The sequence below is a fragment of the Halomonas sp. KAO genome, assembly GCF_015595025.1.
Lineage (GTDB): Bacteria > Pseudomonadota > Gammaproteobacteria > Pseudomonadales > Halomonadaceae > Halomonas.
The window spans coordinates 1-206394 of the sequence record NZ_JADNRL010000026.1; the positions used below are offsets into that span (position 1 = coordinate 1).

The 206394-nt window shown below is 65.8% G+C and carries 189 protein-coding genes, 2 tRNA genes, 1 other RNA gene and 1 pseudogene; 73 read left to right on the forward strand and 120 right to left on the reverse strand.

What is annotated here, in order from left to right:
• Positions 1-467: pseudogene (locus IOC61_RS13795) on the forward strand (ribonuclease E/G); the annotation flags it as partial.
• 80 nt (positions 468-547) lie between these two features.
• Here the strand turns inward: IOC61_RS13795 and murB are convergent.
• The 9 genes from murB to IOC61_RS13840 form a co-directional block, all read right to left on the reverse strand.
• Entirely contained in the window at positions 548-1558 is a 1011-nt protein-coding gene (gene murB / locus IOC61_RS13800; protein WP_195689334.1) for a UDP-N-acetylmuramate dehydrogenase, read from the reverse strand.
• Positions 1558-2034 carry a low molecular weight protein-tyrosine-phosphatase gene (locus IOC61_RS13805; protein WP_195689335.1) on the reverse strand — a complete coding sequence of 159 codons (477 nt, stop codon included), beginning with the start codon at positions 2032-2034 and terminating at the stop codon, positions 1558-1560. The genes murB and IOC61_RS13805 overlap by 1 nt, the downstream gene beginning before the upstream one ends.
• Positions 2034-2882, reverse strand: a complete 849-nt coding sequence (gene kdsB / locus IOC61_RS13810; RefSeq protein WP_195689336.1) for a 3-deoxy-manno-octulosonate cytidylyltransferase — start codon at positions 2880-2882, stop codon at positions 2034-2036. The genes IOC61_RS13805 and kdsB overlap by 1 nt, the downstream gene beginning before the upstream one ends.
• Positions 2882-3091, reverse strand: a complete 210-nt coding sequence (locus IOC61_RS13815) for a Trm112 family protein (RefSeq protein WP_132044865.1) — start codon at positions 3089-3091, stop codon at positions 2882-2884. Before IOC61_RS13815 ends, kdsB begins: the two co-directional genes overlap by 1 nt.
• Before the next feature lie 11 nt (positions 3092-3102).
• Positions 3103-4170 carry a tetraacyldisaccharide 4'-kinase gene (lpxK, locus tag IOC61_RS13820; RefSeq protein WP_195689337.1) on the reverse strand — a complete coding sequence of 356 codons (1068 nt, stop codon included), beginning with the start codon at positions 4168-4170 and terminating at the stop codon, positions 3103-3105.
• A gap of 76 nt (positions 4171-4246) precedes the next feature.
• Positions 4247-6019: a lipid A export permease/ATP-binding protein MsbA gene (gene msbA, locus IOC61_RS13825; RefSeq protein ID WP_324254722.1), complete on the reverse strand. Its 1773-nt coding sequence runs from the start codon at positions 6017-6019 to the stop codon at positions 4247-4249.
• Positions 6016-6453: an ExbD/TolR family protein gene (locus IOC61_RS13830; RefSeq protein ID WP_195689338.1), complete on the reverse strand. Its 438-nt coding sequence runs from the start codon at positions 6451-6453 to the stop codon at positions 6016-6018. The genes msbA and IOC61_RS13830 overlap by 4 nt, the downstream gene beginning before the upstream one ends.
• Positions 6450-7148 (reverse strand): MotA/TolQ/ExbB proton channel family protein, encoded by a 699-nt coding sequence (locus IOC61_RS13835; RefSeq protein WP_195689339.1) that lies wholly within the window; start codon positions 7146-7148, stop codon positions 6450-6452. The genes IOC61_RS13830 and IOC61_RS13835 overlap by 4 nt, the downstream gene beginning before the upstream one ends.
• Positions 7149-7188: 40 nt before the next feature.
• Positions 7189-9471: a DNA internalization-related competence protein ComEC/Rec2 gene (locus tag IOC61_RS13840; protein WP_195689340.1), complete on the reverse strand. Its 2283-nt coding sequence runs from the start codon at positions 9469-9471 to the stop codon at positions 7189-7191.
• A 112-nt stretch (positions 9472-9583) separates the two neighbouring features.
• Here IOC61_RS13840 and IOC61_RS13845 point away from each other — a divergent pair, with 112 nt between their 5' ends.
• On the forward strand, positions 9584-10123 hold the full coding sequence (locus IOC61_RS13845) for a DUF2062 domain-containing protein (RefSeq protein ID WP_195689341.1): 540 nt from the start codon (positions 9584-9586) through the stop codon (positions 10121-10123).
• A gap of 111 nt (positions 10124-10234) precedes the next feature.
• Here IOC61_RS13845 and IOC61_RS13850 read toward each other — a convergent pair whose 3' ends face one another.
• From IOC61_RS13850 to IOC61_RS13865, 4 genes are all read right to left on the reverse strand, one after another.
• Positions 10235-10936, reverse strand: a complete 702-nt coding sequence (locus IOC61_RS13850; protein ID WP_229333152.1) for an ABC transporter ATP-binding protein — start codon at positions 10934-10936, stop codon at positions 10235-10237.
• Between the two features lie 28 nt (positions 10937-10964).
• A complete protein-coding gene (locus tag IOC61_RS13855) occupies positions 10965-12206 on the reverse strand; it encodes a lipoprotein-releasing ABC transporter permease subunit (RefSeq protein ID WP_195689343.1) in 1242 nt (413 codons plus the stop codon).
• Between the two features lie 110 nt (positions 12207-12316).
• Complete coding sequence (locus IOC61_RS13860) at positions 12317-14614, reverse strand: EAL domain-containing protein (protein WP_195689344.1); 2298 nt, start codon at positions 14612-14614, stop codon at positions 12317-12319.
• A complete protein-coding gene (locus tag IOC61_RS13865; protein WP_195689345.1) occupies positions 14611-15447 on the reverse strand; it encodes a hypothetical protein in 837 nt (278 codons plus the stop codon). Before IOC61_RS13865 ends, IOC61_RS13860 begins: the two co-directional genes overlap by 4 nt.
• A 151-nt stretch (positions 15448-15598) precedes the next feature.
• Between IOC61_RS13865 and IOC61_RS13870 the strand changes: the two genes are divergently transcribed.
• Both IOC61_RS13870 and IOC61_RS13875 read left to right on the forward strand, forming a co-directional pair.
• Complete coding sequence (locus IOC61_RS13870) at positions 15599-16654, forward strand: agmatine deiminase family protein (protein ID WP_195689346.1); 1056 nt, start codon at positions 15599-15601, stop codon at positions 16652-16654.
• 142 nt (positions 16655-16796) lie between these two features.
• Positions 16797-17696: a carbon-nitrogen hydrolase gene (locus tag IOC61_RS13875; protein ID WP_195689347.1), complete on the forward strand. Its 900-nt coding sequence runs from the start codon at positions 16797-16799 to the stop codon at positions 17694-17696.
• Here IOC61_RS13875 and IOC61_RS13880 read toward each other — a convergent pair whose 3' ends face one another.
• The 13 genes from IOC61_RS13880 to IOC61_RS13940 all read right to left on the reverse strand — a co-directional run bounded on the left by IOC61_RS13880 (position 17697) and on the right by IOC61_RS13940 (position 30360).
• On the reverse strand, positions 17697-18935 hold the full coding sequence (locus IOC61_RS13880; RefSeq protein WP_195689348.1) for a uracil-xanthine permease family protein: 1239 nt from the start codon (positions 18933-18935) through the stop codon (positions 17697-17699).
• A gap of 339 nt (positions 18936-19274) precedes the next feature.
• Positions 19275-21017, reverse strand: coding sequence for an ABC transporter substrate-binding protein (locus tag IOC61_RS13885; protein ID WP_195689349.1), 1743 nt, complete (start codon positions 21015-21017; stop codon positions 19275-19277).
• Positions 21018-21074: 57 nt separating this feature from the next.
• A complete protein-coding gene (locus tag IOC61_RS13890) occupies positions 21075-21347 on the reverse strand; it encodes a DUF2160 domain-containing protein (RefSeq protein ID WP_195689350.1) in 273 nt (90 codons plus the stop codon).
• A gap of 12 nt (positions 21348-21359) precedes the next feature.
• Positions 21360-22253 carry a carbohydrate ABC transporter permease gene (locus IOC61_RS13895; protein WP_229333153.1) on the reverse strand — a complete coding sequence of 298 codons (894 nt, stop codon included), beginning with the start codon at positions 22251-22253 and terminating at the stop codon, positions 21360-21362.
• Position 22254: 1 nt separating this feature from the next.
• Positions 22255-23136, reverse strand: coding sequence for a carbohydrate ABC transporter permease (locus IOC61_RS13900; RefSeq protein ID WP_195689351.1), 882 nt, complete (start codon positions 23134-23136; stop codon positions 22255-22257).
• Positions 23129-24229 (reverse strand): ABC transporter ATP-binding protein, encoded by a 1101-nt coding sequence (locus IOC61_RS13905; RefSeq protein ID WP_195689352.1) that lies wholly within the window; start codon positions 24227-24229, stop codon positions 23129-23131. The genes IOC61_RS13900 and IOC61_RS13905 overlap by 8 nt, the downstream gene beginning before the upstream one ends.
• A gap of 1 nt (position 24230) precedes the next feature.
• Complete coding sequence (locus IOC61_RS13910; protein ID WP_195689353.1) at positions 24231-25319, reverse strand: ABC transporter ATP-binding protein; 1089 nt, start codon at positions 25317-25319, stop codon at positions 24231-24233.
• 402 nt (positions 25320-25721) lie between these two features.
• Positions 25722-26351 carry a uracil phosphoribosyltransferase gene (gene upp / locus IOC61_RS13915; RefSeq protein WP_195689354.1) on the reverse strand — a complete coding sequence of 210 codons (630 nt, stop codon included), beginning with the start codon at positions 26349-26351 and terminating at the stop codon, positions 25722-25724.
• A gap of 116 nt (positions 26352-26467) precedes the next feature.
• Complete coding sequence (gene ung / locus IOC61_RS13920) at positions 26468-27166, reverse strand: uracil-DNA glycosylase (RefSeq protein ID WP_195689355.1); 699 nt, start codon at positions 27164-27166, stop codon at positions 26468-26470.
• A 17-nt stretch (positions 27167-27183) separates the two neighbouring features.
• Positions 27184-27663, reverse strand: a complete 480-nt coding sequence (gene gpt / locus IOC61_RS13925; RefSeq protein WP_132044831.1) for a xanthine phosphoribosyltransferase — start codon at positions 27661-27663, stop codon at positions 27184-27186.
• Positions 27664-27667: 4 nt separating this feature from the next.
• On the reverse strand, positions 27668-28213 hold the full coding sequence (locus tag IOC61_RS13930; RefSeq protein WP_132044833.1) for an adenine phosphoribosyltransferase: 546 nt from the start codon (positions 28211-28213) through the stop codon (positions 27668-27670).
• Between the two features lie 26 nt (positions 28214-28239).
• Positions 28240-29541: an NCS2 family permease gene (locus IOC61_RS13935; RefSeq protein WP_195689356.1), complete on the reverse strand. Its 1302-nt coding sequence runs from the start codon at positions 29539-29541 to the stop codon at positions 28240-28242.
• Between the two features lie 186 nt (positions 29542-29727).
• Complete coding sequence (locus tag IOC61_RS13940; RefSeq protein WP_195689357.1) at positions 29728-30360, reverse strand: riboflavin synthase subunit alpha; 633 nt, start codon at positions 30358-30360, stop codon at positions 29728-29730.
• A 386-nt stretch (positions 30361-30746) separates the two neighbouring features.
• Here IOC61_RS13940 and IOC61_RS13945 point away from each other — a divergent pair, with 386 nt between their 5' ends.
• From IOC61_RS13945 to IOC61_RS13960, 4 genes are all read left to right on the forward strand, one after another.
• Positions 30747-31808 (forward strand): methionine ABC transporter ATP-binding protein, encoded by a 1062-nt coding sequence (locus tag IOC61_RS13945; protein ID WP_195689358.1) that lies wholly within the window; start codon positions 30747-30749, stop codon positions 31806-31808.
• Complete coding sequence (locus IOC61_RS13950) at positions 31789-32442, forward strand: methionine ABC transporter permease (protein WP_195689359.1); 654 nt, start codon at positions 31789-31791, stop codon at positions 32440-32442. The genes IOC61_RS13945 and IOC61_RS13950 overlap by 20 nt, the downstream gene beginning before the upstream one ends.
• 76 nt (positions 32443-32518) lie before the next feature.
• Positions 32519-33313: a MetQ/NlpA family ABC transporter substrate-binding protein gene (locus IOC61_RS13955; protein WP_195689360.1), complete on the forward strand. Its 795-nt coding sequence runs from the start codon at positions 32519-32521 to the stop codon at positions 33311-33313.
• Positions 33314-33515: 202 nt separating this feature from the next.
• Positions 33516-33974 (forward strand): GAF domain-containing protein, encoded by a 459-nt coding sequence (locus IOC61_RS13960; RefSeq protein WP_195689361.1) that lies wholly within the window; start codon positions 33516-33518, stop codon positions 33972-33974.
• Positions 33975-34029: 55 nt separating this feature from the next.
• Here IOC61_RS13960 and IOC61_RS13965 read toward each other — a convergent pair.
• The 3 genes from IOC61_RS13965 to glpK all read right to left on the reverse strand — a co-directional run bounded on the left by IOC61_RS13965 (position 34030) and on the right by glpK (position 35817).
• A tRNA-Val gene (locus IOC61_RS13965) sits at positions 34030-34106 on the reverse strand.
• A 25-nt stretch (positions 34107-34131) separates the two neighbouring features.
• A tRNA-Val gene (locus IOC61_RS13970) sits at positions 34132-34208 on the reverse strand.
• 124 nt (positions 34209-34332) lie between these two features.
• Positions 34333-35817, reverse strand: a complete 1485-nt coding sequence (glpK, locus tag IOC61_RS13975) for a glycerol kinase GlpK (RefSeq protein WP_195689362.1) — start codon at positions 35815-35817, stop codon at positions 34333-34335.
• 182 nt (positions 35818-35999) lie between these two features.
• On the opposite strand from glpK, the gene IOC61_RS13980 reads away from it, so the two are divergent.
• Positions 36000-36758, forward strand: a complete 759-nt coding sequence (locus tag IOC61_RS13980) for a DeoR/GlpR family transcriptional regulator (protein ID WP_195689363.1) — start codon at positions 36000-36002, stop codon at positions 36756-36758.
• A gap of 168 nt (positions 36759-36926) precedes the next feature.
• A complete protein-coding gene (gene glpD / locus IOC61_RS13985; protein ID WP_195689364.1) occupies positions 36927-38453 on the forward strand; it encodes a glycerol-3-phosphate dehydrogenase in 1527 nt (508 codons plus the stop codon).
• On the opposite strand, the gene IOC61_RS13990 is transcribed toward glpD, so the two are convergent.
• Entirely contained in the window at positions 38410-39027 is a 618-nt protein-coding gene (locus IOC61_RS13990; protein ID WP_229333154.1) for a histidine phosphatase family protein, read from the reverse strand. The genes glpD and IOC61_RS13990 overlap by 44 nt on opposite strands.
• A 103-nt stretch (positions 39028-39130) precedes the next feature.
• Between IOC61_RS13990 and phnD the strand changes: the two genes are divergently transcribed.
• The 5 genes from phnD (at position 39131) to IOC61_RS14015 (ending at position 43807) form a co-directional block, all read left to right on the forward strand.
• Positions 39131-40135: a phosphate/phosphite/phosphonate ABC transporter substrate-binding protein gene (phnD, locus tag IOC61_RS13995; protein WP_195689365.1), complete on the forward strand. Its 1005-nt coding sequence runs from the start codon at positions 39131-39133 to the stop codon at positions 40133-40135.
• An 84-nt stretch (positions 40136-40219) separates the two neighbouring features.
• Positions 40220-41029 (forward strand): phosphonate ABC transporter ATP-binding protein, encoded by an 810-nt coding sequence (gene phnC, locus IOC61_RS14000; RefSeq protein WP_195689366.1) that lies wholly within the window; start codon positions 40220-40222, stop codon positions 41027-41029.
• The gene (phnE, locus tag IOC61_RS14005) at positions 41016-41831 is read left to right on the forward strand and encodes a phosphonate ABC transporter, permease protein PhnE (protein WP_195689367.1); all 816 of its coding nucleotides are present in this window, start codon (positions 41016-41018) and stop codon (positions 41829-41831) included. Before phnC ends, phnE (IOC61_RS14005) begins: the two co-directional genes overlap by 14 nt.
• On the forward strand, positions 41825-42634 hold the full coding sequence (gene phnE, locus IOC61_RS14010; protein ID WP_195689368.1) for a phosphonate ABC transporter, permease protein PhnE: 810 nt from the start codon (positions 41825-41827) through the stop codon (positions 42632-42634). The genes phnE (IOC61_RS14005) and phnE (IOC61_RS14010) overlap by 7 nt, the downstream gene beginning before the upstream one ends.
• A 108-nt stretch (positions 42635-42742) precedes the next feature.
• A complete protein-coding gene (locus IOC61_RS14015; protein WP_195689369.1) occupies positions 42743-43807 on the forward strand; it encodes an endonuclease/exonuclease/phosphatase family protein in 1065 nt (354 codons plus the stop codon).
• A 168-nt stretch (positions 43808-43975) separates the two neighbouring features.
• Here IOC61_RS14015 and IOC61_RS14020 read toward each other — a convergent pair whose 3' ends face one another.
• Entirely contained in the window at positions 43976-45355 is a 1380-nt protein-coding gene (locus tag IOC61_RS14020) for a class II fumarate hydratase (RefSeq protein ID WP_195689370.1), read from the reverse strand.
• A 204-nt stretch (positions 45356-45559) separates the two neighbouring features.
• Here IOC61_RS14020 and IOC61_RS14025 point away from each other — a divergent pair, with 204 nt between their 5' ends.
• Positions 45560-45937, forward strand: a complete 378-nt coding sequence (locus IOC61_RS14025) for a phasin family protein (RefSeq protein WP_409228416.1) — start codon at positions 45560-45562, stop codon at positions 45935-45937.
• 172 nt (positions 45938-46109) lie between these two features.
• A complete protein-coding gene (locus IOC61_RS14030) occupies positions 46110-46661 on the forward strand; it encodes a carboxypeptidase-like regulatory domain-containing protein (RefSeq protein ID WP_195689372.1) in 552 nt (183 codons plus the stop codon).
• A gap of 13 nt (positions 46662-46674) precedes the next feature.
• Here the strand turns inward: IOC61_RS14030 and hda are convergent, their stop codons facing one another.
• Both hda and IOC61_RS14040 read right to left on the reverse strand, forming a co-directional pair.
• Entirely contained in the window at positions 46675-47376 is a 702-nt protein-coding gene (hda, locus tag IOC61_RS14035; RefSeq protein ID WP_195689373.1) for a DnaA regulatory inactivator Hda, read from the reverse strand.
• Positions 47373-48452, reverse strand: coding sequence for an AI-2E family transporter (locus tag IOC61_RS14040; RefSeq protein WP_195689374.1), 1080 nt, complete (start codon positions 48450-48452; stop codon positions 47373-47375). The genes hda and IOC61_RS14040 overlap by 4 nt, the downstream gene beginning before the upstream one ends.
• A gap of 125 nt (positions 48453-48577) precedes the next feature.
• Between IOC61_RS14040 and purM the strand changes: the two genes are divergently transcribed.
• Both purM and purN read left to right on the forward strand, forming a co-directional pair.
• Positions 48578-49642, forward strand: coding sequence for a phosphoribosylformylglycinamidine cyclo-ligase (gene purM, locus IOC61_RS14045; protein WP_195689375.1), 1065 nt, complete (start codon positions 48578-48580; stop codon positions 49640-49642).
• Positions 49639-50376, forward strand: a complete 738-nt coding sequence (purN, locus tag IOC61_RS14050; protein ID WP_195689376.1) for a phosphoribosylglycinamide formyltransferase — start codon at positions 49639-49641, stop codon at positions 50374-50376. The genes purM and purN overlap by 4 nt, the downstream gene beginning before the upstream one ends.
• 111 nt (positions 50377-50487) lie before the next feature.
• Here purN and dcd read toward each other — a convergent pair whose 3' ends face one another.
• From dcd to IOC61_RS14075, 5 genes are all read right to left on the reverse strand, one after another.
• Positions 50488-51054 (reverse strand): dCTP deaminase, encoded by a 567-nt coding sequence (dcd, locus tag IOC61_RS14055; protein WP_132042428.1) that lies wholly within the window; start codon positions 51052-51054, stop codon positions 50488-50490.
• A 104-nt stretch (positions 51055-51158) separates the two neighbouring features.
• Positions 51159-51959 (reverse strand): iron-sulfur cluster carrier protein ApbC, encoded by an 801-nt coding sequence (apbC, locus tag IOC61_RS14060; protein WP_420706354.1) that lies wholly within the window; start codon positions 51957-51959, stop codon positions 51159-51161.
• A 158-nt stretch (positions 51960-52117) separates the two neighbouring features.
• Positions 52118-53323 (reverse strand): hypothetical protein, encoded by a 1206-nt coding sequence (locus tag IOC61_RS14065; protein ID WP_195689378.1) that lies wholly within the window; start codon positions 53321-53323, stop codon positions 52118-52120.
• Between the two features lie 148 nt (positions 53324-53471).
• Positions 53472-54203 (reverse strand): RNA pseudouridine synthase, encoded by a 732-nt coding sequence (locus tag IOC61_RS14070; protein ID WP_195689379.1) that lies wholly within the window; start codon positions 54201-54203, stop codon positions 53472-53474.
• Between the two features lie 87 nt (positions 54204-54290).
• Complete coding sequence (locus IOC61_RS14075; protein ID WP_195689380.1) at positions 54291-54965, reverse strand: hypothetical protein; 675 nt, start codon at positions 54963-54965, stop codon at positions 54291-54293.
• A gap of 198 nt (positions 54966-55163) precedes the next feature.
• On the opposite strand from IOC61_RS14075, the gene IOC61_RS14080 reads away from it, so the two are divergent.
• Positions 55164-56096, forward strand: a complete 933-nt coding sequence (locus tag IOC61_RS14080) for a YihY/virulence factor BrkB family protein (RefSeq protein WP_420706355.1) — start codon at positions 55164-55166, stop codon at positions 56094-56096.
• A gap of 30 nt (positions 56097-56126) precedes the next feature.
• On the opposite strand, the gene IOC61_RS14085 is transcribed toward IOC61_RS14080, so the two are convergent.
• The 4 genes from IOC61_RS14085 to IOC61_RS14100 all read right to left on the reverse strand — a co-directional run bounded on the left by IOC61_RS14085 (position 56127) and on the right by IOC61_RS14100 (position 60697).
• On the reverse strand, positions 56127-57554 hold the full coding sequence (locus tag IOC61_RS14085) for a phospholipase D family protein (RefSeq protein WP_195689381.1): 1428 nt from the start codon (positions 57552-57554) through the stop codon (positions 56127-56129).
• Between the two features lie 175 nt (positions 57555-57729).
• On the reverse strand, positions 57730-59259 hold the full coding sequence (locus IOC61_RS14090) for a tripartite tricarboxylate transporter permease (RefSeq protein WP_195689701.1): 1530 nt from the start codon (positions 59257-59259) through the stop codon (positions 57730-57732).
• Positions 59259-59705, reverse strand: a complete 447-nt coding sequence (locus IOC61_RS14095) for a tripartite tricarboxylate transporter TctB family protein (RefSeq protein WP_195689382.1) — start codon at positions 59703-59705, stop codon at positions 59259-59261. Before IOC61_RS14095 ends, IOC61_RS14090 begins: the two co-directional genes overlap by 1 nt.
• A 5-nt stretch (positions 59706-59710) precedes the next feature.
• A complete protein-coding gene (locus tag IOC61_RS14100) occupies positions 59711-60697 on the reverse strand; it encodes a Bug family tripartite tricarboxylate transporter substrate binding protein (protein WP_195689383.1) in 987 nt (328 codons plus the stop codon).
• Positions 60698-60941: 244 nt separating this feature from the next.
• On the opposite strand from IOC61_RS14100, the gene IOC61_RS14105 reads away from it, so the two are divergent.
• The 4 genes from IOC61_RS14105 to IOC61_RS14120 are packed head-to-tail and all read left to right on the forward strand — an operon-like array spanning position 60942 to position 64685.
• Positions 60942-61556 carry a helix-turn-helix domain-containing protein gene (locus tag IOC61_RS14105; RefSeq protein ID WP_195689384.1) on the forward strand — a complete coding sequence of 205 codons (615 nt, stop codon included), beginning with the start codon at positions 60942-60944 and terminating at the stop codon, positions 61554-61556.
• On the forward strand, positions 61553-62218 hold the full coding sequence (locus tag IOC61_RS14110) for a response regulator transcription factor (protein WP_195689385.1): 666 nt from the start codon (positions 61553-61555) through the stop codon (positions 62216-62218). Before IOC61_RS14105 ends, IOC61_RS14110 begins: the two co-directional genes overlap by 4 nt.
• Positions 62215-63588, forward strand: coding sequence for a sensor histidine kinase (locus IOC61_RS14115; protein ID WP_195689386.1), 1374 nt, complete (start codon positions 62215-62217; stop codon positions 63586-63588). The genes IOC61_RS14110 and IOC61_RS14115 overlap by 4 nt, the downstream gene beginning before the upstream one ends.
• Positions 63585-64685 (forward strand): ABC transporter substrate-binding protein, encoded by a 1101-nt coding sequence (locus tag IOC61_RS14120; RefSeq protein ID WP_324254723.1) that lies wholly within the window; start codon positions 63585-63587, stop codon positions 64683-64685. Before IOC61_RS14115 ends, IOC61_RS14120 begins: the two co-directional genes overlap by 4 nt.
• A gap of 30 nt (positions 64686-64715) precedes the next feature.
• Here the strand turns inward: IOC61_RS14120 and cobA are convergent, their stop codons facing one another.
• Both cobA and IOC61_RS14130 read right to left on the reverse strand, forming a co-directional pair.
• On the reverse strand, positions 64716-65543 hold the full coding sequence (cobA, locus tag IOC61_RS14125) for a uroporphyrinogen-III C-methyltransferase (RefSeq protein WP_195689387.1): 828 nt from the start codon (positions 65541-65543) through the stop codon (positions 64716-64718).
• A 157-nt stretch (positions 65544-65700) separates the two neighbouring features.
• Positions 65701-67158 carry a sodium-dependent transporter gene (locus IOC61_RS14130; protein ID WP_195689388.1) on the reverse strand — a complete coding sequence of 486 codons (1458 nt, stop codon included), beginning with the start codon at positions 67156-67158 and terminating at the stop codon, positions 65701-65703.
• A gap of 133 nt (positions 67159-67291) precedes the next feature.
• On the opposite strand from IOC61_RS14130, the gene cfa reads away from it, so the two are divergent.
• The 6 genes from cfa to IOC61_RS14160 all read left to right on the forward strand — a co-directional run bounded on the left by cfa (position 67292) and on the right by IOC61_RS14160 (position 74904).
• Positions 67292-68443, forward strand: coding sequence for a cyclopropane fatty acyl phospholipid synthase (gene cfa / locus IOC61_RS14135; RefSeq protein WP_195689389.1), 1152 nt, complete (start codon positions 67292-67294; stop codon positions 68441-68443).
• Positions 68444-68638: 195 nt separating this feature from the next.
• Entirely contained in the window at positions 68639-69538 is a 900-nt protein-coding gene (locus IOC61_RS14140) for a sensor domain-containing diguanylate cyclase (protein ID WP_229333155.1), read from the forward strand.
• A gap of 67 nt (positions 69539-69605) precedes the next feature.
• The gene (locus IOC61_RS14145) at positions 69606-71579 is read left to right on the forward strand and encodes a RecQ family ATP-dependent DNA helicase (protein WP_229333156.1); all 1974 of its coding nucleotides are present in this window, start codon (positions 69606-69608) and stop codon (positions 71577-71579) included.
• A 60-nt stretch (positions 71580-71639) separates the two neighbouring features.
• Positions 71640-71978, forward strand: a complete 339-nt coding sequence (locus IOC61_RS14150) for a 4a-hydroxytetrahydrobiopterin dehydratase (protein WP_195689390.1) — start codon at positions 71640-71642, stop codon at positions 71976-71978.
• Entirely contained in the window at positions 71979-73166 is a 1188-nt protein-coding gene (locus IOC61_RS14155) for an aromatic amino acid transaminase (protein ID WP_195689391.1), read from the forward strand.
• A 217-nt stretch (positions 73167-73383) separates the two neighbouring features.
• The gene (locus IOC61_RS14160; protein WP_195689392.1) at positions 73384-74904 is read left to right on the forward strand and encodes an NCS2 family permease; all 1521 of its coding nucleotides are present in this window, start codon (positions 73384-73386) and stop codon (positions 74902-74904) included.
• Between the two features lie 82 nt (positions 74905-74986).
• Here IOC61_RS14160 and IOC61_RS14165 read toward each other — a convergent pair whose 3' ends face one another.
• From IOC61_RS14165 to IOC61_RS14180, 4 genes are all read right to left on the reverse strand, one after another.
• Complete coding sequence (locus tag IOC61_RS14165; RefSeq protein WP_195689705.1) at positions 74987-75934, reverse strand: Nudix family hydrolase; 948 nt, start codon at positions 75932-75934, stop codon at positions 74987-74989.
• An 88-nt stretch (positions 75935-76022) separates the two neighbouring features.
• Positions 76023-77240 carry a bifunctional glutamate N-acetyltransferase/amino-acid acetyltransferase ArgJ gene (argJ, locus tag IOC61_RS14170; RefSeq protein WP_195689393.1) on the reverse strand — a complete coding sequence of 406 codons (1218 nt, stop codon included), beginning with the start codon at positions 77238-77240 and terminating at the stop codon, positions 76023-76025.
• A 36-nt stretch (positions 77241-77276) separates the two neighbouring features.
• Entirely contained in the window at positions 77277-80009 is a 2733-nt protein-coding gene (secA, locus tag IOC61_RS14175; protein ID WP_195689394.1) for a preprotein translocase subunit SecA, read from the reverse strand.
• 57 nt (positions 80010-80066) lie between these two features.
• Positions 80067-80438 (reverse strand): hypothetical protein, encoded by a 372-nt coding sequence (locus IOC61_RS14180; RefSeq protein ID WP_195689395.1) that lies wholly within the window; start codon positions 80436-80438, stop codon positions 80067-80069.
• Between the two features lie 98 nt (positions 80439-80536).
• On the opposite strand from IOC61_RS14180, the gene IOC61_RS14185 reads away from it, so the two are divergent.
• Positions 80537-80998 carry a DUF721 domain-containing protein gene (locus IOC61_RS14185; RefSeq protein WP_195689396.1) on the forward strand — a complete coding sequence of 154 codons (462 nt, stop codon included), beginning with the start codon at positions 80537-80539 and terminating at the stop codon, positions 80996-80998.
• A gap of 169 nt (positions 80999-81167) precedes the next feature.
• Here the strand turns inward: IOC61_RS14185 and lpxC are convergent, their stop codons facing one another.
• The 17 genes from lpxC to rsmI all read right to left on the reverse strand — a co-directional run bounded on the left by lpxC (position 81168) and on the right by rsmI (position 100129).
• Entirely contained in the window at positions 81168-82079 is a 912-nt protein-coding gene (gene lpxC / locus IOC61_RS14190) for a UDP-3-O-acyl-N-acetylglucosamine deacetylase (protein ID WP_195689397.1), read from the reverse strand.
• 113 nt (positions 82080-82192) lie between these two features.
• Positions 82193-83368 (reverse strand): cell division protein FtsZ, encoded by a 1176-nt coding sequence (gene ftsZ, locus IOC61_RS14195; RefSeq protein ID WP_195689398.1) that lies wholly within the window; start codon positions 83366-83368, stop codon positions 82193-82195.
• 35 nt (positions 83369-83403) lie between these two features.
• Entirely contained in the window at positions 83404-84693 is a 1290-nt protein-coding gene (gene ftsA / locus IOC61_RS14200; RefSeq protein WP_195689399.1) for a cell division protein FtsA, read from the reverse strand.
• Between the two features lie 194 nt (positions 84694-84887).
• Positions 84888-85613, reverse strand: coding sequence for a cell division protein FtsQ/DivIB (locus IOC61_RS14205; protein WP_195689400.1), 726 nt, complete (start codon positions 85611-85613; stop codon positions 84888-84890).
• Complete coding sequence (locus IOC61_RS14210; RefSeq protein ID WP_195689401.1) at positions 85610-86539, reverse strand: D-alanine--D-alanine ligase; 930 nt, start codon at positions 86537-86539, stop codon at positions 85610-85612. The genes IOC61_RS14205 and IOC61_RS14210 overlap by 4 nt, the downstream gene beginning before the upstream one ends.
• Positions 86536-88017, reverse strand: coding sequence for a UDP-N-acetylmuramate--L-alanine ligase (murC, locus tag IOC61_RS14215; RefSeq protein ID WP_195689706.1), 1482 nt, complete (start codon positions 88015-88017; stop codon positions 86536-86538). Before murC ends, IOC61_RS14210 begins: the two co-directional genes overlap by 4 nt.
• Before the next feature lie 13 nt (positions 88018-88030).
• Positions 88031-89119 (reverse strand): undecaprenyldiphospho-muramoylpentapeptide beta-N-acetylglucosaminyltransferase, encoded by a 1089-nt coding sequence (gene murG, locus IOC61_RS14220; protein ID WP_195689402.1) that lies wholly within the window; start codon positions 89117-89119, stop codon positions 88031-88033.
• Positions 89116-90336 (reverse strand): putative lipid II flippase FtsW, encoded by a 1221-nt coding sequence (gene ftsW, locus IOC61_RS14225; protein ID WP_195689403.1) that lies wholly within the window; start codon positions 90334-90336, stop codon positions 89116-89118. The genes murG and ftsW overlap by 4 nt, the downstream gene beginning before the upstream one ends.
• Positions 90333-91745 (reverse strand): UDP-N-acetylmuramoyl-L-alanine--D-glutamate ligase, encoded by a 1413-nt coding sequence (murD, locus tag IOC61_RS14230; protein ID WP_195689404.1) that lies wholly within the window; start codon positions 91743-91745, stop codon positions 90333-90335. The genes ftsW and murD overlap by 4 nt, the downstream gene beginning before the upstream one ends.
• Positions 91745-92827, reverse strand: a complete 1083-nt coding sequence (gene mraY, locus IOC61_RS14235) for a phospho-N-acetylmuramoyl-pentapeptide-transferase (RefSeq protein WP_195689405.1) — start codon at positions 92825-92827, stop codon at positions 91745-91747. Before mraY ends, murD begins: the two co-directional genes overlap by 1 nt.
• A gap of 9 nt (positions 92828-92836) precedes the next feature.
• Positions 92837-94204: a UDP-N-acetylmuramoyl-tripeptide--D-alanyl-D-alanine ligase gene (locus tag IOC61_RS14240; protein WP_195689406.1), complete on the reverse strand. Its 1368-nt coding sequence runs from the start codon at positions 94202-94204 to the stop codon at positions 92837-92839.
• Complete coding sequence (locus IOC61_RS14245; RefSeq protein WP_195689407.1) at positions 94201-95706, reverse strand: UDP-N-acetylmuramoyl-L-alanyl-D-glutamate--2,6-diaminopimelate ligase; 1506 nt, start codon at positions 95704-95706, stop codon at positions 94201-94203. The genes IOC61_RS14240 and IOC61_RS14245 overlap by 4 nt, the downstream gene beginning before the upstream one ends.
• Before the next feature lie 41 nt (positions 95707-95747).
• Positions 95748-97469 carry a peptidoglycan D,D-transpeptidase FtsI family protein gene (locus IOC61_RS14250; protein ID WP_195689408.1) on the reverse strand — a complete coding sequence of 574 codons (1722 nt, stop codon included), beginning with the start codon at positions 97467-97469 and terminating at the stop codon, positions 95748-95750.
• Positions 97466-97789, reverse strand: coding sequence for a cell division protein FtsL (gene ftsL / locus IOC61_RS14255; RefSeq protein ID WP_195689409.1), 324 nt, complete (start codon positions 97787-97789; stop codon positions 97466-97468). Before ftsL ends, IOC61_RS14250 begins: the two co-directional genes overlap by 4 nt.
• A 10-nt stretch (positions 97790-97799) precedes the next feature.
• A complete protein-coding gene (gene rsmH / locus IOC61_RS14260; RefSeq protein WP_195689410.1) occupies positions 97800-98753 on the reverse strand; it encodes a 16S rRNA (cytosine(1402)-N(4))-methyltransferase RsmH in 954 nt (317 codons plus the stop codon).
• A gap of 73 nt (positions 98754-98826) precedes the next feature.
• Positions 98827-99179: RNase P RNA component class A (gene rnpB / locus IOC61_RS14265), an RNA gene on the reverse strand.
• 92 nt (positions 99180-99271) lie between these two features.
• On the reverse strand, positions 99272-100129 hold the full coding sequence (gene rsmI, locus IOC61_RS14270) for a 16S rRNA (cytidine(1402)-2'-O)-methyltransferase (RefSeq protein ID WP_195689411.1): 858 nt from the start codon (positions 100127-100129) through the stop codon (positions 99272-99274).
• A 51-nt stretch (positions 100130-100180) separates the two neighbouring features.
• Here rsmI and IOC61_RS14275 point away from each other — a divergent pair, with 51 nt between their 5' ends.
• From IOC61_RS14275 to IOC61_RS14290, 4 genes are read left to right on the forward strand one after another with little or no spacing between them, the layout of a single operon-like run.
• Positions 100181-101929, forward strand: coding sequence for a penicillin-binding protein activator (locus IOC61_RS14275; RefSeq protein ID WP_195689412.1), 1749 nt, complete (start codon positions 100181-100183; stop codon positions 101927-101929).
• Positions 101913-102281, forward strand: a complete 369-nt coding sequence (locus tag IOC61_RS14280) for a YraN family protein (RefSeq protein WP_195689413.1) — start codon at positions 101913-101915, stop codon at positions 102279-102281. Before IOC61_RS14275 ends, IOC61_RS14280 begins: the two co-directional genes overlap by 17 nt.
• A gap of 24 nt (positions 102282-102305) precedes the next feature.
• Complete coding sequence (locus IOC61_RS14285) at positions 102306-102899, forward strand: phosphoheptose isomerase (protein ID WP_195689414.1); 594 nt, start codon at positions 102306-102308, stop codon at positions 102897-102899.
• Positions 102899-103477, forward strand: coding sequence for a BON domain-containing protein (locus tag IOC61_RS14290; RefSeq protein WP_409228421.1), 579 nt, complete (start codon positions 102899-102901; stop codon positions 103475-103477). Before IOC61_RS14285 ends, IOC61_RS14290 begins: the two co-directional genes overlap by 1 nt.
• A gap of 101 nt (positions 103478-103578) precedes the next feature.
• On the opposite strand, the gene IOC61_RS14295 is transcribed toward IOC61_RS14290, so the two are convergent.
• The 8 genes from IOC61_RS14295 to zapE form a co-directional block, all read right to left on the reverse strand.
• Positions 103579-104082 carry a ClpXP protease specificity-enhancing factor gene (locus IOC61_RS14295; RefSeq protein WP_195689416.1) on the reverse strand — a complete coding sequence of 168 codons (504 nt, stop codon included), beginning with the start codon at positions 104080-104082 and terminating at the stop codon, positions 103579-103581.
• 53 nt (positions 104083-104135) lie between these two features.
• Positions 104136-104762, reverse strand: a complete 627-nt coding sequence (gene sspA, locus IOC61_RS14300; RefSeq protein ID WP_195689417.1) for a stringent starvation protein SspA — start codon at positions 104760-104762, stop codon at positions 104136-104138.
• 138 nt (positions 104763-104900) lie between these two features.
• A complete protein-coding gene (locus IOC61_RS14305; protein WP_195689418.1) occupies positions 104901-105668 on the reverse strand; it encodes a cytochrome c1 in 768 nt (255 codons plus the stop codon).
• Positions 105668-106927 (reverse strand): cytochrome b, encoded by a 1260-nt coding sequence (locus IOC61_RS14310; RefSeq protein WP_195689419.1) that lies wholly within the window; start codon positions 106925-106927, stop codon positions 105668-105670. The genes IOC61_RS14305 and IOC61_RS14310 overlap by 1 nt, the downstream gene beginning before the upstream one ends.
• Positions 106927-107526: a ubiquinol-cytochrome c reductase iron-sulfur subunit gene (gene petA / locus IOC61_RS14315; RefSeq protein WP_195689420.1), complete on the reverse strand. Its 600-nt coding sequence runs from the start codon at positions 107524-107526 to the stop codon at positions 106927-106929. The genes IOC61_RS14310 and petA overlap by 1 nt, the downstream gene beginning before the upstream one ends.
• Before the next feature lie 216 nt (positions 107527-107742).
• On the reverse strand, positions 107743-108132 hold the full coding sequence (gene rpsI / locus IOC61_RS14320) for a 30S ribosomal protein S9 (protein WP_195689421.1): 390 nt from the start codon (positions 108130-108132) through the stop codon (positions 107743-107745).
• A gap of 13 nt (positions 108133-108145) precedes the next feature.
• Positions 108146-108574 (reverse strand): 50S ribosomal protein L13, encoded by a 429-nt coding sequence (gene rplM / locus IOC61_RS14325; protein WP_132042336.1) that lies wholly within the window; start codon positions 108572-108574, stop codon positions 108146-108148.
• A 167-nt stretch (positions 108575-108741) separates the two neighbouring features.
• Positions 108742-109875 carry a cell division protein ZapE gene (zapE, locus tag IOC61_RS14330; protein ID WP_195689422.1) on the reverse strand — a complete coding sequence of 378 codons (1134 nt, stop codon included), beginning with the start codon at positions 109873-109875 and terminating at the stop codon, positions 108742-108744.
• Between the two features lie 241 nt (positions 109876-110116).
• Here zapE and IOC61_RS14335 point away from each other — a divergent pair, with 241 nt between their 5' ends.
• Positions 110117-110575: a YhcB family protein gene (locus tag IOC61_RS14335; protein ID WP_195689423.1), complete on the forward strand. Its 459-nt coding sequence runs from the start codon at positions 110117-110119 to the stop codon at positions 110573-110575.
• Between the two features lie 81 nt (positions 110576-110656).
• On the opposite strand, the gene IOC61_RS14340 is transcribed toward IOC61_RS14335, so the two are convergent.
• Complete coding sequence (locus IOC61_RS14340) at positions 110657-111418, reverse strand: Nif3-like dinuclear metal center hexameric protein (RefSeq protein ID WP_195689424.1); 762 nt, start codon at positions 111416-111418, stop codon at positions 110657-110659.
• A 100-nt stretch (positions 111419-111518) separates the two neighbouring features.
• On the opposite strand from IOC61_RS14340, the gene IOC61_RS14345 reads away from it, so the two are divergent.
• Positions 111519-112784: a S1C family serine protease gene (locus IOC61_RS14345; protein WP_195689425.1), complete on the forward strand. Its 1266-nt coding sequence runs from the start codon at positions 111519-111521 to the stop codon at positions 112782-112784.
• A gap of 78 nt (positions 112785-112862) precedes the next feature.
• On the opposite strand, the gene hisD is transcribed toward IOC61_RS14345, so the two are convergent.
• From hisD to IOC61_RS14390, 9 genes are all read right to left on the reverse strand, one after another.
• Positions 112863-114182, reverse strand: a complete 1320-nt coding sequence (gene hisD / locus IOC61_RS14350; protein WP_195689426.1) for a histidinol dehydrogenase — start codon at positions 114180-114182, stop codon at positions 112863-112865.
• Positions 114183-114280: 98 nt separating this feature from the next.
• A complete protein-coding gene (hisG, locus tag IOC61_RS14355; protein ID WP_195689427.1) occupies positions 114281-114934 on the reverse strand; it encodes an ATP phosphoribosyltransferase in 654 nt (217 codons plus the stop codon).
• A 25-nt stretch (positions 114935-114959) separates the two neighbouring features.
• Entirely contained in the window at positions 114960-116222 is a 1263-nt protein-coding gene (gene murA, locus IOC61_RS14360) for a UDP-N-acetylglucosamine 1-carboxyvinyltransferase (RefSeq protein WP_195689428.1), read from the reverse strand.
• 13 nt (positions 116223-116235) lie between these two features.
• Positions 116236-116490, reverse strand: a complete 255-nt coding sequence (locus tag IOC61_RS14365; RefSeq protein ID WP_195689429.1) for a BolA family protein — start codon at positions 116488-116490, stop codon at positions 116236-116238.
• A gap of 149 nt (positions 116491-116639) precedes the next feature.
• Positions 116640-116975 (reverse strand): STAS domain-containing protein, encoded by a 336-nt coding sequence (locus tag IOC61_RS14370; protein ID WP_195689430.1) that lies wholly within the window; start codon positions 116973-116975, stop codon positions 116640-116642.
• Positions 116972-117610 carry an MlaC/ttg2D family ABC transporter substrate-binding protein gene (locus IOC61_RS14375; RefSeq protein WP_195689431.1) on the reverse strand — a complete coding sequence of 213 codons (639 nt, stop codon included), beginning with the start codon at positions 117608-117610 and terminating at the stop codon, positions 116972-116974. The genes IOC61_RS14370 and IOC61_RS14375 overlap by 4 nt, the downstream gene beginning before the upstream one ends.
• 62 nt (positions 117611-117672) lie before the next feature.
• Complete coding sequence (gene mlaD, locus IOC61_RS14380) at positions 117673-118137, reverse strand: outer membrane lipid asymmetry maintenance protein MlaD (protein WP_195689432.1); 465 nt, start codon at positions 118135-118137, stop codon at positions 117673-117675.
• Positions 118138-118173: 36 nt separating this feature from the next.
• Positions 118174-118956 (reverse strand): lipid asymmetry maintenance ABC transporter permease subunit MlaE, encoded by a 783-nt coding sequence (mlaE, locus tag IOC61_RS14385; RefSeq protein ID WP_195689433.1) that lies wholly within the window; start codon positions 118954-118956, stop codon positions 118174-118176.
• Entirely contained in the window at positions 118953-119765 is an 813-nt protein-coding gene (locus tag IOC61_RS14390) for an ABC transporter ATP-binding protein (RefSeq protein ID WP_195689434.1), read from the reverse strand. The genes mlaE and IOC61_RS14390 overlap by 4 nt, the downstream gene beginning before the upstream one ends.
• Before the next feature lie 148 nt (positions 119766-119913).
• On the opposite strand from IOC61_RS14390, the gene IOC61_RS14395 reads away from it, so the two are divergent.
• The 11 genes from IOC61_RS14395 (at position 119914) to IOC61_RS14445 (ending at position 128044) form a co-directional block, all read left to right on the forward strand.
• Positions 119914-120870 carry a calcium/sodium antiporter gene (locus IOC61_RS14395; RefSeq protein ID WP_195689435.1) on the forward strand — a complete coding sequence of 319 codons (957 nt, stop codon included), beginning with the start codon at positions 119914-119916 and terminating at the stop codon, positions 120868-120870.
• A 32-nt stretch (positions 120871-120902) separates the two neighbouring features.
• The gene (locus IOC61_RS14400; RefSeq protein ID WP_195689436.1) at positions 120903-121892 is read left to right on the forward strand and encodes a KpsF/GutQ family sugar-phosphate isomerase; all 990 of its coding nucleotides are present in this window, start codon (positions 120903-120905) and stop codon (positions 121890-121892) included.
• Positions 121893-121913: 21 nt separating this feature from the next.
• Positions 121914-122471 carry a KdsC family phosphatase gene (locus IOC61_RS14405; RefSeq protein WP_195689437.1) on the forward strand — a complete coding sequence of 186 codons (558 nt, stop codon included), beginning with the start codon at positions 121914-121916 and terminating at the stop codon, positions 122469-122471.
• Positions 122472-122475: 4 nt separating this feature from the next.
• Positions 122476-123060, forward strand: a complete 585-nt coding sequence (gene lptC, locus IOC61_RS14410) for an LPS export ABC transporter periplasmic protein LptC (RefSeq protein WP_195689438.1) — start codon at positions 122476-122478, stop codon at positions 123058-123060.
• A complete protein-coding gene (gene lptA, locus IOC61_RS14415; protein WP_195689439.1) occupies positions 123057-123602 on the forward strand; it encodes a lipopolysaccharide transport periplasmic protein LptA in 546 nt (181 codons plus the stop codon). Before lptC ends, lptA begins: the two co-directional genes overlap by 4 nt.
• Positions 123599-124324, forward strand: coding sequence for an LPS export ABC transporter ATP-binding protein (gene lptB / locus IOC61_RS14420; RefSeq protein WP_195689440.1), 726 nt, complete (start codon positions 123599-123601; stop codon positions 124322-124324). The genes lptA and lptB overlap by 4 nt, the downstream gene beginning before the upstream one ends.
• Before the next feature lie 165 nt (positions 124325-124489).
• Complete coding sequence (locus IOC61_RS14425) at positions 124490-125896, forward strand: RNA polymerase factor sigma-54 (protein WP_195689441.1); 1407 nt, start codon at positions 124490-124492, stop codon at positions 125894-125896.
• A 146-nt stretch (positions 125897-126042) separates the two neighbouring features.
• Positions 126043-126351 carry a ribosome hibernation-promoting factor, HPF/YfiA family gene (gene hpf / locus IOC61_RS14430; protein WP_195689442.1) on the forward strand — a complete coding sequence of 103 codons (309 nt, stop codon included), beginning with the start codon at positions 126043-126045 and terminating at the stop codon, positions 126349-126351.
• Positions 126352-126358: 7 nt separating this feature from the next.
• Positions 126359-126826, forward strand: a complete 468-nt coding sequence (gene ptsN / locus IOC61_RS14435; protein ID WP_195689443.1) for a PTS IIA-like nitrogen regulatory protein PtsN — start codon at positions 126359-126361, stop codon at positions 126824-126826.
• A 40-nt stretch (positions 126827-126866) separates the two neighbouring features.
• Positions 126867-127772 (forward strand): RNase adapter RapZ, encoded by a 906-nt coding sequence (rapZ, locus tag IOC61_RS14440; protein WP_195689444.1) that lies wholly within the window; start codon positions 126867-126869, stop codon positions 127770-127772.
• 2 nt (positions 127773-127774) lie between these two features.
• On the forward strand, positions 127775-128044 hold the full coding sequence (locus tag IOC61_RS14445; protein ID WP_195689445.1) for an HPr family phosphocarrier protein: 270 nt from the start codon (positions 127775-127777) through the stop codon (positions 128042-128044).
• A gap of 17 nt (positions 128045-128061) precedes the next feature.
• Here the strand turns inward: IOC61_RS14445 and pmbA are convergent, their stop codons facing one another.
• A complete protein-coding gene (pmbA, locus tag IOC61_RS14450; protein WP_195689446.1) occupies positions 128062-129402 on the reverse strand; it encodes a metalloprotease PmbA in 1341 nt (446 codons plus the stop codon).
• A 112-nt stretch (positions 129403-129514) separates the two neighbouring features.
• Between pmbA and yjgA the strand changes: the two genes are divergently transcribed.
• Positions 129515-130051, forward strand: a complete 537-nt coding sequence (gene yjgA / locus IOC61_RS14455; protein ID WP_195689447.1) for a ribosome biogenesis factor YjgA — start codon at positions 129515-129517, stop codon at positions 130049-130051.
• A gap of 131 nt (positions 130052-130182) precedes the next feature.
• Here yjgA and tldD read toward each other — a convergent pair whose 3' ends face one another.
• From tldD to IOC61_RS14490, 7 genes are all read right to left on the reverse strand, one after another.
• Positions 130183-131637 (reverse strand): metalloprotease TldD, encoded by a 1455-nt coding sequence (gene tldD / locus IOC61_RS14460; RefSeq protein WP_195689448.1) that lies wholly within the window; start codon positions 131635-131637, stop codon positions 130183-130185.
• A complete protein-coding gene (locus tag IOC61_RS14465) occupies positions 131634-135464 on the reverse strand; it encodes a YhdP family protein (RefSeq protein WP_195689449.1) in 3831 nt (1276 codons plus the stop codon). Before IOC61_RS14465 ends, tldD begins: the two co-directional genes overlap by 4 nt.
• 4 nt (positions 135465-135468) lie before the next feature.
• On the reverse strand, positions 135469-136932 hold the full coding sequence (gene rng, locus IOC61_RS14470) for a ribonuclease G (protein ID WP_195689450.1): 1464 nt from the start codon (positions 136930-136932) through the stop codon (positions 135469-135471).
• A 153-nt stretch (positions 136933-137085) separates the two neighbouring features.
• Complete coding sequence (locus IOC61_RS14475) at positions 137086-137685, reverse strand: Maf family protein (protein WP_195689451.1); 600 nt, start codon at positions 137683-137685, stop codon at positions 137086-137088.
• Between the two features lie 13 nt (positions 137686-137698).
• Positions 137699-138193 (reverse strand): rod shape-determining protein MreD, encoded by a 495-nt coding sequence (gene mreD / locus IOC61_RS14480; RefSeq protein WP_195689452.1) that lies wholly within the window; start codon positions 138191-138193, stop codon positions 137699-137701.
• Entirely contained in the window at positions 138193-139068 is an 876-nt protein-coding gene (gene mreC / locus IOC61_RS14485) for a rod shape-determining protein MreC (RefSeq protein ID WP_229333158.1), read from the reverse strand. Before mreC ends, mreD begins: the two co-directional genes overlap by 1 nt.
• Before the next feature lie 90 nt (positions 139069-139158).
• Positions 139159-140196 (reverse strand): rod shape-determining protein, encoded by a 1038-nt coding sequence (locus IOC61_RS14490; protein WP_132042291.1) that lies wholly within the window; start codon positions 140194-140196, stop codon positions 139159-139161.
• Between the two features lie 172 nt (positions 140197-140368).
• Between IOC61_RS14490 and gatC the strand changes: the two genes are divergently transcribed.
• Genes gatC through IOC61_RS14510 form a run of 4 tightly spaced genes read left to right on the forward strand, consistent with a single transcriptional unit; the run spans position 140369 to position 144185 of the window.
• The gene (gene gatC / locus IOC61_RS14495) at positions 140369-140656 is read left to right on the forward strand and encodes an Asp-tRNA(Asn)/Glu-tRNA(Gln) amidotransferase subunit GatC (protein ID WP_195689453.1); all 288 of its coding nucleotides are present in this window, start codon (positions 140369-140371) and stop codon (positions 140654-140656) included.
• Between the two features lie 26 nt (positions 140657-140682).
• Positions 140683-142143 (forward strand): Asp-tRNA(Asn)/Glu-tRNA(Gln) amidotransferase subunit GatA, encoded by a 1461-nt coding sequence (gatA, locus tag IOC61_RS14500; protein WP_195689454.1) that lies wholly within the window; start codon positions 140683-140685, stop codon positions 142141-142143.
• Complete coding sequence (gene gatB / locus IOC61_RS14505) at positions 142143-143597, forward strand: Asp-tRNA(Asn)/Glu-tRNA(Gln) amidotransferase subunit GatB (protein WP_195689455.1); 1455 nt, start codon at positions 142143-142145, stop codon at positions 143595-143597. Before gatA ends, gatB begins: the two co-directional genes overlap by 1 nt.
• A 36-nt stretch (positions 143598-143633) precedes the next feature.
• Positions 143634-144185: a cupin domain-containing protein gene (locus IOC61_RS14510; RefSeq protein WP_132042287.1), complete on the forward strand. Its 552-nt coding sequence runs from the start codon at positions 143634-143636 to the stop codon at positions 144183-144185.
• Between the two features lie 121 nt (positions 144186-144306).
• Here the strand turns inward: IOC61_RS14510 and IOC61_RS14515 are convergent, their stop codons facing one another.
• Both IOC61_RS14515 and IOC61_RS14520 read right to left on the reverse strand, forming a co-directional pair.
• Positions 144307-145809, reverse strand: a complete 1503-nt coding sequence (locus IOC61_RS14515; protein ID WP_195689708.1) for an aldehyde dehydrogenase — start codon at positions 145807-145809, stop codon at positions 144307-144309.
• An 11-nt stretch (positions 145810-145820) separates the two neighbouring features.
• Positions 145821-147221, reverse strand: coding sequence for an aspartate aminotransferase family protein (locus IOC61_RS14520; RefSeq protein ID WP_195689456.1), 1401 nt, complete (start codon positions 147219-147221; stop codon positions 145821-145823).
• 266 nt (positions 147222-147487) lie between these two features.
• On the opposite strand from IOC61_RS14520, the gene IOC61_RS14525 reads away from it, so the two are divergent.
• A complete protein-coding gene (locus IOC61_RS14525) occupies positions 147488-149434 on the forward strand; it encodes a Na+/H+ antiporter NhaC family protein (protein WP_195689457.1) in 1947 nt (648 codons plus the stop codon).
• A 139-nt stretch (positions 149435-149573) separates the two neighbouring features.
• Here the strand turns inward: IOC61_RS14525 and IOC61_RS14530 are convergent, their stop codons facing one another.
• Both IOC61_RS14530 and IOC61_RS14535 read right to left on the reverse strand, forming a co-directional pair.
• Entirely contained in the window at positions 149574-150317 is a 744-nt protein-coding gene (locus IOC61_RS14530) for a gamma-glutamyl-gamma-aminobutyrate hydrolase family protein (RefSeq protein ID WP_195689458.1), read from the reverse strand.
• 94 nt (positions 150318-150411) lie between these two features.
• Positions 150412-151725 (reverse strand): NAD(P)/FAD-dependent oxidoreductase, encoded by a 1314-nt coding sequence (locus IOC61_RS14535; protein WP_229333159.1) that lies wholly within the window; start codon positions 151723-151725, stop codon positions 150412-150414.
• 268 nt (positions 151726-151993) lie between these two features.
• Here IOC61_RS14535 and IOC61_RS14540 point away from each other — a divergent pair, with 268 nt between their 5' ends.
• Together IOC61_RS14540 and IOC61_RS14545 are read left to right on the forward strand one after the other, a co-directional pair.
• Positions 151994-153370 carry a glutamine synthetase family protein gene (locus IOC61_RS14540; protein WP_195689459.1) on the forward strand — a complete coding sequence of 459 codons (1377 nt, stop codon included), beginning with the start codon at positions 151994-151996 and terminating at the stop codon, positions 153368-153370.
• Between the two features lie 78 nt (positions 153371-153448).
• Entirely contained in the window at positions 153449-154942 is a 1494-nt protein-coding gene (locus IOC61_RS14545) for a Na+/H+ antiporter NhaC family protein (RefSeq protein WP_195689460.1), read from the forward strand.
• A gap of 136 nt (positions 154943-155078) precedes the next feature.
• Here IOC61_RS14545 and IOC61_RS14550 read toward each other — a convergent pair whose 3' ends face one another.
• From IOC61_RS14550 to IOC61_RS14560, 3 genes are all read right to left on the reverse strand, one after another.
• Entirely contained in the window at positions 155079-155777 is a 699-nt protein-coding gene (locus IOC61_RS14550; RefSeq protein ID WP_195689461.1) for a glycine zipper 2TM domain-containing protein, read from the reverse strand.
• Between the two features lie 214 nt (positions 155778-155991).
• Positions 155992-156858, reverse strand: coding sequence for a methylenetetrahydrofolate reductase (locus IOC61_RS14555; protein ID WP_195689462.1), 867 nt, complete (start codon positions 156856-156858; stop codon positions 155992-155994).
• 6 nt (positions 156859-156864) lie between these two features.
• Positions 156865-158061 (reverse strand): glycine cleavage T C-terminal barrel domain-containing protein, encoded by a 1197-nt coding sequence (locus IOC61_RS14560; RefSeq protein ID WP_195689463.1) that lies wholly within the window; start codon positions 158059-158061, stop codon positions 156865-156867.
• A gap of 236 nt (positions 158062-158297) precedes the next feature.
• Between IOC61_RS14560 and IOC61_RS14565 the strand changes: the two genes are divergently transcribed.
• Positions 158298-160865, forward strand: coding sequence for a GcvT family protein (locus IOC61_RS14565; protein ID WP_195689464.1), 2568 nt, complete (start codon positions 158298-158300; stop codon positions 160863-160865).
• Positions 160866-160870: 5 nt separating this feature from the next.
• Here the strand turns inward: IOC61_RS14565 and IOC61_RS14570 are convergent, their stop codons facing one another.
• The gene (locus IOC61_RS14570) at positions 160871-161893 is read right to left on the reverse strand and encodes a GlxA family transcriptional regulator (RefSeq protein ID WP_195689465.1); all 1023 of its coding nucleotides are present in this window, start codon (positions 161891-161893) and stop codon (positions 160871-160873) included.
• Between the two features lie 196 nt (positions 161894-162089).
• Here IOC61_RS14570 and IOC61_RS14575 point away from each other — a divergent pair, with 196 nt between their 5' ends.
• Positions 162090-163829, forward strand: a complete 1740-nt coding sequence (locus tag IOC61_RS14575) for a formate--tetrahydrofolate ligase (protein WP_195689466.1) — start codon at positions 162090-162092, stop codon at positions 163827-163829.
• Positions 163830-163888: 59 nt separating this feature from the next.
• On the opposite strand, the gene IOC61_RS14580 is transcribed toward IOC61_RS14575, so the two are convergent.
• The 13 genes from IOC61_RS14580 to hemA form a co-directional block, all read right to left on the reverse strand.
• Positions 163889-165181: an NAD(P)/FAD-dependent oxidoreductase gene (locus IOC61_RS14580; RefSeq protein WP_195689467.1), complete on the reverse strand. Its 1293-nt coding sequence runs from the start codon at positions 165179-165181 to the stop codon at positions 163889-163891.
• Between the two features lie 159 nt (positions 165182-165340).
• Complete coding sequence (locus tag IOC61_RS14585) at positions 165341-166417, reverse strand: polyamine ABC transporter substrate-binding protein (RefSeq protein WP_195689468.1); 1077 nt, start codon at positions 166415-166417, stop codon at positions 165341-165343.
• Between the two features lie 52 nt (positions 166418-166469).
• A complete protein-coding gene (locus IOC61_RS14590) occupies positions 166470-167837 on the reverse strand; it encodes a glutamine synthetase family protein (protein WP_195689469.1) in 1368 nt (455 codons plus the stop codon).
• Positions 167838-167889: 52 nt separating this feature from the next.
• Positions 167890-168954 carry an ABC transporter substrate-binding protein gene (locus IOC61_RS14595; RefSeq protein ID WP_195689470.1) on the reverse strand — a complete coding sequence of 355 codons (1065 nt, stop codon included), beginning with the start codon at positions 168952-168954 and terminating at the stop codon, positions 167890-167892.
• Between the two features lie 39 nt (positions 168955-168993).
• Entirely contained in the window at positions 168994-169791 is a 798-nt protein-coding gene (locus tag IOC61_RS14600) for an ABC transporter permease (RefSeq protein ID WP_195689471.1), read from the reverse strand.
• Entirely contained in the window at positions 169788-170711 is a 924-nt protein-coding gene (locus IOC61_RS14605; protein WP_195689472.1) for an ABC transporter permease, read from the reverse strand. Before IOC61_RS14605 ends, IOC61_RS14600 begins: the two co-directional genes overlap by 4 nt.
• A gap of 10 nt (positions 170712-170721) precedes the next feature.
• Positions 170722-171831, reverse strand: coding sequence for an ABC transporter ATP-binding protein (locus tag IOC61_RS14610; RefSeq protein WP_195689473.1), 1110 nt, complete (start codon positions 171829-171831; stop codon positions 170722-170724).
• Positions 171832-171944: 113 nt separating this feature from the next.
• Positions 171945-173231, reverse strand: a complete 1287-nt coding sequence (locus tag IOC61_RS14615) for an NAD(P)/FAD-dependent oxidoreductase (protein WP_195689474.1) — start codon at positions 173229-173231, stop codon at positions 171945-171947.
• A gap of 291 nt (positions 173232-173522) precedes the next feature.
• Positions 173523-174284 (reverse strand): HesA/MoeB/ThiF family protein, encoded by a 762-nt coding sequence (locus IOC61_RS14620; protein WP_195689475.1) that lies wholly within the window; start codon positions 174282-174284, stop codon positions 173523-173525.
• Positions 174285-174292: 8 nt separating this feature from the next.
• Positions 174293-174793, reverse strand: a complete 501-nt coding sequence (locus tag IOC61_RS14625) for an Lrp/AsnC ligand binding domain-containing protein (protein WP_132042265.1) — start codon at positions 174791-174793, stop codon at positions 174293-174295.
• A 199-nt stretch (positions 174794-174992) separates the two neighbouring features.
• Complete coding sequence (gene prmC, locus IOC61_RS14630) at positions 174993-175844, reverse strand: peptide chain release factor N(5)-glutamine methyltransferase (protein WP_195689710.1); 852 nt, start codon at positions 175842-175844, stop codon at positions 174993-174995.
• Positions 175845-175860: 16 nt separating this feature from the next.
• Positions 175861-176952, reverse strand: a complete 1092-nt coding sequence (gene prfA / locus IOC61_RS14635) for a peptide chain release factor 1 (RefSeq protein ID WP_132042264.1) — start codon at positions 176950-176952, stop codon at positions 175861-175863.
• A 9-nt stretch (positions 176953-176961) separates the two neighbouring features.
• Positions 176962-178233 carry a glutamyl-tRNA reductase gene (hemA, locus tag IOC61_RS14640; RefSeq protein WP_195689476.1) on the reverse strand — a complete coding sequence of 424 codons (1272 nt, stop codon included), beginning with the start codon at positions 178231-178233 and terminating at the stop codon, positions 176962-176964.
• 209 nt (positions 178234-178442) lie between these two features.
• Between hemA and IOC61_RS14645 the strand changes: the two genes are divergently transcribed.
• The 11 genes from IOC61_RS14645 (at position 178443) to htpX (ending at position 189565) form a co-directional block, all read left to right on the forward strand.
• Positions 178443-180209 (forward strand): tetratricopeptide repeat protein, encoded by a 1767-nt coding sequence (locus tag IOC61_RS14645; RefSeq protein ID WP_195689477.1) that lies wholly within the window; start codon positions 178443-178445, stop codon positions 180207-180209.
• Between the two features lie 13 nt (positions 180210-180222).
• Positions 180223-180840, forward strand: a complete 618-nt coding sequence (gene lolB / locus IOC61_RS14650) for a lipoprotein insertase outer membrane protein LolB (RefSeq protein ID WP_195689478.1) — start codon at positions 180223-180225, stop codon at positions 180838-180840.
• A complete protein-coding gene (ispE, locus tag IOC61_RS14655; protein ID WP_195689479.1) occupies positions 180833-181702 on the forward strand; it encodes a 4-(cytidine 5'-diphospho)-2-C-methyl-D-erythritol kinase in 870 nt (289 codons plus the stop codon). The genes lolB and ispE overlap by 8 nt, the downstream gene beginning before the upstream one ends.
• A 53-nt stretch (positions 181703-181755) precedes the next feature.
• Complete coding sequence (locus tag IOC61_RS14660; RefSeq protein ID WP_195689480.1) at positions 181756-182697, forward strand: ribose-phosphate pyrophosphokinase; 942 nt, start codon at positions 181756-181758, stop codon at positions 182695-182697.
• A 129-nt stretch (positions 182698-182826) separates the two neighbouring features.
• Positions 182827-183474: a 50S ribosomal protein L25/general stress protein Ctc gene (locus IOC61_RS14665; RefSeq protein WP_161422488.1), complete on the forward strand. Its 648-nt coding sequence runs from the start codon at positions 182827-182829 to the stop codon at positions 183472-183474.
• Between the two features lie 87 nt (positions 183475-183561).
• Positions 183562-184152, forward strand: coding sequence for an aminoacyl-tRNA hydrolase (gene pth, locus IOC61_RS14670; protein ID WP_195689481.1), 591 nt, complete (start codon positions 183562-183564; stop codon positions 184150-184152).
• Positions 184153-184303: 151 nt separating this feature from the next.
• Positions 184304-185395: a redox-regulated ATPase YchF gene (gene ychF, locus IOC61_RS14675; RefSeq protein ID WP_195689482.1), complete on the forward strand. Its 1092-nt coding sequence runs from the start codon at positions 184304-184306 to the stop codon at positions 185393-185395.
• 161 nt (positions 185396-185556) lie between these two features.
• A complete protein-coding gene (gene msrB, locus IOC61_RS14680) occupies positions 185557-185958 on the forward strand; it encodes a peptide-methionine (R)-S-oxide reductase MsrB (RefSeq protein ID WP_195689483.1) in 402 nt (133 codons plus the stop codon).
• 347 nt (positions 185959-186305) lie between these two features.
• The gene (gene ylqF, locus IOC61_RS14685; RefSeq protein ID WP_195689484.1) at positions 186306-187268 is read left to right on the forward strand and encodes a ribosome biogenesis GTPase YlqF; all 963 of its coding nucleotides are present in this window, start codon (positions 186306-186308) and stop codon (positions 187266-187268) included.
• 35 nt (positions 187269-187303) lie between these two features.
• Complete coding sequence (locus IOC61_RS14690; RefSeq protein WP_195689485.1) at positions 187304-188533, forward strand: pyridoxal phosphate-dependent aminotransferase; 1230 nt, start codon at positions 187304-187306, stop codon at positions 188531-188533.
• Positions 188534-188659: 126 nt separating this feature from the next.
• On the forward strand, positions 188660-189565 hold the full coding sequence (htpX, locus tag IOC61_RS14695) for a protease HtpX (RefSeq protein WP_195689486.1): 906 nt from the start codon (positions 188660-188662) through the stop codon (positions 189563-189565).
• Positions 189566-189638: 73 nt separating this feature from the next.
• Here the strand turns inward: htpX and pdxB are convergent, their stop codons facing one another.
• Positions 189639-190823 carry a 4-phosphoerythronate dehydrogenase PdxB gene (pdxB, locus tag IOC61_RS14700; RefSeq protein WP_195689487.1) on the reverse strand — a complete coding sequence of 395 codons (1185 nt, stop codon included), beginning with the start codon at positions 190821-190823 and terminating at the stop codon, positions 189639-189641.
• A gap of 91 nt (positions 190824-190914) precedes the next feature.
• On the opposite strand from pdxB, the gene IOC61_RS14705 reads away from it, so the two are divergent.
• A complete protein-coding gene (locus IOC61_RS14705) occupies positions 190915-191193 on the forward strand; it encodes a hypothetical protein (RefSeq protein WP_195689488.1) in 279 nt (92 codons plus the stop codon).
• Between the two features lie 99 nt (positions 191194-191292).
• Here the strand turns inward: IOC61_RS14705 and IOC61_RS14710 are convergent, their stop codons facing one another.
• Entirely contained in the window at positions 191293-191640 is a 348-nt protein-coding gene (locus tag IOC61_RS14710; RefSeq protein WP_195689489.1) for a glutaredoxin family protein, read from the reverse strand.
• Positions 191637-193835 carry a bifunctional 23S rRNA (guanine(2069)-N(7))-methyltransferase RlmK/23S rRNA (guanine(2445)-N(2))-methyltransferase RlmL gene (rlmKL, locus tag IOC61_RS14715; RefSeq protein ID WP_195689490.1) on the reverse strand — a complete coding sequence of 733 codons (2199 nt, stop codon included), beginning with the start codon at positions 193833-193835 and terminating at the stop codon, positions 191637-191639. The genes IOC61_RS14710 and rlmKL overlap by 4 nt, the downstream gene beginning before the upstream one ends.
• Positions 193836-194078: 243 nt before the next feature.
• Between rlmKL and rmf the strand changes: the two genes are divergently transcribed.
• Positions 194079-194285, forward strand: a complete 207-nt coding sequence (gene rmf / locus IOC61_RS14720; protein WP_132042248.1) for a ribosome modulation factor — start codon at positions 194079-194081, stop codon at positions 194283-194285.
• A 117-nt stretch (positions 194286-194402) separates the two neighbouring features.
• Here the strand turns inward: rmf and IOC61_RS14725 are convergent, their stop codons facing one another.
• On the reverse strand, positions 194403-195419 hold the full coding sequence (locus IOC61_RS14725; RefSeq protein ID WP_195689491.1) for a quinone-dependent dihydroorotate dehydrogenase: 1017 nt from the start codon (positions 195417-195419) through the stop codon (positions 194403-194405).
• A gap of 173 nt (positions 195420-195592) precedes the next feature.
• Between IOC61_RS14725 and mgtE the strand changes: the two genes are divergently transcribed.
• On the forward strand, positions 195593-196945 hold the full coding sequence (mgtE, locus tag IOC61_RS14730; protein WP_195689492.1) for a magnesium transporter: 1353 nt from the start codon (positions 195593-195595) through the stop codon (positions 196943-196945).
• A gap of 104 nt (positions 196946-197049) precedes the next feature.
• Here the strand turns inward: mgtE and IOC61_RS14735 are convergent, their stop codons facing one another.
• From IOC61_RS14735 to IOC61_RS14750, 4 genes are all read right to left on the reverse strand, one after another.
• Entirely contained in the window at positions 197050-201888 is a 4839-nt protein-coding gene (locus IOC61_RS14735) for an NAD-glutamate dehydrogenase (protein WP_195689493.1), read from the reverse strand.
• A gap of 168 nt (positions 201889-202056) precedes the next feature.
• Positions 202057-203184, reverse strand: coding sequence for a tRNA (uridine(54)-C5)-methyltransferase TrmA (trmA, locus tag IOC61_RS14740; RefSeq protein ID WP_195689494.1), 1128 nt, complete (start codon positions 203182-203184; stop codon positions 202057-202059).
• A 63-nt stretch (positions 203185-203247) separates the two neighbouring features.
• On the reverse strand, positions 203248-204024 hold the full coding sequence (gene murI, locus IOC61_RS14745) for a glutamate racemase (protein ID WP_195689495.1): 777 nt from the start codon (positions 204022-204024) through the stop codon (positions 203248-203250).
• A 191-nt stretch (positions 204025-204215) separates the two neighbouring features.
• Positions 204216-204761: a hemerythrin domain-containing protein gene (locus IOC61_RS14750; protein ID WP_195689711.1), complete on the reverse strand. Its 546-nt coding sequence runs from the start codon at positions 204759-204761 to the stop codon at positions 204216-204218.
• Positions 204762-204927: 166 nt separating this feature from the next.
• Here IOC61_RS14750 and IOC61_RS14755 point away from each other — a divergent pair, with 166 nt between their 5' ends.
• On the forward strand, positions 204928-206268 hold the full coding sequence (locus IOC61_RS14755; protein ID WP_195689496.1) for a replication-associated recombination protein A: 1341 nt from the start codon (positions 204928-204930) through the stop codon (positions 206266-206268).
• Positions 206269-206394: the final 126 nt, after the last annotated feature.

Consider the following 206394-nt stretch of genomic DNA (forward strand, 5'->3'; position numbering starts at 1 on the left):
AGCCGGCCGCCGAGGCAGCGAGCGACAGCCAGCCGGCCAAGAGTCATCCTGCCGAGAAGCCGTCCGCCAAGCCGGAAGAGGCCGAGCCGGTAGCAGCCAAGCAGCCGGCCGCCGAGGCAACGAGCGACAGCCAGTTGGCCAAGAGCCAGCCTGCCGAGAAGCCGTCCGCCAAGGCCGACGCCAAGCCGGAAGAGGCCGAGCCGGTAGCAGCCAAGCAGCCGACCGCCCAGGCAGCGGGCGACAGCCAGCCGGCCAAGAGCCAGCCTACCGAGAAGCCGAACGCCAAGGCCGACACTGAGCCGACTGAGAAGGAGCCCGCTAAGGCCGAGGCGAAGCCCGCAGCCGAGGCCAAGGAGAGTGCAGCACCCAGCCGTGCCAGCCGCCGTCGTCGCCGTGCCCACAATGACCCGCGTGAGATCCGGCGTCGCGAGCAGGAGGCCAAGGCCCAGGAGGGCAAGCAGGGCTAACGCCTACTCCCAGGCCTGACGAACAACGCCCGCAGCCTTTGGCTGCGGGCGTTGTCGTTTATTCGGCTTGAGACGTAGGCTCAGCCAGCCAGTCGCGGCTCACGCTGGAGCTCGACACCGAACCGCTCGCGGACGCTACCCGCCACCCGGGCCGCGAAGTCGAGCAGCTCTCGAGCGCTGCCACCACCGAAGTGGACCAGCACCAGCGCCTGGCGCTGGTGAACGCCGAAGTGGCCATCGCGCCACCCCTTGAGACCACAGCGGTCGATCAACCAGCCGGCGGCCAGCTTGACCCGACCATCCGGCTGAGGAAAGTGTGGCATCTCGGGGTATTCGCCCAACAAGCGCTCGGCTTTCTCGGCCGCTACCCGGGGGTTCTTGAAGAAGCTGCCGGCATTGCACAGCTCTGCGGGGTCGGGCAGCTTTTCGCGGCGAATGGCACACACCGCCTCGGCCACCTCCTGCGGCGAGGGCGCTACCCCGACACGGCTCGACAGGTCACCATAGCCCAGGCGAGGCTCTGCCTGACGCGACAGGCGCATCACCAGGCGCGTGATCACCACCCGCCCTGCCAGCGCGCCCTTGAAGATGCTCTCACGGTAGCCAAACTCGCACGCCTCGGGGGAAAGCCAGGTCAGGCTGCCATCCGCCAGATGAAGCACTTCCACGGCCTCGAGCACATCGGCCAGCTCGACCCCGTAGGCGCCGATGTTCTGGATCGGCGCGGCGCCACAGTGACCGGGAATCAACGCCAGGTTCTCGATGCCCCATAGGCCACGAGCGGCCAGCGCCATCACCAGCCGATGCCAGTTGACTCCGGCCTCGGCATGGATTCGCACGCGCCCATCGCCCTCCTCCTCCTGCCACCAGTCGGCCATGGCAGGCTGCACCACCAGGCCCGGCAGGTGCTCGGGCAGGATCAGATTGCTCCCCCCACCCAGCAGCGTAACCGGCCAACCCTGCTCACGCGCCCCGGCCAGCGCGTCCCTGAGCGCCTCGACGCTGTCGGGTGCCACGAAGCGTTCGGCGATACAGGGCAGCCCCAGCGTATTGGCATGGCTCAGATCCCATTGCCTCCTGATGGTCGACATCAAGGGCGTGACTCCAGGCGCGCAACGATGTCTTCGAGCAAGCCATCGGCGGCGCGCTCGATCAGATCAAGCACCTCCTCGAAGCCATCCTCGCCGCCATAGTAGGGGTCCGGAACGGCAACATTCGGATGACCCGCAAACTCGAGGAAGAGCCCCATATGAGCTTCGAGTCCCTCGGGCGCCTGCTCACGCATGGCTCGCAGGTTGTCATGGTCCATGGCCAGCAGATAGTCGAAGGCGTGGAAATCGTCGCCCTTCAGCTGCCGGGCACGCAATGAGGAGAGGTCGATGCCGCGTCTTGCCGCCGCCTCTTGCGAACGGGGGTCCGGCGCCTTGCCCTCGTGCCAGGAGGCGATGCCACAGGAGTCGACGTCGACACGCTGGTCCAGGCCCCGAGCCTCTAGCTGGCGCCGAAACACCCCTTCGGCGGTAGGCGAACGACAGATATTGCCCAGACAAACGAACAGGACGCGCATCAGACTCCTCCTTGGGGTTTTTCCTGCTCCAGCAGTGCCCGTACCCGGGCTAGATCCTCTGCGGTATCGACACCGGCAGGGTGGGATTCACGGGCCAGCGCCACCTGGATGGCATGCCCATGATGTAGTGCTCGCAGCTGCTCCAGCTGCTCGAGACGCTCCAGGGGCGACGGTAACCAGTTACCATACTCGGCGAGGAAGGCGGCCCGGTAGGCATAGAGGCCAATATGGCGCAGCCAGGCGTCACCCTCTAGCACCCCGGCCCCCCCCGCGATGGCCTCGCCCCCCTCGGATTTCCCACCCCAAAACTCCCTACCCCAGGACTCTCGATCCCATGGGATGGGAGCGCGCGAGAAGTAGAGCGCTCGACCATCCTGGCCATGCACCACCTTCACCACGTTGGGGTTGAACAGGACCGCCGCCTCGGTGATCGGCTCGGCCAGCGTGGCGATCGAGGCACCCGGATCATCGAACAGCCGTTCGGCGACCTGGTCGATCAATGCCGGCGGGATCAGCGGCTCATCGCCCTGAACATTGACCAGCACGGCATCCCCATCGAGCCGCAGCTGCTCGGCCACCTCGGCCAGCCGGTCGGTACCTGAGGGGTGGTCCGCCCGCGTCATCACCACCTCCGCACCCAGCGGCGCCATGGCCTGGGCGATACGCGGATCGTCGGTCGCCACCACGACCCGGCTGGCACCACTCTCACAGGCACGCCGCCAGACATGCACGACCATCGGTTCGCCCGCGATCTCGGCCAGCGGCTTGCCGGGCAGTCGTGACGAGGCAAAGCGTGCCGGAATGACCGCAATGAACTCCCGGTCAGCCTTGCTCCTGGCCTCGGCCATCAGCGCTCCCCCGTGCGTCCGGGAGAGTCATGCAGCTTCTCGTCGACGGAGAGCTGTCGCGCCTCCTCGGGCAGCATGACCGGAATGCCGTCGCGGACCGGATAGGCCAGGCCATCATAGAGGCAGTGCAGCTCCTCCTCCTCGCGACGATACTTGAGCTTACCCTTGCACATCGGGCAGACCAGCAAAGCCAGCAGCTCCTTGTCCATCGTTTTCCCCTTCACTGTTGTGGCGAGCCGACATCGGCTCGTCTCGCGAATTCTTGACTCCCCGGCTGCCGGGGCGGCATGGCAGCCGCACCGGCCAGCCAGTCGTCGAACCAGTCCACGAAGCCTGATTCGGGCAAGGCCTCGACTTCCAGCACCCAGCTGTCATCGGGCGCCAGGTCACGGCACTTGACGGCATCCTTGGCGGTCATCGCCAGCGGTCGGCCATCCTCGAAATGGAGTTCATCGGCGCGGAAGAGATGATGGTCGCCGAACGGGTGCGGGATCACCTCGACGCCAAGCCCCCTGAGGGTGTCGAAGAAACGCGCCGGCCGACCGATGCCGGCCACCGCATGGACCGGTCCCGTAAAGGGCGCCTCATCGATGGGGTAGCGCCTGCCATCGGCGAGGCGGCGCCAGCCGGATGGCACCAGCGTCATGCGCCGGCCATCCAGGGGCAACGCTACCCGAGGCTCGCCATTGACCAGCATCGCATCGATGCTCTCCAGCCGCGACAGCGGCTCGCGCAGCGGCCCCGCCGGCAGGCAGCGACCGTTGCCGAAGCCGCGCACCCCATCCACCACCACCAGCTCCAGATCACGCCCCAGGGCCAGGTGCTGCAGGCCATCATCGCTGACCAGAATATCGCAGCCGGCCTCGAGCAGGCGTCGGGCACCGCGGGGACGCTCGGGGTCAACGACCACCGGCATCCCGGTCTGGTCGGCCAGCATGCGCGGCTCATCTCCGCAGACGGCGGCGGGCGTCGTTGCTTCGACCAGCTGCGGATACTCAGCCCCTTGCCCGCCATAGCCCCGCGACAGGATACCCGGCCGCCAGCCCTGCCCGTTCAGGTGCTCCACCAGCCAGGCCACCAGCGGCGACTTGCCGGTTCCACCCAGGGTCAGGTTGCCCACCACGACCACCGGCACCGGCGCCCGCCAGACCGGTTTGCGACCGCTGGCATAGGCGGCGGCACGCCGACGCACCCCCCAGCGATAGAGCATCTCCAGTGGCCTCAGTGCCGCCAGCCAGGCGTCTCCACGGTAGGCGGCCCTAAGCCAGCGCTCGCCAAGCTGGCTCATGCCGGATCGGCCTCCTGAAACTGCAGGCGATGCAGGGCCGCCACAATGGTCGCCATCGCGCCGTCCTGCAAGATCCTCATATCGGATCGGCCTCCTGAAACTGCAGGCGATGCAGGGCCGCATAGGCGCCGTCACGCGCCAGCAGTTCGGCATGACTGCCCTGCTCGATGATCTCGCCCTGCTCCATGACCAGGATACGGTCGGCGCGCTCGATGGTGGAGAGACGATGGGCGATCACCAGCGTCGTGCGCCCCTTGCAGACCTCTTCCAGTGCCGCCTGGATATGACGCTCGGACTCGGTATCCAGCGCCGAGGTGGCCTCATCGAGGATCAGCAGCGGCGCATCCTTGAAGATCGCCCGGGCGATGGCCAGCCGTTGACGCTGCCCGCCGGAGAGCATCACGCCGTTGTCGCCGACGACCGTTGCATACCCCTGGGGCAGGCGCTCGATAAATTCATGGGCATGGGCAGAGCGGGCCGCCGCCTCGATGGCCGCCGGATCGGGGTTCTCCACCCCATAGGCGATATTCGCGGCGATGCTTGAGTTGAACAGTGTCACCTGCTGGGAGACCAGCGCGATCTGGCGGCGCAGCGGCGCCAGGCGGTACGCATCCAGGGGAACGTCATCGATCAGCACGCGCCCGACACTCGGGCGATAGAAGCGTGGCAACAGGCCCACCAGAGTCGACTTGCCGCTGCCCGAGCGGCCGACGATCGCCACCATCTCGCCTTCGGCCACCTCGAGATCGATGCCCTTCAGCACCTCCGGCTGCCCCTCGGCGTAGCGAAAGGTCACCCCCTCCAGCGTGACTCGACCGGCAAGCCTTGCGGGCTCATGGGTCCCCTCGTCGGGCTCGGCCGGCTCCTCGAGCAGACCGAACAGCTCCGACGAGGCGGCCAGGCCCTTCTGGATCTCGCTGTTGACCTCGGTGAGCTGCCTCACCGGCTTGGCCATCAGCGAGGCGGCGGTAATGAAGGCCACGAACTCGCCGGCGGTCATGTTGGCCATCAGCGCCGGCGACATGGCCAGCCACACCAGCACCGCCAGGGCCAGGGCCACCAGCAGCTGGATCACCGGGGTGCTGACCGCCTTGGTCAGCGCCTCCTTGAGGCTCTGCTGGCGATTGTAGTCACTCACCTTGGCGAAGCGGGCCTTCTCATAGGCCTCGGCGCCATGGGTACGCACCACCCGGTAACCCGAGAGCGCCTCTGACGCCACATGGGTCACCTCGCCCATGGAGGCCTGGATGCGCCCCGAGAGACGCCGGAAGCGCTTGCTGGTATAGCTCACCACCCCGCCGATCAAGGGCGTCACCGCCAGAAACAGCAGGGTCAGCATCCAGTTGGTCCACAGCAGGTAGATGACCAGGCCGATCACGAAGAGCCCCTCGCGAAGCAGTATGGTCACCGCCTTGGTGGCCGCGCCGGTGACCTGCTCGACGTGGTAGGTCACCCGCGAGATCAGGTGGCCGCTGGAGTGGCTATCGAAGAAGCGCCCCGGCAGGTGCAGCATGTGATTGAAGACATTGCAGCGCAACACATGCACGACGTTGCGTGCCACATTGCTCATGAAGTAGGTGCCGAGGAAGGTCCCCAGCCCTCGCGCGGCAAACATCCCCACCACGAACAGCGGCAGGAACAGTCGAAAGGCGGCGTCGGGCTCCTGAATCCCGTCGATCAGGCGCTTCATCATCTCCGCCAGGGCGGTACTGGAGGCGGCATAGATGGCGTAGCCGAAGATGGCCAGGGCAAAGGAGCGCCAGTAGGGGCGCACATAGCGCAGCAGACGGCGATAGAGCGTCAGGCTCGACTGCTGGGAAGCGTGTTGAGAAGTCCCGATGGGAGTCACGGTGTCTCCGCTGGTCTGGGTGAGGTGTTGTGCGCTGCACGCTCCGTGGTGGCGATACGTACGCGCTGAATGCCGTTCAGGCCAGCCTGGTCGAGGGCTCGCACCACGTCGGCATGGCGGGCCTGGGCATCCGCCTCTATTACCAGGCCATGCTCGCGCCCCTGATCCGCCTCATCGGCCAGGGCCGCCCCCAGGGAGTCGGCGTTCAGAACGCGCGCGCCCAGCCGATAGTCCCCCTCGGCGGTGACCACCAGCGTCAACGGCGAAGGCTCGACGGCCCTGCCGGAGAGCGACTCCGGCAGGGTGAGCTCGAGCGCCTGGCGCGTCTCGAAGGTCGTCGATACCATGAAGAAGATGAGCAGCAGGAACACCACATCGATCAGTGGGGTGAGGTTCACCTCCACGGGGTCACGCCGTCGTCGCGGAAACCTCACGGGTGCCTCACCTCTGGCGCCAGGCGACCATCGGCCTCCACGCGCTCGGCATCGCGGGCCGGGGTCTGGCCTTCGGCCAGGCTGATGGCGCCGCCATGGTGGGCCAGGAACTCCACCACCTGGCCGGCCTGCTCCTCCATGCGTACGGTGATGTCCTCGACCCGGCGCTGGAAGTAGCGGTGAAACATCAGCGCGGGGATCGCCACGGTAAGGCCCGCGGCGGTGGTCACCAGCGCCTGGGAGATGCCACCGGCCAGATCGGCGGTACGACTCGCCCCATCACCCGCAACGATCACCGCAAAGACCTCGATCATGCCGACCACGGTACCGAGCAGGCCGATCAACGGAGCGATGGCCGCGATGGTACCCAGCGGGTTGAGGAAGCGCTCCATATCGTGAATCACCGCGGTGGCGGCCTCGGTCAGTCGCGACCTGACCTGCTCATGGCCGAGTCCGGCGTTGCGCAGGCCGGCGGCAAGCACGCCGCCCAGGGGTGAGTGACTCTCCAGCCAGTAGAGGTTGACCTGGCCACGGGTAATCAGGCTGCACACCTCCTGGCCCAGCCCATGCGGGGCGATGCGCCCGGCGCGCAGGGTCCACAGACGCTCGATGATGATGACCGTGGCCAGCAACGAGCAACCCAGCAGCGGCAGCATCAGCCAGCCCCCGGCGATCAGGGCCTCCATCATGTCCATGCGCACATCCTCTCCGGTAGCCGCGGTCATCCCACCGCTTTTACGGCGATTCTAACGCAAGCGGCCCGCAATCGACACCGGGCCGGATGCCGGCGCGTGCCGCATTCGGCCCCGCCAGCTCTCCCCCACCGAGACGAAACGTGAGGGCACCGTCAAGGCCGGTACTCCACTGGCAGGCCCCGGCACGCCGAAAGCGCCTGACCACCTCGGGAGCGGGATGGCCGAAGGGGTTATGCCGCCCCACGCTGTACACCAAATGGCGTGGCGCGAGCGCCTTGACCAGCGCCGCTCCGGAACTGGTTGCGCTGCCATGATGGCCGGCCAGCAGCACGCTCACGGGGCCGCTTACCTGGTGGAGCAAGCGACGCTCGTGCTCCCTGCCCAGGTCGCCGCTGAGCAGCAGGCGATGATCACCCGCCGTGACCTCCAGCACGCAGGAGCGTTCATTGTCCGGAAGCCCCTGGGCTGAGGCCGGCGGCCATAGCAGACGAAAGTCGACGTCATCACGCCGCCACTGACGACCGGCCAGACAGGGCTCGACCCACTCCCCCGGCAGCGCGGCCGGCGGCCCCAGGTAGCGCTCGACGTCGTGCAGCGTATGGAGCGTCGCCACCCCGCCGGCATGGTCGTTGTCGTCATGGCTGAGGATCACCATGTCGAAGGCTTGTGCCCCTGGCCACAGGGTCTCCAGCGGTGTGAACCCCGACGCGAAACGTGGCCCGGTATCATAGAGCAGCCGATAGTCCCGGGTTCGCAGCTCCACCAGCAGCCCCTGACCCACGTCATGGACCCTGACCTCTACCTCCCCCGGCGGCAGGCGTGGGGCTTGCCAGAGCAGCGGGACCAGCCCCAGCAGCAGGGTGGCGACGATCCGCAGGCGCCTGTCGAGGCCGGGCACTCCCCACAGCATGGCCAACACCAGCAGCGACAGCGCCACCGGCAATGTCTGCCCCGGGTCGGGATACCAGAGCGGCAGCCATGCGACCATCGCTTCCAGCAGCCGGGCCAGGCCATCCGTCAGCCGGGCAAACAGCCACCAGCAGGCAGCCATCACGCCCGGCAGGGGCGCCAACAGCCAGCCCAGAAGCCCCAGGGGAACCAGCAGGCTGCTTACCAGCGGCACCGCGATGAGATTGACCAGCGGCGCGGCCGGCGCCAGGCGCTCGAAGGCCAGCAGCACGGCACCCGCCATCGCCGGGGCCAGCATCAGCTGAGTGCGCACCAGCCCCCACAACCAGCCACGCACTCCCCGCGGGCGCGGCCTGCCCTGCCAGAGCAGAATCAGCATGGCCACCGCCGCGAAGGAGAGCCACAGTCCCGGTCGCCAGGCACTGAGTGGGTCGAGCAGCAGCACCACGGCGAGTGCCAGCCACCACCCCTGCCAGGGTCCCGGTGCATGGCGCCCGCTCGCCACCCAGAGGCCCACCAGGGCCATGACCAGGGCTCGCAGCGCCGGCGGCTCGAGCCCGGCCAGCAGTGCATAGCCGCTCGCCCCCAGCGCCGCCAGCCACCAGGGCCACACCGCCAGGCGCCAGCGCCCCGGTGTCAGCAGGCGTGCCACGCCTCGCCCCAGAAGCAGCACGACACCCGCCACCAGGCTCACATGAAGCCCGGAGATCACCATCAGATGGGTGGTGCCGCTGGCATTGAGCAGCGCCCAATCGCCATCGGAGAGTCGCTCGCTGGCTCCCAGGGTCAGCGCGGCCAGCCAGCGGCCCGCCCGGGAAGGAAGCTCCTGTTGATCGAGCAGCGCCAGCGCCATCTGCCGCGGATCGCCAGAGGCCGCCGCGAGTCGCTGCGGCGCCGGGGACTGACGAACATAGCCGGTGGCCTGGATGCCTTCACGCCATAACCAGGCGCGATAGTCGAAGGCGCCGGGATTGGCGAGCCCACCGGGCGGCCTCAGCCTGACGGTGAACCGCCAGCGTTCACCGGTCATCATGGGAGGCGGCGCATAGACGTTGAGACGAACCCGATTCAGGCGCCGACAGGGCAGCCGGTGTGACTGAAGGGGTTGGCAACGCTCCACGCTGACGCCGAGTCGTGTCACCCTGCCCCGCTCGACCACCGACTCGAGCCGACCCTCCAGCATCAGGTCGACCCCGCCCAGCCCGGAGGGAAGCTGCCCGCCCTGCACGATCAGCACGGCGCTCGCCATCCAGGCGAGCATCAACACGCCCGCCACCGCACCTCGCCGGCGCAGGGCCAGCGCCACCAGCAGCGCCAGGCCCAACCCTTCGGCGAGTCCCGGCGGCGGATTGGCCCCCAGCCCGATACCCGACAGCACGGCAAGGGCCAGGGGAAGGGCCCATCCTCTTGGCATTGCCCGGCTCCGGCAATCGGGGCCGAGGCCCCATGACGAGGAAGACCACAGGTGCGGCCCCGCAGTCTTGTATGGATAATAGGCCAGGTCACGATGCCACGAACCAGTGCCCATGCCGCGCCGCCTGCTACAGCGCTATATGCCACACCCGGACGCCCTGAGGCGTCAGCGCTCGCTACGCTTCATGAGCGCCCTGATCGGCGACCCCGCCCTCTGGGTGCTGAGCCGTCGCAGCGTGGCCAACGCCTTCTCGGTGGGCCTGTTCAGCGCCATGCTGCCGATCCCCCTGCAGATGGCCATCGCCGCCGGTGGTGCCAAGCTGGCACGTTGCAACCTGCCCCTCTCGGTAGGGCTGGTATGGGTCACCAACCCGCTGACCATGCCGCTGATCTTCTATGCCAACTACCGCCTCGGGGCCTGGTTGATGAACACCCCCGGCCGGGAAGCCCCCGAGCGCCTCTCCCCCCACTGGGTCGCCGAGCGTCTCGGCGATATCCTGCCCGCCCTGGCGGTCGGGTCGGTGGTCATGGCGGTGGTGCTGGCCCTCACCGGCAACCTGGCGGTGCGGCTACTGTGGCGCTGGCAGGTCTCGCGAAGCTGGAAGGCTCGCCACCGGCGCCGGCGCAGGACCGGCTGTGACGACACCCTCTAGCGGTGTAAACCCCTCAGTCCCCGGGGTCACCGCCTTCTGCACCCCAACACAAGCGGCCGCCTCGAGAGGCGGCCGCCGTGACCCTGGACAAGCTGGACTCTGAGGAGTCGCCTACCCGCGTGGTTGCTCGCTCAGGCGTCCTTCATCGAGGCGCAGGACACGGTCCTGATGGGCCGCCAGGGCCGGGTCGTGGGTGACGATGACAAAGGCGCAGGCGGCGGTGCGGGCCAGCTCATCCATCAATGCCAGGATCCCGGCCGCGGTGTGCTGATCCAGATTGCCGGTGGGTTCATCCATCAGCACCAGGCTGGGGTCGGTGACCAGCGCCCGGGCTATCGCCACCCGCTGTCGCTCGCCGCCCGAGAGCTCACCGGGCTTGTGGTCGGCGCGTGATGCCATGCCGACCTTCTCCAGCAGTTGCAGGGCAGCGGCCTCGGCAACCCTCTTGCGCTGGCCCCGCACGATCAGGGGCAAGGCCGCATTCTCGACGGCGGTGAACTCGGCCAGCAGATGGTGGAACTGGTAGACGAAGCCGATATGCTGATTGCGAAAACGCCCGAGTGCCGCCTCGCCGAGGCTCGACAGCGACGCTCCGGCGATGCGCACCTCACCGCGGCTTGGCCGGTCCAGCCCTCCCAACAGGTTGAGCAGGGTGGTCTTGCCCGACCCCGAACTGCCGACGACGGCGACCCGCTCACCGGCATTGACGGTAAGGGAGAGACCATCGAGCACGGTGATGTCCTGGGGACCCTCGCGGTAGATACGCGTCAGGTCGTGACACTCCAGCATCGTCTGCCCGAAGGTACGTTGCATGGAAATCTCCTGATTGGGGCTCGAAGCGTTATTCATAGCGCAGCACCTCCGCCGGCTGCACGCGGGCGGCCCGCCATGCCGGATAGAGGGTGGAGAAGAAGGTCAGCACCAGGGCCGAGGCGACGATATTGCCCACATCGTCCCAGTGGAGTCGCGAAGGGAGGTTGCTGATAAAGTAGACCCCGGCGTCGAGGAACTGGATTCCGAACACCGTCTCGACCCAGTCGATGATGTCGGAGATGGTCAGCGCCAGCAGCACGCCTAGCCCCACCCCTACCAGGATGCCGATGATGCCGATGGCCAGGCCCTGGACCACGAAGATGCCCATGATCGACCGAGGCGTGGCCCCGATGGTGCGCAGGATGGCGATGTCGGCGTGCTTGTCGGTGACCACCATGACCAGCGTCGAGACGATATTGAAGGCCGCCACGGCGATGATCACCGTCAGCAGCAGCGCGATCATGCGCTTCTCCATCTGGATCGCCTGGAAGAGATTGCCGTGGGAGTAGGTCCAGTCGTAACCGCGGTAGCCGGCCCCCAGCTCGTTGACGATCGCGCGTGTCTCGGCACTGGCGGCGAACAAGTCATCGAGCTCCAGGCGCAGCCCGCCCACGGCATCCCCCAGTCGCGCCAGGGTCTGCATGTCCTCGATATGGGCATAGGCCAGGGCGGCGTCGAGATCGGCCCCGACACTGAAGATACCGCTGACGGTGAAGCGCTTGAGGCGCGGGAAGACGCCGGCCGGGGTGATCGAGGCCTCGGGCACCAGCAGGGTGACGCGATCGCCGACCCCGACCCCCAGGCGCCGCGCCAGGATCGAGCCGAGCACGATATTCCATTCGCCGGGCTCGAGGTCGGCGAGGCTGCCCTGGCGCATGTGCTCGCCGATGATCGATACCCTGTCCTCCCACTCCGGGTGGATACCGTTGACCATGGCGCCTTCGTTGCGCCCCCCCACCGAGAACATCCCCTGCTGCTCCACGTAGGGAGCGGCACCGATGACCCGTTCGCGCTCCATCAGCCGCTCGGCCAGCGCCTCCCACTCCACCATGCCGGTGCGCGACTCGATCTTGGTATGGGGCACCATGCCCAGGATGCGCGTGCGCAGCTCATGATCGAAGCCGTTCATCACCGAAAGCACCAGGATCAGCACGGCCACGCCGAGCATCAGCCCCAGCATGGAGGTCAGCGAGATAAAGGAGATAAAGTGGTTGCGGCGCTTGGCGCGCACATAGCGCAACCCGATCAGGAAGGGCAGTCTATCCAGCATGATGGCATTCCTTGTCGGCGAGGGCCCCATGGCAAGGCGGGTGAGCCTGCTGTAAGGCGGCGGGCGCTCATGGTAAGGCTTTTGCGCAGCCCCTGCATCGCCGACAGGGGCTAATTCACAGGATTTGCACGGGCTCCGTCGATGGGGGGCGCGAACTCCGGGTGGGGCTCGGGCATACCGATGCAGGCCCCCTGGGCGAAGTCCACGCCCAATGCCCGCACCCTCTCCAGTACTGCGGCGTTATGAACGAACTCCGCTACCGTGACGATGCCCATCTCGCGGGCAAAGCTTACGATGCCCCGGATCAGGGTCTCGGCATCGCTGTCGATGTCGAGCTGTCGCACCAGGCTACCGTCGATCTTGAGCAGGTCCACGTCGAGGCGCAGCAGGTGCTCAAAGTTCGAATATCCGCTGCCGAAGTCATCGATGGCGACCCGCACCCCCAGTGCCTTGGCACGAACGATAAAGGCGCTCACGGCGGTGTAGTTGTCGATCCCCTCGGATTCGAGGATCTCGAAGATGAGTCGATCGCCGGCGCCACTCTCGGCCACCCGGGCCAATAGTGCCTCGCTGATCTCCGGGTCGACGATATCCTCGCTGGAAAGGTTCAGCGAGAACTCATGGGGCGTCTCGTCCAGCGCGACCAGGCAGCGATCGGCCATGGTCAGTGTCAGGCGATGATAGAGTCGACTGCGTCGGGCCACCTCCAGGAAGGCACCGGGGCCGACCACCTCGCCATTCCGGTCCAGCATGCGCACCAGACACTCGAACTTTTCGACACGCCCGCTCACCGCATCCATGATCGGCTGAAAATAGGAGACGACCCGGCCCTCATCCAGTGCCTCTCCCAGCCGGTTGGCCCAGGCCAGGTTGCGCCCATAGTTGCGCCGCACCTGTACGGCCGGGTCATAGAAGACATAGGGGCGTGACTCGACACGCGCCTGCTTGAGGGCGATGCTGGCCGATGACAACAGGGTGTCCTGACCCGCCTCGAGCCGCCAGGTCGAGGCCACCCCGAGGGATAACTGCACCGGGAGCTCCTGCCCTCGCCAATCGACCCGCAGCCCGCTCAGCGCCTGGTGCAGAGCCTCAACCATGCTACGCAGGGAGCTGTCCGTCATGGTGCCGGGTAGCCAGACCGCATGCTCATCACCCGGCATGCGATACAGCTGGCAATCATGGCAGTTGTGCGACTCCAGCAACGCCTGAAGACTCGCGCCCAGGCGCTGGATCACGCGATCGCCACACTGATGGCCAAACAGATCATTGATCTGCTTGAAGCCGTCGACATTGACCAACATCAGTGAGCCCTTGCGCGCGCCCCTGAGATCGGTCAGCAGGCGTGCCCGGTTGGGTAGCCCGGTCAGCGGATCGGTATAGAGAGTGCGTAACTGGCGCAGCAGTCCCGCCACCAGGAACAGGATAACTCCGGCCAGAAGCAGCAGAGCCAGCCCGATGCCGGCCAGCAGACGGAGATTGACCCCGCGCATGGGCGCCAGAACGGCATCGATTTCCGCCTGGGGCACCGCAATGCCGAACACCATCCCGGCACGGGTCGCGTCGTGATAGAGCGACCAGCGCTGGCCCGCCAGGGTGAGATCAAGACGCTTCATGCCCTCTCCCGCCGACAGGGCACCAATCTCTCGATGCAGCTTCAGGGCCGATACCTCGTCGATCAGTCGCTGGGCACGCTGCAGATCCTCGGCAACCGCGAGGCTGGTGAGGCTTCGATTTTCCTTGTCCACCAGGAAGGCGAAGGTATTCGGCGTGACCTTCACGCCGCTGACCATGCGGATGATATCGTCGGCGATCCAGTCATTGGCAGCCATGCCCACCACTCGCCCGGCGGCATCGCGCACCGGCACGCTGACACTGACCACCGCGTCGTTGATATGCGGCTTGAAGTAGGCCCCGGTCCAGTGGGGCTGTCGGCTGCCTTCACGCCAGGTATCGAGGCGAGGCTGTAACGCTTCCGCCTGCAACCAGTCCCGCCTCAGGGGCTCGACGAGCACCTGTTCGCCATCACGATGGGCAAACATGGCGACCGGCCGTGACAACCGCGGAAGCCACAGGGTGGCCCCACTGGCGTCGGTAAACTCTTCCAGGGTCTGCTTCAGGATGCCGGAGACCTCGGCCTCACCTGCATCCATCCCGGTCAGCAGCGCGGCGGCCCGGGACAACCCCCAGCCATTCTGCTCCATCCGTCGATGATGGGCATCGATCCGGTCGAGATTGGCATTGAAGGTTTCCATGACCTGCCGCTCACGCAGCTTGGTGAGGGCTCCCTCGGCATAGCGCAGGTTAAGCGAAGAGAGCAGCCACATGCCGCCAAAGAACAGCAGTACCAACAGCGCCAGCAGCAGCATGATCGTGGGCCGGCGCCCAAGAAAAGCGCGCCGACGCCTCATCGGGCATCCTCGTCATCGGCGTCGCGTATCGCGGCCGCGACCGCCTCGAGCCGTTCGCGGGCCTGGGCATCGCCACTATCGGCGGCACGCCGATACCAGCGCATCGCTTCCTCCAGCTGGCCCTCCAGTTCGGCCATGCTACCCATATGACGCTGGGCGCGGGTATCCCCCTCCTCGGCGGACATGCGGCAGACCTCCTGGGCTTCACCCAGGTTGCGTATGGTGAAAAGCAGGTAGCAGTCGTTGCTCTTGCGCCGGCTCAGCGCCTCTTCGACCTGCTCATCGCGCTCTGCCAGAGGTGCATCGACCGTTTCGGGCTCCGGCGCCCTCTCGGGCCGGGAGCGGGCAACGGGACGATTCGCTTCCTCCTGTCGTACACGTGCATAGAAGGCGTTAACCTGGGCAGGACAGGAGTACAGATAACCACGCCGATAGAGTGCCAGATTCTCACGATTGGCGGGACGCTCGGCATACTTGTCGGCGATCGCGGCACAACGTCGATCACGCTCCCGGGAGAGGTCGGTCAGCACATCGGCATACCGAGGATCCTCGGCATGAGCCTCCAGGTAATGGGTCAACGGGTCGATATAGGGCTGATCTAGCAGCGCCTGGCGCTCCTCGAGGAGTGCAGAGCGTATCGCCTCGTCGTCCGAAGCCTCTTCACGCCCGAACCACTCTGCCAGTCGCCGACTCCGTGCACTGACCGCCTCCCCCGCACGGGCCAGCCACTCACTAGTGGAAGCCGCCACCCCGTCACCGCCGGGAAGCATGGAGCAGCCGGCGAGAATCAGGCCAGACAGGAGTATCACTGAAAACGAGAAATGGGCGCGCATGCCACTCCTTGACCACCCGAGAGCAGTGGTTGGTAAGTTAAGGATACCACCCTCGTCGAAAAGGATATCAACGGCGGCTCTGCTGCTCTTGCATAGCGGGACCAGGCCACCTACATTCGCGTCCTGCCCCCAATTGACCTGGACACGATCGATGGCGACACGCCTGCTCCCCGAATGGCATCCTCAGGATGCCATCCAACTGACCTGGCCTGGCCCCGAGAGCGACTGGGCCTCGATGCTGGAGCGTATCGAGGCCACGCTGGAGGCGATGGTGGTCGCCATCGCGCGCTACCAGCGGGTGCTGATCAGCGTACCCTCCCCCCAGACCCGCAGGCACCTCGCGCGACGCTTCGCCCTTCTCGGTGTTCCCGACGAACGCCTGAGGCTGGTGGTCGCCGAGGCGGACGACACCTGGGCCCGTGACCATGGCCCCCTGGCGGTGGAGCGCGATGGCCAGCTGGTGCTGCACGACTATGCGTTCACCGGCTGGGGGGGCAAGTTTCCCGCCGTCCGGGACAATACCCTGACCCGTCGCCTTGCCGAGGCCGGCACCTTCGCCTGCCCCATCAGCGAATGCGGGCTGGTACTGGAGGGAGGCGCCATCGAGAGCGATGGAGAAGGCACCCTGCTGACCACCGAGGCCTGCCTGCTCAATCCCAACCGCAATCCCGGTCTCGACCGAGGCGGCATTGAGGCGTGGTTCCATAGGGACTTCGGTGTCACCCGGGTCCTGTGGCTGTCCAACGGCCACCTGGAGGGCGACGATACCGATAGCCACATCGACACCCTGGCACGCTTCTGCGACCCCGGCACCATCGCCTATGTACGCTGCGACGACGAGCAGGACCCACACTACCCGGCGCTGGCGGCCATGGAGACTGAGCTCGAGACACTCAGGCGCGCCGACGGCCAGCCCTACCGGCTGGTGCCCCTGCCCTGGCCGGCCCCCTGCCGGGACCCCGAGGATGGCCATCGGCTGCCGGCCACCTATGCCAACTTCCTGATCCTCAACGGCGCCGTGCTGGTGCCTACCTACGCCGACGCCGCCGACACCCGGGCCCTCGCCGCCCTGGCCGAGGCATTTCCGGGCCGCGATATCGTGCCCATCGACTGTCGCAGCGTGATCCGTCAGCACGGCAGCCTGCACTGCCTGACCATGCAGCTGCCCCGCGGCAGCCTAAACATCCAGGCGACCGTAGAGATCTGAAGCGAGAGGCGCCGGGGATAGGTTGAAGAGGGGGTCCTACGCCAGGGATGGCGTCGGTAGCGTACAGGGAAGTATTCACAGCGCCCCCTCGGAAACTGTCACCGGGGAAGCCTCGAGAAACAAGTAACGAGGAGAAATCGCCATGTCCCGCCATCTGAAAGTCGGCCTGGTCCAGCAACCCGGCTGGCCCGACAAGGCCAGAAGCCTCGCCGAGAGCGAGGCCGGCATTCGTGAGCTGGCCGCCGCCGGCGCCGAGCTGGTGATGCTGCAGGAGCTGCATGCCACCCACTACTTCTGCCAGTACGAAGAGACCGAGCTGTTCGATCTGGCCGAACCCCTGGACGGCCCTACCGGCAGCCGACTGGCGGCACTCGCCGCCGAGCTCGACATCGTGCTGGTCGGCTCGCTGTTCGAGCGCCGCGCCGCCGGGCTCTACCACAATACCGCCGTGGTCTATGACCGCCAGCTCGGCGCCGTCGGCCACTACCGCAAGATGCACATCCCCGACGACCCGGGCTTCTACGAGAAGTTCTACTTCACTCCGGGAGACGCCGACGGGAACGGACAGGGCTTCGCGCCCATCGATACCTCGATCGGCCGGCTCGGTGTGCTGGTGTGCTGGGATCAGTGGTATCCGGAAGCGGCGCGCCTGATGGCCCTGGCCGGAGCCGAGCTGCTGCTCTACCCCACCGCCATCGGCTGGGACCCTGCCGATGACGATGACGAAAAGAAGCGGCAGAAGGATGCCTGGACACTGATCCAGCGCAGCCATGCCGTCGCCAATGGCGTGCCGGTCATGGTGGCCAACCGCGTCGACCACGAACCCGACCACTCCGGCGTCGGTCGTGGCATCGACTTCTGGGGCGGCAGCTTTATCGCCGGCCCCCAGGGGGAACTGCTGGCTCATGCCGGCTGCCAGGCCGAGCGCCTGATGGTCACCCTGGACATGAGGCGCGGCGAGGAGGTGAGGCGTATCTGGCCGTATCTCCGTGACCGCCGCGTTGATGCCTATCGAGATCTCACCCGTCGTTATCGAGACTGATTATTCATCTTCCTCGGCGCGGGGCAGCACCCAGTTGAGGACAATGCCGACCAGGGCGGCCAGGCTCACCCCCTGCAGGGTGAACTGACCGCCCCCCACCTGCATCCCGCCGATACCGAAGACCAGGATCAGCGAAATCACCACCAGGTTGCGCGGCGCCGTCAGCGAGTGGCCCGCGCGCACCAGGGTATTCATGCCTACCACGGCGATGGAGCCGAACAGCAGGGTCATGATGCCCCCCATCACAGGCCCCGGAATGGTCTGCAGCAGCGCCCCCAGCTTGGCGACGAAGGCCAGGGCGATGGCGGTGCAGGCCGCCACCAGCATGATGCGCGGGTCGAAGGCCCGGGTTAGGGTCACCGCTCCGGTGACCTCGGAATAGGTGGTATTGGGCGGGCCGCCAAACAGCGCCGCGGCGGCGGTGGCCAGGCCATCGCCCAGCAGGGTACGGTGCAGACCGGGTTTCTCCAGGTAGTTCCTGCGGGTCACCGACCCGATGGCGACCATGTCACCGATATGCTCCACCGCGGGTGCGATCGCCACCGGAATCATGAACAGGATCGCCGCCCAGTGGAAGCTCGGCGCGGTAAACTCGGGGATCGCCAGCCAGGCCGATTCATGCACCGGCGTGAAGTCCACCAGCCCCATGAGCAGCGCCAGTCCGTAGCCGGTGACGATGCCTCCCATGATCGGTATCAGGCGCACGATCCCGCGGCCGAAGACCGCCAGCACCAGGGTCACCAGTAGGCTGGCCATGGAGAGAAACAGCGCCGGGCCATAGTCGATATGGTCGCTGGTCTCGCCGGTCGCCATGCTCACCGCCACCGGCGCCAGGGCCAGACCGATCACCATGATCACCGGCCCCACCACCACCGCTGGCAGCAGCCGATGCAGCCAGGCGGTTCCCTTGAGGCGTACCGCCTGGGAGATGATCACATACACGAAGCCGGCAGCCATCAGCCCGCCCAGGGTCGCCGATACCCCGAAGTTGGCGATCGAGCCCTGGATCGGCGCGATAAAGGCGAACGACGAAGCCAGAAAGACCGGTACCGTCACTCTTGTCACACCGTGGAACAGCAGCGTCCCGATACCCGCGGTGAACAGCGCCACGCTGGGATCCAGGCCGGTGAGCAGGGGCACCAGCACCAGGGCGCCAAAGGCGACAAACAGCATCTGCACGCCGGTCAGCAACGTGCGTGGCAGGGAGGTGGCGGGTCGCGAGGCCGCGGAATTTAGCATGACAAGGCTCCTGGAATGGGTGGCTAGCGTAAGCTCGCGCGGCATTCTAGCAGGCTGCCCTCGCTTGGGGGACGACCATTTCCGGCCATCCCCCATTGGCATCACGGCCCTCCACCATGAACCCGACGAGGCCACGTACCGAGAGCTGGATATCGAGCCGGCATGTCGCCTGTTGCTCGCCGTTGTCTTCAGAAAGGCAATGAGCCCGACTCGGCAGACGCCGAGCCGGGCTCGCTCCTGGTTGAAAGGTCGTGGGTGCCGACAAGCAGTGACAGGGTGCCGGATGCCTCAGTCTAGGCCAGCGCAGGCGCAATACGCGTCAGGCGAATCCTCCCCTGGTCACTCGCGAGACCCCGCGGCCATCCAGGCCTCCATCATCTCGTCGTAAGGCACCGTCGTACCCTGTGGCATCTCGTTGTCGAGCTTCGCCTTGGGGGAACCTGGCTGGTCGAGCCAGTACTGCGGGTCCTGCTCGTCGTTGAGATTGGGAGCATAGGTCGTGAAGACCTTGGCTCGCGCCAGGCGGGCCATGATGCTATCGAGGTCACCTGCCAGGTTGTCGAGCGCCTCCTGCGGCGCGATATCACCGCTGACGGCCGGTGCCAGATTCTGCCACCACAACGGAGCCATGCGCGGATAATCCGGCACGTTGGTGGAAGAAGGTGTCCAGTTCGACTCATTCGGGCTGCGGTAGAACTCCACCAGACCACCGAGTCTGGGCGCCATCTCGGTCATCTGTTGCGAGAAGACATCCGACTCGCGGATTGGCGTGAGCCCCTCCATGAGTTTCTCCAGCGACACCGTCTTGGAGACGGTGAACTGAGCGAACAGCCAGGCCGCGGTGCGACGCTCCTCCGGTGTGGAGTCGAAGAACGTCCAGGAGCCCACATCCTGGTAACCTACCTTCATGCCCTCCTCCCAGTAGGGGCCGGTGGGCGACGGTGCCATGCGCCACTTGGGATTGCCCTCGTCATCGGTGACCGGCAGCCCCGGGTCCGTCATATCGGCAGTAAAGGCGGTGTACCAGAACATCTGCTGGGCGACATTGCCTTGAGCAGGCACCGGCCCTGCTTCACCAAAGGTCATGCCACTGGCTTCGGGAGGCGCGTACTTCTTGAGCCACTCCACCATCTTGGTCACGGCGAACACCGATGCCGGCGAGTTGGTGGCGCCTCCACGTGACACGCTGGCGCCGACCGGCTGGCTCTCCTCGTTGACGCGAATACCCCAGTCATCCACGGGATTGCCGAAGGGCACCCCGGGACTGCCCATGCCCGCCATGGAGAGCCAGGAGTCATGGAAGCGCCAGCCAAGCGATGGATCACGGCGCCCATAATCCATATGCCCATAGACCTTGGTACCGTCGATCTCACCGACATGCTCGGTAAAGAACTCGGCGATATCCTCGTAGGCGGTCCAGTTCGTCGGCACCCCCAGGTCATAGCCATAGATGTCACGGAACTGCGCCTGGAGGTCCTCCCGCTGGAACCAGTCATAGCGGAACCAGTAGAGGTTGGCGAACTGTTGCGTGGGTAGCTGGTAGATGCTGCCGTCTGGACCAGTGCCATACTGCAGGCCGATAAAGTCGTCCAGGTCCAGGGTCGGCAGAGTATAGTCGGCCCACTCATTCTGCATGGCATCGGAGATATTGATGGTGGTGCCGTAACGAATATGCGTCCCGATAGCGTCGGAGTCATTCACATAGGCATCGTAGATATTTCGCCCTGACTGCATCTGGGTCTGCATGTTATTGACCACATCACCCTCACCGATGATGTTATGGGTGACCTCGATACCCGTCAGTTCGCTGAATGCCTCGGCCAGTACATCCCGCTCGTAGATATGGGTGGTCAGGCCCTCGGCGACGGTGTTGATCTCCATGTCACGGAAGGGTTCGGCCGCCTTGGCGAACCACAGTAGCTCTTCGATCTGCTCCTCACGGGATAGCGTCGAGTTCTGGAAATGCTCATCGACAAGGCGTTCGGCAATGGCGCGTGCATCATGATCATCGGCATGCAAGGCCGTACTGGCCAGCGTGATGCTGGCAGCCAGAAGAGAGAGTCGCATTGTTATCGCTGTCATATTGACCTCTTTGGTTGTCGTCGTCCGTCCCTGGACACTCGGCTCCGTGCGTTTCTGTCAGCCCCAGCGCATCAGGATCAACACCCAGAGCACCGATGCTCCCAGAGCCAGCCAGATGCTGAAGGGGGTGAAGCCCACTACCATCAGATGAATATAGGCCGCCGATAGCAGCCCGATGAAGAGCCGATCTCCACGTGTGGTCGAAATGGGCAGGAACCCCTTCCGCTCCACCGTTGGAGAAATGACCTCCCAGGCCGTCATGCCCGCCAGCATGGCGGCAATCACGCTAAAGAAGATCGTCGTTGGCGTGGTCCAGACCATCCACTCCATGTTTCGCCCCTCTCAGGTCCGCCCCAGGGCGAAGCCCTTGGCAATATGGTTGCGAACGAAATAGACCACCACGATGCCCGGCACGATCGTCAGCGCACCGGCCGCCGCCAGAGCCCCCCAGTCGATGCCCGAGGCCCCTTTGGTCTGAGTCATTACCGAGGCAATGGGCTGAGCCCCGGTGGAGGTCAGCGTGCTGGCCAGCAGCAGCTCGACCCAGGAGAACATGAACAGGAAGAACAGGGTCACGCCGATACCCGAACTGATCATGGGGATGAAGATCTTCACGAAGAACGTTGGAAAGCTATAGCCATCGATAAAGGCCGTTTCGTCGATTTCCTTGGGCACCCCGCTCATGAAGCCCTCGAGAATCCATACCGCCAATGGAATATTGAACAGGCAATGGGCCAGTGCCACCGCAATATGGGTATCGAACAGCCCGACCGTGTAGTAGAGCTGGAAATAGGGCAACAGGAAAACGGCCGGTGGTGCCATCAGGTTAGTCAACAGCCAGAAGAAGAGATGCTTGTCGCCGATGAACCGGTACCGGCTGAAGGCATAGGCGGCTGGAAGCGCGACCGCAATGCTGATCAACATGTTCATCAACACATAGGTGATCGAGTTCACGTAGCCCATATACCAGCTGGATTCGGTCAGAATCTTGGCGTAATGCTCGATGGTGAAGTTGTCGGGCCACAGGGTCAGTCCACCCAGGATCTCGGTATTGGACTGAAAGGACATATTGAGTAGCCAGTAGATAGGCAGCAGAACAAAAATGATATAGGCGGTCATCAGTGCCCGACGGCGCCACTGGCGAGAGGCCGGACGCGCCTTGCGACGCCGACGGTTGTTGGCGGCCGCTGCCTGCTGGCGTACCGCATCCGGGGTGGTGGGCACTGAATCGCGCATATCATGCCTCCCTATTGTTATCATCTTTTTGCATATTCATGATCGCCGTATAGAACACCCAGGTGACCAGCAGGATGATCAGGAAATAGATCAGCGAGAACGCCGCCGACGGGCCCAGGTCCTGCTGTCCGATCGCCATGGTCGTCAACGACTGGCTCAGGAAGGTCGTGGAGCTGCCGGGGCCTCCCCCCGTAAGCACGAAGGGTTCGGCATAGATCATGAAGGAGTGCATGAAACGCAGCAGCACCCCTATCACCAGCACATTGGTAAGCTTGGGCAGCTGAATGTAGCGGAACACGGACCATTTCGAGGCACGGTCGATACGCGCCGCCTGGTAGTAGGCATCGGGGATAGAACGCAGACCGCTGTAGCAAAGCAGTGCGATCAGCGGCGTCCAGTGCCAGACATCCATCAGGATGATGGTCGCCCAGGCATCTACCGGGCTCGAGGTGATGTTGTAGCCATAGCCAAGCTCCCGCAGGCTCCAGCCCAGCAGGCCGATGTCCCCCCGCGAGAAAATCTGCCAGATGCTGCCGACCACGTTCCATGGAATCAGTAGTGGCATGGTCACCAGGATCAGCACGGCCGAGGCCTGCCATCCCTTCCTGGGCATTATCAGGGCGATACCGATTCCCAGTGGCACCTCGATGGCCAGCACGGTCAGCGAGAAGGCGAACTGACGCAACACGGCGGCCTGCAGCGCCGCATCATTGAGCATCTCCCTGAACCATTCGGTCCCCGTAAAGAAGCGGGTATTGGCGTCGAAGACGTCCTGTACCGAGTAGTTCACCACCGTCATCAGGGGAATAACGGCCGAAAAGGCCACCAGCAGGAGCATCGGCAGAATCAGCCACCAGGCGCGGTTGTTGTAAACCTTATTCATGGCCGACCTCCACGCGGTATTCATCGATGTAAAGGCCGAGTCGCTCATTGGGAAAACGCAGCCAGGCCTGGCCGGTCGGCGCAACCTGATCCTCTTCGATACGCGCCTTCAGCTCTATTTTCCCCAATGTCAGGTAGACGATCGAATAGGTCCCGAAGTCCTGAACGTGATTCACCCTCGCCTCCATCCCCCCCTCGACCCGCTCGGCATGCACCTCGATGAACTCCGGGCGAATACCAAGCCTGATGTTGGTGGACGTGGCATGGTCCACCGCATCATGGACGGCCTGCTCGACCGCCAGCTCGACGCTTCCGGCCATCACGTTCCCGCCCCTGGCCTCCACCTCCAGAAAGTTCATGCCAGGGCTGCCGATGAAGTAACCCACGAAGGTATGGTTAGGCCTCTCGAACAGCTCCCTTGGGGTTCCAAACTGCACGACCTGCCCCTCGTACATGACGGCGATCTTGTCGGCAAAGGTAGAGGCCTCGAGCTGGTCATGGGTCACGTAGACCATGGTGATCTCGAAACGCTGATGGATCTCCTTCAGCTTGCGACGCAGCTTCCACTTGAGCTGTGGGTCGATAACGGTGAGCGGCTCGTCGAAGAGGATGGCGGAGACATCTTCTCGCACAAGCCCCCTGCCCATGGAGACCTTCTGCTTTTCGTCCGCGGTAAGGTTCCTGGCCCTGCGCTTGAGCTGTGGCGTAAGCTCCAGCACCTCGGCGACCTCCATGACACGCTCATGGATACGCTGCGCCGGTGTCTTCACGTTGCGCAGTGGAAAGGCCAGGTTGTCGTAGACCGTCATGGTGTCGTAGACCACGGGAAACTGGAAAACCTGAGCGATATTGCGCGCCTCGGGAGGCAGGTCATTGACCACCTCCCCGTCGAAGAGAACCTCGCCGCTGGAGGGCTCCAGCAAGCCCGAAATAATATTGAGAAGCGTCGATTTTCCGCAGCCCGAAGGCCCCAGGAGGGCATAGGCGCCCCCCTGATGCCAAACATGGTCCATCTCGCGGATGGCGTAGTCCTCCGGCGAGCGAGGATCAGGAAGGTAGGTATGTGCCAGGGACTTCAAGGTGATCTCGGCCATGTCAGACTCCTCCCAGGTGGCTCGGTATATGCACCACCGCACCCTCATGATCGAATGCATAGATCTTGTGGGTAGGAAAATAGAGCGTCACGGGCGCATCGACACGAAACTCGTGAACCCCCTCGAGGTGCGCCGTCATGTGATACAGATCGTTGTGCACATGAAGAAACGTCTCGGACCCGCTGATCTCCGCCAGGTCGACTGTCATCTTCAGCTCGATATCACTCTCGGCTCGAGGCAGGAGAGAGATATGAGAGGCACGCACGCCAAAACGGTACTCCCCCGGGGCAAGACCGCGCAGATCATCATTGATGGGAAAATGCAGCGTCTTGTCGAAGGTCACCTCCCCGCCAGAGATTACCCCCTTCACGATATTGATCGGGGGCTCGGAAAACAGCTCTGCGGCCAGGATGTCACGTGGACGATGATAGACATCTTCTGTACGACCATACTGCACCAGGCGTCCTTCATGCAGGACAGCGGTATTGCCACCCAGAGCCAGGGCCTCCCCGGGCTCTGTCGTGGCATATACCGCGATACAGTTGCGCTCGCTGAACACCGCACGCAGCTCGTCGCGAAATTCCTCTCGGAGCTTGTAATCGAGGTTGACCAGCGGCTCATCGAAGAGCACCACATCGGCATCCTTCGCCAGCGCCCGCCCCATGGCGGTCCGTTGCTGCTGACCGCCGGAGAGCTCGAGAGGCAGGCGATCGAGAAGGTGCTCGATATGCAACATCTCGGCGACTTCCCGCACACGCCGATCGATCTCGGCGGTGGCGACCCTGGCCAGCCTGAGGGGAGAAGCGATATTGTCGTAGACGGTGAGGGTCGGGTAGTTGATGAACTGCTGATAGACCATCGAGACGTTACGCTTGCGAACAGAGCGCCCGGTCACGTCTTCGTCGTTCATCAGGATGCGACCCCGGGTAGGCGTATCCAGCCCGGCCATCAGCCGCATCAGTGTGGTCTTTCCCGCCAGCGTTCGTCCCAACAGGACATTGAGCGAGCCCGGCTGGAGCTCCAGGTTCACGCCCGAGATATGAGTGGCACCACCGATCACCTGATCGATGTTTTCTAAAATCAATGACATACAGATCTCGACCGTTCGTTGTTATCGATTGTTTTCAGTGTCTGCTGTATACAACGTAGCCGAAATTCGGTTTCAAACACAAATGTCACCAACCGAAAATGACGCCACCGAGCCATCGGTAGGCCGGGACGCACGAAGAACACTCTGTTAGTGCATGCTTTTTTTAATTACTAAACTTTCGTCCAATAGACGTTTAGAGGAGAAAAGGCGGGGCCGTCGATTCCGCGACATGATCGAAAACGAACATTTCGCAGCATCGAGAACTTTGCAACATCGAGAACTTCGCAGCATCGAGAATGTAGCGAAGCACAATAGGCGGGAAGCGACACACACGACGCCCGCTACCACAGACGGGTAACGGGGGTCGGCATCAGGGGTAACTCGGTAAAGACGTAAGGTCGTTCAACGAGTACCGAAGATCTTGTCTCCGGCATCGCCCAGCCCCGGGACGATATAGCCGTTCTCGTCGAGGCGCTCATCCACCCCGGCGGTATAGATCTCGATATCGGGGTAGGCGTCCTGTACCCGCTTGATGCCCTCGGGGGCGGCCACCAGCACGATCACCTTCATATGCTTGCAGCCCCGCTCCCGCAGCATGTCCAGAGTTGCCACCATGGTGCCGCCGGTGGCCAGCATGGGATCGATGACGATGGCCATGCGCTCGTCGAGCCCCTTGGCGAACTTGGCAAAATAGGGCACCGGCTCGAGGGTCTCCTCATCCCGATAGAGGCCTACCACGCTGATCCGGGCACTGGGAATCAGGTCGGTGACACCATCAAGCATGCCCAGCCCGGCACGCAGGATCGGCACGATGGTGACCTTCTTGCCCTTGAGCAGTTGAACCGGGATCTTCTCGCCACTCCAGCCATCGATATCCTGGATCTGAAGCTCCAGATCCTGGGTCGCCTCGTAGGTGAGCAACTTGGCCAGTTCGCCGGCCAGTTCACGAAAGCTCTTGGTGCTGATGCCGGCTTCACGCATCAGGCCCAGCTTGTGCTGGACCAGGGGGTGCTGGATGGCATGGACGCTCATGGGCGGAACCTCTCAGGTAGTACAGCGGGAGTAGCGGGTGGCGGAACCCGTCGACCTTGGTCGCATGGACCCGGGCGACAAATTGCGCGCCATTCTACTCGCATCCTGCGTTGAGGTTAAGGCGTACTCTCATCGATGCGCTCGGGCAGCTGCCAGTCGATGGGCTCACGACCGTGTTCGGCGAGAAACGCATTGGCCCGGGAGAAGTGATGGTTGCCGAAGAAGCCGCGGTAGGCCGAGAGCGGCGAAGGGTGTGGCGACTCCAGCACCAGATGGCGCGAGCGATCCACCAGCGCTCTCTTCTGACGGGCATGGCTGCCCCACAGCAGGAATACCGAGGGCTCGGCGTGGGCACTGACGGTCTCGATCGCACGGTCGGTGAAGGCCTCCCAGCCGCGTCCCCGATGCGAGCCGGCGCAGCCCTGCTCCACCGTCAACGAGGTGTTGAGCAACAGCACGCCCTGGCGCGCCCAGTGCTCCAGATTACCGTGGGACACGGGAGTGAAACCGACGTCTGCCTCGAGCTCCTTGTAGATATTGACAAGGGAGGGCGGCGTGCGCACGCCAGGCTTCACCGAGAAGCACAGTCCATGAGCCTGGGCGGGGCCGTGATAGGGGTCCTGGCCGAGGATCACGACCTTGACCCTCTCCAGCGGTGTCAGCTCGAAGGCTCGAAACCACTCCGAGGAGTGCGGGTAGATCACCTTCCTGGCCGCCTTCTCGGCGGCCAGAAATTCGCGCAGCGCCTGCATGTAGGGCGCCTGAAACTCCTCCTCGAGCCACTGCCGCCAGCTGGCGGGTAACGGTGCAGCCATCCCCGGCCCTCCTCGCCTTAGCGCTTGACCTGATCGACCAGCGGCTCGACATAGGCCACACCCATATCCCATGGGAACTGGATCCAGCACTCCTGAGCCACCTCGGTCAGATACTGGTCGACCAGGGGCTTGCCCTCGGGCTTGGCGTAGACGGTCACGAAGTGCGCACGCGGCAGCATCTCGCGCACCTTGCGTGCGGTCTTGCCGGTATCCACCAGATCATCGACCAGCAGCCAGCCGTCGCCGTCATGGTCGACCCCCTTCAGGACATCGAGTCCGCCCTGTTCCATATGGTCATAGCTCTTGATACAGACGGTGTCGATCACGCGAACATTGAGTTCGCGGGCAATCAGCGCCGCGGGAATCAGGCCGCCGCGCGTGATGGCGATGACTCCCTTGAAGTCGCGCTCCACCAGGCGGCGGCAGAGCTCGCGCACGTCGCGGTGCAGCTGATCCCAGGAGACGGTGAAGTGTTGGTGGTAGCGGTTGGTGCTCATGACGTTACTCGTCCTCGGTGAAGGAGCAGACGGCGAAGACGCTGTACTTGGCCTCGCGGATGCGCTGCGACCCACCGAGATCAGGCAGATCGACGATGGTGGCGGTCTCCACCACCTGGCCACCGCTGCGGCTGATCAGCTTGGCCGCGGCCAGCATGGTACCGCCGGTGGCGATCAGGTCATCGACGATCAGGATGCGATCACCGCTCTGAAAGGCGTCGGAGTGCAGCTCCACCTCGGCCTCGCCGTACTCCAGGGTATAGGTCTCGCTGATGGTACGAAACGGCAGCTTGCCCTTCTTGCGCACCGGCACGAAGCTGCATCCCAGCTCATAGGCCAGCGGTGCACCGACGATGAAACCGCGTGCATCGATGGCCGCCACGGCATCGATATCCATCTCCTGGTAGCGATGCACGAAACTGTCGATCAGTTTGCGAAAGGCCGCACTGTTCTGCAGCAGCGGGGTGATATCGCGGAAGTTCACCCCTGGGTTGGGCCAGTCGGGAACGGTGCGAATGACGGACTTGATATAGTCGCCGTAGATGCTCATGACGGTTCTCGGTAGTGAGTGTTCGTTCAGTCGAGGAACAGGAACTTGGCGGCAAACAGCAGGGCCAGCACGATCACCGCGGGGTTGAGATCGCGGAAGCGGCCCGACAGCGCCTTGATGGCAACGAAGCTGATGAAGCCCAGCGCAATCCCTTCCGCGATGGAGAAGGTCAGCGGCATGGCCAGGGCCGCGATCAACACCGGCGCGGCATCCGTGGGATCATCCCAGTTGGCGTGAGCCAGGCTGCTGGCCATCAACACCGCCACATAGAGCAGTGCGCCGGCGGTGGCATAGGCCGGGATGGAGCCCGCCAGCGGGGCGAAAAACAGGCTGATCAGGAACAGCACGGCCACCACCACGGCGGTGAGGCCGGTGCGCCCGCCCGAGACGATGCCGGCGGTGGACTCCACATAACTGGTGGTGGTGGAAGTGCCCAGCACGGAGCCGGCCATGGAGGCCGTACTGTCGGCCATCATGGCACGACCGATGCGCGGCAGCTTGCCCTCCTTGTCCAGCAGCCCCCCCTTGTGGGCCACGCCGATCAGGGTGCCGGAGGTGTCGAAGAGGTCGACGAACAGGAAGGCGAAGATCACGCTGAGCATGGCGATATCCAGCGCCCCGGCCAGGTCCAGCGCCATGAAGGTGGGCAGGATGGAGGGCGGCATGGACATCAGGCCGCCATACTCGTTATGCCCCAGCAGCATGGAGAGCACGGTGATACCGAGGATGCCGATCATCACCGCGCCGGTGACCCGCATGTAGGAGAGCGCGGTTATCACGAAGAAGCCCAGCAAGGCATATAGTGCCGAGGGCTCGGAAAGGTCCCCCACCGACACGTAGGTGGCCGGATTGGCGACCACGATGCCGGCATTCTTCATGGCGATCATCGCCAGGAACAGGCCGATACCGGCCGCGATGCCAAGACGCAGCGAGAGCGGAATCGAGTTGATGATCCACTCACGCACCCGGAAGATGCTGAGCAGCAGGAAGATGAACCCCGAGAAGAACACCGCCCCCAGGGCCGCCTCCCAGGTGTAGCCCATGCCGAGCACCACACCGTAGGTAAAGAAGGCGTTGAGCCCCATGCCCGGCGCCTGGGCGATGGGGTAGTTGGCCCACAATCCCATCACCAGACAGCCCAGTGCCGCGGCCAGGCAGGTCGCCACGAAGACCGCACCATAGTCCATCCCAGCCTCGGAGAGGATGCTGGGGTTGACGAAGATGATGTAGGCCATCGTCAGGAAGGTGGTGATCCCCGCGATGACCTCGGTCTTGATGCTAGTGCCGTGCTCGGCTAGCTTGAAATGCTTGTCTATCAGGCTCTTCATGGGGCTCGTTCCTGCGCGCGTGGACGGTATGAGAGTTCCCCGGGGGGCGGGAAAAGCGGCACATAGTACCCAAAGCCCTCCGTTGATGCGAGGCGACCGCCTATTCGGCGGTCTTCAATCCTGCACTCTGTATAAGCAACTCATGGACCAATCGCCAGTCCGTCCACCAACGCCCTCTCGACGTCGCTACTGGGTCGCCCTGGTCGCCAGCACCCGCTCGACCGTCTCGACGATCGCCTGGGTCTGGGGATCGATCTCGATATTGACCCGGTCACCCGGCACACGCTCCCCCAGGATGGTGCGCTGCAGGGTCTCGGGAATCAGGTCGACGCAGAAGCGTGGCCCCTGCCCGCCGGTGGCCTGGCGTACCTCGCCGATGGTGAGGCTCGCCCCATCCACACCGATATAGCCCTTGTCGAACAGGAAGCGTCCCAGGGCATGCGGCAGCTCGAACCATAGCCGACGGTTGTTGGGCGCCTCATCGAGCTCGACCAGCTCGGCCTGCGCCATGATATGTCCCGACATCGCGTGGCCACCGATCTCGTCGCCGAAGCGCGCGGCCCGCTCGATATTGACGCGATCCCCCACCGCCAGGGTGCCGAGATTGGTGACCCGCAGCGTCTCGCGCATCAGATCGAAGCTCACCCCCTCCTCGGCGATGGCGGTTACCGTCAGGCAGACCCCGTTATGGGCCACCGAGGCGCCGATCTCCAGCCCACTGCGCAGCGCTTCCGGCAGCAGGACGACATGGGTTCGGAAGGCCTCGGCCTCCTGGATGGCCACCACCTCGGCGGTGCCCTGCACGATGCCAGTGAACATGGCGTCTCCTTGGCTGCTGGCGCCCCCGGACCGGGGCGGAAAGAGGCATGAGTGTAGGAAATTCTCCCCCTCCCCGTCCATCGCCGTGCAGTTCCACAATATCCACTGGAAAACAGGTCATCGACAAAGCATGTTATGGCGCAAGGCGCCATCCAGCAGGAAGCCATGCGGCAGGATTGACAGGTCCCCGGCCGACCCCTATCCTTGCCGGCTACATTGAATGGCGCCGATTTGAACCCGGCTTGCGGGCGCCCGCGGCATGACTCGATCAAGCCGTGAAGTGCAGCTAAAAGGGTGTGTCCAGCGTTGATGGCCACCCGCCAGGGTGGCCTTTTTTTTGCCCCCATCCTGCACCGCCCGCCTCGGCGCCCCCAGCGGTGGCATCCATGATCCGACTCCACAACGTTTCCAAGACCTACCAGCTCAAGGGACGCCGTGATGGCGTCGCCCGAAGCGTCCAGGCACTCAAGCAGGTCGACTTCCACGTGCCTGCGGGCCAGATCCATGGTGTGATCGGCCTCTCCGGGGCCGGCAAGTCGACGCTGATCCGCTGCGTCAACCTTCTCGAGCGCCCCACCACAGGCACCGTCACCGTCGATGGGCGGGAGCTCACCGGCCTGTCGCGCCAGGCGCTCAATCAGGCGCGGCACGGCATGGGCATGATCTTTCAGCACTTCAACCTGCTGACCAATCGCACGGTCTTCGCCAACGTCGCCCTGCCCCTGGAGCTGATGGGCATGCCGCGGGCCGAGATCCGCAGCCGCGTTACCCCCCTGCTGGAGCTGGTCGGCCTCGCCGACAAGGCCAGCCAGTACCCGGCCCAGCTCTCCGGCGGCCAGAAGCAGCGTGTGGCCATTGCTCGCGCGCTGGCCAGCCGCCCCAAGGTACTGCTTTGCGACGAGGCGACCTCGGCCCTCGACCCCCAGACCACCGGTTCGATCCTCGCCCTGCTGCGCGATATCAACCAGCAGCTCGGCCTGACCATCCTGCTGATTACCCATGAGATGGAGGTGGTCAAATCGATCTGCCATCGCGTCAGCCTGATCTCCGACGGCGAGCTGGTGGAAGAGGCCGAGGTGGGCGACTTCTTCACCTCACCGAACACGCGTCTAGGACGTGAGTTCCTCAATGACTTTCTCAAGCTGGAGCCTCCCCGCGCCCTCATCGAGCGCCTCGAGGAGTCACCGGGTCCGCACACTCATCCGGTGGTGCGACTGGCCTTCCGTGGCGATGCCGTGGCCGCACCGCTGGTATCGCGTCTGGCCAGGGAGTGCGGCGTCGACGTCAGCATCCTTCAGGCCAAGGTGGAGTCGATCCAGGAGCGCACCCTGGGCCTGATGATCGCCGAACTCATGGGTCCCGCGGCCAAGACCCGCGAGGCCCTCGACTATCTCGAATCCCACGACCTGCAGGTGGAGGTGCTCGGCCATGTCCAGCGCGATGCTTGAACTGATTCTCAAGGCAACACTCGACACCCTCTATATGGTGGGCATCTCGGGGGTGATCTCGGCTCTGGCGGGCATCCCGCTGGGAGTGCTGCTCTATGTCACCCGTCCTGGCCAGGTGCTGGCCCAGCCGGTGCTCAATAATGCACTGGGCATCATCACCAATATCGGCCGCTCCATCCCCTTTATCATTCTGATGGTGGCGATCATCCCCTTCACGCGCATGCTCGTTGGCACCTCCATCGGCACCAACGCCGCCGCGGTGCCACTGACCATCGCCGCCATCCCCTTTATCGCACGCCTGGTGGAGGGTGCGCTCAACGAGATCAATCCGGGCCTGGTCGAGGCCGCCCAGTCGATGGGCGCCACCCCCTGGCAGATCATCCACAAGGTACTGCTGCCGGAGGCCAGGGGCGGCATCTTCACCGCCCTTACCGTTACTATCGTGACCCTGGTGAGCTACTCGGCCATGGCCGGTGCCGTCGGCGGCGGCGGCCTGGGCGACCTGGGGATCCGCTACGGCTACAATCGCTTCAACCCCACCATCATGCTGATTACCGTGGCGATCCTGGTCGTCATGGTGCAGGGCTTTCAGAGCCTGGGGGATTATCTGGTGCGCAAGAGTGATCACAAATAGCCAAAAGCTATTTAAATCTTTATTCTTATTTCGTTATCATCACCTCCACCGACTCGAGACCTGGAGATTCCACCACATGCACAAGACACTGCTCACTACCGCCCTCGCCCCCGCCCTAGCCCTGAGTGCCGGCGCCGCCCTCGCCGATGATCACGCCATCAAGGTCGGCACCGTCGCCGGCCCCGAGACCCAGGTGATGGAGGTCGCCGCCGAGATCGCCCAGCGCGAGTATGGCCTCGAGGTGGAGATCATCGAGTTCACCGACTATGTCACCCCCAATGCCGCCCTGGCCGACGGCAGCCTCGATGCCAATGCCTACCAGCACGAGCCCTACATGCGCTCCATGGTGGAGGATCGTGGCTACGACTTCGCCGTCGCCGGCTACACCTTCGTCTACCCCATCGGCGCCTACTCCGATAAGTACGACAGCATCGAGGAGCTCCCGGACGGCGCCACCATCGCCCTGCCCAACGACCCTTCCAACGAGGGCCGCTCCCTGATCCTGATGCACAATCTGGGGCTGCTGGAGCTGACGGATCCCGAGAACCTCGAGGCCACCCCGCTGAATATCGCCGCCAATCCGCGTGACTTCGAGTTCCGCGAGATCGAGGCCGCCCAGCTGCCGCGGGTGCTGCCCGATGTGGACATGGCCTTTATCAACAACACCTTCGCCCAGCCCGCCGGCCTGACCCTGGATGACGCCCTGATCAAGGAGGGCCCGGAGTCCCCCTATGTCAACCTGATCGCCGTGCGTGGCGGTGACGAGGAGCGTGAGGCGATCCAGCAGCTGGTCAAGGCCTATCAGACCGACGCGGTCGAGGCCAAGGCCGAGGAGCTGTTTGGTGCCCAGGCGGTACCCGGCTGGAAGTAAGGTAGCTTGATTGCCTGCCGCGAGGGGCGCCGGGGGCAAGCCGAAGAGGAGGTCCTACGCCATGGACGGCGTCGGTAGCGCCCAGGGAAGGGTTCACAGCGCCTCCTCGAAGGCTTGGCGACGGATCAGCCCCGAGTGACAAATGACTCGGATAGTTAAAGGGCCGGCCGCAAGGCCGGCCCTTGCGTTTCAAGGAGCCAAGATGACACCCGACTACTCGCTGCTGAACCGCCAACTGGCGGCGCTGCTGGATACCCGTGACTGGCTGACCAATAGCGCCCAGACCTGCGCCTTTATCATGGAGCAGGTACCCGACCTCAACTGGGTCGGCTTCTATCTACAGGGCGAGCCCGAACTACTTACCCTGGGCCCCTTCCAGGGCAAGCCGGCCTGCCACCCGATCCCCTTCAGCAAGGGCGTGTGCGGTGCCGCGGCACGCACTCGCACCACCCAGCGGGTGGATGACGTCCACGCCGTGGCCGACCATATCGCCTGCGATGTGGCATCGCGGTCCGAGCTGGTCGTGCCGGTCATCGTGAACGATGACCTGTGGGGCGTACTCGATCTGGACAGCCCGCGGCAAGCCCGCTTCAGCGCGGCCGATTGGGAGGGCGTCGAGGCCCTGGTCGCCACCTTTATCGAGCGCACCGACCTCACCTAGCACCCCTGCAAAGCAAATCACCCCCGCAGCGAGGCTGCGGGGGTGATTCGAAATCTGGTAGGACCAGGCGGATTTGAACCGCCGACCTCCACGATGTCAACGTGGCGCTCTAACCAACTGAGCTATGGTCCTAAGGAATGCTGCCAGAGGTGAGACTTGGTAGGACCAGGCGGATTTGAACCGCCGACCTCCACGATGTCAACGTGGCGCTCTAACCAACTGAGCTATGGTCCTGCATCTCGCCGGCTGCATGGCATCATGCGTGGCAACGGATGCGTATTCTACCCATCCGCTCCGAAAATGCAAGCCCAATATTCCCACCAAGGCCGAGGAATCAGCATCTTGGCCCGGCACAGGGCTACTGGGTGCGCACCCGCTCGACGGCCTCCTTCCAGCCGGCATAGAGGCGCTCACGCTCCCCCTCGTCCATCTGCGGCGAAAACCGCCTTTCACACCGCCACAGCCCGGCAATCTCCTCGAGGTCGCGATACCACCCCAGGCGCAGGCCGGCGAGATAGGCGGCGCCGAGTGCCGTGGTCTCCAGCACCGTCGGTCGGTCCACCGGCACACCGAGCATGTCGGCGAGAAACTGCATCACCCAGTTGTTGGCGACCATTCCGCCATCGACCCGCAGAATGCCCGGTGATGCCGCCATATCGTCATCCATGCACGCCTGCAGGTCCCGAGTCTGATAGCAGACGGCCTGCAGCCCGGCGGCCACGATCTCTGCAATCCCGGTGTCTCGGGTCAGACCAAGAATGGCACCTCGCGCCCTGGGGTCCCAGTGCGGTGCCCCGAGACCAGTAAACGCCGGCACCAGATAGACGCTGTGTCCACTGCGGGTCTGGCAGGCCAGGGCTTCCGTCTCGGCGGCATCGGCAAACAGCCGCAGACCGTCTCGCAGCCACTGCACGGTGGCCCCCGCCACGAAGATGCTGCCCTCCATGGCATAGGTGGGCTTGCCATTCAGCCGATAGGCCACCGTGGTCAGCAGGCGGTTACGCGAGACCTCGGGGCTCTCCCCGGTGTTGACGATCATGAAACAGCCGGTGCCATAGGTACTCTTGCCCATGCCCGGCGAGAAGCAGGCCTGGCCGACCAGAGCGGCCTGCTGGTCGCCCGCCACCCCGGCGATGGGCAGCTCATGCCCCAGCCACTGGCGCTCCAGTACACCGAAGTCGTCGCTGGAGTCCTTGACCTCGGGCAGCAGGCTCGCCGGAATATCGAACAGGGCCAGCAGCGCCTCATCCCAACACTGTTCATGGATATTGAACAGGGCCGTACGCGAGGCGTTGGTGGCATCGGTGGCATGCACTCGGCCACCGGTCAGTCGCCAGATCAGGAAGGTATCGACGGTGCCGAAGGCCAGCTCGCCACGCTCGGCACGGGCCCGGGCATCAGGCACCTCATCGAGCAGCCAGGCCAGCTTGGTGGCCGAAAAGTAGGGATCGATCAGCAAACCTGTCCGCGCTTGAACATCATCCAGATGACCCGCCCGGCGCAAGGCCTGGCACGCCTCGTCGGTGCGACGGTCCTGCCAGACGATGGCGTTATACAGCGGCTCCCCGGTGTTCCGATCCCATACCAGGGTCGTCTCGCGCTGATTGGTGATACCGACCCCGTCGATCGCCCGGGGGTCCACACCCGCCCTGGTCAGCACCTCGCGACAGGTGGCGAGCACGCTCTCCCAGATATCCTCGGGGTCATGCTCGATCCAGCCATCGTGGGGAAAGTGCTGGGGAAATTCACGCTGTGCCGAGGCCACGCACTCCCCATGGCGGCCGAAGAGGATAGCGCGGGAGCTGGTAGTGCCCTGGTCGATGGCCAGAAGGTATGAAGCCATGGCAAGCATCCTGTGACGGGGTTAACGGCAATCCTGGGCGAAGCCCTGACGGCAATGTTCGTTTATGATCATTCAGACTACTCCAGTCGATCACCGCGCTCAAACGCCAACGCGCCGACACACCGCCGGCGACGGCCGTGGCGATGAAGGCGATGAAAAATCCGGGAAGCCGAGGAGAACCCATGAATCAACAGCAACGCCAGGACGCGATCATCGAGCTGGTGCGTCGCCAGGGCTATGCCAGCATCGAGCAGCTCACCGAACACTTCGCGGTCACGCCCCAGACCATCCGCCGCGACCTCAACACCCTCTCCGCCGAGGGGCGCATCCGCCGCGTCCATGGTGGGGCTGGCCTGGAGTCGAGCACCGTCAATACCGCCTACTCGACCCGCAAGACCCTCAATCTCGAGGCCAAGCAGCGTATCGCCGCCCTGCTCGCCCGGCACGTGCCCGACCACTCCTCGTTGTTCATCAATATCGGCACCAGCAACGAGGTGATCGCCGAGGCACTGCTCGCTCACCAGGGGCTGGAGGTGATCACCAACAACCTCAATGTGGCGGCAATCCTCCAGCATAAGGAGGACTTCAACGTGATCATCGCCGGCGGGCAGGTTCGCTCCCGCGATGGCGGCATCATCGGCGAGGCGACCATCGACTTTATCAACCAGTTCAAGGTCGATTTCGGCATCATCGGCATCAGCGGCATCGACGAGGATGGCTCACTGCTGGAGTTCGACTATCAGGAGGTGCGGGTCGCTCAGGCCATCATCCGCAACTCCCGCAAGGTCTTTCTGGCCACCGACCACTCCAAGTTCCAGCGCAATCCGGTGGTTCGCCAGGGCAACCTGGCCCAGCTCGACGCCCTGTTTACCGACCGCACGCCACCCGACGCCATCTGCCGCCTGCTTGAGCAGCATGATGTGGCGCTGCATATCGCCTGACTCCCGCTTTCTCGCCTGACTCCCGCTTTCTCGCCCGACGCCCCTTGCCCGATGGCACACGCTGACCTGCCGGGCCTGGGGCAAGACCGCGCCTTGATGTTCGTTTTGCTTTCGTCTACTTTCGAATTCAAACATCATGCGACGCCGGATACTCCGGAAGGAAGCCCCATGAATGATACGTCCGATGAGGTGCTCGACCTCTTCGTGATCGGCGGCGGCATCAACGGCAGCGGCATTGCCAACGATGCCGCCGGCCGTGGCCTGACGGTCGGCCTGTGCGAACAGGGGGACCTCGCCGGTGCCACCTCGTCGGCCAGCAGCAAGCTGATCCACGGTGGCTTGCGCTATCTGGAGCATCACGAGTTTCGCCTGGTGCGCGAGGCCCTGCGCGAGCGTGAGGTGCTGCTCGCCAAGGCCCCGCATATCATCTGGCCACTGCGCTTCATCCTCCCCCACCGCTCACACCTGCGTCCGACCTGGATGCTGCGTGCCGGGCTGTTCCTTTACGATCATCTCGGCAAGCGCAAGAAACTGCCTGGCTCACGGGCCATCACGCTTACCCCAGACCTGGGCCTGATCCCCGAGATCACCCGCGGATTCGAATACTCCGACTGCTGGGTGGATGACGCCCGTCTGGTGGTGCTGAATGCCATCCAGGCCCGCGACAACGGCGCCGAGATCATGGTCGGCACACGCTGTATCGGGATCAAGGAGGCGGAGGGTCAATGGGAGATCGAGCTGGAAGAGTGCAATTCGGGCCGGCGCCTGACCCGGCGTTGCCGCACTCTGGTCAACGCCGCCGGCCCATGGGTGGAAGAGGTGGTGAGTCGCCAGGCCAGAAGGACTGCACGCTACGGGGTGCGCCTGATCCAGGGCAGCCATCTGGTGGTGCCCCGGCTCAATCAGGATGAGCGGGCGTTTATCCTTCAGAACAGCGACGGACGCATCGTCTTCGTGCTGCCCTATGATCAGGAATTCAGCCTGATCGGCACCACCGACCGGCGCTACCGAGGCGACCCCGCCAAGGTCGAAGCCAGCGATGAAGAGGTCGACTACCTGCTCTCGGTGATCAACGCTCACTTCACCGCCCGGCTTACCCGTGATGACGTGATCCGCACCTTCTCCGGCGTACGCCCACTCTGCGACGACGAGTCGGCGGATCCGTCGGCCATGACCCGAGACTACACCCTCGACCTGGACACCCGGGGCGCCCCCTTGCTCTCGGTATTCGGCGGCAAGATCACCACCTACCGAAAGCTCGCCGAGGCGGCCCTGACGGCCCTGAGCCCATATCTCCCAAGGATGGCCGCCGCCTGGACCGCCGCCACCCCACTGCCGGGGGGGGATATCGGCGACCAGGCCGGCTTCGAGGCACGCCTGCTGACGAGCTACCCCTTTCTGGATACCGCCCAGGCGCGGCGCTTTGCACGCACCTATGGCAGCCTGTGCCACACCTTTCTCGACGGCAAGGACTCCCAGGCCGCCCTCGGCGAGGCGTTCGGCGCCGGACTGACGGCCGCCGAGGTGGACTACCTTATCGAACGGGAGTGGGCGCGCTCCCTCGATGACATCCTGTGGCGGCGAACCAAGCTCGGACTGAGCCTGACAGCCGACCAGCAACAGCAGCTGGATCACTACCTGGCCCGACGGATCAGCCACCACCCGGGACAGCAGGCGCCGACGGCAAGGGGGTGACGCTCGCCGGGCTGAGTGGCTCGCGCTCACGATGCCGGCTCAGCTCACGTCCCTCCAGGGCAGTCAGCAGGATCTGCAACGGATCTCCGTGGCTGACCAGCAGGATGCTCTCCCCCTTATGGCGCCGTTCCAGCTCGGCGATCACCGCCCGCATCCGTGCCGCCACCTCGACCACGCTCTCCCCCCCCGCATGGTGGTGGCCCGGGTCCCGGGCATCCCTGGCCCAGACCTCGGCATAGCGGTCATCCTGTTCGCCCTCGAGGCTGCCGAAGTGGCGTTCCCGCAGGCGTGGCTCGGCGTCGAGCGCAAGCCCGAAGTGCCCTGCGATGCGCTCTGCCGTCTCGCTGGTACGCCGGAAGTCCGAATGCAGGATGCGGTCGGGGACCGCCCAGTGCCAGACAGACAGCAGACGATCGAGCTGCTGCTGCCCCTGGCGGGAGAGGCCGTAACCGGCCAGCCCGCGCTCCGGCGAGCTGATGATCACTCCCTGCTGGTTGGCCAGGCTGTGGCCATGGCGCATCAGCAGGTAACGGTTCTGCCACTGACCTCTCACGGCAGGGAAAGTGGTTGACATGCTTTCATCCCGAACTCTAGATTGGGTTGATGGTATTCGGAATCAATCATTCACATGTCGATTTCCGAACGCGTCACACAACAATAATCTCACGAGGCACACCATGATCCACCATCCTTTCCGGTCTCGAAAGCTCCCGCTCGCCACGCTGGCCCTCTCCTCGCTGCTGCCCCTCTCCCTGCTGGCCGCGACCCAGGCCCAGGCTCAGGAGGAGTGCGAACGCGGCGCCCTGGATGCCATCTACTGCGACGAGAACGGCGACATGGTCGCCGACCGCCCGGCCGACGAGTCCGAGTGGGCCGACCCCGACACCCTGATCTTCGCCTACACCCCGGTGGAAGATCCGGCGATCTATTCCGATATCTGGCAGCCATTCATCGAACACCTCGAGGAGGTGACCGGACGCGATGTGCGTTTCTTCGCCGTGCAGTCCAACTCGGCTCAGGTCGAGGCGATGCGCAGCGGCCGCCTGCATATTGCCGGCTTCTCCACCGGCCCCACCCCCTTCGCCGTCAACCTGGCGGGGGCCGTGCCCTTCGCGCTGATGGGTTCCGACGACGGCCGCTTCGGCTACACCCTTCAGCTCTATACCCACGTCGACTCCGGCATCGACGAGATGGAGGATCTCAAGGGCAAGCGGGTCGCCCACACCTCGCCCACCTCCAACTCCGGCAACCAGGCGCCGCGAGCCCTGTTCCCCGAGATGGGCATCGTCCCTGGCGAAGACTATGAGGTGGTCTACTCCGGAAGCCACGACCAGTCCATGCTCGGCGTGGTGGCCCAGGACTACGACGCCGCCCCGGTCGCCTCGGAGGTCGTCGAGCGCATGGCCGCCCGTGGCCTGTATGATCCGGATGACGTCAAGATCCTCTATGAGTCGGACAGCTTCCCGACCACCTCCTACAACTACGCCCATAACCTGCACCCGGACCTGGTCGACAGGATCGAGGAGGCCTTCTTCAGCTTCGACTTCGCCGGCACCGAGCTGGGCGAGGAGTTCGAGGGGGTCGAGAAGTTTATCCCCATCAACTATCAGGAGCACTGGAAGGTGATCCGCACCATCCAGAGTGCCAACGGGGTCGAGTACACCCCCGATAACCTCGAGTAATCCTCGCTGACAAGACGACGCCGGCCGGCTCCAAGGCCGGCGTCTCTGTCACTCCGTCGCTCCTTCGCCTGCCTGGATCCGCCGATGCTGGAGATAACCAACCTGATCAAGCGCTACGGTCAGGACGAGCCCGTGCTCAAGGGGCTCGACCTGGCCGTGGAGGGCAATAGTGTCGTCGCCATCGTCGGGGCCTCCGGCGCCGGCAAGAGCACCCTACTGCGCTGCATCAACCGACTCGTGGAGCCCACCTCGGGATCGATCACGCTCAACGGCACGGAGATCGTCAACCTTCGCCGGCGAGAGCTCCGCCGCGTGCGACGCAAGATCGGCATGGTCTTCCAGGGCTTCAACCTGATCGACCGCCTCACCGTGATGGAGAACGTGCTGGCCGGCCGGCTGGGCTACGTCAGCCTCTTCCAGGCCGTGACACGCCGCTTTCCGGCGGAGGATATCGAGCGCGCCTTCGTGCTGTTGGAGCGCGTGGGGATCGCTCACTATGCCAACAAGCGTGCCGACGAACTCTCGGGGGGTGAACGCCAGCGGGTAGGGGTGGTGCGCGCCCTGATGCAGGAGCCGGAGGTACTGCTGGCCGATGAGCCCACGGCGTCTCTGGACCCACGCACCTCGGAACAGATCATGGTGCTGCTGCAGAGCCTGGCCAGCGAGCTAACGCTGCCGGTACTGATCAATATCCATAACGTGGCCCAGGCCAGGAGCTACACCGACCGTATCGTCGGCCTGAGACACGGCACCATGATCTTCGATGGCACGCCCGGCGAGTTCGACAAGGAGGCGCTGGATGCCATCTACGGCGGCATCGAGTCGCCGGAAGACGCGACCACGCCCCCCGAGACGGGCTCGGAGGAGCGGGAGAGCGATCATGACCCGGCCTGATCCCAGCAAGAAGAGCGACGCCCGCGCCTGGCGCAAGCCGCCCTTTATCGCCAACCCCCTGTTGCGCTATGGCCTGCTGGTCCTGCTGGCAGGCTATCTGAGCTGGGCACTGGCCACCCTGCCCTTCAACTGGGAGCGCATCGGCGAAGGGCTGCCACGGGCGGCGCGCATCTTCGGCGGTGGCTTTCCGCCGAACTTCTCCCGCTTCGACCTGCTGCTGACCGGCTTCACGGAGAGCCTGCAGATCGCCATTCTCGCCACTCTGCTCGGGGTCCTGCTGTCGATCCCCTTTGCGGTGATGGCGGCACGCAACATCGCCCCCCTGCCGATCTACCTGCTGGGCCGCACGGTGATCATCGTGTCTCGCAGCTTCCACCCGGTGATCGTCGCCATTCTCTTCGTGGCTGCCGTCGGCTTCGGCCCCCTGGCAGGGATCCTGACCCTGACCCTCTACTCCATCGGCTTCGTCGGCAAGCTGCTCGCCGAGGAGATCGAGGAGATCGACTGGGGCCAGGTGGAGGCCATGCGCTCCACCGGCGCCGGCTACCTGGCAACGCTCTACTATGCCGTCTTCCCCCAGGTCCTGCCGCGCCAGGTGGGGCTCTCCATGTATCAGCTGGACAGCAATCTGCGCGCCTCCGCGGTGGTAGGGATCGTCGGAGCGGGGGGCATCGGCAGCACCCTGATGAATGCCTTCGGGCGCTACGACTATGACTTCGCCTTCGCCATCCTGCTGGTGATCATCGCGGTGATACTCATCAGCGAGGGCGTCAGCGGCTGGGTAAGGAAGAGGATATGGTAGACAACGACGATCTGCTGGCCGCTCGCATCTGGCGACGCCACAACCCCCGGGAACAGCTTGCCCGCTATGGCGCGATGCTGGTGACGCTGATGCTGGTGGTCTGGGCGGTACGCGATATCGACATCTTCTGGCCCTGGGTGTGGGATGCGCCGAACCAGATCTCGAGCCTGGGGTCTCGCATGTGGCCGCCGGACCCGAGCCGACTCAGCGAGATCCTCGATGCCATGGTCGAGACCGTGCATATCGCCACCCTTGCCACCATGCTGACCATCTTCATCGCCCTGCCGGTCTCCTATATCGCCGCCCAGAACACCACGCCCAATCGTGCCTGCCTGTGGCTAGGCCGCTTTATCCTGGTGGCGAGCCGCTCGGTCAATACCATCATCTGGGCACTGCTGTTCGTGGCGATCTTCGGTCCCGGCGTGCTGGCCGGAATACTCGCCATCATGTGTCGTTCGGTGGGGTTCATCGGCAAGCTGATGGGTGAGGCCATCGAGGAGATCGACCGCCGCCCGGTGGAGGCCATGGAGGCCACCGGAGCCTCGAAGGCGAAGGTGATCGTCTATGCCATCGTTCCCCAGGTGGTCCCGGCCTTCTTCGCCATCGTCATCCTACGCTGGGATATCAATATCCGGGAATCCACGGTGCTGGGGCTGGTCGGGGCCGGCGGCATCGGCGTGATCCTGCAGGGCTCCATCGACACCTTCGCCTGGCAGACGGTGGCTACCATCCTGGTCGCCATCATCCTGCTGGTCCTGGTGGGCGAGGCCATCACCGCCCTGCTGCGCCGCCGCGTCATCTAGTCGAGTCCGCGTGCTCCAGGCGAAGCGGCAATGATCGAGCCTGCAACAGTCGAGCCAGCAAACGCGACAGGGTATGCTGGCGCCACACCTTACAAGCGAGCCAGCGCCATGATCTCCATTCTCTACACCGCGCTTGCCCTGCTGCTGCTCGCCATTACCCTGGCGGCCCGGCTGCGCGTCACCTGGTGGTGGATCCGCATCGCCGAATTCCCCCGCGTGCAGCTGGCCAGTGTCGCCCTGCTGCTGCTGCCCATCGGGGCATTCGCCGACGGCCCCTGGTCATGGGTCGGCCTGGGCGCCTGTCTGCTGGTCGTGGCGATCCAGCTCGCCTATGTGCTGCCGTGGACCCCGCTATGGCCGGTGCAGGTGAAGGCGGCCGAGCCGGGCAACGATGATCGCTGCCTGACGCTGCTGATCGCCAATGTGCTCACGCCCAACCGCAATGCCCGGGATCTGATCACCCAGATACACGACCACCGACCCGATATCGTGCTGACGCTGGAGTCGGATGGCTGGTGGCAGGAGCAGCTGGATGACGCCCTGAACCAGGAGTGGCCGCATGCCGTGCGGATTCCGCTGGACAACCTCTATGGCATGCACCTCTACTCCCGCCTGCCCCTGATCTCACCCCGGGTCGAGTGGCTGATTCAGGACGACATTCCATCGATTCTGACCGGCGTCCGGCTACGCTGCGGCGACGAAATCCGCTTCCATGCCCTGCATCCGCGTCCGCCTGCCCCTGGTGAGAGCAAGGAGTCCCTCTGGCGCGACGCGGAACTGATGCTGGTCGGCAGGGCCATTCACGCGGACCCGGTACCGACACTGGTGGCCGGAGATCTCAACGATGTCGCCTGGTCACGCACCACCCGGCTGTTCTGCCGGGTCAGCGGCATGCTCGACCCACGCCGTGGTCGCGGCATGTTCAGCACCTTCCATGCCAGGTATCCCCTGCTGCGCTGGCCGCTGGACCACGTCTTCACCAGTGAACACTTCACCCTGCGCGAGCTGAAGCGACTCGACGGCTTCGGCTCGGACCACTTTCCGATCCTGAGCACGCTCTGCTTCCGGCCTGTCCGGGCCGATGAGCATGACACCCCCGAGGCCGAACAGGCCGAGCACCGCAAGGCTCGGAAAACCGCTCGCGAGGGCAAGGTGCAAGAGCAGCAAGAGTAAGCTGGAAGCCGTAAGCCGTAAGCCGTAAGCCGTAAGCCGTAAGCCGTAAGCCGTAAGCCGTAAGCCGTAAGCCGTAAGCCAGTATGTGGCTACCAGGCTTTTTGACAGGCTTTTTCTTACAGCTTAAAGCTCATAGCTTACAGCTCTCGGTGTAGCCGAGCTCCGGGCCTATTGCGGAATGCCACCTCGCGTCAACGCGGCCGGGTCCAGCAGCCGCTCCAGCTCTTCGCGGGAGAGTTCGGTCTGCTCCTCAGCCACCTCGATGATCGGCCTGCCGGCCTGATAGGCCTGCTTGGCGATGGCCGCCGCAGCGTTGTAGCCGATCACCGAGTTCAGCGCCGTGACCAGGATGGGGTTGCGTGACAGCGGCTCGGCGAGTTTGTCTTCACGCACCTGGAAAGTGGCGATGGTCCGATTGCCGAGCAGCCAGGCGGTGTTGCTCATCAGGGTGATCGAGCTCAGCAGGTTGTGAGCCACCAGCGGCAGCATCACATTGAGCTGAAAATTGCCGCTCTGCCCGGCAACGGTAACCGCGGTATCGAGCCCGATCACCTGAGCGGCCGCCTGGGCCGCCGATTCCGGAATGACCGGGTTGACCTTGCCCGGCATGATCGAGCTGCCCGGCTGCAGGGCCTCGAGCTCGATCTCGCCGAGGCCCGCCAGTGGACCGGAGTTCATCCAGCGCAGGTCATTGGCGATCTTCATGATCACGCAGGCCAGGCCCCTGAGCTGGCCGGAGAGCTCCACCGCCGCATCCTGGGAACCCAGGCTGGCGAAGAAGCTGTCATTGGGGGTAAAGGCGAGACCGGTCTGGGCGGAGAGCTCCGCGGCCATACGGGTGGCAAATTCGGGATGGGCATTGATCCCCGTTCCTACCGCCGTGCCCCCCTGCGCCAGCCGACAGAGCCTGACCAGGGCACTGTCGAAACGCTCGATCGCCTGCCCCAGCTGGCTCGACCAGCCACCCAGCTCCTGGCTCATGCGCAAGGGCATGGCGTCCATCAGATGGGTGCGACCGGTCTTGACCACACCGTCGAGCTCAGTGGCGCGATGGTCGATGGTCTCACGCAGATGCACCAGGGCCGGCCGTAGCCGGTTGGTCACCTCCAGCGCCGCCGCGACATGAATGGCGGTGGGAATCACATCGTTGCTGGACTGCCCCATATTGACATGGTCATTGGGGCCCACCTCCACCCCCTCACGGCTGGCAAGGTTGGCCAGCACCTCGTTGACGTTCATATTGCTGGAGGTACCGGAGCCGGTCTGGAAGACGTCCACCGGGAAGTGATCATCATGCTCACCACGAATCACCTTCTCGGCGGCGGTGACGATCGCCTCCGCGCGTTTGGCATCGAGCAGGCCCAGCTCGGCATTTACCCGTGCCGCGGCCAGCTTGATGCGGGCGATGGCATGGATGAAGGGGGCCGGCATCGCCTGACCCGAGACCGGGAAGTTGTTGACCGCACGCTGGGTCTGGGCCCCATAGAGCGCCTCCGCCGGCACCTCCAGTGCTCCCATGCTGTCACGTTCGCTACGTGTCGCGTTCATCTCTCGCCTCCTGATGTGGGCAGTGAATGACTCCCTCCCACCATGGTGCCACCGGGCGGATTCGGCAAGGCCCACCTCTCCCTGCACTCGTCGAGATAATCGGCGATATCGATGTTGCGCTGCACAAGATGCCCTGCTATTGTGCAATGCAACAGAGCAGAAAACGCTCCCATGTGCACAGTGAAACCAGGAGGTTCCACCATGATGAACGCCTTCAACTTCGACACCAAGGCCTTCGATACCAAGCAGTTCGAGTCCATCTTCTTCGCCCCGGCACGCGCCTATGCCAACCTGGCGGTGGACTACAGCGAGAAGCTGGCCCACGCCCAGCTGGACGCCACCAAGGCCTACACCGATACCGGCCTGGCCCAGCTTCGCAGCCTGATGAGCGTGAAGGATGCCGAAGGCCTGCGCTCCTACATGGAAGGCCAGCAGAAGGTCGCCAAGGACCTGGCCGAGCGCCTCAAGGGTGACGCCGAAAAGGTCGCTTCCCTGCAGCAGGACTTTGTCCAGCAGAGCCAGAAGCTGACCGAGGAGAGTGTCAAGCAGGCTCAGGCGGCCAGCACCAAGGCCAGCCAGTAAGCACTGACACCAGGGAGGGAATGCCCTCCCCGCGCTCCGCGAGAGCCTGAACCGCCGCCCCACCAGGGCGGCGGTTTGCGTTGGTGACGACCTGCCTTCGGCGCCCCTTTTACGCTACCCTTGGTCGAGGCACGGGGCGCCCATCGACACGAAACCGGATAGGAAGCTCATCATGAAACGCCATATCCCCCTCGTTCTGGCGGCACTGGTGCTGGCTGGCTGCGAGGTCGTCCCCCCCACCCCCACGGAGCGCATCGAAGTCATCGAGCGAGGTGAAACCCAGCGCGACGCTCCCCGGGAGGTTCGCCAGGAGCGACGCGAAGCGACGCCTCCACGCGCCGCCAGGGAGGTCGCCTTTCCGGAGGATGAGTATGCCAGGCTCGACAAGCAGGGCAGCGCAGTCGTATCCGGTCGGCTGACACTGAGCGGGCAACCCATCCCCGATGCCGGCGTCTCGGTGGCACCGGTCACCAGCTACTCGGCCGAGGCTGCCGAGAAGGCCCTGGCCGGCATCGCCGTGGAACCCGCCGACCCCAGGGCGAGGGAGTACACCCACACCACGCGTACCGACGGCAACGGCTATTTTCGGCTCGCCGGCCTGCCCGCCGGCGAGTTCTACGTCTCGGGCGCCGGCCCCGATCCCCGGAGTGGCAAGCCCAGGGTGGTGATCCGCCAGATCTCGCTGGGTAACGGCCAGCAGCGGGAGGTGTCACTCTCACGCTGACACCGCGGTGGCCCTACCAGCCCAGCGCCTGCTTGACGAAGGGAATGGTCAGCTTGCGCTGGGCGGAGAGCGAGGCCCGATCCAGCTCCTCCAGCAGGCGGAACAGCTCGTCGAGCCGGCGTGGGCCGCGGTGCAGGATATAGCGAGCCACATCATCGGTGAGCAGCATGCCACGCACCCGGGCGCGTAGCTGGAGGGCAGCCAGGCGCCCCGCATCATCCAGCCCCTGGACATGAAAGGTCACGCCCCAGGTCAGGCGCGAGGCCAGGTCGGGCAACTTCACGGGTAGCTGGCGTGGTGGCGCCTCGGCGGCCACTATCAGTCGCTTTCCGGCATCACGCAGGCGGTTGTAGGCGTGAAACAGCGCCTCCTCCCAGCGCGGCCGGCCCACCACCCGCTCCAGATCATCGATGGCCACCAGATCCAGACGCTCGATATCCTCGAGCATCAACGGGGGGAAGTGGCCAAGCTCCTCCAGCGGCAGATACAGCGCACGCCGATCCTGATCCGAGGCCCCGTGGCAGGCCGCCTGAAGAAGATGGCTCCGCCCCACGCCCGGCGCGCCCCACAGGTAGAGGAAGGGCTCCCCCTCCTGTTCCAGCTGCTGGGCCAGGCGCCCCACCAGGGTGGCATTGGGGCCGGCGTGAAAGTTGGCGAAAGTGGCATCGTCACGCAGCCCCACGCCCAGTGGCAGCTGCGCGGGCGCACGGCTCATGGTGACTCCTTGTCGTGGCGATGATTGTGGGTCTCGTCGTACAAGGCACTACTCTTGTAACGGGCATTGAGTTCCCGCAAGAGTACCATGATCACGGCCGCGGCCGGCAGCGCCAGCAGCACTCCGGTAAAGCCGAACAGATTGCCACCGGCCAGTACCGCGAAGATCACCGCCACCGGATGCAAACCTATCTTGTCGCCCAGCAGCTTGGGCTGCAGCACCACGCTTTCGACCACCTGGCCGAAACCGAACACGGCGGCCACGCCCAGCAGCATCCACCACTCACCGCTCTGGAAGAAGGCCACCACCCCCGCCACGCTGATGCCGACGATGACACCCAGATAGGGCACGATGCTGGCCAGCCCCGACAGCAGGCCGATCAACAGGCCGAAACGCACGCCCAGCAGCGTGAGGCCGATGGCATAGATGATGCCCAGGCACAGCATCACGATCAGCTGGCCGCGCAGGAACGACGACAGCACCTCGTCACACTGGCCGGCCAGGCGCTTCGCGGTATCTTCCCAGCGCCTCGGCAGCCAGTCACGCACCTTGGCCACCAGGACGTCCCAGTCGAGCAGCAGATAGAAGGTGACGACAGGAATCAGCGCCAGATTGCCGATCCAGCCGACCAGCGCCAGACCCGAGCGCGATACCCCGGAGAGCAGGCTCGCCGCGAAGGTGCCGGTCTCCTTCCAGTTATCCACCACCGCCTGACGCAGGGCATCGATATCGGTGGTGAGGTCCAGGCCGGTCAACGACTGGACCCTCGGCACCATCGTCTGCTGCACCCAGCTGAGCACCGCCGGCAGCGACTCCACCAGCTGGCCGAGCTGACGCCCCAGCACCGGCACGACCAGCAGCAGGGCGACCACGATGACCAGTATCAGCAGCAGGAACACCAGCGATACGGAGAGTCGACGGGAGAGTCCCAGTGCCTCCAGGCGGTCGGCCAGGGGATCACCGAGATAGGCCAGCACCATGCTGACGAAGAACGGCATCAACACCGGCTCGATACTGATAAAGAACCACAACGCCAGCGCTGCCACCCCGGCTGCAACCCACCACTGCCTGCGCATTGCTACCTCCTTGTTTCGCGACCGCCGACGGGCTGCCAGCCGTTCGCGGTGATGCTACAATTCTGGCCCTGATTTGCCTACCATGCGGCGACTCTCGCTGCATCGACTACCCGACAGGACTCCCGATGACCGACTCCTCCAAACGCCCCTCGCTCAGCTACAAGGACGCCGGTGTCGATATTGACGCCGGCAACGCATTGGTCGACCGCATCAAGGGGGTCGCCAAGCGTACCACCCGGCCGGAAGTGATGGGTGGACTAGGTGGCTTCGGCGCCCTCTGTGAACTGCCCGCGGGCTACCGCGAGCCGGTACTGGTCTCGGGCACCGATGGCGTTGGCACCAAGCTGCGCCTGGCCATGGACCTGGGCCGCCACGACACCATCGGCATCGACCTGGTGGCGATGTGTGTCAACGACCTGGTCGTGGCCGGTGCCGAGCCGCTGCAGTTCCTCGACTACTATGCCACGGGCAAGCTCGATGTGGAGATCGCCGCCGATGTGGTCGAAGGCATCGGCGTCGGGTGCGAGAAGGCCGGCTGTGCCCTGGTCGGCGGCGAGACCGCCGAGATGCCTGGCATGTACACCGGCAGCGACTATGACCTGGCCGGCTTCTGCGTCGGCATCGTGGAGAAGTCCGAGATCCTCGACGGCAAGCGGGTCGCCGAGGGCGACGTGCTGCTGGGCATGGCCTCATCCGGCCCCCACTCCAACGGCTATTCGCTGATTCGCAAGATCCTGGAGGTCTCCGGTGCCTCGCTGGATACCGAGCTCGACGGCGAGTCGCTGGGCGATGCGCTGATGGCACCGACACGCATCTACGTGAAGCCGCTGCTGTCGTTGATCAAGGAGAGTGCCGTTCCGGTGCATGCCCTCTCCCATATCACCGGCGGTGGCCTCAGCGAGAACCTGCCCCGGGTACTGCCCGAAGGGCTCGCCGCCCGGGTCGATGTCACCGCCTGGGAGCGCCCGGCGGTCTTCGAGTGGCTGCGCGAGCAGGGCAATGTGGCCGAGGAAGAGATGTACCGGGTACTGAACTGCGGCATCGGCATGGTCATCGTGGTGCCGGCCGAGAAGGCCGACGAGGCGCGTGCCCACCTTCAGGCGCAGGGCGAGACGGTCTACCGCATCGGCGAGATCGTCGCCGGCGAGGCCGAGGGTGAACAGGTGATCCTGGAGAACCTGGCAGGATGAGCGAGCGTTACGAGGGCGACACCTTGCAGGACTTCACCCCGGAACCCGCCGACACCCGCCGGGTGGTGGTGCTGATCTCCGGCAACGGCAGCAACCTTCAGGCGTTGATCGATGCCCAGACCCACGACGAGCTGGGTGGCGAGATCGTTGCGGTCGTCTCCAACGAGCCCAATGCCTACGGGCTGACTCGTGCTCGGGAGGCGGGTATCGATGCCGTGGTGCTACCCCACCGCGAGTACGAGAGCCGCGACGCCTACGATGGCGCCCTGATCAAGGTGATCGAGCGCCACGAGCCGGACCTGGTCGTCCTCGCCGGCTTCATGCGTATTCTCACCCCGCGTTTCGTGCAGCGCTTCATGGGACGGCTGATCAATATCCACCCGTCACTGCTGCCCGACTACCAGGGCCTCAACACCCATGCCCGGGCACTGGCCGACGGCGTCACCCAGCACGGCTGCAGCGTGCACTTCGTTACCGAGGAACTCGACGGCGGCCCGGTCCTGATGCAGGCCGTGGTCGAACTCGCCGAAGGGGAGAACGAGGAAACGCTGAAGGAGAAGGTGCATGCCCGGGAGCACCTGATCTACCCCATCGCCGTGAAGTGGTGCCTGGAGGGACGCCTGCAGTTCACGGGCCAGGGGGCGACCCTGGATGGCACGCCGCTACCGCCCCAGGGCCTGCGCATGTCCCATGCCGATGCCGCCGAGGAGCTGGACGAGGATCTGGAGCCGTAAGCTGAAAGCCAGATAGTCAAAAGCGAACCTCACCAGCCTTGTGGCGGTGGGGTTCGCTTTTTCTGACGGCTTCAAGCTTGTGGCTGACAGCACCCGGGTGCAGCCCGGGTCTCAGGTACGCGGCAGGGTCACACCCCGCTGACCCATATATTTTCCGCCACGATCCTTGTAGGAGGTCGCGCACACCTCGTCGGACTCCAGGAACAGCATCTGGGCCACGCCCTCGTTGGCGTAGATCTTGGCCGGCAGGTTAGTGGTATTGGAGAACTCCAGGGTGACATGCCCCTCCCACTCGGGCTCCAGCGGGGTCACGTTGACGATGATGCCACAACGGGCATAGGTGGACTTGCCCAGGCAGATGGTCAGCACACTGCGCGGGATGCGGAAGTACTCCACGGTGCGCGCCAGGGCAAAGGAGTTCGGCGGGATCACGCAGACGTCCCCCTTCACATCGACGAAGCTCTTGTCGTCGAAGGCCTTGGGATCCACGACCGCCGAGTGAATATTGGTGAACACCTTGAACTCGTCGGCACAACGCACGTCGTACCCGTAGCTGGACGTTCCGTAGGAGATCACCCGACGCTCGTTCACATAGCGAACCTGATCGGCCTCGAAGGGTTCGATCATCCCCTCCTGCTCGGCCATGCGGCGAATCCAGTTGTCGGACTTGATGCTCATCGAAACCTATCCTGCGGCTGTGAAAGTCGGGGGCAGACAGTGCCCGGGGCCGCCATGATAACGGCCACGGGCACGGGCGTCACGCCGTCCCGCTTGTTCAAGGCTCAGTCGCTGAACGAGATGCTCGGTCCGTCGCTGGTCTTCCCCTGCAGCTGTGCGACTACCTGGCGCGCCATGTCCCGGAAGGTGCCGGTCACCTCGCCTTCCGGCTCGGCCACCACCGTGGGCCGGCCACCATCGACCTGCTCGCGGATGGAGAGCGCGAGTGGCAGACGCCCCAGCACACGGGTTTCGTACTCCTGGGCGATACGCTCGCCGCCCCCCTCGCCGAAGATCGGCTCCGCATGACCGCAGTTCGAGCAGGTATGCAGCGACATGTTCTCCACCACCCCGAGCACCGGCACATTGACCTTGCGGAACATCTCGATGCCCTTGCGAGCGTCCAGCAGCGCGATATCCTGGGGGGTGGTGACGATCACCGCGCCATCCACCGGCACCTTCTGGGCCAGGGTCAGCTGAATGTCGCCGGTGCCCGGGGGCATGTCGATAAACAGGTAGTCCAGGTCGTCCCAGACGGTCTGATTCATGAGCTGCTGGAAGGCACCCGCCACCATCGGCCCGCGCCACACCATGGGCTCACGGATATCGACCATGAAGGCCATGGACATGGCCTGAATGCCATGGGCCTGGAGCGGATGCATGGCATTCTCGCCGGCGCCCTGAGGCCGAACGCCTTCTCCCACGCCAAGCATCTGGGCCTGGCTGGGGCCGTGGATATCGGCATCCAGGATGCCCACGCGATAGCCTTCCGCCGCCATGGCCAGGGCCAGGTTAACGGTGACGGTGGACTTGCCGACGCCGCCCTTGCCGGATGCCACGGCGACAATATGCTTGACCCCTTCGATCACGTCCTGCTCCTTCTCTTTAGATTTATCGGGCCGGCTCGCGGCCGACAGGCTAAGTACCATTATACGCCCTGGGGCAAGACGACCGAACCCGCCATAAACGAATGGCGGGCCTTGAAGGCCCGCCACCGCATATCCCTGGCCGAGGTCGGCCCCTCTCAATCTTGCTGAGTGGATGCCTCGACTTCATCCTTGGCATCCGACTCAGGGTCGGCGGCTTCACTCTCCTTGCCCTGGGCCGACGCTTCATCACCACCCTGCTCGCTCGACGCCTCACTGCCCTGCTGGGCACTTCCAGCCTCGGTGTCCTCGCCGGTTTCACTCTGGGTGGCCGAGGACGATGCCGCCTCGCCGCTCGCGGCGCTTGACGCCTCGCTACCCATCTCCAGCGACTCGAGCTTGCGACGCCAGGAGGCCAGCTGGGACTCCAGCTCCTGAAGCTGCGTCTCTCGACTCTCGACCTTGCTCTCCACGTCGGCAAGCTCATCACGACCGATGTCGATGGCAAGCTGGGTATCCTCGAGCTGACGCTGGGCATCCTTGACCGCCTGCTGGGCCGCATCACGCTCCTTGCCCAGTGAGTCGAGCTCCTGAGACAGGGCATCACGCTCTTCACCAAGCTCCGTCAGCCGAGTCTGCAGGTCATCGAGCTCGGCCTTGCTGGACTCGACCTCCTCCTTGAGCGTCGCCTTGCTCTCCTCCAGAGAGGCGATCTCTTCCTTCAGGCCATCCAGGCTGGACTCCGCCTGCTGACGTGCCTCCTCGGCCGCCTGACGCTCCTCCACCGCGGTCTGGCGCGCCTGTTCGGCCTCCTGACGCTGGGCCTCGGCCTCCTGGCGGGCACTCTCGGCGGATTCACGCGCCTCTTCGGCGTCATGCCGCGCCTGCTCCACGGTATCGCGCTCCTGCTTCAGCTCCTTCAGGGCCTGCTCGAGCGTCGCCTGCTCCTCTTCGAGGGTCGCGATACTGGTCTCCAGGGCCTGCTGGGACTCCTGCAGCTCCTCGATTCGGCTCTCGGCGCTGGTGATCTCGGCCTGAACGGCTTCCAGGCGCTCCTGTGCCTCGGCCTCACGCGCCTGGACATCGTCCTCCAGGGCCTGACGACGCTGCTCGAGTTCGGCGATTTCGGCCTCCAGCGCCTCGACCTCCTTCCCGGCCTGCCGATGCTCCTCCAGCTGAGTGCTCAATGCCTGGTTGCGCGACTCGAGCACCGCCATCTCGGCCTCCAGCGTCTCCCTCGCCTCCTTGTGGCTGCCGGCACTGGACTGGGCGATGATCGCCCAGACGATGCCGACGGCTGCCACCCCGGCGAGGCCACGCACGCGATTGTCCTTGAACGGTGATGTCTGACTGGTTTCCGACATGGATGCATCCTTTTCATTATTGATTCAGCCTGGGGGTCGACACCCGCTCGGCACTCGATGGCCGAAGTCAAGCTGTGACCAGTTCTCAGAATCAGCATACAGAGCGGCACCGACCGGGGAAAGGGCCGCCGTATGCCGTCGCCGGGCGTTAGAAGCGCTCGTCGCGACGCAGGTAGCGCCATCGCCCGGCCGGCACCGCACCCAGTGACACGCCACCAATGCGCAGGCGCCGGCTAGCCACCACGCCCAGCCCCACGGCCCGGCACATCGACTCGAATTGCCCCGGGGTCACCCCCTTGGCGGCGAAGCGTAGCCGATTCTCGCTTTGCCAGCTGACCTTGCACGCCGTCAGGCGCTGGCCGGTTAGCGTCGAGCCCTCCCTCAGCGCCGCCAGCCCATGCTCGTCCAGGCTGCCGGTCACATCCACCAGCCACTCCTCCTCCAGCCGCGAGCGCTTCTCCTCGAGGCGTCGGATAACACCACGATCCTGGGTGAACACCAGCAAGCCCGTTTCCGCGGGCCCCAGCGGCAGGCAGGTGACCAGGCCACGAAAATGCGCCTTCAACACCCCCTTTCCGGCAGGGTCCTCCGACCAGTGGGTGCCCTTGCCAATCACGCGTCTAGCCAGATCCTCTCCCTCGCTAGCGTCCATATCGGCAGGACAATGGTAGAGCAGCGTCGCCGGCGGAATCTCCCGGGGGGTGGCTCCCGGCAGCAGCGTGATCGCCTGGTCGACGACCTTGAACTGGGGCTCCTCGACGACCCGGCCGTCGACGCTCACCCAGCCTCCGGCAATATAGAGTTCGGCCTCGCGCCGTGAGCAGGGCAGCTCACGAGCCAGCCGCTTGGAGAGTCGTTCCCCGCCAACCGTTTCATTCATCGTGAGGTTCTCCCTGGGAATAAGATCCTGTTCGCAAGCTGCCGGGGCAGGCAAGGAAGCGTCACTTCGACTCGCCTGGCCGGCATTTCAGTAAGCCAGCCAGATGCAGTGCCTGGCCCCCTTACCCGGGCGCTGGGCACGCACCGTGACCGTCTCGACCAGCAGCCCGACCCGGCGCAGGCGCTCGGTGAAGGCCGGATCCTCGCCGGCCGACCACACCGCCAGCACCCCGTCGGGACGCAGCGCCCGCTGGGCGGCGGCCAGCCCCTTCGGCGAGTAGAGCCAGTCATTCTCCCGGCGTGTCAGCCCCTCGGGGCCGTTGTCGACATCGAGCAGGATGGCATCGAAGCCGCCGGGCTCGTCCCGCAGCAGCTCTCCGACATCTCCCACCACGACCCGCGTTCTCGCATCGTTCAGCGGATGGCCGGCGGCAGCACCCAGCGACCCTCGGTTCCACTCCACCACGCCGGGCACCAGCTCGGCCACCACGACCTCCGCATCCTCGCCCAGGGCGGCGAGTGCCGCCGCCAGGGTAAAGCCCATGCCAAGGCCGCCCACCAGCACCCGGGCGCCGGGACGCTCGGCAACCCGCCGACACGCCAGTTCGGCCAGGGCGTCCTCGGAGCCGTGCAGGCGGGTGTTCATCAGCTCACCGGGAGCCCCTGCGATGCGAATGGAGAACTCATCATTGCGCTTGAGCAGGCGCAGCCTGGTGCCCTGACCGGGAATGGAAGCGGTGCCGATCTCTTCGAATTTTGCCATGGAGTCTCAATGTCGAAAGAAGGTGGATAACGGAGAAATAAGGGGGCGTCACCGGTAAAGGTTCCACCGCATTATGCGGCCTCCGGTAACACGCCGCCATGCGCACTCCCCGCAGGAGACGCCTGGTTGACACCGAAGTGTCGCGTTGACGACAGATGGCCGAGCGGGCGTATGATGAGGGACTTCCCGCGGATCGCCATGCCGATGACACCCCCCTCTCCTGCACACTCCCCTGCTCTCACTCTGCTTCCGCGGGTCACACGTTTCCTGTGGCGGGTACTCTGCGCCTTTCTGCGTAACCGCGGGGTGCTGCTCGCCGGCGGGGTAGGCTACAACATCCTGCTCTCCATCGTGCCGCTGTTTGCCCTGCTGGTGGTGCTGCTGGCCGAGGTGGTCGACAGGGCGCACCTGCTGGAGGTGCTCTCGATCCAGGCCCGCCACCTGGCACCGGCCCACGCCGAGGTACTGCTCGATGCCGTGCGCGCCCTGCTCGAGTCGCGCGAGGTGATCGGCCTGCTGGGCTTTCCCATCCTGCTGCTGTTCAGCTCCTTCGCCTTTCGCATGCTCGAGGATGCCCTGGCGATCATTTTCCACGCCCCGGACTCCCAGCACCAGGGGCGCAGCGTCTGGGTCTCGGTACTGCTCCCCTACGCCTTTATGGTGGTGCTGGGGGCGGGCCTGCTGGCACTCACCCTGGTGGTCAGCCTGTTCAGCGGTCTCAATGCGCTGATGCTGGCGTTAACCGGACACGGTCTGCCCCTGGCCGGGCTCTCCGAGCCGCTGCTCAACCTGACCAGCTTCGTGGGGGTATTCCTGCTGTTCAGCGCCATCTACAAGGTGCTCCCGGTCGTCAGGATCGCCCTGCGTCGCGCCCTGATAGGTGGCTTCGTGGCCGCCCTGCTATGGGAGGGGGTTCGCCTGCTGCTGGTCTACTACTTCGCCAACCTCTCGTTTGTGAACGCCGTCTACGGCTCCCTGGCCACCTTGATCGTGGTGCTGCTGAGCCTGGAGGTCGGCGCGATCATCCTGCTGCTGGGTGCCCAGGTGATCGCCGAGCTGGAGCGCAATGCCCGTCTCGGCCTGCCCTGGCACCTGGATGCTCGTCGCCAGGCCGTCACCCATGTGGACTGATGACCAGCGAGGCGACGCCTGGCGCCGGTGCTAGAAGGTGGATAACCCCGTCGCCGCCATGACGCGATAGCGCAGACGCTGCCAGAGCGACGCCTCGTCGAAGGCGCCAAACGGCTCGCTGGAGACACGCCCGGGCGAACTGTTCCAGCGCTCATCGAAGAAGGCCCCGGCCTCCTGGAGAGCCGGCGTATCGGCCGGCCCCACCAGGCGCACACTGGTCTCGAGGTTGAGATTATCCAGGTTGCGTCGAGTGAAGTTTGCCGAGCCCAGAATCAGCTCGCCCTGACCGCCGCCGGCCGGACGACGCAGCAGTAACTTGGTGTGACACTGCTCGCCCTGCGTCACGCACCAGCGCACCTCCACCCCCTGCCGATGAAGCTCGAGGGCCACCGGCCGATTGGGGATCCCTCCCTTCTCGATGCCGAAGGCGTCGCGATTGGGATCGAGCAGCACCCTCACCCGCACGCCACGGCTCCTGGCCTGCTCCAGTGCCTCGATCACCCCGCGGTGGGCCAGATAGAACACCGCCACGTCGAGGCGGTCATCGGGGTCACTGGCCGAAATGGCGGCCAGCAGGGCATCCCGAATCGCCCCCTCGGTCAGCAGCTGCACTCGAGCCCCCTCCGACGGCGACGGGGATGCCGGGGCGGACGCGGGGCCGGGCAGGGTGATGCCCGACCAGGCCGCCACGCTCTGCTCGCTGGCCAGCAGGTCCAGCGCTGCCGCCCCCTGGAAGGCCAGCGCCACATTGCCGTGCAGGCTGCTGGCATCATGGGGGTTGGCCGAGGTCACCAGCCCGGCCCACTCTTCTCCGCGATCCACCACCAGCGTCTTGCGGTGATTGGCATTGAAGTTGAGCAGGGCCAGATAGCTGCGCAGGGTGACGCGCCCCGGCCCCAGCACATTGGGCAGCCAGCCGCCATCGGCACGATTGCCGAGCCAACGCGGCCCCAGGTGCCAGAGGCCGGACCAGAGCGGGTTGGAGGCACGCAGTCGGGTCAGGTCGGTCTCGACCACCCGCACCCCTGCCTGACGCAGGCGCTCGAAGTGATCGAGCGCGAGGCCACCGTAGAGGGTATTGAGCGGGTCGGTGATCACCACGACATCGAGCTCGGGGTAGTCACGCTTCTGATCGATCAGCGCCTGGGTCAGTTGCGCGGAGAGGGGGCGAAACGCCTCGCCGGCGGCACTCCCGGCAAAGTCGTTGAACAGGAACATGTCTGCCACCACCAGCCGACGCGCCTGCCCGATCAACGCCAGCGCCTCGTCGAAGATGGCCTGGTCGAGATGGCGCCTGCCTTCGGCGTCATACCAGGTACGGTCGGCCAGAAAGCGCACCCGTTCGGCGGGCCGCTCGGGAAAGGCCACACCCACCCCGTCGGGGAGTGGCTTGACGCGCTGCCAGGCACCCATGCCGCCCCACGCCAGCAACAGCACCGCCAGAATCCACAGCCCCATGCGTCGTGCCCTCGTCCTGACCATCTGCCGCCCTCACCGATGAATCACTCTCTGCTGATGCTCGGACCAGCATACCCGCGCACAACGAAAAGCGCAGTGTGCGAGCCATGGCCCTCGAATGACAGAGCGGGGCGCCGACCGAGTCGACGCCCCGCTTCGCCACCCCCGGGAAGGCTCAGTCCCCTTCGGGGTTGCCGGACGATGCCGACGCGACCTTCATGCGTCGACGCAGCAGCGGGCCAACGACATAGGGCAGAACCAACCCCAGGCCGGCGAATACCCACAGCCCGATGGCCAGGCCACTATCCCAGAGCACGGTCCAGTCACCATCGGAGATATCCATGGCGTGACGCAGGTTCTTCTCCATCTCGGGGCCCAGCAGCAGGCCGAGGATGATCGGCACCAGCGGAATCTCCAGCTTGCGGAAGAGGTAGCCCGCCACGCCGAAGGCGACCATGAAGTAGAGATCGAAGGTGGTGTTGCTGATCGAGTAGATGCCCACGAAGGCGACCATGGTCACGATCGGCAGCAGGAACATCGGCGGCACCGAGAGCAGCCTCACGAAGATCCCCACCAACGGAATGTTCAACAGCAGCAGCAGGAAGTTACCGATCAGCAGCGCCGCGATCACGCCCCAGACGATGTCGGCGTTCTGGGTGAACATCAAGGGACCGGGGGTGATGTTCAGCGAGATCAGCAGTGCCAGCAGTACCGCCGTGGTACCGCTTCCCGGCACTCCCAGCGTCAGCATGGGCACCAGCGCCCCGCTGGAGGCCCCGTTGTTGCCGGCTTCGGGGCCCGCCACGCCGCGCGGGTCACCCTGGCCGAAATAGCCCTTCCTGCCGACCACCTTCTTCTCCAGGGTATAGCCGATAAAGCTGCCCAGCGACGCCCCCGCCCCCGGGAGCACCCCCGCGATAAACCCCAGCACACCGCCCCTGAGGCTCGACGGGAGGATATTGCGGATATCGGCCCACTTCAGCGACAGCTTGTTGACGACCATCTTGTCCTTGCCGCCGCCGGCCTTCTCCTCGATAAAGAACAGCAGCTCGGAGATGGCAAACAGGCCGACGATGGCGATGATGAAGTCCACCCCCTCGTAAAGCTCCAGCACGCCGAAGGTGTACCGCTGCACGCCGGTGTTATCGATGCCCACCGTCGCGATCATCAACCCGATGCAGGCCGCCACCACCGTCTTCATGGGGTTCTTGCCGGTGATCCCCCCCAGGGTGGCAAACGCCAGCAGAAACAGCGCGAAATACTCCGCGGGGCCGAAGGTCAAGGCAAACCGCGCCAGCAACGGCGCCAGCAGGATCAGGCCGATGGTGGCGATCAGGCTACCGATGAACGACGCCACCGCAGAGATCGCCAGCGCCTCGGCGGCCTTGCCCTGACGGGCCATGGGGTAGCCATCCAGGCAGGTCATCATCGCCGGTTCGTCGCCGGGGATATTGAGCAGGATCGAGGAGATCCGTCCACCATACATGGCCCCGGCGTAGACCGCGGTCAACATGATCAGTGCCGTTTCGGGCGCCAGCCCCAGGCTGAAGGCCAGCGGGATCAGAATCGCGACCCCGTTGGCCGGCCCCAGGCCCGGCAGGGCACCGATCAACGTCCCCAGGAAGGCGCCGAGCAGTGCGAACATCAGATTATGCGGCGCCAGGGCTACCCCGAAGCCGTCGATCAGATAGCCGAGGGTCTCCATCAACTCACCTCCAGGAAAGAGAGCAGCCCCAGCGGCAAGGCCAGATCGAGGGCAAAATTGAACAGCAGAAACACCCCCACCCCGGAGATCGCCCCGGTGATGAAGGCGCGCAGCGGGGCGCTACCCATCCGCCAGCACAGGGTACCCACCGCCAGGGTCGTACTGAGGATAAAGCCCAGTGGCTGCAGCAGCGCCGCATAAAGCACCAGCACCACCACCGCAATCACCAGCTCCAGGCCGGTGCGACTCCAGGGCCAGGCGTTGTCGGGATCGGGGCGCACGACGAGATAGAGGCTTGCGAGGACCAGCACCACGGAGAGCAGCAGCGGGAAGGTCTCGGGCCCCACCGCCTCGCTGCCCCCGAAGGGCGCCGGAAGCTGAGTGGCACCCCAGCCGTACGCGACGGCCAGGGTGATCAGCAGAATGCCGAAGATACGATCGTTCATGGTACTCACTGGATCAGCCCGATGTCCCTGGAGAGCTGCTCGATATCGGCGATCTGCTCCTTGACGAAGGTCTCGAACTCCTCGGCCGTCATATGGAACGGCATCAGGCCATTGCTGACCATCAGCTCCTTCCACTGGTCGCTCTCATAGATGGTATCCATGGCCTCGAGCCAGTACTCACGGGACGCGTCGGAGATATCGGCGGGCATATAGAAGCCACGCCAGTTGGGGCCCACGGCCTCGATACCCTGCTCGATGGCGGTCGGAATCTGATCGAACTCTCCTGGCAGCCTCTCCTCGGAAAGCACCGCGAGAACCCTGAGATCCCCCGACTCCATGAAACCCTGGGCCTCGGAGATATCGCCGGTAAAGGCATCCACGTGGCCGCCGACCACCTGGGTCATCGCCTCTCCCCCATTGTTGTAGGAGAGGTAGGGGATTCGCGGCAGCTCATCGACACCGGCGGCATCGGCAGCGATCAGTACCTTCAGATGGTCCCAGCCGCCCTTGGCGCTGCCCCCGGCGAACTTGACGCTGCGGGGGTCCTCGTCGATCGCCTCCATCAGGGCCGGCAGGTCCTGGTACTCGGAGTCCGCGGCGACCGCGATCACGCCGTAGTCGGCGCCAAGCGCCCCGATCCAGTTGACCATGTCGGCGTCCATGCCCGGAAACTGGCCCTGGGCCAGGCGGGTCGTGGTGGCGGTCGAGGCAGCCACCAGCAGCTGCTCATCACCGGCACGCTTGCTCACCACATGGGCATAGGCCACACCACCGCCGGCCCCCGCCATGTTCAGGGTCTGAACGTTACCGGGCACCAGGTCCAGGTCCTGCAGGACATTGCCGACGCTGCGGCAGGTGAAGTCCCAGCCGCCACCGGGATCCGCGGGCGCGATGCACTCCACCTTGCCCTCGGGTTCGAACGCCATGGCACTTCCGGCGCCGACGGTCAGTGCGGCGACGGCGGCGAGGCTGAGCGACGTCTTGATCAACATGAAGGTGTCCCCTTTCTTGTGTCGGGTAAAAGCAAAAGCAGGCGTCTTGCCGAGTGCTGCCACTTGCCGGGTTCAGTCATCTGGCTTACAATTCCGTAAGGCAGAACTTCATTCTTCAGAGTAGAAAGCTAGTGGGCGCCACCCGAGGCGTCAACACCACCCGGGTGGATTGCGACCAAAGTACGACACCGCCGGTGCCGCAACGCCTCACATGTCGGTGTCGTCCCCAAGGAGATTCTCGAGTATGGCCCAGGATCGCGTGGAAGCCGTCGAGCGCGCCTTGACGGTACTGGAGGCCTTCGATGGAGAGCGCACCGCCATGAGCCTCGCCGAACTGGCCCAGGCCACCGGCTTCTACAAGAGCACCCTGCTGCGGCTGCTCGGCTCGCTGGCCCGCTTCGACTATGTGCGGCGCGGTAGCGATGGCCTCTGGCAACTGGGCGACAGCCCCGAGCGGCTGGCACGCCGACAGGCGCCCGCCCAACGACTCGCCGCCCGGGTCCAGCCACTCCTCGATGAGATGGCCAGGGAGCTCGGCGAGACGGCCTCGCTGCTGGAGCAGACCGGAGAGACGGTCGAGTGCCGCCTCGCTTCCCTGCCCGCCACTCCGCTGCGTCATGACCTGCATCCGGGCATGGGGTGGCCCCTGGACCCCGGCATGCCACCCTGCCTCACCTTCGCCGGCGGCATCATGGTCACCCAACCACTGCTCGAACTGCCTGGCGTCCCCCGGCGCTGGCTGGCCCTCTCGGGGCCGAAGGGGCGCCTAAACAGCAACCAGGCCTCCCAGGCCCTGGTCAAGGCCGCCGCCAGCCTGGAGCGTCGACCGCGAGGAGTCGACGCCGAGGAGGTGTCATGAAGCTGCTGCTGGTGGAGGACGATGCCCTGCTGGCCGACTCCCTGCTGGAGCTGCTGCGTGGCGAGGGCCATCGGGTCGACCACCTGAGCGACGGCGATACGGCGCTGGCGTGTCTGGCGACCGCCGGCCACGGCGTCGATCTGGTGCTGCTCGACCTCAATCTGCCCGGCGCTGGAGGCCTCGAGGTGCTGGAGGCACTGCGCCGCCATGATCGGGAGACGCCGGTGCTGATATTGACCGCTCGCGGCGCCGTGGCCGATCGTGTCCGCGGCCTCGATCTGGGCGCCGATGACTATCTGGGCAAACCCTTTGCCCTGGATGAGCTGGAGGCTCGAGTACGGGCCCTGCTGCGTCGCCATGCCCGCACCACTCGCCTGACGCTGGGGCCGCTCGAGCTCGACGCCACCACCCTCGGTTTCACCCTCGACGGCGAGCCCTTTCCGCTGCCGCCGAGGGAGCAGCGGCTGCTGGCCTGCCTGCTGCGCCACGCCGGTGAACCGGTGGAGAAGTCTCGACTCGCCGAGGAGGCCTTCGGCGGCGAGCCGATGGGTGACAACGCCATCGAGGTCTATGTACACCGCCTGCGCAAGCGTCTCCCCACCGAGCGGCTCTCCCTCAGAACGGTACGCGGCCTGGGCTACCTGCTGGAAACCGGGTCGTGACGCTCGCCCACAGCCTGTATGGACGCCTGCTCGCCTGGCTGGCCCTGCCGCTGCTGACACTGGGCGCCCTGCTGCTGCTGCAGGCCTGGCTGGAAGCCAGGGCCACCGCCGACCGTGCCTATGACCGTCTGCTCGACGCCTCCAGCCTGGCCATCGCCGAGCAGGTGCAGTGGCAGGATGAGCGGCTCTGGCTCGACCTGCCCCCCGCGGCCCTGGAGATGCTCGCGGGTGATGCCCAGGAGCGTGTCTTCTACAGCCTGGTCGACCAGCAGGGCCGGCACATCACCGGCAATGCCCTGCTGCCTGCCATCGCCGACACCCACGGCACCGATGAAGGCCCCCTGCTCTATCGTGATATCGCCTGGCAGGAGCTGCGTCTGCGCCTGGGCATTCGCCGCTCGCACCTCGAGGGCTGGCGCAGCAAGGAGCGGTTCGAGGTCAGGGTTGCCCACACCCGCGAAGGACGGGATGCCCTGCGTCTCCAGCTGCTGCGCGGCAACCTGGCGGGCATCCTGGGCATGGGGGCGCTGGCGATAGCGACCCTGCTGATGGCGGTGCGCGGAGCGCTGAAGCCGCTGACGCGCCTGCGCCAGGCGATCCGTACGCGGGACCCCCGCACGCTGGCCCCACTGGAACTGGAGTTGCCCCGGGAGCTCGCCGAGCTGCGCGAGGCACTCAATGACCTGCTGGCGCGGATGCGGCGGGTGCGCGCCAACCAGGAGCGCTTCATCGGTGATGCGTCACACCAGCTGCGCACCCCCCTGGCCGGCATCTCGGCACGTGCGGAGCTGGCCCTGCGCCAGACGCAGCCCGAGCAGTGGCATACCGCCCTGACCGCCATTCACGCCGCCGGCGAACGGAGCACACGGCTCGCCATGCAGCTCCTGTCGCTGACCCGCCTGGACAACCCCGAACAGCGCCCCGAGCTCACTCCCGTGGACCTCAACGACTGCGTACGCCAAGCGGTGCGCGCGCACTGGGTGAGCTGCCACCAGGCGGGTGTCGACCTCGGTGCCGACTGCCCCGCGTCACCAACCTTGGTGGCGGCGAGCGACTGGCAGCTCCAGGAAGCCCTGACCAATCTTATCGACAATGCCCGCCGCTATGGCGCTCGCCGTATCACCCTCGGCGTATTGAGCCACCCTCCCCGGCTCTTCATCGAGGATGACGGCCCGGGCATTTCGGCCGAGCAGCGACTGGCGGTACTACGCCCCTTCTATCGTGGCCGCGACGACGGTGAGGGCTCGGGGCTGGGACTCGCCATCGTCGACGGGATCGCCCGCAAGCATGGCGCGAGACTCTCGCTAAGCGAGGGTGAAGCGGGTCGCGGCCTGCGGGTGGAACTGACATTTCCGGAGACAGCATCGTGACCCGTCATTTACTCGCCCGAGGCTTCTTCCTTGCTCTGCTCTACCTGCTGCCATTTCATGCTCTCGCCGCCCAGATCCTGCACCTGACCGCAAGCGACGACGCCATACCGCACCCGCCGCTGGTGATTCACGCCGCCCTCGACCCGCCCCAGGCGCGACCGCTGCTGGCAGCCTTCCAGCGACGCCACCCAGGGGTCGATATCACCTATCGAAACCTGACGACCCTGGCCCTGCATGAACGCTTCCTGGCACATCCCGGTGAGGCCGATGTGATGATCTCCTCGGCCATGCCCTGGCAGTTCGCGTTGGCCAACGCCGGCCATGCCCGCCCTCTGCGAGCCCATATTCCCGACGACTGGCCGGTGTGGGCACACTGGCGTCGCGAGCTGGTCGCTTTCACCTTCGAGCCCATCGTCATGGTCGTGCACCGTGAACTGGCGCAGATCAGTGCCACGCCGCGCAATCATGCCGACCTGCTGGAGCTGCTGGCCACACATCCCGAGGCACTGGCGGGCCGGGTGGCCACCTATGATCCGGCAAGCAGCGGCGCAGGCTATGCCTACGCCATGGAGGAGTCGCGACTCTCGCCACGCTACTGGGACCTCGTGGCTGCCCTGGGCAACGTCGACGCCCAGCTGGTCGAGACCACCTCGCAGATGCTAGATGGACTCCGGGATGGCCGCTTCCTGATCGGCTACAACCTCCTGGGCAGCTACGCCGCCCCTGTCGTCGAGGATGACCCCGACCTCACGCTGATCATCCCCGATGACTACGCCCTGGTAACCCAGCGTCTGGCCTTCGTTCCACGCCAGGCCCCGAATCCGGCCAGCGCCAGCCTGTTCATGGACTTTCTGGTGAGTCTGGAGGGGCAGCGCACCCTGGCAGACGCCACCACCCTGGGCGCCCTCCACCCCGCCATGAGCGGCCCGGGAACCGCCACCCAGTTGCGCGAGCGTTTCGGTGATGCCCTGCGCCCTCCCGACCTGGGGCCCGGCCTGCTCGCCGGCCTCGACCGGCTCAAGCGCCAGGCCCTGCTGGCTCGCTGGCAACGCGAATTTCAGCGAGCCCTCGGCAATGATGAAAAATCCAAACAATGACGAAGAGAACGAGGAGAGCACGGCTCTCGATCAGGGGCGCCGCCGAGCGGTCTCCCAGCCGGGGGTAACGGCCATCGAGGGCACGAACCAGCTAAGGCGATCATGCAGCGCCACCACGCCGCCGACGATGATCAGGGTTGGTGGCTGCAGGCCACCAGCGGCAAGGGCTTCGGGCAGCCCCGCAAGACTCCCCCGGTGCACGCGCTGGCGGGCGGTGGAGCCCTGCTCGATCAAGGCCACCGGCGTCTCCTCGGGCAGGCCGTGGGCGACCAGCTGATGACAGATCTCGGGCAGGCTATGCAGCCCCATATAGAACACCAGGGTCTGCCCGGGGCTCGCCAGTGCCGGCCAGTCCAGCTCGGCACTGCCGTTCTTCAGGTGCCCGGTGATGAAGCGTACCGACTGGGCGTGGTCGCGGTGGGTCAGCGGAATACCCGCATAGGCCGCACAACCCGAGGCCGCGGTGATGCCGGGTATCACCTCGAAATCTATGCCGGCCGCCGCCAGACTCTCGAGCTCCTCGCCGCCGCGCCCGAAGATGAAAGGGTCGCCGCCCTTGAGTCGCACCACTCGCTTGCCCTGGTGTGCCCAGTCCACCAGCGCCTGATTGATTCCGGCCTGGGGAAGACTATGGTCGGAGCGTGCCTTGCCCACATACAACCGCCGTGCCAAGGGGTTGGCCATGGCCAGCACCTCGGCACTCACCAGGCGGTCATGGAGGATCACCTCGGCCGCCTCGAGGCGCCGAAGCGCCTTGATCGTCAACAACTCCGGGTCGCCGGGGCCGGCACCCACCAGACTGACACGACCGGCGTGCCCGGGAGCCCGGTCGGAGGATAGCGGCGGCTCTTGCTTCATATTCCTTTACACCCATAAACTACCAGAACTTTATTCCACAAAGTAATTTATGGGGCAGGCATTTTCTACTTATCGTTCGACACAAGCATATAACCGCGAAGAGAAGAGCCCGCCCCCGGGTCCGAGGGCGAGCGGGCAGGCGACCGGGAGCCCAGCATCAGTCGCGGAGCGAGCGTCTGAGCCGAGGGCTGACCAGCTCCCCGACCAGGGCGAGTACCAGCAACATAGCCAGCAGCCAGGGCCAGTGAACCGCGAACTCCACGCGGGCGATGCCCAGGGCATCGACGAAGATCACCAGAATGCCCAGCGGACTGACGTAGCGCACCATGAACAGCCACAGCGCATACCAGGAAGAGGACAACCCCAACTCATCACGCATGGGCGCGGCACGCAGAACGAAGCCCGCCAGCAGTGCCATGCCCAGGCCGCCCAGCGGCATCAGCCAGCGCGACGTCAGATAGTCGAGCCAGTCGAAGAGATGGCGGCCCGCCAGCGTCCAGTCCGCGCCAATATTGAAGGACAGCATCGCCAGCGTGCTGATGACCCAGAGCACGCTGCCCGCCCCCCAGGCCGCGGCTCGCCGCGAAAGCCCATGACGGTCGCAGAGCCAGGAAACGGTGGCCTCCACCATGGAGATCGACGAGGTCAAGGCCGCCATGGAGAGCGTAACGAAGAACAGCACCCCGAACAGGGTGCCCAGCGGCATGGACTGAAAGGCCAGGGGCAGGCTCATGAAGATCAGCCCGGGCCCCTCGCCGGGATCCATGCCATTGGCGAAGATCGCCGGAAAGATCGCCAGCCCCGCCATCAGCGCCACCAGGGTGTCGGCCACCGCCACCGTCAGCGTGGTGCGTGCAATGGAAGCCTCCGCCGGCAGGTAGCTGCCGTAGGTAAGAATGGCACCGGAGGCCAGGGACAGGGTAAAGAAGGCATGGCCCAGCGCCGCCAGCAGCCCTTCGCTCGAGAGCGAGCCGGCGTCGAAGACAAACAGGAAGCGCAGGGCGTCGGTAAAGCCGCCGGAGAAGACGCCGTAGACGATCAGCACCAGCAGCATCACCACCATGCCGGGCATCATCCAGCCGACGCTCTTCTCGATGCCACCCTGGACCCCCTTGCCGACGATGACCATGGTGAGCACCGTCACCAGGGTGCTCCACAGGCCGAGACTCCAGGGGCTGGCGTTGTTGGCCTCGAAGATGGCCACCATGTCCTCGACGCTGCCACCGGCCAGGCCACCGCTGAGCATCTTCCAGAGATAGGCGAATGACCAGCCGGCCACGACCACATAGAAGCAGAGGATCAGGAAGCCGCAGAGCATCGCCATCCAGCCCAGCAGCGACCAGCTCCCCGACCGCCCCGACTCGGCTGCCATCCGGCGCACAGCATCGATCGGGCTGCCGCGCCCTCGGCGTCCCAGGGCAATCTCGGCCATCATCACGGGCACTCCGACCGCCAGGATGCAGGCCAGGTAGACCAGCACGAAGGCACCTCCACCATACTCGCCGGTCATGTAGGGGAATTTCCAGATATTGCCCAGGCCCACCGCCGAACCGGTGGCCGCCAGCACGAAGCCCCAGCGGCCCAGCCACTGAATGCGGGGTTGCGTCGTCGTCATATCATGCCCATCGCTTGAGGTGTCGCCGCCACGCCACAAGGCAGTGGCAAAGCCGTGTATTGTGCCGGATTTTTACCTCGCTGACAGGCTCGACTATGCTCTATACGCGAGACCATGGGATGCGGAGCCAGCCATGACCAGTGACCCTCGAATCAGACCCACCGCCCTCCCCGATACCCGTGCCCGCCGAGTCATCGAACAGCTACTCGACGGCTCGGGCGTCAGCCTCAACGGTGACGCGCCTCAGGACCTGCGGATCTATCACCCGGACTTCTTCTCCCGGGTACTGCACCAGGGCACCCTGGGTCTCGGTGAGGCCTATATGGATGGGTGGTGGGAGTGCGAACGCATCGACGAGATGGCCTATCGACTGCTTCGCCACGGCCTCGGTGATCGTGCCCACACCCCGTCGGAGCGACTCATGTACCGCCTCCAGTCGGGGTTCCTCAATCTGCAGAGCAAGGCGCGCGCCTATATCGTCGGCGAGGCCCACTACGATCTGGGCAACGACCTGTTCGAACGCATGCTCGACCCCACCATGTGCTACTCCTGTGGCTACTGGAAGACGGCAGACTCCCTGCACGAGGCGCAGCGCGCCAAGCTCGAGCTTGCCTGTCGAAAGCTCGAGCTGTCTCCCGGCATGCGGGTACTCGATATCGGCTGTGGCTGGGGCAGCTTCGCCGAGCATGCCGCACGCCACCACGGCGTCGAGGTCACCGGCATCACCATCTCCCGGGAACAGGCGGCACTGGCCGAGGAGCGCTGCTCCGGGCTGCCGGTGAGCATCGAGCTGATGGACTATCGTGACCTGGCGGGACGTTTCGATCGCATCGTCTCCATCGGCATGTTCGAGCATGTGGGTCATCGCAACTATCCCACCTACTTCGCCACCGTGGAACGGCTGCTGGAGGCGGAGGGTCTCTTCCTGCTGCACACCATCGGCTCCAACCACTCCGAGATCAGTGCTGACCCCTGGGTCAACAGATATATCTTTCCCAATGGCGTGCTGCCCTCGGCGATGCACATCGCCCGTACCAGCGAACCACACCTGCTGATGGAGGACTGGCAGAACTTCGGCCCCGACTACGACCGCACCCTGATGGCCTGGCTGGCCAATGTCGACGACCACTGGCACGAGATAGCCGACCGCTATAACGAGCGTACCCGACGGATGTTCCGCTACTATCTCGCGGTGTGCGCCGGCGCCTTCCGGGCACGCCACCTGCAGCTCTGGCAGATCGCCTTCTCTCGGGACCGCGCGACACGCTACGACGCCCCGAGGTGATTCGGCCAGCGACAAGACCGTTCTAGATAACCGCCTCGTTAGCCAATCTCCTACATTCCCTGGCACCATCTGGGGAATACTCGCACTTGATTGCGCTAGAATGGTCGCTTGATCTGACCGCGTCTCGACGGTAGGCACTTATAACGATATTAGCACCTGTACGCAGCAGGGCACTGAAAACGAAAAGGACCCCGCATGACGTCAACGGCAGTCATGCCAGACGGAAGGGTGTTCGACACGGCACTGATCGAGCAACTGCCCGGCGTTATCTTTCAGCTACACCGCAGTCACGCCGGAAAGCTGCACTTTCCCTATCTGGCGGGGGCAGGCATCCGCCTGATCGGCATCGCCCCCGAACGCCTCACCCTGGATGCCCGCCCCGCGCTGGAGCGCCTGTCGGATGACGACTACCCACGGCTGATGACGGCACTGGAGAGCTCCATGCGCTGGCAGACGCCGCTCAACACCCGGTTTCGACTGCGCCTCAAGCAGCGGGGACTCCGCTGGATCGCCCTGCATGCCCGGCCGACGCCATCCGAGGATGGCGTGCTGTGGCACGGCATGATGATGGATATCTCCGAGCAGGTCGCCGAGGAGGCACGGCTGCAACGCCTCTCCGATACCGACGACCTGACGGGACTGGCCAATCGCCGTCGGCTGATGACACGCCTCGATGAGGCCGTCTCCCTCAGCAATCGTCATGCCACGCCGCTGTCGCTGATGATCCTGGATATCGACCACTTCAAGAGCGTCAACGATACCTACGGCCATCTGCAGGGTGATGAGGTGCTCCGCCGGGTGGCACGCCTCTGCCACGACAGCCTCCGGGAGGAGGACCTGGTGGCTCGCCTGGGGGGCGAGGAGTTCGCCCTGCTGCTGCCCCTGACGCCTCGCCACCAGGCTCTGGCCCTGGCGGAGCGCCTGTGTCGCATCATCGCAAAGCATGACTTCGACCTGGCGCACCCTGTCACGGTCAGCATCGGAGTCGCCGAGCATCGCGTCGGTGCAGACCGCCGCCAACTGCTCGAGCGCGCCGACCGACAGCTCTACGTGGCCAAGGGCAAGGGGCGCAATCAGGCCATGGCCGAGACCTGAATCGGGGGCGCATTCTCCTCCCGCAGCGGCTAGACTGGACGTTCATCCATGTAAAGCTGTACACACCATGATCGACGACACCCTGCGGCGCCTCTTCGGCTATACCGACTTTCGCCCCGGCCAGCGGCCGGTGATCGAGGCGGTGATGGCCGGCCGCTCGGCGGCGGCCATCTTCCCCACCGGCTCGGGAAAGTCGCTCTGCTATCAGCTTCCCGCCCTGCACCTGCCCCACCTGACCCTGGTGATCTCGCCGCTGCTGGCGCTGATGCAGGACCAGCTCGCCTTCCTGAACCGCCACGGCATTGCCGCTGCCAGCATCGACTCCGGGCAGAGCCGCGATGAGGCCGCGGCGGTGATGGCAGCGGTCGAGCGTGGCGAGATACGCATCCTGATGATCTCGGTGGAGCGCCTCAAGAACGAACGCTTCCGCGCCTTCATTCGCCGCGTGCCGATATCGTTGATGGTGGTCGACGAGGCGCACTGCATCTCCGAATGGGGCCACAACTTTCGTCCCGACTACCTCAAGCTGCCCGACTACCAGCGGGAGTTCGCGATTCCCCAGGCACTGCTGCTCACTGCCACCGCCACCCCCAGGGTCATCGATGACATGTGCGAACGCTTCGCCATCGCGGCAGGCGACGTCACCGCAACCGGCTTCTATCGCGAGAACCTGGACCTGACGGTGGCCCCGGTCCCCGCGGATTCGCGCCCTCGGGCGCTGGCGAGCTGGCTGCAGCAACAACGTATGCAGCAACAACGTGGCGACGGCTCGCCCTTCCCCACCATCATCTACGTCACCCTGCAACAGACCGCCGAGCGCCTGGCCACCTACCTGGGCAAGGCCGGCATCAACGCCACCGCCTACCACGCCGGGTTGGATGCCGAGAAACGCGAGGCGATCCAGCGCGACTTCATGGCCGGCCACAATGACTGCATCGTCGCCACCATCGCCTTCGGCATGGGCATCGACAAGGCCGATATCCGTGCGGTCGTGCACTTCGATCTGCCCAAGTCGATCGAGAACTACAGTCAGGAGATCGGCCGCGCCGGACGCGACGGCAGGTCCTCCATCTGCCTGATGCTGGCCGGCCACGACACCCTGGGGGTGCTGGAGACCTTCGTCTACGGGGACACCCCGGAGCATCACGGCATCCGCCGCGTCATCGATGAGCTGCGGGGTGCGGGGCCTCGCTGGGAGCTGACGCTCAACACCCTCTCCCAGCACGCCAATATACGACCGCTACCGCTCAAGACCCTGCTGGTACAACTTGAACTGCGTGGCATCATTCGCCCACGACACGCCTATTTCGCCGACTACCGTTTCAAGCTGCTGTGCGAGCCCGAGAACCTGGTGGCCCGCTTTCAGGGCGAGCGTCAGGCCTTCGTACAGGCGATCCTCGATGCTTCCCAGAAGGCACGCACCTGGCACGACCTGGACTTCACCCGCCTGGAGGCGCTGGGCCGGGAGCGCGGCCTGGATACCGCCCGCAGCCGGGTCATCACCGCGCTTGACTACTTCGTCGACAAGGGCTGGCTCGAGCTGCAGAGCCGCCAGCTCACCGAGGTCTTCGAGGTGCTGAGTCCCGATATAGACCCCCAGGCGCTGAGCAACGAGCTCCATGACTACTTTCGCGACAAGGAAGCCGCCGAGATCGCCCGCCTGCATGCCATGCTCGAACTCTTCGAGAGCGAGCGCTGCCTGAGCCGTCGCCTGGCCGAGTGGTTCGGCGATGACCGGGCCCCCGAGCATTGCGGCCACTGTTCGGCCTGCCGCGGCCAACCCGCGCGTCTCCCCCGGGGGCCCGAGCGTGAACCGCTGTCGAGCCGCCAGCCAGATGCGCTGCTCGGCGAGCTCCGGCAACGCCTGGCCGATCAGGGAGACGATCACCCCATGACGCCGGACCTGCTGGCACGCTTTCTATGTGGCATCGCCACCCCTCTCTTCACCCGGATCAAGGCCAGGCAGCTACCGGGATTCGGCGCCCTCGAGGGCTACCCCTATGCCGACGTGCGCGACTGGGCCGCGCACCACGCGGCTTGACGGCCTGGCGCGGGTGCACGACCTTGCGAAGTGAACCATCATCGATCTGGAGGAGACACCATGAGCCAGCTTTCCCAACAGGCCTGCGAGGCCTGCCGCAGCGACGCGCCACGGGTCACGGAGGAGGAGGTCGAGAGGCTCGGCGCCGAGCTGCCCGAGTGGCAGATCGTCGAGCGCGATGGCATCATGAAGCTCGAGCGGGTCTTTACCTTTTCCGATTTCCAGCAGGCGCTGGCCTTCACCCAGCGTGTCGGTGAGCTCGCCGAACAGGCGGATCATCACCCGGCCCTGCTGACCGAATGGGGCCGGGTCACCGTGACCTGGTGGTCACACAAGATCAAGGGCCTGCACCGCAACGACTTCATTCTTGCCGCCAGAACCGACGAGGTAGCGAAATAAATGTTCGAACACATTGAGCGGGTTCCCGGGGATGCCATCCTCGGTCTGATCGAAGCCTTCAAGAAGGACACCAACCCTCAGAAGGTCGATCTCGGCGTCGGCGTCTACAAGGATGCCCAGGGCACGACCCCGGTGATGCGCGCCGTCAAGGAAGCCGAGGCCCTGCTGCTCAAGAACGAGACCACCAAGACCTACATCGGCTCCCACGGCGCGCCGGCGTACGGCCAGGCGGTGCTGCCCATGGTGCTGGGCGAGGGGTCGCCGGTGCTCGAGGCCGGTCGTGCCAGCGCGACCCAGTCGCCCGGCGGCACCGGCGCCCTGCGGCTGGCGGCGGACTTTATCGCCAACCAGCTGCCCGGCAAGGACGTCTGGGTCAGCGACCCGACCTGGCCGAACCACCTGGGCATCTTCCCGGCCGCCGGCCTGACGCTGCACAAGTACCCCTATGTGGATGCCGAGAACCGGCTGGACTTCGACGGCATGCTCGGCGCGCTCAAGCAGATCCCCGAGGGCGACGTGGTGCTGCTGCACGCCTGCTGTCATAACCCCACCGGCTTCGACCTCTCCCGGGCCCAGTGGCAGCAAGTGCTGGAAGTCGTTCGCGAGCGCAATCTGCTGCCGCTGGTCGACTTCGCCTACCAGGGCTTCGGCGAGGGCCTGGACGAGGATGCCTACGGCGCTCGCTTGCTGGCCGAGAACCTCGATGAGGTGATCATCACCAGCTCCTGCTCCAAGAACTTCGGCATCTACTGCGAGCGTACCGGCTGCCTCATCATGGTCGCCAGGAACGCCGAGCAGATGGAGAACGTGCGCTCACAGGTCGCCATCGTGGCCCGCGAGAACTACTCCAACCCGCCGGCCCACGGCGGTGCGATCGTCAGCGAGATCCTGCACTCCGCGGAGCTCGCCGCCCTCTGGCGCGAGGAGCTCACCGAGATGCGTGATCGCATCAACACCCTGCGCCGGGATTTCGTCGAGGCCCTCAAGCCCTACGGCCTGGACGAGAAGTACGCCTGCGTGGCCGAACAGCGCGGCATGTTCAGCTACACCGGCCTGACACCGGAACAGGTCGACCGTCTGCGCGACGAGTTCGGCATCTACATGGTGCGCTCCGGCCGCGCCAACGTGGCCGGCTTCTCCCATGAGAACCTGCCCTACCTGGCCAAGGCGATCGCGGCGGTCAACTGATCGACGCCACCTCAGCCAGTTCAGACGCCCGGGCCCTGCCCGGGCGTCTGCATTTCGGGTAGACTTCGCGCCTTCGATATCCATCGACTCGATAGCCGCCGGGGCCCGGGGCGCCGCGTGGCGTCCGTGGAACGACCGAACTTGACCAGTCAGTCAGATACAGACGAGACTGCTCTTCGGCCCTGTTCCAATAATCCGATAACCCAGAGGCTTCCCCATGGCGGCTCCCTCCGTGCATCACTCGGTCCATTACCCCTGGTACAAGAAGGAGGACACCGACGCCTTCTTCGCCCTGTTCCAGAACAATATCGCCAACTTCGTGATCATCGCCATCACCATGCTCGGCATGGACTTTCCGGCGTCGATCGTCTTCGGCCAGGTACTGCCCGGTGCCGCCGTGGCGGTGATGGTCGGCAACTTCTACTACGCCTGGAGCGCGGCACGCCTGGCACGCAAGGAGAACCGTGCCGATGTCACCGCGCTCTCCTACGGCATCTCCACCCCGGTGATGTTCGTCTTCCTGTTCGGCGTGCTGCTGCCCGCCAAGCAGCTCACCGGCGATGCCGAACTGGCCTGGAAGGTGGCGGTGGCCGCCTGCTTCATCAGCGGGGCGATCGAGGCGATCATCAGCCTGATCGGCCGCTGGGTCCAGTACCATCTACCCCGAGCCGCCATGCTGGGCGCCGTGGCGGGCGTGGCGCTGACCTTCATCGCCGGCGAGATGCTGTTCAAGACCCTGGAGATGCCGGTGATCGGCCTGCTGGTGCTGGCGATCATCATCGTCGGCCTGGTGGCCAGGGTGGCGATGCCCCTGCGACTGCCCACCTCACTGTTCGCCATCGTGGTGGGGACCGCCATGGCCTACCTGATCGGGGATGCGGGTGGCGAGCGCTTCAGCGATGCCTTCACCCATCTCGGCTTCTATCCGCTACTGCCCAACCTGGCCTGGCTGGAGGGGCTGGGGCTCCTGTTCACTGGCATGCTGGCGGTGCTCACCGTGGTGCTGCCCATCACCCTGTACAACGCCATCGAGACCATGAATAACGTCGAGGCCATGGAGGCCGCCGGCGACAAGTATGATGTGCGCGAATGTCAGGCGGTGGATGGCGTGGGCACCATGCTCGGCGCCCTGTTCGGTGGCGTCTTTCCCACCACCGTCTATATCGCCACGGTGGGCGCCAAGTGGATGGGCGCCGGCCGCGGCTACAGCATCCTCAACGGTGCCGTCTACGCCCTGGCCACCATGTTCGGCCTGATCGCCGCCCTCGCCGCCATCATTCCGGTATCGGTGGTCGCCCCCATCCTGGTCTTCGTCGGCATGTCCATGATCGCCACCGCCTTCCAGTCCAACGACACCCGCTACTATCCGGCGGTGGCGCTGGCCATGCTGCCCTACTTTGCCAACTACGTGATGACTCGCTTCAACCGCGCCGCCGAGGAAACCGTGTCCGGCATCTCCAGTGGGGTGGTTCCCCTGGGCCAGGGCGCCATGTTCACGGCAATCCTCCTTGGCGCCATGACCGTGTCGGTGATCGACCACCAGTTCCGCCGCGCCGCCGCCTTCGCCGCCGTGGCCGCGGGCTTCTCCTTCATGGGGCTGATGCACGCGCCGAAGCTCGCCATCAATGCGGCGGGGGACTACACCCTCGGCTACCTGGTGATGGGCGTCCTGTTCCTCTACTTCGCCTGGCAGGAGCAACGCCAGGCGGCGAACAGCCCCGCCGCCCCGGGTCGCTGAGCGTTACCGACTCCCTCAAACGACTCGCCCCGCCAGATGGCGGGGCGAGTCGTTCATGACGGCAAGGGCTCTCGGGACGATATCACTTCCAGAAGTCGCGAATCGACGCGACCCCCTGAGCCCCGACGGCGCGCGCATGGTTGGCATCATGACGCGTCATGCCCCCCAGCGCGAAGACGGGCATGGTGGCACGCTCCACCAACTCCTGAAAATCATGCCAGCCCACCGGCGGCACATCGGGATGCGACGGCGTGGTACGCAGCGGCGAGAGGGTCACGAAGTCACAACCGAGCCTGCCCGCCTGAACGAGCTGTTCGCGATCATGGGTGGAGGCAGAGAGCCACTTGCCCTCGGCGATGGGGCGGCGCTCCAGCTGCATCAGGCGCTCACTGGTCAGATGGATACCGTCGGCATCCACCGCCTCGAGCAGCTCGGGGTCGGCGTTGAGCATCAGGCGCGCACCGTACTGCCGGCAGCGTGCCAGCGCCGATTCCGCGCGAGCCATATAGGCGGCCCTGTCGAGCTGCTTGGCGCGCAGCTGCACCAGGCGTACTCCATCCTCCACCAGGGCGCGTTCGAGACGCTCGTCGAACAGCGCCTCATCCTCTTCCTCACCGGTGATAAGGTACTCGGTGGGCAGCATGACCGCGCGCAGGATCGGCAGATTGGCCGCCGGGAAGGGGTAATTGACCAGCTCCTCCATGGGTACCCAGCGCACCGCCTGGCCCTCGCGACCGAAGGGCTCACCGGAGAAGTCATGGACCTGCCAGACATCCAGCAGGATATGCTTGTCGGGATACTCGTGGTGGATGCGGATCAACGGTTGAGCTCGCCGGATCTCGATGCCCAGCTCCTCGTGAAGCTCGCGCTTGAGCCCGCCCAGGCCCGTCTCATAGGGCGCCAGCTTGCCGCCGGGAAACTCCCAGAGGCCACCATGATCGACATTGCTGGGGCGGCGCGCTATGAGCACCTCGCTGCCATCGGCGCTGATGATGGCCGCCGCCGCCACATGCACCCGTCTCTTTACCATTGCGTTCATTCGCTCTTCCAACGTATCCGCGCACGGCGGCGCGGGGTCTGTGTCTGACCGGATCTCACGGCACTGACCGTGTTCCAGCCTAGCTGCGGTAGTCGGCGTTGATGCTGACATAGTCGTGGGAGAGATCGGTGCTCCATACCGTGGCACTCTCATCGCCGCGATCGAGGGCGATACGGATCGGGATCTCCTCGCGCGCCATTACCGCGCTACCGGCCTCCTCGGTATAGCTCGGGGCACGCCCACCGCCCTCCACCAGCCGCACGTCGCCCAGATCGATGCTCACCCGCGAGACATCGAAGTCGGCGACCGGGGCGCGTCCTACCGCCGCGAGGATGCGCCCCCAGTTGGCATCGGAGGCATGCAGCGCGGTCTTGACCAGGGGCGAATTGGCCACGGTAAAGGCCACATCGAGGGCCTCCTGCCGGCTGGTGGCGCCGTCGACCTGGAGGGTGACGAACTTGGTGGCACCCTCACCGTCACGCACGATCGCCTGAGCCAGCTCGATCATCACTCGTTGCAGGCCGGCGCGGAAGGTGGCGAGCGCGCTCTCCCCTTCAATCACCGGGCCTTGCTGGGTGCTGATCAGCACGCAGGCGTCGTTGGTGGAGGTATCGCCATCGACGGTGATGCAGTTGAACGAGTGGTCCACGGCCTCGCGCAGCAGGCTGTCGAGCAGCGACTGATCGAGGCTCGCATCGGTGGCCACGAAGGCCAGCATGGTCGCCATATTGGGCTGGATCATCCCCGAGCCCTTGGCAATTCCGTTGATGACCACCCTGTCACCCTCGATATCGAGGGTGACACTGGCTCCCTTGGGACGAGTGTCGGTCGTCAGGATGCCTTCGCCGGCCCGGTACCAGGACTCGGCGTCGCCGCCGAGGCTGTCGAGTGCGCCCGGCAGGCCGGCAAGCAGCCTCTCCATGGGGAGTGGCTCACCGATCACACCGGTAGAGAAGGGCAGCACGCACCGGGCACTCACCCCGGTCAGCCGGGCCAGCTCGGCGCAGCAGTCACGGGCGTCACGCAGACCCGGCTCACCGGTGCCGGCATTGGCGTTACCGGTATTGACCAGCAGATAGCGAGGCACCTCACCGCTAGCCAGGTGCTCCCGGGCCACCGTCACCGGCGCCGCACAGAAGGCATTACGGGTGAAGGCACCCGCCACCCGGGCACCCTCGGGGGCCTCGATCACCACCAGGTCCCGACGACCGCCCTTCTTGATCCCCGCCATGGCGGTTCCCAGCCGAAGGCCGGAAATTGCCGGCATCGCGGGAAAGCTCGCATCACCCACTGCCATCGTCTTCTCTCCTGTTGCGTTGGTCGGAGGCCGCTATCAGCTCAGCTTGCCGCAGCACTGCTTGTACTTCTTGCCGGATCCACAGGGGCAGGGATCGTTGCGCCCCACCTTGGGGCCTTCCCGGCGCACCGGACGCCCGTCGGATGCCGGCGCCGCCGTCTCCTGCTCATCCGTGGCGGCGTCGGGCGAATCATGACGGCTCGCCGCGGTCGCCTTCTCGCGCTCCAGTGCCTCGCGGCGCTGACGCTCCAGCTCCTCGACCTCCTCGGGGCGCCGCACCTGCACATGGCTCAGGATCCGTGTCACGTCCGCCTTGATATTGGCCAGAAGGTTCTGGAACAGCTCGAAGGCCTCACGCTTGTACTCCTGCTTGGGATTCTTCTGCGCATAGCCGCGCAGGTGGATCCCCCGGCGCAGGTGATCCATGGACTGCAGGTGCTCCTTCCAGCGGGTATCCAGCACCTGCAGCATCACCTGCTTCTCGAAGCGGCGCATCAGCTCGCTACCGGCCTGCTCCACCTTCTCCTCGTAGGCCTCACGGTGCAGGGCCTGCAGGCGCTCGCGCAGCTGTTCCTCATGGAAGCGCTCATCCTCCTCGGACCACTGCACCACGGGGACATCCAGGTTGAATTCGGACTTGAGGTACTCCTGGAGCCCGGCCAGGTCCCACTGCTCGGGCAGACTCTGGGGCGGCACATAGTCGCTGATCGCGAGGTCCATCACCTCCTCGCGAATACCCGCTACCGCGGCGGAGACTTGCTCGGCGGCGAGCACTTCGTTGCGTTGCTCGTAGATCACGCTGCGCTGATCGTTGGCCACGTCGTCATACTCGAGCAGCTGCTTGCGGATATCGAAGTTGCGACCCTCGACCTTCTTCTGGGCGCGCTCCACCGCATTGGAGACCATCTTGTGCTCGATCGCCTCACCGTGCTCCAGACCGAGGGCCTTCATCATGCGCTGCACCCGGTCGGAGCCGAACAGGCGCATCAGGCTGTCTTCCAGCGACAGGAAGAAGCGGGTCGAGCCCGGGTCGCCCTGTCGGCCGGCGCGCCCGCGTAGCTGGTTATCGATGCGGCGCGACTCGTGGCGCTCGGAGCCGATCACATGCAACCCGCCGGCCGCCAGCACGGCGTCATGGCGCTGCTGCCACTCGGTCTTGAGCTGCTCGACCTGCGCGGCAGTGGGGTTCTCGAGCTTGGCCGCCTCCGCCTCCCAGTTGCCACCGAGAACGATATCGGTGCCACGACCGGCCATATTGGTGGCGATGGTGATGGCACCGGGGCGTCCGGCCTGGGCGATGATCTCGGCTTCGCTCTGGTGCTGCTTGGCGTTGAGGACATTGAAGGCGAGGCCAGCCCGCTTCATCAGGTTGGCCAGGTACTCCGAGGTCTCGATGGAGGCGGTACCCACCAGCACCGGCCTCCCCGCCTCGGTCTCGGCCTTGACGTCCTCGATGATCGCCTCGAACTTCTCCTCGGCGGTGAGATAGACCAGATCGTTGAGATCGCGGCGAACCAGCGGCTTGTTGGTGGGAATCACCACCACGTCGAGGCCGTAGATCTGACGGAACTCGAAGGCCTCGGTATCGGCGGTGCCTGTCATGCCCGCCAGCTTCTCGTAGAGACGAAAGTAGTTCTGGAAGGTGGTGGAGGCGAGGGTCTGGCTCTCGCGCTGGACGGTGACCCCCTCCTTGGCCTCCACCGCCTGGTGCAGGCCCTCGGACCAGCGCCGGCCGGGCATGGTGCGCCCGGTGTGCTCGTCGACGATCACCACCTGACCCTCGCTGACGATATAGTCGACATCGCGATGGTAGAGGTGGCGGGCGCGCAGGGCCGAGTGCATATGCTGCAGCAGATTGAGGTTCTGGGCGGCATAGAGGGAGTCCTCCTCGCCCAGCAGCCCCTGCTCGCGCATCAGGCCCTCGACCTTGTGGTGGCCATTCTCGGTGATCTCGACCTGCTTGTGCTTCTCGTCCAGGATAAAGTCCCCGTCGACCGGGGCATCGGTGTCTTCCGACACTTCCCCCTGAACCAGGTGCTCCGCCAGTCGATCGACCACCCGGTAGAGCTCGGTGTTCTCGTCCACCGCCCCCGAGATGATCAGCGGCGTGCGCGCCTCGTCGATCAGGATCGAGTCCACCTCGTCGACGATGGCGTAGTGCAGGCCGCGCTGCACCTTCTCCTCCAGGGAGAAGGCCATGTTGTCCCGCAGATAGTCGAAGCCGAACTCGTTGTTGGTGCCGTAGGTGATGTCACAGGCGTAGGCGGCACGCTTCTCTTCGGGGGTCTGGCCGGCGTAGATGACACCGACGCTGAGTCCGAGGTACTCATAGAGGGGGCGCATCCACTGGGCGTCACGTCGGGCCAGGTAATCATTGACGGTAACGACATGCACCCCCTTGTCGGGCAGGGCATTGAGATAGACCGCCAGGGTCGCCACCAGGGTCTTCCCCTCACCGGTCTTCATCTCCGCGATGCGTCCACTATGCAGCGTCATGCCGCCGATCATCTGGACATCGAAGTGGCGCATGCCCATGACGCGCTTGCCCGCCTCACGCACCGTGGCGAAGGCCTCGGGCAGCAGGGCATCCAGTGACTCGCCTTCGGCGAGGCGCTCGCGGAAGGCCTCGGTGCGCGCCTTCAAGGCCGCATCATCGAGCCCACCGAGCTCGCTCTCGAGGACATTGACGCGCTCGACCTGGCGGCTCATGCGCTTGACTTCGCGGTCGTTCTTGGAGCCGACGACCTTGCGTAACAGGGAATTGATCATTAGGAGTCCGTCATCTGCGTATGGCATGGCGCCAACCGCCGGGGCGGTCGGCCATCATCAAGAATTCAGCATGTCCACACAGAAAGGAGGGCCGCGGCGGGTCAGGACATCGTGGTCAGCGGTCGTCTGGGCCACTGTCACGGGAGTGGCCGCCGGGGAGCCAACCGGCGAAAGAGCGGCTTGCCGCACCAGGGGCCACCACCCCCGCCTGCGTCGACGCGCCTTGAGCCGCGAGCTGGCACGTATCATGGCGGGCGCGAGAATACATACCTGCACCAGTCGCTCGGCCTGACGGGCCAGATCCCCCTGGGCGAGGCCCGCGGGCAACAGGCATCCCACCAGCAGGCCCGCCAACCACCAGCGAGCGTGACGCCGCGCTGGAGCGGGCCTGGCGAATACGGCAGGCGAGTGGCTGAGGGTCACGGCCATGCTGTCGAGGAGCTCCCGGCGTGCTAGTCTGACGGGCGCTACCGGCCCATTGCATGTATCGTCTGGCCCGCCTGATGCGGAACGAGAGAGTCAAGCCCATGAGTATAAAGGTTAAGCGCTTTCGCGCCCAGCCCATGTCCCAGCTACTGGGCGGACGCGGTGAGCTCGGCTCATTGATGCGAATGGCGAGAATGATCGACCTCGCCCAGTCGCACCTGCGTGCCCATCTCCCCGAGGAGCTGGGTGAACACCTGCATGTCGGGGGCTTTCGGGACGGCCGACTGACCTTGATCGCCGACGGGGCCGCCTGGTTGACGCGACTTCGCTATGAGCAGCCGCGGCTCCTGGAGCTGCTGCACCAGCTGCAGGGCTTCGAGGCGGTGCGCGGATTCACCCTGAAGGTCAGGCCGGTACGTCCGCCCAGGGCACCACTGCGCCAGGTGCGTCACCTGCCAGCCCGCGCCGCCGACGAGATCTCCAGCTGCGCTGCCGACACCGAAGACCCGAGGCTGCGACACGCCCTCGAGCGACTGGCCTCCCATGCCGAACGCGAGCCGTAAGCCGTAAGCCGTAAGCCGTAAGCCGTAAGCCGTAAGCCGTAAGCCGTAAGCCGTAAGCCGTAAGCCACGAACAGCCTCAACCGAAACGCCCCCAAGGGCCAGGCCAAGGGGGCGTTTCTCTTACAGCGTAAAGCTTATGGCTTACCGCTCACGGACTCAGTCCGTGCGGTCAGGCCATCGCGGGAGCCGCGAAGGAGATCGGGGCGATTTCGCTCTCTTCCTCGAAGGTGACGATCTCATAGGTATCGGGCTGATCCAGCAAGGCGCGACATAGCTGGTTATTCAAGGCGTGCCCGGACTTCACACCGTGGAATTCGCCGATCAGGCTATAGCCCAGCTGGTAGAGGTCGCCGATGGCATCGAGCACCTTGTGCTTGACGAACTCATCGTCGTAACGCAAACCGCCTTCGTTGACGATCCGGTAGTCGTCGACGACGATGGCGTTGTCCAGGCTGCCGCCCAGCGCGAGGTTGTTGGAGCGCAGGTACTCCAGGTCCCGCATGAAGCCGAAGGTCCGCGCCCGAGATACCTCCTTGACGAAGGAGGTGGTGGAGAAGTCCACCATCGCGGTCTGGGTCTGGCTCTCGAACACCGGGTGATCGAAGTCGATGGAGAAGCCAACCTTGAAGCCCTTATGAGGACGGAAGGTCGCCTGCTTGTCGCCATCACTCACCGTCAGTTCTCGCTTGATGCGGATGAACTTCTTGGCGGCATTCTGTTCGCTGATACCGGCAGACTGGATCAGGAACACGAAGGGGCCGGCACTACCGTCCATGATCGGCACTTCCGCGGCGCTGAGGTCCACATAGGCGTTGTCGATGCCGAGACCGGCGAGTGCCGACATCAGGTGTTCCACGGTGGCGACCTTGGCCCCGTCATGGGTCAGGGCGGTGCACAGGGTGGTATCGGTCACCAGCGCCGCGCGTGCCGGAATCTGCACCTCGGGGTCCAGGTCGGTGCGCACGAAGACGATACCGGTATCCACGGGCGCCGGCCGCAGGGTCATGTAGACCTTCTTGCCGGAGTGCAGGCCGACGCCGGTGGCGCGGATGACGTTCTTCAGGGTGCGTTGTCTGATCATGGGCAGTTGCCAGGCGGTTATCGGATTATCAAACACCGTTCACTATAGCACCAAACGAGCGTTTCAACAAAGAAAGCTCGTTCGGCGCGATACCATGGGTCCGATAGACTTCTTCAATCGGCCTGGCGACGCAGAAACGCCGGAATATCGAGATAATCATCCAGCTCCTGGGAGCGGCGCTTCTCGGCTCGCGGCTTGGGGGCCTCCTCGGACTCTGCCCGCGGCGCAGCCGCGGCGGCCTGACGGGAAGCAATCCCCGGCTGGCTGCGGCGATAGTCGCTCCCCGCTTCGGCACGCTTGGCACCCTCGCGGCTTACCGCCTTCTGCTGCTGACCATCGAGGCCGGCGGCCACCACGGTGACACGCAGCTCATCGGTCATCTCCATGTCGATGGAGGTGCCGACCACGATGGTGGCATCCTGTGAGGCAAACTCCTGAACGGTGGCCCCCACGTCGTTGAACTCGCCGATGGAGAGATCGGGGCCCGCCGTGATATTGACCAGGATACCGCGAGCACCGTGCAGGTCGATATCCTCCAGCAGGGGGCTGCGAATGGCCTTCTCAGCGGCCTCACGGGCTCGGTTCTCGCCGGTGGCGCCGCCGGTACCCATCATCGCCATGCCCATCTCGGACATCACGGTGCGCACGTCGGCGAAGTCAACGTTGATGATCCCCGGACTGGTGATCAGCTCGGCGATACCCTGCACCGCGCCCAGCAGCACGTCGTTGGCGGCACTGAAGGCAGTCAGCAGGCTGGCACTCTTGCCCAGCACCGACAGCAGCTTCTCGTTGGGGATCGTGATCAGGGAGTCGACATGCTCGGAGAGCTCGCGCATCCCCTCCTCGGCGGCGCGCATGCGCTTGGGACCCTCGAAGGGGAAGGGTCGCGTCACCACCGCCACGGTGAGGATACCCAGTTCCTTGGCGACCTGAGCAACCACCGGTGCACCACCGGTGCCCGTACCACCGCCCATGCCGGCGGTGATGAACACCATGTCGGCACCCCCGAGCAGCTCGGCGATGCGTTCACGATCCTCCATCGCCGCCTGACGCCCGACCTCCGGGTTGGCCCCCGCCCCCAACCCCTTGGTGATCTCGTTGCCGAGCTGCAGCACGGTCTTGGCTGCCACCCGCTTGAGGGCCTGGGCATCGGTGTTGGCGCAGATGAACTCGACGCCCTCGATGCTGCTCTCGACCATATGATTGACGGCATTGCCACCGCCGCCGCCAACGCCGATCACCTTGATGACCGCGCTGCTTGAGGGTGCGCTATCTACCAGTTCGAACATTTGCCCCGTCTCCTGAACCGCCGGCGGCGATCCTGTCAGAAATTTCCTTTCAACCAGCCCTTTAGCCTCGCCAGCGCCGAGGGACCTTGCCTGTCACCGCGTCGAGCGGTCTCCTCGCGCCGGGGCTGTGCGGACATCATGCTGCCCTGTGCCTCACGACCGTGCCCTTGCCGTGTCTCTTGTAGAGCGTAATGTAACAAACCGACTCCGGTCGAATAAATCGGATTGCGCACCACATCGGCCAGGCCACGCACATTCTGGGGGCAGGCGATGCGCACCGGCATATGGAAGATCTCCTCGGCCAGCTCCACCACGCCCTCCATGCGTGCGGTGCCACCGGTCAGGACCACGCCGGCCGCCACCAGGTCCTCGTAGCCGCTGCGACGCAGCTCATCACGAATCAGGGTGAACAGCTCCTCGTAACGTGGCTCGACCACCTCGGCCAGGGCCTGACGGGAGAGGTCGCGCGCCGGGCGATCACCGACGCTGGGCACCTTGATCATCTCGTCGCTGGCGGCCAGCTGGGTCAAGGCACAGGCGTACTTGACCTTGATCTCCTCGGCGTGCTGGGTCGGGGTGCGCAGCGCCATGGCGATATCGTTGGTGACCTGGTCCCCGGCAATGGGAATCACCGCGGTGTAGCGAATCGCACCCTCGGTAAACACGGCGATATCGGTGGTGCCACCGCCGATGTCGACCATGCACACACCGAGTTCACGCTCATCCTCGGTGAGCACCGCCATGCTGGAGGCAAGCTGCTCGAGAATGATGGCATCGACCTCCAGGCCGCAGCGGCGCACGCACTTTTCGATATTCTGCACGGCGTTGAGGGCGGCGGTGACCAGATGGACGCGGGCCTCGAGGCGCACACCGGACATGCCCAGCGGTTCGCGGATGCCCCCCTGGGCATCGATGGCGAACTCCTGTGGCAGTACGTGCAGCACCCGCTGCCCCTCGGAAATGGCTCGTGCACGGGCCGAGTCGATCACTCGATCGATATCCGAGGGGGTGACCTCACGCTCCTTGATCGCCACCACACCGTCGGAGTTCATGGAGCTGATGTGGCTGCCGGCGACGCCCACATAGACTGAATGGATGTCGCAGCCGGCCATCAGCTCCGCCTCTTCCACGGCACGCTGGATGGATTGCACCGTGGATTCGATGTTTATCACCACTCCCTTCTTCATGCCGCGAGAGGGATGCGAGCCGATACCGGCGATCTCGATGCCGCCGTCATCGGTGGGCTGACCCACGATCGCCACCACCTTGGACGTTCCGATATCCAGCCCGACTACCATATTGGACGCGTTGGATGGACCTGCCATGAGTCGGGGAGTCTCCTCGAACCTGGCCCACTCGATGGGCCTGAAACACGAAATTCAACCTGGGGACAATTATAGGAAAAAGCGAACACCTTCCTCCACCCCGGGACCAAGTAGACCTCTCACGATACGGCGCTTTTGCCGTAAATGAAACAGGCGCATGCCCATTGTCATGGGTGTTTCACCGGAAAAAGGGGTCACTCATCATCCGCGTCATCCTGACCGAGGGGATCGCCCTCACCATGCCATGCCACCGCGACACCGTTCGGATATCGCAGATCGATGTAGCGAATATGCGACGCCTGCCGTTCGAGTTGCCGATGCCACGCAGCGGTCAGGCGCGCCAGCCGCCCCTCCCGATCGCCGCGACCCAGCATTACCCAGACATTGTCATCGAGCTGGAATCGCCAGGCGCCTCGCGGCTCCAGGCGCAGCTGGGTCAGCTCGAGCCCCATTTCGGCGAAGCGCGTGGCGAGACGCTCATGGTAAGCGAGTACCTCGGCCCCGCTGCCCTTCGGGCCGGCGAGATCGGGCAGGCCGCCGGGGGGGGAGACCGAGCCAATGGCGAAGGGCTCCCCCTCCGGATTGAGCAGGGCGTCATCATTCCAGCGCGCCACCGGCACCTCTTCCACCAGCTCGAGCGTCAGGGCATTGGGCCACTCGCGGCTGACCCGAGCCTCGGCGATCCAGTCGACCGTCAGTGCCTGTTCGCGCAGCTCGGAAACATCCACCGACAGCCAGGTATGGCCACGCAGCAGCGGCGACAGCCTGTCACGCAGATAGTCGGCACTGACATGCTCCAGATCGCCGCCGATCGACACCCGCTCGAGGGGCCTGTCGAGCCATAGCCACAAGGCCCTGCCACCGGCGCCGAACAGCACCAGCAGCAGCACCACACCCAGCCAGCCACCCCGCTGACTCATGCCGGGCGACTCTCCAGTGTCGCGGCGAGGATACGCAGCACCAGTGCCTCGAAGTCGATGCCGATATGAGCCGCCGCCTGGGGCACCAGGCTGTGGTCAGTCATGCCCGGGGAGGTGTTGACCTCGATCAGCCAGAAATCTCCTCGGTCATCGCGCATCACATCGACGCGCCCCCAGCCTTCGCCCCCTACCGCGACGAAGGCCCGACGGCACAGCTCACCCAGCGCGGCCTCCTCGCCCTCCTGCAACCCGCAGGGCAGGTGGTAGCGGGTCTCGTCGGAAAGGTACTTGGCCTCGTAGTCGTAGAAGCCCCCGGCCGCCTCCACGCGAATCGCCGGCAGCACATCGTCGCCGAGAAGTGACACCGTATACTCCTCTCCCTGCACGAAGCGCTCGGCCATTACCCGCGCGTCAAACTGCGCTGCCTCCTGATAGGCAGCGGCCAGTGCCTCGGCGCTCTCCACCACGCTGATCCCCAGCGTCGACCCCTCATGAACCGGCTTGACGATCAACGGCAGCCCCAGGCGCCCGACCACGGCCTGCCAGTCGGCAGCCGGGCCCAACATCTCGGCCTCCGGGGTCGGCAGGCCCAGTGCCTGCCACACCTGCTTGGTGCGCTGCTTGTCCATGCCCAGAGCCGACCCCAGCACACCGCTGCCGGTGTAGGGGATTCCCATCAGCTCGAGCGCCCCCTGCAGCGTGCCATCCTCGCCGCCACGCCCATGCAGGGCGATAAACACGCGATCCGGGGCCAGTGCCTCGAGCCCCACCAGACCACCGTCGGCGGGATCATAGCCGACGGCATCGACACCGGCTCGAACCAGCGCCGAAAGCACCGCCTGCCCACTCTTCAGGGACACCTCACGCTCGGCGGAGCCGCCACCGAACAGCACCGCCACACGCCCCAGTTCCGACACCAGCGTCATAGCATCACCTCGTCGAGTACCAGGGCCGACTCGGCCAGCGCCTGGGCGATTCCACCGATATCACCTGCGCCCTGAGTAATCAGGATATCGCCCGGCCTCAGCACGCGACCCAGCAGCTCGGGCAGCTCCGCCTTGTCCTGCACGAAGATCGGATCGACGATGCCGCGCTGACGAATCGAGCCGGCCAGGGCGCGTCCGTCGGCACCGGGAATCACCGCCTCGCCGGCACTGTAGACGTCGAGCAGCAACAGGGTGTCGACACCGCCCAGCACGCGCACGAAATCCTCGTAGAGATCGCGGGTGCGAGTGTAGCGATGGGGCTGATAGAGCATCACCAGGCGGCGTTGGGGCCAGCCGGCACGCACCGCCTGAATCACCATCTCCACCTCACGCGGATGGTGGCCATAGTCGTCCACCAGCATCACCTCGCCCTCTTTCCCGGGGGTCGGCTCACCCTTTTTACTGGGTATCGGAAAGAGGCCATGGACCTGGAAGCGGCGCCCCACTCCCTGGAAACCGGCCAGGCCTCGCAGGATGGCGGCGTCATCCACCCCGGCATCACTGGCCACGGCGATGGCGGCCAGGGCATTCAGGGCGTTGTGACGGCCAGGCATGGCCAGCTTCACCTCGAGGGGCGCCAGCCCGCCGGGGCGTCGAGCGATGAAACGCACCTCCCCCTGCGCCTGCACGAACCCCTCGATGCGGTAGTCGGCATCCTCGCTGAAGCCATAGGTGACGAACTGGCGACTGACGCGATCCAGCAGGCTCCGCACATGCTCGTCATCGATGCACAGAATGGCCAGCCCGTAGAAGGGAAGGTTGTGCAGAAACTCGATGAAGGTACCCTTGAGCCGCTCGAAGTCGCCGCCGTAGGTACTCATGTGATCGGCATCGATATTGGTAACGATGGATACCAGCGGCTGAAGGTGCAGGAAGGAGGCATCGGATTCATCGGCCTCGGCCACCAGGTAGTCGCCCTCCCCCAGTCGCGCGTTGGCTCCGGCACTGGTCAACCGCCCCCCGATCACGAAGGTGGGATCGAGCCCCCCCTCGCCGAGCAGCGTGGCGGTCAGGCTGGTCGTCGTGGTCTTGCCGTGGGTGCCTGCCACCGCGATGCCATGGCGGAAGCGCATCAGCTCGGCGAGCATCTCGGCACGCCTGACCACCGGTACTCGATTCTCCTGCGCCCAGCGTATCTCGGGATTGGTCTCGTCCACGGCGGTGGAGACCACCACCACATCGGCACCGGCAACATGTTCGGTGGCATGACCGATGGCCACGCGAACCCCGCAGCCACGCAACCTGGCAACCACCGGTGACTCGCGCAGGTCACTGCCGCTGACGATATAGCCCTGGTTGGCGAGCACCTCGGCGATGCCGCACATACCGGCGCCCCCGATGCCCACGAAGTGGATATTTCGGATGCGGCGCATGCCCAGCCCGCGGCCATGGCGATCGGATTCGGCCTGACCGGCCATCGAATGTGATCTGCTATCGCTCAAAACCTGTCTCCATGCAGCCGGCCACCAGGCGCTCGACGGCGTCGAGATGGGCGCAGGCGCGAGCCCGCGACGCCATGGTGGCCAGGGTATCGGGGTCAAGCAGCACCGTCAGGCGCTCGGCCAGCGTTGCTGCAGAAAGTCTGATCTGGGGCAGCAGCTCGGCGGCCCCCTCCTCCACCAGTGCCCTGGCATTGGCGGTCTGATGATCATCCACGGCATGCGGAAAGGGCACGAACAGGGCCGGCTTGGCCGCGGCGGCAAGCTCCGCAACGGTCAGCGCGCCGGCTCGGCATACGATCAGGTCGGCCCAGGCATAGGCACTGGCCATGTCGTCGATAAAGGCGGTCACCTCGGCCGAAACGCCCTGTTGCGTGTAGGTGTCTCGGGTGGCGACATCCTTGTCTCTCCCGGCCTGGTGCCACACGGCGGGACGTCGATTCTCGGGCAGACGCGCCAGTGCCGCCGGCACTGCCTCATTCAATGCCCGGGCCCCCAGGGAGCCACCCACCACCAGCAGCCGTAGCGGCCGACCGGCCATCGCGGCGGCGCCACGCGGCGCCTCGCCGAGGCGCGCGATCTCATCACGCACCGGATTGCCGATCACCTCCCCACGACCCCGAAAGGCCTGGGGAAAGGCGGCGTAGACCCGCCTTGCCAATCGCGCCAGGGCACGATTGGTCAGTCCGGCCACGGCATTCTGCTCATGGATCACCAGCGGCCGCCGTGACAGCCAGGCGGCGAGCCCTCCGGGCCCGCTGGCGAACCCTCCCAGCCCCACGACCAGCTGAGGGTCGAAGGTACGGATCACCCGCCACGCCTGCCATACCGAGCGGGTCAGGTTGAATGGCGCCAGCAGCCAGCCGGCCGCGCCATTGCCGCGCAGGCCGGCCACGGCGATCCGGTGGAGGGGAATGCCCGCCTCGGGCACGAGACGGTTCTCGATGCCCCTTGGGCTGCCGAGCCAGGCCACCTCCACGCCACTCGCCTGCAGGCCACGGGCCAGGGAGAGAGCGGGGATCACATGGCCACCGGTACCACCGGCCATGACCAGCACTCGACGCGGGGAGGTGTGACTCATTGCTGGGCTCCTTGTCTGACCAGTGGTGGCGATCCCTTCGCCGCCGTTCGCGGGGCCGCCGGGGAGCGGCGGCGCTTTTCACGCCGGGTCTCGATATCGACGCGCAGCAGCATCGCCACCATGCAGGTGCAGACCAGCAGGCTGGAGCCGCCGTAGCTGAGCAGTGGCAGAGTCAGCCCCTTGGTGGGCAGCATGCCACTGCTTACCGCAATATTGATAAAGGCCTGGGCACCGATCACCAGGGCGATGCCGTAGCTGAGGTAGGCGGAAAATGCCCGTCCGGCAAGCTCCGCGCGGCGCCCCACCGCCATGGCACGCCACACCAGCAGGGCGAACAGGCCGATCACGCAGACGGCGCCCAGCAGGCCCAGCTCCTCGGCGAGCACCGCGAACACGAAGTCGGTATGGGCTTCAGGCAGATAGAAGAGCTTCTGGACGCTGTTGCCGAGCCCCACGCCCAGCCACCCACCACGACCGAAGGCGATGAGCGCCTGGGTCAGCTGGTAGCCACTGGCGAACTGGTCGGCCCAGGGGTCGACGAAGCTGGTCAGGCGAGCCAGGCGATAGGGCTCGGCGATGGCCAGCAGCGCGCCGCCCGCCGCCACCACCAGCGCCAGGAAGAGGAACCGCCCCCAGGGGGCACCGGCCATCAGCAGCATGCCCATCACGCAGCCGGTCATCACCACCACCGCACCGTAGTCGGGCTCCATGATCAGCAGGACGCCATACAGGCCAAGCACCACCAGTGGACGCAGGAAGGCCCCCCAGTGGCGACGGACCTGCGGCAGGAAGCGCTCGAGATAGCCCGCCAGATAGACGATCAGGCACAGCTTGGCTATCTCGGAGGCCTGGATATTGAAGGGGATACCGGGCACCGACAGCCACCGCTTGCTGCCGTTGACCTCACGCCCCACCAGCAGGACCAGCGCCAGCAGCACTACCCCCACCAGCAGCAGCAGCGGTCCGTTGGCTCGCCACCACCCCATCGGGATGCGCAATACGCCGGTCGCTACCAGCACCGCCACCGCGACGAAGAAGCCGTGACGCGCACTGAAGTACCAGGGATTGCCGGTCAGGCTCGCCGCCACCCCGGTGGAGGCGGACGTCACCATCACCCAGCCGGTCAGCAGCAGGGCAGTCGCGGCCACCAGCAGCCAGCCATCGAAGGGATGGTCGCGGGTCGAGAGGCCCTCTCGGAGTCGTGCCAGACGGCTCATGCCCCCTCCTGTGCCTGATGGTGGTGAACCCAGTCACGAAAGGCATCGCCGCGCGCCTGGTAATTGGCAAACTGATCGAGGCTGGCACAGGCCGGCGAGAGCAGCACGGCGTCTCCCGGCTCGGCGATCGCCGCCGCTCGCGCCAGGGCGGCCGACAGGTCAGCGCTCCGGGTCACCGGCAGTGCCCCGGCGAGGGCCGCCTCGAGGCGCCCCGCATCGCGGCCGAACAGGATCGCCTCGCGGCCGAAGCGGGCCAGCGGCTCGGCCAGGGGAGTAAAGTCGGCGCCCTTGCCCACGCCACCGGCCAGCAGGATCAGGCGCCCCTCGAGGGTGGGGCCGAGGCCAGCGATCGCGGCCAGCGCTGCCCCCACATTGGTCCCCTTGGAGTCATTGATCCAGCGTACGCCCCCCACCTCGGCCACCAGCTCGCTGCGATGGGGCAGGCCCGGGAAGCGTTCGAGCACCCTGCGCATGGCAGACAGCGGAAAGCCCAGCCGGTGCCCCATGGCCAGCGCCGCCAGGGCATTGGCCTGATGATGGCGCCCCGCCAGGCGCATGGCCGCCACCGGCATCAGCGGTCTTTCGCCGTGCATCAGCCAGTCGGCACCGGCGTGGCTGGCCACCCCCCACTCGTTATCCAGAGGCGGCGCGGCGGAAAAACGGTCGATAACGGGGAGCTCGCCCTCGGGCCAGGTCAGGGGGTCATCGGCATTGACCACGGCGTGGCGTGCACCACGAAAGATGGCCAGCTTGGCCGCCCGGTAGCCGGACATGTCGCCGTGGCGATCCAGGTGGTCCTCGGAAAGATTCAGGAAGAGTGCGCACTCGGCGCCCAGCCGCGGAGTCGTCTCGAGCTGGAAGCTGGAGAGCTCGAGCACATACAGCTCGGCCTCGCCCACCTCATCCAGCAGGTCGAGGGCCGGCCTCCCCAGATTGCCCCCCACCGCCGCCTTCACACCGGACTCTTGTGCCATCTCACCCACCAGGGTCGTCACGGTGGACTTGGCATTGGAGCCGGTGATGGCGGCGATGGGTGCCGCCGCCTCACGCACGAACAGGGCGATCTCACCCACCAGACGCGGCTCGCCGCTGGCAGGATTGACTCGCCCGGCGAGCGCCTCGAGGCCGGGCGTCTGTGGGTCGACTCCCGGGCTCAGCACCACCTCCTCGGCCTCCATCAGGTCGAGATCCTGTAGAGGACCAAGATGCACGGCAACGCCGGGATGCGCGACCCGGAAGTCATCCAGCCCGGGCGGCGCCTCGCGGGTATCGGCCACCATGAAGGGGACGCCACGACGCGCCAGATGCCGGCAGATCGCACGCCCGGAGAGCCCCAAGCCCACCACCAGGGTGGAACCCGGCGGCACACGGCCCCCGGCGGCCCGGGAGGTGATCGCTGCGCGCTCCATCAACGCACCTTGAGGGTAGCCAGCCCGATCAGCACCAGCACCACGGTGATGATCCAGAAGCGCACGATGACGCGGGGCTCGGGCCAGCCCTTGAGCTCATAGTGGTGGTGGAGCGGCGCCATGCGGAAGATGCGACGACCGGTAAGCTTGTAGGAGGCCACCTGCAGGATCACCGACACGGTCTCCATCACGAAGATGCCGCCCATGATGAACAGCACGATCTCCTGGCGGACGATCACCGCGACCACGCCGAGAGCCGCCCCCAGGGCCAGTGCCCCCACATCGCCCATGAACACCTGGGCCGGGTAGGTGTTGAACCACAGAAAGCCCAGGCCGGCCCCCGCGATGGTGGCGCAGAACACCGCGAGCTCCCCCGCGCCGGGTATCCCCGGAATCTGCAGATACTCGGCAAACACCGCATTGCCGCTGGCATAGGCGAAAATTCCCAACCCCATGGCCACCAGCACCGTCGGCATGATCGCCAGGCCGTCGAGGCCATCGGTGAGATTGACCGCATTGGAGCTGCCCACGATCACCAGGTAGGCGAGCACCACATAGAAGAGGCCCAGCGGCAGCACGAACTCCTTGAACAGCGGCACGATCAGGCTGGTTTCCACCGGCGAGGCGGCGGTGGCATAGAGCAGCACCGCCGCGGCCAGGCCGATCACCGACTGCCAGAGATACTTCCAGCGTGCCGGCAGGCCACGCGGATTCTTCTCCACCACCTTGCGGTAGTCGTCGACCCAGCCGATCGCGCCGAAGCCCAGCGTCACGGCCAGCACGATCCATACATAATGGTTGGCCAGATCGCCCCACAGCAGGGTGCTCACGGCAATGGCCATCAGGATCATGGCGCCCCCCATGGTCGGGGTGCCGGCCTTGGAGAGATGCGACTGGGGCCCATCGTCACGCACCGCCTGACCGATCTGTCCTTCGACCAGGCGGCGGATCATGACCGGCCCCAGCCACAGACAGAGCACCAGTGCCGTGATGGTGGCCAGGATCATCCTCAGTGTGAGGTACTCGAAGACATTGAAGGCGCTGAAGTAGTGCGCCAGAAACTCAGCCAGATAGAGAAGCATGTATCACGTTCACCGTGTTGTGTCCTGGCGCAGTGCCGCCACCACCTGTTCCATGGCGGCACTGCGCGACCCCTTGACCAGCACGCTGGCGCCGGGGGGAAGATGATCCAGCGCGTGGCGCACCAGCGCCTCGCGATCGTCGAAATGGCACCCGCCTTCACCGAAGGCATGACAGGCGTGGCGTGCCGCCTCGCCCAGGGTGCCCAGGAAATCGATCCCCAGTTCCCGTGCGTGGCGTCCGATCTCGGCATGCAGCGCCGCGGACGCCTCTCCCAACTCTCCCATGGCACCCAGCAGGCACCAGCGTGGTCCTGGCAAGGCAGCCAGGAGCTCGAGCGCGGCCTTCACCGCGCCGGGGTTGGCGTTATAGCTATCATCGATGATTCGGGTCTCGCGGATACCGGCCACCACATCCTGGCGGCCCGGCATCGCCTCGGCCGCCGAGAGCCCTGCCAGCACATCGTTCGTGGAGGCGCCCATGGCGAGGGCCGTCGCCGTCGCCGCCAGGGCATTGGCGACGCTGTGCCGCCCCATCAGCCGCAGCCTGACATCGCCAAGCCGGCGGCCATCGACGACAAGCGTGAAAGCATAACGTCCGAGAGCGTCGGCGACCAGCGAGCGGGCCGTGACCCTGGCCCCCTCGCCCAGCCCGAAATCCAGCACCTCCCGCGGGGCCGCGAGCCGACGCCAGGTAGCGAAGTAGGCGTCGTCGCGATTGAGTACCGCGATGCCCTCGGCATCCAGCCCCGCCAGGATCTCGGCCTTGGCCTGGGCGATCTGCCCCATGCCGCCGAACTCACCGACATGGGCGCCGGTGACATTGGTGATCAGGGCCACACGCGGCTCGGCAAGGCCCACCGTCCAGGCGATCTCGCCCAGATGGTTGGCCCCCAGCTCGACCACCGCCTGCCGGTGGTGCGGGGTCAGCTCGAGCAGGGTCAGAGGGACACCGAAATCGTTGTTGAGGTTACCTCGGGTGGCATGCGTCGCCCCCTGCCGGCCGAGGATGGCGGCCAGCAGCTCCTTGACGGTGGTCTTGCCGCTATTGCCCGTTACCGCTGCCACGGGACCACCCCAGGCCCGGCGCCTGGCCCGGCCCAGCAGCCCCAGGGCGAGACGGGTATCGGCCACGACCAGTTGCGGCAGCGGATCCTCCACCGCCCTTTCGACCACGGCGGCCACGGCCCCCGCCTCGCGGGCCTCGGCCACGAAGTCATGCGCATCGAAGCGTTCGCCGCGCAGAGCCACGAAGAGCGCACCCGGCGACACCCGGCGCGTATCGGTGACGATCGCCTCGATCGACAGATCATCCTCCGCGCACTCGAGACCCAGCGCATCGGCCACCTCGGCAAGGCTCGTCAGCCCGCAGCGGGTCATGAGGCGGACCCTCCCGTGCAGCGAGCCTGAAGCGCCTGCTCGGCCACCTCCCGATCGTCGAAGGGGTGGCGAACACCGGCGATCTCCTGATATATCTCGTGCCCCTTGCCGGCGACCAGCACGACATCATCGGGTCCCGCCTCACGGAGCGTTTGCCGGATGGCCGCGCCGCGTCCGGAGATGGCCCAGGCCTGGCGTCTGGCTTCCTCGCTCAGTCCTGCCAGCACCTGGTCGCGAATGGCTTCGGGGTCCTCGCTGCGCGGGTTGTCATCGGTCACCACCAGGCGATCGGCATGGCGCTCGGCGGCGGCGGCCATGGGCGCTCGCTTGCCGGCATCACGGTCGCCGCCGCAACCGAACAGGCACCAGAGTTCGCCTCGCCCGGGCAGATGGTCACGCAGTGCCGCCAGCGCGTTGTCCAGGGCGTCCGGGGTATGCGCGTAGTCGATCACCACGGTGGGCGCCCCCGGGTGCGTCAGCACCTCCATGCGTCCGGGCACCGGCACCAGGCTGGCCGCCGCCTCGATCAGCGCCTCGAGGTCATGCCCCCGGCCCAGCAGCGTGGCCATGGCCAGCAGCACGTTGTCGAGGTTGAAGCGTCCCACCAGCGGCAGCACCAGCTCTCGCTCCCCCCGGGGGGTGGCGACCAGGGCACGCTGCCCGGTGGCGTGGGGAGTACACTCCAGCACACGCAGGGTCACCGCCTCATCACGCCCGGTCGCCAGCACCCGCACACCATCGGCCACCCCGGCCAGCATCAGACGCGCCAGGGGGTCATCGCCATTGACCACGGCGAGCTCGAGCTCCCGGCGTCGAAACAGCCTCGCCTTGGCAGCCGCATAGGCGGTCATGCTGCCGTGATAGTCGAGATGATCGCGGCTCAGATTGGTGAACACGGCGGCCCTCATCCGGCAGGCCGCGAGACGCCCCTGCTCCAGGGCATGGGAGGAGACCTCCATCGCCACCCGCGCCACGCCCTGGCGGGCGAGCTCGGCGAGCGAGGCCTGGAGCGCCAGCGGCCCCGGCGTCGTAAGGCCAGTATCCGCCAGCTCGCCGGGACGCCCATGGCCCAGGGTGCCGATCACCGCGGCATCGACACCGAGCGCCTGGCTCAGCTCGGCCAGATAGTGGGTCACTGAACTCTTGCCATTGGTACCGGTGACACCGATCAGCTCCAGGTCGTCGGGCACGCCGTAGAGCAGGCGGCCGAGCTCGCCCAGCCGCTCACGCAGCCCGGCAAGCGCCACCACCCGGGCATCATCGGGGCAGTCACGGCCGTCTCCGGTGTGGCAGAGCACCCGTACCGCGCCGTCGGCGAGCGCCCTGTCGATATAGTCGCGCCCATCCACCAGCACTCCGGGTACCGCAACGAACACATCGCCCGCCGCCACCTGCCGGCTGTCGGTCTGCAGTCGGGTCTCCCCCTCTGGGACACCGTCCAGCCCGCAACCGGGCCAGAGCCGCGCCAGGGTAGCGTCGAGGTGGGACATGGCGATCATCATGGCAGGACTCGCTTCAGACAGGGGTTGGCAGGAGAGGCATGCTATTCGGCCTCCTCGAGGTCACGCCGGTCGGGGGGCACATCGAGCAGCCGCAGCGCACTACCGGCGACACGTGAGAATACCGGTGCGGCCACCGCGCCGCCGTAGTAGGAATCACCACGCGGGTGGTCGATCATCACCACCGTCACGATACGGGGATCGCTGACCGGGGCGATGCCCACGAAGAAGCCACGATAGGCGTTCTCCTGATAACCGCCGGCGCCGGTCTTGCGCACGGTGCCCGTCTTGCCGGCGACCCGATACCCCGGCACCTCGGCTCGGCGTGCCCCGGTATCCGGCTCGACAACCCTGTCCATCATCTCCAGTACCCGGCGCGCCACCACGGAGGAGATGACCTGCTCACCCGCCACCGGCTCATCCAGGCGCAGCAGCGAGGGCTGCAGCAGGCGCCCCTCGTTGGCGATGGCGGTGAAGGCACTGGCCAGCTGAAGCGGCGTGACCGAGAGGCCATAGCCATAGGAGAGTGCCGCCCACTGGCTGCTCGACCAGCGCACCGGCGCCGGTACCTCGCCGGTGGCCTCGCCGGGGAAGCCGGTTCCCGGCGGCTGGCCGAAGCCCAGACGACGGTAGAGCTGGGGGATGACCGGTTCATCGTAGCGAAGCGCCAGCTTGGACATGCCGACATTGGAGGACTTCTCCAGAATGCCCGCCAGGTCGAGTTCCTTGTAGTTACGGATATCGCGAATGGTAAAGCGGTCGATGCGCATCCACCCCGGGGCGGTATCCACCACCGTGTCGGGCGACAGACCACCGGCATCGAGCATTGCCGCCAGCGCCAGGGGCTTGACCACCGAGCCGGGCTCATAGGGGTCGACAAGGGCGCGATTGCGCAGCCCCTGGGGGTCGAGCCCGGCGCGATTGTTGGGGTTGTAGGAGGGTTGGTTGGCCATGGCCAGCACCTCGCCGGTGCGGGCGTCAAGCATCACCACCACGCCACCGTCGGCGTCGTTTTCCGCCACCGCGGCCTTGAGCTCGCGATAGGCCATGTACTGCAGGCGCTGGTCGATGGCGAGCGTCAGCTCGCCACCGGGCTTGGCCTCGCGCAGCACTTCGAGGTCACGCACCAGGCGGCCGCGGCGATCCTTGAGCACCCGGCGCAGCCCCGGCGTTCCCGCCAGGTAGGGCTGATAGGCGAGCTCCAGCCCCTCCTGCCCCTTGTCGTCGACGTTGGTCACGCCAAGCAGCTGGGCGGCCACCTCGCCGGCCGGGTAGTACCGCTTGTATTCGTCCTGACGATAGACACCGGGCACCCGCAGGTCGAGAACCCGCTGGGCCGCTTCGGGGGTCATCTGGCGGCGCAGATACATGAACTCACGCTCGGAATAGCGTGCCAGACGCTCGTTGAGGGCCTCGAGGTCCACGCCCAGCGCCGATGCCAGCTGGACGCGCTGAATCGGGTCGTCGGGCACATCCTGGGGATTGGCCCACAGGGTGACCACCGGCGTTGAGATGGCCAGTGGCTCGCCGTGGCGATCGGCAATCATGCCACGGTGGGCGGGAAGCGAGTCGGTACGCAGCGTGCGTGCGTCACCCTGCCCCTGCAGGAAGGGCCGGTCGAGCACATGGAGGACCGCCACGCGCCCCACCAGCAGCCCCAGCCCGACCAGCACCAGCCCCAGGATCACCCCATAGCGCAGTCGGCCCATGGGTGCACCGGGCGGCGGGCGACGCGGCGATACACCGCTGCGTACCTCGGTGCTCATGGCTGGATCACCTCCACCTCTTCCACCCCGGGCAGGCGCATCTCGAGACGCTCCACGGCGAGATGCTCGATGCGCGCCGGCGACGACCAGGCACTCTCCTCGAGCAGAAGCTGTCCCCACTCGGTCTGCAGCTGCTGCTGCTCACGCTCGAGTTGTTGCAGGGCGGCGTACTGCTCACGGGTCAGGTGGCTGACCGCGATGACGGCCATGGCACTCCCGAGGCAGGCGATCAGCAGCACCAGTAACAGCAGTGCACGCAGATTCAAGCGCAGCGCCGAGGGCCAGGCGAGACGAGCGGTAATGGACCTTCCCTGTGTCATGCCGACTCCCTCAGTAGCGTTTGCGCGCCACTCGCATCACCGCGCTGCGCGCGCGGGGGTTCTCCTTGACCTCCGCCTCGCCGGGCCGCCGAGCCTTGCCCAGAGCCTCGAGACGGCGCTCCAGCTGGTCATCGCGAATCGGCATGCCCCGCGGCAGGTGGGTATCGCCACGCACATGATGGCGAATGAAGCGCTTGACCCGGCGGTCCTCCAGGGAGTGGAAGCTGATGACCACCAGATGCCCGCCCGGCGCCAGTGCCTCGAGGGCGGCCTCCAGGGCCGCATCGAGCTGGTCGAGCTCACCGTTGACCTGGATACGCAGGGCCTGGAAGACCCGCGTCGCGGGGTGCTTGTGCTTCTCCCAGGCGGGGTGCGCGGCCTTGACCACCTCGGCCAGGTCGGCGGTGCGCTCGAAGGGTCGCTCGCCGCGACGCTCGAGAATCGCCCTGGCCAGGCGCCGGGCGTAACGCTCCTCGCCGTACTCCTTGAAGACCCGGGAGAGCTCGGCCTCGCCGACCCGTGCGATAAACGCCGCCGCGCTCTCGCCCCGGGTGGGGTCCATGCGCATGTCCAGGGGGCCATCACGCAGGAAGCTGAAACCGCGCTCGGGGTCATCGAGCTGGGGTGACGAGACGCCGATATCGAGCAGCACGCCGGACAGGCGGCCATGCAGCTCATGGCCACGGGCCACCTCGGCGAGACGGGCGAACTCGGCCCGCTCGATGGTGAAGCGGGGATCATCGATGGTGCCGGCTTCGGCGATCGCCTGGGGGTCACGATCGATGGCCAGCAGTCTGCCCCGGGGGGCGAGGCGTGCAAGGATCTCTCGCGAGTGACCACCGCGACCGAAGGTGCCGTCGAGATAGACGCCTTCGGAATCGTGGATCAGGGCATCGACCGCTCCGTCGAGCAGGACGCTGGCGTGTCGAAATCCCCGCGGGGGTGTGTCAGGGGCTGACTGCATGCGCTTCTCGATCCACGGTAAAGCGACGGAGGGCTCCGTCGCCGGACTGAAAATGGTCACCTTCTTGAAACAGGGGGGGAGCCGGCCGATAAGCCGGGTTCTGTCGTGGACAGCCATTCATCTAGGGGCCGCGTCACCACGGCCCTCGAGCAACCTACCCGAACCCGACGCGGGCCACGCCAGCGGGTTCCTATTTGGTCTTGCTCCGAGTGGGGTTTACCGTGCCACGCACTGTTGCCAGGCGCGCGGTGCGCTCTTACCGCACCCTTTCACCCTTACCGGCCTCCCGAAGGAGACGTAGGCGGTCTGCTCTCTGCTGCACTTTCCGTCGGCTCACGCCGCCCAGGCGTTACCTGGCACTCTGCCCTATGGAGCCCGGACTTTCCTCCCCCGGATCACTCCGGCGGCGACTGTCTGGCCGACTCCCGCGGCAAGGATACCAGCGCCCCGGCACCCCCTCAACAAAAGTGACACCAAGACGCCTTCTGCCGAATGCCGGGGGAGAGGACAGGCCAGGCTCAATCGTCATCCTTCAACGCCTGGGCGCGGGCATACCAGGCCTTGCGGGCACCACCAAGAAGCCGGGACGCCACTCCCGCGGCCTGCTTGACGCCAGCCCCCTCGGCCAGCAGCGCCGCCAGCAGCGTCTCGCCCTCCACTTCGCCACCCACTCCCTTCTCGCGGGGCGGCGCACCGGCCACCATCACCACAAACTCGCCACGCGCCTGGTTCGGGTCATCCTCCATGCGCGCGGCGAGCTCGAGGGCGCTTCCCTCCAGGAAGGTCTCGAAGGTCTTGGTCAACTCCCGGCCCACGACCAGATGGCGCTCACCGAGGGTCGCACCGATATCCGCCAGGGTATCGCGGATACGATGAGGTGACTCATAGAACACCAGCGTCTCGGTACGCCCCGCCAGCTCCTCGAGCTGAGCACGGCGGGCACCGCTCTTGGCCGGCAGAAAGCCGTGGAAGGTGAAGCGGTCGGTGGGCAGGCCGGCAACCGAGAGCGCCGTCACCAGCGCGCAGGCTCCCGGGATCGGCACGATGCGCCGCCCCCGGGCACGCAGTTCGCGCACCAGCACGAAGCCGGGATCACTGATCAGCGGTGTGCCGGCATCAGAGACCAGGGCAATCGACTCGCCCGCGGCCAGGTGGGCGTCGATCCGGTCGACGCGTGCCGCCTCGTTGTGTTCATGAAGCGACAGCATGGGTACCCGCACCCCCAGATGACGCAACAAACGAGCGGTGTGGCGGGTATCCTCGGCAGCCACCATGGTTACCTCGGCCAACACGGCCGCGGCCCGCGGGCTCAGGTCCTGCAAATTCCCAATTGGCGTGGCGACCACGTACAATGCAGCTGAGTTCGATTCTGACACGTCGCCTCCTGGGCGGGCTCCCGATACGACGGATGGATAAAGGAAGGATTCATGCTCAAAGTGACACGCGGCCTGCTGGCCACTGCGCTTCTCGCGCTGCTGCTGGCCGGCTGCGCCTACCAGCCGGGCATCGTCGAACGCGCCCTCGATGACGACCCCGCCACGCTACTCGAACAAGCTCAACAACAGGAGCCGGCCGAGGCGGCCCGCACTCGACTGGACGCGGCGGATATCCTAGCACGCCGGGGCCAGCGCACCCAGGCACTCGAGGTCGCCCGTCAGATTGATCGATCGCAACTTGCCGGCGACCCTCTGGCGCGCTGGGCGCTCCTGCTGGCCGATCTCGGCGAGAGCGAGGGCGACCCCGAGGCCGTGATCCAGGCCACCCAGGATCTCGACGACCTGGCCCTCAACCGCAGCCAGACGCTGGCCCTGCGCGAACAGCGTGGCCTGGCCCTGCTCGAACGGGGCAACCCCTTCGCCGCAGCCAGGGCCCTGCTGCTGGTACAGGCTGAGTCCGACGACGAGGCACTCAACGACCCCATCTGGCGAGCCCTGGGTGGCGTCGAGCAGCGGCGACTGGCCCAGCTCGGCGAGCTCCAGGGCACCCTGACCCGCGGCTGGGTGGAACTGGTCGAGACGGTACGCAGTGGCGATGGCAATATCGACCGCCTCTTCCTTCGCCTGGACGAGTGGCGCAGCCGTCACCAGCGCCACCCGGCGGCACGACGCCTGCCGGCGGATCTCATCGCCCTGCGCGAGCTGCGCGGCCAGGAGGTGCAGCATATTGCCGTGCTGCTGCCCGAATCCGGCGCCCTGTCGCGTATCGCCACGGCGATCGGCGAAGGCATCCGCACCCGGCATCGCCTTTCAGACGACAATATCCGCCTCAGCTTTATCGACAGCGCCTCCGGCAGTCTCGAATCGCTCTATCGAGAGGCCCAGAATCGCGGTGCCCAGGTGGTCATCGGCCCGCTCGACAAGGATCGGGTGAGCGAGCTTGAGCGCCGCAACCGGGTGCCACTCCCCACCCTGGCCCTCAACTACGGCAGGAGTGCCACTAACGCCGCCGAAGGACTCTTCCAGTATGGCCTGTCCGCCGAGGGTGAGGCCAAGCAGGTCGCTCGGCGCGCCTGGGACGACGGGCACCGTCGCGCCGCCCTGCTGGTCCCGGACAACGACTGGGGTCAGCGGGTCGGCGAGGCCTTCTGGGATGAGTGGCGCGCCCAGGGTGGCAAGGTCACCAAGGCGGTTCGCTACAACCCCGGCGCCTCAGCCACCGAGAGCACTCGTCGCACCATCGCCGAAAGCCGTCCCGATCTCCTGTTCATGCTGGCACTGCCCGACTACGCTCGCCAGGTCCCCCCGACCCTCGACTACTATGGCGCCAACAAGCTGCCGGTCTACGCCACCTCGCATCTGTTCAGCGGGCAGCTCAATCCACGCCTCGATGGCGACCTGAACGACGTCATGTTCCTGGATATCCCCTGGCAGATCCCCGATGCCGCGGCGGGCGGCGAGGACGCCCTGCCCTTCACCGCAAGCTATCGCAGCCTGCGCGAGGAGGCGGACCCCAACCTGTTCCGCCTGAACGCCATGGGAGTCGACGCCTTCGAGCTGGCACGCCGGCTCCCCCAGTTCCAGCTGGTCTCGAACAGCGAACTGTTTGGAGCGACCGGCAGCCTGCGCGCCGGGCAAGATGGACGCATTCAGCGCACGCTGCCCTGGGCACGCTTCATCGATGGCGTCCCGCAACCGGTATTGAGCCCAGGGGCTTTCGGCGATGAGCGGACCCCGTGACGCCAGGGCCCGCGGCGAGGCGGTCGAACGCCTCGTCGCGGCCTGGCTGACCGACCGCGGCCTCCAGCCGGTGGCCGCCAACCAGCACGCCAAGGGAGGCGAGCTGGACCTGGTGATGCGTGATGGCGAAACCCTGGTCTTCGTCGAGGTGCGCCATCGTGCCGATAGCCGCCATGGCCACCCCCTCGAGACCATCACGCTCACCAAGCAGCGCCGCCTGATAAGGGCGGCACGTTTTTATCTACAGAACAACCGGCTATCATGTCCCTGCCGCTTCGATGTGGTGGCCGTCACCGGCCTGCCACCCGAACTCGACATACAGTGGGTGGTCAATGCCTTCGACGCCTACTAACCCGCCACAGGAACCTGACTCAGCATGGATTTCCAGCAGCGCATTCTTGATCACTTCAACGCCAGCATCGATACCAAGACCTATGCCAGCGAAGTGCTGCCGCCCTTTATCGAGGTCGCCAGTCAGATGATGGTCCAGTGTCTGGTCAGCGAGGGCAAGGTCCTGGCCTGCGGCAATGGCGGTAGCGCCGGCGACAGTCAGCACTTCTCGTCGGAACTGCTCAATCGCTTCGAGCGGGAGCGCCCCAGCCTCCCCGCCCTGGCCCTGACCACCGACACCTCGACCCTGACCTCCATCGCCAACGACTACAGCTACAACGAGGTGTTCTCCAAGCAGGTGCGTGCCCTTGGCCAGCCTGGCGACGTTCTGCTGGCGATCTCCACCAGCGGCAACTCGGCCAACGTCATTCAGGCCATTCAGGCCGCCCACGACCGTGACATGACGGTGGTGGCACTCACCGGTCGCGATGGTGGCAACATGGCCTCGCTGCTCGGCCAGGACGACTGCGAGATCCGCGTCCCGGCGACCTCCACCGCACGAATTCAGGAGGTCCACCTGCTGGTGATCCACTGCCTCTGCGACCTGATCGACGAACAACTCTTTGGAGCAAGCGAATGATGAAACGCCCCACCCTGCTCGGCACCCTGCTGCTGATCACCTCTCTGGGCCTCGCCGGCTGTACCACCGTGACCAGCGTGACCCATCAGGGCACCATCGAGGAGAATTACGGCAAGCGTACCACCGGCGACCAGATCGAAGACCAGAGCATCGAGACCAAGATCACCCATAACCTTGGCCATACCGACGCCCGCCTGGGTGACGCGCGAATCAATGTCGACAGCTATGCGGGGCTGGTGCTGCTCACCGGCCAGGTGCCCAGCGAGGAACTCAAGGAGAAGGCCGGCGAGGTGGCGAGCCGGGTACGCAATGTTCGCAATGTCCATAACGAGCTGAGCATCGCCGGCAACCTGCCCGCCAGTCAGCGGCTTTCGGACACCTGGCTCAACACCCGCATCCGCACCCACCTGGCCGCGAACCAGGCGATCGACTCGAGCCGCATCCGGGTAGTCACCGAGAATGCCAGCGTCTATCTGATGGGCATCGTGACCCGCGCCGAGGCCGAGCGCATCGTCCAGGCGGTCTCGCAGCTGGGTGGCATGCAGCGCATCGTCAAGGTCTTCGACTATCTCGACTGAACCGGCTCGACTGAACCAGCCCGACTGCTCGCTGCAAGCGCAAGACGGCAGGCCTCAGGGCCTGCCGTCTTGCATGAACCATCATCACCCCGGTACGAGAACTACTTGATCACCCGCAGGGAGGGCTTGCCCTTGGGCGGCCGCCGAGAGCCCTCGCCCTGAGAGTCCTCGCCCTTCTCTTCCGACGCCTCCTTCTCCTGCGAGGTATCGGCGTCACGCTCGACCTCCGCCAGCGTCGGCGGCTCGTCCTCGGTCGCCTCGGCCGGCTGGGGAATCACCGGCTCATGTCCGAAGACCATGCCGACACCATTCTCGCGACCATAGATGGCCACCAGGGCATCACTCGGCACCATCACCCGCATGGGATGACCACCGAAGCGCGCCTCGAAACTGATCGCGTCATTCTCCATCGCGAGCTCACGAACGGCGTTTGGCGACAGGTTGAGAACGATCTGGCCATTCTGTACGAACTGTCGCGGCACCTCCACCTGGGGATGCTCGGCATCGACCACGATATGGGGCGTGAGGTCATGGTCCAGCAGCCACTCGAAGAGGGCTCTGGCCAGGTAGGGGCGACTGGATAGGCTGGGACGACTGGAGTCCATCGCCTCTCCCTCCTGCGTTGGCCGGCTGCCCGAAGGCGGCCGGGAAAAGTGTATCAGCTGCGAATCTCGCGCTCGCGCTCGCTCAGTGACGCCTTGAAGCCGTCTCGCTCGAAGACTCGCTCCATGTAGTCGAGCAGGGGGGCTACCTGTTTCTCGGGCAGTTCGATGCCCAGGGCGGGCAGACGCCACAGGATCGGCGCCAGGCAGCAGTCCACCAGGGTGAACTCTTCGCTCATGAAGAACGCCATGTCCTCGAAGATGGGCGAGATACCGACGAGGCTCTCACGCAGCTCCTTGCGCGCCTTGTCCGCCTCCTTCTTGCTCCCCTGCTCGATCTGCTCCACCAGCGGGCACCACTCGCGCTCGATGCGGTGCATCCAGAGACGACTCTGGGCACGCGCCACCGGATAGACCGGCAGCAGCGGAGGGTGTGGGAAGCGCTCGTCCAGGTACTCCATCATCACCTTGGACTCGTACAGCACGAGATCGCGATCCAGCAGGGTCGGCACGCTGTTGTAGGGGTTGAGATCGGCGAGATCCTCGGGGGGCTGGTCCGGGTTGACCTCCACGATGTCTACCGCAACACCCTTCTCGGCGAGCACGATACGCACCCGATGACTGAAATGATCGGAGCCACCGGAATAGAAGATCATCGACGACCGCTTGGCCACTACACCCATGAAACAATCCTCGCATCAAATCGAATAATCATGATAACACGCGGGCCTCGCTCCGCGGGGAAGCGATTGACGCGACACATACGCCACGGGGGCGCATGGCCCTCGGCCATGCGCCCCCGTCAGCCTGCAACCCGGCGGTCAGTGGATATCGCGCCAGTACTCGCGCTTGAGCAGGTAGGCGATGACACCGAAGATGAAGATAAAGATCAGCACCTTCGGGGCCAGAGCCTGAGCCTGCAGCTTGGATGGCTCACCCACATAGGCCAGGAAGTTGGTCAGATCGTAGACCGCCTCCTCGAACTCATCCGGCTCCAGCTCGCCCGGCTGAGTCACCTGCAGCACATTACAGGACTGGTACTTGCCAGTCAGCGGATCAAGCTCGGCCCCCTCCACCGGACGATCGGTCTCGGAGCACACCATCTCCTGCACGCCCTGCAGAGGCTCAAGCACGTTGGGCATGGCCACCATGTCGAACACGGCATTGTTCACCCCGGTACCGGTGCTCGGGTCCTTGTAGAACGAGAGCAGGTAGGAGTAGATCCAGTCGGTGCCGCGCAGCCGTGACTCGAGGGTCAGGTCGGGCGGCGGCGCCCCGAACCAGGCCTCGGCATCGTCCTTGTTCATGGCGATATGCATCTGGTCATTGAAGGCCAGATCCGAGGAGAAGATCAGGTTCTCCTCGACCAGGTCCTGGGGCATCCCCAGGTCATCGGCGGCACGGGCAAAGCGCTGGTGCTCCAGGGAGTGACACCCCATGCAGTAGTTGGTGTAGAGCTGCATGCCTCGCTGCAACGACGCCTTGTCATCAAGGTCGGGCGTCATGGAGTACGGGACGCTCGCGCCTTCGGCGGCCATGGCCGTGAGGGGCACCAGCGCGAAGAGCAGTGCGAACAGTTGCTTTTTCATTAGCCAGTCACCCTCTCCGGAACGGGTTTGGTCTTCTCCAGCCGGGTATAGAACGGCATCAACAGGAAGAAGGCGAAATAGACGGCGGTACACACCTGAGCGAGCACGGTGCGGCCATCGGTGGCCGGCAGTACGCCCAGGACCCCCAGGATGACAAAGCTGATCGCGAACAGCACCAGCATCCCCTTGGACATCCAGCCCTTGTAGCGCATGGAGCGCACCGGACTGCGGTCCAGCCACGGCAGCACGAAGAGCACCGCGATGGCCGCCCCCATGAAGATCACGCCGAGGAACTTGGCATCGAGCCCGAACAGCGAGAAGGTGATCGCGCGCAGAATCGCGTAGAAGGGCGTGAAGTACCACACCGGGGCGATATGGTCCGGCGTCTTCAGCGGGTTGGCCGGCTCGAAGTTGGGCTTCTCGAGGAAGTAGCCACCGCCTTCGGGGAAGTAGAAGATCACCACCGCGAAGACGAACAGGAAGACGGCCACGCCGACGATATCCTTCACCGTGTAGTACGGGTGGAAGGGAATGCCATCCAGCGGCTTGCCGGTCTCGTCCTTCTTCTTCTTGATGTCGATGCCATCCGGGTTGTTGGAACCAACCTCGTGCAGGGCGATGATATGCAGGACCACCAGCGCCAGGATCACGATGGGCAGCGCCACCACGTGGAGGGCAAAGAAACGGTTGAGCGTGATGCCGGAGATCAGGAAGTCACCACGAATCCACTGGGTCAGGTCGGGGCCGATGACCGGAATCGCGGAGAACAGCGAGATGATCACCTGGGCGCCCCAGTAGGACATCTGACCCCAGGGCAGCAGATACCCCATGAAGGCCTCGGCCATCAGCGCCAGATAGATCGCCATGCCGAAGATCCACACCAGCTCGCGGGGCGCCTTGTAGGAGCCGTAGAGCAGGCCGCGGAACATGTGCAGATACACCACCACGAAGAAGGCCGTGGCGCCAGTGGAGTGCAGGTAGCGGATCAACCACCCCCACTCGACATCGCGCATGATGTACTCGACCGAGGCGAAGGCGCCCTCGGCGGAGGGGTTGTAGCTCATGGTCAGCCAGATCCCGGTCAGAATCTGATTGACCAGCACCAGCAGGGCCAGCGAGCCGAAGAAGTACCAGAAGTTGAAGTTCTTGGGGGCGTAATACTTGGACAGGTGCTCCTGCCACATCTGCGTCGCGGGGAAACGCTCATCCACCCAGCGCATCAAGCCCTTTTCCGCCATCGGCTTGTTCGGGTTACCCATCAGGCAGTCTCCTCATCTTCGCCGACGATGATGATCTCGTCGGACTCGAAGCGGTAAGGCGGCACCTCCAGGTTGGTGGGCGCCGGCACCCCGCGGAATACACGGCCCGCCAGATCGAAGCGCGAGCCATGGCAGGGGCAGAAGAAACCACCCGGCCAGTCGCTGGTACCCACATCGTCCGCATCGGGTTCGGGTCGAAACAGCGGCGAGCAGCCCAGATGGGTACAGATGCCGATCAGGACCCCGATCTCGGGCTTGATGGAGCGCAGGGGGCCATCGATATAGGCCGGCTGCTGCGGCACGTCTGATGTGGGATCGGTAAGCCGCGAGCCGTCGACGGACTCGATGCGCTCGATCATCTCCGGGGTGCGGTTGACGATCCACACCGGCTTTCCACGCCACTCCACGGTCATGCGCTGACCGGGCTCAAGCTTGGATATATCCGCCTGAACCGGCGCGCCCGCCGCTCTCGCCCTGGCACTCGGCTGCCAGGAAGCCACAAAGGGGACCGCAACCCCGACGGCACCAACCCCACCTACAACGGTGGTAGCACCCACGAGGAAACGGCGCCGACCCTTGTTCACGCCGTTATCTGCCATTTCAAGGTTTCTCCCATCAGCTTACCCGTTGACCCATCACGGGCATCATCCCCGCGACCACGGACATCAAATGCGGTACATGTTAAGAAATCGCGCCGCCGCACACAAGGAAAAGGACCCTGACCAGGACGGCTTGATGCACACAAATCGTTGACGCAGAACAAGAAACGCCCGGGTTGATAACCCGGGCGTCGCATGCTCCATGGCGGCTGGTGATCAGCGCTTGGAGAACTGCGGACGACGGCGCGCCTTGCGCAGACCGATCTTCTTACGCTCGACCTCACGCGCGTCACGGGTCACATAGCCCGCCTGACGCAGCGGCGCACGGAAGTCTTCGTTGTACGCCATCAGGGCACGGGTGATGCCGTGACGGATCGCGCCGGCCTGGGCGGAGCCACCGCCGCCCTTGACGGTGACGTAGACGTCGAACTGCCCAAGGGTCTCGGTCAGCTCGAGGGGCTGGCGAACGACCATGCGGCCGGTGACGCGGCCGAAGTACTGGTCCAGCTCACGGCTGTTGACGGTGATCTTGCCGGTGCCCGGCTTCATGAAAACGCGGGCGGTAGAGGTCTTGCGGCGCCCGGTACCGTAGTATTGCTGTGTCATGGCGAAGATTCCCTCAGATGTTCAGTTCTTGCGGCTGCTGGGCGGCGTGCGGATGTTCGGCACCGGCGTAGACCTTGAGCTTGGTGTACATGGCGCGACCCAGGGGACCCTTGGGCAGCATGCCCTTCACGGCGCTCTCGATGATACGCTCGGGAGCGTGATCAAGCATCTTGTCGAAGGTCATGGAGCGCAGGCCACCGGGGTAGCCGGTGTGACGATAATAGGTCTTGGCCTTGGCCTTGTTGCCGGTCACCTTCACCTTCTCGGCGTTGATCACGACGATATAGTCGCCGCCATCCACGTGGGGGGTGTATTCCGGCTTGTGCTTGCCGCGCAGGCGACGAGCGATCTCGGTGGCCAGTCGGCCGAGCGTCTTGTCCGCGGCGTCGACGACGTACCAGTCGCGCTCGACGGACTGCGGTTTGGCAGTGAACGTCTTCATGAAATCTCACCAATCAAGTGTATTGGGTTCTGCCACCGGATGACCGGCATGGAACCATCCCTATTCTTCTTGGTTGGCCTCGACGCGCGAGACCAACGAGTAGAGCGCGCGAAGTCTACATGAACTCGCCCCTTCCATGCAATGCCAGCTTCCGGGCGAAGGCCGGGTCAGGGCTTGTGGGCTAGCGCCAGGTAGTCGTGGGACTGCATCTCCTGCAGGCGGGAGAGGGTCCTCTTGAACTCGAACTCGAGTCGACCATCGGCATAGAGCCGCTCGGCAGGCACCTCGGCGGACATCAACAGCTTGACCCCGCGGTCATAGAACTCGTCGACCATGTTGATGAAGCGCCGCGCCTGATCATCGGACTTCCCATCCATGCGCGGCACGTTGGAGACCAGCACGGAGTGAAACTCCCGCGCCAGCTCGATGTAATCGTTCTGGCTGCGGGGCCCATCACAGAGCGCGCGAAACTCGAACCACACCACATCATCATGGAATCGGCGTGCGTGCAGCACCCGATGATTGACCTCCAGCGGCACATCGGCCTCGCCCTCCTGGCCGGCAATCTCGCGAAAGCTGCGCGCAAGCTCGACCTCGGCGGCATCATCGAGCGGCGAATGAAATATCTCGGCACGCTCGAGCGCCCGCAGCCGATAGTCGATGCCAGAGTCGACATTGACCACCTCGCAGTGCCGCTCCAGCAGGTCGATGGCGGGCAGGAAGCGTGCACGCTGCAGCCCCTCCTTGTAGAGCTCGCCGGGCACGATATTGGACGTTGCCACCAGCACCACGCCACGTTCGAACAGCGCCTCGAGCAGATTGGCGAGAATCATCGCGTCGGTGATGTCCTTGACGAAGAACTCATCGAAGCAGATCACCCTGGCCTCGGCCGCGAACTTGGCGGCGATCAGGCGCAGGGGGTTCTTCTCGCCCTTGTAGTGCTCGAGCTCGTTGTGCACCCGCTGCATGAAGCGGTGGAAGTGAGTGCGCATCTTCTCGGGGAAAGGCAGGGATTCGTAGAAGGCATCCACCAGATAGGTCTTGCCACGCCCCACGCCTCCCCAGAAGTAGAGGCCGCGAATCGCCGGCAGGTCCGGCGCGACGGGCTCACTGCGCGCCCGCCTGCCGAACAGCCCCGCCACACGCGAGGCCAGCCCGCCGCCCGATGCGGCGGCGCGGGAAGGTGCCTGGGGCGAGCGCAACAAATCATCATAGAGACGCTGCAGATGCTCCACGGCCTGGGCCTGGGCGGCATCATACTGGAAGTCGTCGCGTTCCAGATCGGCACGATAGCGGGCCATGGGTGTCGGGCGAGTGTCTCGATTGGCAGCATGCATGGGGACGAAAACGGCCTGTTTCGGCTTCGACAGGAGGCATATTATACGCGCCTGAACAACGAAACGCATCGCTGGCGCCAGCGCGCGTTGACCCATCGCCTAGGCTCGACCCTATAATAGTGCGCGTCGGGGCCCACGCCCCACCACCGGATCCGCTCGCCGTAACGTCGGCCGCAGGATCGTTCACCGCCGCAGGGAGACCGACGTGGACGAGAGCAACATCAACTGGATTCTGGCCATTGCCTGCCTGCTGGCCGGCATCGGCCTGGGGGCACTGGGATACCACCTGCTCAATTCCGGCGCCGACGGCATGCAGCGTCTGCGCCAGCGCCTGGCCGAACGCGACAGGGAGCTTTCGGCCCTGCGCGACGGCATGGACGAACACTTCGACGAGGTCGGCCGGCTGACGGAGACGCTACGCCAGAATGGCGAGGCGCTGGCCGCGCGCCTCGCCACGGACGCCGACACCCTCGGTGCACGCTCTCGGCCGGCCCGTGGCCTGACCATGGATGAAGCCGCAACCGCTGCCGATGAAGGGAGCGACAACTCTCCCCCAGCGCCGCGTGACTACGCCGACGGCTCCGGTGGCACCCTCTCCGAGGACTTCGGTCTCAAGGAGGCCGATAGCCAGGATGGCGAGAAGCTCGACGCTCCCCGTTACTGAGCCGGCCGACGCCTGCCACTACATGTCATGTCACTACCGACGCGATGCCCCGCTTCATGAGCGGGGCGTTCGCTTTCGAGGCTACGCCGGGTTGTCGATATCCACGAAACGGTGCTCGAGACCGAACTCCTCGGCCAACCACTCACCCAGTGCCCGAACGCCATCTCGCTCGGTCGCATGATGTCCCGCACAGAGGTAGTGAATGCCGAGCTCGCGCGCCAGATGGGTGGTGCGCTCGGAGATCTCGCCGGAGATGAAGGCATCGGCCCCCGCCTCCCAGGCCGCCGTGATCATGTCCTGAGCCCCGCCGGTACACCAGGCCACGCGGCGAATCTCGCCGGCATGCGGCGCCTCCACCAGCAGCGCCTCGCGCCCCAGGCGCTCGCCCACATGAGCGCTGAGCGCCTGGGCATTCATGCCCGCCGGAGGCGTCCCCAGCCACAGCAGCCCCTCCCCCATCGTGCCGTCGGCGCACCCTTCCGCCGTAAAGCCCAGCCGCCGCCCCAGCTCGGCGTTGTTGCCGAGCTCGGGGTGAGCATCCAGCGGCAGGTGATAGGCCAGCAGGTTGATATCGTGGGTCAGCAGGGTCTGCAGGCGCCGACGCTTCATGCCGGTAACCGCCACCGGCTCGTTCTTCCAGAAGTAGCCATGGTGCACCAGCACCAGATCGGCTCCCCAGGCGACCGCCTCGTCGAGCAGCGCCTGGCTGGCGGTGACGCCACTGAGCACTTTCACGACCTCCTCTCGCCCCTCCACCTGCAGGCCATTGACGGTGTAGTCTTTGAAGCGGCTGGCCTGCAGCCTGCTATCGCAGGCGGCTACCAAGGCATCGCGATGAGCCATCGTCTCCTCCGGACGCTGTGGAATGAAGGTGTTACCATGCGTCGATTGTAACCGTCGCCGCCCCGCTTCGGCGAACGCTCTGACGAGGACCGCGCCCCGCATGCCCTACCGATCGCCGCGCCATCACCTACGCTCGCTTATGCCCTACCTGCTTCCCGTTCTGATCGGGCTCCTGCTTGCCGTGGCACTGCTCAACGCCTTCCCGCAACTGTCGGGACGCCATGGCAGTGAGGCCCCGGTGGTTACGCCCTCCCCTGCTCCCCGCGAGCCGCTGGCGGTATCACCCGAGGCAACGGCGCCCCGCGCCCCCATCGAGCGTCCGGCACCGGAACTGCGCCAGGCGCCACCGCTCTCCCGCGAGCAGGGACCGGCAAGCTACGCCGCAGCGGTCGAGCGCGCCGCCCCCGCCGTGGTCAACATCTACTCCTCCCGGGTCGTCGAGCGCGACCAGCACCCGCTGATGTCGGACCCCTTCTTCCGCCAGTTCTTCGGCGACGACATGCCGGCCCGCCAGCGCATGCTCTCGAGCCTGGGCTCGGGTGTGATCGTCAGCGAGCAGGGCTACGTGCTGACCAACCATCACGTCATCGGTGGCGCCGACCAGATCCAGGTCGCGCTGCGTGACGGCCGCGAGACACTGGCCGAGGTGATCGGCACCGATCCGGAAAGCGACCTCGCCGTGCTGCGTATCGAGCTTGACGATCTGCCGGTCATCGAACTGGCCGACTCCACGGAGGTGGCCATCGGCGATGTGGCCCTGGCCATCGGCAACCCCTTCGGGGTCGGCCAGACGGTCACCATGGGCATCATCAGCGCCACCGGGCGGAGCCACCTGGGACTGAACGCCTATGAGGACTTTATCCAGACCGATGCCGCCATCAATCCGGGCAACTCCGGGGGGGCACTGATCAGCCCCGATGGCGCCATGGTCGGCATCAATACCGCCATCTTTTCACGCTCCGGCGGCTCCCAGGGCATCGGCTTCGCGATCCCTGCCAACCTGGCACGCAACATCCTCGAGGAGCTGGTCACCCAGGGGCGGGTGATTCGAGGCTGGCTGGGGGTCGAGGCCCAGGAGCTCAATCCGGAGCTGGCCGCCTCCTTCGGCCTCAAGGCGCCACGTGGCGTGATCATCGCCGGGGTCGTACCCGACGGCCCCGCCGACCAGGCCGGCCTGCGCCCCGGTGATGTGCTGCTCTCCATCGATGGCCGAGCGATCCTCGACGCGCGGGAAACGATGGCCGATATCGCCGCCGTGGAGCCCGGCGACAGCCTGCCGCTCAGCGTGGTGCGCGGCGGCGAGAAGCTTGCGCTGACGGTCGAGGTGGGTGAGCGCCCTCCCCCCGAGCTCCAGCAGCCCGAATAGCCCCAGCCCGGCATGTAAAACGCGAAGGGCCCCACCTTGCGGCGGGGCCCTTCGCGTGTCTCGACTCGACCCAGCGGCTCACGTCCTGATGCGATACTCGGCGCTGCGCGCATGCGCGGTCAGCGACTCGCCGCGAGCCAGCACCGAGGCGACCCTGCCGAGGGTCGAGGCGCCTTCGGCCGAGCAGTGGATGATCGATGAGCGTTTCTGGAAGTCATAGACGCCCAGTGGCGACGAGAAGCGTGCCGTCCCCGAGGTGGGAAGCACGTGATTGGGCCCGGCACAGTAGTCGCCCAGCGCCTCGGCGGTATAGCGCCCCATGAAGATGGCTCCGGCATGGCGCACCTCGGGCAGCCACCCCTCGGGGTTGGCGACCGAGAGCTCAAGATGCTCGGGGGCAATGCGATTGATCAGGGTCACCGCCTCGGCACGATCGCGGCAGCGAATCAGCGCTCCCCGCCGTGAGAGAGACTCACGCACGATCTCGTGGCGCTCCAGGGTCGGCAGCAGGCGGTCGATGGCCGCCTCCACGGCATCCAGATGTTCGCCATCCCAGCTCACCAGAATCGCCTGGGCATCCTCGTCGTGCTCGGCCTGGGAGAAGAGATCCATGGCCAGCCATTCGGGGTCGGTGCCGCCATCCGAGACCACCAGGATCTCCGAGGGGCCGGCGATCATGTCGATGCCCACCTGACCGAATACCGCTCGCTTGGCGGTGGCCACGTAGATGTTGCCCGGGCCGACGATCTTGTCGACCCGCGGCACCGTCTCCGTGCCGTAGGCCAGCGCGGCAACCGCCTGAGCGCCGCCCACGGTGAAGACACGATCGACACCGGCCAGGTGCGCCGCGGCCAGCACCAGCTCGTTGAGCACGCCGTCCGGCGTAGGTACCACCATGATGATCTCGCGTACACCGGCCACATGGGCAGGAATCGCGTTCATCAATACCGAGGAGGGGTAGGCCGCCTTTCCGCCGGGCACATAGATGCCGGCACGATCCAGTGGCATGACCTGCTGGCCGAGCACGGTGCCGTCCTCCTCGGTGTAGTGCCAGGATTCGGGCTTCTGGTGCTCATGGTAGAGCCGGATGCGCTCCGCCGCCTGGGCCAGCGCCTCGCGCTGCTCGGTGGGCAGCCCCTCATAGGCCCGGCGCAGGCGCGGCGCATCGAGAGTGAGCTCGACCATGTCCGTGACCGCAAGACGGTCGAAGCGATTGCTGGCCTCCACCAGGGCCGCATCGCCGCGCTCCTTCACCGCGGCAAGGATCTCCGCGACCCGGGCCTGGACCTCGCCATCGGAGACCCCCTCCCAGGCGAGCAGATGGTCGAGCCGTGTCGAGAAGTCGGCGTCGGCGGTCGCGAGGCGGGAGATTCCGGAAGAGGCGTGGGTCTCGGTCATGGCTGCATCTCTATGGTGTCGGGCCTGTTGATATCGGGCCTGTTGATATCGGGCTGGTCGAGTCTGTCGGCAAGCACCTCAGTCGGCAGACAGCTCGCTCAGCCGGCAACGTCTTCACGGCGGGCGGCAACCGCCTGCTTGAGGCGCTCGAGCAGCGGCTTGATGCGGGCATGCTTCATGGTCATGGAGGCCTTGTTGACCACCAGCCGGGTCGTGACCGGCGCGATCAGCTCCCGGGGCTCCATGCCATTGGCGCGCAGGGTATTGCCGGTATCGACGATATCGACGATCTCATCGGCCAGATTCATCAGTGGCGCCAGCTCCATGGCACCATAGAGCTTGATGACCTCGGCCTGGATGCCCTGCTCGGCATACCAGCGCCGGGCGATATTGACGAACTTGGTGGCTACCCGACGCCTGGCGCTGGCCGGCTCGGCGCCGGTGATCCCGGCGGTCATCAGCTTGCACCGCGCAATCTCGAGGTCGAGGGGCTCATAGAGACCCGCCGCCCCATGCTCGAGCAGCACGTCCTTGCCCGCGATGCCCAGGTCCGCGGCACCCAGCTGCACATAGGTCGGCACATCGGTGGCTCGAATGACCACCAGCTTGACGTCGGGCAGGTTGGTGTCGAACAGCAGCTTGCGACTCTTGCCCAGATCCTCCACCGGCTCGACGCCGGCATCGGCCAGCAGCGGCAGGGTCTCTTCGAGGATACGGCCCTTGGAGAGGGCCACGATCAGTTGTTTGCTCATGCTCTTGCCTTGGTCCGGGTACAGGCTAGCCGGGTACACGACGGATGCGTGCGCCCAGCAGTTGCAGCTTCTCCTCGATACACTCGTAGCCGCGATCGATATGGTAGATGCGATCGACCAGGGTCTCCCCCTCGGCCATCATCGCCGCGATCACCAGCGATGCCGAGGCACGCAGGTCGGTGGCCATCACCGGGGCGCCGGAGAGCCGCTCGACCCCCTCGATCACCGCGGTATTGCCCTCAAGCGCGATCCGCGCCCCCATGCGATTGAGCTCCTGAACATGCATGAAGCGGTTCTCGAAGATGGTCTCCACCACCCGGGAGCTGCCATCGGCCACCGCGTTCATGGCCACGAACTGGGCCTGCATGTCGGTCGGAAAGGCCGGATACGGCGCGGTGCGAATATTGACCGGTCGCGGGCGCTTGCCGTGCATGTCCAGGGCGATCCAGTCATCACCGGTGGTGATCTCGGCACCCGCCTCCTCGAGCTTGGCCAGCACCGCCTCGAGAATATCGGCGCGGGTACGACGCACCTTGACGCGGCCACGCGACAGCGCCGCGGCCACCAGGAAGGTACCGGTCTCGATCCGGTCGGGCATCACATCATGGTAGGCACCATGCAGGCGCGGCACGCCCTCGATGGTGATGGTGTCAGTGCCGTGACCCCGGATGCGGGCCCCCATCTTGATCAACAGCTCGGCCAGGTCGACCACCTCCGGCTCCCGGGCGGCATTCTCGAGCACCGTGGTGCCCTCGGCCAGCGCGGCCGCCATCAGGAGATTCTCGGTACCGGTGACGGTGACGGTATCGAAGAAGACCGTGGCCCCCTTCAACCGGCCCTCGACGCGGGCACGTATATAGCCGCCCTCGACGCGGATCTCCGCCCCCATGGCCTCGAGGCCTCTCAGGTGCAGGTCTACCGGGCGCGAGCCGATGGCACACCCCCCCGGCAGGGAGACGTCGGCGTGGCCAAAGTGAGCCAGCAGTGGCCCCAGTACCAGGATGGAGGCACGCATCTTCTTGACCAGCTCATAGGGCGCATCACAGTGCGCCACCTGGGAGCCATCGAGCTGGATGGTCATCTTCTCGCCCATCACCGCCTCCACACCCAGGTGCCCAAGCAGCTCCAGGGTGGTGGTGATGTCCTGCAGATGCGGCAGATTGCCGATGGTCACCGGCTCGTCGGCCAGCAGGGTGGCGCAGAGGATGGGCAGGGCGGCGTTCTTCGCGCCACTGGCCCAGACCTCACCGTCGACCGGCCCGTTGCCGGTAATGATCAACTTGTCCATGGGGCTCGGGGTCTCAGGCGCCGGAGTTCTCCGGCGCACCTTGCCACTGCGCCGGGGTATAGGTCTTGATGCTCACGGCATGCAGCGCACCGGACGCGATCTCTTCGGTGAGAGCGCCATAGATCAGCTGCTGGCGCTTGACCGGCGACAGCCCCGCAAAGCGCTCGCCCACGGCCACCACCTGAAAGTTGCAGCCCTCGCCCTGAATATGGAACTCGCAGTCATCGATACGTGACTCGAGCAGCTCCTTGACGTCACTGGGTTGCATGGTCAGGCACTCCTTATCGTACTGAATATGGTACGGAAACGATCAAAGACACCTCGCACGATGACATCATCCCATCGTCGACGGCGGATTATGGATGCCCCATGGTAATGAAAAGCACCGCTCTTGGCGATCGCCCCTGCTGGCCGCGACTAGCCGCGCACCGACTCCACCGGCAGCAGGCGCTCGAGACCGGCCAGATCGGTGAGCCGCAACAGCGCCGCGGAGAGTCGCACTCGCTCGAGAGTCAGGCCGGCCCGGCGTGCCGCGCGCGCCCACTCCAGCAATACCGTGAGCGCCGCACTGCTGACGCCGGTGACCCCGCGCAGATCGAAGCTGACGGCCTCTCCTGCCTGGCGCCGGGCGAGCCAGCGGCTGCCCGCATCGGCGAGTTCGGCGGCGTGCTCGAAACCCACCACCCCGCAGACCACCAGGCACTCATCCCTGGCCTCGAGGTCCAGACCGTTGCGTGCCAGCAGCTTGCTCACGCGCCCTGCTCCAGCTCCTCGACGCCGACATCGGGCGACCAGCCATCGATGACGGCATCGTAGTCGCGCGCGTTGTCACGCATCGCCTGATCGAACTGGTTACGGAAGGTCAGTCCCAGATTGATGCCATTGACGATGACGTTGACCACCCGCCACTCACCACCGGAGAGGCGCAGTGAATAGCTGACCGGATAGACGGTGCCATCCTTGGCCACCACTTCCATATCGACGCTGGCCTGGTCCTCATGGCGGCGCGGCCCCTGGCTGGCAAGCACACGCAGCTCCCGATAGTCGAAGGTGACCAGCCCCTTGGCGTAGGTATCGATCAGGGTCTGGCGAAAGGTGTCGACGAATCGCGAACGCTGCTCGGGCGTGGCATTGGAGAAGTAGCGCCCCATCACGCTGGCGCCGATATAACGAAAATCGGCGATCTCGTCGAGACTCTCGTCGACCAGCGCCTCGAGCTCGGCCATGTTCTCGGCGAAGTGGTCACGCCTGCCCTCGATCTTGCCGGTCAGCGTCTCGACACTGTGGCGGATGACCTCGTCGGGCTGCCGCTCGGGGGCCGCCTGGACCGTCAGGCTGAACAGCACGCTCAGCAGCAGTGCCGCCAGGGTCAGAGGGATACGAATCATGTTCAACGTCTCCATATCGGGGTCATTAGGGAGGAGTCAACCAGCGCCGGAGGATCGGTGCCCTAGTCGCTGACCATATTTGACACGAACTGCTGGATGAGTTCTTCGAGCACCAGCGCCGACTGGGTATCACGCAGGGCATCGCCGTCGGACAGCGTCTCGGGATCCCCTCCCACGGAAAGGCCCACGTACTGCTCCCCGAGCAGCCCCGAGGTCAGGATCGACGCGGTGGTATCCTTCGACAGGTGGCCTTCCAGTTCGTCATCGATCTCCAGCACCACCCGGGCATCGTACCAGTCGGTATCGAGCTCGATGGCCGCCACACGCCCCACGGTCACGCCTGCCATGGTCACGCGCGCCCGCGGCTTGAGACCGCCGATATTGGCGAAGTTGGCTTCCAGGCGGAAGGTGTCGCTGGGGGCCTGCATCGCCAGGCCGCTGACCCGCAGGCCAAGGAAGAGCACGCCGAGTATACCGGCAAGCATGAACAGCCCCACCCCCAGTTCCATGGTTTTACTGCGCTTCATCTAGAATCTCCATACGACAGGGCAGACGCTTGCCAGTCAGGCGAGCCCGCCGAACATCATGGCGGTCAGTACGAAATCAAGGCCGAGCACGGCCAGCGAGGAGTAGACCACGGTACGCGTCGTGGCCCGCGAGATGCCTTCCGACGTCGGCACCAGATCATAGCCCTGGAACACGGCGATCCAGGTCACCACCACGGCAAACACCAGGCTCTTGATGATGCCGTTGCCCACGTCGTCGATAAAGTCGACGCTGGCCTGCATATTGGACCAGTAGGAGCCCTCGAAGACCCCCAGCCAGTCGACCCCGACCAGATAGCCACCGTAGATGCCGACCACACCGAAGCCCACGGTGAGCAGCGGCAGGGCCACGAAGCCCGCCCACAGACGCGGCGCCACCACCCGACGCAGCGGGTCGACACCGATCATCTCCATGCTGGTCAGCTGCTCGGTGGCCTTCATCAGGCCGATCTCGGCGGTGAGTGCCGACCCGGCCCGACCGGCGAACAGCAGGGCCGCCACGACCGGGGCCAGCTCCCTCAGCAGCGAGAGCGCCACCATCTGGCCCAGCGCATCCTCGGCACCGAAATCGACCAGAATGGTATAGCCCTGCAGCGACAGCACCATGCCGATGAAGAGCCCCGAGACGAGGACGATGGCCAGGGAGAGCACACCGACGAAGTGCATCTGGCGCACCCAGAGATAGACCCCCTCCCTGCTCGGCACCCCCACGGCGGACTGACACAGGAAGAGGCCGGCACGGCCGAGGGCCTCGAACAGATCACAGCCGCGGCGCCCCAGGCGACGAATTCGCTGGATCATCGGGAATCTCCGGTTCTTAGCATATCGCTGACGAAGTCCAGCGATGGGTAGTGGAAGGGCACCGGCCCATCCGGCTCGCCATGCACGAACTGACTGACACGCGGATCGCGATCCACGTCGAGGTGCTCGGGCGTACCCTGGGCCATCACCCGACCATCGGCCACCACATAGACATAGTCGGCGATACTCAGCGTCTCCTTGATATCATGAGAGACAACGATCGAGGTCAGCCCCAGCGCCTGATTGAGGCGCTTGATCAGCTGCACCAGCACCCCCATGGAGATCGGGTCCTGGCCGACGAAGGGCTCATCATAGAGGATCAGCTCGGGGTCCAGGGCAATGGCCCGCGCCAGGGCCACGCGGCGCGCCATGCCCCCGGAAAGCTCCGCCGGCATCAGCTCTCGAGCGCCCCGCAGCCCCACCGCCTCGAGCTTCATCAGCACCAGGTCACGCACCATCGCCTCGGGCAGGTCCGTATGTACCCGCAGCGGGAAGGCCACGTTCTCGAAGACGCTCAGGTCGGAAAACAGCGCACCACTCTGAAACAGCATGCCCATGCGGCGACGCATGGTGAAGAGGTCTCGCCGCGACTGGCGATGGACATCCTGGCCATCGATCAGCACCCGCCCCGAATCCGGCAGGAGCTGGCCGCCGATCAGCTTGAGAAGGGTGGTCTTGCCACTGCCACTGGGGCCCATGATGGCGGTAACGCCACCACGCTGGATCGTCATGTCGACGCCGCGGAAGATCTCCCTGTCGCCACGCGCGAAATGCAGCCCCTCCACCACCACGAAGGGAGTGTCACTCATCGGCCAAACCATCCTGATAAAATTATCGAACATCGTATCCTAACTATCCTGCCAGACGCCAGCCCGATGCGCTGTGGCGGGTTGCACCCCGCCTGGCCAGCACGTTTAATGGCGACCTTCCGCTACCGACTGAGCGAGCCGAGTTGTCATGCTGTACCCCCTGATCGCCATACTGCTGGGCCTCGTGGCCCTGCTGTGGAGCGCCGACCACTTCGTTGGCGCGGCGGCTGCCACCGCCCGCCGCGCGGGCATGAGCACCATGCTGGTGGGCATGACCATCGTTGCCCTCGGCACCTCGGCACCGGAGATCGTGGTGTCGCTGATGGCCTCCCTCGATGGCATTCCCGACCTGGCCACCGGCAACGCCCTGGGCTCCAACATTGCCAATATCGGCCTGGTGCTGGGGGTCACCGCCCTGGTCGTGCCCATCCCGGTGCGCTTCTCCGTGGTGCGCCGCGAACTCCCCCTGCTGCTTGGCGCCACCGGCCTGGCCGGCTACGCCCTGGCCAACGGCCACCTCGGCCGCCTGGATGCGGCACTGCTGATTGCCCTGCTGCTGTTCAGCCTGTGGTGGCTATTCCGTGCCGATACGCCGGATGCCGAGGAGGAGGTGGCGGGCGAGATCCCCGACATGCCGCTGATTCGTGCCCTGCCATGGCTGGTGGCAACGCTTGCCGTGATGGTGGCCGGCTCCCGCGGGCTGGTATGGGGCGCCAGCGAGATCGCCCGCGACCTGGGGGTCAGCGAGCTGGTCATCGGCCTGACCATCGTCGCCATCGGCACCAGCCTGCCCGAGCTTGCGGCCTGCGTGGCCAGCGCGCTCAAGCGTCACCATGATCTCGCCATCGGCAATGTAATCGGCTCCAATCTCTTCAATCTGCTGGCGGTACTGCCGATCCCGGGTCTGCTGGCGCCCGGCGCCGCCGACCCCGCCGCCGGAGAGCGTGACTACCCCGTGCTGCTGGTGCTGACCCTGGCGCTGGGCGCACTGCTACTCTGGCAACGCCGCAACCACCTCGGCCGGCTCCCCGGCGCGGCACTGGCCGCGACCTATGCCGGTTACTTGATCTGGCTCGGCACGGCCAGTCTGGGCGCCGGCTCTTGAGTGAACCCTCACAACAGGCAACAATCGGCATCATGACATCCGAAACCCCTGGGGCCGGATCGGCCCTTCGCGACAGCGCCCGACGCACCCTGCGCCTCGAGCAGCAAGCCATCGGCGCCCTGGCGGCACGCCTCGACGTGGCCTTCGACCACGCCTGTGAGCTGATCCTGGCCTGCCGTGGGCGCGTGGTGGTCACCGGCATGGGCAAGTCCGGTCATATCGCCGGCAAGATCGCCGCCACGCTTGCCAGCACCGGCACACCGGCCTTCTTCGTCCATCCCGGGGAGGCCAGCCACGGCGATCTGGGGATGATCACCCCCGGCGACGTGGTGCTGGCCCTCTCGAACTCCGGCGAAACCGCCGAAGTGACCGCGCTGCTGCCGCTGCTCAAGCGCATGAAGGTACCGCTGATCAGTATGACCGGGCGACCCACGTCGAGCCTTGGCCGCCACGCCGACGCCCATCTCGACACCGGGGTCGAGCGCGAGGCCTGCCCCCTCGACCTGGCACCCACCGCCTCCACTACGGCCGCCCTGGCCATGGGGGATGCCTTGGCCGTGGCGCTGCTCGAGTCTCGCGGCTTTACCGCCGAGGATTTCGCCCTCTCACACCCCGGGGGCAGCCTCGGCAAGCGACTGCTGCTGCGCGTCAGCGACCTGATGCACAGTGGTAGCCGGTTGCCGCGAGTCCCCCTGGGGAGCCCGCTGCGCGACGCCCTGCTGGAGATCACCCGCCAGGGCCTGGGCTTCACCTGCGTGGTCGCACCCGACGGCCGTCTCGCCGGGGTCTACACCGACGGCGATCTGCGGCGGACCCTGGACCTGCACAGCGACCTCAGCGGCCTGAGCGTCGATGACGTAATGACCTGCCCCGGCAAGCGAACCACGCCGGAGACCCTGGCCGCCGAGGCAGTCAGCCTGATGGAAGACCACCGCATCTCCGCCCTGGCCGTGGTCGATGACGAGGGGCGCCCGGTTGGCGCCCTGCATATGCACGACCTGCTGGCCAGCGGTGTGATCTGACCCCAACGATACGGAGCCCTCATGCCCCATACCTCCCCCCTCCAGGACCCGCAGCTCATCGCCCGCCTGCGCCAGATTCGCCTGCTTGCGCTGGACGTCGATGGCGTGCTCACCGACGGGCAGCTCTACTTTCAGGCCGATGGCATCGAGATCAAGGCGTTCAATGTTCAGGATGGCCACGGCCTGAAGCTGCTCAAGCGTGCCGGCTTCCAGGTGGCGCTGATCACTGGTCGCGAATCGACCATGGTCAGTCACCGCGCCGCGGCACTGGGTATCCAGCACGTCTTCCAGGGCGTCGAGAAGAAGCTGCCGGTCCTGCGGGAACTCGCCAAGCGTCTGGGGCTGGAGCTCGAGCAGGTGGCCTACTGCGGTGACGACATGCCCGATGTCGGCGCCATTCGTCGGGCCGGCATCGGCATCAGCGTGCCCAATGCACCGACCTATATCCAGAAGCATGCGGACTGGGTCACCGAGCGCGGCGGTGGCCAGGGGGCGGCCCGCGAGATCGCCGATACCCTGCTGCGCACCCAGGGGCACTGGGATGCGGTCATCGACACTTACCTGCACGGAGCCGGCTAGGATCATGCGACTGCCGCGCCCCGGCTTTCGTACCGGACTGACCCTGCTGCTGCTGGCACTGGGAGGCGGGTTGGCGCTGCTCGATCTACGTGGCCCCGACATCATCCAGCAGATACCGCGCGATGCCGCCGGGGAGCCCGACTTCTATCTCGAGAATGCGCACCTGACCCGCTTCAACGCCGAGGGGCGCCTGCACCAGCAGGTGACGACCCCCCGCCTGGCCCACACCCCCATGGATGATGTGACGCGTCTTGAGTCACCCCATATCAGGCTCCATGACCGTGGCGGCCGACTCTGGCTTGCCGAGGCCGACAGCGGCCGGCTGGGGCCCGGGGGCAATCCGCTGCGGCTCGAGGGCGAGGCCCGGCTGCACGCCCCCGCCGAGCAGTGGTCACTGGCGACCGACACCCTGCACTATGATGCCGACACGGGGCATGCCTGGAGCACCACCCCTGCCATCCTGCGCCAGCCTCCGCAGCATATGCGTGGCGAGCGCTTCGATGCCTGGATCCATGACAACCGGGCACGCCTGACCGACAATGTGCGCGGCCACCATCCGCCCGAGACCTTCGAGGAGTCCTCGTCATGAAGCGCCCCCTGCCCTCACTGCTGACCGGCGCCCTGCTGCTGACGCTGCTGCCTCTCGCCCCAGCCAGCCTGGCGCAGAGCCAGTCTCAGAATCAGGATGCCAGCGCGCCCATTCTGGTGGAGGCGGACCGCCTCGATCTCGACGACCGCGCGGGCACCGCCGTGTATACCGGCAACGTGGATATTCGCCAGGGCAGCATGCGCCTGACCGGGAGTCGCGTGGAGATCCGCCGTAACGCGGCAGGCGAACTCTCCCGGGCAACCGCCATCGGCGATCGAGCCTATCTCGAGCAGCAGCCAAACCCCGCCGAACCCGTCATCAAGGGGTGGGGGCGCACCATCGTCTATCATGTGGCCGAGCGTCGTGTTGAGCTGATCGACCGCGCCGAACTCCATCAGGGTGGCGACACCTTCGAGGGCGGTTACCTGGAGTACTTCCTCGATCGCCGGGTCGTGCAGGCCCGCGCCGATGCCGAGGGGGTCGAAGGCAATCAGCGCATTCGCATGACCCTCCAGCCGGAACAGCAGCAAGGGGAACCATGAAGACCCTTCACGCCCGCCACCTCGCCAAGAGCTACAAGCGTCGCCGTGTGGTGCAGGATATCGGCCTGTCGATCCGGCAAGGCAGCATCGTCGGACTCCTCGGCCCCAACGGCGCCGGCAAGACCACCTCCTTCTACATGATCGTGGGGCTGGTGCGCGCCGATGCAGGCACGGTGACCATCGACGAGCAGGACCTCTCCCACGCCGCCATGCACGAGAGGGCCCGGGCCGGCATCGGCTACCTGCCTCAGGAGGCCTCGATCTTCCGCAAGCTGTCGGTGGCCGACAACATCATGGCGATCCTCGAGACCCGCCGCGACCTCGACCGCAACGGCCGCCGAGCACGCCTGGAGCAGCTGCTCGAGGAGTTCCATGTCACCCATATCCGCGACAACCTGGGCATGAGCCTGTCCGGCGGCGAACGCCGCCGGGTGGAGATCGCCAGGGCCCTGGCGACCGAACCCGCCTTCATTCTTCTCGATGAGCCCTTCGCCGGCGTCGACCCCATCTCGGTGGGCGAGATCAAGGGCGTCATTCGTCAGCTGAAGGCTCGCGACATCGGCGTTCTGATCACCGATCACAATGTCCGCGAGACCCTCGACATCTGCGACACCGCCTATATCGTCGGCGACGGTCAGATCATCGCCGAGGGCGATGCCGAGTCGATCCTTGCCAACCAGAAGGTGCGTGAGGTCTATCTCGGTGCCGACTTCCGCCTCTGACGCAAGCCCCCTCGCGCCTGGTGATGGCGATGGCGACAGCCCTGGCAGCGGCAGGCCAGCGCGACAGCGCCCACCAATGGCATGATTATTGCTTAAGATCGTATTGCACGATGCCCTGCCAGGCACTAGGGTAAGGCTTTCCGACATGCCAGGAGGACGCCTGCCATGGCCATGAAGGCATCACTGCAATTACGGGTCGGCACCCAGCTAACTATGACTCCCCAGCTGCAGCAGGCCATCGCCCTCCTGCAGCTCTCCACTCTCGACCTGCGCCAGGAGGTCCAGCAGGCGGTGGAGAGCAACCCGCTGCTGGAGCTCGACGATGACTTCGGTGAGCAGGCCACTCAGGAGCCTGTGCAGGACGACTGGGCAAGCGAGATTCCCGAGCAGCTCGCCACCGACAGCGACTGGTCGGACACCTATCAGGACCTGGCGGCGCCCAGCGGCGGAGAGGGGCCCGATTTCGAGCGCCAGGCGGAAGGCCAGAGCCTGCACGGCCACCTCTCCTGGCAGCTGGCGATGAGCGATTTCGACCCACGGGAGCGCCAGATCGCCGAGAGCCTGATCGACGCCGTCAACGATGCCGGCTACCTCACGGCCCCCCTCGACGAGATTCGAGACGGCCTGCAACAGCAGGGACTGTCCGACCTGCGCAGCCAGGAGATGGAGCGAGTCCTGCGCCATCTGCAGCAGTTCGAGCCCACGGGGATCTTCGCCCGCGACCTGAGTGAATGCCTGCAGCTTCAACTCGCCGCCCTCCCCGACGATACGCCGCACCTGCCCCAGGCGCGGCGCCTGGTCCGCCAGTTCCTGGAGGCCCTCGGCAACGATGACCGCCGCCTGCTCAAGCGGCGCCTGGGGCTGGACGACACGGCGCTCGACGCCTCCATCGCCCTGGTGCGCAGCCTGGACCCCCGCCCTGGCAGCGCCTTCTCAAGCGTCACCGATGACTACGTGATTCCCGACCTCGTCGCCTTCCACGACCAGCGTGGCTGGCACGTCGAACTCAACCCCGAGGCGATCCCACGGCTGCGCATCCAGCCCGATTACGCGGCACTGATCCGCCGCGCCGACAAGAGTGACGACAACACCTTCCTCAAGGAGCACCTCCAGGAGGCGCGCTGGCTGATCAAGAGCCTGACCAGCCGCAACGACACCCTGCTGCGAGTGGGGCGCGAGATCATGGCGCGCCAGTTCGACTTCCTGGAGCAGGGTGAAGAGGCCATGAAGCCACTCACCCTGGCCGATATCGCCCAGACGGTGGAGATGCATGAATCCACCATCTCGCGGGTCACCACCCAGAAGTTCATCCACACGCCCCGCGGGGTCTTCGAGCTCAAGTTCTTCTTCTCCAGCCAGGTCGGCAACGAGGGCGACACCCACTCCAGCACCGCCATTCGCGCACGCATCCGCAAGCTGATTCAGGAGGAGCCGCCGCGCAAGCCGCTATCCGATAGCCGCCTGGTCACGCTGCTCGACGAGGCCGGCATCCAGGTCGCCAGACGAACGATCGCCAAGTACCGTGAAGCCATGGGCATCCCCTCCTCCAGCGAGCGCAAGCGCCTGCGCTGAGGGCGATTGGCAGGGAACCATGGCCCCCTGCTCGACCGGCTCAACCCCTTGAACATGGCGGGAAATCGCCCCGGGACCGCCGGGGGGTATGCAAGGCAGGAAAAAGGGTTACAATCGAATCACAACCATCGAGCAAGGAGCGTGTCATGCAAGTGAATATCACCGGCCTTCATGTCGAACTGACCGATGCCCTGCGTGACTATGTCAACGAGAAGCTGACTCGCGTGGAACGCCATTATGACAACATCACCAATGTGCAGGTGACACTGTCTGTCGAGAAGGAGCGTCAGTCCGCCGCCTGCACCATGCATGTTGCCGGTGCCGAGCTGCATGCAGAAGCCCAGGATGTCGACATGTACGCCGCCATCGATGCCCTCGCCGACAAGCTGGATCGCCAGCTGGTCAAGCACAAGGAAAAGGCCCAGGCTCGCGCCCAGGGCGCCGGCGCCCGCTGAACCCACGATGTCCTCACTCGAAACCATTCTCCCCCCGGAGCGCACCCTCTTCGATGTGCCCGGGGGCAGCAAGAAACGGGTGCTGGAGTTCTTCAGCACCTTCATTGCCCAGAACACGCCCAGCCTCGACAGCCAGGAGGTCTTCGCGAGGCTGATTGCCCGCGAGCGTCTCGGCAGTACCGGCATCGGCAACGGCGTGGCCATTCCCCATGCCCGCAGCCCGCACTGCAAGGCGCCCATCGCCGGCTTCCTCAAGCTGTCCGAGCCGGTGGACTTCGACGCCATCGATGGAGAACCCGTCGATCTGGTGTTCGTGCTGCTGGTTCCCGAGGAGGCCGATGCGGCCCACCTGACCCTGCTGGCCCAGCTGGCCGGCATCATGAACGACGTCGATACCCGCATGCGCCTGCGCCGCAGCTCGAGTCAGCGCGACCTCCATGACAGCCTTATCGAGGCCATTCGACGACAGGGTTGAGCGGTAGCGCCCCCTCAGCCAGAACGACCAGGAGACCTCCATGCGACTCGTGATCATCAGCGGCCGCTCCGGCTCGGGCAAGTCAATCGCCCTGCAGGCGCTGGAGGATCTCAGCTACTACGCCATCGACAACCTGCCGGCCATGCTGCTGGGTTCGCTGGTCGACGAACTGAGCAACCCCGAGTCCCAGCGTACCTCGATCGCCGTCAGCATCGATGCCCGTAACCTCCCCCAGGCCCTGAAGCGCTTTCCCAGCCTCCTCGAGGAAGTACGTGAACGCGGCATCGACTGCCAGGTGATCTACCTGAACACCGACGCTCGCATTCTGATCGAGCGCTACTCCGCCACCCGGCGCCGACATCCGCTGACTCGCGAGAGCGAGATGACGCTCGCCGAGGCGATCGACTCCGAGGAGCAGGCACTCTCCGGGATTCGGGACCTGGCCGACCTGGTGATCGACACCTCACGACTGACGGTCCATGAACTACGCGCCCGTATCGCCGACCAGGTAGCCCACCATCGCCCCGAGCAGCTGACCCTGACGGTGGAGTCCTTCGGCTTCAAACGCGGCGTCCCCCTGGACGCCGATCTGGTGTTCGATGCCCGCTGCCTTCCCAACCCCTACTGGGACCCACGCCTCAGGCCCTTCAACGGCCAGGATGCCGAGATCGTCGCCTTTCTCGAGGACTACCCGGTGGTGCAGGAGATGCTCACCGATATCCACGACTGGCTGACACGCTGGTTGCCCAGGTACGCGGCCAGCCATCGCAGCTATCTCACCGTGGCCATCGGCTGCACGGGGGGCCAGCACCGTTCGGTCTATCTCGCCGAGCGCCTGGCCAGGCAGCTCGCCCAGCAGCAGACGCGGGTACGCTTGCGCCATCGCGAACTGGGCACTCAGGACACCTTGCCCGGCCCCGAGACCCCACCTCATCAAGGAAGTTGAGCGTGCCGCAACGCAGGTTGACCCTTACCAACAAGCGCGGGCTCCATGCCCGCGCCGCCACCAAGCTGGTCCAGTGCTGCCAGCCCTTCGCTGCCCACGTTCAGGTGGCCAACGGCCCGATGCAAGGGGAAGCCAACAACATCATGTCGCTACTGATGCTGGCCGCTCCCTGCGGCACCGAGCTCACCGTCAGTGCCGAGGGCAGGGACGCCGAACAGGCCCTCGACGCCATCGAGGCCCTGTTCGACGCCCGCTTCGACGAGGATGAGTAAAAAGCCGTAAGCCCGCCTCAGCCGCCGGCCACCGTCATCTCGTCGATCAGCCAACTGCCGGTATGGATACTGCCGCGGGTATCGATATCGCTGCCCACGCCAGCCAGCCCGCTGAACATCGTTTCCAGGTTTCCCGCAATGGTGAACTCCTCCACCGGGTACTGAATCTTGCCATTCTCCACCCAGAAGCCGGCCGCCCCCCGCGAATAGTCCCCGGTGACGCCATTGACCCCCTGCCCCATCAGTTCGGTGACCAGCACCCCCCGGTCCATGCGAGCAAGCAGCTCATCGCGTGATGCCAGCGGCGCCGAGATCCGCAGGTTGCGAGCCCCGCCGGCATTGGCGGTGGTCTGCATGCCGAGGCGGCGCGCACTGTAGGCCGAGAGCATGTAGCTGGCCAGGCGCCCCTCGTCGATAAAGAGGTTGTCACGGGTCTGGACGCCATCGTTGTCGAAGGGGGAACTCGCCATGGCACCGACCTCCATGGGCTTCTCCTGCAGGCTGAACCACTCGGGGAAGAGCTCCTCGCCGAGACGGTCGCAGAGGAAGGTTGCCTGGCGGAACAGCGCGCCGCCGGCGATGGCACTCATCAGCGAGCCGACCAGCCCGCCGGCCAGGTTCGGGTCGAAGAGTACCGGCATCCGCCCGGTAGCCGGACGCCTTGCCCCCAGGCGGCGCAGCGTGTGCTCGGCGGCGCTCTCGCCGACCCGCTCCGGTGCCAGCAGGTCGCGTGGGTCCCGGGCGCTGGTGAAGTCATAGTCACGCTGCATGCCGGCATCGTCTTCGGCGATCAGCATGCAGGAGAGCGAGTGGCGACTGCCGCACTGGCTGCCCAGAAAGCCGTGGCTGTTGGCATAGACCCTTACCCCCTCGCCGCTGGAGAGCGAGGCACCGTCGGAGCTCTTGATTCCGGTCTTGCCGCGGCCGGCGGCCTCGCAGGCCAGCGCCAGCTCGACCGCCTCCTCGGTGGTCAAGGCCCAGGGGTGGTGCACATCGAGGTCCGGCAGATGGGTGGCCATCAGCGCGGCGTCGGCCAGGCCGGCGGCGGGATCCTCGCCGGTATAGCGAGCAATGGCGATGGCCTTCTCGACCACGGCACGAATGGAGGCTTCGCCGGCATCGGTGGAGGAGGCACTGCCCTTGCGCTGGCCGAGATAGACCGTCACCGCGATACCCTGGTCGCGCGAGAGCTCGACAGTCTCCACCTCCCCTTCGCGAACGCTGACGCCGACGCCCTGGTCGACGCTGGCGCCCACTTCGCAGGCGTCGGCCCCCAGCTTCCGGGCCAGTTCCACGGCCTGTCGGGAACGGCTCTCCAGCAGGGTCTGCTGGGCGGCGGCATCGAAAGCCTGAGTCATCTCTAATCCTCCTTCGGCGGGCCTGCGAGCCACGCCTGTGATGTTCATTCTCAGCCCGGTGAAACGGACTGGTATACTGTCGGGACACCCAGCCCCAACCGATGGAAGCGGCATGTCCCAGGAATCTCCCCGCGAGTTGCTCGACCAGATCCTTCAGCAATCGGACAACGACGAACGCCCCAGCAAGTCCCAGCTCAAGCGCGAGATGCAGGCGCTGCAGACGCTGGGCGAACAGATCATCGCCATGACACCCGGCGAGCGAGCGCGCTTTCCCCTCTCCGACGATATGCTCGCCGCCGTGGAGGAGACCTCACGCATCCGCTCCCACGAGGGGCGGCGGCGGCACATGCAGTACATCGGCAAGCTGATGCGTCGCGAGGATCTCGCGGCGATCCGTGCCGTCCACGACGAGATCGAGCAGGAGACGCTGCGCCGCGATCACGCCTTTCATCGCCTCGAAAAGTGGCGCGATCGCCTCGTCGACGAGGGCGACACCGCGGTGGAGGCCTTCGTGGCCGACTACCCCCACGCCGACCGCCAGGCCCTGCGCCAGCTGATCCGCAATGCCCAGCGCGAACGCGCCCAGGGCAAGCCGCCGGCCAGTTCACGCAAGCTGTTCAAGCTGATCCGCGATACCGCCGGAATGTAGGAGCCCGGTATACCGGGCGATTGGCGCCGCCGTCCAGCGCCCCGAAGGCCGCCACCGGCCTGACCGGTGACTGCTAGCGCCGCTTCGCGCCGCCATCGCCCAGCGGAGCTGGGCTCCTACAAGCCAGTCGTCTACGACTGGGTGCCACCCACGGTCAGCTCGTCCAGCTTGAGGGTCGGCTGGCCAACACCCACCGGCACGCCCTGCCCCTCCTTGCCACACACGCCGATACCGGGATCCAGCGCCATATCATGGCCGATCATCGAGACTCGCCCCATGGCCTCGGGGCCATTGCCGATCAGCGTCGCCCCCTTCACCGGGGCGGTGATTCGGCCATCCTCGATCAGATAGGCTTCACTCGCCGAGAACACGAACTTGCCGGAGGTGATATCCACCTGGCCACCGCCGAAGCTCACCGCATAGAGGCCACGCTTGACGCTGTTGAGGATGTCGCCGGGGTCATCCTGTCCGGCGAGCATCACGGTATTGGTCATGCGCGGCATCGGCAGGTGGGCGAAGGATTCGCGGCGGGCATTGCCGGTGGGCGCCATGCCCATCAGCCGCGCGTTCAACTTGTCCTGCATATAGCCGGTGAGGATGCCATCCTCGATCAGCGGGGTACGCTGACCCGGGGTCCCCTCGTCATCGACGCTCATCGATCCGCGGCGGTCGGCCAGGGTGGCGTCATCGACCACGGTCACGCCCGGGGCGGCGACGCGCTCGCCCATGCGGCCGGCGAAGGCTGAGCTTCCCTTGCGATTGAAGTCTCCCTCCAGGCCGTGGCCTACCGCCTCATGGAGCAGGATGCCCGGCCAGCCAGGCGCCAGCACCACCGGCAACTGGCCCGCCGGGGCATCGACGGCCTCCAGGTTGACCAGCGCCTGACGCACCGCCTCCTGGGCGAAGCGTTCGGCGACACCCTCGTCGCGCAGGCGCGACATGGGATAGCGGCCACCGCCACCGGCACTGCCCCGCTCGCGCCGACCATTGCGTACCACGATCACGCTCACGTTGAAGCGCACCAGGGGACGGATGTCGGCCGCCAGGGTGCCATCGCTGGCGCGCACCAGCACCACCTCATGGACCCCCGAGAGCGAGGCACTGACCTGGCTGACCGACGGGTCGGCGGCTCGGGCCACGCGATCCGCCTCCTTGAGCATGGCGACCTTCTCCTCGGCGCTGAGCCCGGCGAGCGGATCGACACCGGCATAGCGCGCCGGGGGACCGACGGCAACCGGCGTGCCCAATGGCAGACGGTTGCCGCTGCGCACGATGCCGGCCGCGGTACGCCCGGTCTCGCCAAGCGCATCGGCGGTAATCTGATTGGAGTAGGCGAAGCCGGTCTTCTCGCCGGCCAGGGAGCGCACGCCCACCCCGCCGTCGATGTTGTAGCTGGCCTCCTTGACCTCGCCATCTTCCAGCACCCAGCCCTCGTGCCAGCTGCGCTGGAAGTAGAGGTCGGCATAGTCGATACCCGCCCCCATCGCGTGGCCGAGGCCGGTGTCCAGGTCATCCAGAGAGAGACCACCGGGCGTCAGCAGGATGCCGGCGGCTTCATCAATCAATGCGTGTCTCGCTTGGGTCATTCGGCGCTTTCCACTGAAATCCGCGGCGCGGTCCAGGGGCCGCGCACGCGATAATGAATTCGGGTAACACTGTCGATGGCATCACCAAACAGGCGATCGGCGATAAACAGGGCCCCCCCCACCACCGGAGCACCGGCGATGACCGCCGCCAGTGGCAGGTTGCGGCTGACAGGCAGTGTGACGCCCAACCGCATGTCGAGTTCCCGGCGCGCCAACGCGACGCTGCCATCGAGAGTGAAGCGAGTGGCAGGGCCCACGATCTGGACCGGCCCCCGCGTCTCGAGACTGCCACCATACAGGGTCGCCGCGCCAGTGACACGGTCGAAGGCCGTTCCTCGCCCGGTCATATCGGAGAAGTCCAGCCGCAGACGGCGCACCAGGTTATCGATATTGAGCAGCCCCACCAGACGCGCCGGGGTCGACTCCAGCTTGACGAAGCGCCCATCACGCAACTCCGTCTCGACGCTGCCCCGGGAGCGCTCCAGGGCAAACTGCCAGGGCGTCCCCGGCCAGGCCAGCTGGCTCTTGACGCTTGTCTCGCCGCTACGGATCACCGGGTCCTGAGCCAGGCGTTCCAGCGCCGTTCCCAGGTCCCGTCCAATCAGCTCCAGGCGCGCACGGGTCAGGCTGGCCTCGGGACCCGCCGCCTCCCAGACCAGCTCGCCGCGGGCACTGATCTCCCCCAGGGTAAGCCCCAGGGGAGCGATGCTGAGTCGCTCGGGCGTCGCCTGCCAGCGGGCGGTCAGAGGCCCCAGACGCTGGCCCTGGCGCTCGATATCGGCGATGCGCAGGCGCCCGCCGGGCAGGTCGGCGACCCAGCCGGGAAGCGGCTGAGGCTCCGGGGGCGTGGCTATCTCGTCGAGCAACGAGCCGACCCGCTGGCCGGTGGGCATCAACGCATCCAGCGAGAGGCGACTCAGGCCGATGTCCAGTGGCTCGGCGAGCCGGGGCCGATAATCGAGCCGCCCCTCGAGCAGACTGCCATCCAGGGCCAGGTGCCAACCGCCGCCAGGCTGCGGACGCGCGGTGGTATAGAAGGAGCCGAGGCAGCGATCCTCATGCTGCAGACAGTCGCTGGCCACACGCACCTCACGCAGGTCAATGCCTGCCCCCCCAGTACCACGACGGCCTGCCACCCCCGAGAGCGCCTCGCTCCACGCGGCGGGAGAGAGGCGCGGCAGGTAGGCATCGACCCACCATCCCGCCCCCGAGGGCCAGGCAGGCGCGGATTGGCGGCCCAGCCACACCTGCCCCTGGCTACGCTCACCACCCGGCAGCGAGCGCCAGCGCAGCTTAAGCGCCTCGCCCAGGCGCCCCTCCAGGTGCCCCTGCGTCAGATTCATGTCGAGCCGAAGGGGGCGAGACTGTGCCGCCGGCTTGCCCAGCGGCGCCGGCAGATCGGCGGCCAGCCCCTGAAGTGAGCTCTGCAGGCGCAGGGAAGCCTCGTCGCCGACGCCCAGCCGGCCACGCCAGTCGAAACGCCCGCTCAGCCGCTCGGCAAGGGCGGACGCGCCCCCCAGCTCGAGCAACGGCCTCGCCTCGGCGGTACCAGTAAACTCGACCCCGCCGTTCAGGGTATCGATATCGGCACGCAATGGCCCGCCGAGCAGGCGCCCCTCGAGGCGTCCCGTAAGACCACCCTCGGTGCCCTGCTGGCGCCATGTCAAGGGGCCACGCAGCTCCCTGGCACGCAGGCCCAGTGGCTGATATTCGACAAGGTCAAGACTCGCCTGGGTCTCGATCGAGAGGTCCAGCGCCTCGGGGCGCTCCAGGGGCAGCTCGAGTTGCAGGGCGCCCTCGGCATGCCCTTCGGCTTGCCACTCCTCCATGATCTCCATGCCCTCTACCGGCATGTTCAACAGGAAGCGTCGCAACGCGGAGGCGCTGGCATACAGTTCGCCTTCTACCTCCAGGCGTTCGTCGACCAGCCGTACCCGGCCGTCGCTCGCTGTCACGCCGAGACTCTCGGCGTGCTTCACTTCGGCCTCCAGGGTGGTGTCGTTGAGCCGCATCCGCCCCTCGACACCCTCCAGCATCGGCCAGCCCGGGGCGATGGGCAGACGGCCGTCGCGAATGGCGAGGTCGAGGCCAAAGCTCGGCATGATATCTTCGTCGCCGTCTCCGGAGAGCGGCACATGCAGGCGCAGCGAGCCCTCGGGAACCCGGCCCGCCACGCCATCGGCAAGCCAGTCGCGCAGCTCGTCATCGAGAACGCCCACCGGCAGCCACTCGATAAGCGGTGTCTCCACGGCATCGACCTCCTCGAGGGCCAGGCTCAGGCCGAAGCCTCCCCGATTCCCCTGCCCGGCGGAGAGACCGAAGCCACCGCTGACCTCGGCACCGTTCCATCCCACCCGCAGATCACGACCGCTGACCATGCTGCGAGGGCCATCGTAGACCCAGCGCACCTCCCCGGAGGCGTGGTCGAGTGCCATGGGGGCGGCGAAGATCTCGGGGAAGTGAAGGGTGGACGTCTCGTTGCCGCTGAAGCGCACCCGGCCATTGCCACCCTGAGCCTCTACCCACATATCCAGCGGCCCGCCCCCCGGCGCCTCCTGCCAGGGCGATACCTCGACCCCATGCAGGGACGCCCGGGCCTGCCACTGCCCCTCCCGGAAGCCAAGCCCGAAACCGGCCACTCGGCCGCGTGGATCGAGGCTGTCCACCGCCCGGGCCAGCGCCTCGGGCAGCGGCACCCGATCGCGCCAGGCGGCCAGGGACCCCAGGTCAAAGGCGCTGGTGTTGAGCCACCACTCATCGCCATCGCCGCTCAGATGCCAACGGTAGGGCAAGGCAGGCCCCCAGCGTGACGCCAGTTCGTCCGGCTCACTCGTTTCGGGGCTCTCCGCATCGCCCTGAAACCAGGCCTGCCAGCCGCTCTCCCCCCTCGACCACTGGCCGCGCCCGGTCACGCTATCCAGCGTCAGATGATGACGCTCGCCCTCGGCGTCGCGATGGCTGACGGCCAGCCGCTCGACATCCAGGGCCAGGCGGGCATCGGCCAGGCGGCCGCGCTGCCAGCGTCCCCACAGGCTGGCCTCGCCCCGTGCCTCATCGAGGCGCAGCGGCTGATTGCGCCCCAGCACCGCGGCCAATGCGACCAGGCTATCGAGACGCATCTCGGCCTGCAGGGCGGCGCTGAAGTCACGAAACCCGGTCTCGCCCGGCAGCACCTCCAGGGCTACCTGCATGGCGATATCCGCGTCGCTCACCAGGCGCAACCTGCCCTCGAGATGGGCGCGGCGGGCATCGCCAGTCATCAGCAGCCGCGGCGCCTCGAAGGCGACGCGCTGCTCACGCCCATGCAGTATCACGCGCACATCCTCGGCCCAGGCCCGTTGGCGCAGCAGCACCCCGACCCAGAAATCGAGACGCTCGAGATTAAACTCCCCCTCGGGCTGAAGTTCGGGAGGAAGTTCGGCGGGGTCGGGCCAGTGCCAGCCCCCCTCTGGAGTCTGATAGAGGTGCAGGGTCATGCCTTCGAGGCGAGCCCCCTCCACCACCGGTATCCCCTCGCGCAGGCTCTGCCAGGTGTCCAGGCGCAACTGCCCCCCCTTCACCTCCAGCAGCGGCCGGTCACCATCGCGGGTGCGCAGGCTCAGTGCACCAAGCTTGAGGTAGGGGTCGAAGCGCGCCAGCCCGCCCTCCAGCGAGTCGATCCGGGTCTGTGCCGCGAAGCGCGCCGAGAGCAGGGCCTCCAGCCGTGACACCTGGCCATCGGCCAGCCCCAGTGCCAGTCGCGCCAACAGCGTCAGCATCGCCACTGTTGCCAGCCCCAGGGCCAGCAGGGTCAGGGTCCAGCGCATCACCAGGCGGGTCACGGACATGGGCTCACATCAGCACGATGTCGTACTGCTCCTGGGAGTAGTGGGTCTCCACCTGGAAGCGGATGGGCTTGCCGATGAACTCTTCCAGATCGGCCACCGCCGCGGACTCCTCGTCGAGCAGGCGGTCCACCACCGCCTGGGACGCCAGCACCATGTAGGTCTCGGCGCTGTAGGCCCGCTCCTCACGCAGGATCTCGCGAAAGATCTCGTAGCAGACCGTCTCCGGGGTCTTGAGCGTTCCGCGACCGCCGCAGGTCGGGCAGGCTTCGCAGAGAGTCTGCTCCAGGCTTTCGCGGGTACGCTTGCGGGTCAGCTGCACGAGGCCAAGCTCGGTGACACCGGTACACTTGGTCTTGGCGTGATCCCGCTCCAGCGACTTCTCGAGCATGCGCAGCACCTGACGCTGATGCTCGGGATCCTCCATGTCGATGAAGTCGATGATGATGATACCGCCCAGGTTGCGTAGACGGAGCTGGCGGGCGATGGCGGTCGCCGCCTCGAGGTTGGTCTTGAAGATGGTCTCCTCGAGGTTGCGATGCCCCACATAGCCGCCGGTATTGACATCGATGGTGGTCATCGCCTCGGTGGGGTCGATCACCAGGTAACCACCGGACTTGAGCTGCACCTTGCGCCCCAGCGCCTTGTGGAGCTCGTCCTCGACGCTGTAGAGGTCGAAGACCGGTCGCTCGCCGGCATAGTGCTCGATACGCTCCACCGCATCGGGCATGAACTCCTCGGCGAACTCCACCAGCCTGACGTAGTTCTCCCGAGAGTCAATGCGCACCTTCTCGATATCGTCACGCATCACATCCCGCAGGATGCGCATGAACAGCGGCAGGTCATCGTAGATCACGCTGGGCGCCGAGGAGGTGACCTTGCGCTCGCTGACCTTGCGACATAGCCGCAGCAGGAAGTGCATATCGGCGGCCAGCTCCTCGACGCCCACCCCCTCGGCGGCGGTGCGCACGATAAAGCCGCCGGTCACCTCCAGGCTCTGCTGGGCCTGGGCCTCCTCGATCAGGCTGCGCAGGCGCTCGCGCTCGCGTTCGTCTTCGATACGCTGGGAAACGCCATGGTGGGGCGCATCCGGCATGTAGACCAGATAACGCGAGGGTACCGAGAGGTGAGTGGTCAGGCGCGCCCCCTTGGAGCCGATCGGATCCTTGGTCACCTGCACCACCAGCGCCTGCCCCTCGTGGAGCAGATGCCCGATGGAGAGCTGCTCCTCGGCCGGCGTACCGGCCGGCATCACCTCATGGGCATGGATGAAGGCGGCGCGGTCGAGGCCGATATCCACGAATGCCGCCTGCATGCCGGGGAGGACCCTGACCACCCGGCCCTTGTAGATATTGCCGACGATGCCGCGACGGCAGGAGCGCTCGATGAAGGCCTCCTGCAGTACGCCGTTTTCCACCACGGCGACGCGGGTCTCCATCGGCGTCAGATTGATCAGTACTTCGCCGCTCATGCGGAAATCCTTGTCCAGAATGCCTTGCGGCCATTATGACATAGTGTCAAGCCTCCAAGGCGTTGATCCTTGCATCATGACAGGGCGATCGCCGATGGCAGCACCACTCGACAAGGCGATTCCGGCGAGAGGCTGCCGGTAGCAATCAGTGCATCACGACCCGAGCGCCCCGTCCCATAGTGCCACCCCCTGACGGCGCAGCAGCTCGGCGGTCTCGTAGAGCGGCAGCCCCACCACCGCGGAGTGGCTGCCGGCAATATGCTCGATAAACACCGCCGCACGCCCCTGGATGGCATAGCCACCCGCCTTGTCGGCGGGCTCCCCGGTGGCCCAGTAGGCGGCGATCTCGGCATCGGAGATCTCACGCATCACGACCCGCGTGGCGACACAGCGCTCGAGCAGGCCCGCGGGGCCGGTCACTGCCACCGCCGTGAGCACCCGATGCTCGCGGCCGGCCAGGGAGCGCAGCATGGCGGCGGCGTGCTCGGGTCCCTCGGGCTTGCCGAGTATCTCACCGTCACGCACCACGGCGGTATCGGAGCCAAGGGTCGGCAGGCGAGAGCGCTCGGCACCGGCCAGCGCCTTGTCGCGGGCCAGGCGGGTGACATAGGCCTCGGCCCCCTCACCCGGAACCGGGGTCTCGTCGATATCCACCGGACATGCCTCCAGAGATACACCGATGGAGGCCAGCAGGTCGCGGCGCCGCGGTGATGCCGAGGCCAGACAGAGGAGAGGGGGAGTGATGACGGACATGGATAACCTCCGATCAGCCACCGGTCAGCCGCCGCCCCAATGCATTGAACAGGGTGGCGAACCAGGGCCAGAGCAGCGCGCCGATCAACGCCGGCGTCAGGAAGGAGAGATGAATGGAGAAGGGTCCCAGCAGGGTTCGCAGCCACTGCTCGCCCAGCTGCATAAAGCCCAGCAGCACCAGCACCATCAGGGCCTGCTGGAGCAGCGAGTAGGCACGAAAACGCGGATAGACCAGGGCACACAGGAAGGCCAGCAGCGACAGCAGCAGGGCGTTCTGGCCCAGCACCGCCCCATCGATCAGGTCGAGCAGTATGCCCAGCACGAAGGCGTGAAGCACGCCCACCCGAGAGGGTGTCTTCATGCACCAGTAGACCAGCATCAGACCCAGCCAGTCGGGCCGCCAGATCTGCCAGCCTTCGGCCAGCGGCATCACCTGCAGGCAGAGCGCCAGCAGGAGGGAGAACCAGATCCAGGGAAGCGCCAGATTGGCGGCGGAAGGGACGGCCATCAGCGTGCCTCCTCGTGGTCATCACGGGCGGTGGCCCGGTGCGTATCGCCCTCATCGCTCACCGCGCGGGCGGCCTGGATGGCGCTCAAGCCGATATCGCCCTCCCAGCCGGGGTCATCGAAGCGCGGTCGACTCGGCGGGAAGAGCAGCAGGAAGTGGCGCGAGCGCTGCAGCTGCGCCACCGGGGTGGCGGTCACCCGGGCGAAGGGTTCGCCCGGGTCATGCACCACCCCATCCACCCTCGCCACCGGATAGCCCGGGGGGAAGCGTCCGGCCAGGCCGGAGGTAACCAGCAGGTCGCCCTTGCGGATATCGGCGGTATCGGGCACATGACGAACGCTGAGGCGATCATAGCGCCCGCCGCCCTGGAGGATATAGCGAAGCCCATTGCGATTGACCCGTACCGGCAGCGCATGACTGGCATCGGCCACCATCAGCACCCGACTGGAGTAGGCCAGCACCGAGGTCACCTGCCCCACCAGCCCGGCGGCATCCATCACCGGCTGTCCGACATAGACCCCATCGCGGCGACCGCGATCCAGCACCATCTGATGGGCGAAAGGATCAGGGTCCAGTGACAGCAGCTCGGCGGTCATGAAGGGCATGTCGTGCTGGCGAGCGGCGCGGAGCAGCTCGCGCAGGCGCACGTTCTCGGCGGTCAGGTCCGCCATGCGCTGCACCCGGTGGGATAGCGTCAGGAGCTGTTCACGCAGTCGCCGATTCTCGTCGACCAGGTCACGCTGATCGGAGAGTGCCAGGGTCCCCCAGCTCAGCACGCTACTGGGCAGGCTGACGATCCACTGGATCGGCGCCACCGCCGTGCTGAGCTGGGCACGCACCTCCTCCATGCGGGTCAGGCGAAGATCGGCAACCATCAGCGCAAGCGCCACGATCGTGCAGATCAGCAGACGATAGATGGGTAGCGATCCCTGCGAGAACAGCGGCTTGATGACGCGTCTCCCGGATCAGTCGCTGGACAGCAGCTCGAAGGTGTGCTTGTCGATCATCTCGAGGGCCTTGCCGCCCCCCCGCGCCACGCAGGTCAGCGGATCCTCGGCCACGATCACCGGCAGACCGGTCTCTTCGGCGATCAGCTTGTCGAGGTCGCGCAGCAGTGCGCCGCCACCGGTCAGCACCAGTCCGCGCTCGGCGATGTCCGAGGCGAGTTCCGGAGGGGACTGCTCCAGGGCATTCTTCACCGCGGCGACGATGGAGGCGAGGGTCTCCTGAAGCGCATCCAGGATCTCATGGGAGTTCAGGGTGAAGCTGCGGGGAATGCCCTCGGCCAGATTGCGGCCGCGCACATCGATCTCGCGAAGCTCGCCGCCCGGATAGGCACAGCCGATCTCCTCCTTGATGCGCTCGGCGGTGGCCTCGCCGATCAGGCTGCCGTAGTGGCGACGCACATAGCCGGTGATCGCCTCGTCGAAGCGGTCGCCGCCGACGCGGATCGACTCGGAGTAGACGACGCCATTCAGGGAGATGATGGCGATCTCGCTGGTGCCACCACCGATATCCACCACCATGGAGCCCTGGGCCTCCTCCACCGGCAGGCCGGCGCCGATGGCGGCCGCCATCGGCTCCTCGATCAGGAACACCTCGCGGGCCCCGGCACCTTCGGCAGACTCCTTGATGGCGCGACGCTCCACCTGGGTCGACATGCAGGGCACGCACACCAGTACCCGGGGGCTGGGCGTCAGGAAGGTGCTCTGATGCACCTTGCGGATGAAGTGCTGCAGCATCTGCTCGGTAACGGTGAAGTCGGCGATGACGCCATCCTTCATCGGCCGGATGGCCGTGATGTTACCGGGGGTGCGGCCCAGCATGCGCTTGGCGTCGGAGCCCACGGCGGCCACGCTGCGCATGTTGCCGGACTGGCGAATGGCCACGACCGATGGCTCGTCGAGCACGATGCCTCGGCCGCGGACGTAAATCAGCGTATTGGCCGTTCCCAGGTCGATCGAAAGATCGCTGGAGAACAGTCCCCTCAAGCGTTTGAACATGGAAGTCGTTACCTAGTGCAGTCCGGGAGCCCTGTGCGGAGGCAAACGGTATCACCGCGCCCCCTCAGCAGCAAGCAAAACCCCGGGGCAAGGCCGCACCGAGACCCTGCCCGCGCGACGCCGAATATGGTACCTTCAGCGGCCTGATTTTTTCATCGAGGACATCCGACTCATGGCGCTTGAACACGCTGACGTGCTCAGGGCCGCGCATCTTGCCCGGCTCGGCCTCTCCGACGAAGACGCCACCCACTACCTGGACGACCTCGGCCGCATCCTCGAGATGGTCGACCACCTCCAGGCGCTGGACACCGAGGGCATCGCGCCCCTGGCTCACCCGCTGGATGCGACCCAGCGGCTGCGCGCCGACGAGGTCACCGAGACCGACCGTCGCGACCATTTCCAGCGCTGTGCCCCGGCGGTGGAAAATGGCCTCTATCTGGTACCCCGCGTCGTCGAGTAAGCCACTGCCTACGGAGCCTCCGGCCCATGCATGACAAGACACTGACCGAACTCGCCGCCAGCCTTACGGCGGGCGAGTTCACCAGCCGCGAGCTGACCGAACACCAGCTCGGCCGCATCGAGCGCCACGATGGCGCCCTCAACAGCTTTATCACCGTCACACCGGACGCGGCACTGGAAGCGGCGGACCACGCCGATGCCGCCCGCGCTCGTGGCGAGGCCGGCCCGCTGACCGGCCTGCCGGTAGCGATCAAGGACCTGTTCTGCAGCGATGGGGTACTGACCACCGCCGGCTCGAAGATGCTGGCCAACTTCATCGCTCCCTATGACGCCTGCGTGGTCGAGAGGCTCAAGGCCGCCGGCACGGTAAGCCTCGGCAAGACCAACCTGGACGAGTTCGCCATGGGCTCCTCCAACGAGAGCAGCGCCTTCGGTGCGGTGCACAACCCCTGGGACACCACCGCCGTACCCGGTGGCTCCTCCGGCGGCAGCGCCGCCGCGGTAGCCGCGGGCCTGGCGCCTGCCGCCATGGGCACCGATACCGGCGGCTCGATCCGCCAGCCCGCCGCCTTCTGTGGCATCACCGGACTGAAGCCCACCTATGGGCGCATCTCGCGCTGGGGCATCATCGCCTACGCCTCGAGCCTCGATCAGGCGGGCCCCATGGCGCGAACCGCCGAGGACTGTGCGCTGCTGATGAATGCCATCGCCGGCCATGACCCCAGAGACTCGACCTGCGTGGCCCGCGGTGTGCCCGACTACACCGCCGACCTCGCCGCTCCGCTGTCCGGCCTGAAGATCGGCCTGCCCAGAGAATACTTCGGCGACGGCCTCGACCCCGCGGTGGAGGCCGCCGTGCGCGAGGCGGTGGCGGTCTACGAATCACTGGGCGCCACGGTTCGCGAGGTCAGCCTCCCGCACACGCACTACGCCATCCCCGCCTACTACGTGATCGCCCCGGCGGAGGCCTCGTCCAACCTGTCGCGCTACGATGGGGTACGCTTCGGCCATCGCTGCGAAACCCCCTCTGATCTGATCGACCTCTACAAGCGGTCGCGGGCCGAGGGCTTCGGCGAGGAGGTCAAGCGGCGCATCCTGATCGGGACCCACACCCTCTCCGAGGGCTTCTTCGACGCCTACTACAAGAAGGCCCAGCAGGTACGCCGGCTGATACGCCAGGACTTCCTCGACGCCTTCGAGGAGGTCGATGTGCTGATGGGGCCAACGTCCCCCACCCCGGCCTTCGATCTCGGCGCCCAGAAGGACCCGGTCTCCATGTATCTCCAGGATATCTACACCATCGCCGTCAACCTGGCCGGCATTCCCGGCATCAGCGTGCCGGCCGGCTTCGTGGGCAAGCGCCCGGTGGGGCTGCAGATACTCGGCACCCACTTCGCCGAGCAGCGCCTGCTCAATGTCGCTCACCGCTACCAGCAGGCCACCGACTGGCACCTGCGTCGCCCCGAGCTTGCCGAGGAGAACGCCTGATGCAATGGGAAACCGTGATCGGTCTGGAAGTTCACGTCCAGCTCGCCACCCAGTCCAAGATCTTCTCCGGCGCCTCCACCGCCTTCGGCGCCGACCCCAATACCCAGGCCTGCGCCGTGGATCTGGGCATGCCCGGCGTGCTACCGGTGCTCAACGAGCAGGCGGTGGCCATGGCGGTGCAGTTCGGGCTGGCGATCCACGCCGAGATCCCCGAGGTCTCGGTATTCGACCGCAAGAACTACTTCTACCCCGACCTGCCCAAGGGCTACCAGACCAGCCAGATGTATCACCCCATCGTGGGCCCCGGCGAGGTCGAGATCGGCCTGGATGATGGCACGACCAAGCGCATCCGGGTCCACCACGCCCACCTCGAGGAGGATGCCGGCAAGTCCCTTCACGAGGACTTCCATGGCATGACCGGCATCGATCTCAACCGTGCCGGCACGCCCCTGCTGGAGATCGTCTCCGAGCCGGACATGCGCTCGGCGAAGGAGGCCGCCGCCTACCTCAAGGCGATCCACTCCATCGTGACCTATCTGGGCATCAGCGACGGCAATATGGCCGAAGGTTCGATGCGCTGCGACGTCAACGTCTCGGTGCGTCCCAAGGGGCAGGCCGAGTTCGGCACCCGCGCCGAGATCAAGAACGTCAACTCCTTCCGCTTCGTGGAGCGCGCCATTGAGTTCGAGGTGGAGCGCCAGATCGAGCTGATCGAGGATGGCGGCGAGGTGGTCCAGGAGACCCGCCTGTTCGATCCCGAGCGCGACGAGACCCGCAGCATGCGCACCAAGGAGGAGGCCAACGACTACCGTTACTTCCCCTGCCCGGACCTGCTGCCGGTGGTGCTCGACGCGGCCTACGTCGACCATCTGCGCGAAAGCCTGCCGGAACTGCCCGACGAGAAGCGCGCCCGCTTCCAGGGCGAGCTGGGGCTCTCCGCCTACGACGCCGGAGTGCTCGCGGCGAGCCGCGAGATGGCCGAGTACTTCGAAGTGGTCAAGGACACCTGCGGCGATGCCAAGCAGGCCGCCAACTGGGTCCAGGGTGAGCTCTCCGGCGCCCTCAACCGGGAGGGTCTCTCGATCCACGACAGCCCGGTCAGCGCCGCTCGGCTCGGCGGACTGATCAGTCGGGTGATGGACGACACCATCAACGGCAAGGCCGCCAAGCAGGTATTCCAGGCGCTCTGGAATGGCCAGGGCGAGAGCGCCGATGAGGTGATCGAGGCCAAGGGACTCAAGCAGGTCACCGACAGCGGCGCCATCGAGGCGATGATCGACCAGGTGATCGGCGACAGCCCCGCCCAGGTGGCCCAGTACCGCGACGCCGAGCCCGAGAAACGCGGCAAGATGATCGGCTACTTCGTGGGGCAGGTGATGAAGGCGTCTCGCGGCACCGCCAACCCACAGCAGGTCAACGCGCTGCTCAAAGAAAAGCTGGATGCCCTGTGCTGATGCCCGGGATGCTCCAGCAAGCCAAGGAGGCCCGGCATGGCCGATGATGTAGGTGAACGGCTGCGCGCCTTGCGCACCCTGCGCGGTATCTCCCAGCGCGAGCTGGCCAAGCGCTGCGGCGTGACCCACTCCAGCCTGTCGTTGATCGAGCAGGGCAAGGTGAGTCCCTCGGTCAGCTCGCTGAAGAAGATCCTCGACGCCATCCCCATGAGCGTCGGCGACTTCTTCACCCTGGAGCTGGAGTCGGGTCGACGCGTCTTCTATTCGGCCGAGGAGCTGGCCGATGTGGGCTCAGGAGACGTGGTGTTCAAACTGGTGGGCGCCGACCGTCGTGATCGTGCGCTCTCCTTCATGGTCGAGACCTACCCCCCCGGGGCCGATACCGGCCGCGAGATGATCACCCATCAGGGTGAGGAGGCCGGCGTGGTGCTGGAGGGCGAGATCGAGATCACCATCGGCGCAGAGACCCGCACGCTCAAGGCCGGCGAGGCCTACTACTACGAGACCAACGTGCCCCACCGCTTTCGCAATCCGGGCGACGAACCCTGCCGCCTGGTCAGCTGCGCCACTCCCGCCCGAGCCTTCTAGGAACCGACTTCACTCCTTCTTGAGCTTATCGATCCGCGCGTGCAGCGCCTCCGCCTCGAAAAGGAAAGAGGCCGACACCCGGGTGCCGGCCTCCTGCTTGTCACTTCATCGTGGCGTCGCGTCAGCTGGAGAGCGACACCCACACGCTCTTGAGCTCCGAATACTCCTGCAGCGAGTGGTGGGACTTGTCGCGGCCATTGCCCGACTGCTTGACCCCGCCGAAGGGCACGGTCTGGTCGCCGCCGGCCCAGTTGTTGACGAACACCTGGCCCGACTCCAGTCGCCGGGTCACGCGCATGATGCGGTCGATATCCTGGCTCCAGAGGCCTGCGGCCAGGCCATAGACGCTATCGTTGGCTAGCCGCACGGCTTCCTCCTCGCAGTCGAAGCCGAATACCGAGAGCACCGGGCCGAAGATCTCCTCACGCCCGATGGCCATCTCGGGGGTCACGCCATCGAACACCGTGGGGGTAATGAAGAGCCCGGGGCCGTCCAGGGCCTGGCCGCCGGCACGCAGGCGGGCACCCTCCTCCTGGCCCTGGCGAATAAACTCGAGCACCCGACGGTACTGGGTCTCGTCGACCATGGCGCCCATGAAGCTGTCGGGGTCCAGCGGGTCGCCCGGCTGCATGGTCTCGGCGCAGGCCACCACCTTGTCGATAAAGGTCTCGCGGATCGAGTTCTCCACCAGCAGTCGCGAGCCGGCGATGCAGACCTCGCCCTGGTTGTGGAAGATCGCCGCGGCGGCGTGCTTGGCCACTCGATCCAGGTTCTTGCAGTCGGCGAAGACGATATTCGGGCTCTTGCCACCGCACTCCAGATAGAGCCGCTTGAGATTGGACTCGCCGGCGTACTGCATCAGCTGCTTGCCTACCCCGGTGGAGCCGGTGAAGGCCAGGCAGTCGACATCCATCGACAGGGCCAGCGCCTTGCCCACGGTGTGACCGAAACCCGGCAGCACCTGGAAGACACCCCGCGGAACCCCCGCCTCCTGAGCCAGCTGGGCCAGGCGCAGGGCCGAAAGCGGCGACTTCTCCGAGGGCTTGAGGATCACGCTGTTGCCTGCCGCCAGCGCCGGGGCCACCTTCCAGGCGGTCATCATCAGCGGGAAGTTCCAGGGCACGATGGAGGCCACCACGCCGAGCGGCTCCCTGAGCACCAGGGCAAGGGCCTCCTCACCGGTGGGGGCCACCTCGCCGTAGAGCTTGTCGATGCACTCCGCCTGATAGCGGAAGCAGCCGATGGCGCCCGCCATGTCACCCAGGGCGCTCTGGATCGGCTTGCCCATATCGAGGGTATCGAGCAGCGCCAGCTCCGCCTTGTGGGTCTCCATCAGGTCGGCCAGGCGCAGCAGCACCCGCTTGCGCTTGCCGGGAGCCAGTCGTGACCAGGCGCCACCCTCGAAGGCGGCACGCGCATGGCTGACGGCCACGTCCGCGTCGGCGGCATCACAGCTCGCCACCTTCGCCAGCACCTCGCCGGTGGCCGGGTTGACCGTCTCGAAGGTCTCTCCACTGGCCGCCGGGACGAACACATCGTTGATAAAGGCGCGGGACTCGAAGGTCAGGTCGGCGGCACGCTGGCGCCATCCATCCAGGGTCTGGGGCATTTCGTTCTTGGGCATCTCGGAATGACTCACGTCAGGCTCTCCTTGATCTTGTCGGGTGTGGTGACAGCCAGCCGCCGATGGGTGGCGTCCAGGGCGGCGCGCGCCTTGTCGACCAGCTCGTCGATCTCCGCGCGACTGATCACCAGGGGTGGCGAGATGATCATGGTATCGCCCACAGAGCGCATGACCAGCCCCGAGGCGAAAGAGAGGTCGCGGCACAGGTTGCCTGCCCCCAGCGCCTTGTCGAAGCGCTCACCGGTCTCGGGGTCCACCAGCTCCAGGGCCCCCACCAGTCCAAGCGAGCGCGCCTCGCCGACCAGCGGATGGTCGCCAAGCGCTCCCCAGCGTTCGGCCAGGTAGGGCCCCAGGTCGTCACGCACCCGCTCGACCACGCGCTCGGCCTCCATCAATTCCAGATTCCTGAGCGCCACCGCCGCACAGGCGGGGTGTCCCGAGTAGGTGAAGCCGTGGAAGAACTCGCCCCCCTCCTCGATCAGGGTATCGGCCACGCGATCCCCGACCAGCACCCCTCCGATGGGCAGATAGCCCGAGGAGAGCCCCTTGGCAATCGGCATCAGATCGGGTTCGAGATCATAATGGACGCTACCGAACCACTCCCCCAGGCGGCCGAAGCCACAGATGACCTCGTCGACCACCAGCAGGATGTCGTACCTGTCGAGTACCGCCTTCACCGCCGGCCAGTAGCTCTGCGGCGGAATAATGGCACCCCCGGCCCCCTGCACCGGCTCGGCGATAAAGGCCGCCACGTTCTCCTCGCCCAGCTCGAGGATCTTCGCCTCGAGGGCCGCGGCACACTCGAGACCGAAGGCGTCCGGGTCCTGCCCCTGCGATCGCCCCTCGCCGAACCAGTAGGGCTGTCGCACATGGCTGATGCCCGGCACGCAGGGGCCGCCCTGCTCATGCATGGGCGCCATGCCGCCGAGGCTCATGCCGGCCACGGTGGAGCCATGGTAGCCATTCTCACGACCGATGACCCACTGCTTTCCGGGCTTGCCCTTGAGCGCCCAGTAGCGGCGCACCATGCGCAGCACCGTATCATTCGCCTCGGAGCCGGAGCCCGTGAAGAAGACACGATTCATATGCTCGGGCGCCAGCGAGACCAGCTTTTCCGCTAGCTGCACCGCCGGTGGGTGCGTGGTCTTGAAGAAGCTGTTGTAGTAGGGCAGCTGATGCATCTGCTCCGCGGCGGCCGCCACCAGCTCCTCACGACCATAGCCGAGATTGACACACCACAGCCCCGCCATGCCGTCGAGGATGCGATTGCCCTCGGAGTCGATGATATAGACGCCCTCGGCGCGCTCGATGATGCGGCTGCCCTCCTCCCCCAGAGACTTGAAGTCGGTGAACGGGTGCAGATGATGCGCGCGGTCGAGGCGCTGCAGCTGGCCAGTCTTCGAGGCTGACATGACGAAGCCCTCCCGGAATCGGTGGTGGAAAATGTTATTGTTTAATCAACATACCCTCCCCTGCGGTATCTGCCAACCCCTTTCCGAAACATGGCGGCAATACATCTTTAACATCATGATTTTCATATAAAAATTGAAAATTAAAAAAATCGACATTCAACTAAAGTTATGACAAACACCTTGACGCTCCCAACCCTCTAGGTCATTTTTCATTGACGCCCTGCACACTCGCTCGGCGCCATCAACAACAAGTATCCGGAGCGAACATGACCACGATCCTGAGCAGCTGGACGATGCGTCTGGCCCTACTACTGACACTCTGTCTCGGCACACTGCCCAGTCAGGCGGCAACACTCGGTGCGCCCGACACGATCCTGCAGGGCGTCGCCTTCGATCTGACCCTGGAAGAGCTCCCCGAAGGTTCCTTCACGCTACGCCTCGACGACCAGAGCTTCGAGGTGGTCGGTGACGATGGCGGCAGCGCACTGGTCGAGGGACTCACCCTGAACGACAGCGCCGCCAGCCTCGAGCTGATCGATGCCACCGGGAGCACGCTGGCCAGCGAGACGCTGACGGCAATTCCCGCCTGGCTGTCGCTGCTGCCGGCCCTGGTCGCGATCGTCCTGGCGCTGGCGTTTCGCCAGGTGATCCTGGCACTCTTCGTCGGCATCCTGCTGGGCGGCTGGATCATGCACGGCATGGATTTCGGCGCCCTCTCCAGCGCCTTCGGCGACTCGGTCAATGTGCATGTCCTGGAGGCCGCCAGCGACAGTGAGCACATGTCGATCGTGCTGTTCTGCCTGCTGATCGGCGGCATGGTGGGCATCGTCTCCCGCAACGGCGGTACCCAGGGCATCGCCCAACGCATCTCCCGGGTCATACGCGGACGACGCCAGGCGCAGACCTCGACCTTCCTGCTGGGGATCGCGATCTTCTTCGATGACTACGCCAACGCGCTGATCGTGGGCAACACCATGCGCGCGATCACCGACAAGATGGCGGTCTCCCGGGCCAAGCTCGCCTATATCATCGACAGCACCGCGGCACCGGTCTCGGCCATCATGCTGGTGACCACCTGGATCGGCTTTCAGGTGGGGTTGATAAGCGAGGCGATGAGCAACATCAGTGACTGGAACGAATCGGCCTACTCGGTATTCGTCAACGCCATTCCCTACAACGCCTACCCGATCCTGGCCCTGGCCTTCGTGTTCATGACCACCTGGCTGGGTCGCGACTTCGGTCCGATGCTCACCGCCGAGCGCCGGGCCCTCGACGCGGGCGGCCGTCGCACCACCCTCAGCGACCGCGAGGCGATCGTCGAGGAGGCGGAGATCAATACCAAGCCCAATATCCCGATTCGGGCCATGAACGCCATCGTGCCGATGCTGGTGCTTGCCGCCATCACCCTCGGCGGCATCTATGCCACCGGCCTCGAGGCCCTGGGACCCGGCTCCCACTCCCTGCGCGACATCTTCGGCGAGGGCGACTCCTTCAGCTCGATGATGTGGGGCTCCCTGGCCTCCTGCGTGGTCGCCGTCATCATGACCCAGGCCCAGCGCCTGATGGCCATGACCGAGACCAGCCACTACTGGTTCGAGGGCGTCAAGTCGATGCTGCTGCCGATCACCATCCTGATGATGGCGTGGGCACTGGCCAACGTGAACGCTTCCCTGCAGACCAGCGACTTCCTGGTGGCGGCCCTCGGGGAGAGCCTCAGCCCGGCATGGCTGCCCGCGGTGATCTTCGTGCTGGCCGGCTTTACGGCCTTCGCTACCGGCTCCTCCTGGGGCGTGATGGGCATCATGATGCCGCTGGTCGTGCCCCTGGCCTGGGCCGTGCTGGAGCAGAACGGCATGAACGGCACGGCGGAAGGCATGCCCATCCTCTACGCCTCGGTGGCGTCGGTGCTCGCCGGCGCGGTCTGGGGAGACCACTGCTCGCCGCTGGCAGATACCACCCTGCTCTCCGCCATGGCCAGTGGCTGCGACCTGGTCGAGCATGTCCGCACCCAGCTTCCCTATGCCCTGCTGGTGGGCGCGGTGGCGCTGATCTTCGGCAACCTGACGGTCGGGTACGGCATCAGCTGGTGGCTGGGGCTGGCGGTCGGCGCCCTGCTGCTGCTGGGCACCCTGCTGGTCGTCGGCAGGCGTCCGGAGCGACAGCCCGTCACCACACAGTGCGCCATCAACACCCCGGACCAGGCGCCCCGATAACAACTCTGGCGCCATACCCCTAGAGCTTCCAATGGAACCACAGAGCCCGCGGCCATGGCCGCGGGCTCTGTGATTTGGGGCATGTTAGCTTGGTGCATGCCAGCCTTGCGACATCACGCCAGCCTGCTTTTTATAGCGACTAGCGCGAGTCGACGCAGGCCGCGGCGAAGCCCTGGAAGATGGCGTCGTACAGGGGATGACTGGTGGGCTGCCACTCCGGGTGCCACTGGACCCCCAGCGCGAAGGCACTGGCGTCACGCACGGAGATGGCCTCGATCAGACCATCCGGCGCGACGCCCTCGACGCTCAGGCCATCGCCAAGCCGGTCGATGCCCTGCTGATGAAGCGAATTGACTCGAGCACTGCGCTCGGGATAGAGGCCGGCCAGCACCCCGCCCGGCTCGATGGAGAGCTCATGGGACGGCGCATACTGCTGCTCGGCATCGCCCTCGGGCTCACGGTGGTCGAGCTTGCCTGGCTGATTCTGCACCGCCTGATAAAGCGTGCCGCCGAAGGCCACATTGAGTTCCTGAAAGCCGCGGCAGATACACAGCAGGGGCATGCCCCGCTCCAGGCTGGCCGGCAGCCAGGCCATGGCCGCGGCATCGCGGTCCTTGTCATCACGGGTATTCTCCGGCGCCCTCTCGGCGCCGTAGCGTGCGGGCTCCACGTTGGTATGGCTGCCGGTCAGCAGCAGGCCATTGAAGTGGGACAGCAGTCGCTGGGCATGGTCGGGGTCGGTGTCTTCCCATACCGGCAACACCACCGGGTCCAGCCCGTAGGTGCGCAGTGCCGTCAGATACTTGTCGGTCACCATATGGGCCGGATGACCCTCGACCTCACGACGACAGGCGATCACTGCCACCAGGGGACGGTTTTGCATAAGACTCTCCTCAGGGTTGTTGCCCCCCATCGACACTCGGCGTCGATCGGGGGTTGCTGGCCGGCAGGGTCACGCGGGGAGCGCTCCCGGGATATCAGACACCGAGCCTGTCGCGCAGGCCGTACCACCATGACCCCATCACCGAATAGGGCACGCGGAGCAGACGCCCGCCCGGGAACGGGAGCCATGGCACCTTCTCGAAGACATCGAACCGGGTCAGGTCGCCGTCGATCGCCTCGGAGAGGATACGTCCGAAGGTATGCGACCCGGTGACGCCATGTCCGCTGTAGCCATGGGCAAAGTAGGTGTTATCGCCGATGCGTCCCATCTGCGGCACGCGGCTGAACGAGAGGGCAAAGTTGCCGCTCCAGGCGTAGTCGATCCTGACCCCCTTGAGCTGCGGAAACACCTTGTCCATGTTGCGCTCAAGCTTGGCCTTGATATCGCTGGGGTCCGAGCCGCCATAGACCGTGCCACCACCGAACAGCAGCCGCTTGTCGCCCGACAGGCGGTAGTAGTCGAGGATATAGCGGATATCCTCGACGCATGCATCGGTCGGCAGCAGGTCGTGAGCCCGCTCCTCGCCCAGCGGCTCCGTCGCCATCACCTGGGTGGAGACCGGCATTACCCGCGAGGTCAGTGTCGGCACCACCTTGCCCAGATACGCATTCCCGCACAGGACCAGGGTCTGGCAGGTCATGGAGCCCTTGGCGGTTCTGACCACCGGCTGTGGCGAGGCGTGATCCACCTCGACCACCGGCGACATCTCGTAGATCACCCCACCGTTACGCTCGAACGCCGCCGCCTCACCCAGGGCCAGGTTCAGCGGATGCATATGACCGCCGGAATGATCGATCAAGCCTCCGGCATAGAGATCGGAGTTCACATGCTCGCGCAGCTGTTCCTTGTCCAGCATCTCCTGATTCCTGATACCGTAGCTGGCCCACAGATTCATGCGCTCTTCCAGCTCTTTCATGTGGGCGCCGGTCAGGCCGGTGAAGATGTTCTTCTCCTTCAGGTCGCACCGGATGTCATAGGTGCGTACCCGCTCGCGGATGATCTCGCCCCCCTCCTGCACCAGGCCGGCAACGAAGGTCGCCGTATCCTGGCCGTAGCGCTTCCTGATCGTCTGCAGGCTGGCGTTCAATCCATTGACGATCTGGCCGCCATTGCGCCCCGACGCCCCCCAGCCGACTCGCGCGCCTTCGATGATGGCAACCTTGTAACCCTTCTCCGCCAGATGCAGCCCGGTCGAGAGGCCGCTGTAACCCGCACCGACGATACAGACATCGATCCGCTGGTCACCGACCAGCTCGGGTCGTTCCGGCGCGGGATTGGCAGAGGCAGCATAATAACTCGTGGTATGGCTGCCATCGCCGGCATAGGGGTGTCTCTTCATCGTCATCATGCGACCTCTGATTCGTCATGCTTGTTGAGTGTTATTCAGGTGGAGTCGAGAATTCTCACCAGCCGGATGAGTGTTGCTCTTTCATCAACAAGCTACCACCCAACACCCAGGCGCGCAAATTCTAGTTAACTGCATGTTTTTAAATATATTTAACAAGAACACCATTGTTTTATTCGACTAAAGGCTTGATCTATACGGTATATAAAATTTGACAACAGCGGTCGCCGGTCTGAAAAATGAACCCGACGACAACACAACAGGTGCCAACATGACCGCTCCCAATGCCGACGAAGCGAACACCTTTCTCGAGCAGCATCCCGAGATCACCAGCATCGACCTGCTGATCAGCGACCTCAATGGCGTGCTGCGCGGCAAGCGAGTGTCACGGGAGAATCTCGAGAAGGCCTATACCCAGGGCATCAACCTGCCCGCCTCGGTGTTCGCTCTGGATATTCTCGGCAACACCGTCGAGGAGACCGGCCTGGGCCTGGACAGCGGCGACGCCGACCGCGTCTGCCGCCCCCTCCCGGGTACCCTGATGCCCACGCCCTGGCGTCGTCAGGGTCGCCAGGCACAGCTGCTGATGGTCATGGAGGAAGCCGACGGCAGCGGCTTCTTCGCCGAGCCGCGGCATGTGCTGGAGCGTCAGCTGAGGCGCCTGAAGGCTCGCCGTCTGACCCCGGTCGTGGCCGTGGAGATGGAGTTCTACCTGGTCGACCGTGAACGGGCCGAGGGGGGCATGATCCAGCCCCCACGCTCCCCCGTCACCGGTGAGCGTGCCAGCCAGAGTCAGCTCTACTCGGTGAACGAGCTCGACGAATATGCCGACTTCCTGGAGGCCGTACAGGCTGCCGCCGAGGCGCAGCAGCTGCCGCTGGACACCATGTTGAAGGAGTGTGCGCCGGGGCAGTTCGAGATCACCCTGAAGCACGGCCCCGATGCGCTGGCCGCCTGCGACGCCGCGGTGCTGCTCAAGCGTCTGATCAAGGGGGTGGCACAGAATCACGGTTTCGAGGCCACCTTCATGGCCAAGCCCTATGGCCTGGAGGCGGGCAACGGCACCCACGTGCATATCAGCCTGCTCGACGACTCAGGCGACAACGTCTTCGCCGCCGCCGATGGCGATGTGCTGGGCAGCACGACCCTCAAGCATGCCGTTGCCGGACTGCTCGAGCAGATGCCGGCCAGCGTGGCGCTGTTCGCCCCGAACCTTAACTCCTTCCGACGCTTCCAGCCCGGGCTCTATGTGCCCATGACCCCCACCTGGGGCTTCGACAATCGCTCGGTGGCGATTCGCATTCCCTCCGGCCCCAACGCCGCCCGGCGCCTGGAGCACCGCGTGGCGGGTGCCGATGCCAACCCCTACCTGCTGCTGGCCGCCCTGCTCGCCGGTATCGAGCATGGCATCGCCGGAGAGCTCACGCCTCCCCCGGCGGTGACCGGCAACGCCTACGACCAGTTCGCCCCCAGCCTGACCAACAGCTGGCGCCAGGCCCTGGACCTGCTCGAGGAGAGCGAGTCGCTGCGCGAGGCGCTGGGCCACGACTTCCTGACGGTTTTCCTGGCCAATCGGCGTGTCGAGCGCAGCCAGACCATGCAGGAGGTCAGCCAGCTGGAGATCGACTGGTACCTGCGTCACGTCTAACTCTCTTCCGCTCCGACGAGAGACAACCACAACAGCAACGTCGACCCGTCGCCCTACTGCCGACCGGGAGGTAACCCCATGAGCTCCAACCAGGCCGCGCGCCACCCCTTCTCCCCTTCCCTGCCGGACCGTCGCGGTACCGGCAAGACCTTCGCCCTGGTCACCGCCCTGCTGCTCACGGTCGGGGGCCTGACCCTGAACCATGAGCCCGGCACGCCATTCGGCTGGATCAGCCTCGTCCCGTCGTTGATCGTGCTGGTGGTCGCCATCGCGACCCACCGCACCCTGGAGGCGCTGGCCATCGGCGCCCTCTCGGGGCTTATCATGCTGCAACCCGACGACTTCATCGGCGAGCTGTCCGACATCTCCATGGCGGTCATGATGGATGAGACCATCGCCTGGCTGATCCTGGTGTGCGGCCTGATGGGTGGCTTCATTGCCATGCTGGAAAAGTCGGGCTGCACCCTGAGCTTCAGTCACTTCATGACGCGACTGGTCAAGACTCGCCGCCAGTCGCTGCTCAGCACCGCCACGCTGGGCGTACTGATCTTCATCGACGACTACCTCAATGCGCTGGCCACCTCGGCCGCCATGAAGCGACTCACCGACCGATTCGGTGTCTCCCGGGAAAAGCTGGCCTACATCGTCGACTCGACGGCGGCCCCCATCTGTATTCTGGTACCGATCTCCACCTGGGCGGTCTACTTCGCCGAGCTTCTCGAAACCAACGGCGCCACCGATGGCCCGGGAATGTGGCTCTATATCCAGTCGATCCCCTTCATGCTCTATGGCTGGGTGGCCATGGGGCTGGTCCTGCTCGTTGCCATCGGCATCATGCCCGATATCGGCCCGATGAAGGCCGCCGAGGAGCGCGCCAGAAACGGCCAGCCGATCCCCGACAATGCCCCGGAGGTCGCCCTCGGGGAGGATGATATGCCCATCACGCGGCCCTGGGTCGGCGTGATGAACTTCCTGCTGCCGATGGCGGTACTGATCGGCGCCAGCGCCTGGTTCGAGATCGACCTTCTCAAGGGCGTGATCGTGGCCATCATGTTCACCATTTTGCTCTACCTGATCCAGCGACTGGCCACCTTCGCCACGCTGATGGACGCCATCATGGACGGCTTCAGGACCATGATGCTGCCGCTCGCCATCGTCGCCGTCGGCTTCGTGCTTCGCGAGATCAACGACCAGCTCGGCATGACGGCCTTCATGATCGACTCCCTTACCCCCTATCTGACGGTCGCCATGCTGCCGGCCATCGTCTTCCTCTCCATGGCCATCGTGGTATTTGCCACCGGCTCCTCATGGGGGGTGTTCGTGATCTCGATCCCCATCGTGATCCCCATCGCGCAAAGCATGGGTGCCCCGTTGCCGCTGGTGGTCGGTGCCCTGCTTTCCGCCTCGAGCTTTGGCAGCCACGCCTGCTTCTTCTCCGACTCCTCGGTGCTCTCCTCCCAGGGCAGCGGCTGTCAGCCGATGCAGCATGCGCTGACGCAGATCCCCTACGCCTTGATCGGGGCCCTGGTGACCACCCTGGGCTTCCTCACCCTGGGCATTCTGATGACCTGACCCCTCCGGACAGCTCCCTGGCACCTGGCCACACCACACCGCCCCCGAGCCTCTCGCTCGGGGGCGGTGTCATTACGGAAGGGCAGACGGGGTCCGTCGAGGGCGAAACCTTCGTGCAGCGGGCGGAACCGGGATTTCACACCTCGGTGGATGCCTCGGACGTGGCGTCGGACTCGGCCTGCCACTGCACCTCGCCATCGATCACCGGCAGACGCTCGGCCTGGGGAGGAGTCTCCAGGCGCCGGGAAAGCTCCTCGCCATCGAGGCGGTAGGTGACCTCATAGCCCTGCGACTCCTCGTGCTGCTCCACGACCGTCCGGCACTCCTCCTCGGTAACCACCCGCTGGCGGGTCTCGTAACGCGTCTCATAGCGGGTCTCGTACTGCACCTGGCCACCGGCCTGGGCATGCTGGCGCGCCTCGACGCGCTCCTGAACCTCGCGTCCGGCCAGGGCGCCGCCGATGGCACCCGCCACGGTGGCGATCTTCTTGCCGCTGCCACCCCCGACCTGGTTGCCCAGCAGTCCGCCGACGAGAGCGCCGGCGGCACTGCCGACGATGCGGTGAGGGTCGCGGCTGGCCGCCGGACCGGACGAAGTCGGCGCCTCCACCGGAACCTGAACCGGCACCTCGACCGGGACTTCCTCGCTCACTACCCGCTCAACGTCCTCGCAGACCTCTCTTGGCCGCTCCACGGTTCGGGTCACGGGCTCTACCGCCAGGATCTCGGCATATACCGGCCCACGCGGCTGCTGGACCTGCCAGGCCCCGAACGCCAGTCCTCCAACCCCCAGCACGGCCAGCGTCGCGCCGACAACGATCGACGTCTTGCTCATCTGTCATCTCCTGATAAGAGCGGAACACCATTCACTGAAACACTTTCGGGCTCAAGACGAGCGTGACCTTGATGGCTCGTGGCGATGAGAGGGGCAGCGCAATCCGGTGCTGCCCGACCCGGCACAGTATAGGGCGAGGAGTGGCATCGAGGCGGCAGCGACGACGACTTCCACAGAGCTTCCCCACCCGTCGCCAGATGGTGACATCTCAACCTCAGGCCAGGGGTTCGCCGGCCGAGATGACGGGGCCGGCTCCCGACGACGCCGACTCTGGCCGGCCGGACATCAGGCGCAGACGCGCCTCCAGCCAGCGCCGGGTGGGTTCGACCCGATTGAAGGTATAGACATGCAGGCCGATGAAACCGTCGACACCATCCTCCAGCAGCGGCTCCACGCTCTCCAGCAGGGCGTCGGGGCGAAAGTCCGAGGGCCTCAGCAGCCGTCTCAGCCAGCCCGACTGGCGACGCAGGGCCCGCATCGAGGGCCCCAGCCCCAGGCGCATGGCGATGGCCAGCAGCCGCTTGGGCTCCATCAGCCCGGGGACGCCGGCATAGACCGGCAGGGCGAGCCCGAGCCGTGACTGACGCCTGCGCCAGGCCAGCAGCGGATCGGCCTCGAAGCAGAGCTGGGTCACGGCATAGTCGGCCAGAGACGCCTTGGCGACGAGGTCACGCTCCAGGACATCTCCGTCGACGGCGTGATGCCCCTCGGGATAGACGGGAACCCCCACCCGCAGCGGTCGCTGTGCCAGGCCCGCCATGGCCTCGAGCAGCGCGAGGCCGTGGGGGTAGTCGCCCAGCGGGCTCTCTCCATCGCCACCCACCACGAAGACATCATCGACACCCAGGGTCACCAGGCGCCCCAGCAGCGACTCCAGGTGGGCGCTATCCCGCACCCGCCGGGCCGCCATGTGCGGCACCACATGAAACCCTCTCTCGACCAGCCACTCGGTGGCCTCGAGGGTCCGCTCGAGGCCGTGGCGTGGTGAGCAGGTCACGGTGACCGTGGCGCCTGCGGGCAGGGATAGCGCCGCTTCCTGCATGCCGACGAGGGGCATCAGTTCGAAGCGGATCGACGTCATATGCTCTCACTCCTTGGGGATGGTCTTGGCCGGATCATGGAAGGGCTTCTCCACGACCACGGCATCCTGCAGTCCGGTATTGGCCTCGATCCGCAGTGCCGTGCCCAGCTCGGCATGCTCGATGGGTACCATGGCATAGCCGATATTGCGCTCCTGGCGCGGCGAGCGGGTGGCCGAGGTGACCTGACCGATACGCTCGCCGCCCGGAGTGAATACCGGGAAGACGTCGATCATGCTGCCATCGGTGAAGTAGCCCACGCTAGGCCCGTCGATCTCCACCCCCACCAGCTTGCGCGAGACTCCCTCGGCCTTGATGCGCTCCAGGGCGGAACGACCGATGAAGTCATCATCCCCGCGCAGGTCCACCATCCAGTCGTATCCCATCCCCACCTCGAAGGGGTTGGTGTCGTACCAGATGTCGCAGCCGAAGGCGAGGATCCCCCCCTCGATACGACGGATATGGCAGGGGCCGATCACCTGCATGCCGTGGGGACGGCCGGCCTCGAACACGCGCTGCCACAGGGCCTCGCCGAAGCGACTGGCCTCGCGCAGATAGATCTCGTAGCCGACCTCGCCCGAGTAGCCGGTGCGCGAGATCACCACCGACATGCCGTCGAGCTCCGCCTCCATCAGGTGATAGTAGGGCATCGCCAGCACGGCTTCGCCGAACAGGTCCACCATCACCGCCTTGGCCCTGGGTCCCTGGACCTGCACCGGTGCCACATCCACCTCGCGCAGGGTGACATCGAGTCCCGAGTTGACGGCTAGCCCCTGGCACCACAACAGGATGTCGCTATCGGCCAGCGACAGCCAGAAGCGGTTCTCCTCGATGCGCAGCAGCACCGGGTCGTTGAGGATGCCACCATCGGGGCCGGTAACGAAGACATACTTGCACTGCCCGACCTGGCAGTGGCGCATGTCACGGGGGACCAGCCGCTGGGTGAAGGCGAAGGCATCGGGCCCCGTTATCTCAATCTGGCGCTCGACGCCGACATCCCACAGGGTCACACCCTGTACCAGGGCCCAGTATTCGTCCACGGGGTCGGTATAGAGCCGCGGGTGATAATGGTGGTTGTAGACACTATATTTGCGCACCCCATGGCGCCGCGATGCATAGAAGAAGGGTGACTTGCGGATACGCGGATAGAGCAGAATCTCCGGTGCTTCCCGGGCGTGCTCGACGCTTTCGATGACCTGGGACATGACGCTCACCTCATGGGTCGCTGTGACAGGTACCGGCCCCGCGCCGGTCCCATGCCTTCGACACTAGACCCGACTCGGGCCACCCATCTCGCCATGGGCGGCCCACTCTTAGCCGTAGGCGACAGCCCCGACGACGGCCTGTCGCCAGCGGACAAGGAGGCGTCGTCGCGGGACAGCGTGACCTGCCGGGGCTGCCTTATGCTGGCAGAAACTCAGGTGCTCTCAGGAGGTTGACCATGGCAACCCTACCCTCGCAGGCAGACGCGGTGATCATCGGCCTGGGCGGCATCGTCGGAGCCTCGGTGGTCCACCACCTCATCGAGCTGGGCTGGACCAAACTGGTGGGTCTGGAGACCGCCGCCCTGCCCTCGGACGTCGGCTCCACCGCTCACGCCTCCGACTTCTGCTACATGACCTCCCACGACCGCCTGAGCTGCTATACCACCACCTACAGCCAGCGCTTCTTTGAAGCAATGGGCCACTACCACAAGTCCGGCGGGCTGGAGATCGCAAGGGTCGGCGACGACGCGCGCCTGGCCGAGCTCCAGCGCAAGGTCGCCTCGGGCAAGGCGTTCGGTACCCGCGCCTGCATGATCGATGCCGATGAGACGGTGGCACGCTTCCCGCTGCTGGAGCGCGACCTGGTGCTCGGCGCCCTCTGGGATCCCGATGCCGGGCTGGTGGTGCCACGCTCCCAGCGCGTTGCCGGCGAGCTGATCGAGAAGGCCGTTGCCAGCGGCCATCTGCACGCCTTCGCCGAGACCCCGGCGCTGGATATCGATGTCCGCGATGGACGGGTTCACGGCGTCGAGACGCTGAAGGGCTATGTCTCGACGCCTCTGGTGATCGTTACCGCCGGTATCTGGGGACCGATTCCCGCCGCCATGGGCGGTGCCGCCCTGCCGCTGATGCCACTGGAACACCCGCTGATCTTCTTCGGCCCCTTCGACACCTTCGCCGGCAGCGGCAAGGAGATCGGCTACCCCTTGCTGCGCGACCAGGGCAACTCCGCCTATCTGCGCGATACCGGTGACCCGGCCAGCACCGAGGGCGGACAGCTCGAACTGGGCCACTATGAGCCGCGGGAACCGCGCCTGGTGGAGCCGCACGCCATCCTCGATCGCCACCGGGCCCGGCTCTCCCCCTCGATGCGCGACCTGGAGATCGACCAGGTCGCCGAGGCGCTGGAGCGCGCCATGACGCTCACCCCGGTGCTGGGTGAGCTGGGGCTGGACGAGAAGCACTCCTTCAACGGCCTGCTCTCGGTCACCTCCGACGGTGGCTCGTTGGTGGGCGAGTCGCCGGAAACCCGCGGCCTGTGGTTCTGCGAGGCGGTCTGGGTCAAGGACGCCCCGGGCATGGGCAAGCTGCTAGCCGACTGGATCACCCGGGGCCGGCCCGACATGGACCCCTGCAGCGTCGATATCGCTCGCTTCTATCCGGTGCAGAAGACCCCGCACCACATCCATGGACGCTGCCGGGAGATCGCCCAGAAGATCTACGACCCGCCGGTGCACCCCCGGGAGCCCTTCGCCAGCGGCCGCAACCTCAGGCGCGGCCCCTTCTGGTCGAGGGAGCAGGAGCTGGGGGGCTACTTCATGGAGGCCGCCGGCTGGGAACGCGCCCACGGCTATGCCGCCAACGAGACGCGTCTGGCCGCCTATCTGGAACGGGTGCCGGAACGCCCCGCCGAATGGGATGCCCGCCACTTCTGGCGTGTCGCCAATGCCGAGCAGCTCGCCATGAGCGATGACGTGGGCATGGTCAATCTCTCCCACTTCGCCATCTACGATATCTCGGGACACGACGCCGAGGCACTGCTGGAGCGTCTATCGGTGGCACGCATCGGTGGCGACACCCCCATCGGCAAGGGGGTCTACACCCACTTCCTCGACGACGCCGGCGGCGTGCATTCCGACCTCACCATCGTGCGCCTGGCGCCGGACAGCTGGCGGGTGATCTGTGGTGGCGATACCGGCCACCGTGACCTGATGTGGATCATCCGCCGTGGCGAGGGGTGGGGGCTGACACGCTGGCACCTGGAGGACCGCACCGACGGCCTGGCCACCCTGGGCCTGTGGGGCCCCAACGCCCGCCGCACCCTGCAGGCACTCGCCGATGTGCCTGAGGCCCTGGACGATGCCCACCTCCCCTTCGCCACCGCCCGCGAGATCCGTGTCCAGGGCCTGCCGGTCTGGGCCTTCCGAATCTCCTACGTGGGTGAGCAGGGCTGGGAGCTATACATCCCCTTCAGCTACGGGCTGGCGCTCTGGGACCGGCTGTTCGAGGCCGGCGTCACGCCGGTGGGGATCGACACCTACGCCAACAGCCGTCGCCTGGAGAAGAGCCTGCGCCTTCAGAATGTCGACCTGCTCACCGACTACAACCTCGTGGAGGCGGGCCTGGCCCGCCCCAAGGTGAAGAGTGCCGAGTTCCACGGCAAGAGCGCCCACCTCGAGCAGCGTGGTCGTGAGCATCAGCCGGCCACCCTCTGCACCCTGGTGATGGAGGATCACCACGACAGCAGTGGCATACCGCGCTTCCCGGTCGGCCAGGCACCACTGCTCGACCCCGAGAGCGGCGAGGTGCCGGTGGACACCCTGGGACGGCGTTCCTATACCACCAGCATCGCCTGGGGCCCCTCGCTCGAATGCAATATCGCGCTGGGCTATCTGCCCCAGGCCTATGCCGAAGAGGACCGCCGACTGCTGCTGGAGTACTTCGGCGAGCACTACTCGATGCGCGTAGCCGCGGTGGGCTACCGGGCGCTCTACGACCCGCTGGGCGAGCGACCACGCAGCTGAGCGGCCTACTCCTCCAGGGTCCGTTCGTGGGATATCGTCAACTCGGCCTGGCGCAGCGCCCGCCGCTTGCGCTCGCCGCTGGGCGAGTGCCCGAAGTGGTCGTGATAGCACTTGGTGAAGTGAGGCGGTGAAATGAAGCCACAGGCCAGCGCCACCTCGGTGATCGGCATATGGGTCTGCAGCAGCAGGAGTCGTGCCCGGGCCAGGCGCAGGGCCAGGTAATACTTCAGCGGGGGCACCTCCACATAGCGCTGAAACAGCCGCTCCAGCTGGCGCCGCGACAGGCCGGCATAACGCGCAATCTCATCCAGGGCCAGCGGCTCCTGCAGGTTGGCCTCCATCAGGGTGGCCACCTCCTCCAGCTTGGGATGGCTATGCCCCAGGCGCACCCGCAGCGGGGCGCGCTGACGGTCATCGACCCCGCGAATGCGTTCATGAATGAACTCCTCGGCAATCGCCTCGGCCAGGCCGAGGCCCTGCTGGCGACCAATCAGGTTGAGCATCATGTCCAGCGGGGCAATCCCCCCCGAGCAGGTGTAGCGGTCGCGATCCATGACGAAGAGTTGCGAGGAGAAGGTCACGGCGGGAAAGCGCCGCGCCGCGTGGAGACTGCCGATATGTTCCCAGTGCAGGGTACAGCGGTAGCCGTCGAGCAGCCCCGCCATCGCCAGCACATAGCCACCGGTGCACAGCGCTCCCAGCGGCGTGCCGCGCTCGGCCAGGCGGCGCAGCCAGGCGAGTACCGGGCGTTCGCAGTGCGCCTGCACCCCCACCCCACTACATACCAGCATCAGATCCAGGGCTGGCATCGGCTCCAGCGCCTGGTCCACCAGCGTGGCCAGGCCGTTGCTGGCATGCACCTCACCCCCATCACGACTCACCAGATGCCAGGTATAGAGCCGGTGGTCGGCCAGGTGGTTGGCCATCCGCAGCGGCTCCAGGGCCGAGGCGAAGGCCAGCTGCGAGAAGCCCGGCAGCAGCAGAAATCCGATATCGTAGTGGCAACCTGCCACGTCGGTGGTCGACATACTCACTGGCTCCCGAAAGGCAGGCGATGACTCTTGGACATCAGAGATAGCCTATCCTCGTCGCTTGAGGCAAGTGGGTGACAATCACGCTCAGGGTGTCGCTGTGCCATAGACCCTCGACGTCGTCAGACAAGAGAAGCGGACGATGCGGGCGATACTGAACCCGACGACCGGCGTTTCCTCAGGAGCAACCGCCATGCCGACCCAAGCGACCGACCCCATTCCCGCGCAACCCAACGACAACCTGAGCATCGCCAGGGCGGCACGACTCTGGCCCATCGAGGAGATCGCCCACCGCCTGGGCCTGCCCGGCGAGGCGGTGGAGCCCTACGGGCGCGGCATCGCCAAGATCGACCTTACGGCCATGACGGCACTGGCCGAGTCTCCTCGCGGGCGCTATGTGGTCGTCACCTCGATGACTCCGACGCCTCCCGGCGAAGGCAAGACCACCACCGCCATCGGCCTGGTGCAGGGGCTCCAGCGCCTGGGCCATCGCGCGGCGGTGGCCCTGCGCCAGCCCTCCATGGGGCCGACCCTCGGGCTCAAGGGTGGCGCCACCGGCGGCGGCCACAGCCAGGTACTGCCCATGGAGCGCATCAACCTGCACCTCACCGGTGACCTGCATGCCGTCGCCGCGGCCCACAACCTGCTGGCGGCCATGGTCGACAACCATCTGCATCACCGTCTCACTCCGGAGCTCAGCCCGCGGGACATCTGCTGGCAGCGGGTGATCGACCTCAACGACCGAGCGCTTCGCCACCTGGTGCTGGGCCTTGGCGGGCGCGGCGACGGCGTGCCCCGCCAGGGGGGCTTCGAGATCACCGCCGCCTCGGAGGTAATGGCGGTGCTGGCGCTGGCCGACTCCCTGGCCGACCTGCGGAAACGGCTGGGGCGGCTGATCGTGGGGCTCGACCACGACGGCGAGCCGGTCACCGCCGAGCAGATCGGCGCCGCCGGTGCGATGACGGTGCTGCTCAAGGAGGCGCTCAAGCCCAACCTGCTGCAGACCCTGGAGCATGCGCCGGCGCTGATCCACGCCGGCCCCTTCGGCAATATCGCCCACGGCAACTCCTCCATCGTCGCCGACCGCATCGGCCTCCACGCCGCCGACTTCGTGGTTACCGAGGCCGGCTTCGGCGCCGACATGGGGGGGGAGCGCTTCTTCAATATCAAGTGTCGTGCCTCGGGCCTCACCCCCGACGCCGCGGTGCTCGTGGTCACGGTGCGCGCCATGAAGTACCACTGCGGCCAGCACCGGGTGGTTCCCGGCCAGCCGCTACCGGCCTCGCTGCTGGCCGAGGCCCCCGAAGAGGTCATGGCGGGAGGTGCCAACCTGCTCAAGCAGATCGACAACGTGCGGGACCATGGCCTGACACCGGTCGTGGCGATCAACGCCTTCCCCGGGGACCATCCGAGCGAGGTGGCCGCCATTCGCGAGCTATGTGCCTCGGTGGGGGTACGCGCCGAACTCTCCACCCATGTGCGCGACGGCGGTGAGGGAGCCGTGGCGCTGGCCGAGGCGCTGGTCGAGGCGACGGAGGGGGCCGCCGGAGACACCGACGCCTTTCACTACCTCTACCCCGATGAGCTGCCCCTGGCGGACAAGATCGAGCGCATCGCCACCCGGCTCTATGGCGCGGATGGCGTCGACTTCGCCCCGGGCATACGGGAGCGCCTGGCGGGCTGGGAGGCGCGGGGATATGGCGCGCTGCCGGTGTGCATCGCCAAGACGCATATGTCGCTGTCTCACGATGCACGCCTGCTGGGTGCCCCCACCGGCTGGCGTCTGCCGGTACGCGAGGTGCGCCTCTCGGCCGGCGCCGGCTTCGTCTACGCCCTGGCCGGCGATATCCGCACCATGCCCGGGCTCAACGCCTCACCGGCTGCCACCCGAATCGATATCGATGACGAGGGTAATACCGTGGGCCTGTATTGACACCCTCTCACCCTATCGACCCCTGTCGGTCCCGGCGCCCCTGGTGACCACATCACGGCTCAGAACCCGAGCTTGTCACGGGCCTGGTAATACCAGGCTCCCAGGGCGGAGAGCGGCACCCGCAGCAGGCGTCCACCGGGGAACGGCAGATGCGGCAGCCCGGCAAAGGCGTCGAAGCGCTCCCCCTGGCCGTGCATCACTTCGGCGATCAGCTTGCCGGCCAGGTGGGTACAGGTCACACCGTGGCCGGAGTAGCCCTGGGCATAGTAGACATTGCCGTTGATCACCCCGAACTGAGGCATCCGGTTGAGGGTCATCAGGAAGGTACCGCTCCAGGCATAGTCGATCCCGACGTCGGCAAGCTCGGGGAAGGTCTTAAGCAGCTTGGGCCGGATGACACTCTCGATATCTGCCGGGTCGCTGCCACCGTAATTGACGCCGCCTCCATAGAGCAGCCGGTTGTCGCGGGTCAGGCGGTAGTAGTCGAGCAGGTAGTTGCAGTCCTCCACCGCCAGGCCATTGGGCAGCAGCCCACGCGCCCTCTCCTCGCCCAGGGGTTCGGTGGTGATGATCTGGGTACCACAGGGCATCGACTTGCCCTCGATTTCCGACAGCACACCCTTGAGATAGGCATTGCCGGCCATGACCACCCGCTCGGCACGCACCCGCCCCCTGGCGGTCGACACCACCGCCGGGGCACCATGCTTCAGCCCCGTGACCGGCGAGTGCTCGAAGATACGTCCGCCCAGGGACTCCACGGCGGCCGCCTGGCCCAGCACCAGGTTGAGTGGATGCAGGTGGCCACCGCCATGATCGACCAGCACGCCGGTATAGCGGTCGCTGACCACTTCGCGCTTGAGCGCCTCTCCTTCCAGCAGCTCGAGCTCCCGGTAGCCGTAACGCTCCCACAGCGCCTGATGCTCGCGCAGCCCCTTGAGCTGCCGACCGTTACAGGCGGCGAAGAGGTTGCCGTCGCGCAGATCACAGTCGATGGCATACCGGGCCACGCGTTCGCGGATGATGCGGTTGCCCTCGAAGGCCATGTCGCCCAGGACCCGGGCGGTCTCGGCGCCGTACCTGGCCTCGATCACGTCCATGTCGCGGCTGTAACTGTTGACGATCTGGCCGCCATTTCGCCCCGAGGCACCGTAACCGACCCTGACCGCCTCCAGCACCACCACCGACAGCCCACGCTCCGCCAGATGCAGGGCGGCGGAGACTCCCGTGAAGCCGGCTCCCACCACGCACACATCACAGTCGATATCACCCTCGAGGGCGGGGCGTTCGGGCGTCGGGTTGGCGGTATCGGCATACCATGATGCGGCGTGACCGGATTCGAACGAGACGGACATGGCGACCCCTTATTGGCAATTTTACTTGACGCTATGACGCGATATTACCGGCCAAAACGGCAGAAAAACAACAATCAAGGCATATGATACTCACCAAAAACCGCCGACGGCCACTCCGTCGGCGGCATCCCCACTGGGTGGCGGTGATTGGCGGTGATCTCAGCGGCTGCGCGCCTCGTTCCAGAGCTCCTGCAGCAGCTCCAGCTCCTCGCCACTCACCGAGGGGGTGAAGTGGAGTCGCTCCCGGGCCGCCGGACCCGGCATCACCGGCGGTTCGCGCAGGACATCATTGACCAGCTCCAGCGCCGCCTCGTTGGGCGTGGTGTAGAAGTTGTAGTTGGCCAGCCGCGCGGCCACCTCGGGGCGCAGCAGATATTCGATAAAGGCCCGGGCGGCCTCGACATTGGGTGCCCGCGACGGGATCGCCAGCACATCGACCCAACGCTGGGAGCCCTCCTCGGGAATGAAGAACCCCAGCTTGCCGTAGGTCTCGGGAGCCTCGGCACGCTTGTTGGCCAGGTCGCCGTTATAGGCCACGCCAGCGTGGATCACCCCGTTGGCCACCTGCTCGATGGCCGCCGTGGCATCCGTGAAGCCCACGAAGTTGTCGCGATTGCGGGTCTCGATGATCTGCCTGGCGGCCGCCACCCAGGGCTCCTGGCCCACACAGTCGAAGCCGGCTCCCTGGAAGGCGCAGGCAGTGCCGAAGGTGAACTGGGCGTCCCCCTTGAGCAGCGCGAAGGGATAGTCGGCATTGACCTGGGGGTCGTAGAGCAGCCCCCAACCAGGCTCGGGCGAAGGCCAGGTCTCGGTGTTGTAGACGATGCCGGTGGCGCCCCACAGGTAGGGCACGGTGTAGATCCCCTCGGGGTCATAGCTCGGCCCGCGGAACTCGCCGAGGATATTGTCGTGCCCCTCGAGCCCTTCCCCCTCGGCCGTCAGCGGTCGGATCAGGCCGGCCTCGATCAGTCGCGGCACGAAGTAGTCCGAGGGCACGATCAGGTCGTACTGGGCGTCACCGCCGGCGGTCAGCTTGGAGAACAGCTCGGCGTTGGAGTTGTAGTAGTTCTGCACCACCTCGAGACCGGTCTCCGCCTCGAAACCCTCGATGATCGCAGGGTCCATGTAGTCCGACCAGTTGAACAGCCGCAGCTTGCCATCCTCGGCCGCCGCGGCAAGGCTCAAGGCCAGCAGGCCCAGCCCCGCAAGCGGCGCCCAGTGTCTTGGTGTCAGCATCGTCGATCTCCCTGTTTCGAATCGCCGAGGGCGCAGGCCCCCGGCCACTAGCCTAGACCCTGAGCAGCAGGTGCTCCCGCTCCCAGGAGCTGATGACCTGGAAGTAGGCGCGATGCTCGGCCCGCTTCACCGCCAGATAGCTGTGCGTGAAGCGCTCGCCGAGGATATCGGAGAGGGCCTGGCACTCCTGCAGCAGATCCAGTGCCGGCCCGATATCGTCGGGCAGCTTGTGGCCGCCTGACCAGGCCGAACCGGTCATCGGCGGACGCGGCTCGAGTTGGCTCAGCATGCCCAGATAGCCACAGGCCAGCGAGGCCGCCATCACCAGATACGGGTTGGCATCGGCACCGGCCAGCCGGTTCTCCACGCGGCTCGACTCGGGCGTCGATACCGGCACCCGCAACCCCACGGTGCGGTTATCCATGCCCCACTCCACGTTGATCGGTGCCGAGCCGCTGCTGTCGGTGCGCATCAGACGACGATAGGAGTTGACGTTGGGCGCCAGCAGCGGCATCGCCGCCGGCAGGTACTTCTGCAGGCCACCGATGAAGTGGTGGAACAGCCGGCTGGGCTGGCCATCGTCGGCGGCGAACAGGTTATGGCCGCGTTCGCTATCCAGCAGGCTTTGGTGGATATGCATGGAGCTGCCGGGCTCATTGGCCATCGGCTTGGCCATGAAGGTGGCATACATGCCGTGACGCAGCGCGGTTTCTCGCAGGGTGCGCTTGAACATCACCACCTGGTCGGCCAGTGCCAGCGGGTCCCCATGCTGGAAGTTGACCTCCATCTGCCCCGCTCCCTCCTCGTGGATCAGGGTGTCCAGGTCGAGGCTCATGGCGTCACAGTAGTCATACATCTCCTCGAACAGCGGATCGAACTCGTTGACCGCGTCGATGGAGAACGACTGGCGACTGCTCTCCTGTCGCCCGGTGCGCCCGATGGGCGGCTCCAGCGGGTAGTCGGAGTCGGTGTTGGTCTTGACCAGATAGAACTCCACCTCCGGCGCGATCACCGGTTTCCAGCCCCGCTCGGCGTAGAGCCCCAGCACCCGCTTGAGCACATGGCGCGGCGCCAGATCCACCGGCTCGCCGGTCAGGTAGAAGCAGTCATGAATGATCTGCGCGGTGGGATCCTCGGCCCAGGGCACCAGGTAGATGGCACCGGGATCGGGCACCAGCTCCATGTCCCGCTCGGTCTGGTTCCAGAAGCGAATATCCTCGTCGTCGGGATAGCCTCCGGTAACGGTCTGGATAAAGATCGAATCGGGCAGACGGGGGCGTCCACCGTTGAGGTACTTGCCGGCGGGCATGATCTTGCCCTTGAGAATGCCGGTCAGGTCGCTGACCAGGCACTCGACCTCGGTGATGCCATGTTTCTGGAACCAGTCGTTGAGAAGCGGCTGTTCCTGTCGGTTACTCATGGGGAATGTCCTTGCTTATGGAAAGGCGGCCCCGCATACCGGGGCCGTCCACTCAGCGCGACTGCACTTCCGACCACAGCTGCTGGAACACCTGCAGCGACTCGCCCTCGAGGCTCGGGGTGAAGCGCAGGCGCTCCATATCCGCCTCGCTGGGCTGCACCGGGGGCTGGGTCAGCACTTCATCCAGATAGGGCTCCGCCGCGGCGTTGGGGCTGGCGTAGTAGTTGAAGTTGGAGAGCTGGGCACCCACTTCGGCGTCGAGAATGAAGTCGATGAACTGATGCGCCAGGTCAGGGTTCGGGGCCTCGGCGGTGATCATCATCGAGTCGACCCACATCTCGGCACCTTCATCAGGGATCATGAACTCCAGCGACGCGAAGGTATCGGGGTCCTCCTCCTTGAAGTAGAGGTAGTCGCCGTTGTAGGTGAGGCCGGCATGGGTCACCCCCCGGGCCAGTTGCTGCAGCTGTGGCGTGCCGTCGCTGAAGCCACTGAAGGTCTCTCGATTCTTGGTCTCGATCAGCAGCCGCGCGGCCTCCTTCCAGCCCTCCGGGTCGGTGCAGTCGTAGCCATGCCCAAGATAGGCACAGGCTCCCCCCAGATTGACCTGGCCATCGCCCATCAGCGCGAAGGGATGGTCGGGATTGACCTCGGGGTCGAAGAGCAGCGACCAGCTCTTGGGTGCATCCGGGAAGGTCTCGCTGTTGTAGACCACCCCGGTGGTGCCCCACTGATAGGCCGCGCTGTACTCGCCCCCCGGGTCGAAGGTCGGATCCTTGAACTGTTCCATCAGGTTGTCGAAGTTGGGGATCTTCGACTTGTCCAGCGGCTGCACCAGCCCGGTCTTGATCAGCCTCGGCACATAGTAGTTGGAAGGCACGATGATGTCGTACTGCGAGACACCACCCGCCTGAAGCTTGGAGAGCATCTCCGGCAGCGAGTTGAAGTAGTTCTGCACCACCTCGACGTCGTGTTTCGCCTCGAAGGCCTCGATGATCTCGGGGTCCATGTACTCGGTCCAGTTGAACAGGTAGAGCTTGTTCTCCTGGGCCTGGGCGCCGCCGGCGAGCAGCGCGGCACCGATGGATAGGGCGAGTGCACTCTTGTTGATTGTCATGATGACTCTCCTGGTTTCCCTGTGAAGGCAAGTGCCGGCTCAGGCCTGCCGGCGACGGCTGAAGATCAGGCTGATGGCGGCGACGATGGCGACCGCCGCGATCATCAGGGTAGCGATGGCATTGATCTCCGGTGAGATTCCCTTCTTGATCGCACCCCAGATGTAGATCGGCAGGGTCGCGCTCTCCGGTCCCGCGGTGAAGAAGCTGATGACGAAGTCATCCACCGAGAGGGTGAAGGAGAGGAAGAAGGCCGAGATCAGCGCCGGCTTGATGGTCGGCAGCATGAAGTGGATGACGCGCTTGATAGGCGTCGCGTAGAGATCCTTGGCCGCCTCGAACAGCGTCGGATCCAGGCCCACGAAGCGCGAATAGACGATCAGCGCCACGAAGGGAATCTGGAAGGTGACGTGGGCGATGATCATGGTGCCCAGGCCAGGCTGCAAGAAGCCGGTCAGGCGGTGGACCTGCACGAAGAAGGCCATCTCCGAGATGCCGAAGACGATATCCGGCAGCACGATGGGTAGATAGATCAGCACGATCAGCCAGCCCAGCTTGCGATGGCGGTGGCGATACATGCCGTAGCCGATCAGACAGCCGACCACCAGCGCGACGGTCGAGGAGACGATCGCCAGCCCCATGCTGTTGGCGAAGGCCGAGAGGATCTCCTCGTTGCCGAGCAGCCGCTCGTACCAGCGCCAGGAAAATCCCGTGAAGCGCGCGGCACTGTTGGAGGCGTTGAAAGAGAACAGGGCGACCACGGCCAGCGGCAAATAGAGGAAGGCCAGGGTGAACCACCAGAAGCCGGTCAGGCTTCGCTTGAGTGTGCGCTTTCTCATATCACCACCTCTTCCCCGCCACCCAGACGCTTGCCGATGCGACGCATGGCGTAAAGCCCGATGAAGGTGGCGATCAGCATCAGGATCGCGCCGGCCGCACCGAGCGGCCAGTTGGCCCCGCCCGAGAACTGGTTGGCCACCAGGTTGCCGAGCATCATGCCCTTGCCGCCTCCCAGCAGCTCGGGAATCACGTACATGCCGAAGGCGGGGATCGCCACCAGCACGACGCCGGCCAGCAGCCCCGGCAGGGTCTGGGGGAAGACCGCGTGCCAGAAGGCACGCACCGGCGAGGCGTAGAGATCCTGAGCGGCCTCCACCTGGGCGGTGTCGAGCTTCTCGAAGGCGGCGTAGAGCGGCAGCACCATGAACGGTAGGAAGTTGTAGACCAGCCCCAGGGTAACGGCGAAGTTGGAGGGATAGAGCCCCATGTTGGGCGCGATCAACCCCAGCCCTTCGGCGAGGCTGGAGAGCGGAGTGCCCGGTGCCAGCAGGTTCATCCAGCCGAAGGTACGGATCACCTGATTGGTCCAGCTGGGCACCACCACCAGCAGCAGCATGATCGGTCGCCATCTCTCGCGGCAGGTGCTGATGTAGTAGGCGATGGGGTAGGCCACCAGCACCACCAGGCCGGTGGACACCAGGGTCTGCCAGAGCGAGCGCAGCAGGGTATAGAGATTGCCCGGGCTCCAGCCGAGAAAACCGAAACCGGCCAGGCGCTCGAAGGACCCCAGCGACAGTGGCATCTCGGGCAGCCCGTAGGGGCCGTTCGTCATGAAGGCCACCCCCATCAGATAGGCGCTGGGAAGCACCAGGAAGATGACGATCCAGATGGCACCCGGTGCCACGGTAAACAGCAGGTGGCGACTCTCGCGCACCATGGCCCGGCTGCGGGCCGATGGGGTCACGCCGGCATAGGACATGGGTGGCTCCTTATTCACTCAGGGTGACCAGGTCTTCCGGCGCCACCGACACGGTGACCCGGTCGCCTACCTCGGGCAGGCGTCGACCGCGGTTGTTCAGGGTCGCCTGCAGCGTGGTCTCACCCACCTCGAGCCGGTACTCCGCGTGGCTGCCGCGATAGAGCCGCTCGGTCACGGTGGCCGGCAGACGATTGTCGCCGGGCTGCTCGCCAGGCAGCAGATCCAGGGTCTCGGGACGAATCAACAGCAGATCGCCCTCCCCGGCCGCCTCGGCGCTGAGCACGCCCAGGGGCGTGGTCAGTCGGTCGCCATCCCGGGCCTCGATGGGATAGAGATTGTCATGGCCCATGAACCGCGCCACGAAGGCATTGGCCGGATGCTCATAGACCTCCCGGGGTGGTCCGACCTGCTGGATCACGCCGCCGTTGAGCACCGCGATGCGGTCGGACATCACCATCGCCTCGTCCTGGTCATGGGTCACGAACACGAAGGTCATGCCCAGGCGCTTCTGGACCCGCAACAGCTCCACCTGCAGCTGGCTGCGCAGGCCGGCATCGAGCGCCGACAGGGGCTCATCGAGCAGCAGCACGTCGGGCTCATTGACCAGCGCCCGGGCCAGGGCGATGCGCTGACGCTGCCCGCCGGAGAGCTGGTCGACGCGCCGCTCCACCAGGTCACCCAGCTGGATGAATTCGGCGATCCTGGCGACCCGTGCCTCGCGCTGCTCGGGGGGCATGCCGCGCATCTTGAGCCCGAAGGCCAGGTTCTCCCGCACGGAGAGATGCGGGAAGAGCGCATAGGACTGAAAGACGGTATTGACGCTGCGCTGATGGGGCGGTACCTCGGTAACGTCGCGGCCGCCGATGGCCAGGCGCCCGTCATCGGCCTCCTCGAGGCCCGCGAGGATGCGCAGCAGGGTGGTCTTGCCGCACCCCGAGGGGCCCAGCAGGGTGAAGAACTCCCCCGCCTCGATCACCAGGTCGACACCATCCAGCGCCACGGTGTTGCGGCCGAAGCGTTTGTGCAGCCCCTGCATCTCGATGGAAGAGGCCTCGCGACTCGGCTCCTCCACCTCGGTTGAAGGGATGTCGGCGGCCTCCAGGGTCAGGGTATCGGTCATCGGCTTGCTCTCTGTTCTTGTGGAGTCGGCTGTTATGGAATCGGCTGTTGCGGAGTCGGTTGTGCTGGCATCGCTCGTCGTGGCGTCGTGAGCCATGGCATCGCACCTCCCCGTCAGAGCCGATCGCGAAGCTTGTAGAAGGTGGTGGCCAGCACCAGCAGAGGGGTACGCAGCAGGGAGCCGCCGGGAAAGCGCCGGTGAGGCATGGCGGCGAAGGCATCGAGCCGCTCGGCCTGGCCGGCAATGGCCTCGGCCATCAGCCGCCCGGCCAGCCCCGCGAGTGCCATGCCATGACCGGAGTAGCCCTGGGCGTAGTAGAGGTTGTCCCCCAGGCGGCCGAAGTCCGGTGCACGATTCAAGGTGATGGCCACGTCGCCCCCCCAGCGATACTCGATGGGAATCCCCTCGAGCACCGGGAAGAGCCTCGCGATCTTGGCATCCATGCGCGCCTGGATGCCCCTGGGTTCGCGGCCGTCATAGCTGACCTCGCCACCGTAGATCAGCCGGCGATCGCCGGAGAGGCGATAGTAGTCGAGCACGAAGTTGGCATCCGACAGGGCATCATTATGGGGAAGCACCCGGGCCGCCTGGGACTCGCTGAGCGGGGCCGTGGCGATCATGTAGTTGGCGGCGCGCATCACCCGCCCCGACAGCTCCGGCACCAGGCCTGCCTGGTAGGCATTGGTCCCCAGCACCACGAAGTCGGCGGTGACCCGGCCGGTGGCGGTGCGTACGCAGGCCGGCTGGCCGCGCTCGATCGCCACGGCGGCGCTATGCTGGTGAATGCTTACCCCTGCGTCGCGTGCGGCGCGGGCCAGGCCCAGGGTGTAGTTGAGCGGATGCAGATGGCCGGCCGCGGATTCATGCAGGGCGGCCGGATAGGCATCGGTAACCACCCGTTCGCGCAGCGCCTCGCCCTCGAGCATCTCCAGATCGTGATAGTCATAGTCGCGGGCCATGCGGTCGCGGTGCTCGGCCAGCTCACGCACATGACGCTCCTTGACCGCCGCATGCAGATAGCCCCACTGGAGATCACAGGGAATGGCATGACGCTCGACACGCTCGGCGGTCAGCGCCACCGCCTCGCGGCTCAGGCGCCAGATATCACGGGCGGCCTCCTGCCCCAGCGCCCTCTCCACCGTGGCCATATCGGTGCCCAGGCCCGGCAGGACCTGCCCGCCGCTGCGCCCCGAGGCGCCGTGCCCGATCTCGCCGGCTTCCAGCAACACCACCGAATAGCCCCGTTCGGCCAGTTCCAGGGCCGCCGAGCAGCCGGTGATCCCCCCACCAACCACACAGACATCGGCACGCACCTCCCCCTCGAGAGGTGGGCAGGGGCCAGGGTCGACGGCGATGGAATCTCGATACCAGGAACTCGGCGGTGCGGCGTGGTCGGTCATGCAGGCTCCCCGGGATTGGGCGCTGATGGGATATTGTCGTTGTTGTCATGAGGTTGTCATGAGAGTGCTGACTGGGTGTCAGTTTGATACCAGGCGACGCGTTGATGTCAAGTATTCAATAACACCCCGCCCCGCACCGCCATGCCACAAGTCCCCGGGGCGTCATATGGAGGGCCATCTGCTCAGCTCAATCTCAGCTCAATCTCAGTTCCAGCTCAGCCCCGGATCATTCGCCAGCAGGAGACCAGACCCGAAACCCGGTGCGTTGCCAGCAGCGTCAGGAAGTCGCCATCACGGGGCAGACGCTCGATCGCCGCAGGTGGCGCAGGCGGGGTCGCGGGAGATGCCGAAGCGGCGCCACTCACCGCTCAGGCCATCGAAGGTGGAGAGCCCCTGATGAGTCGTGCCGGCGCCGCTCAGCAGCTTGATCGCCTCGAGTGCCTGAAAGCTTCCGACCAGTCCCACCAGCGGTGCCACCACGCCACTCTCGGCACAGGAGAGCGCCTCATCGCCCTGACCATCGGGCGGATAGAGACAGGCATAGCAGGGGCTATCGGGATCGCGATGATCGAATACCGCCAGCTGGCCGGAGAAGCGGATCGCCGCGCCGGAGATCAGCGGCACCCCGGCCGCGCGGCAGGCGGCGTTGATCGCATAGCGGCTGGAGAAGCGATCGGTACAGTCGAGTACCGCATCGACGCTGGCCACCGCCGCCGCCATGCTCTCCCCCTGCAGGTGGTCGGTGAGCGTCTCGATGCAACACCCCGAGTTGAGCGCCTGTGCCGCTTCGCGCGCAGAATCGGCCTTGTTGCGCCCCAGGTCCGCTTCGCCATGGGCGATCTGGCGCTGCAGGTTGGAGAGCTCGACTTCATCGGCATCGGCCAGGGTCAACCGCCCGACCCCGGCAGCCGCCAGGTAGAGGGCCACCGGCGAACCGAGCCCACCGGCGCCGACGATCAGAACATGGCTGGCGAGCAGGCGCTCCTGGCCCTCGATGTCGATGGACTCCAGCATGATCTGGCGGCTGTAACGCAGCAGTTCCTGGTCATTCATGGCGCGACTCACTTGTGTTCAAGCTCCTCGATATCGGGAATGTGAAGGGAGAACTCCTCCTTGACCTCCTCCATCACCACATAGCTCTTGGACTCCTTGACCCCGGGCAGGGTCAGCACCACGTCACCCAGCAGCTGGCGATAGGCGGACATCTCGGGAATGCGACACTTGAGGATATAGTCGAACTGCCCCGAGACCAGGTGGCACTCCTGGATCTGCGGCAGGCGCGCCACGGCGCGACGGAACTCGTCGAACACCGCCGGCGACTGGGTCTCCAGGCTGATCTCGACGAACACCAGCAGATTGGCCTTGAGGGCCCGGGGATCGAGCACGGCGCGGTAGCCACGGATCACCCCCGAGCGTTCCAGCCGCTTGACCCTCTCCAGGCAGGGCGTGGTGGAGAGCCCCACCTGGCTGGCGAGGTCGACATAGGAGATGCGGGCGTTCTCCTGCAGGCAGCGCAGGATCTTCAGGTCGATGCGATCGAGGGTACGAGTCTTGGCTTTCATGGAGTGAGGGACACCGTCGAAGGAGCATTAGCGCCGCCGCAACAGCAGAATCTACCAGGATTCACCCTGCTCCGCGGCAGCTAACGGAAATATCATCTGCAAAAGGTGTACCACAGCAAAGCATCGACGGCTATCAACGCTTGGTCTGACTCGCCGAGAGCGCCTCGACTGGCTCTACCTTCCATGGCCAGCCGGCCAATCACGGCAGTCGTCGCCCCAGGCTGACCCGCTCATGGCCGCCGAGATCCCGGCGGCTGGCTACCTCGCAGTAACCTGCCGCCTCGAGCGCCTCGCGCACCGCCGCGGCCTGGCTCCAGCCATGCTCCAGCAGCAGCCAGCCGCCGGGTAGCAGGTGCTCCCTCGCCATCGTCACCAGGTGGCGCAGGTCCGCCAGCCCGTCGCCATCGGCCACCAGCGCCGAGCGTGGCTCGAAGCGCACATCCCCCATGGCCAGGTGGGGGTCATCCTCGGCGATGTAGGGCGGATTGGAGACGATTAGAGAGAAGCGTGTTCTGCTCTCCTCGTCCTTCAGGACGGCGAACCAGTCGCTCTCGCGGAACTCGGCGTTGGCAAGGGCAAGTCGTGAGGCGTTGTGTTGTGCCAGGGCGACCGCCTCGGGACGGATATCCAGGCCCAGCACTCGCCAGGCGGGACGCTCGCTGGCAAAGGCCAGGGCGATGGCCCCGCTGCCGGTGCCCAGGTCGAGCAGCCTGCCCTCGTGCTCTTCCGCCAGCGACAGGGCGGACTCGACCAGGGTCTCGGTGTCGGGTCGTGGGATCAGCGTGCTGGGGTCGGTCGCCAGGCGCAGGCCCCAGAACTCCCGCTCGCCGGTGAGATAGGCCACCGGCTCCCCCGCCTCGCGACGTGCCACCAGCGCTCGAAAACGCGCCGCCGCCTCGATATCGGCCCGACGATCGCCCCAGGTATAGAGCCAGGTGCGCTCGACGCCCAGTACATGGCAGAGCAGAACCTCGGCATCGAGGCGCGCCGTGGGGGAGCCGGCCGCGCTCAGTCTGGCCGAGGTCTGGGCCAGCAGGGCATCGAGGGTCACTTCTCCACCCTGCACTTCAGGCCTCCTGCTGCAGGGCGGCGAGCTGTTCGGCCTGGTATTCGTGGATCAGGGGCTCGATCACCTCGTCGAGATGTTCGCCACCGATCACCTCGGAGAGCTTGTAGAGGGTCAGGTTGATGCGGTGATCGGTGACCCGCCCCTGGGGGAAGTTGTAGGTGCGGATGCGCTCACTGCGATCCCCGGAGCCGACCAGGCTACGCCGCGTATCGGCCTGCTGCTGACGCTGGCTATCCACGGCGTGCTGCTTGAGACGGGCGGCCAGCAGCGACATCGCCTTGGCGCGATTCTTGTGTTGGCTACGCTCCTCCTGGCACTCCACCACCACACCGCTCGGGAGGTGGGTGATGCGAATCGCCGAATCGGTGGTGTTGACGTGCTGGCCGCCGGCGCCGCTGGAGCGAAAGGTATCCACACGCAGGTCGCTGGGGTCGAGATCGATGTCGCCCACCGCATCCACCTCGGGCATCACCGCCACGGTACAGGCCGAGGTGTGGATGCGCCCCTGGGACTCGGTGGCCGGCACGCGCTGCACGCGGTGGGCGCCGGATTCGAACTTGAGCCGGGCATAGGCCCCCTCCCCCTTGATGCGGGCGATGACCTCCTTGTAGCCACCCTGTTCACCGTGGTTGGCGCTGACCACCTCCACCTTCCAGCCATGCTTTTCGGCGTAGCGCGAGTACATGCGAAACAGGTCACCGGCAAACAACGCCGCCTCGTCACCCCCGGTGCCCGCCCGGACTTCCAGGAAGACACCGCGGCCATCATCGGGGTCCTTGGGGACCAGCAGGCGCTTGAGCTCCCCCTCCAGGGCGTCGCGCTTCTCGCGACTCTCGCTCAGCTCCATCTCGGCGAGTTCGCGCATCTCGGGGTCGCTGTCGGAGGCGAGCAGCTCGGCTTCCTCGATATTGCCCTCCACGGCACGATACTCACGCCATGTCTCCACCAGAGCCTCGAGCTCGGCGTATTCACGGGAGTAGTCGCGGAAACGGGCCTGGTCGCCGATCACCTCGGGCGCCGCCAGCAGGGCGGCGAGCTCCTCGAAGCGCTCGCCGAAGTCGTCGAGACGCTGGCGCAGGGAAGCTTTCATTCGTCGATCCTATCGGGTGGTCGTATCGGGGGTCGCCTCGAGCAGCAGCGCGCTGGCCGCCTCGAGCAGATCGTGGCGCTCGGCAGAGGCGGCCTCGCGCAGCGCCACGGTGGGGCCATGCAGCAGCCGGTTGGTCAGCTGATGGGCCAGTCGCCGAACCACGGCCTCGGGGTCCTCGCCACGCGCCAGACGCGTCAGCGCCTGCTCCAGGGAGTGGTCGCGATGCGCCTCACCCCGGGCGCGATAGTCGTGAATCAGCTCGCCCCCGCTGCGGATGCGTCGGTCGTGTTGCCAGGCGCCCACGCCGTGCTCGATCAGCGATTCCGCCTGGTCGGCCGCGACCTGGCGGTGGCGGCGGTTCTCGGCGATCACCTCCTGAAGGTCGTCCACCGTATAGAGGAAGATGTCGGCGAGCTGCCCCACCTCGGGCTCGATATCCCGGGGAACGGCGATATCGACCATGAAGATCGGCCGGTGACGACGCTTCTTCAGCGCCCGCTCCACCATGCCCTTGCCGAGAATCGGCAGCGGGGCTGCGGTGGAGGAGATGACGATATCCGCCTCGGCCAAGGCATCGGGGATGGCGTCCAGGGTGATCGCCTGGCCACCCAGGGGCGCAGCCACCTGTTCGCCACGCTCGCGGGTACGGTTGGCCACGGTCAGCTGGCTGACACCCGCCTCCTTCAGATGACGGGCCACCAGCTCGATGGTCTCGCCGGCGCCGATCAGCAGTGCTCGCGCACGGCCGAAGTCATCGAAGATTCGGCTCGCCAGGCTGACCGCCGCATAGGCGACCGAGACCGGATTGCGGCCGATGCCGGTTTCCGTTCGCACCTGCTTGGCCACGGCGAAGGTGTGCTGGAACAGACACTCCAGCTCCTTGCCGAGCCCTTTGCCCAGGCGGCTGGCCTGATAGGCGTCCTTGAGCTGACCGAGGATCTGCGGCTCGCCCAGCACCATGGAATCCAGGCCTACCGCTACGCGCATCAGGTGGCGGGCGGCCTCGTTGTCCAGATAATGGTAGGCGCACCGGGTGAGATCCTCGACCGGCAGGCCGTGGAAGCGGCCCAGCCACTCCAGAACGGCTGCCTCGCCTTCGGGCTCCGTCACGCAGTAGAGTTCCGTGCGATTGCAGGTCGAGAGGACAGCCGCCTCCTTGACCTCGGGCAGGCCGCGCAGCTCACCTAGCGCGGCATCGAGCTCGGCGGGGGCAAAGGCCACCTGTTCGCGCACCTCGACGGTGGCGGTACGGTGATTGATTCCAAGGGCAAGCAGCGTCATGCGTCGGGCATCTTGAACGTGGGGTGTGCGGCCATTAAGACCTCGCAATCGAGGCGCATGGATTCTATCACATCCGACAGCCGATGGCGGCCCATCGGGGCTATCCCAGATGACAGCACCGCACAAGGCGGCTCCGACGACAGGCCGTGCCTTTGCCCACGCCGGCCGAGCCGTTATGCTGAGACCACCGCACCACAAGCGAGACACCCATGGCCCGCGCCCTTGACTCCCTGACCCCTCTATCGCTGGCGACGCCGGCACTGGCGCTGCTGCTGGCCGGCTGCCAGGCGTGGCCGCTAGACGATGGCGCGCCCCCGGTGATGGAGGACCCGCTGGTCGGTGCCCCGCCTATCGAGCAGGGCCTGGATGCCGAGGGCCTGGCCGGCCTGATCACCGCGGAGCTGGCCGGCCAGCGCGGCGACTACCGGCGTGCCGCCGAGGGCTACCTCACAGCCAGCCAGCGCTACCGCAGCGCCGGCCTGGCAGAGCGGGCGGCACTGGCCGCAAGCTTCGGCAATGAGCGCGAGCTGCTCGACCGTGCCGCCAGGGAGTGGCAGGGGCTGGCTCCCGACAGCGTCGCCCCGGCCCGGCTGCTGGCCGGCCTCGCCGTACAGCGCGGCGACTGGGATGAAGCGCTGCGCCAGCGACTGGCAGTGGTTCGAGAAGGCGGCGACAGCGAGATCTCTTCGCTGGTGGAGGCCGCCCTGGCCGCCAACGCCGACCCGGCCCCCCTGCTGGCCCGGCTGCGTGACCACCTGGACACGACCCCCGAGGATGCCCGCCGCCACGATGCCGAACTCGCCACCGCGATGCTCGAAGTGGCCGCCGGGGAGACCACCGCCGCCAGGAGACGCCTGGCGCGCCTCGATGCCCGGGCGCCGGAGCTGCCGGCCCTGTGGCTGACCCGAGCCCGGCTGGCCCAGGAGGCGGACGACCCCCACGCCGCCCGTGCCGCCGCGCGCCGCGGCCTCGCGGTCTCGCCCGACGATGCGCGCTTCATCCTTCTGCTGGCGCAAAGCGAGCTGCGTCTGGGCAATGTCGCCGCCGCCGAGGTGCAGACCGAAGCCCTGCTCGAGAAGCACACCGGCGATAACGCACTGCGCATCGGCCTGGCGCGCCTCTATCTGGAGGAGGGACACCGAGAGCCGGCGCGTCGCCTGCTCCTGCCTCTGGCAGCGCTTCCCGAGCCCCCGGCCGAGGCGCTCCTGCTGCTGGGCGATATGTCCCGCGACGAAGGCGAGATCGACAACGCCCTGCTTTATTATCGTCAGGTGCCGGCAGAGGAGGCGTTCCTGCTCAGTCGTCTGCGTGCCGCCGAGATGCTGATGGAGAATGACCGACTGAACGATGCCCGCGCCTTCCTGCGCAGCGAGCGGCTGCGTCATGCCGACAGCCATAGCGACCTGGTCGCCCTGGAGGTGGAGCTGCTCGACCGAGAGGGGCTCGACGACGCGGCCGATGCCCTGCTCGACCGCGAACTGACACGCGCGCCTGCCGACGAGCAGCTGCTTTATCTGCGCGGCATGCGCGCCTGGGAAGCGGGTGACCTGGACGGCATGGAGCGTGACCTCCGGCGCATCATCGAGCATAACCCCGATAGCGCCTTGGCACTCAATGCCCTGGGCTACACCCTCGTCGACCAGGGACCCAGGACACGCCTCGACGAGGCCCGCGAACTGATCGAGCGAGCCCATGCCCTCGACCCCGACAGCCCGGCAATCCTCGATAGCCTGGGTTGGGTGCACTACCGCGAAGGCGACCCGCAAGGCGCCCTGCCCTGGCTCGAGCGGGCCTATCGCGCCATGCCCGACCAGGAGATCGCCGCCCACCTGGCCGAGGTGCTATGGACCCTGGACAGACGCGACGAGGCCCGGGAGCTGGTCCGCGAGGTCCTCGAGCGCCTCGATGAGCACCCACAGATCGACGACCTGCTGCGCCGGATCCCCGAGCTGGCCCCCGCCGCCATACCCAACTGACCACGAGACCACCATGCAACGTCACTACTCGCCGCTTGTCATCGCCACCCTGCTGCTGACTCTGGTCGCCGGCTGTGCACGCCAGGCACCACTCCCCGAAGGGCAGCGCACCTCGGGGCAGTGGCAGTCCCAGCAGCAGCGCCTCGAGTCATTGGATACCTGGAGGCTGGCCGGCAAGGCCGGGCTGCGCACTCCCGAGGACTCCACCAGCGCCAATCTCGACTGGAGCCAGCACCCCCACTACTACCGACTGCTGATCAGCGGGCCCTTCGGCAGCGGCCGCAGCACCCTGGAGGGGCGCGAGGGGCGCTTCTCGATGACCACCTCGGAGGGACGCTTCGAGGCCGAAACCCCCGAGGCGCTGATGGAGCAGCAGCTGGGCTGGTCGCTGCCGCTCGGCGCCCTGTCCGACTGGGTGCGTGGCCTGCCGGGTGACGGTCACCCCTATCGACTCGAGAAGGACGAGCTGGGGTTCCCGGCTCGACTACGACAGGCCGGCTGGGAGATCGACTACCGAGACTGGACCCATACCGACGACCTGTGGCTGCCACGCCGGCTGGTAATGCACTACGGGGATCTGCGCGTCACCCTGGTGATCAACGAGTGGCGCCCGGTGATCGACGATGCCTGAACACAGCGCCCAAGGCGCGAGCCTTCGCCTGCCCGCCCCCGCCAAGCTCAACCGCATGCTGCATATCACCGGCCGCCGCCCCGACGGCTACCACGAGCTGCAGACGCTGTTTCAGTTCCTCGATCATGATGACACCCTGGAGTTCACCCTGCGCCAAGATGGCGAGATCCATCTGACGCCCGACATTGCCGGTGTCCCCCATGATCAGAACCTGATCGTGCGCGCGGCACGCCTGCTACAGGAGCGGAGCGACTGCCCCCTGGGCGCCGACATTCATCTCGAGAAGCGGCTGCCCATGGGAGGTGGCCTGGGCGGTGGCAGCTCGGATGCCGCCACCACCCTGCTCGGCCTCGATGCCCTCTGGGGCCTGGGGCTGTCGCTCGACAGTCTCGCCGAACTGGGCCTGACCCTGGGCGCCGATGTTCCAGTCTTCGTGCACGGCCACGCCGCCTGGGCCGAAGGCGTCGGCGAACGCCTCACCCCGGTGGATCTCGACACGCCCTGGTTCGTGGTGGTTCACCCCGGCATCGAGGTGGCGACACCGGCAGTCTTCAAGGCTCCCGAATTGACACGCCACACCCCCCCTATTACCATGGCGCGCGCCCTGCAGGGGGGAGCGTCCAGTTGGCGCAACGACTGCGAGGCAACAGTCAGGTCGCTCTATCCAGCGGTATCCTCGGCATTGGACTGGCTGGCTCGACGTGCCCCCAGCATGCTGACCGGCACCGGTGCCTGCGTCTTCGCCCGTCTGGCAGACGAACAGGAAGCCGACCGGTTGCTGGATGAGATCGATGGCCGCTGGCAAGCCTTCAAGGCCCGCGGCTTGAACCGTTCTCCGCTGCATGACGTTCTGGATCGCTGATCACAGACGATCCTTCCCCCCGATGACCCAACACACTGCATAGGTGGCTGCGCGTGTCAAAATTGATGGTTTTCGCCGGGAATGCCAATCCCGAACTCGCCCGCAAGATCGCCGAGAGTCTGGACACCCGCCAGGGCAATGCCACGGTCGGCCAGTTCAGCGACGGCGAGATAGCGGTTGAGATCAACGAGAACGTGCGCGGCAAGGACGTGTTCGTTCTGCAGTCCACCTGTGCGCCGACCAATGAGAACCTGATGGAGCTGATCCTGATGATAGATGCCCTGCGCCGGGCCTCTGCATCGCGGATCACCGCTGTGGTGCCCTACTTCGGCTATGCCCGTCAGGACCGTCGCGTGCGCTCCGCCCGTGTGCCGATCTCGGCCAAGATCGTCGCCGACATGATGGTCAAGGCCGGCGTCGACCGTGTCATGACCATGGACCTCCACGCCGACCAGATCCAGGGCTTCTTCGACGTGCCGGTCGACAACGTCTACGGCTCGCCGATCCTGCTCGATGACATCGAGCGTCAGAACTACGAGAACCTGGTGGTGGTCTCTCCTGACGTCGGCGGCGTGGTGCGTGCCCGCGCCATCGCCAAGCAGCTCAATGCCGATCTTGCCATCATCGACAAGCGTCGCCCCGCGGCCAACCAGGCCCAGGTGATGCACATCATCGGCGAGATCGAAGGACGCAACTGCGTCGTGGTAGATGACATGATCGATACCGCCGGCACCCTATGCAAGGCCGGCGAAGCGCTCAAGGATCACGGCGCCGAGCGCGTGGTGGCCTACGCTACCCACCCCATTCTCTCGGGACCGGCGGTGGACAATATCGTCGGTTCGGTGCTCGACGAGGTCGTCGTCGCCGATACCATTCCGCTCTCCGAGACGGCGTGCCGCAGCGGCAGGATCCGCCAGCTGAGCGTCGCCGGCCTGATCGCCGAGGCGATCCGTCGGGTGAGCAACGAGGAATCCGTCAGCGCCATGTTCCACTGAGAGAGCTCCACTGAAGGAGCTCCACCTCGGCACGACAGGCGCCGGAAAGCGCCCTTCGGGGCACCCGGAAGTGTCAGGGCTCTGGTCGCGGTCCCTGTCGCTTTCCTACTTCAAGCAAGAGGCAATTCCATGTCCGATTTTATTCTTAATGCCAGCGTTCGTAACGACCTGGGGAAAGGTGCGAGCCGCCGCCTGCGTCGTGCGAACGAGCAGGTTCCCGCCATCATCTATGGTGGCGAGAAGGAGCCACAGCCGATCTCCGTCGAGAAGGCCGCCTTCTACAAGGCGATCGAGGAGGAGGTGTTCTTCTCCTCCATCATCAACCTGGTCGTCGACGGCAAGAGCGAGCAGGTCGTGGTACGCGACCTGCAGCGTCACCCCTTCAAGCCGCTGATCACCCACGCCGACTTCCTGCGTGTGGCAGCCAACCAGGAGTTCACCACCCGTGTGCCGCTGCACCTCGCCGGTGAAGAAGCCTGTGTGGGCATCAAGGACCAGGACGGCGAGCTCCATCAGCTGGCTTCCGACGTCGAGATCAGCTGTCTGCCCAAGGACCTGCCCGACTACCTGGAGTTCGATATCAGCGATCTCGAGGTAGGTGCCATCAAGCACCTCTCCGACCTGAGCCTGCCGGCCGGCGTCACCATCCCGGCACTGGCGCTGGGCGAAGACCACGACGGTCCGATCCTGAGCATCGTCAAGGCCAAGGTGCGCTCCGCGGGTGATGACGCGGAAGATGCCGAAGGCGGCGAAGAAGGCGAGCAGGGCGAGGAGTAATCCTTACCCGCTCCGGGGCCGCGCCAGACGCGGCCCCTCTGCTGATGATCAAGCGCCCCGGCGCTTGATTTTTTTTGGAGGTGACACATGAGTCAGGTCAGAGCGATCATCGGGCTGGGCAATCCCGGCGCCGACTACGAGGCCACCCGCCATAATGCCGGGGCCTGGCTGGTGGAGGCCCTGGCGCGCCGCGCCGGCGGCGAGCTGCGCGCCGACCGCAAGTTCCTGGGCCTGCATGCCAGGGTCCAGTTCGAGGGGCGTGATCTCCATCTGCTCAACCCCACCACCTTCATGAACCGCAGCGGCGGTGCGGTGGCGGCCCTCTGTCAATTCTACAAGCTGGCACCCGATGAGCTGCTGGTCGTTCATGACGAGCTCGACCTGCCGCCGGGCAGTGCCCGGCTCAAGACCGGCGGTGGCCATGGCGGCCATAACGGCCTGCGCGATATCATCAGCGCCCTGGGCAACACACGGGACTTCCACCGCCTGCGCCTCGGCATCGGCCACCCCGGCGACTCGCGCCAGGTCACGAACTACGTGCTGGGCCGCCCCGGAAAGGCCGAGCATGTCGCCATCGAGGCCGCCATCGACGAGAGCCTGGCCACCCTGCCCGATGCCATCGACGGTCACTGGACCAAGGCCATGAACCGGCTGCACAGCTTTTCAGCCGCCGGCTGACAGGCCAGCCATAGGCTGAGGGTACACGCTGTCAGTCTCCCCTTTGTCGGCCGGAAGGGCTTTCTTACGGCTGACCGCTTATGGCTTACCGCTCGGTCGAGTAGAATACTCGCTACTTTTCACTCGCGTACACGCTTTCCAGGATGATCCCATGGGTTTCAACTGCGGTATCGTCGGCCTGCCGAATGTCGGCAAGTCGACCCTCTTCAATGCGTTGACCAAGTCCGGCATCGACGCCGAGAACTTCCCCTTCTGCACCATCGAGCCCAACGTGGGCATCGTGCCGATGCCCGACCCGCGACTCGACAAGCTGGCGGAGATCGTCAAGCCGCAGAAGGTGCTGCCGACCACGATGGAGTTCGTCGATATCGCCGGCCTGGTCGCCGGGGCCTCCAAGGGCGAGGGTCTTGGCAACAAGTTCCTGGCCAATATCCGCGAGACCCAGGCCATCGCCCATGTGGTGCGCTGCTTCGATAACGACAACGTGATCCATGTCGCCAACCAGGTCGACCCGCGTGCCGATATCGAGATCATCAACATGGAGCTCGCGCTGGCCGACCTCGACACCGTGGAGCGCGCCATCCAGCGCCTGGTCCGCGTGGCCAAGGGCGGTGACAAGGAGGCCATCGCCACCAAGGCGATCCTCGAGCGCATCCAGCCCCACCTGGCCGAGGGCATGCCGCTGAGAAGCTTCGGGCTGGACGAGGAGGAGCAGCATCAGCTCAAGGGCTTCGGCTTCCTGACCCTCAAGCCCACCATGTACATCGCCAACGTCAACGAGGACGGCTTCGAGTCCAACCCCTACCTGGACGTGGTCCGCGACATCGCGGCAGAGGAAGGGGCCGTGGTGGTACCGGTGTGCAACCAGCTCGAGGCCGAGATCGCCGAGCTGGACAACGAGGAGCGCGCCATGTTCCTCGACGAGATGGGCATGGAAGAGCCCGGTCTCGATCGCGTCATCCGTGCCGGCTACGCCCTCCTCGGTCTGCAGACCTACTTCACCGCCGGAGTGAAGGAGGTGCGCGCCTGGACCGTGAAGGTGGGTGCCACCGCCCCCGAGGCCGCCGGCGTGATCCACACCGATTTCCAGAAGGGCTTCATCCGCGCCGAGGTCGTCGCCTACGAGGACTTCGTCACGCTGGGTGGCGAGCAGGGTGCCAAGGACGCCGGCAAGTGGCGACTGGAGGGCAAGGAGTACATCGTCAAGGATGGCGACGTGATCCACTTCCGTTTCAACGTCTAACGTTTCACCGCCCAAGTCCACGCTCGACGCCAGTCGCCCCCGGCACACCACCGGGGGCGACTGCGTTGAGGGGACGTGAATCCTTGTCGAGGGGGGACTCCCCCGCCCGGCCGCGTGCATGCCACAATGGAGGCATCAGCCCGATGAAAAGGAGAGCCGCCATGCCCCTGAAGACCGACAAGCCCGACGCCGAATGGCGCGAGACGCTTACCCCGGAACAGTACCGCGTCACCCGTGAGAAGGGTACCGAGCCTCCCTTCAGCGGCGACTACCAGGTCACCGACGAGCACGGCATCTACCACTGTGTCTGCTGCAACGCGCCACTGTTCGAGAACGAGCACAAGTTCGACGCCGGCTGTGGTTGGCCGAGCTTCGACCGTCCCATGACCCCTTCCTGCGTGGAGGAGCACGTCGACACCTCCCACGGCATGCGCCGCACCGAGGTCACCTGCGCGCGCTGCAGCGCCCATCTCGGGCACGTCTTCCCCGACGGCCCGCGCGATACCACCGGCCTGCGCTACTGCATCAACTCCGTGGCGCTCGACTTCCACGCCGGCGAGTAGGCCGCGCAATCGGCCCGGGTGCCCCCAGCAGTATCGCAGTTACTGACAAGATGACAGTGAAAGGCGCCGGGGGCAGGTCGGAGAGGGAGTCCGAGGACCAGGGGTGAGGAGCACTGCTCCGAACGGGCTGGCCATGGATGGCCAGCACCGGACCTGCAAGCGGAGCGGGGCGCGAGAGCGCTGCAGGGCCGAGGTAGCCTACAGGGAAGTACTCGTAGCGCCCCCTCGACGGCCTGTCGCCGGAACAGCCTTGAGCGGGGCTGCCATCTGCGATGACCCAGGGGGCCCCTGACTGGGCCGTGTATCTGCTAACATGGGCGGCCGATTTCTACAGGCAGGAGAGGCCCATGCTCGGCTGGTACCCGGGACACATGCACAAGGCGCGGCGCCAGATCACCGAGGCGCTGCCGGAGGTCGACGTGGTGGTCGAGGTCCTCGACGCCCGCCTGCCCTACTCCAGCGCCAACCCCATGCTGGCGGAGCTGACGCGCCACAAGCCGGTGCTCAAGATCCTCTCCCGGGCCGACCTGGCCGACCCGGAGCGAACCCGGGAGTGGACCGCCCACTTCGACGCCCAGCCCGATATGCGAGCGCTCGCCGTGACCACCACCAGGGTCAAGGAGCTCAAGCGTATCCCCAGGCTCTGCCATGAGCTTGCCGGCCAGATTCGCGCCGACCGAGACGTGCGCGTGATGGTGATGGGCATCCCCAATGTCGGCAAGTCGACCCTGATCAATGGCCTGGCCGGCAAGAGCATCGCCAGGACCGGCAATGAGCCCGCGGTGACCAAGCGCCAGCAGAAGGTTCGCATCAACGGGCGCGTCGCCCTTATCGACACCCCCGGGGTCCTCTGGCCCAAGATCGAGGACCAGGCCAGCGCCTACCGCCTGGCGGCCAGCGGTGCCATCCGTGACACTGCCATCGACTACGTGGATGTCGCCATGGTCACCGCCGCCGAACTGGCCAGGCGCTACCCCGAGGCCATCACGGCACGCTACCGACTCAAGGCGCTGCCCGGCTACCAGGCCAACCCCGATGCCGACCGGGTGGAGGCCGACGGTCCGGCACGAGTGGACCTGCTCGCCGTGGCCGGGTTCGACGGTCATGCGATCCTGGCCGAGATCGCCGCCAAGCGCGGTGGCCTGCGTCCCGGCGGTGAAGTGGACCTGCACCGTGGCGCCGAGGTGCTGCTGCATGAGCTGCGCGACGGCAAGCTCGGTCGCCTGACCCTGGAGGCCCCGGATGATATCCCGCTCGAACCCGCCCTGGAGCCGGACGGCGACGATGACGCCGATCCAGACACCCTCTAATCCTATCGCCCTCGCCGACCAGGACACCGAACGACATGGACACCCCTCCGCTTCGCAAATCCCACAAGCTGCATAATGTCTGCTATGACATCCGCGGCCCGGTACTCGACCACGCCAAGCGCCTGGAAGAGGAAGGCCAGCGCATCCTCAAGCTCAACATCGGCAACCCCGCGCCATTCGGCTTCGAGGCCCCCGAGGAGATCCTCCAGGATGTGATGCGCAACCTGCCCACGGCCCAGGGGTATTGCGACTCCAAGGGACTCTACTCGGCGCGCAAGGCGATCATGCAGGAGTGCCAGCGCCGGGAAATCCCGGGCGTGGGAATCGAGGATATCTATATCGGCAACGGCGTCTCCGAGCTCATCGTGATGACGCTCCAGGCACTGCTCAACGACGGCGACGAGGTACTGATACCGGCGCCCGACTACCCGCTGTGGACCGCCGCCGCCAACCTCTCCGGCGGCCATGCCGTGCACTACCTGTGCGATGAGCAGGCGGACTGGGCCCCGGACCTCGACGATATCCGCGCCAAGATCACCGCTCACACCCGGGCGATCGTGATCATCAACCCCAACAACCCCACCGGGGCGGTCTACCCCCCGGAGGTGCTGCGTGAACTGCTCGAGATCGCCCGCCAGCACGATCTGGTGGTGTTCTCCGACGAGATCTACGACAAGATCCTCTACGACGACGTGCAACATGTCTCCACCGGCGCCCTGGCCGGCGAGGACCAGCTGGTCGTCACCCTGAACGGCCTCTCCAAGAGCTACCGCTGTGCCGGTTTCCGCTCGGGCTGGATGATCCTGTCCGGCAACATCGCCAAGCAGCGTGCCGCCGACTTCATCCAGGGGCTGACCATGCTCGCCTCCATGCGCCTGTGCGCCAATGTGCCGGCCCAGCATGCCATCCAGACCGCCCTCGGTGGCTACCAGTCGATCAACGACCTGATCCTGCCCGGCGGCCGCCTACGGGCCCAGCGCGATATCACCTTTGAAAAGCTCAACGCCATCCCGGGCGTCTCCTGCGTGAAGCCCAAGGGAGCGCTCTACGCCTTCCCGCGCCTGGACCCCAGGGTCTACAACATCCAGGACGATCAGCAGCTGGTACTCGACCTGCTGCTGCAGGAGAAGATCCTGCTGGTCCAGGGAACCGCCTTCAACTGGCCGGACCCCGACCATGTGCGGATCGTCACCCTGCCCTGGGCCGACCAGCTCGGCGATGCCCTGGACCGTTTCGCCCGCTTCCTGTCGCGCTATCGCCAGTAACTCCCTCACGGGCCGGGCGAACCCGGGGCTTGAAACCCGCACCGCCCGGTCGTATCTAAGCAGTAGCCTGTTCCTGCCGCCCACATCGGGCGGCTTCCTTTCGATGATCGATGGAGATCCACCGACATGATGCGAATCCTGCTCTTCCTGGCCACCAACCTGGCGGTACTGCTGGTGGCCAGCGTCACCCTGCGCCTGCTGGGCGTGGACAGCTATCTCAGCGGCCAGGGCATCAACTTCCAGAGCCTGCTGATCTTCTGCTTCATCTTCGGCATGGCCGGCTCGATGGTCTCGCTGTTCATCTCCAAGTGGATGGCCAAGCGCAGTACCGGCACTGTGGTGATCGAGACGCCCTCCAACGCCACCGAGAAGTGGCTGGTGGACACCGTGGCGGAGCTGGCCCGGGATGCCGGCATCAAGACCCCGGAAGTCGGTATCTTCCCGGCCCAGCAGTCCAACGCCTTCGCCACCGGCTGGAACAAGGATGATGCCCTGGTGGCGGTCTCCGCCGGCCTGCTCAACCGCATGCGTCCGGAAGAGGTGCGCGCGGTGCTGGCCCACGAGATCGGCCATGTGGCCAACGGCGACATGGTCACCCTGGCGCTGATTCAGGGCGTGGTGAATACCTTCGTGATGTTCTTCGCCCGGGTGGTCGCCCAGCTGGTCGACCAGTTCCTGCGCGCTCGCAGCGACGGCGAGGGTGGCCTGGGCTTCATGGGCTACTTCGCCGTGGTGATGGTCGCCGAGATCGTCTTCGGCATCGCCGCCTCGGCCATCGTCGCCTGGTTCTCGCGCTTCCGCGAGTATCGCGCCGACGCCGCCGGTGCCAAGCTGGCCGGCTCCGGCGCGATGATCAACGCCCTCGCCCGCCTCAAGGCGGAGACCGAGCTGCCCGACCAGATGCCCGACACCCTGCGCGCCATGGCCATCACCAAGGGGCAGACCCGCTCGCTGGTGGAGCGCCTGTTCGCCAGCCACCCCCCCCTGGATGACCGCATCCGCGCCCTCAAGGAAGCCGCCTACCGTCAGTAAGCTTCCCCAATGCAAAAAACCAGAGGGCCCGCCAATGGCGGGCCCTCTGGGTTACGAGGCGAAAATCGTCCTGTCACTCAAGCCGTCGCCCCACACGAAACCCCGCCCCCGCCAGCAGTGTGGCCAGGTGCCGATCCTCTTCGGCCAGGGCCACCTCCAGGGTGGCGAATTCCCGGCGTAGGGGATAGTTGGCGCGACAGGCATCGAAGCCTCTGGCCATGCCCTGCCGGCGGCTAGCGCGCCTCAGGGAGTCATGGTCACGGCGCGGGTCGTAGACGGCGCGCATGGCAAGGCTCAGCGCCTCCTCCTTCTCGAGCCCTTCACCAAGCGCGAGGGAGCGCAGCGGTGGCGTCGGCAGCAGCTCCTCCAGGGTTACCCGGCACGGCAGGCCAAAGGCGCGACACAGCGCACGAGTGACCTGGTGGGTGCCGCGCAGCTTGCCGTCGAGGCTGTAGCCGGCGATATGCGGTGTGGCGATCTCGGCAAGGTCGGCCAGCGAGGCGTCGATGCCGGGTTCATTCTCGAAGACATCGAGAATCGCGTTGATATCTCCCTCTCCGCTCAGGCGGGCGCGCAGGGCCTGGCCATCGACACAATCACCGCGCCCGGCGTTGAGCAGCAACGACCCCGGTGCCAGGGCGGCGATGCGCTCGGCATCCAGCAGATGGTGGGTGGCATGGGGGCCCTGGCGAACCAGAGGGGTATGCAGGCAGAGCACGTCGCACTCGTCGATCAGGGTATCCAGACTCACGAAGCCGGCCGACGCCTCGTCCTCGGCGTCCCCCCTCCCGGCATACTCTGCCTCGACCCGGGGTGGGTCGCAGGCCAGACAGTCGACGCCCATGGCCGAGAGACGCGCCAGCAGCCGCCCGCCCACATTGCCGGCCCCGACGACGCCCACCCGGCGCTCGGCAAGCCGCCAGCCCTGCCGCTCGGCAAGCGTCAGCAGGCTGATCAGCACGTAGTCGACCACCGCCTCGGCGTTGCAGCCCGGGGCGCTGGCGAAGGTGATGCCGCGCTCGGCCAGCAGCCGGGTATCGACATGATCGGTCCCGATGGTGCAGGTGCCCACGAAGCGCAAGCGCGACGCCTCGGCGAGCAGCACCTCGTCGACCCGCGTGATGGAGCGAACCACCAGGGCATCGATATCCCGCAGGGACGCGGCATCGATCTCGCGGCCCGGCAGGCGCACCACCTCACCCAGTGCCGCGAGGCACGTCTCCGCGGCAGGCACATTGGCATCGACGAGTATCTTCATAAGACGTTGTCCAGCTCCGACAAGGCATTACAATACGCCCTACCATATCACCTCGCCGTCCAGGCCGGCACAGAGCAGCTCGGGAGCTTCGATGATCATTCGCTGGGAAACCGACCATGACTATGTCCTGGTGCATATCCACCAGGACATGTTTGGCGACTGGATCTTCAGCCGCGCCTGGGGGCAGATCGGCACCCAGTTCGGCGGGCTGAAGCACCAGCTGGCCGATGACCGCGAGCAGACCCTGATGTGGCTGGCCGATGAGGCCACCATCCAGGCATCACGGGGCTTTCGCAAGGTGCTGGAGGTGGAGGATCACAGCCCCGAGGGACGAGAAGCGATGAGCCAGCTATCCCTACTCGAGACGTAAGCTGGAAGGCAGCATGAGTCGGCCCACCAAGGTCTCAAGCCCCTTCTTCGAGCTTCTCGCTTCCAGGAGCGAAGCGACGCTCTTCAAGCTCAAGCCGGCTTAGCTCAGATAGCGCCGCCCACCGCGCATTATCGCACCACACGCTTCAGGCGCCTCGTCCTCACCATTCAGCCGGCGACGCAGCGCCTGCCAGGCCTCATCATCCAGCCAGCCACGCGCCTCGAGCCAGGACGCCAGGCGCTCCGGCTCGAAGCCGCGGTCGAGCTCGTTGCCTGCGGCATCCACCAGCACCGGAATGCGCACCCCGTAGCGAGCCAGCAGGAGATCATCCTCGCTGATCTCGACTCGCTCGAGCCCCACCGGCTCACGAGATAGCTGTGCCAGCAGCCCCTCCAGCTGCTGGCAGAGATGACACCCCAGCGTCGTATAGAGGGTCAGCTGGATCATGCCGACGCCTCCCCGTCCCCTCGATGACGGATCAGGAAGACATGGTGCAGATCGGGATTGCGCACGAAGTCGGGGTCGAAGGTCTGCCCCGAGATCTCCTTCACCGCATAGTGGTCGACCAGATCGGCATCCAGCTTGAAGCGGCGCTGGTTGTTGGAGAACACCAGCGTCCCGCCCGGCGCCAGGCGCGCCATGGCCAGGCGAACCAGCCGGCCATGGTCGCGCTGGATATCCAGGGTCTCCTCCATCTTCTTGGAGTTGGAGAAGGTGGGCGGATCCATGAAGATCAGATCGAACTCGGCATTGGCACGCTCGAGCCAGCGCAGGCAATCCTCGCGCACCACGCGATGCCGCCCCGGGTCGAGGCGGTTGAGGGCGAAGTTGTCCCGCGCCCACTGCAGGTAGGTGTTGGAGAGATCGACACTGACGCTCTCCGTGGCACCGCCTGCCTCCCCGTTGCCCAGCGCCGCCTGCACGGTGGCGGCCCCGGTGTAGCAGAAGAGGTTGAGGAAACGCCTGTCCGCCGCCATCTCGCCAAGCATCCGGCGAACCGGGCGGTGGTCGAGGAACAGGCCGGTGTCCAGGTAGTCGCGCAGATTGATCCACAGCCTGGCCGGCCCTTCCCGAACCTCGAAACGCTCGCCGGTGGCGGCCTGCTTCTCATACTGGGCACGCCCGCTCTGACGCTGCCGCCGCTTGACCACCACCCGCGTGGGGGCCACCTCGAGCACCTCGGGGATCACCGCCAATGCCTCGAACAGCCGCTTCTGGGCCTGGTCGACATCCACCGACTTCGGTGCGGCATACTCCTGCACATGCACCCAGTCGGCGTAGACGTCCACCGCCATCGCATATTCAGGCATATCGGCATCATAGAGCCGATAGCACTGCTCGCCGCTGCGCTTGAGCCACTTCTTCAGGCGCCGGCGATTCTTCTCCAGCCGATTGGCGAACATCTGCGCCCCTTGCGAGCGCGCCGGCGTAGCCGCCGCCTGCCCATCCTGCCGTTCGGGCACCGCCATCAGCAGCAGCTTGGCCTCCAGGGGGCCATTGCGCAGTGCGTACTGCTTGTGAGCGCGCAGGCCGATGCGATGGCCGAGATCGGGGTTAGCGGTGAAAACCGCCAGCTGCCAGCCAGGAAAGGCGTCACGCACCCTCTCGCCCAGCCGGGCATAGAGGGTCACCAGCTCGGGCAGCTCGCCGAGGCGCTCGCCATAGGGTGGGTTGGTGATCAATAGCCCCGGCGATGCCTCCGCAAGGCCCTGGGGACTCGCCAGCTCGCCGAGCCCCGCGCCGCGAAGCTCGATCAGCGCCGGGATGCCGGCACGCATGGCATTGGCCTTGGCGGCGGCAAGCGCCGCCGGGCTCTGGTCGAGGCCGTAGAATCGCGAGCGACAGCGCTTGCGGCCGATGCTCGCCCGCGCCTCGGCCTCGCGCCTGAGCTCTCGCCAGCTCCCCTCGTCATGGCCCGCCCAACCGTGAAAGCCGAAGCGATCACGCGCCAGGCCGGGGGCCATATCGGCCGCCATCATCGCCGCCTCGATCAACAGGGTCCCGGCTCCACACAGTGGGTCCACCAGCGGGGCGCCCTGGCGAGCCAGCTCGGGCCAGCCGGCACGCAACAGCAGTGCCGCGGCCAGGTTCTCCTTGAGCGGCGCATGACCGACATCGCGGCGATAGCCACGACGATGAAGACTCACGCCCGAGAGGTCGATGCCCACCACCAGGCGACCGCGATGCAGATTGGCGTAGCAGCGCAGGTCGGGCTGCTTGAGGTCCACCGAAGGACGCGGGAGGCCTCGGGCCTGCAGGCGGTCCACCACACCATCCTTCACCGTCTGGGCGCCGAAGCGGGTATGACGGATCGCCTCGCTGCGACCATGGAAGTCCACCGCCAGGCTGGCGGAGAGGGGCAGGTGCGCCTCCCAAGGAATCGCAGCCACCGCCTCTCGAAGCTGTTCGGGCGTGGCGATGCCCTCATCGCGAACCAGACACAGGATCACCCGGTTGGCGAGGCGTGACCACAGGCAGACCCGATAGGCGGTGACCCGATCGGCTCGCGCACTTACCGCCCCCACCGTACTCTTGACGGGCACGGCACCGAGGGCTTCCAGCTCCTCGCTCAGCAGCTCCTCGAGGCCACGGGGGCAGGTTACCTGTAGATCAAGGGAAGGGTCGGATGGAGTCGGATTCATCGGCAATCACCGCGGAGGCAGAAGGGTAAATGTGCACCATGTCAGGCAGGTGAACGAGTTGTTACAAATCGTTGGTCGACAACGCGGAGCGAGTTGCGCTATCTATAGGGCAGTAGCTACGAAGAACACGCATGCGTTTACTGTCATCGAGTCCGCCCCTTCACATTACTGGGCTCGAGGCCTGTTACGGCTCGGCACGAGTCACTCCCGAGCCAGTTAGATACCTTATCAAGAGGTAGTCCAATGAAACGACAGAAACGTGATCGCTTCCAGCGTGCCTATACGCATGGCTACAAGGCAGGTGTCTCAGGACGCTCCCGTGATGACTGTCCCAGTCAGGACGTCAATCTTCGTGAATACTGGATGAGCGGTTGGCGTGAAGGTCGTGGGGATCAATGGGACGGCATGACCGGTATCTCCGGCATCCACAAGAACCCCATGGTGGTGTGAACCCGAAACCTGAATCAAGCGAGATTCACGCTTCCTCAAGCCCGCGGCGAGCCGCGGGCTTTTTGCGTTCCGTGCACTTCTATCCAGCATAATACTTCTATCCAGCACACCTTTCTCTCAGCGCGTTTCACGCAAGGCTCGGCTGCACTCCGCCACCAGTGCCGGGCCGCGGTAGATGAACCCCGAATAGAGCTGTACCAGATCGGCGCCGGCCTCGCGCTTGGCCAGCGCCGCCTCGCCGCTGTCGATGCCACCCACCCCGATGATCGGCATCTCGGGAAGACGGCGGCGAAGCTCGCGGATAACGCGATTGGAGGACTCGAATACCGGCCGCCCCGAGAGTCCCCCCTGTTCGTCGGCATGGGCCAGCCCCTCGACGGCCTCCCGCGAGACGGTGGTGTTGGTGGCAATCACCCCGTCGATTTCATTCGCCGCCAGACACTGGGAGACCAGCCCCACCTCGTCGGCATCCATGTCCGGCGCGATCTTCACCGCCAGGGGCACCCGGCGCCCGCTGTCGCGATCGAGACGCGAACCCGCCTCGCGTAGCGCCGACAGCAGACCATCGAGGTGGTCACCGAACTGCAGGTTACGCAGCCCGGGGGTGTTGGGCGAGGAGATGTTCACGGTGATGTAGTGGGCGTGAGGGTGCACCTTCTCCAGGCATGCCAGGTAGTCATCTACCGCCCGCTCGACCGGGGTCGTCAGGTTCTTGCCGATATTGATGCCGATAACGCCGTCGAAGCGACTGGCCCTGACCCTGGCCACCAGATGATCGACCCCCGCGTTGTTGAACCCCATGCGATTGATGATGGCGCACGCCTCCGGCAGGCGAAACAGCCGTGGCCGCGGATTGCCGGACTGAGGCCGGGGCGTTACGGTTCCCACCTCCACGAAGCCGAAGCCCAGCGCGCCCAGGGCATCGAGATGATCCGCGTTCTTGTCGAGCCCGGCGGCAAGCCCCACCCGGTTGGGGAAGCGCAGCCCCATCAGCTCTACCGGGTCCTCCACCCGCTCGCCCCCGAGGCGTGCCGCCACTCCCAGGCGACCGGCCAGATCCAGCCCCTTCAAGGCCACGCCATGGGCGGTTTCGGCGTCCAGGCGAAAGAGCAGCGAACGAGCGAGGGAATACATGGCGTCTCCGGCGGGTGGTGGTCGCGAGCGGGCGAGAGTATAGCAGTGCCTCCCGCCAGAAACGACGTCACAGCCGACAGCCAGCACCAATTTTGTGATCTACTGTAGGCCGCCAAGACATACCGGGGGATGGGGCATCACTGCCACACCGCCGAGGAGCCAGGGAGACTGACATGGCCGACACCACCGAAACCCTCGAACACCGCCTGTCCCGGATCCATCGCGCCCTGGGGGAGAACCGCCTCGACATCGTCGACGCCGTGCTGGCCGAACTGGAGCCCGCCGAAGTTGCCCTGCTGCTGGAGTCGCTGCCGCCGGTGGCGCGTATTCAGCTATGGAAACGGGTGCCCGGGGAAGTCGACGGCGAGGTGCTGCTGCACGTCCATGATGAGGTGCGCAGCACCCTGCTCGATGATATGGACCACGAGGAGATCGTGGCCGCTGCTACCAGCATGGACACCACCGACCTGGCGGAGATCTTCGAGGACCTGCCCCAGCAGGTGGCCGAGGACATGCTGCGCTCCATGGACGCCTTGCAGCGCGAACGCCTGGAGGAGACCCTCTCCTTCGAGGAGGACAGCGCAGGCCGGCTGATGCGCACCGATACCATCACGGTGCGCAGCGACGTCAGCCTGGAGACGGTGTGCCGTTTCCTGCGCTGGAAGGAGTCGATCCCCGACAACACTCACCTGCTGATGGTGGTCGACCGTGACGGCCTGTTCCAGGGCACCCTGCCGGTGGCTCGGCTCATCAGCCATCCGCCCGAGATGGCGGTGGCCGACCTGATGGACCACGAGGTGGACAGCATTCGGGTCGACATGAAGTCGCGTGACGTGGCCACCCTGTTCCAGACACACGACCTCGCCGCGGCGCCCGTGGTGGACGAATCGGGTCTGCTGCTCGGCCGCATCGTCATCGACGATATCGTCGATGTCATCCGCGAGGATTCCGAACAGGCGCTGATGAACATGGCCGGCCTCGACGAGGAGGAGGACCTGTTCGCTCCCGTGCTGTCCAGCGCCAAGCGTCGTGCCGTCTGGCTGGGCATCAATCTGCTCACCGCCTTCCTGGCCGCCGGGGTGATCGGGCGCTTCGAGGATGCCCTGGAGCAGATCGTCGCCCTGGCGGTGTTGATGCCGATCGTCGCCAGCATGGGCGGCATCGCCGGCAGCCAGACCCTGACCCTGGCCATACGTGGCCTGGCCCTGGGACAGATCAGCACTACCAACAGCGCCTGGCTGCTGCGCAAGGAGGTCGGCATCGCCATCCTCAACGGCGTGCTCTGGGCCCTGGTCGTGGCGGTACTGGCACTGCTGTGGTTCAAGAGCATTGCCATCAGCGTGATCATCGCCGCCGCCCTGACGATCAACATGCTGGCGGCGGGTATCGCCGGGATTCTCGTCCCGCTGCTGCTCAAGCGTGTCGGTATCGACCCGGCGCTGTCCGGCTCGGTGATTCTGACCACGGTGACCGATGTGGTGGGCTTCATGTCCTTTCTGGGCCTGGCCACCTACTTCCTGCTCTAGACACACTCTCCTCCGATGGCCCTACGGCTTCTTTTCGCCCTCGCCATAACGAGAGACCCCGCCTGAAGGCGGGGTCTCTCGGTTGCGGTGGGTGAAGGTGTGTATCAGGCGTCGCGGCTGCTCTCGGCCAGATCCACCAGCTCGCGAACCGCCACGGCAAACAGCGGGAAGCCGCCCTGTCCGCCGCTTCCGACCTGCTCGAGCAGGCGGCACCAGCGCGCATGCATGGCATCGTGCCGCTCGAGCCACTGCTCGACCCGGGCAGAGGGATCATCGGCTCCCTCCCCCATATGCAGCACACTGACGGTCAACGCCAGCTGCTGGCGGTCGATATCGTCACGGAAGGTCTCGCGGGCCTGGGCCTGCCAGCTGTCCCGCACCTTCAGCTCGGTAATCCGGCGGATCATCCAGGGGAGTTGCAGACGGTTGCCGATCGCATAGAAGACCTCGGCCACCTGCTCGGGTGCCACGTCGGTCTGGCGGGCGGCCTGGATGATGCCAAGCCCGGCATAGAGGCTGCCGGCGGCGGCCACATTGGCCGCCAGGGAATCCGGCACTCCAGCCTCCATCAGCTCGTCTCGACGCGCCTCCCAGGACTCCCGCTCCTCGCCGCTGAGGCGTTCACCGATGCCCTCGCGGATCGCCACCAGGCGCGGCGCGAAGAAGTCGATGCACTGGCGAGTATCGAGGCCGGTACGACTGCGCAGCAACCAGCGCGTCGCACGACGGATCAGTCGCATCAGATCGAGCATCATGGCGTACTGCACGCCGCTGGGTACCTGGTTGTCCAGCGCCTCGATCTGCGACCAGGTCTCGTCCAGCCCGAACACTTCCCGCGCGATGACGTAGGCACGGGCGATCTCGGCACGGCCGGCCCCGGTGGAGTCGATCAGCCGACGCACGAAGACGACACCCATGTGGTCGACCAGGTCGTTGGCCAGCTGGGTGGCAACGATCTCGCGCTTGAGGCGGTGCTCGTACATCTCGTCGCGATAGCGCTCCACCAGTACCCGCGGGAAGATGCGCTCGACATAGCGCTCGATGACCGGATCGTCGGGAAGATCGGAGACGATAAGGTCATCCTTGAGCACACTCTTGGCATAGGAGATCAGCATCGCCAGCTCGGGCAGCAGCATGCCCTGCTGATTGGCGGCCCGCTCCTGAAGCTCCTCGTCGGCGGGCAGGAACTCCAGCTCACGATCGAGCTGTCCGGCGGCCTCCAGTTCGCTGATAAAGCGCCGGAAGGGGCCCACACCCTGCTTCGACAGCAGTTCGGCGAGGTCGAGCGCCTGGGTCTGGCGGTAGTTGCCGAGCAGTACCAGCTCACTGACCTCGCCGGTCATGTCGGCGAGCAGCTGATTGCGCTGCTTCTCGGTCATGTCGCCGCGCTTGACCACCTCATCGATCAGGATCTTGATATTGACCTCGTGGTCGGAGCAGTTGACCCCGCCGGCGTTGTCGATGAAATCGGTATTGATGCGCACGCCCCGGGCGGCGGCCTCCATGCGACCACGCTGGGTCATGCCGAGGTTACCGCCCTCGCCCACGACTCGGCAGTTGAGCTCACGGCCATCGATCCGCAGGCCATCGTTCGCCTTGTCGCCCACCTGGGCATCGGTCTCGTCACTGCCCTTGACGTAGGTGCCGATACCGCCGTTCCAGATCAGATCCACCTCGGACTTGAGCATGGCGCTGATCAGCTCGTTGGGGGAGAGCCTCTCCTCACGGATGCCGAATCGAGCCTTCATCTGCCTGGAGATGGGGATCGACTTGGCGCTGCGCTTGAAGACCCCGCCCCCCTCGGAGATCAGCGAGGCATCGAAGTCTGCCCAGCTGGAACGCGGCATCTCGAACAGGCGCTTGCGCTCGGCGAAGGTGGCCGCCGCGTCGGGCTCGGGGTCGACGAAGATATGCAGGTGGTTGAAGGCGCCCACCAGCCGGATCCTGTCCGACAGCAGCATGCCGTTGCCGAAGACATCGCCGCCCATGTCGCCGATGCCCACCACGCTGAACTCGTCCTCCTGGGTATTCACGCCCAGGCCTCGGAAGTGGCGCTTGACCGACTCCCAGGCCCCTCTGGCGGTGATCCCCATCTTCTTGTGGTCGTAGCCATTGGCACCGCCGGAGGCGAAGGCATCCCCCAGCCAGTGGTCATACTCGGCGGAGATCTCGTTGGCGATATCCGAGAAGGTGGCGGTTCCCTTGTCGGCGGCCACCACCATGTAGGCGTCATCGGCGTCATGACGCACCACGTCACGTGGTGGCACGACGTCACCGCCCTTGAGATTGTCGGTCACATCGAGCAGCGCCCGGATAAAGGTCTTGTAGCACTCGACCCCTTCGCGCTGGAAGGCCTCGCGGTCGCCCTCGGGCAGCCGCTTGCAGACAAACCCGCCCTTGGCGCCCACCGGCACGATCACCGAGTTCTTGACCTGCTGGGCCTTGACCAGCCCCAGCACCTCGGTGCGGAAGTCCTCGTGGCGGTCCGACCAGCGCAGTCCGCCCCGCGCCACCTTGCCACCGCGCAGGTGTACCCCCTCGACCCGCGGCGAGCAGACGAAGATTTCGAAGGCGGGACGCGGCTTGGGCATGCCGGTGACCTTCGAGGGCTCAAGCTTGACGGCGATATAGTCCTTGACGCCACCATCCTCGCGTCGCTGATAGTAGTTGGTGCGCAGGGTGGCCAGAATCAGCTCCATGTAACGACGCAGCAGCTGGTCATCATTGAGACTGGCCACATCGTCGAGAAGCCGCTGAATGCGCTCCACGCAGGCCTCCTCTTCGCCCTCGCCGGGACGGTCGGCGGGGTCGAAGCGCAGCTCGAACAGCGTCACCAGCTCGCGGGTGATCTCCGGATAGCTGGCCAGGGTATTGGCCATGTAGTCCTGAGATACCCCGAAGCGGATCTGCTTGAGGTAGCGGGCATAGGCCCGCAGCATCGCCACCTCACGCCAGTCGAGGTTGGCGCCGATGATCAGGCGATTGAAGGCGTCGTTATCCGTCTCTCCCGCCCAGATACGTTGAAAGGCCTCACAGAAGGGTTCGCGCATCTCCTGGAGGTTGACCTCGGTGCTGGTGTGATGCTCGAGGTTGAAGTCATGGATCCAGTAGCTGGCATCCCGGGCGCCGATTTCGTAGGGGCGCTCACCGAGCACCCTGAGGCCCAGGTTCTCCATCATCGGCAGCACATCGGAGAGCGGAATCGGGGCGTCGCGATGGAACAGCTTGAGATTGACCCCGCTGCCCTCCTCCTCCACCAGCCGGTAAAGCGACAGCGCCAGTGGCTGTCCCTCGTCGAGCTCACCGATATGGTGCAGATCATAGACGGCGGTACGCGCGCTGAAGTCGTCGCGATAGCTGGCCGGGAAGGCATCGCGGAATCGACTCATCAGGCGATTGGCCTGCTCCTCGCCGAAGCCATCGATACAGGCGTTGTGCAGATCATCACGCCAGTTGCGCGCCAGCTTGGCCAGCTTGGCCTCGAGACGCTTGATCTCGTACTCGACCGGACGATCGCCCTTGAAGCGCAGGATAAACTGGATGCGTGCCAGCACCGACTCGGAGAGATAGGTGTTGAAATCGCCGAAGGTGGCGTCGAGCTCCTCGCACAGCATCTCCTGAATGCGCAGACGCAGCTCGGTGGAGAACACATCCCGAGGGACGAAGATCAGGCAGGAGTAGAAGCGGCCGGGGAGGTCCTCGCGCACGAACAGCCGGACGCGACGGCGCTCGCGAATGCTGAGGATCCCCAGCGCCGTCTGGGCCAGCTCCTCGGTATCGATCTGGAAGAGATCGTCGCGGGGGTAGACCTCGAGGATCTGCAACAGCTGCTTGCCGTTGTGCCCCTTGGGGTTGAAGCCGGCGATCTCCATCACCGCCTTGAGCTTGCGACGCAGGATCGGCACGTTGCGCGGCGACTCGTTGTAGACGCTGGCCGTGAACAGCCCCAGGAAGCGATGCTCACCGATCAGGCGCCCCTGCTCGTCATAGCGATCGATGGAGATATAGTCGGGATAGGTGGGACGATGAATCCTGGCGTGGTGGGCGCTCTTGGAGAAGGTCAGCAGCTCCGGCACCAGCACGTAGTGGCCATTCTCGATGCCAAGCTCGGTGCGGATACGCTCCCGGTAGCGTGGCTGGTCGAGACGAAAGACGCCAAGCTCGCTCCCCTTCTCCTTCTCGAAGGTCTCCTTGTCCGCCGTCCCCTTCACCGAGTAGGTGTCATAGCCCAGGAAGGTGAAGTTGTCCTCGAGCATCCACTCCAGAAAGGTGATCGCCTCGGCATGATCATCCGGATCCGTCTGCGGCGGACAGCAGGTACGCAGCTCCGACAGCGCCTCCTCGACCTTGGCACGCATCGGATCGAAGTCGGCCACCGCGGTGCGCACATCGACCAGCACCTCCTCGAGGCTGGCCTGCATCTCCTGCAGCTCCTCGCTATCGGAGTGGCGGTCGATCTCGATAACGATCAACGACTCGCGCTGGGCCGGGGCCGCACTGTCCTTGGGAGAGGTTACCGACAGCAGGCGGTGGCCGCGATCCCGCTCCGTCGCCAGCACGGCATTATGGATGGCGTGCACGGTCATGCCACGGCGATTGAGCTCGATGCGCACCGAGTCGACCAGGAAGGGCATGTCCTCGTGCAGCACCGCCACGAAGGTGTGCGGCGACTGCCAGCCATGCTCCTCGAAGTCCGGATTGAAGACCCGTACCTTGGGGTCGGCCGGGTCGAACTGCAGCAGGAAGTGCCACATCGAGAGGGTCGCGCCGTAGATATCATCGAGCCGACGGTCCTCAAGGTCATCCAGCGGAATCGCGGCATAGAAATATTTGGCGAAGGCCCCCACGGCCTCCGCCTTGGCGGCATCCAGCTTGGCGTTCAGGCGCTCATCAAGCTGCTTTAGCAGGTCCTGTCTGGCTTCGTCATTCGCAACGTGCTGCATCCATCACCTCGGCTACCGGCGGCCGCTCCTGCGGCCGGGAAGTGTTCGACACGACCCCGGTGGGGCCCTGTCGTCAGCTTACGCGACACCCCGAGTGCGACCTAGTCACTTGATGATCTGCTCATGGAGCATGTCGAAAATGCATTACGCTGAGGTGTCACGAGTTCGTCAGTCGCGTCGCTCGAGCAGCACACCGCACTCGCAGTGGTGGGTCCAGGGAAACTGGTCGAACAGCGCGAAGCGCGTGATGCGATGGGTCTCGGTCAGGCACTCCAGATTGCTCGCCAATGTCTCCGGATTGCATGAAATATAGACGATACGCGAATAACCGCTCAGCTGGCGGCAGCTGGCATCATCGAGACCGGCGCGAGGCGGATCCACCAGCACGGTGCTGAAGGCATAGTCATCGAGCGCCCACTCGGCGACCCGGCGCCCCCCCTTCTCTCCCTTCAAGGCCGCGGCGAACTCCTCGGCCGACATGCGCCCCACGGTGACGTTGTCGATGCCGTTGGCGGCCAGGTTCTGCCTGGCGCTGGCGACCGAGGTGCGCGAGATCTCCGTGGCCAGCACGCGCCGGAAGTTCTCGGCCAGCGCTACCGTGAAGTTGCCGTTGCCGCAGTAGAGCTCCACCAGGTCTGCAGACTCGCTGCCCCGCGTCACGTCCCGCGCCCAGGCCAGCATCGAGCGGCAGATCTGGGCATTGGGCTGGGTAAAGCTGTTCTCTACCTGCTGATAGACGAACTCACGCCCCTCCACCTCGAGACGCTCCCAGACATGATCACGCTCAAGCACCCAGCGCTGCTTGCGGGCACGACCGATGATCATCACCCCGAGGCGCTCCTGCAGGCTACGCGCCTCGGCCTCCCAGGCGTCGTCTAGCTGGCGATGGTAGATCAGGGTCACCAGCGCCTCGCCGGAGAGGGTGGTGAGGAACTCGACCTGAAACAGCCGGCGGCGCAGCGTGTCGTTGTCGCGAATGGCATCGAGCAGGCGCGGCATGAGGTCGTTGATCTGCCGGCTGGCGACCGGGTAGTCATCCAGGCGGATGACCGTCTTCTTCTTTTTCTTGGGGTCCTCGGTGTCCTCCTCGGACGCTTGAATTTCGAACATGGCGTAGAAGAGGTCATCACCCTCGTGCCAGATGCGAAACTCGCAGCGCTGACGATAGTGGCTCGGCGGCGAAGGGTAGACCTCGAGTGCCGGCGGCGCGAAGCGGGAAAAGTCTCGGACGATACGCTCGCGCTTCGCTTCGAGCTGCTGGTCGTAGCGGTCGGGGTCGACGACAGGAATGGCCACGAAGCCTCCAGATAAGTAGGAATGTAAATGAGTGAAAGGGATAGACGTTTTGGGCGTGGATGATCAGCCCAGCGCGAGCGGCCGCGGGCCGCTGAAACCGAAGCGCGACAGGACCCCGGCCAGCGGCGCATCGGGGGCGCTGGCAAAGCTCTGCCCCGGGCCAGCCCCGAGTGCCACGCCCGATGCCACCTGGGCGGTGCGCCGCGCGATGGCATCGCTGGAGTCGACCCAGGTCACCGCACGCGGCGCGGCGGCCGACAGGAGATCGCGCAGCAGCGGGAAGTGGGTGCAGCCCAGCACCACGGTATCGAGCTCGGGCTCCTCCCACAGGGGGGCCAGGGCCGAGGCGATCACTGCGCTGTCGGGCAACTCTCCGGCCAGGTGCCGCTCCGCCTCGCGCACCAGGGGGTCGGCCGCGACTCGCCTGACGCGACAGTCAGCGGCGAAGGTTTCGATCAGGCGTAGTGTATAGGGGCGCGCTACCGTGGCACTGGTCGCCAACAGCCCGATATGGCGACTTCGGCTGACCATGGCTGCCGGCTTGATGGCCGGTACCGTACCCACCACCGGCACCCTCAGGCGTTCGCGCAGGGCATCCAGCGCCAGGGTGCTGGCGGTATTGCAGGCCACCACCAGCGCCGCACAGCGACTGGCCGCCACGGCCGCCTCGCATACCGTCAGGATACGCTCCACGAGCCAGGCATCCTGACGGCGCCCATAAGGCAGCATGGCGTTGTCACAGGCATAGGCCAGGGCCGCGTGGGGCAACCGCGCACGCAACGCGGCCACGACCGAGAGTCCGCCCACGCCAGAGTCGAACACCAGAATCGGTCCCGCCATCACCCGTCCCCCCGTGGCCCGGGAGGGAAACAACAGGAGCGAAGTAATGGCGGAAATATCAGGAACAGGCTGGGCATGGCAAGGGTGTGGCCGCTGAAATGCCGGCCATTCTACCTCACATCTACCTCACAGCGGGGATGAGCCGAAGCACCGGCCTATCAAGGGCCGGCCTATCGAGGGGAAGTCCAGATTCAGGTCACCGGCTCGGGAGCATCGCGCAGCTCGGCATACAGCTCGGGATAGGCCTCCTCCAGGCGCTTGACCTGTGCCTGGGCGCCTTCGGGCAGCGCCGCCGCCAGGGCCTCGAGGTCCGCATCATCGAAGTTCTCCCGAATCAGCGGGAACAGCAGCTCGCGCTCATCTCTCAGATAGGCACGGTGGCTCTTCAGGTAGGCATTGAGATCCTCGGCGAAGTGCTCCATGGGCACCACGGCATCCATCAGGATCATGTCGATATCATTGGAAAGTCGCTTGAGCCGCGACTGCAGCGCCCGGTAGTCCCGGGCCAGGCGCTCGGTGACCTCGACACTGGAAGGAACCAGCTCCATGAGTCGCTCGGTGCAGACCTTTTCGAGAGGCTGGGTGAAGCCCTCCTGGTAATCGAGGATATAGTCTACGACCTCGCGCACCAGCTGGAAGTTGGGACGCTCGCCGGCAGCCAGGGTCTTCTGCTTGAGCTGCAGAACGTGCAACATGCGCGCCATATTGGCATGATCCTGACGCAACTGGGGCAGCATTGGCATGTCGGGCCCTCCTGAAGGAAGCATGGGAGAAGGCACTCTCCCTTGGATACGCCATTCGGGACTGAGTTCATCTCGAGGCCCCCACGGCGCTCACAACGCAACCCCACTCTAGCAGGAGTGACGCCGACCTGCCCCCTCCCCATCAACGCAAGGAGACGCCATGGACCTCTTCGCAAGCGACCGCGACGACGACGCCCCCCTCGCCTGGCGCATGCGCCCGCGCGGCCTCGCCGACTATGTGGGCCAGCAGGCCCTGGTGGGCCCCGGCAAGCCACTGCGACGCATGGCCGAGAGTGGCCTTGTGCGCTCGATGATCCTGTGGGGGCCGCCAGGCACCGGCAAGACCACCCTGGCGGAGATCCTGGCCGTCGAGTCGGGTGCCGATCTCGAGCACCTCTCCGCGGTGATGGCCGGCGTCAAGGAGATCCGGGCCGTAGTGGAGCGCGCCCAGGCACGCCAGACCCAGGGGCTGGCGACCCTGCTGTTCCTCGACGAGATCCACCGTCTCAACAAGAGCCAGCAGGATGCACTGCTGCCTCACGTGGAGTCGGGACTGCTGACGCTGATCGGCGCCACGACGGAAAACCCCTCCTTCGAGGTCAACTCGGCCCTGCTCTCAAGGGCCCGGGTCCACGTCCTGACATCACTCTCCGAAGAGGAGCTGATGGAGGTGCTGCAGCGCGCCCTGGACGACGAGGAGAGGGGCCTGGGAGCACGCCGATTCCGGCCCGAGCCCGATGTACTCAGGGTGCTAGCCCGCTCCGCCGCGGGCGACGCTCGCCGCGCCCTGGGGCTGCTGGAGAGCGCCTGCGACTTTACCGAGCCCGGCCCGGAGGGCAGCGAGATACTTCGCCGGGAAGCACTGGAAGCGGTGCTGGGGCACCAGGCAAGTGCCTTCGACAAGCAGGGCGATCACTTCTATGACCTGCTGTCGGCGATCCACAAGTCGGTGCGCTCCTCACGTCCGGACGCCGCCCTGCTCTACATGGCGCGCTTTATCCAGGGTGGCGGCGACCCCCTGGATGTGGTCCGTCGGCTGACCGCCATCGCCTCCGAGGATGTGGGAAACGCCGACCCACGCGCCCTGCCGCTGGTCATGGCCGCCTGGGACGCCTATCTGCGACTGGGGGATTACGAGGGGCAGCGGGCCATCGCCCATGCCGCCATCCACCTCGCCGTGGCCCCCAAGAGCAACGCCATCGATCGGGCCTGGCATCAGGCCAAGGCCTTTGCCGCCAGCCAGCCCCGGCTCGAGGTGCCGAGTTATCTGCGCAACGCCCCCACCAAGCTGATGGAGTCCCTGGGTCATGGACAGGGCTACCGCTATGCCCACCACGAACCCCACGGCTATCCCGCCGGCAGCAGTCACGACTGCTGGCCGGATGCAACGCCTCGCGAACACTTCTACCGGCCCACCGAGTACGGTCAGGAGAAGCGCTATGCGCAGATCATGGCCTGGCGGGAGCAGCTCGATGCCGAGGTGGACGAAGACGATACCTAGCTGTGATCTCTCTATAGGTTGTTCATCCGGAACCAACCCGGAAGACTGGAGATGCGAACCAACCAACCGCTCCAGGAGGCCCGGATGAACACCCATAAGAATGCCCGTCTCACTCCGCATGGTCGA

Bases quoted from the DNA above. Each gene is read 5' to 3' on its own strand.
- IOC61_RS13980 (WP_195689363.1), top strand. From the start codon at position 36,000: ATGAATCAACAGCAACGCCAGGACGCGATCATCGAGCTGGTGCGTCGC.
- prfA (WP_132042264.1), bottom strand. From the start codon at position 176,952: ATGAAAGCTTCCCTGCGCCAGCGTCTCGACGACTTCGGCGAGCGCTTC.
- IOC61_RS14515 (WP_195689708.1), bottom strand. From the start codon at position 145,809: ATGCCCAAGAACGAAATGCCCCAGACCCTGGATGGATGGCGCCAGCGT.
- gpt (WP_132044831.1), bottom strand. From the start codon at position 27,663: ATGAGCACCAACCGCTACCACCAACACTTCACCGTCTCCTGGGATCAG.
- IOC61_RS13950 (WP_195689359.1), top strand. From the start codon at position 31,789: ATGTCCAGCGCGATGCTTGAACTGATTCTCAAGGCAACACTCGACACC.
- murG (WP_195689402.1), bottom strand. From the start codon at position 89,119: ATGAGTCACACCTCCCCGCGTCGAGTGCTGGTCATGGCCGGTGGTACC.
- murC (WP_195689706.1), bottom strand. From the start codon at position 88,017: ATGGCCGGTCAGGCCGAATCCGATCGCCATGGCCGCGGGCTGGGCATG.
- IOC61_RS13945 (WP_195689358.1), top strand. From the start codon at position 30,747: ATGATCCGACTCCACAACGTTTCCAAGACCTACCAGCTCAAGGGACGC.
- IOC61_RS14030 (WP_195689372.1), top strand. From the start codon at position 46,110: ATGAAACGCCATATCCCCCTCGTTCTGGCGGCACTGGTGCTGGCTGGC.
- IOC61_RS14020 (WP_195689370.1), bottom strand. From the start codon at position 45,355: ATGAACGCGACACGTAGCGAACGTGACAGCATGGGAGCACTGGAGGTG.
- cfa (WP_195689389.1), top strand. From the start codon at position 67,292: ATGACCAGTGACCCTCGAATCAGACCCACCGCCCTCCCCGATACCCGT.
- IOC61_RS14405 (WP_195689437.1), top strand. From the start codon at position 121,914: ATGCCCCATACCTCCCCCCTCCAGGACCCGCAGCTCATCGCCCGCCTG.
- IOC61_RS13865 (WP_195689345.1), bottom strand. From the start codon at position 15,447: ATGCGCGCCCATTTCTCGTTTTCAGTGATACTCCTGTCTGGCCTGATT.
- IOC61_RS14600 (WP_195689471.1), bottom strand. From the start codon at position 169,791: ATGAGAAAGCGCACACTCAAGCGAAGCCTGACCGGCTTCTGGTGGTTC.
- murD (WP_195689404.1), bottom strand. From the start codon at position 91,745: ATGGAGCGCGCAGCGATCACCTCCCGGGCCGCCGGGGGCCGTGTGCCG.
- cobA (WP_195689387.1), bottom strand. From the start codon at position 65,543: ATGAAGCAAGAGCCGCCGCTATCCTCCGACCGGGCTCCCGGGCACGCC.
- IOC61_RS13905 (WP_195689352.1), bottom strand. From the start codon at position 24,229: ATGGCCGAGATCACCTTGAAGTCCCTGGCACATACCTACCTTCCTGAT.
- IOC61_RS14605 (WP_195689472.1), bottom strand. From the start codon at position 170,711: ATGTCCTATGCCGGCGTGACCCCATCGGCCCGCAGCCGGGCCATGGTG.
- IOC61_RS14750 (WP_195689711.1), bottom strand. From the start codon at position 204,761: ATGCTGCCCCAGTTGCGTCAGGATCATGCCAATATGGCGCGCATGTTG.
- IOC61_RS14305 (WP_195689418.1), bottom strand. From the start codon at position 105,668: ATGAAAAAGCAACTGTTCGCACTGCTCTTCGCGCTGGTGCCCCTCACG.
- yjgA (WP_195689447.1), top strand. From the start codon at position 129,515: ATGTCCCAGGAATCTCCCCGCGAGTTGCTCGACCAGATCCTTCAGCAA.
- rlmKL (WP_195689490.1), bottom strand. From the start codon at position 193,835: ATGAATCCGACTCCATCCGACCCTTCCCTTGATCTACAGGTAACCTGC.
- IOC61_RS14690 (WP_195689485.1), top strand. From the start codon at position 187,304: ATGGACACCCCTCCGCTTCGCAAATCCCACAAGCTGCATAATGTCTGC.
- murB (WP_195689334.1), bottom strand. From the start codon at position 1,558: ATGTCGACCATCAGGAGGCAATGGGATCTGAGCCATGCCAATACGCTG.
- htpX (WP_195689486.1), top strand. From the start codon at position 188,660: ATGATGCGAATCCTGCTCTTCCTGGCCACCAACCTGGCGGTACTGCTG.
- ychF (WP_195689482.1), top strand. From the start codon at position 184,304: ATGGGTTTCAACTGCGGTATCGTCGGCCTGCCGAATGTCGGCAAGTCG.
- gatB (WP_195689455.1), top strand. From the start codon at position 142,143: ATGCAATGGGAAACCGTGATCGGTCTGGAAGTTCACGTCCAGCTCGCC.
- IOC61_RS14490 (WP_132042291.1), bottom strand. From the start codon at position 140,196: ATGTTCAAACGCTTGAGGGGACTGTTCTCCAGCGATCTTTCGATCGAC.
- IOC61_RS14090 (WP_195689701.1), bottom strand. From the start codon at position 59,259: ATGGAGACCCTCGGCTATCTGATCGACGGCTTCGGGGTAGCCCTGGCG.
- IOC61_RS14150 (WP_195689390.1), top strand. From the start codon at position 71,640: ATGAGCCAGCTTTCCCAACAGGCCTGCGAGGCCTGCCGCAGCGACGCG.
- IOC61_RS14570 (WP_195689465.1), bottom strand. From the start codon at position 161,893: ATGTCGACCACCGACGTGGCAGGTTGCCACTACGATATCGGATTTCTG.
- IOC61_RS13870 (WP_195689346.1), top strand. From the start codon at position 15,599: ATGGCGACACGCCTGCTCCCCGAATGGCATCCTCAGGATGCCATCCAA.
- IOC61_RS14015 (WP_195689369.1), top strand. From the start codon at position 42,743: ATGATCTCCATTCTCTACACCGCGCTTGCCCTGCTGCTGCTCGCCATT.
- IOC61_RS13935 (WP_195689356.1), bottom strand. From the start codon at position 29,541: ATGAAGAGCCTGATAGACAAGCATTTCAAGCTAGCCGAGCACGGCACT.
- IOC61_RS14725 (WP_195689491.1), bottom strand. From the start codon at position 195,419: ATGTATTCCCTCGCTCGTTCGCTGCTCTTTCGCCTGGACGCCGAAACC.
- IOC61_RS14290 (WP_409228421.1), top strand. From the start codon at position 102,899: ATGAAACGCCCCACCCTGCTCGGCACCCTGCTGCTGATCACCTCTCTG.
- IOC61_RS14100 (WP_195689383.1), bottom strand. From the start codon at position 60,697: ATGTTGATCAAGACGTCGCTCAGCCTCGCCGCCGTCGCCGCACTGACC.
- IOC61_RS14295 (WP_195689416.1), bottom strand. From the start codon at position 104,082: ATGGACTCCAGTCGTCCCAGCCTATCCAGTCGCCCCTACCTGGCCAGA.
- argJ (WP_195689393.1), bottom strand. From the start codon at position 77,240: ATGGCAGTGGGTGATGCGAGCTTTCCCGCGATGCCGGCAATTTCCGGC.
- IOC61_RS14285 (WP_195689414.1), top strand. From the start codon at position 102,306: ATGGATTTCCAGCAGCGCATTCTTGATCACTTCAACGCCAGCATCGAT.
- IOC61_RS14275 (WP_195689412.1), top strand. From the start codon at position 100,181: ATGCTCAAAGTGACACGCGGCCTGCTGGCCACTGCGCTTCTCGCGCTG.
- ylqF (WP_195689484.1), top strand. From the start codon at position 186,306: ATGCTCGGCTGGTACCCGGGACACATGCACAAGGCGCGGCGCCAGATC.
- IOC61_RS14210 (WP_195689401.1), bottom strand. From the start codon at position 86,539: ATGACGCTGGTGTCGGAACTGGGGCGTGTGGCGGTGCTGTTCGGTGGC.
- IOC61_RS13855 (WP_195689343.1), bottom strand. From the start codon at position 12,206: ATGCTGGATAGACTGCCCTTCCTGATCGGGTTGCGCTATGTGCGCGCC.
- ftsA (WP_195689399.1), bottom strand. From the start codon at position 84,693: ATGGCAGGTCCATCCAACGCGTCCAATATGGTAGTCGGGCTGGATATC.
- IOC61_RS13875 (WP_195689347.1), top strand. From the start codon at position 16,797: ATGTCCCGCCATCTGAAAGTCGGCCTGGTCCAGCAACCCGGCTGGCCC.
- IOC61_RS14620 (WP_195689475.1), bottom strand. From the start codon at position 174,284: ATGAATGACCAGGAACTGCTGCGTTACAGCCGCCAGATCATGCTGGAG.
- petA (WP_195689420.1), bottom strand. From the start codon at position 107,526: ATGGCAGATAACGGCGTGAACAAGGGTCGGCGCCGTTTCCTCGTGGGT.
- IOC61_RS14465 (WP_195689449.1), bottom strand. From the start codon at position 135,464: ATGTCCGTGACCCGCCTGGTGATGCGCTGGACCCTGACCCTGCTGGCC.
- lpxK (WP_195689337.1), bottom strand. From the start codon at position 4,170: ATGAGCCAGCTTGGCGAGCGCTGGCTTAGGGCCGCCTACCGTGGAGAC.
- IOC61_RS14615 (WP_195689474.1), bottom strand. From the start codon at position 173,231: ATGACCGACCACGCCGCACCGCCGAGTTCCTGGTATCGAGATTCCATC.
- purN (WP_195689376.1), top strand. From the start codon at position 49,639: ATGAGCGAGCGTTACGAGGGCGACACCTTGCAGGACTTCACCCCGGAA.
- ftsW (WP_195689403.1), bottom strand. From the start codon at position 90,336: ATGAGCCGTCTGGCACGACTCCGAGAGGGCCTCTCGACCCGCGACCAT.
- IOC61_RS14550 (WP_195689461.1), bottom strand. From the start codon at position 155,777: ATGAGCAAGACGTCGATCGTTGTCGGCGCGACGCTGGCCGTGCTGGGG.
- IOC61_RS14520 (WP_195689456.1), bottom strand. From the start codon at position 147,221: ATGTCAGCCTCGAAGACTGGCCAGCTGCAGCGCCTCGACCGCGCGCAT.
- lptA (WP_195689439.1), top strand. From the start codon at position 123,057: ATGAAGCGCCCCCTGCCCTCACTGCTGACCGGCGCCCTGCTGCTGACG.
- IOC61_RS14205 (WP_195689400.1), bottom strand. From the start codon at position 85,613: ATGAGTCAGCGGGGTGGCTGGCTGGGTGTGGTGCTGCTGCTGGTGCTG.
- IOC61_RS14105 (WP_195689384.1), top strand. From the start codon at position 60,942: ATGGCCCAGGATCGCGTGGAAGCCGTCGAGCGCGCCTTGACGGTACTG.
- phnC (WP_195689366.1), top strand. From the start codon at position 40,220: ATGCTGGAGATAACCAACCTGATCAAGCGCTACGGTCAGGACGAGCCC.
- IOC61_RS14585 (WP_195689468.1), bottom strand. From the start codon at position 166,417: ATGCTGACACCAAGACACTGGGCGCCGCTTGCGGGGCTGGGCCTGCTG.
- secA (WP_195689394.1), bottom strand. From the start codon at position 80,009: ATGATCAATTCCCTGTTACGCAAGGTCGTCGGCTCCAAGAACGACCGC.
- IOC61_RS13895 (WP_229333153.1), bottom strand. From the start codon at position 22,253: ATGCGCGATTCAGTGCCCACCACCCCGGATGCGGTACGCCAGCAGGCA.
- IOC61_RS14705 (WP_195689488.1), top strand. From the start codon at position 190,915: ATGATCATTCGCTGGGAAACCGACCATGACTATGTCCTGGTGCATATC.
- IOC61_RS14075 (WP_195689380.1), bottom strand. From the start codon at position 54,965: ATGGCAAAATTCGAAGAGATCGGCACCGCTTCCATTCCCGGTCAGGGC.
- IOC61_RS13885 (WP_195689349.1), bottom strand. From the start codon at position 21,017: ATGACAGCGATAACAATGCGACTCTCTCTTCTGGCTGCCAGCATCACG.
- IOC61_RS13890 (WP_195689350.1), bottom strand. From the start codon at position 21,347: ATGGAGTGGATGGTCTGGACCACGCCAACGACGATCTTCTTTAGCGTG.
- IOC61_RS14535 (WP_229333159.1), bottom strand. From the start codon at position 151,725: ATGATGACGATGAAGAGACACCCCTATGCCGGCGATGGCAGCCATACC.
- IOC61_RS14545 (WP_195689460.1), top strand. From the start codon at position 153,449: ATGAGCTCCAACCAGGCCGCGCGCCACCCCTTCTCCCCTTCCCTGCCG.
- IOC61_RS14525 (WP_195689457.1), top strand. From the start codon at position 147,488: ATGACCACGATCCTGAGCAGCTGGACGATGCGTCTGGCCCTACTACTG.
- IOC61_RS14165 (WP_195689705.1), bottom strand. From the start codon at position 75,934: ATGGTAAAGAGACGGGTGCATGTGGCGGCGGCGGCCATCATCAGCGCC.
- IOC61_RS14755 (WP_195689496.1), top strand. From the start codon at position 204,928: ATGGACCTCTTCGCAAGCGACCGCGACGACGACGCCCCCCTCGCCTGG.
- IOC61_RS14390 (WP_195689434.1), bottom strand. From the start codon at position 119,765: ATGAGTGACACTCCCTTCGTGGTGGTGGAGGGGCTGCATTTCGCGCGT.
- IOC61_RS14130 (WP_195689388.1), bottom strand. From the start codon at position 67,158: ATGACGACGACGCAACCCCGCATTCAGTGGCTGGGCCGCTGGGGCTTC.
- pdxB (WP_195689487.1), bottom strand. From the start codon at position 190,823: ATGAAGATACTCGTCGATGCCAATGTGCCTGCCGCGGAGACGTGCCTC.
- IOC61_RS13930 (WP_132044833.1), bottom strand. From the start codon at position 28,213: ATGAGCATCTACGGCGACTATATCAAGTCCGTCATTCGCACCGTTCCC.
- IOC61_RS14310 (WP_195689419.1), bottom strand. From the start codon at position 106,927: ATGGGTAACCCGAACAAGCCGATGGCGGAAAAGGGCTTGATGCGCTGG.
- IOC61_RS13845 (WP_195689341.1), top strand. From the start codon at position 9,584: ATGCCGCGCCGCCTGCTACAGCGCTATATGCCACACCCGGACGCCCTG.
- IOC61_RS13815 (WP_132044865.1), bottom strand. From the start codon at position 3,091: ATGGACAAGGAGCTGCTGGCTTTGCTGGTCTGCCCGATGTGCAAGGGT.
- rsmH (WP_195689410.1), bottom strand. From the start codon at position 98,753: ATGCAGTCAGCCCCTGACACACCCCCGCGGGGATTTCGACACGCCAGC.
- IOC61_RS13910 (WP_195689353.1), bottom strand. From the start codon at position 25,319: ATGTCATTGATTTTAGAAAACATCGATCAGGTGATCGGTGGTGCCACT.
- rplM (WP_132042336.1), bottom strand. From the start codon at position 108,574: ATGAAGACGTTCACTGCCAAACCGCAGTCCGTCGAGCGCGACTGGTAC.
- IOC61_RS13805 (WP_195689335.1), bottom strand. From the start codon at position 2,034: ATGCGCGTCCTGTTCGTTTGTCTGGGCAATATCTGTCGTTCGCCTACC.
- IOC61_RS14555 (WP_195689462.1), bottom strand. From the start codon at position 156,858: ATGACGTCGATCCGCTTCGAACTGATGCCCCTCGTCGGCATGCAGGAA.
- IOC61_RS13940 (WP_195689357.1), bottom strand. From the start codon at position 30,360: ATGTTCACTGGCATCGTGCAGGGCACCGCCGAGGTGGTGGCCATCCAG.
- IOC61_RS13960 (WP_195689361.1), top strand. From the start codon at position 33,516: ATGACACCCGACTACTCGCTGCTGAACCGCCAACTGGCGGCGCTGCTG.
- hemA (WP_195689476.1), bottom strand. From the start codon at position 178,233: ATGACGCTGCTTGCCCTTGGAATCAATCACCGTACCGCCACCGTCGAG.
- hisG (WP_195689427.1), bottom strand. From the start codon at position 114,934: ATGAGCAAACAACTGATCGTGGCCCTCTCCAAGGGCCGTATCCTCGAA.
- lpxC (WP_195689397.1), bottom strand. From the start codon at position 82,079: ATGATCAGACAACGCACCCTGAAGAACGTCATCCGCGCCACCGGCGTC.
- hda (WP_195689373.1), bottom strand. From the start codon at position 47,376: ATGAGCCGTGCGCCCGCGCAGCTGCCACTGGGCGTGGGGCTGCGTGAC.
- IOC61_RS14540 (WP_195689459.1), top strand. From the start codon at position 151,994: ATGACCGCTCCCAATGCCGACGAAGCGAACACCTTTCTCGAGCAGCAT.
- IOC61_RS14240 (WP_195689406.1), bottom strand. From the start codon at position 94,204: ATGACCCGCTGCGGGCTGACGAGCCTTGCCGAGGTGGCCGATGCGCTG.
- IOC61_RS14665 (WP_161422488.1), top strand. From the start codon at position 182,827: ATGTCCGATTTTATTCTTAATGCCAGCGTTCGTAACGACCTGGGGAAA.
- IOC61_RS14365 (WP_195689429.1), bottom strand. From the start codon at position 116,490: ATGCAACCCAGTGACGTCAAGGAGCTGCTCGAGTCACGTATCGATGAC.
- hisD (WP_195689426.1), bottom strand. From the start codon at position 114,182: ATGACCGAGACCCACGCCTCTTCCGGAATCTCCCGCCTCGCGACCGCC.
- IOC61_RS14095 (WP_195689382.1), bottom strand. From the start codon at position 59,705: ATGAACGATCGTATCTTCGGCATTCTGCTGATCACCCTGGCCGTCGCG.
- ftsL (WP_195689409.1), bottom strand. From the start codon at position 97,789: ATGACACAGGGAAGGTCCATTACCGCTCGTCTCGCCTGGCCCTCGGCG.
- mreC (WP_229333158.1), bottom strand. From the start codon at position 139,068: ATGGTTGCCGATCTTCGCCTGACCCGCATGGAGGAGGTGCGTGCCCAG.
- IOC61_RS14070 (WP_195689379.1), bottom strand. From the start codon at position 54,203: ATGAATGAAACGGTTGGCGGGGAACGACTCTCCAAGCGGCTGGCTCGT.
- rmf (WP_132042248.1), top strand. From the start codon at position 194,079: ATGAAACGACAGAAACGTGATCGCTTCCAGCGTGCCTATACGCATGGC.
- IOC61_RS14245 (WP_195689407.1), bottom strand. From the start codon at position 95,706: ATGATGATCGCCATGTCCCACCTCGACGCTACCCTGGCGCGGCTCTGG.
- IOC61_RS14595 (WP_195689470.1), bottom strand. From the start codon at position 168,954: ATGACAATCAACAAGAGTGCACTCGCCCTATCCATCGGTGCCGCGCTG.
- sspA (WP_195689417.1), bottom strand. From the start codon at position 104,762: ATGGGTGTAGTGGCCAAGCGGTCGTCGATGATCTTCTATTCCGGTGGC.
- phnE (WP_195689368.1), top strand. From the start codon at position 41,825: ATGGTAGACAACGACGATCTGCTGGCCGCTCGCATCTGGCGACGCCAC.
- IOC61_RS14340 (WP_195689424.1), bottom strand. From the start codon at position 111,418: ATGGCTCATCGCGATGCCTTGGTAGCCGCCTGCGATAGCAGGCTGCAG.
- purM (WP_195689375.1), top strand. From the start codon at position 48,578: ATGACCGACTCCTCCAAACGCCCCTCGCTCAGCTACAAGGACGCCGGT.
- IOC61_RS14400 (WP_195689436.1), top strand. From the start codon at position 120,903: ATGACATCCGAAACCCCTGGGGCCGGATCGGCCCTTCGCGACAGCGCC.
- IOC61_RS14025 (WP_409228416.1), top strand. From the start codon at position 45,560: ATGAACGCCTTCAACTTCGACACCAAGGCCTTCGATACCAAGCAGTTC.
- rapZ (WP_195689444.1), top strand. From the start codon at position 126,867: ATGCGACTCGTGATCATCAGCGGCCGCTCCGGCTCGGGCAAGTCAATC.
- ispE (WP_195689479.1), top strand. From the start codon at position 180,833: ATGCCTGAACACAGCGCCCAAGGCGCGAGCCTTCGCCTGCCCGCCCCC.
- IOC61_RS14395 (WP_195689435.1), top strand. From the start codon at position 119,914: ATGCTGTACCCCCTGATCGCCATACTGCTGGGCCTCGTGGCCCTGCTG.
- pth (WP_195689481.1), top strand. From the start codon at position 183,562: ATGAGTCAGGTCAGAGCGATCATCGGGCTGGGCAATCCCGGCGCCGAC.
- ftsZ (WP_195689398.1), bottom strand. From the start codon at position 83,368: ATGTTCGAACTGGTAGATAGCGCACCCTCAAGCAGCGCGGTCATCAAG.
- IOC61_RS14375 (WP_195689431.1), bottom strand. From the start codon at position 117,610: ATGATTCGTATCCCTCTGACCCTGGCGGCACTGCTGCTGAGCGTGCTG.
- IOC61_RS14735 (WP_195689493.1), bottom strand. From the start codon at position 201,888: ATGCAGCACGTTGCGAATGACGAAGCCAGACAGGACCTGCTAAAGCAG.
- rpsI (WP_195689421.1), bottom strand. From the start codon at position 108,132: ATGACACAGCAATACTACGGTACCGGGCGCCGCAAGACCTCTACCGCC.
- IOC61_RS14155 (WP_195689391.1), top strand. From the start codon at position 71,979: ATGTTCGAACACATTGAGCGGGTTCCCGGGGATGCCATCCTCGGTCTG.
- rng (WP_195689450.1), bottom strand. From the start codon at position 136,932: ATGAGCGGCGAAGTACTGATCAATCTGACGCCGATGGAGACCCGCGTC.
- lptB (WP_195689440.1), top strand. From the start codon at position 123,599: ATGAAGACCCTTCACGCCCGCCACCTCGCCAAGAGCTACAAGCGTCGC.
- IOC61_RS14040 (WP_195689374.1), bottom strand. From the start codon at position 48,452: ATGCGCAGGCAGTGGTGGGTTGCAGCCGGGGTGGCAGCGCTGGCGTTG.
- dcd (WP_132042428.1), bottom strand. From the start codon at position 51,054: ATGAGCATCAAGTCCGACAACTGGATTCGCCGCATGGCCGAGCAGGAG.
- IOC61_RS14280 (WP_195689413.1), top strand. From the start codon at position 101,913: ATGAGCGGACCCCGTGACGCCAGGGCCCGCGGCGAGGCGGTCGAACGC.
- IOC61_RS13955 (WP_195689360.1), top strand. From the start codon at position 32,519: ATGCACAAGACACTGCTCACTACCGCCCTCGCCCCCGCCCTAGCCCTG.
- IOC61_RS14565 (WP_195689464.1), top strand. From the start codon at position 158,298: ATGGCAACCCTACCCTCGCAGGCAGACGCGGTGATCATCGGCCTGGGC.
- IOC61_RS14590 (WP_195689469.1), bottom strand. From the start codon at position 167,837: ATGAGTAACCGACAGGAACAGCCGCTTCTCAACGACTGGTTCCAGAAA.
- IOC61_RS13860 (WP_195689344.1), bottom strand. From the start codon at position 14,614: ATGAGGCGTCGGCGCGCTTTTCTTGGGCGCCGGCCCACGATCATGCTG.
- phnD (WP_195689365.1), top strand. From the start codon at position 39,131: ATGATCCACCATCCTTTCCGGTCTCGAAAGCTCCCGCTCGCCACGCTG.
- gatC (WP_195689453.1), top strand. From the start codon at position 140,369: ATGGCGCTTGAACACGCTGACGTGCTCAGGGCCGCGCATCTTGCCCGG.
- IOC61_RS13990 (WP_229333154.1), bottom strand. From the start codon at position 39,027: ATGTCAACCACTTTCCCTGCCGTGAGAGGTCAGTGGCAGAACCGTTAC.
- IOC61_RS13840 (WP_195689340.1), bottom strand. From the start codon at position 9,471: ATGCCAAGAGGATGGGCCCTTCCCCTGGCCCTTGCCGTGCTGTCGGGT.
- IOC61_RS14625 (WP_132042265.1), bottom strand. From the start codon at position 174,793: ATGAAAGCCAAGACTCGTACCCTCGATCGCATCGACCTGAAGATCCTG.
- gatA (WP_195689454.1), top strand. From the start codon at position 140,683: ATGCATGACAAGACACTGACCGAACTCGCCGCCAGCCTTACGGCGGGC.
- zapE (WP_195689422.1), bottom strand. From the start codon at position 109,875: ATGGCCCGCTATCGTGCCGATCTGGAACGCGACGACTTCCAGTATGAT.
- mlaD (WP_195689432.1), bottom strand. From the start codon at position 118,137: ATGAAGCGCAGTAAAACCATGGAACTGGGGGTGGGGCTGTTCATGCTT.
- IOC61_RS14145 (WP_229333156.1), top strand. From the start codon at position 69,606: ATGATCGACGACACCCTGCGGCGCCTCTTCGGCTATACCGACTTTCGC.
- IOC61_RS14085 (WP_195689381.1), bottom strand. From the start codon at position 57,554: ATGGGGCTGTGGATTCTGGCGGTGCTGTTGCTGGCGTGGGGCGGCATG.
- IOC61_RS13835 (WP_195689339.1), bottom strand. From the start codon at position 7,148: ATGGACATGATGGAGGCCCTGATCGCCGGGGGCTGGCTGATGCTGCCG.
- phnE (WP_195689367.1), top strand. From the start codon at position 41,016: ATGACCCGGCCTGATCCCAGCAAGAAGAGCGACGCCCGCGCCTGGCGC.
- IOC61_RS14065 (WP_195689378.1), bottom strand. From the start codon at position 53,323: ATGTCGGAAACCAGTCAGACATCACCGTTCAAGGACAATCGCGTGCGT.
- glpD (WP_195689364.1), top strand. From the start codon at position 36,927: ATGAATGATACGTCCGATGAGGTGCTCGACCTCTTCGTGATCGGCGGC.
- IOC61_RS14475 (WP_195689451.1), bottom strand. From the start codon at position 137,685: ATGTCCGTCATCACTCCCCCTCTCCTCTGTCTGGCCTCGGCATCACCG.
- IOC61_RS14185 (WP_195689396.1), top strand. From the start codon at position 80,537: ATGAGTATAAAGGTTAAGCGCTTTCGCGCCCAGCCCATGTCCCAGCTA.
- IOC61_RS14710 (WP_195689489.1), bottom strand. From the start codon at position 191,640: ATGATCCAGCTGACCCTCTATACGACGCTGGGGTGTCATCTCTGCCAG.
- murA (WP_195689428.1), bottom strand. From the start codon at position 116,222: ATGGACAAGTTGATCATTACCGGCAACGGGCCGGTCGACGGTGAGGTC.
- lptC (WP_195689438.1), top strand. From the start codon at position 122,476: ATGCGACTGCCGCGCCCCGGCTTTCGTACCGGACTGACCCTGCTGCTG.
- lolB (WP_195689478.1), top strand. From the start codon at position 180,223: ATGCAACGTCACTACTCGCCGCTTGTCATCGCCACCCTGCTGCTGACT.
- IOC61_RS13880 (WP_195689348.1), bottom strand. From the start codon at position 18,935: ATGCTAAATTCCGCGGCCTCGCGACCCGCCACCTCCCTGCCACGCACG.
- IOC61_RS13850 (WP_229333152.1), bottom strand. From the start codon at position 10,936: ATGCAACGTACCTTCGGGCAGACGATGCTGGAGTGTCACGACCTGACG.
- mgtE (WP_195689492.1), top strand. From the start codon at position 195,593: ATGGCCGACACCACCGAAACCCTCGAACACCGCCTGTCCCGGATCCAT.
- IOC61_RS14530 (WP_195689458.1), bottom strand. From the start codon at position 150,317: ATGCAAAACCGTCCCCTGGTGGCAGTGATCGCCTGTCGTCGTGAGGTC.
- mlaE (WP_195689433.1), bottom strand. From the start codon at position 118,956: ATGATCCAGCGAATTCGTCGCCTGGGGCGCCGCGGCTGTGATCTGTTC.
- mreD (WP_195689452.1), bottom strand. From the start codon at position 138,193: ATGGCCGTCCCTTCCGCCGCCAATCTGGCGCTTCCCTGGATCTGGTTC.
- IOC61_RS14080 (WP_420706355.1), top strand. From the start codon at position 55,164: ATGCCGATGACACCCCCCTCTCCTGCACACTCCCCTGCTCTCACTCTG.
- IOC61_RS14160 (WP_195689392.1), top strand. From the start codon at position 73,384: ATGGCGGCTCCCTCCGTGCATCACTCGGTCCATTACCCCTGGTACAAG.
- mraY (WP_195689405.1), bottom strand. From the start codon at position 92,827: ATGCTTCTCTATCTGGCTGAGTTTCTGGCGCACTACTTCAGCGCCTTC.
- ung (WP_195689355.1), bottom strand. From the start codon at position 27,166: ATGGCTGCACCGTTACCCGCCAGCTGGCGGCAGTGGCTCGAGGAGGAG.
- tldD (WP_195689448.1), bottom strand. From the start codon at position 131,637: ATGACCCAAGCGAGACACGCATTGATTGATGAAGCCGCCGGCATCCTG.
- hpf (WP_195689442.1), top strand. From the start codon at position 126,043: ATGCAAGTGAATATCACCGGCCTTCATGTCGAACTGACCGATGCCCTG.
- IOC61_RS14560 (WP_195689463.1), bottom strand. From the start codon at position 158,061: ATGTCCCAGGTCATCGAAAGCGTCGAGCACGCCCGGGAAGCACCGGAG.
- IOC61_RS14425 (WP_195689441.1), top strand. From the start codon at position 124,490: ATGGCCATGAAGGCATCACTGCAATTACGGGTCGGCACCCAGCTAACT.
- IOC61_RS14575 (WP_195689466.1), top strand. From the start codon at position 162,090: ATGCCGACCCAAGCGACCGACCCCATTCCCGCGCAACCCAACGACAAC.
- upp (WP_195689354.1), bottom strand. From the start codon at position 26,351: ATGAGCGTCCATGCCATCCAGCACCCCCTGGTCCAGCACAAGCTGGGC.
- IOC61_RS14140 (WP_229333155.1), top strand. From the start codon at position 68,639: ATGACGTCAACGGCAGTCATGCCAGACGGAAGGGTGTTCGACACGGCA.
- IOC61_RS13900 (WP_195689351.1), bottom strand. From the start codon at position 23,136: ATGAATAAGGTTTACAACAACCGCGCCTGGTGGCTGATTCTGCCGATG.
- pmbA (WP_195689446.1), bottom strand. From the start codon at position 129,402: ATGACTCAGGCTTTCGATGCCGCCGCCCAGCAGACCCTGCTGGAGAGC.
- IOC61_RS14180 (WP_195689395.1), bottom strand. From the start codon at position 80,438: ATGGCCGTGACCCTCAGCCACTCGCCTGCCGTATTCGCCAGGCCCGCT.
- murI (WP_195689495.1), bottom strand. From the start codon at position 204,024: ATGGCGGGACCGATTCTGGTGTTCGACTCTGGCGTGGGCGGACTCTCG.
- kdsB (WP_195689336.1), bottom strand. From the start codon at position 2,882: ATGGCCGAGGCCAGGAGCAAGGCTGACCGGGAGTTCATTGCGGTCATT.
- IOC61_RS14510 (WP_132042287.1), top strand. From the start codon at position 143,634: ATGGCCGATGATGTAGGTGAACGGCTGCGCGCCTTGCGCACCCTGCGC.
- IOC61_RS14645 (WP_195689477.1), top strand. From the start codon at position 178,443: ATGGCCCGCGCCCTTGACTCCCTGACCCCTCTATCGCTGGCGACGCCG.
- IOC61_RS14580 (WP_195689467.1), bottom strand. From the start codon at position 165,181: ATGTCCGTCTCGTTCGAATCCGGTCACGCCGCATCATGGTATGCCGAT.
- IOC61_RS14610 (WP_195689473.1), bottom strand. From the start codon at position 171,831: ATGACCGATACCCTGACCCTGGAGGCCGCCGACATCCCTTCAACCGAG.
- msrB (WP_195689483.1), top strand. From the start codon at position 185,557: ATGCCCCTGAAGACCGACAAGCCCGACGCCGAATGGCGCGAGACGCTT.
- glpK (WP_195689362.1), bottom strand. From the start codon at position 35,817: ATGGCTTCATACCTTCTGGCCATCGACCAGGGCACTACCAGCTCCCGC.
- ptsN (WP_195689443.1), top strand. From the start codon at position 126,359: ATGTCCTCACTCGAAACCATTCTCCCCCCGGAGCGCACCCTCTTCGAT.
- IOC61_RS14110 (WP_195689385.1), top strand. From the start codon at position 61,553: ATGAAGCTGCTGCTGGTGGAGGACGATGCCCTGCTGGCCGACTCCCTG.
- IOC61_RS14345 (WP_195689425.1), top strand. From the start codon at position 111,519: ATGCCCTACCGATCGCCGCGCCATCACCTACGCTCGCTTATGCCCTAC.
- IOC61_RS14250 (WP_195689408.1), bottom strand. From the start codon at position 97,469: ATGAGCACCGAGGTACGCAGCGGTGTATCGCCGCGTCGCCCGCCGCCC.